Source organism: Rufibacter roseolus (genome assembly GCF_017916365.1).
Taxonomy (GTDB): domain Bacteria; phylum Bacteroidota; class Bacteroidia; order Cytophagales; family Hymenobacteraceae; genus Nibribacter; species Nibribacter roseolus.
On sequence record NZ_JAFMSU010000002.1, the window covers coordinates 1,499,043 to 1,712,113 of the forward strand.

Sequence of the window (213,071 nt, forward strand, 5' to 3'; positions counted from 1 at the left end):
GGCGGAAGCGTAGCGCCCCAGACTAAGGGTGCTTTCTATTTTCCCGTGCAGACCAGTGGTGTACACGTAGTTGCGGAGGCCGTTTTCATCCGGCGCGAAACGGGTGCTGTTGCCGGCCAGCGGAATCACGCCCAGGTGCGCGTTGGTATAGAGGTTCAGTTGGTTTGTGAGCGGCAAACGCGTGAACACCCCTCCGCCAAAACCCAGCGCCCCTAAGTCGAAGTTACGCGTATTCCAGTAATCATAGTACTGGAAAAGGCCGGTGAGCAGGTCCAGTTTGCCCAGTTTGGAATTGCGCCCCAGCAGGATGCCGTAACCAGTGATGTTGTTGATGGTGCCGGCGGTGGTGTCCTCGCCGCCCTTGCTGAACTCGGCCCGTAACCGGAACAGGTCAAAGGGTTTGCGTTTCTGCCGTTCAAAAGGGTTGCCGTAGTCCAGTTGCACGTTGAGCATTCCCTTGGTATCAGCGGGGCCGAAGACATCATCCTGTTTCTCGTTCTGGCGGTGCACCCCGGCAAACAGCGTGATGTTGATGGGCTCTTTCTCATACACTTCTTTGTTCGTGACCTGGAAGGTTTTGCCTTGCAGCAATCGGTTCAGTCCGCGCACCGGGTTCACCAGGCCCGCGGCAATCTCGCGCACCGCTCGCTCGCGACCGCGGGTACGGTCATCCAGGATGTTGGAGCTGAGGCGGTACAGGATCTCGCCCAGGGCAGCCCCGTTGAGCGGCGTGTAGATCATGTCATTGTAAGACGGCAGGGTGTTCTCGCCCAGGTACTCCCAGGTAAGACTTCCGCCCACGGCAAACGGCAAAGATTGCCAGTAGTTGTAACCCTGCGAGCGAGCGGCGTTGAAATACAAGGTGCCTTGGTACGGGTGCCCGATGAAGTTGATCCCGAATTCATCGGTGTCCCACTCGGGTTTGGACCTCAGGTTGGTTTTCCAGGTCTCGGTAGTCACATAGCCGTAATCTGCTTTGGCCACGTAGCGGTTGAAGGCCATAAACCCTGCATTCAACCCGATGACCTGGGCCGTGGGTTTCCAGATGGGTTGCCGTTTGTTGTACTCAGGGTCATCGTTGAGCAGGTCGCCGTACTTGTTGAACAACGTGGTGTCCAGCAGGAAAGCGTTCTTGGGCTCGGTCCCGCTGACCGGATCAGTAAACAGCCGTTTCTTGCGTTCTTTGATACGCTGCAACTGTGTCTCACGGCTGCCCCTACCCGGTTTGATGGAATCAGGGGCCGTGATCACCTGGGCCTGCAGCCCGATTATAAAGCTAAAGAAAAAGAGGAAAGTAAGTCTGTATCTCATATAAAAGGCTCAGCATCAGGCAGGAAAAAGGCAAATTCATCCTTTGATGTCACAAAGTGTAATGCCCAAAACCTGTGTATAAATGCGTCATACGAGAAAACATCATAAAAGTAGTACTTCCTCAAGACAATCCTGCTTTCCTTTAGGCTACCTATGCCCTAACCGAAGTTTTAAGGCTTATTTTAGCAAACCAGCCCTAAAACAGAATTGGCTTTTTACTTTATACCCACAGGATAAACTTATTTATAGACAGGTCATCTGAGTTGACTTACGATTTACTTCTCTGCCTTTTCAAGCGAGAACCTATCTTATAAAATTACAAATCAATACTATAGAATCTAAAAATCAGGCATTTACCATTTGGTAATGAATTCCTACAACCAATTATACAACTGATTCAAAGGGTGTTTAGGCCTTGTTTTCACAAAATCAGCCTGAAAACAGAAATGCCGTTTACAAGAGTTTCCACTTGGGTTCGGTCCCTCTCTAAATCAAAGGCATAAACTTCTCCTGTGGTTCGTTCGTTTTTCAGGGCAATAGCTTCATCAGTTTCTATCATGATCCGGTGGATTGACGTTATCAAGTATGCCAAGTACAGCAACCCTGAGCCTGCGCATCGGGTGGAGCTAACGGAGGAAGAATGGCAACAGCGACTCACGCCCGCCCAGTACCAGATCCTTCGGCAGAAAGGCACCGAGTCGCCGTACCGGAACGCCTATTGTCGCTCTTATGAGCCCGGGGTGTACGCCTGCGCCGGGTGCGGTACTTTGCTGTTCAATGCATCTGAGAAGTACCATGCCATCTCGGGGTGGCCCAGTTTCACGCAACCCATCGCCAAAGGCGCCATTAAATACCTCTTTGATGACAGCCACAACATGCACAGAATAGAGGTGCAATGCAATGTCTGCGATGGGCACCTAGGCCACGTCTTCCCCGATGGCCCCGAGCCGAGCGGCCTGCGTTATTGCATCAACTCAGCAAGTTTACAGCAGTTGTTGTAAACCCACCCATACCCAAGCCGGGAGGGTAATCTCCTGCTTTGAGTTCTTTCTTCAAGGGTTGAGTTCTTTTCCTTTGAGTTCTTTTTCCAGGGTCTCTGGTTCAAGTTTTCAACTTGGACCTAAAATGCCGTAAGTTTGAAACTTCCGTGAGGCGATAGCCTAAGGAGAAAGCATTTCCATTGATACCATTCTAAAAAATACCCCGCGTGGGTTTTAGGCCTGTTTTCCAGAAACAAGGCCTTATTTGGTTTAAGGCAGGTCGCTTCTTATTTTAGAGCCATCTCAAAAGAGAACATCCCACCGGCTTATAAGGCATCTGTATGAACAAAGGACGTTTGGAGGCATTCAGCGATGGCGTGCTGGCCATCATCATCACCATTATGGTACTGGAGATCAAGGTGCCGCACGGCCAGGATTTCACCGCCCTCAAGCCGCTTTTTCCGGTTATTCTCAGCTACATTCTCAGCTTCATTTACCTGGGCATTTACTGGAACAACCACCACCATCTGCTGCACAGCGCCGGGAAAATAAACGGCAACATTCTGTGGGCCAACCTGCACCTGCTCTTCTGGCTTTCCCTGGTGCCTTTCACTACCGGTTGGATGGGTGAGAACAATTTTGCCCCGGTTCCGGTGGCGCTCTACGGCATCATGCTGCTCATGTGCTCTATTGCCTACTGGATTCTGCAGCACCTCATCATCAACCACAGCGGCAAAGAATCTGCCCTGGCGCACGCCATCGGCAAGGACATCAAAGGCAAGGTCTCGCCTTTCCTTTATCTCACTGGCATTGTGCTCACGTTTGTGAATCCTTGGCTCTCTGGCCTCATCTACGTGTTGGTGGCTTTCATGTGGCTCCTCCCCGACCGCCGCATTGAAAGGATCTACGAAACCAAAGGCTGAAATCACAGCCTGAGGTGATTGACCCATGACAAGTTCCCCGGGCGAAAAGGAAAATTTTCTGCGTAACTTCAAGCCTTGGAAACCCAGGGCGACATGGCGGAAAATGAGCAGGCACCGGCGGCGGAGACCGTGCATCCTTCTAATTACTTTTTACAGAATATCTGGGGCAATACCCTCACTTATGCCACCATTGCGCGGCATTCCTCGGCCCAGGCCATGGCCGGCGGCACCTTGGGGTTTGAGCTGCAACCCCTGCAGATAGAGATCAACGCGGCGTCTTTCTCCGGCACCTCACCCTTCGGCCGCTTCCCGGCCGTTTCCGTCATTCAGTACCCTAACGGACTCCTGCTTTCCTGCGACTGCGCCACACCTAAAGAGGCCTTGTGCGCCCACCAGGCACAGGTGCTTCAGACCCTTCTGAACCGCCAGGAACTGCGCGTCTTCTTTGACGAATCCCTGCGCCGCGATAAGATAAAACCCGTGGCCGCGGAATATGGCTTAGCCGGGGAAGATAACCTGGACCAGTATTTTGCGCTGGAGTACGCCCACAAATCTCTCAAGATCAAACCCCGTTTGCCGGAGCTTTTGCCCGTGACCCTGGAGACGCAGGTGGCTTTGAAAGAGAAGCTGCTGCCCAAAACAAGCCTGCCTTTTCTGCCGGCCAAAACGAAACAGAAGGAAAAAACGCAGCTCATTGTGGTGCTGGGCGAGCACAGGTATTATAAGCACCTTAGCGTGGAACTGCTGGAGGCGGCCACCACCCAGACCGGGAAGATCAAAAATCCGCTCAAAGGCCTGAGTCCGCTGGATTATGTCTGGAAAACGAACCAACCCGAGGAACTACGGTTCTACACTGCCCTCTCCCGTTTCCAGAACAACTACAACTCTGAGCCCACTGAGGCCGACTTAGAAGCCCTGAAGGCGCTGGTGCAAAACCCAATGAACCTGGCGGTGTACCAGCACAACCCCGAAGTATCAAGCAACATCACCGCCAGCTCGGTGGTGCCGGTGCAGCTGAAGAAAACGCCTTTGGAACTGGTGCTGGACGTGCAGGTGAAAGATAATTTCTACGCCATCGTGGCGCAACTGTACATTGAGGATCAGCCGTACCCGCTAAAGCACCTGCAACTCAAATACGGTCACTTTCTGCAGATCCAGCACAACCTGTACCTGCTCCACAATCCCGACCTGCGCCGGGTGCTGGATTTCTTCCAGAAGCGGGGCTTCCATGTGCTGGTGCACGGCTCCAAGTTCGAGGAGTTCCGCGAAAGCATCTTGGCTAACCTGGAAACCAAAATCAGGATTTCCTATTCGTACCTGAAACCGGCCACGGCCAAACAGCTGGAGGAACAGGGTTTTGACCAGGATCGGGAACAACTCATTTATCTCTCTGAATCTGAGGACTACGTGCTGCTCACGCCGGTCATGCGCTACGGACAGGTAGAGATTCCGGTGCTCTCCCAAAAGCAGATCCACGCCACCGATGCCCAGGGCACTTCCTTTACCGTGGCCCGCGACCGCGAGGCCGAGCTGCAGTTCACCGCCGTCATGCTCAAGCAGCACCCGCACTTCAAGGAACAACTACACCTGGACTGCTTCTACCTGCACAAAGACCGCTTTCTGCAGGACGATTGGTTTCTGGACGCGTTTGAGGCCTGGCGCAAATTGGACATCAGCATTCTGGGCTTCAAGGAACTCAAGCACAGCAACCTCAATCCACATAAAGTCAAAATCAACATTCTGGTCACCAGCGGCATCAACTGGTTTGACACCTCCTTGAACGTGCAGTTCGGTAAGCAGAAAGCCTCGCTCAAACACCTGCACAAAACGTTGCGCAACAAGACCCGCTTCGTGACGCTGGACGATGGTACCCAGGGCATCCTGCCGCAGGAATGGATAGACAAACTAAAGACTTTCTTTGATGCCGCCGAGGTGGTGGGCGAGCGCCTGCGTACGCCCAAGATGAACTTCAGCAGCATTGAGGAACTCTACGAGACCGAGGTTTTGAGCCAGGAAGTGCGCGAGGAGCTTTCGCTTTACCGCCAGAAATTGGCTGACTTTGAGGCCATCCCGGAGGTGGAGGTACCCCGGGAACTGCAGACGACCTTGCGCGGCTATCAGCGGCAGGGGCTCAACTGGCTCAGTTTCCTGGATCAGTTCAACTTCGGGGGCTGCCTGGCAGATGACATGGGTCTGGGGAAAACCGTGCAAGTGCTGGCTTTCCTTCTCTCGCAACGCGCCAAGGTAGAACGCAACACCAACCTGGTGGTGGTGCCCACTTCGCTCCTGTTCAACTGGCAGCAGGAAGCGGCCCGGTTTGTGCCCTCCCTCAAAATCACCACCGTGTACGGCAACAACCGCGTCAAGAACCCGGCAGAACTGGACGGTTACGAGGTTGTGCTCACCTCCTACGGCACGTTGCTCTCAGACATCATGGTCTTGAAAGAGTACCGGTTCAACTACATTATCCTGGATGAGTCGCAGGCCATCAAGAACCCCGAGAGCCAGCGGTACCGGGCGGTACGGCTCTTGCAGGCGCGCAACCGCATTGTTATGACGGGCACGCCGCTGGAGAACAACACCTATGACCTGTACGGCCAGCTTTCCTTCGCCTGCCCCGGCCTGCTGGGCAACAAGCGCTACTTCCGGGACCATTACTCCAAACCCATTGACCAGTTCAAAAGCTACAAACGAGCCCAGGAGTTACAGCGCAAAATAAGCCCGTTCCTGCTCCGGAGAACGAAGGAGCAGGTAGCCAAAGAGCTGCCCGAGAAAACCGAGATGGTGCTCTACTGCGAGATGGGCACCGATCAGCGGAAAATCTACGCCGCCCATGAACTGGAGATCAGGGAATTCATCTCGGCCCAGGCCGACGAAGAGATCCAGAAAAGCCCCATGCACGTGCTGCGCGGCCTCACCAGACTGCGCCAGATCTGCAACTCCCCCGCCCTGCTCCCCGAGGAAGCCGCCTACGGCGAGACCTCGGCCAAACTGGAGGTCTTGCTGGAGCAGATAGAAAGCAAAGCGCCGCACCACAAAATCCTGGTGTTCTCGCAGTTCGTGTCCATGCTGCAGCTTATTCAGAAAGAGCTGCGGGCGCGGGGCATCAAATTTTCTACGCTAACCGGCCAGACTAAGGACCGGGCAGGCGCCGTGGCCGCGTTTCAGGAAGAGGAAGACGTACGGGTGTTCCTCATCAGCCTCAAGGCGGGCGGCACCGGCCTCAATCTCACCCGCGCCGACTATGTGTACCTGGTAGACCCTTGGTGGAACCCGGCCGTAGAAAATCAAGCCATTGACCGCACCTACCGCATCGGGCAGGAGAAGAATGTGGTGGCCGTGCGCCTCATCTGCCCCGATACCGTGGAGGAGAAGATCATGCAGCTGCAGGCCTCCAAAAAAGACCTGGCCAAGAACCTGATCAAAACCGATGGCGGTATGGTCAAATCCCTTTCCAAGCAGGACCTGCTGGCTTTGCTGGGGTAAAACAATGGCTTGGGGCAGGCCTTTGTTTAGAGGTCATTTTCAAAAAATGAGCTAAAAACCAAAAGCAAAGCATATCCCTGGAACCTTAACACCTTTTGAGCCTGGTTTTGATAAAACAGTCTTAAAATACCTTATGGCGGTGCCTCTTTCCTGGCAAGAGGCACCTGGAACCGCTAACCTGCGCTTGTCCATTAGAGCTTGCTAATCCTTCTCGGTAAGGTCTAGTAAGGAAATGGTGTATTCCTTTGTGGTGGAGTTATATGAATAGCTGTACCGCTGGGGGTACAAACCAGGCTGCTGGTAGGCGGCTGGTTGCGGTATGCTCATGGTCTGGGTGCCCACGGTAGGTAAGGTGTTCAGGAAATCCAGCGTGAACATGGGCTCGTGGAAGATGAAATTGCCGTCATGCGATCCGTAAATGAAGGTCTTGGCGAAGTTCCCCGGTGAATTGTTTATATCAGTGATGTCTACCCAGTGGGCGCCCATGCCAGGTACCACTCCCGGCGTAAGAATGTAATTGGTGGGTCTGAACTGCTCGGCCGGCATTTCGTCCATCTCAACTTGTCCTTGGATAGCGGCTACTTGTGCCTCAGAAATGGTATAAAAATGCAGGTCAAAGTGAGGAACCCCGTAGAGCGGAATAGGTTCGTGGCCCTGCGGGTTCCAGTCCAGCATCACGTGGTCATAAAGCGTCTCCTCGGCTTGCGCAGGCAAGGCCAGCGTGTACATCCGCATGGCATTTCCCAGCCCAGTGCTATTGATCGCCTGCTCAGAGAAGGTAACGCCCAGGGAAGTAGGAGTTCCTGCCTCATCTGTCGTCACCCAGGTTCTTGCGTTCCCCTGGCCCACGGCCACCACAGGTCCGTAAAAGGTGCCTTCCAGACTTTCCTCATCGTCGTCTTCACAGGAAGAAAACAGCATGAGACAAGTCAGTGCACTGCACCAGCACATCATCCTGGTCCAAAATAGATATGAATTGAAATGATTTACCATGATTCTATTGATTAAAAAGAATTGACACGAAAAGCCCTGAGTTGATAAGGCAGTAAAAATTTACTGGAGGGAGTGCAGTTTGTGCGGAGAGAACCTGTAAATGAAGGACGTAGGCAACGTCTGAACCAGAGGCAGGAAATTCCTCAACGAGGAAGACGGAAGGAAACGGTTTCCCAGATCGGCTGCTTCGCCAAACATGGGCCTTGGGATCGTATTAAGCCTGTTTTTATGGAACAGGAAGTATCCCAGCACCAATTCTAATGACAGCTCTTATGTCATCAAAACTCGGGTTATTCAATTATCGGCTGGCTTTAATTTTCATAACGCCAGAAGGTAAACCCAGAATGAAGATATGGATTGCGGCTATAACTTGCAATTTTTTAAGATTTAATTATCCTACCTAAATTCAAATCCGTCCATCTTTCCATAGGATGGAACCTGTTAAGTAAACCTCCGGAGCCAGGTTGGGGTAAAGACAAAGATTCGTTTGTTTTTCACTTAAAACCGAAGGCGTGGTTTTCAGAAGAATCGCTTTTATCCTCTTTTTCCTGGGCACAGTTGGCTGCGCGAACAAAGCCCACCAGAAACCAGGACTTGTCACCCAAAAAGCCATGGTAGTCACGGCGCATCCACTGGCCTCGGCCGTGGGGGCCGACATTCTCCGGCGCGGCGGAAACGCGTTGGATGCGGCCGTGGCTGTGCAGTTTGCGCTGGCCGTGGTCTACCCAGATGCCGGCAATATTGGTGGTGGCGGGTTTCTGGTCCTGCGGCAGCACGATGGCACGTTGAACACCCTTGATTACCGCGAGAAAGCCCCTACTGCTGCCCACCGCGACATGTACCTGAACGGCCAGGGCGAGGTCATAGAAGACCTAAGCTACAAAGGGCACCTCGCCGCCGGCGTGCCCGGCACCGTGGACGGCATGGTGCAGGCGCATGCCACCTACGGCCGCCTGCCCTGGGCCCAACTGGTGCAACCCGCCATCCTCCTCGCGGACCAAGGGTTTCCGCTCACCAAAAAAGAGGCAAAAAAGCTGAACGAGCAGCGCAAGGACTTCATCCGCTACAACTCCCAAAGCCCCGACTTCATCCTGAAAGACCGCTGGCGCCCCGGCGATACCCTGCGCCTGAAAGACCTGGCCCGCACCCTGGAACGGATCAGAGACCATGGACGGGCAGGTTTTTACGAAGGCCAAACGGCTGATCTAATTGTGGCCGAGATGAAGCGGGGAACCGGCATTATCACCAAAGAAGACCTGGCGGCCTACCGCGCGGTGTGGCGCAAACCAGTAACCGGGCAGGTAGGCGATTACCGCGTCATCTCCATGCCCCCGCCCTCCAGCGGCGGCATCGCCCTTATCCAACTCCTGACCATTGCCCAGGATTATCAGCTGAAAGCATGGGGCTGGAACACAGTAAGATCTGCGCACCTCATGATTGAGGCCGAGCGAAGGGTTTACGCCGACCGGGCCAAACACTTCGGCGACGCCGATTTCTACGAGGTTCCGGTAAAAGGATTGCTGGACACCACCTACATCAAAAGCAGGATGCGGGGCTATACTCCCAAAAAAGCGACCCCCAGCAAAGACGTCTCCGCGGGAGTTCCGCCGCTTCCCGAAGGCCCCAATACCACGCATTACTCCATCGTAGACCCCGAGGGAAATGCCGTTTCTGTGACCACCACCCTCAACAGCAGTTTCGGGTGCAAGGTGTTTGTGGGCGGGGCGGGCTTCCTGCTCAACAACGAGATGGACGACTTCAGCATCAAGCCCGGCTATCCTAACAGCTATGGTTTGGTGGGCGAAGAAGCCAACGCCATTGCCCCCGGCAAGCGCATGCTCAGTTCTATGACGCCCACCATCCTGGAAAAAGACGGTAAACTGTTCATGGTCATCGGGGCGATGGGCGGCTCCACTATCATTACCACTGTTTACCAGATCATTCAGAACGTGACGCGGTACGGTTTCACCATGCAAGGAGCCGTGAGTGCCGGCCGGTTCCACCATCAATGGAAACCTAATTGGGTTTTATCTGAGTGGGGCGCTTTAGGGTTTGGCACCGGTGCGGGTTTGTGGATCAAAGGCCATAAGATTGTTCCCAGATACGGAGGCATCGGCAGAGCCGCCGGCATCCTGGTGCTCCCCAATGGCCAACTGGAAGGCGGCGCCGATCCCCGCGGAGATGACGCCGCCGCCGGGTTCTAAGATTGTTTTTGGGAAACCAGGCTCAAAGTGCAAGGTCAAATACTGGTTACTCTGCTAAAAAATGTAGGGGCAATCTCTTGTGGTTGCCCTTGATCATTCCTCTTGAATTCTGATCCTTAGTTATAACACCCACAACGGCAGAAAAACGCTAATTTCCTTCTTTAGAGAACACGCATATCGTCCCCCTTTGAAGGGGGTAGGGGGATGACAAAGGCGCATGAAGAACCGATTTGCTTATCTACAGAGCAGAGACTTCAATGGCGCTCCTCACCATTGGCAACCACAAGGGATTGCCCCTACATATTGAAATGCGTGAGATCAGCAGGTGTAATCATCCCCCTACCCCCTTCAAAGGGGGACGATATGCGTGAGAAACGGATGCCGTTGTTGGTGTTATCACCAACAACCTAATCTGCGGTAACAAGTGCAAGGGATTACTCCTTCAGTTTCAAGCCCCTTTTGAGAAAAACAGACCTAAATCAAGCTACCTCTCTGGTCTCCACTTCATAGACTTCATTCTCGGAGCGTTGCATTTTGAAGAACATGCGGGAAAAGGGGATCAACATGAAGCCGGCCAGGGCGAAGGCGATAAAGGAGATTTTGAGGTTGAAGGCGTGGGCCAGGTACCCGATCAGGGGTGGTCCGATGAGCATGCCCACAATCCCGAAGGTGGCAATAAGCGAGATGGCGATGCCCGGAGAGTAGGTTTTGGAGGCGCCGGCCAGCGTGTAGGTCATGGGTATCACCGAGGCCGTCCCGAAACCCACGAGCGAGAACCCGATCATGGCCGGCCAGAAGGTGGGGAACAGGATGGCCAGCATAATGCCGGAGAAAATGAATACCCCGCTTAGCATATAGGTGGTGGCCATGCCAATCCTGTCAATGATGAGATCAGACATAAACCTGGAGAGCGCCATGAAGGCCATAAAGGTGAGGTAACCCACCGTAAACACATCTTCCTTCACCACCTGCTGGAAGTAAATGCCGCTCCAGTCAAACATGCCTCCCTCGCAAACCGCGGCAAAGAACACCAGCAAGCCCAGGAACAGGATGTAAGGATCGGGTTTGCTCAGGGTCAGTTTGTTCCCGGAGGTGGATCTGTCGTTCTGCAGCAAATAGCGGAAAGAGATGATGGTGGCCAGCACACTGATCACCGATACCGTGATGAGGTGCGGAACCATGGGAACATCCAGGGAAATGAGTAAGGTGGTGAACCCCACGCCAATGATTCCGCCGGTGCTCCAGAGCCCGTGGAAAGATCCGTTGATCTTCTTGTCAAACTGCTTCTGCAGCGTAATGGCCTGGGTGTTCACCGAGATGTTGAAGATGCGCATGCTCAGGGAGAACATAAACAACACCATAGCCAGGGCCACCGGTGTAGAGGCCAGCCCTATAAAGGAAAGCGCGATGGAATTGAGCAGAAAGCCCACCGAGAGCGGAATCCTGGTCTCAAACCTAGACACGAGCCATCCCGATAACGGCACTCCAATGAGGGAGGAAATGGGCATGGTGAGCAGGATAGTGCCCAACTCGGCCTCGTTCAGGTTCAAGGCTTGTTTAATGGTGGGAATTCTGGAGGCCCAGCTGGAGAAATTGAATCCGGAAAGAAAAAAGAACAGGCTGAGGAAAATCCGCTGCTTCTGAATTAACTGCATCTTAAAAGTTTAACTGCGCAAAGATGCGCTTAATTATTTCTACATGGGGCACAAACCTTGGGCAGGCGCCGCGCTTTGGCGCCTGCTGCTGAAGGAAAAGGCCAAAGGTCATACGCGATTAAGAGCCTGAGGGGTAAAGATCTGGTGGCTCGTTTCTGACGGTGATGTTCTGGATGGGCCGCAGCGCCCGGGTACTGTCTATGTAGATAAAGGCATCGTAGCGCCTGGGTATCACGGAGGGTACGTAATTGCCCAGGTGCTCCAGTTTGGGGTTGTACACCACCCCAATGGCCCGGTGCCCCACCGGCCGGTTCAGCACCTTGTTATCCCGCAGGTCTTTTGAAAAGATGATTTTGTCTGTGGGGCTCAACTGGTGCAGGATCTGCTCCCAACTGCCCTGGGTTGCCGCTGGCACCTCAATTTTCTTCATAGGCGCACCCCAACTGCCGGCCGCTATCACGGTGCCTCTATGAGACCCGAAACCCACGATAAACACATTTTCCTCTCCGTATTCTTTGCGCACCAACTGCCCTACATTAACCTCGCCGCTGCTGGCCATGTCGGTGTAGCGGGCGTCTCCTACGTGGGTGTTGTGTTCCCACACGATGGCTTTGGAGGTAGGGCCGTGGAAATCAAGGAGGCGCTTGAGGGTAAGGGCCATGTGGTGGTCCCGGATGTTCCAGGACTCAGTGTTGCTGTTGACCGCCGCCCGGTAGTAACGCTCCCCGTTAAGCGCCACCAGGGCGTTCTGCTCGGCCACGAAATGGGCTTCTGTCTGGGGTGTACCATTGGCTTGGCCCAGGTTCTGCACTTCTTTCCAGAGGCGGCTGGTTTCTCCCCGGCAATTGGCCGAGGCGCGGGCCACAGCCTCGGCGTACTGCATGGCATCGGCGGAGAAAGGCTGAAAGCACTGGTGCACGCCCCGCGCTGATTTCACCAGGTCTGGGTTGTTCTTCACGTAAGGCATGAGCTCGGTCATGGACTCCCAGAGGCAGTACACATCCAACCCAAAGAAGCCTACTTTTTCAGGGGCGGGTTTTCCCTGGTTGTACTTGTTGAGCCAGGTCACCAAAGAGGCGATCTCGTGGTTTCCCCACATCCAGGTAGGCCAGCGGTCATACTGCTCCAACAAAGATACGGCGGCCGCGCTGTCTTTGGCCGGACCTTTGATGAACTGGTTTACCCGGTAAGAATCGGCCCACTCCCCTTCCACGGCCACAAAGTCAAAGCCTTTCTCCTGCATGAGCCGTTTGGTGATGGCAGCCCGCCACTGGTAATACTCAAACGTTCCGTGAGAGGCCTCTCCCAGCAGCACCACCCGGGCATCGCCTATCTCCTGCAGCAGGATGTCAAGGTCGCGTTCGTCTCTCAGCGGATAATTAGGTATCTTGAGCGTAACTGATTTATCTTTCTTCTGCGCCACTTGCTGCCCTACCAACTGTGTTCCTGCCGCCTGCGGCTGTGGTGCTTTGTTACAACCCAAACACAGCACGCAAAGCAGAAACAGAAACCAACAGCCGGTAGACTTTCTCTTCATGTGGTCCATACAACACTTCTCTTTCTTCTGATGAATTTATTATCTGATTTGATTTTAGAATTTTAGTTTTAGGAGGAATTAAGAAGGAAAGTGCAAACCAAAGCCCTTCATCTCCATCCTCTGGCATGTCCCTATTTACAAGCTTCCGGGGGTAATGCCGTGACTGCCGGTGGTATTATCAGGGTCTACAAAGACGGTTCCCAAGGTTTCAGAATCATCCCGCCGATGGTCAAAAACTACCGGGGCATTCACCTCAGTATCTGCGCCATGGCTGCCAGAAACAGAATCCAGCTGACCGGGGGTTCGAGGATAAGTATTGGGCATCGGGGTGATGGGATTACTCCGGACGGCAGAGGTTTTCCTTTTCTGCTTGTTCCAGAAAATCACCCCTAAAGCGCCGACCAGAGCCACTCCGGCCAAAGCAGAAATGGTTTTCACTTTGCCTTTCCCAGCATCTTCGGGCAACCAGCCGCCGTTCACCTTGTTCCAGTTGGTGAGGGGCTCATAGAGGTTGCCCTGAAAGGCCCTGGATGGTTTGCTCTTGAAGTGATTGGCCGCGATCATCTTCTGCATGTACTTGTCAAACAGTAGGGCGGGCGAGGTCAGGCGCTGAAACCGCATCATGCGAGACATGTTTCCCACGGTGACCTGCTCCTTCGGCTTTATGGTGAGATTGTAGATGGTTCTGGCTACCCGTTTGGCCGGAATAACCGGCTCTGGGGCCTTGATGGCTTTGCCCATGTAGTTACCGGCATGCTGGAAAATAGGCGTGTCAATGACGGCGGGCAGCACGCAGCAACTATGGATATTCTCCTCATCGGCGAGTTCCTGGGACAGGCTGATGCTCATGCCCCTCACCGCGAACTTACTGATGGAATACGGAATAGAGAAAGGCTGCCCTACCAAGGCCACCATGGAGGAAACATTGATCAGCGTCCCGAAGCCCTGGGCCCGGAACTGCCGCACCGCGGCTCTCGCCCCATAAATATACCCAAACAGGTTGATATCCATGAGCTGGCGGATGTCCTCCGTAGGGATTTCCTCAAAGTGCCCGAACAACCCCACGGCCGCATTGTTCACCCAGACGTCAAACCCACTGAAGGCTTCCCGGGCCCGGGCCGCCAGCGCGTTCACCTCTTCTTCTTTGGCTACATCGGTCGGCACGGCCAAGGCTCTCACGCCCAGGCGCTCACATTCTATGGCTACTTCCTCTAACCCAGCCTCAAAACGGGCGGCCAACACCACATCATGCCCTTTACGGGCAAACTCAAAGGCCGTGGCACGCCCAATTCCGCTAGATGCTCCCGTGATTATTGCTACCATTTCTTTAACATTTTAAATTCCTGATCCGGTAAAGAGGTACGCCCGCTACCCTGTTAAGTTGGTGGTCCAAAAGGAATTAGGTATTTCCTACATCCATTCATCGTGCTTACCGCAACTGACGATTACCTGACTTATGGGTTTGCTTTTATTGCCCTTAAGCCGCCGGAAAACACCAAATGGGGAAGAAGGCTGAGAATGGATATAGTAGCTGGTTTAGAAGGGACCCAAACTAAAAAGCACCTCCTCTTGGGAAAATGAGCCCAAAACGGAAGTGCCTTTTGTATTCCTTATCTCTTGGGTGCAAACCCTTCTTAAAATGGGCAAAAACTTACTTTAACTTCTATTTCCTGTATTGAAGGTCGTTAAAAGTAAACGTTTGTCACTGGTTTCCATCCGCACCTCCTTTGCTTATTCCCGTTTTCACTCCCTGCAGAAACGTGAAGTTCTTTCAAGGGCCTGGAGATATACCTACCTAAAACGCATCATCCTAAAAGAATTTAGACCAGGCCACCCTTACCATTAGACTTTACTGAATACCATAGTGTTCGTGCAAAATCCTGACAAACTCCTTCTGGCGGTGAGACCACGGAATGTGGCCGCTGCCCGGGATGAAATGGGCCGAAGCCCCGGGGTACCGCTGCAGCACGTGTTTGCGGCTTTCCTGGATGGGGTCCTCACTTCCATACACAATGGTAATTTTGAACGGCGTCTGCGGCATGTCCCGCAGCACGGGATAGGTAAGGATAGATTTGATGGTTTGGTTGATGGCTTTGGCTTTCACGCAGTCAATGGCGAAATACTCCGGGTGCGACTCCTCAAACCCGCGGCTGAAGTTAAGGAGCGCCTGGCTATAGAATCTTTTATACCCCATGTCACTGCCCAGCGTACCCAATCCCGAGTTCACCAGCATGGCCAGCCACTCAGAAAAGCTGGATTTGGCTTTGTTGTACCGGGCTATCTCCAGGGATGTCTGGGCCCACTGTCGGCCTGTGCCCGAGGCCGAACTGCACAAGAACAAACTCAGCAAACGGCCCGGGTTTTCCTGGGCATACACCTGCGCGTACAGACCGCCCCAGGAATGCCCCAGCAAATGGAATTTCTCCAACTGGAAAAGCTCCGCGATGCGGTTAATGTCTGAGTTGTAGCTCTGCAGGGAGTAGTCGCCGGAAGGGTTGGGCGACTTAAGAGTTCCGCGCTGATGGAAATGGATGACCTGAAAATGCCTGGCCAGGTACTTCACCAGAAAAGTCATGCCCTCCGGTACCCCGGGCCCGCCATGCAGAAGGATAACCGTTTCGCGCCCGTTTTTAGGAAAAGCGGTGGTAAACAGTTGGGTACCCTTATTGCCGATGCGCATTTCCATGGTCTTCGCTTTTAATGTGTAAACTCCGTTTCTCTGCTTCTTCCCTTTTTCCGGCTCAAAAACCACGGACTGACTTACCCTCACTCCTTGCAGGAAAGGTCACTTTTAACTTTCTCCAGCAATGGCCGATTTCACCGCCGCCGTCATTTCTGCCAGCAGCTTTTGCCACACCTCGGGCTCCCCGGCCAGGAAGAACTTCTGGTTGATCTCCAGCTCAAAGCCGGCGTACTGTTCATTGCTAAACTTCTTCCGGAGGTACGTGGGAAAACCGTCATCTACCCCGGGGTACGGCGAATTGTACAGCACTTTCCGGTCTGGGCTCTGCCTCTGGAACTCGGCTTGCATGATGGCAGCGTATTTCTTCTCCCTTGACCTGGCCGGGTCAAACAGAATCCCGATATCCGCCTCCCGCACCTCTCCTTCTTTGGCCGGCGTGAACGTGTGCACCGCCAGGTGCAGTACCTGCTGCCCCTTAGCAATCTCGGCTTTGATCTTTTCCTCCACCTCGTTCCGATGCGGGTAGTAGTATTCGTTCAAAATGTGTTGCTTCTCTTTCTGCGGCAGGGGTTTGGTGAATTGGGAAAACAGCTCGTCACTGTCCAGCGACCTGTTGCCCTCCACCAGCAACCTTGAATAAGTGGTGTAGAACAAGGGCAGGCCCAGCTCTGAGGCAAGATGTTTGGCCAGGCGGAGTGCCCCAAAATCAATGGCCTTATGCGAATAAAGCTCCTCCTCCTTGCCTTTGAACAGGTGCTGGTATTGGTCCGGGATGTCATTGCCGGCATGTTCACAGGTCAGGAGGCAGGTCACAGGCATAGGTATCAGAATAAAGCGTAAGGTATTTTCAAGCCGATTTCAGAAAACAGCCCCTAAACACAGGAACCGCTTTCCCACCAGATTAAAGTTAAATATCGAACTTCAAGGTGCTGCCCTTGGCGGTCACCTCCAAATGCACCATCGCCCCGAAGATGAGTGCTTTGTTCACCTTCCCATGGCCCGCCGGAAACCCGAAACAGATAGGGAAGTCGAAATCCTGCATCACCTCCAGGACAATCTCCTCAGGCGTTTTCCCGAAGGGCGGGTCATCGTCTTCCATTTCCACTAATTCTCCCACCACCAGGCCCCGCACGTACTCAAACTTGCCCGCCTGCTTCAAAGACCTGAGGTAACTGTCTAACCGGAAGTGCTTCTCGCCTACTTCCTCCAGAAACAGGATCTTTCCGTTGGTGTCCACCTCAGACATGGTGCCCTTGGCATTGCACAGAAGGCTCACATTGCCACCCACCAGTAAGCCCTGGGAGGAGCCTTTCCGGTTCAAAGGGTGCGCTTTCACACTGTATTCCAATCTCTCCCCAAACAAAGCCTTGCGCAGAGATTCCCAGGAATCCTTGGTGTACCCGGCCTCCAGATCGGCAGCCATGGTGCCATGGATGGTGGCGGTGCTCAGCATGCCTTGCACGTGCGTATGCAGAAACGTGGTATCACTGTACCCCACGAGCCACTTGGGCTTATATTTGAACTTACTGAAGTTCACCCTGTCAATGACCCGCACAATGCCGTAGCCGCCCATGGTCTGCAGAATGGCCTTGATCTGGTCATTGTCCAGCATTTCCTGCAGATCGGTTTGCCGGAGCTCATCCGGACCCGCCAAACTCCCCTCCCGCGCCCCGATGGTTTTCCCCAGCACTGGTGTCAGTTTCCAGTCCTTCAGAATCTGCACCAACTCTTCCACATATTTCTGCTCAGTAAAAGAACTGGTACTCAGAAGCCCAACCTTATCGCCGGCCTTGAGAAAGGGAGGTAAAATCATGGTATTGCTTTTTTCCACGCAACGGGAGTTCTCACCCCTGAGTTGAGGAAGGGTTTAAAATTAAGTAGTTTCCTCCGGAGGGGATTGCGTATTTGTACGGGTGATTTGCGCGTTGCTTTTGTTGCACTTAGTTCAAGGGTTTGTTTCTCTTAATGTTCTATTGACTTTAGGCTTTTATGCCCGTTTGCATAAGGCTTTGCCAAAGCTCATGTCCCCCTTTGAAGGGGGTAGGGGGATGACTTCTTCTGCAGATCCTTCTTCTCTCTTCTCTGGTTCAAGTTTTCAACTTGGACCTATCATGGTCTGCAGTTTGCAACTGCAGTGAGGCGAAAGCCTCAAACTACTATGGCAAGGGTTTACTTCCGTGACACTCTTTCTTCTGCCTATAATTTCTAATTCTTCCTTGCCAAGCCTCAGAACTGCAGCCGCGGTCTGCGAGCGTTTGTCACTTTTCTCCTTGATGAGAAAAGTAACCAAAAGAATCAAGAAGAAAAGAAACTCGCTGACGCTCAAACAGTCTTTTCTTCATTATGGTACCACCTGGCAAAAGCTATCTGTCCCATAGTGAACTTACGCCATTGCAATTTGAGAAGCCACTGCCTGCGGTCACCGGAGGTTGGGTTACGCATGCGCCCAACCTCCGCCTCCCTGCATGTTAGCTGCCTTGCCTGAAGAACCGCTTCAATACCTGCATCGTCCTACGGACGGGTGGAACGTTGACGTCCTTGCCTTATATCTACGGGTTGGGGAATGTAGAGACAAAGCATGCCTTGTCTCCAACGGGTCTTCCGCAATAACCGGTATCAACCGGAAATAACAAATACTACCTGAGGGCACCCACAAGAGATGCCCCTTCATTATCTCTCTCTGCTGTAGAAAGGTCTTACCCCCTGTGGAATGTGTGCCCCAACCCTACCCACCGTTGTTGGTGTTATCACCAACAACCAAAACTGCCGTTCAACCACCTTTTCACACATTCCAGAATTCCCCTCCTCGGAGGGTCAGGGGTGGGTACCTGTTTCAATCTTGTTTTCTGAAAAATACCCCTTAATCAACCATGTAAATGCTAGGCTAAAATCTTGCCTTCGCGCCTAGCCTATGTTTAGTCAAACCATGGGAATTCGTAGCTTTGAGGCTTTACTTTCATAGAAAAGCAGTGGTAGTGGAAGAATCGGGGGAGAAAAGGCGGGCAGCGGCGGAGAGGAACGGGATTAATGTGCAGAATGAGCGGTCGTTGCATGCAGGTCTGAAATTGTGGTATGCGCAGCCCGAGGATAGGTTTGAGGTGCCGGTGAGTGGTTTCGTGATTGACCTGGTGCGGGGGCCGCAGCTGGTGGAGATCCAGACGCGTAATTTCACGGCTATCCGGCCCAAACTGCAGGCCCTGCTCAAAGAACACAAGGTGCATCTGCTACATCCCATCACGTTTGAGAAATGGGTGGTGCAGGTAGACGCCAAAGGTACCTCGGTGCTTTCCCGCCGCAAATCAACTTTCCGGGGGGCTTTAACTGATATCTTCGAGGAGCTGGTGCGCATCCCGGAACTGGTGAAGCATGAGGGATTCACGTTGGAATTCCCCCTCATCAGGGAAGAGGAAGTCCGCTGCCGTGATGGCAAGGGTAGCAAACACCGCAAGAAGGTGAGCATCAAAGACCGGAAACTCCTGGAGGTCATCAGCTCGCACCGGTTTACCTGCGCCCAGGATTTCCTGCTGTTTCTACCGCCTAACCTGCCGCAGCCTTTCTCTAACCGCGACCTGGAGAAAGCCCTGCTCCTTCCCCTGCACCGGTGCCGCCAGATCACTTACTGCCTCCGCAAAATGGAGGCCCTCACCGTGGTGGGCAAGAACCGGAACGAACTTCTGTACAGCATTCTAAACCCGATCACTGCAGTTCAGGAAAACAGTGCTCTCTCCTCTCCTTCCGTATAAAGGAATTCCTGTTTTTACCCTGATTTTCAGAAAACAAGCTTAAAGCTGCTCTTTGGCCGCAAGCGCCAGCCGTAGACAGAGCATCCAGCTTTGATGTCTTTAGGTATGAAGGGGTTCGGCTACTTTTTTCTGTTTAAAGTTTTTCCAGGAAAGGCCGCATAACTGTGTGGCTTTTTGCCGTATGCATCATTTTGTCTCACTGTAAAGAAGCCAGTAAGATGCAAATCAGGAAGAGAGACGCTTACAGCACCGGACGGGTCACGGCCCGGCCCGGAGTTCCTACCCAGGATAAACCTATACAGGCTGGCGTGGTACAGCCGCTTGGCCTGGATTCCACCAAAGACGGTTTGCTTTACCTCCCCAAAGGGTATGACCGGAGCAAACCGGCTGCCCTGGCCCTGATGCTGCACGGCTCGGGCGGCAACCCCGAACAGGGAATGTGGCTCCTGCAGCGGTACGCAGATGACCACAACATCATCCTTATCTCCCCGGCCTCGCGCAAATACACCTGGGATGTGATCGTGACAGACACTTTCGGGCCCGATACCATTTTCATAGACCAGTCCCTCGCCTTCGTCTTTGATCACTTCAATATTGACCCGGGCAAGGTTGCCATTGGCGGCTTCTCAGACGGTGCTTCCTATGCCTTGTGCATGGGTTTAACCAACGGCGATGTCTTCACCCACATCATTGCCTTCTCTCCGGGCTTCGGCTTTACCCGCGAAAAACACGGCGCCCCCGCCGTTTTCATCTCCCACGGCGTGCATGACGGCATCCTGCCCATTGATCCCTGCGGCCGGTTGGTACACCGGGATTTAAAGAAGGAAGGATTGGAGGTGAAATACCTGGAGTTTGACGGTGAGCACGAGATCCCCGCCAACATCTCGCAAGCCGCCGTTGAATGGTTTTTGAAATAGTTAACAGCTACCCGGAAGTAAACTTAATTACCAGGTTTAGGCGAGGTAAATCCTTCTCCTTTTTATAATCCGGTTCATCACGGATACTGTACTGTCACCTGTTCTCTCATTTTTGGCACCCTGTTTCTATCAAATACTGCCACCCTTTTCTCTTCTTTTTGTCATCCTGAAAGGATCTTGTGGGCCAGCTGTAAAAGCAGTTAATAAAAGCCATTCTCTTCCAGTACAGCCATCCATGGTTAATAAAAAACTGCATCACCTGGTTAAACGCCACTCCCACCAAGCCCCAGTCAACTCAAACCGCCACCTTCCTAAAACCCACCAACGTTCCTAGCTAAGTGCATCAACCATAGCGGATTGCTCTCGTTAAAAAAGTGGTGTATTCTTTAACCTTAACTTACATACTATGGAAAGAGACGACGGAGATCGCTATGATAACGGCGGGAATAGACCCCAGAACAGATTTGACCACTACCATGAAAACTGGTCTGGCCGGGGCATGAGCCGCGATGACCAGCATTATCCTTATGACTCCCAAAATGAACAACATCGTTCCGGGCAGTATTATAACCGGGAGGAAGACTTCCGCCGGAATGACTCTCACCAGTACCGGAGAGACCAGGACGGCCACCATCCTTACCAGGATAATTACCGCCAGGACCGTGACCAGTTCGGGGACGCTTACCAGCGTAACTTCCGGCATGACCCTACCATGCCCCAGGGGCGGGAAGACGATGACCTGATGGGCAACATCCGGCAGGGCTACGGCATCTCCAGCTATGATGGCACCTCAGACCGGTTCAATACCCTGAATAGCGAGCAACGCTATGGCGACCGGCAGGATGAGCAACCCTACTACTCCGGGGCTCAGGACGAATTCAGAAGCGCCCAGTTTGGCAGCGGCCTCGGCGACTCAGGATTGCACTCAGACCGGGGCGTCCCTAATTACAGCACCCGCTCTTTCCAGGAACCTTACGGCTCCGGCTTGGGCAGTTCTTACGGGGGCACCAATTACGGCGGCGGCACTGGTTACACCGGCGGGCACATGGGCGGCACCTGGGGGAATAACTCCTACGGCAGCTACTCAGGCGACATCAGCGGCTATGGCTCTATGAACGACAGTTCCTACGGCAGCGGCATGGGCAGTTCTGGCAACACCTCCTCCCAAAACAATGGCCGCAGCACCAGGGAACTGGGCGGTTTTTAGTAGGTTCTCAGTTTGGTGATATAGAAACAGGTTGAGACACCTGATACCACATAAAGAAAGCGGCGGAACGGGTACTATCCCATTCCGCCGCTTTTCTGTTTTAAGCTATTTGTTTAAGGCTCTTAAGCTTACTCGCAGATATAGGCATAGGAGGTGCTGGTGCCATCTGCCCCCATGCGGGTTAAAGGCCAGTTCTTGTCTGAGTAAGTATGCGTAAAGGTGCGCGAGTAATTGAAAGGTCGCATATCTGAAGTACCGGGTCCTTTCTGAGTACCTTCGGTGGAAGTGAAAGAAACCACCGACGCCGAGTTATTCTTAGACAAGGTAGTTGCCATAGAATTAGGATAGGTGTACATCAGATAAGGCACCCTGTAATGCGGGTTGATCTTGTCATCATGCGTGTATTGCATATTGATCACCACATCTGCTAAAACCTCGGCTCCCCTGAACGAAAGGATCCGGTACTCCCGGCTTTTGATCATGTTTCCGTTCGCGTCATAGGTGTAGGTGATGTCATTGGTGAGGAAGGGCGCCGACCCTAACAGAAAGTAATTCTTTGAAGTGATGATCTGCTTCTGGGCATTATATCCCAACTCCATGGAGGAATTCAGTCCCAGGTTACCGTTCCGATCAGTGTACAGGTTGATCTTCCTGAGCAGGTTTTGGTTGTCATATTCAAACGTGTAGTACTGCATCTCCCGGCCATTTTGCAGGGTAACAGTTCTGGACACCCTGCCCTGGCCATCATACTCGGCTACCAGGTTGAGCGTAGTGGCCGCAGGCAGATTGGTGGTTTCATTGATGACCTCCAGGCGGTCGTTGCCATAGACAAAATCCCGGGTGCGGGTCTGGCCAGTGTTGGGGTTGGTAAACACCTCCCGGGTAAAGTAACAGGCACTGTCTACCACAGCATCTGGGTCCTCTTTTTCGTCTGAACCACAGTTCATGGTGAACAGAGAAAGCGCCAGGAGAAAGCAATAGTTTCGTAGATTTTTTATCATAGACGGGTCTTTAAAATTTCAGCCATCTAATGTAGGCGGCCGGCACCTAATTTACCAAAAATGACGAGGTAAGTAGCTGCCGCTGCCCATAAAAATTTGAGGTCTGGGTGTTACCAGAATTGGCATCAGAAGTCCATCGGTGGCGTAAGGTTTCAGCGCAAACCTTTGGTAGAAGCTCATCATCTGAAGCACCCTGCTCAGGTGGCTCCTGCCCCTGGACGCCCCTGCCGTATTCGCAAAACCAACACCCAGCGTCTCCAAGCAAGGTTAAAACTGATAAAAAACTACTATCCAGCATCTTACATGCTTTACAGCCAGTACAATCCTTATATCTGATTTATTCTATACTCTTTTAGGGTTTATCCGTATAAACCCCTACACCAAAGAACTTATACCATGAAACTGTTAAACCAAACTTTCGCCCTTAGCCTCGGATTTGCCGGGATGCTGCTGTTCTCCTCCTGCTCCCAGGAAGCGCAAAGAGAAACCAACGCTGAAGCAAACGAAGTAGAAACCGAAACCCACGCTGCCGGATCTGAAATCTCCAGCAAGGCGAACGAAGTCGGCAATGAAGCCAATCGTGACCTGAATGACTTCTCTAACTGGGTAAGTGACAAAACATCCCGCGCGAAAACCGCCACCAAGGAAGAATGGCAGGAACTCAAAACCGAGTACAAAACCCGAGAGGCCGAACTAGAGGCCAAAAGCAGCACCTGGGACGAGAAAACCAAACAGAAATGGCAACAGACCAAAAACTCCTGGAACAAATTTGAAGACTCCACCCAGGCCAGACTGGGCATCCCAGAAGACAAGGACTAAGCTTTATTCAAGAGAGGAATATGACTCAGGAGAGATGGCGGGTAACTCCCTAGCGTCTCTCTTTTTTGTAGTGTTTTTATAGAAATGGTTGGAAACGTTGTATGCTGTAAAGTTGAGCGGAGCGGTGACTTGTGGCTGTCCATGATGCCAGTTTGTAACTGGCTTGGTGCGTAATCAGGTAGTGTGTTGCGCCAGTTACAAACTGGCGGTCATTAGTCCTCCAAGTTACCGCTTCGCTCAAACTTGAAGGAGAGCTCCCGCTGGCTTGAAGGAGAGCCTCCGCTGGCGCGAGCGTCCCGCTCGTGTCCGCTGGCATTCCGAACCTCTACCTACAACCGCAGCCCAGCTCCCCTTTCTTAAAGCCCTTTGCCTGCAATACCCAACTTCAATCCAGGTCAATATCAATGATTCCCTTTCCGCCGCTATAATCAAGGGCGCTGCTATACTTCCAATGGTGTGGCTCAGCTACAAATCCAGCTTCTACCGGATTATTATGAATGTACTGTAGCTTTTGCTCAATAACAGCAGGACTCCACAGTTAAACCGGTTGGTTATGCTGTTGCCAGAACTGCCGATTTTGCACATTGCTGTTCTTCAAACCAGCTCTTTCCATCAACCACAGCATCCATTCTTTCCGGCTTTCCTGAACGTTTTCTGCAATGGCTTTCTGCATCTGCTTTGAGGTATGCGCCTTAAAATCCTTTAGAACCGTACTTGGGTTATTTTCTTTCGAGCGGAAAAGCAAATGCACATGGCTCGGCATCACGCACCAGGCATATATCTCCATTCCTTTGTGTTTCCGGCAGTAAGCAAGGCTATCCGTCACAATCTGGAAATACGCTTCCCGGGTAAACACATCTATCCAATATATCACCGCAAAACTTACAAAGTACAGACCTTCCTGATTGTAGAACTTATACTTTCGGCTCATTTGCTTTTGGGCTCTAACAAAATGCAACTTCATTCACCCCGCTGGCGCGAGCTTGCAGCTCGTGTCCGCACGCGTACCTGATCCTCTTTTGCTGATTAACTTACCCTTTCTACTACTTGGCTTGCATTACAATAGTAAAACAATGTTACTACGTAAATAATGTTAATCAGCAATGCGTGCGGACACGAGCTGCAAGCTCGCGCCAGCGAATCTACTAATGTAGTTTAAAGCTGATTGAATTAAACCAGCCTCAAAACACACCAATTCCTAATTACCCCCTCAACTCTTCTGCCAGAAACGGAGCTGTCTTGCTGCTTGGGGCCTTCGCTACTTCCTCCGGGGTGCCGGCGGCCACGACTGTTCCTCCCTCCTCTCCTGCTCCCGGGCCGATGTCCAGGACCCAGTCTGAGGCGGCGGCGACGCGCATGGTGTGTTCTACTACCAGCACGGTGTTGCCGGCGTCTACCAGTTTCTCCAGTTGGGCCATGAGTTTGTCAACGTCTGAGGGGTGCAGGCCGGTGGTGGGTTCGTCTAAGACATATAGGGTGTTGCCGCGGCTGAGGCGCTGGAGTTCGGTGGCGAGTTTGATGCGCTGGGCTTCGCCGCCGGAGAGCTCGGTGGCGGGCTGGCCGAGGCGCAGGTAGCCCAAGCCTACTTCGCGCAGCACGGTGAGAATGCGGTGGAGCGTGGGTTCTTCGTCAAAAAAGGCCCAGGCGGCGTCTACGGTGAGATCCAGGACCTGGGCGATGTTGAGGTCGCCGTAGGTGACTTCCAGCGTGGGCGCGTTGTAGCGGGCGCCGTGGCAAACCGGGCAGGGCGCGTAGACGCTGGGCAGGAAGAGCAGTTCCACCATCACGAAGCCTTCGCCCTGGCAGTTTTCGCAGCGGCCTTTGGCCACGTTGAACGAGAAGCGGCCGGCGTCATAGCGGCGCTTTTTGGCCAGCGGCGTCTCGGCGAAGAGTTTGCGTACGTGGTCAAAGAGGCCGGTGTAGGTGGCCATGTTGGAGCGGGGCGTGCGGCCGATGGCTTTCTGGTCTACCCGCACCAGCCGCTTGACGAGTTCCATGCCGCTCACGATTCTGCCGCCCAGGGTCTGCGGGGCGGGACTTTCCAGCGCATCTCTTTCCTCTTCCTCGGGTTGAATTTCCTGGCCCAGGTGTTCGGCTACCAGTTCTACAAGCACCTGGCTCACCAGGCTGCTCTTGCCTGAGCCCGACACGCCCGTGACGGTGGTGAACACGCCCAGCGGAAAGGCGGCAGAGAGGTTCTGCAGGTTGTTGCGGGTGACGCCGCTGAGTTTGAGCCAGCCGGTGGGCGTGCGGCGCGGGCGGGTTTGCACCGGGGCCGTGCCGAACAGGTAGGCGGCGGTTTGGGAGTTGGTGATCTGTTGCAGGCCTTCGGGCGGACCGCTGTAGAGGATTTCGCCGCCTTTCTCGCCGGCGGCGGGGCCTACGTCCACGAGCCAATCGGCTTGCCGGATCACGTCCAGGTTATGCTCTACCACAAACAGCGAGTTGCCCGCTTTCTTCAGGTTGGCCAGGGCGGTGAGCAGGGCCACGGTATCACTGGGGTGCAGGCCTGCCGAGGGTTCGTCCAGCACGTACACCACGCCAAACAGATGCGAGTACAGTTGCGTGGCCAGCCGCAGGCGCTGCAATTCGCCGGGCGACAAGGTAGGAGTGCTTCGTTCCAGGGACAGGTAGCCGAGGCCCAGATCCAGCAGCACTTGTATGCGGGCGGTCAAATCCTGGGCGATGCGCTGCTTCACCAGTTGTTGCTCGGGGTGGGCCTCGTCTGGCGAGGTGTGGCCGGGAGCAGCGGGTTGGGCGAACGGTTGCAGCAGATCACCCACGCGTTGAAGGGGCAGGCGAGACAGCTCAGTGATGTCATAGCCGGCGAAATGGACAGAGAGCGAGGCGGGGTTCAGGCGTTTGCCGTGGCAGGTGGGGCAGTCTGTGTGGAGCATGTACTGCATCACCCGCTTTTTCATCTGGGGGCTGTTGGTGTGGGCGAAGGTATGGAACACGTGCCGCCGGGCGCTGGTGAAGGTGCCCATGTAATTGGGTTCTTCTTTGCGCTGCAGGGCACGGCGGGTTTGCTCGGGGGTATAGCCGGGGTACACGGGCACCACGGGTTGTTCCTGGGTAAACAGAATCCAGTCGCGGTCTTTCTGGGGCAGCTCGCGCCAGGGGGTGTCTACGTCATAGCCCAGGGTCACCAGGATGTCGCGCTGGTTCTGGCCACCCCAGGCGGTGGGCCAGGCGGCAATAGCCCGCTCCCGGATGGTGAGCGAAGGGTCTGGCACCATGCTTTCCTCGGTGACCTCGTAGATGCGGCCCAGGCCGTGGCAGGTGGGGCACGCGCCCTCGGGGGTGTTGGGCGAGAACGCCTCGGCGTTGATGATGCCCTGGCCCGGCGGGTAGTCTCCGGCCCGGCTATACAGCATACGCACCAGGTTAGAGAGGGTGGTTACGCTGCCCACGCTGGAGCGGGTGGTGGGCGTGCCGCGTTGCTGCTGCAGAGCCACAGCCGGGGGCAGGCCCTCAATGGCGTCTACCTCGGGCACGGCCATCTGGTGGAACAGCCGCCGCGCGTAGGGGCTCACACTCTCCAGGTAGCGACGCTGGGCCTCGGCGTACAGCGTCCCGAACGCCAGCGACGACTTCCCCGATCCCGAAACGCCCGTGAACACCACCAGCGCATCCCGGGGGATGGAGAGGTCTACGTTCTTCAGGTTATGCTCGCGTGCCCCGCGAACGGTGACGAAGCCGGGGAAGAAAGTTTCGCTGCCATGTTGAGTAGGAAATGACATTTTTTAAATAAAATCAATGGTAAAAGTTTTTACTTGCAGAATAGTGTTTATATTAAATTATATTACCCACATTAAAAAATTTCTTAAGTAAATTATGGCTTTGATAGAAGTTCTAGGATACCCTTATATAACATATAACCAAGACTATTCCAGAATACATTGGAAAGAAGCAGCTTATATAATCAGGAATTCATATGGTTATGTAACCATTAGAGAACCAAGTATAGTAAAGGAAGCCTTACTTGGCATAAACAACTACTTTCTCCAATCTATAAGTGAAATAATTAATGAACACAGAAGTTTAAAACTTTTATTATATATACACAAACTACACGAGTCCTCTATATTTATTGCAAGTGAAAAGGACAATAATATTCAGAGACTTAGACGACATTTTTCTAGTCAAAATATAGTTGAACTTTCCTCTGTACGAAGAGTATTAAAACTTTTAATGGAAGAAATAATCACTGAAAATTTTAACGAAGAAGTTAATGAAAAACTAATAATTGAAAGCATTTCAGAAACAAGTTTAATTAACATCATAGAAGAACTTCTATATCTTGGAATGAACGCCCTTCAAACTATAGAACAAATTAATATAACTTCGTTTTTTAAATATGCGGTTTATTTGAAATCATCAAAAAAAGATGGATTAACAGTTTATATTAAAAATCCTTTTAAAGATTTAATCGAATATACTAAAAATGATATGCAAAAATACCCTAACAGGTATTACAACAATATAAATGAGGAATTGGAGGATAAACTTAAAGAGCACTTCGGTATAAACATATCTGAGTTCCAGAAGTCACTTCCAAAAAGTTTAGGCTCATACCTTATATCTAAAGAAGATTTTATAAAGGAACAAACAATTGAGAATAGACAAGCACATAAATTAGAAGATTTTTACGAAGGATTGATAATAAATTCTTCCAAAAAGATCCCTTTGGAACAATCCTTTCTGAAGATGCAGGAAAATAATAGACTCATGTACAGGCCCATCATAGAATTTAAGGATATTAATGGCAACCAATACTGGCTACTTGGTTCTGGCAAAACATCCGAAAGTCTCCATGCTCTAAGAAGCAATGCAATTTTATGGGGGAAATTACCAAATGAATGGAAGCAAGAAAGAGCATTGAAACAGTTAGAAGACAAGGCAGAATTATATAGAGAAGAATCAATGAATGAATTAATTTCAAATATATTAAATAAATACAACCTTATTTACGACAAAGATATATCAACTTTGTATGACAATAAAGGAAAAGGTTATAGAATAGATACTGAAGCAATAGGACAGATAGATTTAATTATTATTAATGAAGAACATAAAAGAGTATTCATTTGCGAATGCAAGAATAACAGACCAAGGTATGATCTATACTATTGGAAGAGTGACCACGACCAATTCTCTAATTCATCTAAAAAAAGGAATTATGAAAAGCAGTTAACAAATAAACACCAATGGGCATCAAATAACACTAAGTTAATAGAATCGCACTTTAATTATTCAAAGCAAAAAAATTATGATTTTTCCGAATGGACAGTAGAGGGCATGTTCATTTTAATGTCTCCATCCATTTACAAAAATGACGGCCTGTTTACCACACTAACAATAGAAGACCTTGAAAATTTCATAATCAATGATTTCACAAGCCCATATGAACCATTTAACTTTATCCATAAAAGCGGAAAGGAATATTTAATCGAATACCCCTACTTAAAGAACACAAACATCTTGTTTGAAAAAGGTTTAATAGATTAGTAAAAGAATCAAGCCCTTTCCATTAATAATAATTATTAAGAGTTATGCACAAGGAAAGTCTTTTTGAATTAATACGTAAAGAGGAAGTTATTTTATGGGCAGGAGCCGGGTTCTCTATGTATGCAGGATTTCCTTCAGGGAATAAATTAGTTGAATTCATTTATGATTCCTTAACTCCTTCCGAAAAAAAAATTATCCAACCAAATCTTTCCTTATCCGATTTAACTGAGGAATATGGTAGAATTAAGAAAAGCCGAAATCCTCTCATAAGATTATTAAAACAAAGAATCGAGCAACACGTCCCCTTAAGTACAAAATACCATGATCTAATTACTACCATACCACACTTCAAAACAATAATCACAACAAATTACGATAGTTTGTTTGAAGATTCATTTGGAACCCAAGCTCAAGTTATACTATCTAATAGAGACATTCCCTATTTAGAAAACAACAAAGTTCATATTTTTAAGGTGCACGGTGACTTTAGAGAATTAGATAGAATAATTATTTCGAAGTCAGACTATACCAATTTCTTCAACAAAGAGAAAGATAGCTTGTACTGGACTGTTGTAACAGAAAGAGTATCTACAAAGAATGTTTTGTTTTTGGGCTATAACCTAGAGGATTCCAATATAACCAGTCTATTTGATAAAATTTATGACAATTTAGAACAACATACCAAAGAAGCGTTTTTAGTTGCTCCAAATTTACCACAACATAAAGTAAATGATTTAGTTAGAAAAGGTATTCATTACATAGATTCAACTGCTGAAGAGCTTATTGATGAACTTATATTTTCCCTTAAAGAAACTATACTAGGAGACCTTGACAAGAAATATGTTTCCCCAGAAACTTTCAGGAAGTTTTTAGATCTAAATGGCCTTATTTCAAAAATAAAAAGCAGCGGAGATGGGTTTGAATTAGAATCCTTAGAAGGAAAGCAAGGGTTCTACGAGGGAAAAATGGATTTAAAGCTTAATAACAATAATTCCTTCTTTCAGAATTTCAACCAGTTCATACAAGGAAATAGAAATTTAGAATTCACCATATCTAAAGACAACATTATAAACACTAAAATAACTTTACAAGGGCTTAAACATCCTTCATCTGATGATATAGTTAAAATACATATAAAGAAGAGACCTTCCTTAGACGAGCCAATTGATATTGTCTTTAAAAACGGAGATGAGTTTTCAAATATCCCGTTGAAAATTTTTCCTGGAAAAGAATGTGTAATTCTATCTGAACTTCACAAAGCTTTATTTGAATTTATATTAAATCCAACTGAAGCACCTAAAATTAAGATTTCATTCAATTTCTCAGATAACATTGAATTTTCCAAAACAAAGGATGGCATAGAAGTATACAAATTATTGCACAACTTATCCAAAGGTGAAATTTTTTCTGTATTTCTAAATGATGGTACAAAATACACCCATAACCTTCCATATCTTGATCAATATTATGATCTATCCAAACAAAATTTAAATTATTTTGAATCATTAAAAACAATAGAAACATTTTATTCGATTAGATTCACAAACATCGTTGTTACAGAAGAAAGCTTCCTATCACTTAATAAAGTATCCAATATAATAAATAAAAAATGGCAAACAATTAACAGAAATATTGATTTAAGAATTGATTTAAGTTCTCTTAATAATGAGCAAAAAGAAGCTATACTAGAATTAGAAAACCAAGAAAGGGAGGTTTTTTATCCGGGAGAGAATTACGAGTACATAGAATTGCACAATCACACCCTTAATATCGGTAAACCGATTTTCATAATAACAGATCCTTACATCGAAAACTTAGAAAGAATCAAATCTAAACAGGACTCAATGGCAATAATTAAAAGCAGAGACAATCAATTAAAGGTTGTATACTCATTAGATAAAGAATAACGTAACCAATCCCTTATACATTTCAATATTTAACTTACTTCAATAACTTTTCTCTCTTATTTATATTTATTAATTATTTACATACTTTATATTAACTCATCTACCCATGCTCCGCACCGAAGCTTCTACTCCGCTGGCGCAAGCCCGCCAAAGCCGGGTTTCCTCCATTGATGTGGTGCGAGGCTTGGCCATTGTCATAATGGTGCTAGACCACGTACGGGATCTGCTCCACACAAACTCATCCATCAATAAGCACCAAAGCAAAACCCGTTCTGGGCCTGTTTTCTGAAAAACAGGCTCAGAACGGGCTTCCCATTTAATCCTCCCTAAGCGCCCTTCTCTTTATAAGGAATGGTGTTGCGGAGGCTCGCTATCCGTTCCTCGCTGAAACCCGGAAGGGGCAGGTCATTGGCCTCGCGCCATTGGCGAACCTGGGCCTCGGCGGCCTGGGTTTTCTCTTCAGACAGGCCGGTGTCGCGGCCCAGGTACAGCGTCTGGGACGGAAACGCCAGCCCCGATCCGCTGGCATTGATCACGTCCAGCATGCGCAGCAGCAGGTCCTCCTGGATCTCCAGGAACTCGTTGTAATCGGCGGTCATCACGTAGGAGAACACCTCCAGGTTATACGAGGAGGCCCCCACGCCCACAAACCGCACCCTGGCCGACTCGGGGTCAATCTTGGGGTGGGCGTAGAGAATGCTCCGAAGCTCCACCAGCAGGTACCGGATCTGGTCGGGGCTGGTGTCACAGCGCACACCAAAAGTGGGGTGGAACCAGACGCGGTCGCGGTGCGCGTAGTTCTCAATGCGCTGCGAGGAGAAGTCGCCGTTGGGGATGGTGACCACCGTGCGGTCGTTGGTGCGGAGGCGGGTAGAGCGCATGCCAATCTGCTCCACGGTACCGGTGGTCTCGCCCACCTTGCAGAAGTCCCCTACCCTGATGGGCTGATCTGCGATGAGTGTCACGCTGCCCACAAAGTTCTCCACGGTTTTCTGCGCGCCCAGCGCCAGGGCAATACCACCAATCCCCAGAGCCGCCAAACCGGTGGTCACGTCAAACCCTAGCGTGCCCAGAAAGGCAATCACTCCGAAGACCACAATCGCGATCTTGGCCCCGCGCCGCAGAAACAGCACCGCCGAGAGCGCCGCCTGGTTGCGTTTGCGGGTGAGGCGCCGCTCCAGGTACTGAGCCATCACTTCAATGAGCCGCCAGAGCAAGAGCAGGAACACCGCCAGGCCAATGAGCACCGTTAACTGGCTGAACTGCTGGCGCACAATAATGGAGATGCCCACCCGCTGCGTAGTGATGATAAACAGCCACAAAGCCAGGTACAGTTGAATGGGCAGCGAGAATGCCTGGATGATGGCCGCAATATGCTCTTCGCGGGCCCGGCGCCAGCCGTGCTTCAAGAAAAACACCGAGGTCTTGATCACCACCCATGACGCCGCATAGGCCAGCACCGCAATGAGCAGCAGGAAAAACCACTGCCCCACCGGCACGCCGTTCCACTTGGTTTCCACGGCCACCTGCGGCATCACTTTATCCGCTAAGGGCTTATCGGCTTCCTCAATTACTGGTGGTATACGCTGCACCGTCTGCGAGGAGAAAAGCCAGATGGGTCCGCCTTCCGCGTCTTCCATCTTCTCCAGGAACAGGTCAAATTCCTCGCCGTTGACCGTGGCCTCCCCTACCCGCTCCAGGTTGGGTCCCAGGTTATCGTCTTCGCGGCCTTCGTAGGTATCGCTCAACAAAGAGTACGGTACAATCTCGCCGCTCTGGTCTAAGAGCCGTTGCAGGGCATGCGCCAGCTTGGCCCCGTTCTGTTTTTGGTCCAGGGTGCTGTCTAGGTTCAGGTACAGGGCAGCCTTTTCATAGTTCTCCCGGGCAATGGACCTGATAAAGCCCTGCACCGCTCCCCGTGGCGTGCGCCGGCCCAGGGTGTCAATGGGCCAGTCGGGTTCCACCGCTTCGGCGGCGGTAGTGTCTTTGGTCTGCTCTTGCGCCAGGGCAGGCAGCGAAAGCAAGGTCAGGGCAAAAACCAAAAAATAGCATCTCAGGCCCCTGGCCCAGGTATGTTTTTCAAGAAAAGGAAAGGGGCTGAATACGGGCAATAGTTTAATCATAAGGGATCTCTGTGGTGAAATAATAACACAGGTAGTGGGCAGAAAACCAGGGTACAGGCTGGCCCGGATTCAGGCAAGGCACCTTCCGGCTTTGGTTCTGGCCCACTTGCCTTAAAACGATTCCCGGGTGCATGTGTTATGAAATCCCTGCAGAACCACTGCAATTCAGACGGGCATGCTAAAGCTTTTTCCCCTCAGCAATGATTATTTCCCTTCTCCTTCTGGGTATGCTGAAACCATCCTCTTCCGGCTTTTTGCCTGGGCACATGAAAGTCCGTCTGGCAGTCTGCAGATGGTCAATCAAAACTGCAGAATTATTCTGGCTTCCGGTGCACGAATTTACCCCTACTGCACGGTAAGGCTTCTTCTACCTTCTGCGGCAAATACCAGAACACTCAAAAGTAAATACGGATTTTCACCAACAGGCGGGTTTTAGGGCTTCTACAAGCCAACGTTGTCCCCCGGGTTTTGCGTAAGGTGCACTTTCAGAGGTACCAGCCCCCCAGGGCTAAGAACGCGTGCTTCCAACGCGGCCAGCGCCTCCTTTTTTAATCCGGCATCCTCAGGTAACCGGTTGAGAGAACTGATCGGCGTTTGGCCTTTACTTTCGGGAAAAGGGGCAGAAAACAGGCAGGGAAACCAGGCCTGTTAAACAAGAGGGAAAAGTTATTTCTCAAGACAAACAAGTTTAGACCTACAGATATGGATGCAGCTTTGCGCCAGAACCAAAGCAATGGGATTTTAGGGAACTATCAGATTCCGCCGCAATTTTTAGACGAAGTATTCATGGCCCCAGGCCAGGTGCACCCGCACTACCAGGCCGTGTATCAGCAGTTCCAGGAGTTTTCCAAAGAAGATTTCAAGGAGTTGAATGAGCACGCCAAGATGTCTTTCTTCAACCAGGGCATTACTTTTTCGGTGTACTCAGATAAGTCAAAGGGCGTGGAGCGCATCTTCCCCTTTGACCTGTTTCCGCGCATCATCCCGGCCCAGGAGTGGGCCCACCTTGAAGAAGGCATTATCCAGCGATGCGTGGCCCTGAACCTGTTCATGCAGGACATCTACTCCAAGCAGCACATCCTCAGAGACAAGGTAGTCCCCGCCGAGCTCATCTTCTCGTCAAAGAACTACCTCAAGGCCATGCTGGACTTCAAACCCATTGGCGGCATTTACAACCACATCTCCGGCACCGACCTCATCAAGCACTCAGATGGCCAGTACTATGTGCTGGAAGACAACCTGCGTTGCCCCTCGGGTATCAGCTACGTGCTCTCTAACCGCGTGGCCATGAAACGGATCCTGTTCCAGATGTTCCGGCAGTTCAACGTGAGCACCGTGCAGGAGTATCCGCAGGAACTGCTGGCCACCATGCAGAGTGTAGCGCCTAAGGGCATTGACGCGCCCACCTGCGTGGTGCTTACCCCCGGCGTGTACAACTCGGCTTACTTTGAGCATGCGTTCCTGGCGCTCACCATGGGCGTACCGCTCGTAGAAGGCCGCGACCTGTACGTAGAGAAGAACTTCGTGTACATGAAGACCATTAACGGACCCAAACGGGTAGACGTGGTGTACCGCCGCCTGGACGATGACTTCCTGGACCCGATGGCGTTTAAACCAGACTCCATGCTGGGAGTACCCGGCATCATGGCCGCCTACAAAAAAGGCAACGTGAACCTCTTGAATGCGCCCGGCACCGGCTTCGCCGATGACAAGGCCGTGTACACCTATGTGCCAGACATTATCCGGTACTACCTGCAGCAGGAGCCTATCCTGAACAACGTGCACACCTACCGCTGCGAGAAAGACGATGACTTCAAATACGTGCTGGAGAACATGGCCAACCTAGTGATCAAACCCGTGGATGAAAGCGGCGGCTATGGTATCCTCATCGGGAACAAGGCCACCAAAGAACAGCTAGCCGAGTTTAAAACCCTGGTGACCGAGAACCGGCGCAAATACATTGCCCAGCCTATCATGAACCTGTCTATGCACGCCACCTTTATTGAGGGCGAAGACCAGTTTGAACCCCGCCACGTAGACTTGCGCACCTTCACGCTTCTAGGCAAAGACCGCCAGTTCGTGCTCAAAGGAGGTCTCTCCCGCGTGGCCCTGAAAAAAGGCAGCCTCATTGTGAACTCCTCGCAGGGCGGCGGCTCCAAAGACACCTGGGTCATGATGGAAAACGGCGCCGGCATGTTCATGCACCAGAACGGCTCCACAGAACAAAGCATGACCATGGACGGCCAAACCATGACCATGGGCCCGCAAGGCATGTCCATCGGTACGGAGGGCACCATGTCCATGGGCAAACCCGGGGCGGAATAGCCAAGTGTAGGGGCAAAACTGATCTGCAAAAGCAGGTCTTCCCCCTACCCCCTTCAAAGGGGGACCAACAGATAAAGTAAACATAAGAATAGAAAATCGATCTCCTTGGTCAGTATTCCTGCCCCAGGACTCATAACTCAAGACTCAGAACTACACAACCACATATGCTATCAAGAATTGGAAACAGCTTGTTTTGGATGGGGCGCTACATTGAGCGGGCCGAGCACATTGCCCGTTACACGCGGGTACAGTATGTCTCCTCAGTAGATGCGCCGCTGGGCCCGCACCGCGAATTAGTCCTTGAATCTATCCTGAACATGGCGGGCAGCAAGGAGGCGTATTTTGGGGTACATGACAAGCTGGAAGATGACAAAGTCATTGACTTTATCTCCATCTCTGAATCTAACCAGTTCTCCATACTCAGCTACATTGGCCGCATCAGGGAGAATGCCCGCGGCTCCCGAGATAATATCTCCATTGAATTATGGGAAGCCATTAACCGGTTTTACCACAAGGTAAACGAGCTCATGACCTCAGAGATGGCCTCAGAGGAGATTGAGTTCTTTTCCCGCAGAATTGAGGAGAACAGCTACATCACCAAGGGCTACATTGAGAACACCTTGCTCCACAATGATGTCTGGATGCTGATTTCCCTGGGCATGCACCTGGAGCGCGCCATCCAGGTTATCAGAATCCTGCAAACCAAGCTGGACGACATTGAGAAGCTGGAGTTCCTGAAGCAGGGAAATGCCCTGGAGAACTACCAGTGGAGCACCACCCTCAAGAGCACCGAGGCTTTTGACATGTTCATGCGCTGCCACAGAACCAGCCCTACCCGATCGCACGTACTGGATTTTTTGCTTTTTGATAGCCAGTTTCCCAAGTCTGTTGCGTATAGCATGGATTGGATCAGGAAATGTATTGAGGGCATCTCTTTTCAGCAGGAAGAAAGCCGGAAAGAATCGCTGGAGTTCATGGCCGGGAAACTGGCCTGCCGTTTCCAGTACCTCACCATAGAAGAAGTAGAAGACCGGGCTTCGCAGTTCCTGCAAAGAACCCTGGAGAACATCTATGAGATTGCTAATCTACTAGACGTAAAATATTTGAAATACCATTGATGCCAGTTATGGCCTTGCCTATATGAAAACAGAATACGAGGTGGTGTACCGCACCCACAACACGTATGAAGAAAATGTGAGGGAGGCCTTCTTTTCTTTTCAGGTGCTACCCTGCCAGAACGAAAGCCAGGTGGTGCGCAGCGTTTCCCTGAGCAACTCTCTGAGCGCCGATACCTTTCAGCACCCCAACCCTTTTGGCTTTGAGGTGATCAGCCTGCACACGGTGGAACCGTTCAACACCTTTGAGTTTGAGATGCGGGCCATAGTAGAGAAAGACCAGACTTGGTTTCCGGTAGAAGGCATATTAACCGTGGAGGAAGAGCAACGCCAGCTGCAGGACCACCTTTTTTACCTGGAAAACCACCTGTACCTAGGCTTTGACCATTATACCCGTATTGGGGATAATTACCGCCCGCAACTGCCCATGCGAGAGCCCCAGGAAACGGTATATGGCTTCCTGCAAAGGCTGAACTCCCATGTTTATGAACTGCTGGAGTTTGACCCCGAGCCCACGCACGTGTGCACCAGCGCCAACGAGGTACTCAAACTACGCCGGGGCGTGTGCCAGGATTACACGCACCTGTTCCTGGGCATAGCGCGCCTGAACAGGATTCCGTGCCGGTATGTGTCTGGGTACCTGAACCAGGGCCTGCACCTGACGGGCTCTGCCGTGATGCATGCCTGGGCCGAGGCGTATATCCCCGGTTTTGGGTGGCAGGGCTTTGACCCTACCAACAACCTGCTGGCTGACGCGCACTACATCAAAGCCACCCACGGATCAGACTACGCCGATTGCAGTCCCATCAAAGGCACCATTAAGACCAACGGCAAGCAGAAAACCAGCTATGGCGTAAGCGTTCACCCGGTGCAGGAAGCATCCTTTGCCCTGCAAGAACAAACGCAATCCAGCTTTCAGGAGTAAGCCGTATTGCATCACCAGGGTGGCTTTTAACAGCTGCCAATAAAGAACCATTAGCATGAAAACATTTCACTGCAGTTGCGGTAATAAGTTATTCTTTGAGAATTCTTTCTGTGTGTCCTGTAACCGCGAGGTAGGTTGGTGCCCGGTATGCGAGGGCATGCACGCCATGGAACTGGACGGCAAGGGCGGCTACACCTGCACCAACAAGGAGTGCGGCGCCCATGTGGTGAAATGCTATAATTACTCTACCTACAACGTCTGCAACCGCATGGTGGAGACCCCGGCAGGCCAGCCCCACAAGTTTGACCAGCTCTGCGAATATTGCCAGCTCACCGAGACCATCCCGGATTTATCAGTAGAGGGTAATGCCCAGAAATGGTATGACCTGGAAGTGGCCAAACGCCGCCTGCTTTACCTCCTGGATGAACTGGGCCTGCCCTACGGCTCCAAAGCCGAGAACTTTGAGCTGCCCCTCTCCTTTGACTTCAAAGAAGACGTGGAGGCCTCTCCCATCCTGGGCTGGATTGGACTGGAGAAAGGCGAGAAAGTCTTCACCGGCCACGCCGATGGCAAAATCACCATCAACCTCAGCGAAGCCGATCCCGTGGAGCGCGAGAAACTGCGCGTGTCCTTCGGGGAAACGCACCGCACGCTCATTGGCCACTTCCGACACGAAGTAGGTCACTACTATTGGCAATTGCTGGTGCAGAACAAAGACGAGGAAGCCTACAAAGCGGTCTTCGGCGACCATGAAAACCCCACTTATTCCGAGGCCATGGACCTGTATTACAAAAACGGCCCTAAGCCCAACTGGCAGAACAGCTACATCAGCGCGTACGCCACCATGCACTCCTGGGAAGACTTCGCCGAGACCTGGGGAACCTACATGGACATGATGGCCGTCCTGGACACCGCCGACAACCACGACCTTCTGGAACTTCCTAGCGATGACCTGGTAGACACCCAACTAGAGGAAATGCTCACCCGCTACGCAGACCTGAGCCTGAAAGTAAACGAGGTGAACCGCTCCCTAGGCCTCCCAGACCTCCTCCCCGAAACCTTCTCAGAACCGGTCATAGAAAAACTGCGCTACATCCACCGCCTCATCCAGAAAAACCGGAAAAAAGAGTAGGCATTTCTGTTAAGAAGTTTGCTGGGCATCGTGGACCTTTAAATGATATCACTGCATTTCTGAACCGAGAAAAATCATCCGTTTAGAGGCTGTTTTGGTAAAAACAACCTCTAAATGATTTCAACCCTGCCCTCTCACTGCCACTAACTGCCTCTTAATGCCGCAAGTTTGAGCGGAGCGGTAACTTGTGGCTGACCATGATGCCAGTTTGTAACTGGCGTGGTCCATCATCAGATCATGTGTTTCGCCAGTTGCAAACTGGCGGTCATTTCTACTCCAAGTTACCGCTGCGCTCAAACTTGAAGTATAGGCGTTTGAAGTAGGTCTTAAGCAGACTATCAGCTTATCTCAAAGGGCCACCTCCCGCTGGCGCGAGCGTCCCGCTCGTGTCCGCACGCATTCCAGATGTTTTCATTTGTCATCCTGAAAGGATCTTGCGAGTGAACGGTAGTAACGCTTCATTAAGGCTTTTCTAGTTCGCCCACAAGATCTTTCCAAGATGACAAGGGAAGAGGAAGTGTCTTTGATTTAGAGCAGAATACCGTTACTCTAGAAATCAGAAAGCAAAAAAGGATCTGAAATCGTGCGGACACGAGCGGGACGCTCGCGCCAGCGATAGAAGTAGATACAAAAAGACCTCCCGTTTAGGCACTGTTTTCAAGAAAACAGCCCCTAAACAGGAGGCCTTTCTCAGGGCCAACCTAGGTTTGTGAAAAGCCTAATCTAAAGCAGTTTCTTAAAGAAAGGCTCCAGTTCTGCGGCCATGACGCCATGCTCTTCCACGTTGGGGTGGCCGGTGCAGCCGGTGGCGCGCATGGGTTTGAAGAAATGCAGGGCTACGGGTTTAGCGGCGGGGAAGGCGGCATCCACCTGGGCCTTTATGGCACTGAGGCAGTTCTCCAGGGTTTGCTTTTTGGGACCGTTCATCATGGGGCTGCTCAGCAACGCAATTTGGGCCTTGGGGTACTTGGCTTTCACGTTCTTCACAAACCCGATGTAAGCCTGCACAAAGGTGGCGCTGTCAAATGGTAGTCGTGGGGTCTTGCCGTCGCCGTCGCTGAAATCATTGGTGCCCAGGGCAATGGAGACAATCTGTGGAGAGAATTGGCTGAAGTCCCAGCGCTGGGGGTTCTTGTCCTGGAAATCTACCTTCTCGTAGACCTCGGGCAAAGTGGGGCCGTTGCTGTTCCAGTTGCGGTAGGCCCCGTAGCCGCTTACGCTGCTCAAGATGAATTCGGCCTTCACGGCACGGGCTACTCGGGGACCATAGGCCATGTAGGCGTTGTGCTGGTCGTGGTACTCGCCGGTGCCGCAGGGTACCTCAGACGGATCAGCGGCCGCCCCGCACGTGATGCTGTTCCCGATGAACTCGATCAGGGGCTGAGAAGCCGGCTTCAAGGCGGCGACTTTAGGCCCAATCACTTTCCGGATCACCACCGGACCGGAATGCGCCTCGGTGGTTTTATAGATCCAGACGGTGTGCTTGCCAGGCGAAGGTGCCGTAATGACCAGCGTATCTTGTGGCCCGTCTATTCTGATTCTCTTCTGGTAAACGCCGTCCAGTTCGTACTGCAGGTAACTATGGCCGTTAGGATCGGGAAGCGAAGTCACCACCTGGGCCTGGGTGCCTTCAAAGCTGAACCCAAAGTGCACCGCCGAACTGATCAGTTCCAGCCCCTGGTCATTGTTCACCTGGAAGCGACCCACCGGCCGCAAGGAGGTAGCAGGTAGTTCCTGGACTTGCCCACTCGAGGATCCCGGCACAGCGGTACAGCCCACCTGCAAAGCACAAAGCGCGGCGACTAAGTAAGCGTATCTATTTTTCATAGAGGTTTATTAAAACAACAGTTTACAAGGATAAAGATATTCCGGTGGCTTTCCATACGCCGGCTGGATTAACGTTGGCATTGCCTGTTCATGGCTGGCGCTAGGGCTTGAATAGGCCAATTGTATTTGCCTGAAATCGCCCTGCGTAGTCTTGCAGTTCTTTCCTAAGCCCTGGATTGTACAGAGGAAAAATCAGCCGGTAGCCCCAATCAGCAAAGGGAAAAACAGGCCTTGGCAGCACCTCTTTTGGCTATTGGTTTATCTGCCAGAAGTTAAGTACTTTAGCTCTACCCTGTACTGTGCAGGAACCTTCCACCTAACGCAAACGCCATGCTACAAACCGCTACCACTACTACCTCTCCGCCCCCTTTAGAACAGAAAACCAGGGTGTCTTCCATTGATGTGGTACGCGGCCTGGCCATTGTGATCATGGCGCTGGACCACGTTCGCGATCTGATGCACACCACCGCCCTGGTGCAGGACCCACTGGACCTGAAAACCACTACCCCTGCCCTCTTTCTCACGCGCTGGATTACGCATTTCTGCGCGCCCACTTTCGTGTTTTTGGCGGGCACTTCGGCGTACCTGTCGCTTAAGAAAGATGGAAACTACGCGCGGGCGCAACGGTTTCTGCTTTCCCGCGGGTTCTGGCTCATGGTGCTGGAGCTGACGGTCGTCGGCTTCGGGATCTGGTTTGACATCTTCTTCCGGACCATCATGTTCCAGGTGATCTTTGCCATCGGGTTCGGGTTTGTGGTGCTGGGTTTGCTTTTGCGGCTGCCTTCGCGGGTGCTTGGGGGCATCGGTTTGGCTATTATCCTGCTGCATAACCTCTTGCCTCCAGTGGGTCCGGCTCAGTCTATGTTGGGTAAGTTTGCGTACTCCATTCTTTTCAGGCCGGGCTTTTCTCAGCCGAGCGAACACCTTTCGCTGTTGGTAGCCTATCCGGTAATTCCGTGGCTGGGCATGCTATTGCTGGGTTTCGGGTTTGGCGAAGTTTTCAAGCTAGCCGAGGCGCCCCGCCGCAAATTGCTTTTCCTGGCTGGGGCTGTAGCATTAGCCGTGTTTGCGGTGCTGCGTTTTACCCAGGTCTACGGAGAACCTAATCCCTGGGCGGCGCAGGAGACTCCGCTCCTCACTTTCCTGTCCTTTATCAATGTCACCAAATACCCGCCTTCGCTCCTGTACACGGCCTTGTTTCTGGGGCTGATGTTTTTGCTGCTTGGTTTCCTGAACCGGGCCCAAAACGGATTTACCCGATTCTTCTCCACCTACGGCCGGGTACCTATGTTTTTCTACCTCATCCACTGGTACACCATCCACACGTCTATGCTGGTGATGGTCCTTCTGCAAGGTGTCTCCTGGAACGACCTTCCCTTCGGCTCCCTGGAGTTTGGCCGGCCTAAAACCGGCGTAGGCCTGGAGCTTCCTTTCATTTACCTTTTCTGGATTTCGCTGGTATTGGTGCTGTACCCGCTCTGCAGGTGGTACGGCCGCTACAAAGCCGCGCACCCGGAGAACCGTTGGCTTAGTTATCTGTAGACAAGCAGGAAGCGTTGGCAACCAAAGGCTCATTGTAAAGCTGTTTACAGTCTACTTTTTCAAGAACGGACTAAAAACCATAGAACCAATACTTCAAGTTTGAGCGCAGCGGTAACTTGGAGTAAAAATGACCGCCAGTTTGTAACTGGCGAAACACAGAATCTGATTACGTACTACGCCAGTTACAAACTGGAATCATTGGTAGCCACAAGTTACCGCTTCGCTCAAACTTGCGGCAGTAAGAGGTAGGCAAGCGGCAATAAAAGCAGAAAGCGTTTAGAGGCTTTTTTTGCGAAATCAGGCTCTAATCAGGATTTCTGCAGGGAATGGCCCTAGCGTATCAAAAACTACTAACGCAGTCCAGCTATCAGCCAAAAGAAAAACGCCGATGTTAGAAGGTTCTAACATCGGCGTTTTGGTTTGTGGTTAAGATTCCTGATTCAGCTTGGGGATGAATGACAAGGTACTTACGGGTGTTTCTCAACGGCCACCTTGTCTTTTCACCAGAAGCCTGTAAACCAGGGGCTGTATTACATGGTTGGTGGGCAGTTGAACACGATGTTGTCAATGGCGCCTGATCCGCTGAAGTTACCGTTTGGCGAGATGCCTTTTGGTCCCAAGATCACTTCCATTTTCACCACGCCCATGGTACCACCCAAGTCAACGATTTGCTTACCGTTGTTACCGCTAATCGGCAGCACAATTTCTTTGATCACTTTAGAAGCGGCATCATACAACACCACTTTGGTACCGGCCTCATAGTCATCCACGTCCAGCACGGTCATAGAGCTCAAGCTCACAGATCCGAATTTAGAGAAGTCAAACACAAACTTACCACCCAGGTTGTTGTCATAGGCTTTGGTTGGGTCTGTGGTTCTGTTCACGATGAGCGTGTGACCCAGTGGCACGTTGTTCACGAAAGCTCCGGCGGCACCGCCGTCACCTACGCCTCCACCACCGAAGTTCTGGTGCGGAGTAAGGATATCGGTCACCTGGTTGCCTATAGAAGTTGGCTGCGCAGAGTTGAAGATGTTGGCAGCGTTCACCTTGCTGTACACATTGGTAGCGGTTCTTCTGAAGGCGCTTACCATGATTGGCGTAGAAGACTGGTCGCTGGTTACGGCGTTCACGAAGCCATCTGCTCCTCTGGTGAATCTGGTGAAGGCTACGGTTTCGCAGGCTGGTTTAGGCGTGCAGTTGAACGTGATGTCATCAATGGCACCTGAGCCCACCAATTGGCCGCTGTTACCAAGGGTAATCACCATTTTCACCACACCTGGGGTTCCGCCCAGGTTCACAACCTGTTTACCGTTGTTCCCGCTCACGGCAAGTTTCACGGTTTTCAGGACATTGCCTTTGATGTCACGCAGTTCCACTTTGCCACCGTTTTCATAAGAATCCACGTCCAGTACGGTGATGGAGTTCATGGTAACAGTGCCGTAGGCCGAGAAGTCAAGGAATAGCTTACCACCGTTGTTGCTGTCATAGGCCGGGGTTGGGCTGTCGGTGCGGTTTATAATCATGACGTTGCCCAGGGCGGTGTTGTTGGCGTAGGTTTTACCTTTCTTGCCACCATCTCCTACTCCCCAGCCGCCAAAGTCTTTGTGCGGCGTAAGGATGTCGTCCACGTCATTGCCCAGAGGACCGGTTTGGCCAGAGTTGAAGATGTTGGCCGAGTTGGTGGCCGCAAACGTGTAGGGAGCGGTCCTGCGGTTGGCCGTCACCATTATGGGTGTGTTAGCCTGGTCACTCATCACGGCAGTCACAAAGCCGTCATTTCCTCTGATTACCTTATCAAAGGAGATGGTCTCACAGGATTCTGTCATTGGGTTTTGGTTTGCGTTGCTTAACGCATCTGGCTGGATCATCTCCTCCGACTCGGGGTTACAACCGTAGATCAAAGTAGCTGCAGCCAGTAACATGCTGCCTCTCAGTAGGTTTACTTTCATAATAATTATTAGGGTTTAAATGAAAAAATTGGTTTATAGAATTTTAGATTGTTACACAGTAATATTTAATCTTTGATACCTGCTATTTATGAAAAATGTTACAAAGTTTCTAATTATGTTATTATTAATTTTCAATTTTTTATGTCCATTCTTTAGGTTAAGCCATATTTTGGCCTCTAAAGTGCTGAGAATAAGCCTATATTGACCTTTTCTAATGATATATTGCACTAAACAATGTACTTACAGATATTATTGAACAAACTTCCGGTTTTATACTACCTGCTGAGGCTTCGCTAAAGTTAACCTGTAGACTTCTGAGCGTTTAGAAGCCACTTTTGGGGAAACTTTTTAAAAGGACATCTCCCTCATTCCTTCAAAACAACTGTCCTTTTCATGCACTCAAAGTTTAGGCAATAAAAAACGCCGTTGCAGGGCTTTCTGCAACGGCGTTTTTATTTGGTTAGACTAGCGTTCTACATTAATCATCACAGTGACCCGGACCAATTTTACCTTCATTGTAAGCACCCAGGATACCAGCCCATTGGATAAGCTGAGACCTGGTGGCGGTATTGTATGGAGACGAAATGGTGTTTCGGTAACTGCCGCCAGACTTAGCGGAGAAGTAGGCTGTGGCAGCGGCAAATGCGGCATCCACCTGAGGAGTAGAAGAGGCCTGCATCCTATTCAGTTTGGCAGCCATGTATTGGTGTGCCAGGATAATGTAGGCATTGCCTCCTTTTGGTGGCGTGTTGAACAATTGCAGGTAGGTCATGCCGCTTCCGTAGAAGGTAGAGTTAGCCAGGTTACCCCAGGTAGCATCACGTTTCTTGCCGGTAGCGTGGTTTTTCCAGTAGCCTTGGGTGTAGGTACAGCCGTATTCTACTGGTGGCGGAGGAGGACAGTTGAAGACAATGTTGTCTACCGCACCAGAGCCGCTCAGCTGACCATTTGGCGAGATTCCACCAGGACCCAGGAACACTTCCATTCTTACCACACCTGTGGTACCACCCAGGTTCACAATCTGTTTACCATTGTCACCGCTCACTTGCAGCATCACGGTTTTGAGCACGGTATTACCGGCACCGTACAGCACCACTTTACCGCCGGCTTCATAAGAGTCAACATCCAGCACAGTAATGGAAGTAAGGCTTACAGAGCCATAGGCAGAGAAGTCAAACACCATTTTACCGCCAGTGTTGCTGTCATATGCTTTGGTTGGGTCATTTGTGCGGTTAATGATGAACACGTTACCCAGTGCCATGTTATTGGCGTACGGGCCAGCGGCACCACCCTCTCCAACACCGCCACCGCCAAAGTTTTGGTGAGGCGTCAGGATATCATCTATCTGGTTGATGTCAGGAATTGGGGTTGGCTGACCAGAGTTGAAGACGTTAGGCACATCAGTTATGCTGTAAGTGTTTGGAGCGGTTCTTCTGAAGGCACTTACGTAGATTGGAGTCCAGGACTGGTTACTGGTCACGTAAGACAAGAATCCGTCTGAACCTCTCACATATCTGGTAAAGTCAACAACTTCGCACTCAGTTGGTGGCAGGCAGTTGAAGACAATGTTGTCAATAGCACCGGAGCCGGTTAAGGTACCGCTTGGGCCTAAGTACACTTCCATTTTAACCACGCCGCTGGTATTGCCTAGCTCTACTCTTTGCTTGCCGTTGTCGCCGCTTACCTGCAGCATTACGGTTTTAAGCACAGTTCCGCCAATACCATACAAAACCACTTTACCACCTGCTTCATAGTCGTCCACGTCCATAACGGTAATGGAGTTCATGGTTACGGTGCCGTAAGAAGAGAAATCAAACACAAACTTACCGCCTTGGTTATTATCGTAAGCCTGTGCGGGGTCATTGGTGCGGTTGATGATCAATAAGTTACCCAGCGATGTATTGTTGGCGAATGGCCCGGAGGCACCACCGGCTCCAACACCACCACCGCCAAAGTTTTGGTGCGGGGTAAGGATGTCATCAATCTGATTCACATCCGGAACGGGAGTAGGCTGGCTGGAGTTGAAGATATTCGCCACGTTTGTGGAAGAATACGTATTGGGTGCCGTTTTTCTAAAGGCACTCACGTAGATGGGAGCAGATGCTTTGTCACTCATCACTGCATTCACGAAGCCGTTCTGTCCTCTGGTAAATTTGTCAAAGGTTACAGTTTCACAGCTCTCAGTAGTCGTCGTGTTTTTACTGGATTTACCCAGTACATCTGGTTGCGCCAGTTCTTCCTCCTCTGGACTACAACCATAGAATACAGTAGCCACAGCAAGTAACATGCTGAATTTGAATAGATTTTTTTTCATAATAGCTTACTGTTTTAGTTGAATAATAAATTATAAAATCTGTAATACAATTTACATTTTCACATGTTCATTTGTCAAATTTTCAACTATAAATAAATTTTATTATCTAATTTTCAGTATTTACCACATTTAATGTCCATATAACACTTGTGAAATTAACCTCCATTGAGGGCTATTTGCGCCAATTTTACATGTAACTACTTATAATTTAGCACCTTACACCAGACTCAAGCAACACTAATCAAATTATGAATTTCATAATTGTACCAACATAGAACTGAAGGGCATCCTCTACCGGTAAGCTTCAATTATCCTCAGGGATTAACAGGACTGGGGAAGATGCCCAAGGATTATGCAATTTTTTTATTAGTAGAATGCTCATGTAGGATGCTCATGAGGAAAGGGACGGTTAGGTGTTTTAGCACCGGTTTTCGCAAAACGACCTAAAAACAGGCAAAAACTTAAAGCCAGTGGAAGACCTGCAGCTCCTGCTTAATACCAGATTTCCCCAAGGAGATTAATCCCTGGGAGAAGATTTCTGCGCTGCCTGCCTTGTTTGATTTGCCCAGATGGCTATGGAGTTTTTCTTCATTTACATTCCCACTTGGCAGGACTACTGTGGCACGTACCTAACCGCTTATTTTCCCGTAACTTTGGGGGCTGGCCTGAAAGTAATGTGGCCGTCACTTTTCACACCTAATTCAATTCCTTTGCCTTTCAACCCATTCAATATAGACTTACCCGTAAGGGAGATCATCCCGGCGGTGCGGGAACACCTCGCCGCCGAGAACACGCTTATTGTGAACGCGCCTCCGGGGGCAGGAAAATCTACCTTGCTGCCGCTGGCTATCTTAGACGAGGCCTGGCTGAAGGGGCAGAAAATCATCATGCTGGAGCCTCGCCGGCTCGCGGCCCGCACCATTGCCGAGCGACTGGCCCAACTCTTGGGCGAAGAAGTGGGCCAGACCGTTGGCTACCGCATCAGGTTTGAGAACCGCATCTCAGAGAAAACCCGCCTGGAAGTAGTTACCGAGGGAATCCTTACCCGCATGCTGCACTCAGACAACGCCCTGAAGGGTGTGGGCTTGGTCATTTTTGATGAGTTCCATGAGCGCAGCATCCACGCCGATGTAGCCATGGCCCTCAGCCGCGAGGCCCAGGCCACCCAGCGCCCCGACCTCCGCATCATGGTCATGAGCGCTACCCTCAACATGCCCGAACTCACCCGCCTGCTCAAAGCGCCGGTGGCGCAGAGCCAGGGCCGGCAATACCCCATTGACATCCACTACGCCGGCGAGACCGATCCGCATCTCCTGCACGAGATGACTGTCCGCACCATTAAGCAGGCTCTGCGGGAGAAGGAAGGCGATGTGCTGGTGTTCCTCCCCGGCGAGAACGACATTAGAAAGGTAGAATCTTTCCTGCGGAGAGAATTGCGCAACATTGCCATCCACCCGCTGTTTGGGATGCTGCCACCTGGTAAACAATACGCCGCCATTATGCCAGACCGGAACGGCAAACGCAAAGTGGTACTGGCTACCTCTATTGCCGAAACCAGTTTGACCATTGAAGGCGTGAGCGTGGTGGTGGATACCGGCTTTGCCAAAACCCAGCGCTTTGACCCCGGCACCGGCCTGAGCCGCCTGGAGACCGTGCGCATCTCCAAGGACGCCGCCGACCAGCGGGCCGGACGGGCCGGGCGATTGGGTCCGGGTACCTGCTATCGGCTCTGGACCGAGAACCTGCACGCCCGCCTCGCGCCGCACCGCACCCCCGAGATTCTGGACGCTGATTTATCCCCGCTGGTGTTGGACATGGCTGCCTGGGGTATTATAGACATCCGGCAACTTACCTGGCTCACCCCTCCGCCCAAAGCCGCCTTGCTGCAGGCCCAGGAAACCCTGCACCAACTCAATGCCCTGGAGAACGGCCGCATCACCGAGCATGGTCGTAAGATGCACGCCCTGCCCACGCACCCGCGCCTGGCCCACATGTTGCTGGCTGCCCAGGAAAGCGATCAACTGCCTTTGGCTACCGATATTGCCGCCCTGCTGGAAGAACGCGACCCGCTGCCCCGCGAAGCCGGTATTGACCTGAACCTGCGCATTGAGGCCGTCCGGCGCTTCCGGAAAGAGCAAATGCACAACAAACGTTTCTCAAAGATTGAGAAGATAGCCACCCAGTACCGCCGCATGTTCAGCATAGAGCCTGAGAACTCGACCGTGGACCCGTATGAGACAGGTGTGTTACTGGCTAACTGCTACCCAGAGCGCATTGCTTACGCCCGCCCCGGCAACAATGCCCAGTTCCAGCTTGCCAATGGCAAATACGCCAGTGCCGGCCACCGCGATGACCTGGCACATGATCCGTGGCTAGCCATTGCCCACCTGCACGCCGGTGGCGAAGGGATGGGTCGCATTTTCCTGGCCTCGCCGCTCAACCCCAAAGACTTGGCGCCCCTGGTGAAGCAGAAAGACGTAGTCAACTGGGACCCTGAAGAGGGCGAACTTACCGCCTCCCGTGACCTGCGCATCGGCTCCATCGTGCTTCAAAGCAAGCCTTTGCCCCCGCCTGATGACCGCTTCCTGATCCAGGCCATCTGCGAGACCATTAAACGTGAGGGCGAGGCGCTCCTGAACTTCTCCCCGGAAGTGGTGCAGTTCCAGAACCGGGTACTCAGCCTTCGGAAATGGCACCCCACCGAAGGCTTCCCCGACCTGAGTACCCCTACCCTGCTGCTCACCAACGCCGACTGGCTTGCCTATTACTTAGAGGATGTGGAGATTGGCGAGGACCTGTTCGAGATTGACCTGCTCCCCATCCTGAAGGGCATGCTGGACCGGGAAAAAACTGCTCTCTTGGATGAGCTGGCCCCGGCTACCCTGGTCTTACCAGATGGCCACGAAATGGAGCTGGCCTATCCCGGGAACGGCCAGCCACCTTTGCTGGAGATCCGGCTGCAGGATGTGATGGACTGGGATAACAACCCCACTGTGGATGGTGGAGACGTGAGTGTGGTCCTTCACCTGCTCACCCCAGATTTGAAGCCTCTACGGGTTGTACATAGTCTGCATAGTTTCTGGCAGGAAGAATACCGGTCATTGAAGCCGATGCTGGTGAAGAAGTTTCCAAAGGTAGCCTGGAAGTAAGGTTATTAACGGGTGCTGCAAAGCTTTTAAGTGGGTTGTAACTGCTTTGCCTTTCTGGAGGAATTTTGTGGGCGAAAAGTGATGGAAATTCAGTTTTTTATGTCTGACTAGGTGTTTAATAGCTGTTTTTGTGAAAACAGGCTCAAAATGGAATTAGCCGGTTATTATATAAAGTTTAGGTTTGCGTAGTCCGCTTTCGCTGGCGTGGCGCCGCTGTTTGCGTTAGTTCATAAGCTGTGTTGTTGCATGGCTGGGCTCCGAGCGCTCACGGCCGCGAGGCCCCGCCTTCCGGCCTCGCGCTGCGCCAGCTTCCTTTGCTCCCTGCGGTCGCAATGCCTTACGGCACCGGAACCTGACAAGGCGCTCCACCGAAAGGCTGGAATAGGGGATGTAGTAGCAGGAACCGCCCCAGACCTCACAGGTTTTCAAGACCTGTGAGGTCTTGCTTTATAGAGACGCCACACCTTGCGCCTTCCGAATTGCTGATAAGATTCTCCCCTTGAGGATTGCACAAACGAGAGTTTAAGTCAGCGAGCGTAGCTCTGAAGAAGGGTGTTTACACTTGCTGGTCATGGCGTTTGCTCACCAATTCCAGGGTTCAAGTCTGTGACTTGGCCCTACTATGACCGGCAGTTGCAAACTGCCGTGAGGCGCCAGCCTCAAACCAGCCCTGCCATGTAAAGCGTTGGCAAAAGCTTCTGACTCCTGCCTTTCCAGCACCCCTAAAAAAGGAAAGCCGCTCTAACAAAAGTTAGAGCGGCTTTCCTTTACATTAATATCTATAGATTAAACTAACCAGGCATTCCAAGGAATACGGCTCAGGATGAGGATGAGGCCTAATCCGTAGAAAATGGTCATGGTCTTGAAGCCAGTATTGGTGCCTACCTGACGTTTGGCTTTGGAGTACCCGATGGTGATCAGGATAACGGCCAGCACCATCATGAGCGGGTGCTCCAGAACGTACAAACGAGTAGTAGCGTCTTTCATGGCAGCACCGGAAGCGCTATTCAACCCCAGAGGAGACACAAAATATAGAATAAGCCCGATCACCCATTGCAGGTGCGTAGGAATAAGCCCCAATAAGCCCAGCTTCCGGTTTTTGTCAGTGAAAGTTTTTCCGCCTAAAAGTCCGGCCAAAGCTGCGATGAATGAGATCGCCACGCCTAAAAGCACCAGATACGCTAAACCAGAGTGCGCGTGCTGAAGTCCTGTATACATAATTTGAATTATTAGTTGCAGGGGTAAATATAAGGAATACACATTATACGAGAGGAAAGAATACGCTAATAGCCGCTGTAACTTTTAGAAGATAGGCTGAGGCTGGCGCAGGTCGAAAGCACAAGCAACAATTAGCTTTAAGACCGTTTTACAAAAAACAAGCTTCAAATAACTTGTATGTTTTACCTGTGCTCTGGAAGCTTTCGCCCCACGGCAGTTGCAAACTGCCGGTCATAGTAGGTCCAAGTCACAGACTTGAACCATGGGATGGGTGAGCAAACGGCATGGCCAGGAAGTGTAAACACCCCTCTGCGCTCCCTTAAGGAAAGAATCTTATCAGCAATGCGAAAGGCGCAAGGTGTTGCGCCTCTTCAAAGGAAGACCTCACAGGTTTTCAAAACCTGTGAGGTCTGGGGCGTTCCTGCAAACGCATTTCCTTTTCCAGCCTTTCGGTGGAGCGCCTTTGTTTTAGACCTGGTGCCGCAGGCAGGCCAACCGGCCAAGGCTAAAACAGCAGCGCGAGGCCGGAAGGCGGGGCCTCGCGGCCGTGAGCGCACGGAGAGAACTATGCAACAATAAAGTGATTGAACCCACGCAACAGCGGCGCCACGCCAGCACAAGGGGACTACGCAAACAGATCAAAAATGGAACATAAAAAAAGGTGTCAGAAATTACCACCTGACACCTCCGCTAAAGCCAAAATAAAGAATTCTAATCCTTCTGTACCGAAGCAAGCACCTGCGGTGCTCCCTCTACTTTACGCAGCACCCACTCCCCTACCTGGAGTCCTTGCTTACGCCCGTTGTCTATGGCGTCCATGAAGTGAATACCGCCATAAAATCGGGAAAGGCCTGCCTCAATGGCAGCGTCTTGGAAGGATTTGAACTTGCGGTCCGGCAGCCCGAAACGCTCTTCAACAGTATCGGTGTACTGGAACTGGTCTCCGAAGTAATGGCTCAGGATCACCGCGGAGGCCGCTGAGATGGTGGAGTGACCACTGAGATACTCCGGAAAGGGCGGTGTTTGCAGCAGGGGCTTGTAAGTGGGGTCAATGTACTTGCGGATGGCAGTCTCCGGACGGATGCGGTTGCTGCGGAACTTCTCGTCCCAGCAAGAGATAAAGCCATCCATCAGCGCAATGGACACCAAGGTGTGCACCTTCATGGATTTGGCAAAATCGGCTTTGGCCTGCTTACAGGCAATGCCCGTGATACCCAGCCAGTGCGCACCCGGAGATATTTTCTTCAGGCCCGCCTGCAAGTGCCCGTTGTCCTGCAGGGCAAAGGGGTTACAGTCCCAGAAAGAGGCAATCTCCAGCTGCTCCTGAGAAAGGTTTTTACTGGACTGGTAATTCTGTTGCAATAGCGCAAAGAACTTAGATTTTTTATCTGAGGAAAAAGCCACGGGCGGCGCCGGTTTGAACTGAGAACAGGTGTCCAGGGTGAAGGACCTTACGGTGTTGAAGTAGGGCTCTACCGGAGCGAAATACGCGGGCGGGGTTGGGTACCAGTTACCCTCTCCTTCCTTGGGCGTGTACCGCGGATAGTTGCTGATGCGGTTGTATTTATCTGCTTTGGCGTAGGCCAGGATCTGCTTGCTCACCTTTTTCGCATAGTTCAGTGACGAGGTGATAGTTTCTTCGGCGAGGCCTTCGCGGCGGCAGGAATCCAGGAACTGGACTTCCATGGAGTCCAGCAGCACACCGGAGGGCTGCATTTTCTTGGCGGTCTCCATCATGGCCAGAATAGCGCTCAGTTCCGGAGAATGCCCTTCAACGCTATCGGGTTTGGTGATTGCCGGATAGTTCCGCAGCACGCCGTGCATGCTTTTATAGGTGCTGTCGTTCTGGGAAACCACCTCGTAGCCGGCTAGCGTGGCGTAGGAGAAAAAGCGGGAGGCCAGCGGCGGATTGGTGACGTCATTCACCATGATGTCGGTCATTCTATGGATGATCTGGCTGATCTGCTCAGAACTGAATTTCAGGTTCTGCTTCTGCTCCCGGCCCGGGGAAGAGCAAGCCCCAAGCACGATCCAAACCAAAATAAACGGTAAATACTTCTTCATTACTGCAACTTGTATGCTTTCACGGGCATCTGGTTCAACCCAAATACCACCGTATTGTTCACGTTTAGAATGCTGCGCACATCGCCTACCACCTTGAAGCCCGATTTATGCTGCGGCACGTAAATGAAGTTTCCTTTGCCATCGTTCTGCAGCAGCACGCCGTAGTTCGCGTCTGATTTCCCGAATCGCAGGCGGGCTTTGTTGACATTGCCGCCCAAAAGCAAATCCGGGGCACCGTCATGGTTATAGTCCAGGGTAGTCATGGCAAATACCGGCGAATACTGAGCCTGCAGCGGCAATTTCATCTCGGTGAACCTTCCGTTCGCACCTCCCTGAAAATAAGCTGTTTGCATATAATTGCAGGACAGATGACCGGCCCCACTAAGTTCCGTAGGGGTGAAGATTTCATGCAGGGAGGCGTTGGCGTAGGAGCCATAGTCCTGGAAGCGGGTGCGCATCATGCTCACCTGGTCCAGGAGCTCGTCACGGGTTACGTAGGGGTAGCTTTTGCCCTGCATGTAAAAACACAGGATGGGTTCTACCGCGCCGTTGTCATCAAAATCCTTGAAGTACAGTTCGGCGGGCTGTTTCTCCGAGGCCTTGCACTGGGTATTCAATCCCTGGTTCCCGATGAGCAGGTCAGGGCGGTTGTCCTTGTTGAAGTCTCCTACCATGAGCTTGTTCCACCAGCCGCTGTACTTCCGGGAGAAGAAGGCATCGGTGGTTTCGTTGAGTTTTCCGTTTTTCAGGCTGAAAACAGAAACGGGCATCCACTCTCCTACCACTACCAGTTCTGCTTTCAGGTCGCCGTTGAGGTCGTGCCAGGCGGCATCGGTGACCATACCAATGTTCTGGAGTTTAGGAGCCACTTTTGCGGTTTCGTCACGGAACTGGCCTTTGCCGTTGTTGAGCAGCACGTAGCTGCGGGGCGCCTCGGGGTAACGGCCCGGGATCACTCTACCACCCACAAACAGGTCCAAAGCCCCATCGCCATTGATGTCAGAGGCCCGCACGCAGCTTTTGCTCGTGAGCATGGCCGGAAGCGCGTTAGAAGCTTTGGTGAAATTGCCTTTGCCATCGTTCAGGTACAAACGGTCTTGCAGGGCGGCATCATCGGGCATGAAGTTGTGGTACCCGCCGCTCACCACGTACAGATCCAGCGCTTTGTCATTGTTCGCGTCAAAAAACAGGGCATCCACGTCTTCGCTGCTTTTATCAGAGGCGAAAGCCGGGTTGGCCTTGAGGGTGAACTTGCCGCCCTTGGTCTGTAAATAAATCGCGCCTGCCTGACCAACTGCGCCCCCGGCGAAAATATCCTCCAGGCCATCGGCGTTTACGTCCCCTTTTACCAGACACGGCCCCGAAAAAGACATGGGGTTGATCATGAGCGGTTGACGCTTGAAGTCATTGATGGGGGTTTTCTGGTGGACAAACGTAACCGGCGAGGCGGTCTCCGTGAAATAGGTTTTGCTTGGTGCCGCCGGTTTATAGGTGGAGGTGGCGTTTTTCTCTTCCAGGGTGAGCACTTGGTTGCCTTTCACGTTTCTGAGGACCTGCTGCTTGCCGCCCAGCCAAACCACGCGCAAAGAATCAATGGTACCGTTACTGCCCAACCCGAAATGCATCACCGGCGAAACGCTGGACTGGAAGCCGCGCGAGGTCATCAGCTCCTGTAACTGCTGCTGTCCTTTTTGGTACAGGGTTACTTTGGCGCCCAATCCCTGGGTGTTCTTGCCCAGGCCCACCAATTTCAATTGCAGATACTGGTGCTTCAGCTGTTTCTGGGCCTGGTTCTGGTACACAAAGGCGGGCTGGTTCACGTTGTTGGCCACCAGGTCCAGGTCACCGTCATTGTCCAGATCGGCGTAGGCGGCCCCGTTGCTGTTGGAGGCCAGTTCAAAACCCCAGCTCTTGCCCACGTTGCTGAACTGTAGCCCCCCGGTATTCTTGAACATGTAGTTGTTCACGTTAGAGGCCGGCATTTTAGAAAGCAAAGTCATTACGCTTTGCGGCGTAACCTTGCCCCGCAGGTACTGGAAGTAGGCGCTCCGGAATTTGATGAAATCCATGTTGGTGAAATCTTTCAAAAAGCCGTTGCTCACGAAAAGATCTTTCCAGCCATCGTTGTCATAATCGGCTAAGAGAGGTGCCCAGCTCCAGTCTGTGTTGGACACGCCGCTGAGTTGGCCCACTTCACTGAAAGTGCCGTCTCCGTTGTTCACCTGCAGCATGTTGCGCATGTACTGGTAGTTGAACCCGGCGCGTACCTGCATGTCAAAGTACTCGTAATTATCCGGCCCGAATAATTGCTTCTGGCGTTTGTTGTCCTCGGGCAGCATGTCCAGGGTCATTATATCTGGTAGGCCATCGTTGTTGATATCACCAATGTCATTGCCCATGGAATAAATGGAAGTATGCTGGATACTGGCTTTAGATTTATCTGTGAAGGTGCCGTTCTTGTTGTTGATGAGCAGAAAATCCGGGGCCGAGTAGTCGTTGGAAACGTATATATCGGGCCAGCCGTCCAGGTTTATATCCGCGATACCGGCTCCCAGACCATAAGAGAACGCCGATTTGTCCAGCCCAGCCCTGTCTGAGATGTCTTTGAACGTGCCGTTGTTGTTCTGGTACAGCTTGGCCTGCATAGCGCGCTCAGGCTTTTTCTTGATTTCCTTAATGGTGACATCATCCAAGTTGGTGAACTGCCGCGGATTGTGGTTCAGCAGGAACATGTCCAGGTCATGGTCCCGGTCGAAGTCAAAGAAAGAAGCATGGGTGCTGAAGGAAGAATCCGCCAGGCCCATTTCCTGCGCTTTATCTACGAAGGTGGGAACCCCGTTTTTGCCGGGCCCTTGGTTGATGAAGAGTTGGTTCGCGCGTCTTTCGCCGGGCAAGCTTCCCGAGTAACACTGGTAAATATCTGGGAGGCCGTCGCCGTTGACATCGGCGATGGTGGTGCCCGTCTTCCAGCCATTCTGATTTCCCGCTACGCCAGCTGGCGTAGTGATGTCCTCAAACCGCATCTGGCCTTTATTCAGGTACAACCGGTTGGGCACCATATTTCCGGAGAAATAGATGTCCTGCAGCCCGTCTTGGTTTACATCGCTGATGGCCACGCCGCCACCGTTGTAAAAATACTGGTAGACAATAATGTTGGAATAAGGCGTCTCAGTGAGGCTATTGTTGAAACTGATGTTGGTTGCCTCAGGCGAGAGAAGCGTGAAAAGGGTGGGCTCAGAGGAGGCCGCAGGTCCGGTGGTGATTTCCTTATCCTTTTTCTCTTTCTGGCAACCAAAGGCCCCTACTATTAAAAAGGCTATCCCTAAGAGGGAAGTACGTCTAAACGAATACATGCTGGAATCTTAAAAAAGCCTATAATAATACAGAAACTTATTGGGTTCTCCAAGAAGCGTTTTTGACCCAAGTTTTTGAAGGAAAGACAAAACTGTTATTAAGTCACCTGGAAGAAAAGGGATGCTACTAGCCTGTGCTTGTTTGGCATTGAATTAAATGAATTACCCAAAGAAGGCTGAGATGAGAAGTTGTTAACAGGAAGGATGGCGATGGACTTCTGCTTCAGCAAACCCTTGGGAACTCCTGCTTCAGCAATCTTTGCTTGAGCAGCAAAAGTTCTAATAACGAAAGCTTACTTTATCGTGCATTAAGAACTTTCATCATTCTGACCTTGCTACATTCCAGACCTGAAAATATGCCTTGTCATATGAAAATTTACAAGGCCAGAACTCTAAAAAATACCACCATTTTAGAGGACACCATCTCAGGTAAATTATAAAACAACTTTGTACACAAACTTATTACTTGTTTGGCTTAGCCAGGATTGAGGGTCCAGCAGGCGCTCCTTTGTTAAAATAAATCAGAAAGTATAGCATCTTACCCTTATAAAACCCGTACCTACAACCACACAAATCACTATAACCATGGAAAATAACCAAGAAACTAAAGCACTAGCTGATCTCATCCAAAATCCGCAGGAAATCTCCAATATCATCAACAATCCGGCAGATAACGGAATGAAATTTTACCAGCAGCTCCGGAACAAAGACAAACAGTACGTTGCATTTGCAGCCGGACTAGGCCTGATTGCCTATGGCTTCTTCCTGAACCGTTCCAGCAAAAGCTCAAGCGCTGGCCAAGGCAGCTACGGAAAAAAAGGAAAGAACCGGAATGGCGGCCAAAACCAAGGTGGAACCCAGGCTAGCCTAGGTCAAGGTTCTGCAACTGGTGCTGGCGCCGGATACGGCGGAAGCGGCCAGGTAGGCGGAGACTACAACGGTGGCGATTATAACCAGAACAACGGATAAGCAATTAAATTACGTTTCATCCACTATCTGAAGGGTGCGGACTCTACTTCCGCACCCTTTTTTTATTCTTACCAGCCCCATAGCCTATTCAAATACATAAAGGGCAGAACAAAATTCAGCTTTAGTCCAGGAATGTAATTCTCTTATTTCAGAGTCATTTTTAAAAAACAGGCTAGATCCAATAAAACAGGCTTAAAACGAGGAAGAGGGATTTAGTAAATTCTTTATCCCTGTCAAACGACTCTGCCCTTTACTTAAGTGGAACTCATTTTTAAGTGCCGGAATTCACGTACTTCACATTCTTACCTGCAAATCTCATTCATAAAGGATCTAGACTGGCGGTAGCCCAACCAACTCATCTCCGTTTTCCACTACATTTCACAAAGGCTTAATGATACCCTGCCTGAAATCAAATGATTGGTTACTTTTGTAATTAACTTCACTTCCTAAAAGATGTAACTCGTTTTATGAAGTGAATACTCTATCCCAAATTTAATACATGAATCAGGCGGAAACGTATGCCTGCCAACACCCCCAAGATGTTATTTAGCTTACAAGACTTCACCAAAAAAGAAAAAGGGCTTTTTGCCTTGATCCTTCTCTTCTTCGTTACCCTTTACTTTGCCCACCTGAGCGGGGTCAATTCTGTAGTTACTGGCTTACTGGTAGTTTATAGTTTCACCTTGAGTAGTCTGAAGGAAAAATGGGAAACCCTCAAGCAAAGGCCTTATATCCAGGGCATGCTGCTGTTTTTCCTGGCTCTGGTCATCAGCACCTTGCTCTCAGATGATATTGCCCGAGGACTCCATCATTTGAAAATCAGACTTCCCTTGCTACTATTTCCTGCAAGTTTAGGGTTGTTACAGCTTAGAAAGGTATTCAAAGATAAGGTGCTGCTATCTTTTGCCGTGATCACTACTTTGGTGGCTTTGGTTTGCATAGGCTCCAGTATTTACGCCGCCAGCACAGCCCACAGAACAGACTACCTCTATAATGATGCGCTTACTGGCATCACGAGGCAACAGTCCATCTATATGGCTTTAGCAACCAACATAGCCCTCTTCATTTTTGCGAAGGAAATCTTCTTTGGCAGAAGTAAATACAAGATGGGTATGTTGCTGGCAGTAGTACTGTTGTTCGCCTTCAGTTATCTGTTGGCGAGCCGCATCATGTTTGCCCTACTTTTATTAGCCACCCTTGGTTTTAGTTTTTACTACATCATAAAGGAAAGAAAGATACTGGAAGGACTTACCTTGGTCTTAGGGTTGGCCATAGGAACTGTTGTGATCAACAAACTTATGCCTTCTACTTTTAATCGCTATAAAGAGCTTACCTACAGAAGCTTTGACTTTGAGAGCCGAGGCAAAGAAAGCCATTATAACATGGCCATCACCCCAGACCAGTGGAACGGAGCAAACTTTAGGTTAGCTGCCTGGACTTGCGGGTTAGAGGTATTCCAGACAAGCCCCATCAAAGGAGTTGACTTAGGCGATAAAGATGCCGTTCTGCTTGAGAAGTACAAGGAGAAGAAATTCTACATGGCCATAGAGACCGATAAGAACGTGCACAGCAATTACCTGGATATACTGTTCAGTTTAGGGGTCATTGGTTTCATCCTCTACGTAATAGCCTGGCTGATTCTTCCCCTGCTTTCCGCCTATCAAAATCAAAATGGCTTTGCCATTCTCGTCATCTTCACTTTTGCTGTTGCCTGGATAACCGAAGTTTACTTTGGCAAGAACTTCGGGACCATGTTGGTTGGCTTCTTTGTGCCGTTTGTTTTAGCGAATGGCTCCAAAACGAAAATCCCCGGTTGATGACTACCGGGGATTTTCGTTTTTGTTCAAACTATTAGCAGGAAATCAGATTATTTGTTGTCCTTCATATAAAGATCAATTGCTTGTTCGGTTTCTCCAACGAATACCAACTCACCTTTCTTCATAAAGGCTGCCCGGTTACAGTATTTCCTGATCACATCCATGCTGTGACTTACCAGTACCACTGTTCTGCCCTGAATCCAAGAACTTTCAAATACCTTCACCGCTTTTTCCTGGAACTTAGCATCACCTACCGCAAAGATCTCGTCCAGGAACATGATATCAGCGCCTGCTTTCACAGCAATAGAAAAGCCCAGGCGAGCTACCATCCCTGAGGAGAAGAACTTGATCTTGGTATCTACAAAGCCTTCCAGTTCAGCAAAGGAAATGATCTCATCAAAAATGGCATCAATCTCCTTTATTTTAAGGCCTAGAACAGATCCAGAAACATAGACATTTTCACGGGCCGTTAACTCATGGCTCATTCCCACTCCCAAGTTCATCAGCATAGTAGACCCTTGGATGTTTACATATCCAGTGTCTGTAGGATAAACCCCGGCCAGCAGCTTTACTAAGGTAGATTTACCACAACCGTTTCTACCCAGCAACCCAATGCACTCCCCTTTCTTGATCTCTAATGACATATTTTTAAGGGCGAGAATGTATTTAGTCCTGGGAGGATTAAACAAATTAAAAAGGCGGTGCTTAACAGTACTATGGCTATCCTCAGAAACTGAAAAAGTCTTACTTATATTTCTGGCTTTAATTGAAATTGTATTTTCCATTATATTATAATTTCTCTGCAGCTTTTGCACCAAGCTTATTCAATAGAATAAGGCCAACTAAAAGAAGAAAAAATGCATAAGCAAAGTCAAAGATAAAAAGTTCAAAATTCGGCAACTTACCTTCCATCATAACAAACCGTGCATTAATAATAATACCGGCAATCGGGTTCGCAAATTCGAAAGACGGAAGAGATTCCTTAAACGTTGTAAGCCTATATATGATTGGAGATAAAAAAAATAAAAATGCAGTAAATACTTGCCAAACTTGAGCAATATCTTTAGCTACAATATAAATATTTGAAAGAATTAAAGAAATTCCGAGTGACAAAATAAATACATTTAAAAACAAAGGTATTATCCAAAGGTTATAAAGATGAGGACCAATAGAGGAAGGTTCGATAAAATAATAGAAACCTAAAAACATAATTAGGTTAAAAAAGAACCCAATACTATTACTCAAAAGGGTTGACACGTATATTTCCAGCTTATTCATATTACTGTACTCATACAAGAATTTTTTAGAATTTAGGATCTGAACAGTTCCTCCAGTACTTTCAAGGAAGAAATTCCACAAAATCAAACCAATAAATAACCAAGAGGCAAAAGCAGGAATATCTTGCTTAAGCACTACCTGAAATACAATAAAATAAATTAGAATATCCATTATAGGCTTTAATAAAGCCCAGAATAAACCTAATTTATTTTCATAATATCGAAGCTTAAATTCTATTTTAGCAAGTAACCATAATCTCTCCAGCTTATTTGATCCAACAAACCAGTTGTTTAAAATTTGTAAAAACATAAAACTATTTGTAAAAAATATTATAAACTCTTAAAGCTACTTTTTTCAAGTGCCTGTTCTTCTTTACACTTGATATTATTTTTTGTGAAATCGCATAATTGAAAGGAAATCTCAATTCAAGATTATAGTCGACACTTGGGTTATCCAAGTATATACCAGGCCCATTCGAATTAATTAAGCTAAAAATTTCAGAAACATAAAGACTGTAAAAGGCTTGATGCTTTTTACCAATGTAATTATGTAATAAAACCTTCTTCTCCTTAGAGACTCCTCTAATCATTGAATCACCTCTTACTCTATAATAGAAAAGAACCTCGGGCAAAACTACTCCCCTAAAGCCTTTACTCACTAAAGAAACAACACTTTCATAATCTTCTAACCCAGGAAAAGGCATTCTTTTGTCATTTTTACCTGCAGCTAAAAATGACTGTCGTTTATACACAAGTGCGCTTGAGTTGATAAGATTATGATATAGGATGAGAGGAGGCTCAGGGGAAAAGGTAGGCCATACCTTTTCAGAACCTTCAAAATATTTTGTCCAAGATCCAACAAAATCTACATTTTCAAAAAAGGTTAAAACCTTTAATGCTTTCCTAAAATAATTAGGAGCCACCCTGTCATCTGCATCTAAAAATGCAAGAAACTCTCCATTAGCAGATTCTGCCCCAACATTTCGGGCATTTGCTAACCCCTGATTAGGAATATCAATTATTTTGATATCATCTCTTTTCCTGTAAAGATTGAGCTTTTCAATACTTAAGGGATCAGTACTTCCATCGTTTACTATGATAATTTCTTTCAGCTTTAAGTCAGTCCTTCTTACAGAATCTATTGTTTCGTCGCTGAATTTACCCATGTTATAGAAAGGAATCACCACAGATAACTTCCCATTTACTTCAGCGGATCCGAGCGTATTTTTTATTTGAGGTTTACTTGCTCTAATAAAAGGAAAGAGTTTCACGGTATTCTTTTGAGCCAAACCTTCCTCCAGAGCTTTGAACTTCAATCCATAAACTTGATCTAAATTGTATGCATTTTGAATCCTTTCACTGGCTTTTCTCCCTATCGTTACCCTTTGGGAGATTGAAAGACTAAGAACTCTATGAAATTGTTGAAAAAATGAATTCGGGTTCTCATGATCAAAAATAAATCCACTCACTCCATCTTCAACAATCTCTGCTTGTCCGCCCTGCTTGGAAACAAGAACAATATGCCCAAGACTCATCATTTCCATCACCACATAAGGAAAGTTTTCAACTATACTGGGTACAATGACAACCTTTGCTTTGTATAGCCTTTTTTCTATCTCAGATGGAAGAAGTTGTCCCTCCATAATCAATAGCCCTTTGTCTATATACTCCCTATATTGACTCTTTACTAAATTCCCCATAGTTTTACCAGCAGGGTGGTAAACTATATCTTGCCCTCCAATAAGATGTAAAGACTCAGAAAATCCACTATCCCATAGAGATTTAAAGTAATTTAAAAGAGCAAATGTGCCCTTTTGGGCTGATAGTTTACCTAAATAAACTATTTCATTTTGGTTTTGATCCGTTCCAGAGTTCCCAGTAACCGTCACAGCCTCAAAGGGATTCGGCACTACAAATAAGTTGGGATTATGGTATTCCATTCTTTTACCAACTTCAGAAAGAAGGAACTGACTAGGAGAAATTAACACATCAGCAGCCTGAATACAGAATCGCTCCATTTCTCCAATCCAAAAATTAGGATATTTATGAATAAGAGCCTGGTTGTATTCTAAGTATAAAAAAGCCGGTGAATGCATGGTAAGTAGTACAGGCACATCTTTGCACCACTCATATTGAAGATGCTTAAACTGAAGCAAATAATAAGCAATCCCTAAATATTCTTGGGCTTCAATAAGATCTGGTTTCCCCTCCTTCTCAATAAATTCTTTTACGATGAATGCAAATTCATAACTTAAGTTTGTGATATATCCTAATGTTTCAGAAAAGTTCGTGCGGGAGGGTCGAAAACGAATAATTCTTACTCCCTCTTGCACCTCAACGTAAACATCTTTGACAGAAAAATCATTTATAAATATTGTTACAACATGCCCTTTCTTATGGAGCATTTTCGCAGAGAAGAAACAATAAGTACTAATTCCCCCACCATGGAATGGTGGATATTCTGTGGTTAATATCCAATATGTTTGTAAACTATTATCCCCCATCTTTTATCAACTACTATCAAATTGAACACCATATGCTTTCAACAGATATTCGAAATGCACCTCATTTCCTAATCTGTGATATACAGCAGAAACTGAATCCTTCTGACGACCTGAAAGAGCAAAAAATTTACGAAGGGTAATTGGCAGTGATTGGCCATCTCCAAAACAAAGAACACCTAATCCATGGCCATGTAAAAATTCAAAGACAAGTGAAAACTCTTTGTGGACTTCGGCCCAAAATTGATGTACGCCAAACCCGCTGTCAAACACCTGAGTATCATGAAATAAAACAATTGCATCTTTCTTTAGCTTACGCTTCCAATCATTGAAATCTTCCTTTACATCATCATAATAGTGTCTTCCATCTATATGGAGTAAATCAATACTTTCATCTTCAAAATAGCTTAAACCTTCACGAAAAGTACTTTTTATTACTTTTGAAACTTCCAAATACTGCCCTTGATGTTGTATAAACTTTTGAAATATGTCTGTGTCATAAATACCCGCATGTTCATCTCCCTGCCAATGATCAATGGCGTAACACATACATTTTCCAGCTCTTAATCTATCCAATGCATATTGACAAAAAACGAAGAAAGAAAAGCCATTATGAACACCTAATTCAACTATACACTTGGGCTTTAATCGTGCCAATAACCAAAATACAAAAGGAGAATGCTTATGCCAAGCAGATTCAGGAACATACTCAGGCTTAATTAATGAATTTTGATCAACAAACTGCATATAATTTATCGAACTAGTTTCCTGCGCCCTAATGCAATTTTGACTACATGCCCCAACCTTTTAAACCAAAGTGGCAAAACTTCATATTCCTGATGATAGAACTCAAGTATTTGCTCGGTCTCTTTTTGCCTCAAGGCTATTTCTAAATACTTTTTTTGGTTTTCCAACTCAAAGGACAAATCTTTAATGGTGGCCTCCTGTTCTGCACAAATCTTATTCAGGGATTTCAGCTGCTGCAAAATATCCATTTTAGTATTAAAAAATACTGAATAGTCTACAACTCTTGGACAATCCGCAATACCTTCAAAAGTAAAAGCCGGTTCTATTATATTAACAATGAAATCTATTCCTCCAATTTTTTCCTCATAGTGCACAAGGCCAGCCAAGGATCCTATTTTACATGTAATCAGCATTTTCAGGTTAACAATATTTGTCTTGTGGTAACCCTGCCTACTAAACACCTCTCTTACAGGTGCCTCACAGTCGCTTTTTTCAATAAAAACAATAGGTAGATTGTTAACTTTATTGAACTTGAGTAAATAAGAAAAGCGTACAAGCCACTTTAAATTCTCAATATTGGGCTCTCCATCAAACAAAATTGAAAAAGAAGGGAAATGCACGTTGTTTGACACCTCTGTTAGCCACTCACTTCTATTTTCTATAGATGAAAACCTAATTAGTTGAACGAGATTATCCCTGTAGGAATTAAAACTAAAAGCATATCTCTCAAACAGAGTAGAATCTAAATAAATATTATTTACCAGAATCATAATCCTTTAATTGAGAATCCTTGTGAGGTAAGGATCCATGGTAAAATTCTTTCCCATGAGTGTGTATAAGTACCCATACCAATATCTTGAACATTTCCTTTTTCAAGACTTGATCTTATTTCCATTGCATCAAACTTTGAAAAAAATTCTTTTAGAGGGTTCCACTTACAACAAAACATTGTCCCAGCCACAAAAGAATAGGGTTTAGGAGGGTAAACCTTAAAAGCATCCATTAATTGAATCAGTATTTCATTATTTGAAGTCTGGAAGCTTTTAGTTGATGCAACATATTCTGACTTAATATAATTTTTAGAACAGCAAACACCAATTTCAGGTTTATTCATTTCTTTCAATAGAATCGAAAGACTTGGTTCTTGAAATATATACGTAAGCTCATTAAACCAAAAGTTACCTAATGGGCTATGAGGGCTGCGCTTATCATGTAATAAGAAAAGCAAATCAAACTCCTGATTTGTGTTTAGTAGATAGTCTATTCCAATTAATTTTCCTCCTAGGTCTTTACCCTGATTTGTATGATTAAGAATTATTGATTTCCCATCATCTTCAAATGGATGATTTGTTACTACAATCCTTTTTGAAGCAATGTCTGTAAGTTCTTGACTACATAGGCTTTTATTACCACCTTGCTTTTTATAGTATTGGTATTCAATAACTACAGACTTCATTTAATTAGGAAATAATATCAACAATTTGGTTGAAGTCATTAACCGTATACTTGTACTGGAACGATTTACTCAACTTTATAATTTCTTTCTTCAAGCCCTTGTATTTTGATGCATCTTTAGAAATAGAAACAACTTTATCATATGCATCATCTACCCCGTCTACAAACAAGCAATTTATATTATCCTGGAATCCATATTCATGTAAGCCATATTCACTATGAGATAATAAAGGCACTACCCCAAACTGTGCTATTTCTAAGGCAATTGTCGCTACACCTCTGTGTCTACTTAAATCAACAAATAAATCGTTTCTTTTATAAAGGTCTAATAAATCATTCTTGTGTAGTTCTCCATGGTAAGTAATACCTGCAATCTTTGGATCCTCATGCCCAATTACATTTAATTCTAGATTTTTATGCTTTACAAGCTTTTTAAGTAAAGATTCAATCAAATCTGCACCTCTTCCGTAGTGATTTTTAAGCTTAAAATACAACAATATTCTAAAGGGTTTTAAGTCGCCTTCAACAAGTGGGGTGAAATCATAATTGCTAACGCCACATTTAACAAACGTAGACGGCAATTTATGGTCGTCCCATAATTTTTGTTTTATCCAATCTGCGTAAACAATGTTAGAATTGAATGTATTTTGGTAAGTAGCCTTTGCTTTTTCCACATCAGCATCCGCAAACCAAGGTTCATAATCTTGAATAAAGTAAAATTTCTTTTGGACTGAAGCCAATTTATTCACAAAATCGAAGGTTTGCCAACCAGTTGCAAACACATAATCAATACCAACCGTTTCTATAAAAAACCTCGCTTCTTCAGGATTTGAGAAAGTTATTACACTGTGATTTACATCCATCCAATTATTGAAGGGTTGGCCCACATAACTGACAGAATATACATCATAAAATCTCATCTGTTCTTGACAAATGTCAAAAATTATTCTATTTCCACCTCCAATACCAAATCCTGGATGTATCCAGCAAATTTTTTTCTTTTTGTTTTTATAATAAATATAATCATTGATTTTATTCATCTCATGCAAATGAAATCCTGCATCTCTAATTATTGATGCTAATAACCTCTCCATTGCATGAGATAAAAGCTCATCCTTTTTATAGCCTGGTTCAAAATCATGAATGGTCAAAGTATTCTCTTTGAACTTATCCTCAAAAGCAGACCATTTTGCCCAAAACATTGTACCTCCAAAAAAGTCTAATGTAGTATCTCTTATTTTTAATCTATTGGATAAAAGTGCAATATTATTGGCATTAGCATTACCTCCTTGGTTTAAATCGTTTAATGTGATAGATGTCCTTGTTTCATATGGGCCAACCATTCCTAAAGTTGGCTGGCTTGTAAATAATCTTAATATATGAGCCACTATGGACTGCGATCCCATTAATGATTCATAACTCTTTTTGCGCCACCATTCTCCTACCTCAGCATTTACTCCTAAAGATTTCTTAGTATGTATTTTCAAGACATAATCAAAAGAAATACCTTCCTTTATAGCATAATTTACAAGCTCAAAAAATGGACCTATATCTAATCCTTTGTTAGGAACCCTAAGGATAATAGCATGGGGATAATCCTTTTTTATCTTACTAGTGGTAGATTCGCAATCTTTATCTTCTTCGTTTAGAGTGATCAACAAATCAAAATTTACACCCATATTTTTTAAATACCCGCTAATCTCATCCCAAAGATCCTGATAGAATAGGTGCACGAATACTCCAATTCGAAGTAGCTTCTCATCTGTAGCATGAGAAGAAAAGAAAGACGATTTAGCTAGAGAATTATTCACAGAAGGTCGTGAAGAAGAAATAGTATGACTCACTTGTAACTTCATCTTTTTAGGATTGATATTACCGGAGATTCTTCTTATCTGTAATTTACTTTTGAGTGTTCTATTTAATTTTTCTTTTAGAACACCAATTGTACTTCTTGTCTCGTAAGTATCACGATACCAAGTAATAATTTTTTTATAATAATCAATTTCAGCTTTTAACTGTTCAATCTGATCTGCACTATTATTCATTTTTGATTTTAAAACTTTTAAACTTTAATCAATGTGGCCAAATTTTCTTGAAAAATATGTACTCCTTTATAGTACCATAGGCAGGTTAAATTTACAACGCGAACCAACTAAATTATTTAAATTATGAAAAGTAGTTTAAAGTTTACTATCTATAACAATACAGCAGATTAGAACTAAGTCACTTATTTATTCTTTGAATAAAATAATTTTTCTCTTAAAGTCCCTAAAAGGCTTCTACTTTCATAAGTGCGTTTATACCATTCTATATCTTGTTGCTTCCGAACAATCTCGCTTATTAGCTTCTTGTTAAGTTGCTTATTTCCTTCATTATTCCGTTCAACTACAGATATAGCATCCTTTAATTCTTCTACAAGTTTAGATTTATTTTCAAGGGCAGCTTTCAGCTCTTGAATCTCTTGGTTCTTTGACTCAAGCACCTCCTGTTTATTGGAAAGTTCTTGAAGTAATTGGGTTTGGATCTTCCTTAATGAATTATTTATCTCTTCTAGATGGTCGGTTGGGGTAATATAATCTTGTAGTAGTAAAGTATTTCTCATATCAATCTTTCAGTAATTTTTTTTAACTCTCAACTTGCAACAGCCAAGGAAATCTCTTTTTTCTTCTTATCGAAAACATGGTATATTGATCTGTATTCTTTGAAGTTTAAATCAACATTAAATTTGGACCCACAGATATCAAAAGAATAGTCTCCCATCACCTCTAACATCTCTTTATTATTGAAATATTTTAGAATATTGGCAATAGCTTCAATTTCATTATTAAAAACATCGCCATTTAATCCAGTTTTGATAATGTCTGAGTTTCCTACACAGTCACTCAAAAGAACCGGCTTTTTCAAGGCTAAGGCTTCCAAAACGCTAAAGGACAGTCCTTCAAACAAGGAAGTGGAAATAAATACGTCGGCTTGACTCACCATTTCCTTAATGGTGTCAGGCTCTTGCCAACCAGTTACAATAATGTTTTTAGAATTCAGAACCCCTCTTTCTTTCCCGTCACCAGCCCAAATGAATTCTATTTGTTCATAATCTTCAAAAAACGAAGCAATGGCATTAAATAAGGTGGGGTTCTTCTGGTCCTCAATTCGACCGGTGGTGATTACCTGAAACTTACTCTTCTTGTTTAAAGGTGCTATTGACCCTGAGGTTTCCTTAAGGGAAACACCGTTATTGATGAAACTCGCATTAATCCCAATCTTCTGATACTCGGCCAATTCCGAGGCTGAGCAACATACTACCTTCCCCCCTACTCCATTGCCAAACCTTTCAATCTGTTTAAAAAGAAAGTTAGTTACCGGGTTACCAGAAGAGAGGAAAGGCGCACCGTTTGGAGTGTATACAACATTCTTTATGCCAGCCAATCTGCAGGCCACCCTTCCCAGGAAACCACTTTTGGAGGAATGCAGGTGCACTGCATCTACAAACCCTTTTTTTGAGAGTCTTTTAAGGATGTTGTGTAATTCTGAAAGGGCCAGAAAATCTTTGAAGGGATTGATAGAACGCTGAACCGATTTCCACCGAATGAAGCGCACGTTCTGTTTGGGAAAAGTTCGCTTCACATCTTTGGCAGACATGACCTGCTTGCGCTCCCCGTGGATAATGATATGCAAGTCCTCAGGCATTGTCTCTGTAAGTGACTTTACAAAAACGGCCACCCCAGAGGCAAAGGGTTCAATTACGTGTACTATTTTCATTAGCCTGGGGGATACAGAACTAAAATCAACTAAAGGTACTTTGAAAAGTAATGTTCCAAAGATAATTATTATTCACTGGAACAATAAATTATTAGAAGAAATACTATTCTTATGTTAAATATCACTGAAAAATTTTATTCCTATGCTGGTAAAAAATCTCAACAAAAAATATTCAACTATTTTTATTTGTATTTTTCATCATGATTAAATAAATAAACTAAATTTTAACATTCTGCAGCTCCAAATTCAACCTTAATCTTGCACCTCGCCTATTAGTAACGGATTCTCTAATTTATTACAGATTCACTTAAACAATTTTTCAACAAGCACATTCCGTTACGGCATTCGTCACTTATTTTTTAGAGACAATACCAATCCATAAGGTATATATCTCAAAATAAGCAACTTACAATTAGCCAACAACTTCTTAACAGGATTGCTACCGAATTCAGAAACAACTCTTTTTCTACCGATTAACTGCTGTTTTCGGTTAGACACGGAAATACCCTTGGGGTTTAATTCACAAGCCACTAAAAACTCATCTAAAACAGCCCCCTTAGATTTATTCAAAATATTAAAAAACAAGGCGTAATCTTCTACAAATGGATAATCTAAAGAATATCTGCCTGTTATCTCTATTATTTCTGACCTAAACATCACCGTTGGATGAATAAATACATTGCGGAAGTGCATGGCAGACAGGATAGCTTCATGCGCTGTAGGGGTGGTATAGGAATAACTGAATCCGTTCACTGGATTGCGAAAGGTACACCAGGTACCAAGCAAACCTACATCGGGATTCTGCGCGAGAAAGGATGCTTGTTTGTAGAATCTGTCTTGGTGGCACAGATCTCCGCAGTCTAATCTTGCTATATATTGGACAGCAACATTTTCCTCAATCCACTGCAAACCAGCATTTAATGCTTTGGTAATACCCGCATTCTGTTCAATTCTTATTATATGAATTGGAAATTCAAAGTCAAAAAATAAGAATAGATCTTCTTCCTTAACGGGACTCTGACTTCCATCATCCACCACCACCACACAAAGCTTTCCTACATCATACCTGATGCTATCCAGTGACTTTACCAAACCCTCTCGGTTGTTAAAGCAAGGGATTAGGACACATATATCAAAGTTTGCTTTTACGTCAGATGTACTTTGCTCCAAAACAGGTAATTGAATTTTGTTATTTATTATTTTGGGATAAAATAGCCTGGGGTATTTTCTTTTATTTCTTCTCCAAAGGTAAAACCGCCTAAATTGGTTCACAATTAAATCTCCTTAGAAGAACCAGAAATCATCAAATCACCTTTTAAAAGGCTTATTATCAGAGCTAAAACATTTTGCTTTTCACAAAAAGAATCTGAATCTGTTCTTCTTCGTTCTTCATTGGGACATAGCAGTTTAAGTATCTTAACAACCTATTCTTCTAAACTTAAAGAAGTTACCCATGCAGTATTTTGTAGAGAAGGGATCGGTGGTGCGGGAGATCTGGGGGAAGGGCGATACCGTGCTCTTTATCTTCGCGGGCTCTTCTGCGGAGTTTGCCCTGAACAAAGCCGTGGATTGGCTGTACTTTACGGGCCGGCTTCCAGCCGATCCTTTGGGGCGGCTATTTTCAACGGTTGCCTACGCCCGGAAAATTGTCTTCTCCCCTCTTGACGCAGCCTACCAGACCATTGACCGGATGGCCAGCATCCACGCCGGCGTAGAAGCCAAGCGCGGCATGTCCATCCCAGACTGGGCTTATCGCGATGTTCTGTTCATGCTCATTGACTACTCCATCAGATCATTTGAAGTATTGGAGCGGCCGCTTTCCCTAACCGAGAAAACAGAGGTGTTTGAGGTCTTTTACCGCGTAGGCTCCCGCATGGGCCTGAAAGATCTTCCTACTACTTACCAGGAATGGCTGGTGAGTCGGGAAGAGAATTTAAGACAAGACTTGGCCATGAGCCACTACACCAAGGACCTATTTCAACAATACCAAAAACACCTGGGCCAGGTAAGATACCGCCTGCTCCTGGAAGCCCAGATTCTGGTGGTGCCAGACCGGGTGAAAGAGCTGCTGGGATTCAGGAAGACCTCCTTGATCACCCCGCTATTACAAGGCTACAAGGCTAGCAGGAAATTCAAATTGGACTGGTTCCTCAAAAGCATCATTTTACCTTCCGACTACAAGAAGGAAATCAAGGATCTGGACCAGAAGCCAGAATAAGAGTAAGCCGGTACTTTCTGGTTTCCAGTTATGCTCATTTGCCTGCAAATCCAACACATCTCCTTTCATTGAATCCTATTTGCTCTTTCCTCCCGCCTTACCCCGCGAGATTTAACCTTGGCCCTTTTCCAGATCGAGGCGTTGTTGGGCTATTCCAGGCAAAACAGCCTTGAAACGGAGTCCTGCCCTGATACTCAAGGAGGCACACTTGTATTTAGCCCGTTTTTCAGAAAACAGCCTTGAACTACTAACAGCCTCTGCCGTACACCTTTGGAATCCAAAGGAAAGAGTAATGCATTGTTCCGGATTTGGCGGCAGTTACCCAGGTAATCCGTTGGCGCAGAATGGGAGCAGCGCATCAACTCTGTATGGAAGCCTGTCCAACGAAGCCTACAGGCTCCACTACTTCCTTTACCACCACATGAAACAGCAACCATATGGGAAATAAAGACTTTTCTTTCGGGTATCATTGCTCGCATGAGCAGTTCAAGCCAAGCCATTTACTGAACTTAGTGCAGAAAGCCGAGCAGGCCGGTTTTGGGAACGCGCTTTCCTCAGATCATTTTTATCCCTGGAGCGAGAACCAGGGCGAGAGCGGATATGCCTGGAGTTGGTTGGGAGCGGCCATGCAGGCTACCTCTCTGCCTTTCGGGGTGGTGTCGGCGCCGGGCCAGCGTTACCACCCGGCCATTGCGGCGCAGAAGGTGGCTACCCTGTGCGAGATGTTCCCCCACCGGTTCTTTATTGCCGCCGGCAGCGGGCAGTTCCTTAACGAGCGTATCACCGGGCAGAAGTGGCCCAACAAACAAGAGCGCAATGACCGCCTGAAACTCTGCGTGGACATCATGCGGGCCCTCTGGCGCGGCGAAACCGTGACCCACAAAGGCCTGGTGGAAGTGGAATACGCCAAACTTTACACCCTACCTGATTACATGCCACCCGTTTTAGGGGCCGCGATTACCCCGGAAACCGCTGAGTGGGTGGGCAGCTGGGCCGATGGCCTGATCACGATCTCCAATTCGCCGGAGGAACTGAAAAAGGTGGTTGATGCTTTTCACAAAGGCGGCGGCGAGGGCAAACCCATGCATTTGAAGGTGCAGTTGTCTTATGACACCTCTAAGGAGAAAGCGCGGCAGGGTGCGCATGAACAATGGAAAAACAATGTCTTCCCCTCAGCCCTGCTCTCAGACATCCCTACGGTGAAAGGTTTTGATGCCGCAGGCAGCATGGTGAAACCAGATGAACTGGAACCCGCCGTCAGGATCTCAGACAGCGCCCAGGAACACATTGACTGGTTGGCCAAAGACCTGGAACTGGGCTTTACGCACCTGCACCTGCACAACGTAAACCTGCAGCAGGAGCAATACATTGAGTTCTTCGGGGAGCGGGTGTTGCCTGAACTTCAGAAAATAGCGGAAAGAATGTAGGGCGTCCCTCCTTTCAAAGACACAAGACGGGTGTTTTCTTCCTCTGAGACCGGGGAGAGAACATCCGTCTTTTTCATGATAGCTCCTTTCCTTAACATCGGCTTACCTGCCTTCTTTTTCAGCCTGTTTTCTCAAAATCAGGCGCAAAACGGTTCCCATTCCGGTTCTTGTCTGGCCAAAATGTTTTCTTCTAAAAGCGAAGTATTCACCATGTTAATTGCAGTGTTACCTTTGCCCATATCAGGCGATTGATACACCTGATTTTTCTCTTTTTCACAAACAAAACCACCAAAAGACAAACATTCCTTTCATGCGATTTAACAAGTCCCTTTCCTTCCTGTTCCTATTTTCCCTGGCGCTGCTCTCCTGTCAGCGGCAGAGCAAGTCTAAAACCGAGAACCAATCCTTTAAAGTTGATTATAACCAGTTCACCCTGGACAACGGGCTAACCGTCGTCTTCCACGTAGACAAATCTGATCCGGTGGTAGCGGTGGCGCTCACGAGTCACGTGGGTTCGGCGCGGGAGAAAGAAGGCCGCACCGGTTTTGCCCACTTGTTTGAGCACCTGCTGTTCCTGGAGTCTGAGAACCTGGGCAAAGGCGGCCTGGACAAAATGAGCGCCCGCATTGGTGGCTCCGGCGCAAACGGCTCCACCAACCGCGATCGCACAAACTATTACCAGACCGTACCCAATGACGCACTGGAAAAAATGATCTGGGCCGAGGCTGATAAACTGGGCTTCTTCATCAACACCGTGACCGATCAGGTGCTGGCCAAGGAAAAGCAGGTGGTGAAAAACGAAAAGCGCCAGAGCTATGACAACGCTCCTTACGGCCACACCTTTTACGTCATCGACCAGAACCTCTACCCTAAGGACCATCCCTATCACTGGCAGGTGATCGGGTCTTTGGATGATCTGCAGAACGCCACCCTGGAGGATGTGAAGGATTTTTACCGCCGCTGGTACGTGCCCAACAACGTGACCCTGGTGGTCACCGGCGACTTTGATCCGGCGCAGGCCAAAGCCTGGGTGCAGAAGTACTTCGGGGAAATCAAAAAAGGCCAGAACATCCCGGCGCTGGAAAAGAAACCAGTGGTGCTGGCCCAGACCAAAAAACTATACCACGAGGACAACTTCGCCCGCTTGCCTGAACTGACCATGGCCTGGCCCAGCGTGTATATTTACCACAAAGATTCTTACGCCCTCAGAACCCTGGCCACTTTGCTGTCAGATGGCAAGAAGGCGCCGTTCAACAAGCTCATTGTGGACGAGAAACAACTGGCGGGCCGCGTGAACATGTACCAGAGCAGCGCCGAGCTGGCCGGGCAGTTCATGGTGAGCATCAGGGGCTATGAAAAAGTGGACCTGAACCAAATCCATGCGGCCGTGGAGGAGGCTTTCCAGCGTTTTGAGAAGGAAGGTTTTTCTGATGCCGATCTTAGCCGCATCAAGACCCAGCAGGAGGTTGGTTTCTACAACGGGCTTTCCAGTGTGCAGGGCAAAGGGTTCCAGCTGGCCCAGTACCAGATCTTCGCGGGTGACCCAGGGTTCATCAGCAAAGACATCCAGAACATGCTGGACGTGACCCGCGAGGATGTGATGCGCGTGTATCGTCAATACCTCAAAGGCAAGCCTTACGTGGTGACCAGCTTTGTGCCCAAAGGACAGGTGAACCTGGTGCTCAAAGGCTCGCAGAAAGCCAGCGTGGTGGAGGAGAAAATAGTGGAAGGTGCCGAGGAGAAGTTCGATGCCTCGACCAAAGCCTCTTATCCGCGTACCCCCTCCAGCTTTGACCGCACCGTGGAACCGGCCTACGGCAAAACCCCCGAGACCAAAGTACCAGACGTTTGGGAGGGAAAACTGGAAAACGGCCTGAAAACGCTGGGCATCACCGACCGCGAGGTGCCATTGGTGATGTTCAACCTGCGCATGAACGGCGGCCTGCTGCTGGAAGACTCCTCTAAGGTGGGCGTCTCTAACCTTTTGTCAGAACTGCTGCTGAAAGGCACCAAAAACAAGACCACCCAGGAACTGGAAGAAGCCATGGAAGCCTTGGGCGCCTCCATCAGCATCAATGCCGGCGAGGAAAGCTTCACCCTCAGCGGCCGCACCCTGGCCCGCAATTTCGTTCCTACCCTGGCTCTGGTGCAGGAGATTCTGCTGGAGCCCCGTTGGGATGAGCAGGAATTCAAGCTGGCCAAGCAGCAAGTGGAAAGCCAGTTGAAACAGCAGAAAGCCAACCCCAACTCCATTGCTGATATAAATTTCCGGAAAGTACTCTATGGCAAAGACCACATCCTGTCTCGCAACATCCTGGGCACCGAGACGACTTTGAAGGCCATTACCTTGGCTGATCTACAGAACTATTACCGTGCCAATCTTTCCCCATCAGTAGCGGCTTTCCAGGTGGTGGGGGCCGTAGACCAGCAGGAGGTCATGAATTCTTTGGCCGGCCTGAACCAGAACTGGAAGGCCAAAGAGGTGCGCTTCCCGCAGTACGCCACTCCGGCAGCGCCCGCAAAATCAACCGTGTATTTCTATGATGTGCCCGGGGCCAAGCAGAGCGTGTTGCGTTTTGGGTACCTGGCCTTGCCCGTGACGCACCCAGACTTCTACCCGGCGCAGGTGATGAACTATATCTTAGGCGGTGGCGGCTTTGCCTCGCAGTTGACACAGCAACTGAGGGAAGGCAAGGGTTATACCTATGGCATTGGGTCTTCTTTCTCGGGCTCTACCCTGCCGGGTCCGTTCGTGATCCAGAGCGGCGTGCGATCCAACATCACTTTTGAGGCAACCGATTTGATTAAGCAGATCCTGCAGAACTACGGTCCGGGTTACTCGCCGCAGGACCTGGAAGTGACCAAAGGCTTCCTGGTGAAAAGCAATGCCCGGGCTTTTGAGACCATGGCTGCCAAACTGGGGCTCCTGAACAGCATCAGCGCGTACGGACTGCCCCACGACTACGCCAAGCAGCGAGAAGCCCAGGTGCAGGGCATGACGCTGGACAGAATCAAAACGCTGGCGCAGCAGTACGTGAACCCCAACAAAATGTATTACCTGGTGGTAGGCGATGCCGCTACCCAACTGAAAAAACTGGAACAACTGGGCTTCGGGAAACCGGTTCTTCTGAATTAGTTTTTCCTTCTTATTTACTTCACAGCAGCCCCTTCCGGTTTTCCCGGAGGGGCTGCTGTTTTTAGGCCATTTTCCTTAAATCGCTGGTAAAGCCCAAAGCTTAAGCCTTTGTTGAGCAACTCTGATTTTTGGTCTGTTTTCCTGAAAACACCTTTTAAACGCTCGCCATTACACCCTTTTTACGGCGGAGCACCGGCAAACACCAGAAACCAGGGTGGGTTAAACTTTCGGCTTTATAGCCTATGTTGTTCAGCTCTTTTTAAACAGAAACTTATACTAGGTTTTGCACCTCGGATAGCCTCTGGTGCTTTACAAAATCAACAAATTCTAGGATTATATATAAATCGGAGAGTAGTATAAAGGCTGCCAAATAAATAGTATATTTGGTTAAATCTATGTCCTTTTTAACAGCTGCAGCCTATGCTACTTTACCAGGACAGTATTCTTCAGCTTACGTATGATCCGGCCACGGATATCCTGGAAATGGATTGGCCAGACCTGGCGCCCTCATACCTGCCAGAGGCCAGGCAAGCGTTCCAGGCTTTGGTGGAAACCGTCAGGGATTATGATGTAAAGAACCTTTTGGTAGACGGCAGCAAAGCGTCCATTTCTATCTCAGACGAAGAAAACACTTCCCTCATGCTGAAAATAGCCCAGGAATTCAATGCCACCCGCCTCCGGAAGGTAGCCCGAATCGCATCCACTGATTTCAGAAGGGAATCGGTGGCAGATGAAAACCTGCACAAGATCCAGCGCAGCCTGGACCTGCACTATGAGATGCAGAACTTTACAGATCGTGCCCAGGCCATGACCTGGCTTAAAGCCATCTCCTGAGACCTTCCGTAAGAAATGCACAAACGCACCTTAATTACTGAGCCGCACATAGCCATTCACCTGGACATGATTTCAGACATTCTCCACGTGACCTGGACGGGGCACCAGACCGAGGACACGGTGAAAGATGGCTGCGAAAAAATGTTGAAACATGTGGTGAGTACCAAAACCTCCAAAGTCATTAATGACCACACGCTGGTTTCCGGCAACTGGTCAGGCCTGGCGGAGTGGGGCGCGAAAATCTGGCTCCCAGCCTTGCACAAGGCCGGCGTGAAGTACTTTGCCTGGGTGCTCTCCATAGAGCTTTACAGCCAACGCTCCTCCCAGGAAACGTTGAAATACCCCATTAATGGTATTCTCATCCTTACTTTTGAGGAAAAAGCCTCCGCTGAGAATTGGCTCAAGGCAATGTAAGACCAAGGGACTGAGCTTCCTTTTTGATCTTTGCTCCACATTTACAGGTTTTAGAAACCAGAAAATTCAGCCAACCAAGGTCTGAAAAAGTAATCACCACAAGAAAGGCCCCGGCAAATTACCGGGGCCTTTCTTGTGGTGATTTACAGGTAAATATGCGAGGTTAAATAGTGTCGGTCACCACCAGGAGGGCGTAAATAACCCCTGGCAGGAAGAACAGGAGGGTAAGTAAAAGGCTGATCCAGAATCTGCTGTTCACCTCGCCTTCGTGCAGGAAAACACCAAGGGGTGGGATGAAAATAGCCAATAAAATCTCCACTATGTCAGACGCTTCTTTGGCATCTCTCAGGGAATTCTTCACTTCCTTTTTAAAGGCTTTTTTCTCCGCTTTGGTCATGCTGGAGAGCTTGCTTTTGACTGTTTCCAGGGCAGCCTTTTCATCCATAACCACTGCCGGCTTAGTGGCTTTTACCGCGCTTTTTTCAACGGCAGCTTTCCGGGTTTCAAATAACACAGGCACCAGTGCCTTGGTAGAAGCCTCCAGCACTGGTTCTGCCTCTACGGCAACGTTTGATTCCTCGGTTGTGGAAGTGATGGTCTGGGCAGTGGCTGGGGCGGTTTCCTCTATAGCGGTGGCTTCAGTTGGGGTAGCTTTCGCAACTGACTTCTGATAAGTCTCTGGCTTTACCGAAGCAAAGCGGTAATATTCAGCGGAGCTACAGGAAAACAGGAATTGCCCTAATAAGAAGACAAATACAAACTGGAGTAGAATTTTGAATTTCATAGTACAAAGAATTAGGTGAAAAATTGATTGAATAAGCTCTTCTTAAGGCAAGCTGCAGCACAGCTTTTCCCATAAAGAAGTACACTTATTATGCACCTTTCTAAATACTATACTTATCTATAATTTGTTATAAACTAGGTCAAATAATGACTTAAATTGAATAGAAGGCAGAAAATGATTCCACTGCGTTTCAGGGCTGCATTAAGGAAATAGGCCCTGAAACGCAGTGGTATGAATCAATTGCCAGAGACTTCGCCGGGTATATGGATCTCTACCTGGGTACCTTCGTTTATCTTGCTTTTCATTTGAATGGTGCCGCCCATACTTTCCACGTGTGTTTTCACCAGGAACAGGCCCATGCCCCTTCCCTTCTTGTTGTTGTGGAAGCGTTTGTAGAGCTTAAACACATTATCCCCGGCCTTTTCCATGTCAAAACCAGAGCCATTGTCACAGAAGTCTATTCTGAGGCCACCGGCGGGACACACCTGGCATTTGATCTCTACCCTAAGCGATCTTGCCTCTGCACGGTATTTGATGGCATTGGAAAGAAGGTTATAGAACACGCTGTAGATATATGCCCTATTGGTATTGATTTTCAGGTCAGGGGAAATATATGCGACAACCTCTCCCTTGTGGTGTGCCAGAGACTCCATGAAATACTGGCGCACCTGCTCATAGACATCCGCCAGGCTTACCAACTCCCTTTCAAGGATATCCTGCTGGTCCCTGAGCGAAAGAATCATGTTTAGGTCGCGAAGCACGGTATCCAGTTTGAAGACACTTGTTTTAAGATGGGCCAGGGATTTGTCATACATCTCTGAGTGCTTGTCCAGCTTGGTCAGGAAATCGGCGAGGCCCATGGCATTGGCTACCGGCGCCCGCAGGTTGTGCGACACAATGTAGGTGAACTGTTGCAGGTCTCGGTTCTGCCGGTAAAGGTCGCGGGTCATCTGCAGATGGCGTTCTTCGGCCGCTTTTCTGAAAGTGATGTCTTTCTGGATGACGATGTGCTGCGAGACCTGGCCCAACTCAGAGATGATGGGCGTAAAGTCCATGGAAATCCACACCTTCTCCCCAGACTTTTTATAATGCAGCACCATGATGTTGAAAGGGATACCTGTGGTCAGTTTCTCGGTGATCTCTTTTCCTTTTTCCAGATCGGTTTCCGGGCCATCCAGGAAGGTAGCCAAATGCTGGCCTTTGGCCTCGTCAAAAGTATAGCCGGTGTTGCGGGTGAAAGCATTGTTCACCCATTCAATCTGCCCCTTTGGATCGGTGATAATAACTCCGTTGGAGATTTTACTGGCCACCAGAGACAATTTCTCCCGCTCCTGTTTGGCCAACACGCTCTCTGTGATGTCTGAGAAGTACACTGAGAGTCCTTCCTCAGAAGGAAAAGCTTTCACCTCCAGCCAGATATTGGAGGGTTGCAGCAGGGACTCAAACTTAACGGCTTGCCCGGTAGAGATGGCTAATTTGTAGTGATGGTAGAAACTTCCGTTCACCAGTTCCGGGAAAACCTCCCAAATGGTTTTACCCAGGCATTCATCCCTGCTAAGCCCTAGCACCCGCTCAAACTCGCCATTAACCAACTTGAAGCGCCAGTCATTGCCCAACATGAAGAAGGCATCTGTAATGCTTTCAAATATGGTCTGCAGGGTCTCGGCTTGTTTCTGGATGATGGCCTGGGCAGCGGATACCTCAGTCAAATCCTTGGCAATGGAATGCACCCCAATCACCTCTCCCTTGACCATAACAGGGATCTTGGTTACGTTAAAGCGCACTACCCCCTTATTCTGTTTAGGGAAATCAATATTGAAGTTGACTTTTTCGCCCTGGAATGACCTTTCCAGATTCTCTGTACATAACTGCTCAACTTCAGGAGGAAGAAAATCTGTGATTTTCTTTGTAACCACCTCTTCCAGGGGAAGGCCTACACAGGATAGGAACATTGGATTCGCATCCAGAATGATTCCCTCGCGGTTTTCATAAGTAGCATTGTCTGGGTTGTTATTGAACAGGGAACTGAACCGCCGCTCACTTTCCTCCAACTTCAATAGAGCTTCCTTTCTTTCGGTGATATCCCGGGAACTAACCACTAGCGCCTTGACGGCGGGGTTTTCCAACTGGTTGCTAACAATGGCCTCAATCCAGCGCCATTCTCCATTAGCGGTCCTGAACCTAAAGTCTGGCACCTGAATCACTTCTGATCTTAAAATCAGGGCCAAGGCTTCACTAGCCATGGGCACATCATCCGGATGGATAAGGTCAAACACATTGCACCCCAGCAGTTGGCCGGGTTCATAGTCCAGCAACCTTGAAACCGCCCCACCCACGTAGATGTACTCTCCTGCTTCGTTGAGCAAGCCCAACATATCTGAGCCATGTTGCAGCAAAGTGCTGTGGAACTCCTCTTTTTGCACCAGTTTCTGCTGCGCCAGGACAAGGTCTGCGGCATCTCTGCCCATGCAGTAAACAACCTGCTCTTCTTCTGACCAGACCGCTGACCAAGACAAAGGAACTACGGCGCCGCTCTTATGCAGGTATCGGTTGTAGTGGTTCCTGACCGGAGTTCCATTGATGGCACGTCTAAATTCTTCCCAGGCAGTGGCTTTATCAATGGGGGCAACAAAATCTACAAAGGGTTTATCTAGTAATTCCGAAGGCTCATAACCCAATACCTCTTCACTACTGGCACTAACATGAATAAAATTTCCAACTTCATCAATTACACACAGAAGGTCAGGCGAGACACCAATTATATTTTCAATGACTTTTTGGTCCCACTGCACTTTTGTTGACTCCACTTTATTTGATCTCACCGCTTGCAGTTTCAAGTAATTTCCAAGATGCAATTTACATTATTTCAACTCTTTAAATAGCATTATCTTAACAACAAGAGAATTAATGAATATTATACAATTAAATTACAAATAAGCACTAATGACTATTTAACACGATGGAAAAAGTGGACAAAATCAAAACCTCTTCCTGCAGAGGCTTTATAATGAAATATCATTTTTTAAAGCATAAACTCCACCCTAAGATTGTATGCCTATACAGTTTTGCCTCTCTGGTTTGGAAGTAGATAGACAGGAAAACATGCGCAGAGGCTTTCAATTACCTGATAACCAAGTGAAACCTACTTTATCTCACACCCATAATGGCGCAACAGAGGCCCTCCATGGGTTGCTCATGGTGACTTTAAAGTATTTGCCCAGAGGGCTTAAGTGATGTGACAAGAAAGAAACCCTAGGGAGAAGGTTAAAGTAGTCACTTTGTGTGCTTCGGCTTGTGCAGAGGGCTATTAAATTGTTTTAAATTCTACCCAAGAAATGGCTTTATAGCGGGAAAGTGTTTGGGGATTTGATTACAGTTCGGCCACTACTTTTCTGAAATCAGCTTCATTCAGGGGTTTTTGCAGGCAGGTAGTGATGCCCAAGGAGCGCATTTGGTTCATATCAGAGACGTTGGAGGAGGTAGACAGCACCACTATTTTAGTAGAACTCTTCTCCACCAAAGGAAGTCTGCGGTACTCTTCCAAAAAGGAAAAGCCATCCAACACTGGCATATTGATGTCCAGCAATATCAAGGAAGGGAAATCTGCCGGGTTATTAAGACTCTGCAGGTAAGACAACCCCTCTAAGCCATTCAAGGCAACTATGATTTCCTCGGCTACCCCGGTTTCCTCTATCACCGTTTGGTTAAGGAAATTAGTTATCTCATCATCCTCAATTAATAAGATCGATTTAATTCTCTTCACTTGAAAGCTATTTCAGGGTAGGGTCTTTGTCTGAGTAAAATAACGGCAAAACCACGAATAAATACTTATACGCTTGGCAAGAATTTAACCCAAATCAGAAAAAAACTGCAATTCCCTTCTTTTCTGCTTAGCCCAATACTTTTAAGAAGCCATACAATCTGGGACCCTGACTAAGCCGGAACACGTTTTCCATACCCATAAAGAAGCCGATACCTAAATAATCACCCGCCTGGTTTCTTCCTGATTTGCTGAAAACAGGCTTAAAACCAGTTCATGGTGCCATGGCTATTTACCGTTAGGAGACTGTTGTTTCTTCAGCAGTTTGAGTAAGACGCCGTTTGTCCAGCCAAATCCGTCCTGGTTGGGGTATTCCCCTCCCCCGCCTTCGGCCCCGGGTTTTTCCACGTTATATTTCTCGGTGAGCTTACCCGTGAGTTCATAGACCTGGGTGTTCTGCTTTATCCACCGGTTGGCAATGGTATCGGCCAGATTATTTTGCCCATAGGCGCGCAGCCCTTGAATGCTCATCCACTGCAGGGGCGCCCATCCGTTAGGCGCATCCCATTGCTGGCCCGAGGCAGTCAAAGTCGTGGCCAGGCCGCCTTGCTTCAGGAAATCACGTTGCAGCCGTTGGGCCACTGCTTTGGCCTGGGCTTTAGTAGCCATGCAAAAGAACAGTGGCGCAACGGAAGCCAGGGTAGGAATATCAGTTGTCTTTTGGCCAGATAGGTCAAAGTCATAGAAGAACCTGTCTTCAGGGTTCCAGCAATAGCGCAGGAGGGCTTTCTTCCGTTGCTCGGCTTTCTGCCGGTAAAGCTTTTCGCGGGTTTTGTTTTGCTGCAGGTGGGCCATCTGGGCCAGGGTAAGCTCCATGTGGTAGAGCAGAGCATTCAGGTCCACGGGGATCAGCTGGGTGGTTCTGATGGTCTGCAAAGATTTGCCGTCCTGGAACCAGCGGGTACTGAAATCCCAGCCCGACTCGGCGGCCGCCCTGATGTCGCGGTAAACTTCCTGGTGATCCCGGCCCGAGGTGCGGGCTACTTCCACGTCTTCCTTATAGGCTTCGGGGCGGGGAGACGGATCATCGTCCCAATACCGGTTGAGCAAGCTTCCGTCGGGCATTCTGACCACTCTCCTGTGCGCTGGCTGTGCGGCGGAAAGCGTTTCCTGGCCATCCATCCAGAAGTCGTATTCTTTCTGAAGCGCGGGTTCATATGTTTTCAGCACCCAGGGGCCTTTTTCCTGGGCCAGCACGCGCAGCATTAAGGCATAGAAAGGCGGTTGTGAGCGGCTCACGTAGTAGCTACGGTTCCCGTTGGGGATGTGCCCCAGGGTATTGATGAGGTAGGTAAAGTTGTCTACCATCCTCTGGATAAGTTCTACCTGTTGGCTTTCCTGCAACCCCAGCATGGTGAAATAACTGTCCCAGTAATAAATCTCCCGGAAGCGGCCTCCGGGTACCACATAGGCGTGGGGCAACGGAATGAGGGAACTCTGTTCTGCCTGGGGCTGCCGGGTGAGCACCGGCCACAAACGGGTAATATGCTGCTCCACGGGCAAAGCCGCATTGGATTTGAATCCATTGGCAGGTTCGGCCGGCAACTCAAAGTAGCGCTGCACAAAGGCCTTCAGGTCAAACCCGGCTTTGCCTTTCTCCTGAGCATAGGCCTTCAAAATCACCTCCGGGGTAGCCAAGGGCCTGCAATCTGGGAAAGTTTTGGAATCGGGTAAAACGGGCGCCAGTTGCACCTCCTTGAACAGATCACCCAGTTCTTCATGCGGCCTGAATTGCGCTTGACCATTGTAAGACCAGCCCCAGAATAGCAGGAAAACAAAGAGAACCAGGCTTCTGGTTAAAGGCCGCAAAGAGCAGGAAAGCATATTCTTCATCTAGGAAAGGGTTGGTAAGATTCCCCCTCTTACGCAGAAGCCTCTGCTGAAGGATATGCACATGCCCATTTCAGGCCGTGTACCGATGGCAGGTGTTTTGCCTCCGTTTCACAAAAAACAGGCTAAAATCAGCATACCGGTTGAGCTACCCTTTCCGTGTCTCATCCACCTGCCTTTCCTTTTCAGCAATATGCAACATGGGTAGAACCAGTTTAACCTTTCAATGACCTGCAGAAAGCCCTTAACTTATTGTTTTGCACCATCCTGAAGGCATAATTAGAGTTAAGACAAAACATTTTTGGCTCATCAAAGTACTTAAAAGCAACTAACCCTACCACTATGGATACTTATAACCTAAAACCTGAGAACATGCGGGCTCCTGAGCACCTGAACGAAAAGGAAATCCGCAAAAGTTTAGAGGAGTTGGATGCTAAGATAAAGGTCCTGCAGGGCCGGGCCCACGCCACTACTGTAGATTCGCAGAATACTTACCATGAGCATATTGCGGCCCTGGAAGCCAAACGCGCCTTGATTGCCCAGAAGTTGGACAACTCTTCCTCTGCCACTGAAAGCACCTGGCAGGACATTAAACGCGGCCTGGATGACCTGACAGATGGCATCAAAAAGATCTTTTAGCCTGTTTTCATAATATAGGCCATAAAACGCCTCTGGCAATATGGTTGACCTGGAAATCCAACCTACATAAACAACGAGGCACCTCCCTCAAAATGAAAAGGAGGCATAGCCAATGGGCTGTGCCTCCTTTTCATTTTGATGACTTAACCTGTGATAATCTAAGACTCAGTGTACTGCTCCGATATGATCTGCAGGATATCTGTGGTAAGCGGTTTGGAGAAGAAGTCGTTCACCTCAGAGAGGTTTCTGGCATGGGTGATGTCGTTCTTATCTACCGCCGAGGAAAGGACAAAGAGCAGGCATTTGCCGGTGAGTTCAAGGGGCAGTTTCTTATACTCCTCAATGAATTCCCAACCGTCCATACCGGGCATGTTGATGTCCAGGAAGATGATTTCCGGGAAATCCTGGGGGGCGTCTTTCACCATACCATTCAAGGCATCTAAAGCTTCCTCTGCCCATAAAAAGCTGTTCACTTTCTCGGCAAACTGCTGGCTTTTTATCACACTTTCACACAGAAAATTGTGAATCTCGTCATCGTCAATTAAGAAGACTCGCTGGTATTTCGTCATTTTTTGGTGCTACTTGAAAATATACTTTAAATGTGGATCCCTGAGCTTCCGCACTTTGCACCTCCACCCATCCGCCCATGGTCTCCACCTGGGTTTTGATCATGTGCAAACCTAATCCTTTGCCTTCAATATGCGGATGGAACCGGCGATACAAGCCAAAAATCTTGGTCCCTTGTTTCTCTAAATCTATCCCCAATCCGTTATCCTGGATCTGCAGGCACAAATACCCGTTTGAAAATACAGTATTAATATGGATTTCCAAGAACCGGTCTTTAGATTGGTACTTTATTGCATTGGTGATCAGGTTTAAAAAAATGCTATGCACGTAGCCTTTCACCCCCAGCACCCTTTTCCCGGCACTGAAATCCACCAGCAGCCGCGAGGAATACTTACCCAGCTGCCCTGATACGCTTTCCTTCACCTCTGCGAAAACCTGCTCCAGGTCTACGTTCTCCATTTCCTGCTCAGCCCCGCTTCTGATGGTTAGGATCTCGTTCAGGTCTTTGATGGTAGTATCTAACCGATGGGTGGTTCGCTCTAATTTTGACACCAGCACGGCATTCATAGGATCTGCCGGGTTCTTGTGGTTATAGAGTCTGGTAAGCCCTACAATATTAGCAACCGGGGCACGCAGGTTATGCGATACAATGTAGGCAAACTGGCGCAGGTGCTCGTTCTGCCGCGCTATCTCCTGGTGAAAGCTGGCTATCTCCGCTTCGGCTTGTTTTCTTTCGGCAATCTGCCTGATGGAGGAGAAACTGTACGTTTCCTGCCCAAAACTGAAATAATTGAGGTGCACCTCTACCGGATGCAGTTGTCCGTCCCTGGCCCTAAGCACTGTCTCAAAGTTCAGGCTCTTCTGCTCCACAAACTCGGACCACTGTTTTTCCCACTCCTGGTCATCCATCCCCGGAACAATGTCCGGCATCCGGAGTGCCAGCAATTCTTTTTCCTGGTAGCCCAGCAGGCAGCAGACCATTCGGTTCACCCGCATGATCCTGGCATCTGCGCGGGTCCAAAGGTAAGCCTCAGAGGCGCGCTCAATAGAGAAGTCGGCAAAGCGCAGACGTTCCTCCATCAGTTTTCGGCGGGTAATGTCATTGGCGCTGCCGTCAATCCTAACCATTTTGCCTTGGTCATTGAGTTGGGCGGTACAGCGGGTAATCAGCCACTTTTCCTCCCCAGTAACTGCCTTGATCCTGTACTCCAGCTGAAACTGCTGACTGGAGACCCTTATCTTGGGCAAAGATTCTTCAAACAGCGCTCGGTCCTGTGGATGCACCAGGTTAAACCAAAGGAACTTGTCTGCATAGAATTGCTCTGGTGAGTACCCCAGGATTACCTGGCACTGGGGACTGATATAGGTCATCTCCATTTTGTCATTGAAGGAGAAAACCACCTCTACTATGTTATTTAGAATGGAGCGGGCATATTGCTCCGCCTGGGCCAACTGCTGCTCGGCTTGTTTACGGGCGGTAATGTCATGGGCCACCACCAGGCGCCTGGCAGGTTTGCCCGCAATGGGCGTAAGCTCATGGGAAACGATGTCTACGTACAGCTCTGTCCCGTCTTTTTTTAGGTGCACCCAATCGCCTGATAGGTTAAGGGCCGCCCGGGGACTGGCCACCAGCTGCAGTATCTCCATGCGCTGGCATTCTGGCCTTATATCATTGATAGTCATCCGCAGAAATTCTTCCTCTTTATAGCCATACAGCTTTATGGCTGCAGCATTGACCATCAGGAACCGCAGGCTAACGGTATCAAACACCCACATAGGTAGCGGATTGCAATCAAAAAACAGGCGGTAGTCACCCTCTGGAAGGGGCGAAAATCCTTCTGCCACAGCATTCGATATCATGCGTTAAAACTATTTCATTTCGGCCAGACTAAGCAAATGACATCTGAGCCAGACAGGCACCTCAAATCCTTACCAAAATGCAAAACACAAAACAAGCTTCCAAATGGAACCAGGCTTCTGTAAAGGCAAAGAAAAAATGCATGTTTAAAATTAACAGGTTATATGTTCTTGTCCAAAAAATATCATTCTACCTTTGAATTTATATGAACCTCCCCCTCTCTTTTATCTATCACAAACTCACAAATAACCCTCTTATCTAAACCTGATAGTTAGATCTACCCCAAAGTGAAAGGAAAGTCATCTATGAAGAAATCAAGAGCGCTTAGAAATACCAAATAATAACTTTTTATTATATTTTATATCACACATGAAAACCTAGCTGAAAAACCTATTATAATAATAACAACAAATTAGTATTATAATTTTTATAAAGTACCAAAACACATAAAATTGGATATACTTAATTTTCAGGGTCACGTAATCAAAAATACCTTACCCTACTAGATTATTGTTTGTCTTGTAAAAGAATAATTTAAACGAAAAAACTGCTGATAATTTGATAAAAATTATACCTTTAATACAATGAAATACCGGTTATACCTAATTTCCCTGCTTGCGTTGCTCAGCTGGGTTTCTCCAGGTCCATGTGCTTGGGCGCAAAATATGCCCAAAACAGAACCTTATACACTCATTTTCAAATTGAAATCTGCCGCACCTACGGCCATGAACAAAAGCGCGGGCCCTTCGCCCGTTCAGCAGGTGGTACAACGGGTAGCTTCTGGCAAGGCACAGCAGAAGTTTCCGGTTGTGGCTGGACCTTCGGCAAAAAGCAGCAAGAAGAAATCAGTGGATCTTTCCTTAATATATGAGTTACAGTATAACCCCGGCCAATCTTTCACGCAAATTAAAAAAGAACTGCTTGGCACAGGCTTGGTAGAGTACGTTGAGCCGCTGTATTTACATGAACCCCTCCATATCCCAAATGACCCTAAAGCAGATTCAGTTTCCGGCGCGCAGAATTACCTAAAGGCAGTAAACGCTTTCCAGGCCTGGGATGTAACCAAAGGCGACTCCAGCGTAGTGATTGGTATCCTGGACACTGGCGTAAGACTCACCCACGAAGACCTCAAAAACAACCTTAACTATAACTACCAGGACCCAATTGACGGGATAGACAATGACGGCGATGGTTTTGTAGACAACTTCAGGGGCTGGGACCTTGCCGACGGCGACAATGACCCTACCGCTGACGCCAACGGCCACGGCACGTTTGTTACCGGCATCGCAGCAGCCCAGGCCAACAACAGCTTAGGTATCTCAGGCTTGGGCTACCATTCCAAATTTCTACCTATTAAGGTATTCGCCTCCACTTCTACCGGTTCTTTCAAAGGCTACGAAGCCATTGTTTATGCCGCTGACCATGGCTGTAAAGTCATCAACCTGTCCTGGGGTGGGGTAAGTTTCCCTTCTGCTTTTGAGCAGGACGTAATTAACTATGCAGTTTTAGACCGGGATGTGGTAATAGTGGCCGCTGCCGGCAATACTAACGCTGAACTGGACTTCTACCCTGCCTCTTATCAGAACGTGGTTTCTGTGGCTGCTTTAGATAAAAATGACATCAAAGGCAGTGCGCACACTTACAGCAATAACATTGACCTGGGTGCTCTGGGAGTAGGCGTTTATTCCACTGCCAACGGAAACGACTCTCACTATGGATATGGTACGGGGTCTTCCTATGCTTCTCCCATAGTGGCAGGCGCCGCGGCATTACTACGGAGTTATTTTCCTTCACTTACCGCTCTGCAGATTGCAGAACGTTTGCGGGCCACCGCAGATAATATTTATGCATTACCCGGAAACGCAGCTTTCCTTGAGAAACTGGGCAAAGGTAGACTGAATGTCTACCGGGCCCTGACCGATGAAAATGCCACCTCCGTAAGGCTCACTTCCTGGAACATGGAAGGTTCCAACACCTTTGAGCCCGGAGCCGTGGTTAGCCTCTCTGGAAAATTCGTCAATTACCTGAGCCCTGTCACCGGATTGAAAATTTCCATTTCTTCAACTAGTCCTTACCTCCAGATAGTGCAGGAAAGCTTTTCCGTTTCTAGTTTGGGCACCTTGGCCAGCGCGGAAAACCAGAACAATCCCTTTAAATTCAAGATTGCTGCCAACACCCCTGCCAACACCCAGGTCACTTTACGGCTAGGATTTACCAGCGGATCCTATACAGATTACCAATACATCTCATTGGTGCTTAACCAGGACTTCCTGACTACCGATGTCAACAACCTGGCTGTCTCTGCTATGAGCGCCGGTAATATCGGGTACAACGGCCTTGATTATAGCCAGGGCAAAGGTGTCATTTACCGAGGCAGCGCTCCCTTGCTGGCCGAAGGAGGTTTGCTCATTGGTTATTCTGCAACGCAGGTATCTGATAACATCCGGAATGAGAAAGGATTAACGGACCATGATTTCTATGCCGTCAGCAATCTGCAGCGGAAGATGAACTCCCCATACGCCAGCTTCTATGCATCTAACGTAATGGAAGACTCCCTCACTACCACCAAGAAGAAAAGCCTGCGGATTCAGCAGAACGTATTTGCCTGGGCCGATGCCCCTAACCGGGATTTCGTGGTCCTGGAATACATTCTCACCAACCGATCCGCTGACACCATTGCGGCCGCGCACGCCGGCATGTTCGCAGACTGGGATATTATCTCGGCTTCCAAAAACGTGGCAGAGTGGGACAAAGACCTAAAATTGGGCATCGTGCGGCATAAGACAGATACCAGCATTTGGGCCGGAATTCAGATTCTAACCTCTGGGGTTCCTAGCTTCTACGCCCTGGATAACAATATAGCCCCCGAATCCATCAATATGACCGATGGGTTCTCAACTCAGGAAAAATATAAGGCCCTTTCTGGCGGCATTCAGCGGGCCAGCGCCGGTGCTGGAGAAGGTAAGGATGTGTCTTATATTATCTCCTCGGCCATCAGAACCTTAGCGCCTACTGAATCGGACACTGTTGCCTTTGCGTTGGTGGCTGGCCAGACCAGAGCTGAGATTAGGAAGAACGCTAGTGCGGCCCTGTTGAAATACAAGCAGATCATGGGCTCAGGAACGGTGACATCTACCCCAGGTCAAGTGAAAGCCCAGGCCATCTCCCTGTTTCCTAACCCATCGCAAGGGCAGATAACCATTACAATGCCTTCAGAATTACAGCAAACCTTGGTGAATGTGCAACTGGTGGACAGCAAAGGGATGGTGACCCCGCAGGGAAGCTACGAGCGGAAAGACAAAATCAGTTTCGATTTCTCTAACCTGGCCTCCGGCGTGTACTACCTCCGCTTTGTTTCGGCTAAAGGCGTTTCAACCCAGAAGCTTTTGCTTTCAAGATAGTTGTTTAGGGCCTGTTTTCCTTTAAACAGGCCCTAAACGCAAACCCCATAAAACAGAAGCGGCGACCCAATGGGTCGCCGCTTCTGTTTTATGGGCAATTTAAGGATTATGCGTTTTGCTGCTGCAGACGGATAAGGTTAAGCGCTGAACCAGCCTTGAACCACTCAATCTGTCCTTGGTTGTAGGTGTGGTTCGCCTCAAAGGTGTAGGTAGAACCGTCTTTGTGCGTTAATCTCACCTGCAACGGAACGCCGGGCGTGAAGGAAGTCAAGCCAAGGATGTCGATGGTGTCGTGCTCCTCAATCTTGTCGTAGTCCTCTTTGTTGGCGAAAGTAAGCGCCAGCATACCTTGCTTCTTCAGGTTGGTTTCGTGGATACGGGCGAAGGATTTCACCAGAACCACTTTCACACCTAAGTGACGGGGCTCCATAGCCGCGTGCTCACGGGAAGAACCTTCACCATAGTTCTCATCTCCTACCACCACGGTACCAATACCGGCGGCTTTGTAGGTGCGGGCTACCTTTGGAACTTCGTCATACGCCTCTCCCTGCACACCCAGGTTTCTCACCTTATTGGCTTCGCCGTTGAAGGCGTTGATAGCACCAATGAGCATGTTGTTGGAGATGTTGTCCAAGTGACCACGGTATTTCAACCAAGGACCGGCCATAGAGATGTGGTCAGTGGTACATTTACCCTGGGCTTTAATCAACAGGCGCAGACCAGTCAGGTCTTGTCCGTTCCAAGGCTGGAAGCCTTCCAGCAGTTGCAGACGGTCTGAAGCTGGGTTCACCACCACTTCTACTCCGCTAGGATCAGCGGCCGGAGCCACGTAACCAGCATCTTCCACCGCGAAACCGTTTACCGGGAACTGGATACCCTGCGGCTCATCCAGTTTCACCTGCTCACCGTTTTTGTTTGTGAGGGTATCAGTCAGCGGGTTGAAAGTAAGGTCACCGGCGATGGCGAAAGCTGTAACGATCTCTGGTGACGCCACAAACGCGTGCGTGTTCGGGTTACCGTCGTTACGCTTGGCGAAGTTACGGTTAAAGGAAGTGATGATGGAGTTCTTGCGCTTAGGATCGTCGGTGTGACGCGCCCACTGCCCGATGCACGGACCGCAAGCGTTAGCCAAAACCACGCCTCCGATCTCAGAGAAAGTCTCCAGGATACCATCGCGCTCAGCAGTGTAACGCACCACCTCAGAACCTGGGGTAATGGTGTACTCTGCATTAGCTACCAGTCCTTTTTCTACGGCTTGTCTCGCTATTGAGGCAGCACGGGTAAGGTCTTCATAAGAAGAGTTGGTGCAAGACCCGATCAAACCTACTTCCAGTTTGGCTGGCCAGTTGTGCTCACGCACGGCAGCCGCAAACTGAGAGATTGGCCAGGCGGCATCCGGCGTGAACGGACCGTTCACGTGCGGCTCCAACTCGCTCAGGTTGATCTCAATCAGTTGGTCGTAGAAAGCCTCAGGGTTGGCGTATACTTCCTCATCGGCACGCAGGTGCTCGGCAACCTGGCTGGCCAGGTCAGCGATCTCACCGCGCTCAGTACCTCTCAGGTAATCGGCCATGGTCTCATCATAGGCGAAAACAGAGGTAGTAGCCCCAATCTCGGCACCCATGTTACAGATGGTGGATTTACCGGAGCAGGAGATGTTAGCGGCTCCCTCACCGAAGTATTCAACAATGGCACCGGTACCACCTTTTACGGTCAAGATACCTGCCACTTTCAGGATTATGTCTTTAGGCGCAGCCCAACCGCTTAAACGGCCAGTCAGTTTCACCCCAATTACACGTGGGAACTTCAGCTCCCAAGCCATACCGGCCATCACGTCTACGGCATCGGCACCGCCCACACCAATCGCGATCATACCCAAACCACCCGCGTTAGGCGTGTGAGAGTCAGTCCCGATCATCATTCCGCCCGGGAAGGCGTAGTTCTCAAACACCACAGTGTGGATGATACCCGCACCCGGCTTCCAGAACCCGATACCATATTTATTAGATACAGAAGCCAGGAAGTCATACACCTCTTTGTTTTCTGCATAAGCCTCGGCCAAATCCTGGTCAGCACCCACACGGGCCTGGATCAAGTGGTCGCAGTGCACCGAAGAAGGAACAGCTACCGTAGGGCGGCCTGCCTGCATGAACTGAAGCAAAGCCATCTGAGCCGTGGCATCCTGCATGGCTACGCGGTCTGGCGCGAAGTCAACGTAAGACTTACCCCGCTCATATGCCTGCGTAGCAGCGCCATTATATAAGTGAGCGTAAAGAATTTTCTCAGTTTGAGTTAAAGGCCGGCCAACCGCCGTACGTGCTGCCGCAATCCGGTCGCCCAGCTGCGCATACACTGCCTTGATCATGTCTACATCAAATGCCATAGATCTGCTTTGTATTATTTAAGTTCAGTGCTACTAACGTCGCGCACAAATGTCGCAAACAGAACACTTTTACACAAGCTTTAAAATATCACCCTTTGCAAAGGTTTTCACGTACCTGTATGCAAATTCAAGCGGGCACCGTACTTTTACGGCATGAATAAGATTTCCTTTTCCAGATATTCGTTTTTTGCCCTTTTTTCAGCTTCTCTGGGCCTTTCGGCCTGCTCCTCTTCTACTTCAGATGAACTAAGCACGGGCTCCTACCGCGGTATCATTGAGGTAAGCGGCCAGGAAATGCCCTTCAACTTCACCGTTTCTGAAGAAGGCGGAAAGCAGGTTGCCCATCTCATTAACGGAGATGAGAGAATTTTGATTAATGAAATTTCAAATGCCCAGGACAGCGTGCGCCTGCAGATGCACATCTTTGACGCTGCGCTGATTGCCAAAGTAAAAGACGGTAAGCTATCTGGTCGCTGGGAACGGAAAGATCAGGCAGAGCCCTACAGCCTGCCGTTCACCGCGGAGTTAGGGAACACAAGCCGTTTTTCCCAAAACCCCTCCAAACCAAACTTGGACGTAACCGGTAAATGGGAAGTGACTTTCACCGAGGACGGCGGCAAAACCTACCCGGCCATTGGAGAGTTTGTGCAGAAAGGCAACGCCCTCACCGGCACCTTCCTGACCACTACCGGCGATTACCGTTATCTGCAGGGCGAGGTAGACGGAAACAAACTGAAACTCTCGGCCTTTGACGGCGCCCACGCTTTCCTCTTCCAAGCCACCGGTCAGGAGAACGGCACTTTAAAGGGAGATTTCTACGCGGGCAAATCGGGCCACGAGACCTGGACCGCCAAACGCAACGAGAACTTCAAACTGGCCTCCGCTGATACCCTGACCTATTTAAAACCTGGCTACGAGCGCCTGGACTTTTCCTTCCCGGACCTGAACGGCAAGAAGGTCTCTCTTTCAGATCCTCAGTTCAAGGGCAAAGTAGTGGTGGCGCAAATCTTCGGGTCCTGGTGTCCCAACTGTATGGATGAGACCAAGTTTTTGGCACCCTGGTACGAGAAAAACAAAAGCCGTGGCGTAGAAGTAGTGGGCCTGGGCTATGAGGTGAGCCCCGAGTTTGACAAAGCCAAAGTGCGCGTAGAGAAAATGCGCGACCGCCTGCAAGTGCCATATACCCTCTTGATTGGCGGTACCAAAGACAAGGAACTGGTAGCCAAATCACTTCCGGCACTCAACCACGTGCTCTCCTTCCCTACCACCATCTTTATTGACAAGCAAGGCAAAGTACGCAAGATCCACACGGGCTTCTCCGGCCCCGGCACCGGCAAGTATTATGACGAGTTTGTGCAGGAATTCAACAAGACCATTGATGAACTGGTAGCTGAGAAGTAGCCTACAATTAGTTTATGAAAAAGAAGAGGCGCTGATATTGAAATCAGCGCCGCTTCTGTTTTAGGGGTGTTTTATTGAAAACAGGCTTAAATCTAAGAACAGTATTGACATGTTAGAACTTCGAAGGAAAATAGGACTAAGTCTAAGACAATACCCCAACTAATTATTCGACATTATTACGGTGGCCTCACTTTTCTTGTAATTCAAAATCAAGAAAGACACTCCAACAATTAACCCCAGCAATCCACCTACATAGCTATAATTATGAATTTGAGCAGCTAAGTAAAATAAAAAATCATTTTGAATAATCATATTATGAGGTACTTCACTTGATTGCATTACCTCGTATTGCATGTATGATGCAGAGTTCAGATATTCTGGTAGAAATAAATAGGACGTTACCATAAATGGAGTAAAAAAGGCAATTATTATTGCTATGACAATTGCTTTAAGTGTTTGCCGAAGCATAATCTTAGTATTCTGATGCAAACAACCAACAATTCCAAACATTATTCCAATTAGCAGCCCCATCCACCAACTAGACCAAACCCCAATAATGGCAGCTCCTAGGCGTGGAGACTCCATGAAATATTCATCAAGCCCGAACTGATAAAACAGAACCTTAGTAAAGAACTCTGAAGAAATAGAATACGTGACCTGATTATGGATTATACCATATATGCCAGCTATCAGGATAGATAATAATATGATCAGAAATAAGACTATTACCTTATTGTTCATTTAGGAATATATCTCAAGGAAATTGAATAACCTATACTGTAACCTTATTATAACCAATGGATAATAATAACACCTCTCAGACTCCTTCCTAATTAGGCAGGCATTACTCTAATAAATAAAGCAATTCTTCATCTATTTTCCCCAAAACAGCCCTAAAACAAAAAGAACCTATTTCTCGCGCTCTATGGTATAGCGGATGAGTTGCTCCAGGGAGTCTCGGGAAGGGGAAGCGGGGAAAGAGTGCAGGAGTGTGAGGGCCTCGGCGTGCAGGTTGTTCATGCAGTTGATGGAGTACTCCAGTCCGCCGGACTTTTTCACGAAGTCAATGACCGCGTTGATCTTATCGGCTTTGCCGTTGTTGTTTTTGACGTTGTAGATGACGCGGCGTTTGGTTAGCCAATCGGCTTGCTGCAGTGCGTAGATAAGGGGCAGCGTCATCTTCTTCTCCTTGATGTCAATGCCAACGGGCTTGCCGATCTCGGCGGTGCCGTAGTCAAACAAATCGTCTTTGATCTGGAAAGCCAGACCCACTTTCTCCCCAAACAGGCGGGCGCGCTCCACCGTCTCCGCATCAGCCCCGATGGAGGCCACACCCACAGCGCAGCAAGAAGCGATGAGGGAAGCGGTTTTCTGCCGGATGATGTCAAAGTAGACTTCCTCAGTGATGTCCAGGCGGCGGGCCTTCTCCATCTGCAGCAGCTCGCCCTCACTCATCTCGCGCACGGCGTTGCTCACGATCTTCAGCAGCCCGAAATCATCGTTGTTCAAAGACAGCAGCAGGCCTTTGGAGAGCAGGTAATCACCCACCAGCACGGCAATTTTGTTTTTCCAGAGGGCATTCACGGAAAAGAAACCGCGGCGGTAGTTGGAGTCGTCCACCACGTCATCGTGCACCAGGGTGGCGGTGTGCAGCAGTTCAATGAGGGCCGCGCCGCGGTAAGTGGCATCGGGGATCTGCTCCTGCAGGAGCTTGGCCATGAAGAACACAAACATGGGGCGCATCTGCTTTCCCTTGCGCTTCACAATGTAGCCCATGATCTTATCCAGGAGCAAAACGTTTGATTGCATGGACTGGCGGAATTTCTTCTCGAACTCCTGCATCTCCACTGCAATCGGGGCCTGTATCTGGTCTAAGGGGCTGCTCATCTCTCGGGCGCAATATTACGAGGCGGCGCCCTCAGAAGCAAACGCTGGGTTTGGATTTGCCGTTATTCAGGTGTTACTTCGTCGCCTTTTTCAGATATTCCTGCCCATGATACTTCGCAAGGACTTTTTGCTCACCTCGCCCCACGGCCGCGACTTCGCTGTGGACGCCCGCTGGCTCCCAGACGGAAATGCCAAACCCGTGGTGGTGTTTGTGCACGGCTTCAAAGGCTTCAAGGACTGGGGCCACTTCAACCTGCTGGCCGACTACTTTGCCTACCATGGTTTCGTGTTCGTGAAACTGAATCTTTCGCATAACGGCGTGGAGCCATACGGCACCGATCTTACCAACATGGAGGCTTTCGGGAACAACAACTTCTGCATTGAACTGGACGATGTAGGCACGCTGCTGGCGTATCTGAGAAACAACCCCGCAGAAATACCTGCCCAGGAAATGAAGGCCGATTTTATCTTCCTGATTGGCCACAGCCGCGGGGGCGGATTGGTGATGCTGAAGGCTGCGGAAGCCGCCGAGGTAACAGGCGTGGCCACCTGGTCAGCAATCAGTGACATTGACCAGCGCTGGTCGCCGGAAGTGATGGAACGCTGGAAGCGTGACGGCGTGCAATACATCCCTAACGTGCGCACAGGCCAGCAGATGCCTTTGTATTACCAGTTGGTAGAGAATTACCTGGCCAACCGCCACCGCCTCAACATTCCAAAGGCGGTGGAAAAGCTGCAGATTCCGTTGTTGATCCTACACGGAGAGCAGGATGAGACCCTGCCAGTGCAGATGGCGCACGACCTGCACGCCTTAAACCCCTTCGCCGAGCTTTACCTGCTTCCGGACGGGGACCACTCCTTCGGAGGGCGTCACCCCTATGAACAGCCTGAACTGCCGGCGCTGGCCAAAGCCGCCGCCGATAAAACCATCCAATTTTTCCAGACCACCCTAGACCGGTTGTAATGACGCCATTGTTTCTGCTATTGGGCAGCAACCTGGGAGACCGGGTTTTCTATCTATCCGAAGCCACAAACCGTTTAGCGGCTCTTTTCGGGAAAACAGTTCAAAAATCAAAGCTTTACGAAACGGCTGCCTGGGGCCTGGAAGACCAACCCTCCTTCCTGAACCAGGTGCTGGTCTTTCACACAGGCTTTTCCCCTAAGGTAGTGCTGGCCTTAACCCAACGCATAGAACAGGAACTGGGTCGGATTAGAAAGGAACGCTGGGGAGCCCGCGTCATTGATATTGATATCCTGTTTTACGGCCAAAATGTGGTCAACACCCCCGAACTGCACCTCCCCCACCCCCAACTTCACCTCCGGCGGTTCACCTTAGCGCCCCTCGCTGAAGTAGCCCCTGATTTTGTGCATCCAGTCCTTCAAAAGACCATTAAAAATTTATTGGCAGAATGCCCTGATGAGTTGGAGGTGAAGGAATTCCTGAAGCAGGATTGTTAGGATATAGAAGCAGGATTTTCTGGATCGAGTAAATTTTCAGGATTGAATTAGAGGAGCAATATCAATTTTGAGTAGATACTTTTTAAGCCTATTTCTTCAAATCAGGCCTAAAATGCACTAAAAGTTGCTTTTATCTCAAACAAGAAAAAGGGAATTGAAGCAGAGTTAAGCAATCAAGGATATTCTGAAGACCGCCTTTAAAATCTTGAGAAACTACCTAATCCTGAAAATCCTGCTTCTAATCCCGGAAATCATGCTTCTGGTCAAACTTCTGATAAATGGAGTTCTGGCTCACGTACTCCGGCACCAGTTGCTTCATTTTCTTAATAACCGCCACGTTGTTCTGGGAATTGAATAACTCTATGAGCTGCTCGATTTCCTGAAGTACTTTCTCGCTATGCGGCGTTTGCACGTTGGCCAGGCTGATTTTAGGGTGTGCCGTGCTTTGCACCGATTCATTCTTATGGAAGAGCTCTTCCTCCAGTTTCTCGCCGGGGCGTAAACCGGTATACACCAGCTGGATGTCCTTGCCTAAAGTCAAACCAGATAGCTTGATCATCTTCTTAGCTAGGTCCACGATCTTGATGGAGTCACCCATGTCAAAGATGTAGATCTCACCGCCAGAGCCCATGGATGCTGCCTCTAATACCAACTGGCAGGCTTCTCTGATAGACATGAAATAGCGAGAGATATCGGGGTGGGTGACGGTGACGGGGCCACCCTCTTCTATCTGTTTCCGGAAACGCGGGATCACCGAGCCGGTGCTGCCCAAAACGTTCCCGAAGCGGGTGGTGATAAAGCGGGTCTGTTTGTTCCCGGAATCGCGAAGGTAATGGTCCATGGCCTGCACGTACATCTCGCAGAGACGTTTGGACGCACCCATTACGCTGGTAGGGTTCACTGCTTTGTCGGTAGAGAGCAACACAAACTTCTGAACCTGGTATTTCACGGCCAAATCGGCCAGGATTTTGGTGCCCAGGATATTGGTATTGAGCGACTCTGTGGGGTTCTCTTCTATAACAGGCACGTGTTTGTAGGCGGCGCAATGGAAGACCAACTCCGGCCGGAAATGACGAAACACCGCCTCTACCCGAGCTTTGTTCGTGATGTCACCCAGTACTACCTCAAAGTTCAGCTTCACGTAAAGCTCGGTCAACTCAAGCTCCAGGTCATAGAGCGCCGACTCGGCCTGGTCCAGGAGAATAAGCTGTTTGGGTTTGAATTTGATGAGTTGCCGCACCAGCTCGCTCCCAATAGAACCCGCCGCGCCGGTGACCAGAATGGTTCGGTTCTGCAGTTCATTGTGCAGCATAGGAGAATCAATTTCGGCCGTGGGCCGGTCCAGGACATCCTCAATGCGCACCTCCCTGATCTGCTTGAAACTGAGTTCGCCGTTGATCCATTTATAAACCGGCGGCACCACCAGTACCTGCACCCCAGCGTTAAGGCAAGCCTCAACCAGTTGTCTTCTACGGGTCATTGATAGCTGCTGCACCGCCACAATGAGCAGGTCAATCTGCAGAGCCCTCAGCTGCCCCACCAGATCCTCGGCCGGGCGTTGGATGGTCACTCCATTGATCACCAGGTTCTGCTTTTTAGGGTCGTCGTCCAGGAAAGACGCGAAATGGTAATAGGTACCCATGTCCTGCTGCAGGGTCTGCAGCGTGATGCTTCCCACCTCGCCGGCCCCGAAAATGGCCACGTTCACCTTATGGGTGTTGGCGTGGTTCCACTCGTAATGCACAATCTTGGCCCATCCCCGTAACAAGGACAGCGCCAGGATACAGCCCAGATAGTCAATGAGCAGCACCGAAATGGGAATGAAATTCTGGTAGCCCAGGATCTTATTGTACACCAACTGGGCCATTACCAGCACAAAGGAACTGCTTGTAAGTGAAAGGAAAAGCTTACGCAGGTCATCCAGGCTGGTGTAGCGGATGATGCCGGCGTAGGTTCTGCCGTAATAGAAAGCAATGGCCCGCACGGCCAGCACAATAGGCAGCATCTGCGTCACAGACAGCTCAGTGTACTTCCGGAGATCAAAGTTGAAGCGCAGCAGGTACGCCATGAAAAAAGAAAGGGCACATAAACAGATATCAACCCCGAAGACCAGTTGCCTGGGCATTTTCTGTTTGAAGATCTGCTGCATGTGCCCCATCTGTTTTAAGCGTGCTTTTCGGGAAAAAGGATAAAAACAGGATTAGCTAACCTGGCCTACTTCGGCGGTTTTGTCAATCTTTTTCACCAGGCCTTGCAGCACCTTGCCGGGACCGCACTCAATAAAGATAGTAGCACCATCGGCGATCATTTGCTGCACAGACTGGGTCCAGCGTACGGGAGCCGTGAGCTGCTTGATAAGGTTCTGCTGAATTTCCTGAGGATCTGTGTGCGGTTTGGCGTCCACGTTCTGGTACACCGGGCAAATACCTTGTTTGAACTCGGTGTTCAAAATAGCTTTTTCCAGTTCAGCCTCGGCTGATTTCATCAACGGCGAGTGAAAAGCTCCGCCTACCGGCAACACCAGGGCACGTTTGGCACCAGCAGCTTTCAGACGCTCACAGGCTTCCTCTACCCCCGCAATGGTTCCTGAAATCACCAGCTGGCCCGGGCAGTTGTAATTGGCTGCTACTACCACATCATTCACCTCGGCGCAGATTTGCTCTACTTTCTCATCTTCCAGGCCCAAAATAGCGGCCATGGTAGAAGGCTGCTCCTCACAGGCAGCTTGCATGGCCAGCGCTCTTTTGGAAACCAAACGCAGGGCATCTTCAAACGCCAGTACCTTGTTAGCCACAAGTGCCGAGAACTCTCCCAGGGAGTGTCCGGCTACCATTTCAGGGTCAAAATCCTGGGCAACGGAGGCCTGGATCACGGAATGCAGGAAAATGGCCGGCTGGGTTACTTTGGTTTGCTTCAGTTCCTCGTCAGTGCCGGAGAACATGATATCTGTAATGCGGAAGCCCAGTATCTCATTGGCGCGCTCAAAAAGGTCTTTGGCGGTTTGGTGTTGCTCATACAGGTCTTTGCCCATGCCCACAAACTGAGCGCCCTGACCCGGGAATACATATGCTTTCATGCGTTGCGTGTTATTTTGTTTTAGGTCCGTTTTCTGCAAAACAGGTCTAAAACCGGTGGTTTAGGTTTAGGATAAACGCAAAGATATAAAAATGGTGCCCATTGTGAGAACAGGCACCATTCTTAAAACCAAATACGGAATACGGATTTTACCGGACGATCTCCACCCAGCCTTTGTAGTTTCTGACATCGGGCTTGAGGCCGAAGAACTCTACTTCCACCTGGTAGAAGTAGGTACCCTCAGACAGGGCTTTTCCGCCGTTGTCCACGCCGCGCCAGTTCAGGCCTGGGTCTCCGGTGCTTTCATACACCTTGTTACCCCAGCGGTTGAACACCCGCAGCGTAGCCCTTCTGATAAAGGTTGCCCCTTGCTTGGGCGTGAAAACATCGTTCTTGCCATCAGCGTTAGGCGTGAAGATGTTAGGCAGCGAGAAGATGATACAGTTGTCTTTGCAGACGATGTTGCTCTGCTCACCCTCTACCCCATTCACATCTGTAGCCGTGACCACGTAGCACCCGGCGTAAGACAGCAGGTTCTGGTGGATGTATTGGTACACCGCCAGGTTGGTGTTGTCTATGGTGGCTAATTTCACGAAGTCTCCTTCTTCGGTTTCCCGGTAATACAGTGTGTAGAAATCAATGGCGGCGGCATCACACCCGGGCGGTAAAGACCACGTGAGGGTGTTGGAGAACGGTGGCCCGTTGGGCACAAAGTTCTCATCGCAGACCAGCGGATCTATGGCCAGAATAGGCACGCACAAACGGTTGATGAACACTTCCTGGCTATTGTTCAGGATAGGGTCTGGCAGGAACGGGTTGTCAAAGGATCCCTCGGTCCGCACATATACCCTATACTGCCTACCTGGCTCCAGGGGCACACTTCTGGAGAATGTACCAGAGGTAGCCGTGGCCTGCACGCTGTCATATCGCACAAAGTTTCTGCCCCCGTTCGGGTCCATGAAGATCACGTGCCATCTCGGGTCGTTAGCGGTGCTGGCGTTGTTCCAGGGCACATTATAGGTCCAGGTCAGTTCCATGGTTGGGCCGTTGGCCTGGCCTGACAAATAGACGCTGGAGGCCGTGGAAGAGTCTACCAAAACCGTTGGGCTACCCACTGTACCAGAGTGATAGAACTCCACCTTGTAGGTGTAGGATGTGTCCTGGGTGTTCAGGTTATTATCTGTGAAGACCGTGTCGTTCAGGCTGGTAAAGTTATAGCCGGTCACTGGCACGAAAGCCGCATTAGCACTGCGGTTCTGGCCCGGCACACGCAACAGGCGATAAAGGAAAGGAGCGGTAAGTTGGGCCACGTTGGCTGGTCTTGGCTTGCTCCACTCCACCCGAATCTTCCCGGTGGTGGTGCTGGTTTCGGTTACGCTAACTTTGGTGAGCGAAATGGATTCCAGCGTAGCGCAGACTTCGTTAGAAGCGATACTTTCGCCCCCACTTGGCTGCGGGAATTCGGCATAGATCCGGTAGCAGTAGGTTTTATTCCGCTCCAGTCCCTGGCCGTTGTTGTTATCCAGAAAAGTGGTAACTCCCGCACTGACCTGCCCAATTCTTGTATAGCCGGCAGATGCAGGAATACCGGTTTCACAGGCATCGGGCACAAAGTCAGAAGGACCCTCTTTGCGGTAGATGTACATGATGGTGGCATTGGGACAAGTATAGGCGTTCCAATTCACCCTGATGCTACTGCTGGTTTGCGGCACTGCGCTCACCACCACGGGAGGCGGTCCCACCACGGTGACTCGCCACGGTTGGAGGTCTACTAAGACCAGCCTACAGTCCGCTGGCTTATCTTCTGCCCTGAACACTACTTGGTAAGGCTCTCGACGCACATCCAGGCAGGAAGTCTGCCAATTGAAAGTATGGGTAGAATCATTCACCCTGGGAAAAGACGCCTTATTGGAGGCCGGAGGAAGAATACTCCCGATGGCAGAGATAACCACGGGGTCTTTATCAGGATCTCTGGCTTTGATGGTGGCTTGCAGGAAGGTTCCGGCCACCACACAAGTATCCTTGGGAATAATCAGGACGGGAGGCTGGTTTGGGTCTTCCTTAACAAGGATCTGCATATCCCTGATTACTTGGCCGATCAAGCGTCCGTCTCGCCACTCCTCCACCGCAAAGGCAATGTTAAACTCCCCAAGGACATTAGGTGTATTCCAAGTCAATTGCCCCGTTCTCGCATCAAAACTGAACCCTGCCGGCCCTCCGGGAAGCGCTGGCCCCAAAAAGTTTTCCAGTCCCCGGTATCCGGGAGCGGTTCTGCCCACCGGATTTCCGCAGGCATCACTGCCGTTTGAGATTCTGGGCTCCAGGAATCTAAAAGAAAGGCTATCCCCATCTGGGTCATAGGCCGCCGGGTTGTGAACGAAGATCTTGTTTCGGGCGGCCACATCTACTGGGATAGATTGTAAGATGGGGGAACGGTTAATACCCAGAAAAGGATCAACGGTGAGGGTGCTCTGCAAAAAAAACGTCTGCTGTACCGAAGAAGAGATATTGACTACACCACCGTTGCGGTTCTCCCCCACAAACGTCACCGTAAAGGTACCCGGGCCAGAGTAAATGTGCTCAAACCGATAGATGTTCACGAATGTGTTGTTCTGCTGACAAATGCCACCTGGCGCAATCAAGGTTCTGGATTCGCGGGGCACGCGCTGGCTTGTACAGTCGCCAAAGTACAGGGTGGCCTCCAAATCTTCAAAAGGCGGCGGCGCCACACTGTAGGTAATCAATGTAAAGAAAAAACGGAGGGGATTTTTGCCGGCGGTGGTATCACTTTTCACGTATATGTTCCCGGCGCGTAAGTGGGTTGCCTGCGCGGTTTGGGAAGAAACCAAAGAGAAAAGAAACAGCCCACACAACAAAAACAGGAAGGCCCTTACTTTTTGTAGAATTAGAGGCATATAGTAGCGGTTTGCATACAAAAACAAAGATAGAAGAATCTCTAGATTGACCATGGATGATTACAACAAATGTATTGTACCATGGTTATATATGTACAAGATATGTACGAGTTTATGGCTATAACGAATTCTCCTTTCTACTGTTGTAATTCCAGGGGGCTAATCCCGTTTTTAAGTCATTTTCCCAAAAACTGTTCAAAAACAGCAAGCCCCATTAACAAATCTCGTCATTATTAGAATTTAATTTAGAATTAATCAAAATAGACACTTCAATTGCTTGAGAAAGCCTTGGCATGTACCTTTGGACAGATTTAACCAATCCTTTACACACCTTATTTATCAACCTTAACACAACAAAATGAGTTGGTTTTCTAAAACGTTTTCCAGTACTATAGGCCGCAAACTTCTAGTGGCTGTCACTGGTTTGTTTCTCTGCTCTTTTTTGGTGGTGCACCTGGTGGGCAACCTGCAGCTGTTCAAGGGTGATGGAGGAGCTTCCTTCAACATCTACTCCCATTTTATGGCCACCAACCCTTTAATCCGCACCATGGAAATAGTGCTGGTACTAGGATTTGTTTTCCACATCTACGAGGCACTGGTGCTTACGCGCCGCAACAAGAACGTGCGTAAAACAGCGTATGCGTACAACAGACCCCAGGACAACAGCAACTGGTCTTCCCGCAACATGGGTTTGTTGGGTACTGTTATCCTGGTGTTCCTGATCATTCACCTGTACAACTTCTTCTGGCGGGCGCGTTTCGGTGAGCCTAACATGATTGACATTGAAGGCACTGGCTATGATGATCTGTACTCTGTAGTGGTGCAGTCTTTCCACCTGTGGTGGTATGTGTTGATCTATGTGCTGGGCCAGATTGCCTTGGGATATCACTTATACCACGGTTTCTCCAGTGCTTTTCACACTTTGGGCCTAAACCATAAGAAATACACCCCGGGCATTCAGAAATTTGGAGCCTTCTTTTCCATTGTGGTACCAGCCGGTTTTGCGGCCATGCCACTTTACTTTTTCATCAAAGACGTTGTTTTGAGCTAAGCAGATCGATATGATTTTAGATTCAAAGATTCCCGAAGGCCCATTAGCCGAGAAATGGGACAAGCATAAATTCAATGTAAAGCTGGTAAACCCGGCTAACAAACGTAAATACGATATCATAGTGGTAGGAACCGGTCTGGCCGGAGCTTCTGCCGCCGCAACCCTGGCCGAGCTTGGGTACAACGTAAAGGCTTTCTGCTATCAGGATAGCCCGCGTCGTGCGCACTCCATCGCTGCCCAGGGTGGTATCAACGCCGCCAAAAACTACCAGAACGATGGTGACAGCGTGTACCGTCTGTTCTATGACACCATCAAAGGTGGTGATTACCGCGCCCGTGAAGCCAACGTGTACCGTCTGGCCCAGGTGAGCGTGAACATCATTGACCAGTGCGTGGCGCAAGGAGTGCCTTTCGCGCGTGAGTACGGCGGATTGCTGGCGAACCGCTCCTTCGGGGGTGCCCAGGTAAGCCGGACGTTCTACGCCCGGGGCCAAACCGGTCAACAGCTTCTGTTAGGTGCCTACTCTGCCCTGAACCGCCAGATCGCGTACGGCAAGGTGAAATTATACCCACGTACCGAGATGCTGGACTTAGTGATGGTAGACGGCAAAGCCCGCGGTATCGTGACGCGTCACCTGGTAACCGGTAAGATTGAATCACACAGCGCGCATGCGGTAATCCTGGCCACCGGTGGATACGGAAACGTGTTCTTCCTTTCCACTAACGCAATGGGTTCCAACGCTACGGCTGCCTGGAGAGCTTACAAAAAAGGAGCTTTCTTCGCGAACCCTTGCTTTACCCAGATTCACCCAACCTGTATTCCGGTTTCCGGTGGCTACCAGTCTAAACTGACCTTGATGTCTGAGTCACTCCGTAACGACGGACGGGTTTGGGTACCTAAGGCAGTGGGTGACAACCGTGCCCCGCAGGATATACCGGAAGACGAGCGTGATTACTTCCTGGAGCGTAAGTATCCTTCCTTCGGTAACCTGGTACCACGTGACGTGGCTTCCCGTAATGCCAAACAAGCTTGTGACGAGGGACGCGGCGTAGGAACCACCAAACTGGCCGTATACCTTGACTTCGCCGATGTAATCAAGCGTGATGGTGCTGACAAAGTTGCCCAGAAGTACGGTAACTTGTTTGACATGTACGCCAAGATCACGGGTGAGGATCCATACACTACCCCAATGCGTATCTACCCGGCGGTACACTATACCATGGGTGGACTGTGGGTAGATTACAACCTGATGACCACTGTACCAGGTCTTTATGCTACCGGTGAGTGCAACTTCTCTGACCACGGCGCCAACCGCCTGGGTGCCTCTGCCCTAATGCAAGGTCTGGCTGATGGCTATTTCGTAATTCCTTACACTATCGGAGATTACTTAGCCCAGATGCCATCTACCCGCGTGGAGACCTCTCACCCAGCCTTCAAAGAAGCCGAGACCGCTTTGAAAGCCAGCGTTGACCGACTTCTTAGCATCAACGGTACCCGTACGGTAGATGAGTTCCACAAGGCTTTGGGGCAGATCATGTGGGATTACTGCGGCATGGCCCGTAACGCCGAAGGCTTACAGTTTGCCAAGCAGGAGATCAGAAAACTGCGTGATGAGTTCTGGAGAGACGTGAAGATTGTAGGCGTAAACGAAGAACTGAACATCACCCTGGAGAAAGCAGGCCGTGTGGCAGACTTCCTGGAGTTAGGTGAACTGATGGTAGATGACGCCTTGAACCGCAATGAATCTTGTGGTGGCCACTTCCGTGAGGAATTCCAGACTCCGGAAAACGAAGCACTCCGTGACGACGAAAACTACACCTATGTAGCCGCCTGGCAATATACCGGTGACAACCAACAAGCCGTGCTGCACAAAGAGGAGCTGAAGTTTGAGAACGTGAAATTGACGCAGCGTAGCTATAAATAATGAATAATTAAGAATTAGGAATTAAGAATAATGAGGCAACCTAAGTTAACCACTGCAGATCGCCTCTTTCTTCAATTCCTAATTCTAAATTCTTAATTCTTAATTGAAAAGAAAATGGCTGGTAATAATCCTAACAGCAAACCAATGAACCTGACGCTGAAAGTTTGGAGACAGAAGAACTTCCAATCAGCAGGTAAAATGGAGACCTACCAAGTAAAAGATATATCCCCGGAAATGTCTTTCCTGGAAATGATGGACGTGCTGAACGAAGACCTTCTCCGTAAGGGCATTGATCCTGTTGCCTTTGACCACGACTGTAGAGAAGGTATCTGCGGAACGTGCAGCCTGTACATTAACGGCCGTGCCCATGGTCCGGAGCGCGGCACTACTACCTGCCAGCTGCACATGCGCAAGTTCTCTGACGGTGACACCATTACCATTGAGCCTTGGAGAGCGGGTCCTTTCCCTATCCTGAAAGACCTTATTGTAGACCGTTCTGCCATGGACCGTATCCAGCAGGCAGGTGGTTACATCTCGGTGAACACCGGTGGGGTACCAGACGCGAATGAGATTCCAATTCCTAAGGACATTGCAGACAAAGCTTTTGACGCGGCAACCTGTATTCAGTGCGGTGCCTGCGTGGCGGCCTGTAAGAATGGTTCTGCCATGTTATTTGTAAGCGCGAAGGTTTCTCAGCTGGCCTTGTTGCCACAGGGTAAAGTAGAGCGCAAAACCCGCGTGGAGAACATGGTAGCCCAGATGGACAAAGAAGGTTTTGGCTCTTGTACCAATATTGGTTCTTGTGCTGCGGAGTGCCCGGTGGGGATCTCTCTGGAGAACATTGCAAAACTGAACCGCGAGTACATTGGAGCTGCTTTCACGTCTGAGAACGTTTAAGCGTAACTGATTCTAATGAAAAGGCGGAGCTTCCCTGGGAGGCTCCGCCTTTTGTTTTTAGTTTGATTTGTGAAAAAGGGGCTTAAAATAGAAGCAGAAGAAGTTCTGGCTAGATGGGTAAGCCGCCAAAAGCAGTAACTTTAGAGCCGCTTACGCTGTTAAACTAGCCTAACCTATTACTTAATGATACTCATTATCTCGGGTACTAACCGACCTAATTCCATCACCCTGAAGGTAGCCAAACTGTACCAGCAACTGTTAGCTGACAGAGGACAGGAATCAGACATTTTGGACTTACAAGATCTTCCACTTGATTTTGCCTCGCCCAACCTCTACAAGAGCGAACTTTACTCCCAAGAATTCATCAACCTAAGGAAACGCGTGGCCGATGTGCAGAAGATGGTATTTGTGGTGCCGGAATATAACTGCTCTTACCCAGGGGTGCTCAAGGCCTTTATTGATGGCTTGGAGTACCCAGATGCCCTGCGCAGAAAGAAAGGTGCCCTAGTGGGCCTGTCTACTGGAAGCCAAGGCGGGAACATCGCGCTGAGCCACCTCACCGATGTGCTCCACTATTGCGGGCTGCACGTGCTGGCCCAGAAACCCCGCTTCCCATACATCCACAAGCACATGCAGGAAGGACAGTTCACCAATCCGCTGTACCGCCAGCTTCTGGAAGAGCAGATCGAGGAGTTCCTCTCTTTTTGAGACGCAGATGTAGGGGCAACGTTGGTGGTTACCCTTAACGGCTATAGCAGCTAAACAGGTTATTTTAGAGAACGCCTCACCAAGTTGCACTTGAGGATTATAGTCCTCCTATAGGTGGACAGCCACCAACAAATGACTGAAGGCGCAACAGAAAACAATGTGTAGGGGCAATCACAAGGGTTGCCCTACGGTCCAGATACATTCCTTAAAAAGGCGCTGATTCACATTTCCCCTAAAACCAAAAAAGAAGCCCTGAAACGCAATCCGTTTCAGGGCTTCTTTTTTGAAAACAGGGCTAAGTCGCCTAGTCTACATTATCATGCAGGAAACGGTTGTCTCCTAAAAGTTCGTTGTCATCGTTCAGGTTGAAGCGGGAGATCTTCTGCTCCGCTGAAGGCACCACGTTCTCCAACTGCACGTTTCTGCGCAGGTAAGCAGGAACTTCCAGTTTCTCTTTGATAGAGGCATCTGAATAAGCATCGGCGCTCAGTCTGCGGAGACGCTCGCGGCGCTCATCCATGCGGCTCTGCTGCGGATCTCTTACTTCCTGCACCGGCTCTGGCACGAAAACCTCTTCCTCATAGGCAGGGGTTACCACACCATTATCAGAATCCAGGTCAAAAACAATACGATTGGTATTCTCAGCTACAGGAGCGGGCTTGCGCACTGGCTCATTCGCAACCAACTGGTTAGCGGACGCAGGCGGGGTTACCGTGTAAGTGGCGGATACTACCGGAGCGACTGGCTCTACAACTTCCTCAGTTACAGCCTGAGGCGCAGTTGCTCCAACTGGTGCTGCTGCCTCAAAAGACTTTTTTGGGGCAGGCAGGCTTTCAATTTCGCGTGCAAAACCAGTAGCAATCACGGTTACCCGTATGCTGGCTCCCAAAGAAGAATCAATCCCGTGGCCAAAGATCACCTCTGAATCATCGCCGGCTTTCTCCTGGATGTAATCAGTTATCTCGGTCAGTTCATCCATTTCCAGCTCCGCCTGGTCACCAGACATGATGGAAAGAAGGATTTTCTGGGCTCCGTGGATATCGGTGTTGTTGAGCAACGGAGAAGACAAAGATTCCTCAGCAGCCCGCAGTGCTCTGTTCTCACCTTCGGTGATGGCAGAACCCATTACGGCAGCGCCGGAGTCTTTCATTACCGTCTTCACGTCTTCAAAGTCCACGTTCACCTCAGAAGTCACCGTGATGATCTCGGCAATACTTTTGGCGGCAGTGGTCAGGACGTTATCGGCTTTGGCAAACGCCGCCCGGATAGGCAGGTTCCCAAACATCTCGCGCAGTTTGTCATTGAGGATAACAAGAACGGTATCGCAGTTGTCGCTCAGTTCTTTGATACCGTTATCAGCGGCGGTGCGTTTCTTACGGCCTTCAAACGCGAAAGGAGCAGTCACGATACCCACCGTAAGGATGTCCATCTCTTTGGCCACCTTGGCAATTACCGGAGCGGCACCGGTTCCGGTTCCACCTCCCATACCTGCCGTGATGAATACCATCTTGGTGTGGGCACCTAACAGTTCTCTTATCTCTTCCTTACTTTCTAAGGCAGCCTGTTTGCCACGCTCCGGGTTAGCCCCAGCACCAAGTCCTTCGGTAAGGGTGGTCCCGATCTGGAGTTTGTTAGGCACACTGCTGCTTTTCAACGCCTGTTCATCGGTATTGCACACCACAAACTCCACGTCCTTAATGCCTTGGTTGAACATGTGGTTCACGGCATTGCTTCCCCCTCCGCCAACACCAATTACCTTGATGATAGATTTGGAGTGCGATGGCACATCAAACTTATACGATGAAAAACTCATGTTATCTCTCCTGAAATTACGCGTTAATAGTTCTGTTGCTTATCGTCAAAATCATCGATCAGCATGCTTTTGGTACGCTCCATTATCTTACTGAAGAAACCTACCCCACCTCCACTGTTGCTAGCCTTCTGAACAGGTTTCACCTCATTGGTGCTCCGGACAACCGGCGTGTTAGCCATTTCTGTATAGCGGTTCACCCGCTCATCCAGTGCCTGGTAACCCGCCAGAACCAAACCTACGGTAGTTGCAAACATGGGGCTTTTCACAGAGTCTATCTTGCTCTTACCCAAATGCTCATTCGGATATCCGATACGGGCATCAAGGCCTGTCAAGTACTCTACTAATTGCACCAGGTTCTGCAGTTGCGCACCGCCTCCGGTAATCACAACGCCTGCCGCCAATTGGTTGGCATACCCGCTTCTAACAATTTCTGAGTAAACGAGTTCAACAATTTCCTCCATTCTTGCTTCTATAATGAAAGCAAGGTTTTTTAAGGATATTTCTTTAGGGGTCCGGTCACGCAGGCCAGGGATGGAAACTATCTCATTATCAGAGGCTTCGTCTGCAATGGCCTTTCCAAAACGCACCTTCAGTTGCTCAGCCTGGTTCTGCATAACCATGCAACCCTGCTTGATGTCTGAGGTTATGATGTTCCCCCCGAAAGGAAGAACTGCGGTGTGCCGGATAATATTGTCTTTGAAGATAGCCAGGTCTGTGGTTCCGCCCCCAATGTCAATCAGGGCAACCCCTGCCTCGCGCTCTTCTTCGCTCAGCACAGACATGCAGGAAGCCAACGGCTCAAGAATGAGTTGGTCAATCTCCAGACCAGCGCGGCTGATACACTTGGTGATGTTGTTCACCGCGTTAGACTGGGCCGTGATGATGTGGAAGTTGCCTTCCAGACGCACACCAGACATGCCTACCGGATCCATAATACCATCTTCGTAGTCCACTTTGTAGTCTTGTGGCATTACGTGGATGATCTCACTGCCCGGTGGTGTCACCAGACGGTACATATCATTGGTAAGACGGTTCACGTCTTCCACGGTGATCTCGCTGTCAAGGGAGGTGCGTGTGATGGAGCCGTTGTGCTGCAGACTCTTGATGTGCTGCCCGGCAATACCCACGTTCACTACCTTTATGTCAATGCCAGATTGCTCTTCGGCCTGTTTTATCGCTTTACGGATGGCTTCAACGGTTTTGTCAATGTTGCTTACCATGCCCCGCACTACCCCTTCAGAAACCGCTTTCCCCAAGCCAAGGATCTCTAGCTTGCCGTATTCATTCTTCCTACCTACCAGCGCGCAAATTTTGGTTGTTCCAATGTCTAAGCCTACAACTATTTTGTCGTTCTGCGTCATGTTCTTAATTATTCACAAATAATCTGATCCTTGTATTCCACATTCAATCGGCTGTACTTATCCCAACCCACTACTGGCATCACTTCTTTGTAGAAGATGAAAAGCCTTCTGAATTTCTCCTGCACATTCACCGGTTTCCCGAATTCAATGCGCTGGTCACCCACCTGGGTCAAAAAGCTCACCTTGCCTTGCTGGTCAATGTCCATGTGGGCAAGCTGTGCGTTCCAGAACGGGTCTTTTTCAATGTACCGTAGCAGGGACAGATACGCAATTCCCACTGAGTCCTGAAAAAAGGAGCCTCCTTTGGCAGATGTCACCACTGATGCTGTCACAGGTATGACATGGGCCGTGTATAGGGTAGACAAAGGCAGCTGGTTTCCTTCTTCGTCTAAGTACACGTCCTTCTCAGTGCTTAGCAACCTGGCTATTGGCCGGTTTTGCTGAATCGTGACATTGATGTTTCCCTCCAGATCACGAGAGACCTCCGCTTCGCGCACAAATTTATGCGATTTAATCCGCATTTCCAGCCGCTTGAGGTCAATCTCCTCTTTTTTCATTCCCGTGAGTGGCTGACTCCCGTTACGGGTCAGCAGCGCCATCACTTCCGATTCACTAAGAAAGTAATTGTTATACTCATTATCAATTTTAATATTAACTTTTTTACATATTTTTCCCTCCTGTCTAGCTTTTGAAAATCCCGCTAAAAACACAAAGCCCCCCATGCAAAAAACGGCAAATAGAAGCGCTTTTACCTTTCTATTCCATAACATGGTCCTTCTCCTCCAGTAAGCATTTAATCTCTGGCACCAAGGTATCTATATCTCCGGCCCCAACGGTAGCTAACACATTATAGTCCAAATCATTTGCCAATAATTCCAACACTTCATTTTTGCGCAAAAGACGCTTATTTGTCTTTAATTGCTCAAACAATAGTGCCGAGTTTACCCCGGGAATTGGCAGTTCCCGTGCCGGATATATCTCCAAGAGCCATACCTCATCCGCGAGGCTCAGGCTTCGGGCAAATCCATCTAAAAAGTCGCGGGTGCGAGTGAATAGGTGCGGTTGAAAGATTACCCTCAGCTTCTGCCCCGGATACAACGCCCTTACCGATTGAAGGAACGCCTCTATCTCTCTGGGGTGGTGAGCATAATCATCTAAATATACTCTTTTTTCAGATGCAAATACCTTTTCGAACCGTCTTTTTACACCCGTATATTCTGAAATTCCCGACCTTATTTTTTCCACCGGAACACCTAGTAAAGAAACCGCCTGGGCAGCCGCCAAAGCGTTCTCCACGTTATGAAACCCAGGGACCTGCAAAGCAGTCTGGGGCAGAAGTAAGTTCCGTCCCTGCGCCGAAAATTTCATGGCGCCATCGGCAATCTTCACATCTGTGGCGCTTAGTTCCTCATTCTCAAGTCCGTACCTGATCACGGTCACCGTTGGGTCAACCGCCTGGGCCAGGGACTGATCGGCGGTGTGGTTGAGCAACAAATAACCGTTAGGTTTGATCTGCCGCACAAACTGCCGGAACGAGTCCACCAAAGCTTCTTTCTGACCGTAGATGTCCAGGTGATCAGGATCGGTGGAGGTGACAATGGCGATGTCTGGGTACAGGGTGAGGAACGAGCGGTCGTACTCATCGGCCTCCACCACGGCCAGGGCGCGCTCCTCTTCCTGGTGCGGCAACAGCAGGTTTGAGCCTAGATCGGTAGAAATGCCACCTAAAAAGGCGGAGGTGGAAACATTAGCGTGGTGCAGCAGATGCGCCACCATAGACGAAGTGGTGGTTTTACCATGCGTGCCGGCCACCGCCACCAAGTATTGGTTCTTGGTCAGCAGACCCAGCACCTGCGAGCGCTTCATGATGGTAAAGCCTTCCCTTTCCAGGTACTGCCACTCTGCGTGGGTGGCAGGAACGGCCGGCGTTAAGACCACCAGCGTTTCTGCCTTGTTTTCCCTAAATGAGGCCGGAATCAGCGCTACGTCATCTTCAAAATGGATGTTGGCGCCTTCCTCGGCCAGCTTCTGGGTTAAGGGCGTGGGTGTTTTGTCATAGCCGGCTACGGCGAATCCTTTGGCCAGGAACCACCGGGCGACGGCACTCATGCCAATGCCCCCGATGCCTAGGAAATAGATATGGCGGTATTGGTGCAGATTCATCAGGTTAGCTTCAGAAGTTCTTGGACAATGGCTTCGGTGGCGTGCGGCTTGGCCAATTGGGCAATATTCTCACGCAACGTTTGCTGCCTAGCGGGGTCTTTGGCTAAAGCAAAAGCGGCATCCCACAGTTTCTGCGAGGCCTCAAAGTCTTTCACCAGCACGGCGGCGTCTTTCTGCACCAGGGCCATGGCGTTTTTGGTCTGATGGTCTTCGGCCACGTTGGGCGAAGGCACCAGGATGGACGGCTTTTTAGCCAGGCACAGCTCCGAGATGGAAAGTGCCCCGGCCCTTGAGATCACCACATCGGCGGCGGCGTAGGCCAAATCCATCCGTTTGATGAAGTCATAGGCCCTGACCTGGTCGGCGGGATAGTTCCTGGCCGATTCCTCGGCGGTCGGGAAAAAGGCCTTCCCGGTTTGCCAGATGAGGTTGTAGCCCGCCTCCAGGATTTTCTGCAGCGCTCCTTGGGTGCTCTGGTTCAAGGTGCGTGCGCCCAAACTGCCACCGATCACCAGAAACGTGAGCCGATCCGGGTTCAGGCCGAAAAACTGCATGGCCTCGGTCCGCTTGCCTTCCAGTTCTGCGATATCACGCCGCACGGGGTTGCCGGTGAGCACGATTTTGGCGCTGGGGAAATACTTGTACATGCTGTCATAAGCCACGCAGACTTTGTCCACTTTGTTGGCCAGCAGCTTATTGGTGATGCCCGCGTGGGAGTTCTGCTCCTGTATCAAGGACGGGATCTCCATTTTAGTGGCCGCATACAGCAAAGGGCCGCTGGCGTAACCACCCACCCCTACTACCGCATCGGGTTTGAAATCTTTGATAATCTTGTAGGCCTTCCGGATGCTGGAGATCACTTTCAGCGGAAAGGAAAGGTTGTCTACCGTTAGGCGACGCTGAAGTCCACTGATCCAGAGCCCGATGATTTTATAACCGGCCTCAGGCACGCGCGTCATCTCCATCCGCCCCTGAGCCCCCACGAACAGGATCTCCGCCGACGGGTGCAGGCGTTTGATCTCGTTGGCGATGGCCACTGCCGGGTAAATGTGCCCACCGGTACCCCCGCCGCTGATAATGAATCTATATTGTTTCTCAGGCATGCGTTAACACGTTTGCGGGTTTGTTCGCCGTGGGCGCGGCGGCTAGTTTGGCCTCATGCTCACTCCGGCTCACACTCAGGATAATCCCGATGGAGATACCGGTAAAGATGAGCGAGGTCCCCCCCATACTCAGCAGCGGCAGCGGCAGACCCGTGATCGGACCCAAGCCAACGGCCACGCCCATGTTCACCATGGCCTGAATGACCAGACTGAAACTGATGCCCGCGGACAGTAATCCGCCGAAGGCCCCTAAACTGTTGGTCACCGCCATCATGCCGCGGTACAGGAAAGCCAGGTACAGGAACAGAATCACGGCGCCGCCCACCATGCCATATTCTTCAATGATGATGGCGTAGATAAAGTCTGAGTACGGGTGCGGCAGCACGTTGCGCTGATCTGAGTTTCCGGGGCCTTTTCCTAAAACCCCGCCCGTTGCAATGGCGATGTACGACTGCTCCAACTGGAAAACTGTCTGGTCTTTATCCATGAAGTTCTCAATCCGGGAAATGGCCGTCTGCGCCCGTTGCCCCAGCGCCAGCGCAATGGTTCCGAACAATGCCCCTACCGCAATCATGATCATGATGGATTTCATAGGAATCCGGCCGATGAACATCAAAAGCAAGCAGGTCAGGAACAACAGCAAGCCGGTAGAGATGTTACTCATGGCAATCAATCCGCAGATCAAACCACTCCAGAGGAACAGCGGAATCAGGGTTTGTTTGGATTCAATGTTCATCTGGCGCTTGCTCAGGATGCTGGCCAGGTAAGAGATCAAGGCCAGTTTGGCCAAATCCGAAGGCTGGAACGTCTGGTTGATCACCGGGATGGTGAGCCAGCGCGAGGCCTCGTTGATGTTGGAGCCTTTGAGGTAAGTATAGATGAGCAGAGGCACCGAGAAAATGAGGGCCAGCAAGCTCAGTTTGGCGTAATAGCGGTAATTGATCTTGTGCGCGAGCCACACAAACGCCAACCCGATGAAGATCAAGCTGGAGTGTTTGAACAGGTAATACTCGGTGTTACCGCCCATCTTTTTGTAGGCCAGCGTACCGGTAGCCGAGTACACCACGGCAATACTGATGAGCCCGAACGTCAAGACAATCCCCCACAAAATGGGGTCGCCTTTGAGATTGTCACGAAGCCAGTTTTTTACAGGAGTCATGCTACGGTACTTTTAAGGGTGGCCACGGCTTGGGCAAAAGCGCGGCCCCGGTGTTCGTAATTGTTGAAAAGGTCAAAGCTGGCACAAGCCGGGGAAAGCAAAACCACATCACCGGTCTCGGCGAAATCCTTGGCCAGCTGTACCGCCTCGTTCACGTCGCGGGTCTCCACCATTTTCAGGCCAGTTTGGGAAAAAGCGGCCAAAATTTTGCTGTTATCCAGGCCCAGGCACACAATGGCTTTCACTTTCTCCTGCACCAGCGGCAAGAGCGGAGTGTAGTCATTGCCTTTGTCGGTGCCGCCCACTACCCACACAATGGGTTGCTGAATACCGTCCAGCGCGTACCAAACCGCTTCCACGTTCGTAGCCTTGGAATCATTGATGAACCGTACGCCCTCAATTTCCCCTACCGGCTGCAAACGGTGCTCGGCATTCTGGAAAGTGCCCAAGGCTTCTTCAATCTGGGTTGGCTCGATGCCCACCAGCAGCGCGGCGCCTACCGCGGCCATGGTGTTGTATTGGTTGTGCTGTCCAATCAAAGGCGACTTGGACGTATCTACTTTGGCGATGATTTGCGAAAAAGAGGCTGAAATCTCCTGACCCTGGAACTGGATCGCCAAGCCTTCCGATGCTTTCAGGCCAAACGGCACCTGCGTGCCCGGCACTTCGTGCGATGCCATGTATTTCTGGATCTCGGCATCGTCCTGGTTGAACAGGAAGAAATCTGCGGAAGTCATGTTTTGGGCAATGCGGAATTTGGCGGCCGCATAGTTCTCCATCTTGTACCCGTAGCGGTCCAAGTGATCCGGGGTGATGTTAAGCAGGATACTGATTTGCGCTTTGAAGCTATACATATTATCCAGCTGGAAGCTGCTCAGTTCTACCACGTAATAATCGTAGCCGCCTTCCAGCACCTTACCCGCCAGGCTCTCGCCCACATTACCGGCTAGGGCCACTTTCAGGCCAGCGCTTTTCAGCAGGTGGTAAGTCAGCAGCGTAGTGGTGGTTTTGCCGTTAGTACCCGTGATGCAGATGAACTTACCCGAGGCGTAGCGCCCCGCAAACTCAATCTCCGAGATCACCGGAATGTTGCGCTCCACCGCACCTTGGATCACCGGCGCAGTATCCGGAATACCCGGGCTTTTGATGATTTCAGTGGCGGCATAGATTTGCTCTAGCGAGTGGGTACCCTCCTCAAATGAAATCTGCGCCTGGGCCAATTGCTGCCGGTACTTTTCAGAAATGGAACCACGGTCTGAGACGAACACGTCAAAGCCTTTGGCCTGTGCCAACAAGGCTGCTCCCACGCCGCTCTCCCCTGCTCCTAGTATGGCTATTTTCTGCATTGCTTTTGCTTTTATTTTCTTCGTTTAGGGCCTGTTTTCCTTAAAAAAAACTCTAAACAGATTATCTTAATTTCAGGGTAACCAAGGTCAGAATTGCCAGCATGATGCCCACGGTCCAGAACCTTGACACGATCTTGGATTCATGGTAGCCCAGCTTCTGATAGTGGTGGTGCAGCGGCGACATCTTGAAGATGCGCCGACCCTCGCCGTATTTCTTCTTGGTGTATTTGAAGTAACTCACCTGCAGCATCACCGAGAGATTCTCCACCAGGAAAATCCCGCATAAGATGGGGATTAGGAGCTCTTTTCTCAAAATCAGGGCTAAAACTGCGATAATCCCGCCAATAGACAGGGAGCCTGTATCGCCCATGAACACCTGGGCCGGATAGGAGTTGTACCACAGGAAACCCACGCAGGCACCCACAAAAGCGGTACAGAAAATCACCAGCTCACCTGTGTTGGGGATGTACATAATGTCAAAGTAATCAGCGAATATGGAGTTACCGGATACCCAGGCGAACACTGCCAGTGTGGTCCCGATGATGGCCGAAGTACCAGCCGCCAGCCCATCAATCCCGTCGGTGATGTTGGCGCCATTGGATACGGCTGTGATGATGATGATCACCAGCGGGATGTAGAGGAAACGGGCATAGGAACCCAGCAGCGGGCTCGCGAAGCTGAAAAACTGGTAATAGTCCAGCTCATTGTTCTTGGTGAAAGGCACCGTGGTGATCATTTTCCGGACATCGGTGAATGTGCTGGAGACATCAATGGCGGAGAGGCCTTTGGTGGTCAGGTACTGGCGCACCACCACGTCCTCGGAGAAGAACAGCGTAAGGCCTACAATCAGGCCAAGGCCCACCTGGCCCATCACCTTGAAGCGACCAGCCAGACCTTCCTTGTTTTTGCGGAAAACCTTTATGTAGTCATCCAGAAAGCCGATGGCGCCTAACCATATCGTAGACACCAGCATGAGCAGAATGTACACGTTGTCCAAGCGCGCCAACAGCAGGGTGGGCAAAACAATGGCCAGCAGAATAATAAGCCCGCCCATGGTGGGGGTGCCTCTTTTCTCCAACTGCCCTTCCAGACCCAAATCCCGGATAGACTCTCCCACCTGCCGGCGGTGCAGCACCCTGATAAGGCGTCCCCCAAAAATCATGGCAATCAGAAGCGAGAAAAGGGCAGCCAGTCCGGCCCTGAACGAGATGTAGCGCATTACGCCCGCCCCGTAGAAGTCAAACTGCCTGTCCAGAAAATCAAAAAGGTAATAAAGCATCCGTTTCTTTTTATCGTGAGAGAAGCGTCTGGTTGGGGACTCTTCTCACCTAAGTCGTTTTAGTTTTTCAGTATCTGCCTTACTTCTGGAGCAAGGCAAATGACTCCTGCAGCACCTGCTTGTCATCAAACGGCGATCGCACGCCTTTCACTTCCTGGTAGGTCTCGTGGCCCTTGCCCGCCACCAGGATAATGTCATCGGCCTCGGCCAGCAGCACGGCGGTTTTAATGGCCTCGCGGCGATCCACCACAGATATTGCTTTCTTCAGATCGGTGCTTTTCACACCGGCCTGCATCTGGTTCAGGATTTCCTGCGGATCCTCGTCCCGGGGGTTGTCCGAGGTCAGGATCACGCGGTCACTCATCTTGGCGGCGATATCGGCCATGACCGGACGCTTGGCGGCATCGCGATTTCCACCGCAGCCAACAATGGTGATGACTTTCTGCTCCGGTTTCCGGATCTGCTGAATGGTCTGTAGCACGTTCTCCAGCGCGTCTGGGGTGTGGGCATAGTCCACAATGCCGGTAATCTGGCCAGGTGACACCACGTAATCGAATCGACCAGCGGCCGAGGTAAGGTTAGACAGGCTGGCCAGCACTTCCTTCGGATCTTCGCCCAGCAGGGTGGCGGCGCCATACACGGCTAGCAGGTTATAGGCGTTGAAGGTGCCTATCAATCTGAACCACACTTCCTGCCCTTCCAGCTCCAGCTGCAATCCCTGGATGGAGTTGTCCAGCAGGCGGGCTTTGAAGTCGGCTTCTTTGCGGAGGGCGTAGGTGTATTTGGCAGCTTTGGTGTTCTGCAGCATGACCATGCTGCGCTTGTCGTCGGCGTTCACCAGCGCGAAGGCTTTCCTGCTCAGGTGATCGAAGAACAGCTTCTTGGCCCGGATGTACTCGTCAAACGTGCCGTGGTAGTCCAGGTGGTCGTGGGTGATGTTGGTGAAAACCGCCCCGGTGAACTGCACGCCGGTCACGCGGTGCTGCACTAAAGCGTGCGAACTAACCTCCATAAAGGCGTGCGTACAACCGGCTTTCACCATCTGGGCTAACAGTCCCTGCAGTGTAATAGCATCCGGGGTGGTGTGCGAGGCCGGGATCACGGTCTCGTTGATCTGGTTCTGCACCGTAGACAGTAGGCCGGCGTTGTAGCCCAGGTCACGGTAGAGTTTGTGCAGCAGGGTCACGCAGGTGGTTTTGCCGTTGGTACCGGTCACGCCCACCAATTTCAGTTTACGGGAAGGATTGCCGTAGAACTCAGCAGCTACCAGGCCCATGGCCTCGGCTACGCTGGGCACCTGCACAAAGGTGACGTTCTCAGGTCCGTTTTGGGGCAGTTTTTCGCAAAACACCACGGAAACGCCTTGAGCCACCGCCGTCTCTATGAAATCATGGCCATCGTGGAGCGTCCCTTTGATAGCAAAGAAAGCCACGCCCGGGCCAGCCTGGCGAGAATCCATTGTTAACGCAGAAAGCTCGGGGTTAGAAGGCCCGAGCAATTGCGTTGACTGGAGTACCTGAAGCAGGTTTTCTAGTTGCGCCATGTGTAGTTAGTGTAATGGTGATGATTGTTCCTTTCGCCACGGGTTGCCCCGGCGGAATGCTTTGGCTCTCTACCCGCCCCAGCCCAATGGCCCGTACTTTGATGCCGTGGTTCCCCAACAGGTAAAGCGCATCTTTCAGGGTCATGTCGGTGACATCGGGCACCTGGCCCATTTTCACCGGCACCGGCTTCAAGGATACCGATTGTTTCTGGGTGTCTACCCGCACCCAGTCTTCCTCTGGGCTCAGTGGGTGGGCACTCACGCCTAGTTTGTTGCAAAGGATGGTCAGTTCTTCCTGGTTTCCGGCGTGCAGCACGGGCAGTTTGGGCTGTACCCCTACAGGGCGGCGCACCATAGGCGCGTGGATGGCCAGATCCTGGGCGTAGGCTTTGTCAGCCAATTCCCTGAAAACCGGGGCAGCCACGTCACCGCCGTACTGGGCGTTTTTCTGCGGGTTGTCAATAATCACAATACAGCTATACTTCGGGCGGTCTGCCGGGAAGTAGCCTACAAAAGAAGTGGAATATTTTCTGGTGTACTGGCCGTTGATCACCTTACGGGCAGTACCGGTTTTACCGGCTACTTTGTAGTCTTTGCTCTTCAGGTTTTTGGCCGTTCCGTTCTCCACCACGCCTTCCATCATCTGACGCAGCTGCGCCAGGGTCTCGTCAGAACAGATTTTAGGATTCAGGACCTTGGCCTCGTAAGACTCCAGGATCTGATCGGCGCGCTTGATGCTCTTCACGATCATGGGCTGCACTTTCACGCCGTTGTTGGCCACAGCGTTGTAAAAAGCCAGCGTCTGCAAAGGAGAGATTTTCAGCTCATAGCCAATGGCCATGGTAGACAGCGACGGACGGCTCCAACTGCGGTCTTTGGGTGATTTGATGTAAGGAATAGCCTCGCCGTTCATCTGGAAGCCCAGCGGCTGGTGCAACCCGAATTTGTGCAGGTAATCAACGTACTTCTGCGGGTCTTTCTCAAAGGTCTGCTGGATGAGTTTGGCTACCCCGATATTAGACGATTTTTCAAAAACCTGCTGTAAACTGATTCTACCATTACCGTGCGTATCGGTCTTCACCGCCCCCCCGATGCGCTCAGAACCATTGCCGGTATCCACGGTATCGGTTAGTTTCATGTCGGTTTCCTCCAGCAGGGCCATCATGGAAGCCAGTTTGAAGGTAGAGCCCGGCTCGGTACGGCCCTGGTTACCCACCGCGTAGTTATAGTCTTCAGCGTACACGCCCTCGGCCTGACGGCCCAGGTTGGCAATGGCTTTGATGTGACCGGTCTTTACTTCCATCAAGATCACACAGCCGTGGGCGGCGTCATTGAGGGAAAGGGCACGGTTCAGAGCGTTTTCGGCCACGTCTTGCAGGTTAATGTCAATGGTGGTTTGAATGTCGAAACCAGGCATGGGCTTCACCTCGGTACCGTCGTTGATGGGCTTGTTTCCGCCGGCCATGCGCTCGTACAGGGCCTCTCCGTCTTTTCCGGCTAGGTGGCGATTAAAAGAGAACTCCAGACCCGCGCCTTTGCGGTCTTCGTTAATGAACCCGATAGTCCGTTTGGCCAGTGACCCGAACGGTAGGAACCGGCGGTCCAGTTTCTCGAAGATCACCCCGCCTTTGTTCTTGCCGGCCCGGAAAATAGGCCATTTGGCCATCATCTTCTTGTCCTGGTAGTTAATGAGGCGGCCGTTCAGGCGCACGTATTTGCGCCCGGCGCTGCGGGCGTTCTTTATTTTCTGCTTGTAATAAGACGGAGAACGGTCCCCGTAAAAGCGCGACAGGTGAATAGCCAAAGAGTCAATGCCTTTGGAGAAGATATCGCTGGGCGAGATGGTAGGGTCAAACGCCACGCGGTAGAAAGGCAGCGAGGTGGCCATGATGCGGTCATCATTAGAGTAGATGTTCCCGCGGGTGGCGAATACCGGCTGATAGTGGAACCGCTTCTCATTGGCGATCTCGCGCCAGCGGTCGCCGTCCTTGATCTGGATGTAGCCAACTTTGTAGATAATCGCGAACGCGAAAAGGCAGATAGCCAAAAAGGCCACCCGCACGCGCGTAACGATGGACCTCTTAATATTCATCTTTCTTCAGAACTACTTGGATGGGTGGAGTGGAGCTTTCCATAAGGCCAAGGGGTGCCACGTTTCGGGCCACCTCAGACTGCTTACTCGCCTCCATGTATTCAGATTTCAAGGTGGTGTAATCCGCGCGCAAATCCTCGGTCTCGGCTTTGGTTTTGTCAATGCGGCGAAGGGTGCGGTCTGCGTAGTGGGTATTCCCGATGTAGAACAAGGTCACGCCCATCAGGAACAGCACCTTGGGCAGATACCGCACGGGCAGGCCCTCGGCAAAAAACCAGTCTACCTTGGTGTAGCGGTCCAACAGTTCAAACAAACTGGTCCCTTTCTGGCGCTTCGGGCGCGCAGAACGCGGCTTCTCTACCCTGGGCACTTCCCTTACGGTGTTTGCCTTAGGCCGATTCACTTGTGGACGTACGGTGTTGACTGCCATAATCAAATCGTAAAATGTTTTGCTTTCCCTTCTATCTCCCTACTTCTTCAACGATTCAGGTGTCTCTCTTTTCTGCGCTACCCGCAACTTGGCGCTGCGGGAGCGGTTGTTTTCCTGTAATTCCAGATCACCCGGCACAATGGGCTTGCGGGTCACCGAATCCAGAGGCTTGATCTCATTCCCGAAGAAATCTTTCTCCACTTCCCCGAAGAACTTACCCTTGGCGATGTAGTTCTTCACCAGGCGGTCTTCCAGGGAATGGTAGGAAATCACCGACAATCTGCCACCGGGTTTCAGAACCTCCACGGCCTGCTCCAGCATTTCCTCAAGGGCCTTAAGTTCATCGTTCACTTCTATGCGAAGCGCCTGGAAAACCTGGGCCAGGTATTTATTTTCTTTCCCGCGGGGCGTGATACCGGCAATGGCCTTCTTAAAATCTGCGATGGTTTCAATGGGCTGCACGTTTCTAGCCGAGACCAGTTCACGGGCCAGGGTTTTGGCGTTCTTCACCTCGCCGTACAACCCGAATATCTTGTGCAGTTGTTCTTCTTCGTAGGTATTCACCACCTCTCGCGCCGTAAGTGGACTTTCATTGTCCATGCGCATGTCAAGGGGGCCGTCAAACCTAGTGGAGAAACCGCGCTCAGCGGTGTTGAACTGATGAGAGGAAACACCCAAGTCAGCTAGAATACCGTCTACCTGACGCACGCCGTAGAGACGCAGATATTTCTTTAGGTAGCGGAAGTTGGCTTTGACAAACGTGAATTTGTCTGAGATCAGCCGTTCGGCCTGTTTCTCGGCATCAGTGTCCTGATCAAAGGAGTAGAGTTGCCCACCCTGCATCTGCTCTAAGATGTGCGCAGAGTGTCCGCCCCCGCCAAAGGTGACGTCTACGTAAATGCCGCCGGGTTTAATAGCCAACGCATCTACCGATTCCTGCAACAAAACGGGCTGGTGGTACTGCATAGGCGTTTATTCAGTTGGTGGTACGCTCGGGTGCTCCCCGAGGAACTTCTGCGCTAACTGCGAGAAGTTCTGTTGGTCTTTAATTAAAAATGCGTCGTATTTGTCTGGGTTCCAGATTTCCACCCGGTTCCCCAACCCTACCACAATGGCTTCCTTCTCAATCTCGGCGTATCGCACCATGGTGCGCGGCAAGATGAAACGTCCGGCATTGTCAAGCTCAATCTCAGTATTCCCTCGGAAGAAATTCCGCTGGAAATGCCGGTACTCCTCATTGAACTCGTTCAGCCCCGCTACCCGGTCATAGATCGTTTTCCACTCTGTTCTAGGGTACAACACTAGGCAAGGCTCAAACCCACGGGTTAAAACCACCTGGTTTCCGCACTCCTCGGGCAGGTTGGATTTGATTTTGGCAGGCAGCACCAATCTTCCCTTCGGGTCTAGCTTACATTCGTATTCGCCGGAGAGGAAGTTCATGGTAGCTTAGGCAGTGACGACAGTCTTTGGTACAAAGCAAAAGTACTAAAGGGCGAAGCAAAGTCAACCACGGTCTCCCACTTTTTCCCACTTTGTGGATAAATCATGGTTATCCACCCCACTTATGCACATTATCCACATTTTTCCTCTATCACTTCGGGATAAGTTTTGGAAAACGTTTCTAATTTATTTGCTAAATAACACGTGAATACTTAGGCAAACAATTAACAATCAGGAATTTAGCTCATTTAACAAGCTTTTGGATCCGCTGAAAAGCGCCGGTGGAAGGAAGGTGGAGGAAAGTGGAGCAAAATTCCATATCTTTGTGGTATGCGTGGGAAACTCCGACATATTGTGCTTCTGGCGGTGGCTTTTTGCCTCCTGACGGGCTCTATTGGCGTGGCGGCAACCCATAGGTTTTGTGCCATGCTGGGAATGTCGGCATTGGCGGAAATGGGCCTTCAATCTGGGGGTATGGAATGCTGCGCGGCGGAGAAAAAGTCTTCTTGCCAGGACGAGGTCACCAAGGTGGAACAGCAGTCTTGCTGCACCTTTTCCGTTACCTACCACAAACTGGACATTCCTTCCACCTTGAAATTCAGTAAGGTGGAATTATTGGCGCTCATGCCGGTGCTTACCACCTCTTTTCTGATACCGCCGGTAAGCACCACGCCGGCCATTGGTTCCTGGGCCTTTTATTCAGACAGCTCCCCACCGCTGGCGGGCAGAGAACTCCTGCATCGGTTGCACACCCTCATCGTTTAGGTCCTACTTTTCGCTTTTAAGGCAGAATCCATCCTACTTGGTGCTTCTGCCCTTCAGAAAAGATGTTGAATCTAAATGAAATCCAATCCATGTTATCTAATATAGGTCGTGCTTTTCGGGCAATGACATTTATCGGACTCCTGCTGCCGCTGGTAGGGCAAGCCCAGAATCTGGCGGGCCGCGTGGTTGATGCCACCAGCGCCACCCCGCTAATTGGGGCCTCGGTGATCTGGCTGGGCACAAACCAGGCCACCAGCACCGATGCCAATGGCCACTTCACATTGGCTCCTGCTCCGGCAGGGCAAACTGCCCTTTTGGTCAGCTACATCGGCTACAAACCAGACACCGTGCAGGTACAGGGCCGCGCCCATATAGTAGTGCAGCTGAAATCTGTTACCTCTATCAAGGAAGTGACCATCACGGGCAAACAGGACCGCTACTCGGCGCTTACACCCACCAACTCCCAGGTGGTCACGGCCAAAGACCTGACCAAATCTGCGTGCTGTAACCTAGCCGAGAGCTTTGAGACAAACGCCTCGGTGGAGGTTTCCACCTCAGACGCAGTGTCCGGGGCCAAACAGATCCAAATGCTGGGATTGGATGGGGCCTACACCCTCATGACCACCGACAACGTGCCGGCCCTGCGCGGCCTGGCCACCCCCTACCGCCTGAACTACCTGTCTGGGACTTATATAGAGGCTATTGACATCATCAAAGGCACCGGCTCGGTGTTGAATGGCTATGAGTCCATCTCGGGGCAAGTGAACGTGCGGCTCAAGGATCCGGAGAAGTCTGACCGCGTGTTTGTGAACCTTTATGGCAACAGCCTGGCCAAGTGGGATGCCAACGTGAACACCTCGTTTACGCTTACGCCCAAACTGAGCACCGTGCTCATGCTCCACACCGACCAACTCAGCAACCGCGTTGATAACAACCAAGACGGTTTCCTGGACCTGCCTCTGGGCAAGCACTACAACGTGTTCAACAAGTGGAAGTACAACACAGGCAAGCAATGGGTAGCCGAGATAGGTGTGCAGGCGTTGCGTGAAACCAGAACTGGAGGCCAGGTGGGCTACCGCCCCGGCATGCCACAGGAGGAAGGCAGTTTCTACGGCACTCAGTCAGAGACTGACCGCGTGAGCGGCTTCTCTAAAACTTCTTACACGTTCAAGAACAAGCCCTATCAGAGCATCGGGTTGATTCTGTCTGGTGCCCGGCACGACTTTGATTCGCATTACGGCACTAGGCCTTACAAAGGCTACCAGAACAGCGGTTTGGCCAACCTGATTTTCCAGTCGGCGTTTGGGAACACAGCGCACACGTACAAAACCGGTCTGAGCTACCAGTACGAGGACTATCAGGAGAAACTGGCTGGTCGGCGTCTGGAGCGCCGGGAGCGGGTATCAGGGGCGTTTTTCGAGTATATTTACCAAAACAGCACCAATCTGACTTTGGTGGGCGGTGTGCGCGCCGATCATCATAACCTGTATGGCTGGGTGTATACGCCCCGCTTCAACGCGAAGTATAATTTCACCCCCAATTCCATCCTGCGCCTGGGGGCCGGGAAAGGCTTCAGGATAGCCAACCCCATTGCCGAGAACGTGGCCTCGCTCATCAGCAACCGCGCTTTCTATTTCCAGAACGATCTGCAGCCCGAGAAAGCCTGGAACCTGGGCGGAAGCTTCACGCAGTACTTTGAGGTGGGCGAACGCAAAGGCGCTTTCATCACCGATTACTACTATACCACCTTCCAGAACCAGATTGTGCCCGATATGTACAGCAGTCCGTTCCAAGTGGCGTTCACGAACCTTAATGGAAGGTCTTTCTCCAAAAGCTTCCAGGGGGAGGTGCAGTATGAGCTCACTTCCATGCTGGACGTGAAAGCGGCTTACAAGTATTTTGACGTGCGCACCACCTACAACGGCGAGCTGTTGCGGCGGCCGTTCATCCCCAACCACCGGGCGTTCCTGAACCTGGGCTTCGCAACCCCCTTTGACAAATGGCGCGCCGATGTAACAGCCCAGTGGTTCGGGAAGAGGCTGGTTCCTTCCATGGACCATGACATGAACCACCACGAAACCTCCATCATGACCAGAACTGTTAGCCCGTACGCGGTGTTTAATAGTCAGATCACACGGGCGTTCAAACGTTGGGAAGTGTACCTGGGTGCCGAAAACCTGCTGGACTACAAACAGCGAAAACCGATTGTGGGCGCTGACAATCCCTTCGGGCAGGAGTTTGATGCCAGCATGGTGTGGGCCCCAGTTATTGGTCGGGTAATCTACGCCGGCATGCGCTTTACTTTAAAATAATTGCTTATTGTTGATTGTTCATTGTTTTTCCAAATAACCAGACAACAATCAGCAATGGACAATCAACACTTACAGATTTTGGCCCGATTATGGCAAAACAGGCTTAAAACAGAAGACAGAACATAAACAAAAAAATCAACCATAACCCAAAACAAATGAAAACCCTTAAAATCTGGATGCTTTCCCTAATGCTCACCGGCTTGGCTTCTTTCTCTTTTGCCCAAAGCGGCGGCAAAGCCGAAGAGGTGAAAATCAAGACCTCGGCGGTGTGCGATATGTGCAAAGCCACCATTGAAAAAGGCCTGGCCTACGAGAAAGGCGTGAACAAAGCCACCCTGGATGTAGACTCCAAAGTACTTACGGTATCTTACAACGGCCAGAAAACCTCATTAGAGAAAATAAGAAAAGCGGTGAATGACTTAGGCTATGACGCCGATGACACTAAGGCCACTCCCCGCGCCTATGACCGCCTGGATGGCTGCTGCAAGAAAGACGCCGTTCACTAAGCTCAACCAAATTCACTAACAAGAAAGCCTGTTCCCCAAGAGCAGGCTTTCTTGTTTTACAGCCCCATTTCGGAGCACCGGGAATCCCTGGGCGGAGGCACTTTATCTGCGGAAAACCCGGCTGGGAAGAGGTAGCCACTTACATCCAGGGCTGGTTTCAAACCTTTTCCTTTTAACCACTTGCGCACACCCAAGTCATTTAGCGGTTGATTCAGGCCTTATTTCACAAAAACAGACCTGAATCAACTGCTTTGGCTTTTCACCCAGGAAATTTGGACATAGGTTACTGACCGGAAAGAGAAAGCGCTTACCTTTAATGTGCCATCATTTAAACCTGGCCATATTGAATGCGAACGCCTAAACAACTTCTCTTCTGTGCTTTGCTCACGTTGAGCACCAGCGCCATTGCCCAACAACTGCCCATGCCCCGAAACATCGCGGCAGCGTACCAAAAAGGTACCCGCAGCCTGGACGGCACGCCAGGTAAAAGCTACTGGCAGAACACCGCCGATTATACCATCAAGGTAGATTTTGACCCGTCTTCCCGAAAACTGGCCGGAACTGTAGACATTGCCTACACTAATGACAGCCCCGATACGCTCAGGCAGATCGTCTTCAAGCTGTACCCTAACTATTACCAGAAAGGAGCGCCCCGGGCCAACACCATTGACCCTGAGGACATCCACGAAGGCGTGCAGATTGAGCGCCTGCAGGTAAACCAGGATCCTCAGAACGTGCAGAAACTGCGCATTGACGGCACCAACATGACTTTGCCCATCAAGCCGTTGGCACCCAAACAGAAGGCAAGTTTCTCCATCGCTTACCATTACATCCTCAACGCGGGCTCGCACATGCGCACCGGCCAGGTAGACCCGCAGGGCGCGGCCTTCGTGGCTTACTTCTTCCCGCGCATCGCGGTGTACGATGATGTGGACGGCTGGAACCGCATCCCGTACCTAGGCCCGGCCGAGTTCTACAACGACTTCTGCTCGTTCAACGCTGAGATTACCGTGCCCAAGGACTATGTGGTGTGGGCCACCGGCGACTTGAAAAATGCCGATGCCGTGCTCACGAAGAAGTATGCCAAGCGCCTGCAGGACGCCGAGCGGAAAGACGCCATCATCGCCGTCATCGATCAAAACGACCTCAAGCGCCGCGACATCACCGCACCCAACGCCCGCAACACCTGGAAGTTCACCGCCGATAACGTAGTGGATTTTGTGTTCGCCACCTCAGACCATTACCTCTGGAATTCTACCAGCCTGGTGGTGGACCCCAAAACCAAGCGCCGCACTCGCGTGGATGTAGCGTACAACCCCGAGCACCATGATTTTGAGGAAGTCATCCATTTCTCCCGCAAAACCGTGGGGGCGATGAGCTACACTTTCCCCAAGTGGCCTTTCCCCTACTCCCACGAGACCGTCTTTGATGGTCTGGACCAGATGGAATACCCCATGATGGTGAATGACAACCCCGTGAAAACCCGCGAAGACGCCATTACCCTCACCGACCACGAGATCTTCCACACCATGTTCCCGTTCTACATGGGCACGAACGAAACCAAGTACGGCTGGATGGACGAAGGCTGGGCCACCCTAGGCGAATGGATCATCTCCTCCATCATTGAGCCCAAACTGGAAGACGATTACGGCGTGATGCCCTACGCCCAGATGGCCGCGACCGAGGCCGACATGCCCATCATGACCCTGACGAACCAGCAGAACGGCGCTCCCTTCTTCCTGAACTCCTACCCTAAGCCGGCGCTGGGTTACCTGTATGTTAAACAAATGCTGGGCGATGAACTCTTCACCAAGGCTCTGCACAATTACATCCAGCAATGGAGCGGCAAGCACCCCCTGCCCTGGGATTTCTTCAATGCCATGAACGCCGGCGCCGGCCGCAACCTCAACTGGTTCTGGAAACGCTGGTTCTTTGACGAAGGCTACCCAGACCTGGCCATTGCCAACGTGCAGCAACAGGCTGGTCAGTACCTGGTAACCGTGCAATCCAAAGGCACCAAACCCGTGCCCGTGGAACTGGTGGTCACCTACGCAGATAATAGCACTGCAAAATTCAGTAGAAACGTGTCTGTGTGGGAAAGCGGCAACACCACCGTGCAGGTAGACTTCAAACCCGCCAAAGCCGTGAAGAAACTGGAACTGAAAGGCACCTACGTCCCGGATTCCTACCCCAGGGATAATGTGTTTGAGGTGAAGTAAGGTTGTTCCCTTTACCCTTGATTCAATATCGATTCCATACATTGTCATCCTGAAAGAATCTTGTGAGCAAACGGTAGCAGCTCTCGTTCAGAGTCTACCTAGTTCTCACACAAGATCCTTCCAGGATGACAAAAAAGGAGTAGGAGAAAAAGAAGAGCCACTGGCCAACCGGTCAAAATGAAAAGCCTCGGAAAGAGAAATTCTATTCTTCTTCCGAGGCTTTTCATTTTGAGTCTCCTTTTTAAGAAACAGGGCTAAGACTTGCTAGCTCCCTTTCACCAACCGGTCTTTCTCCTGGTACAGCTTCCACCAAGGAAGGTAAGGTTTGTCATGGTGCTCATAGTGGTACCCGAAGAAATAGCAGCTGATGAAGGCCCACAGGTGGTTCCGGCGCTGGGTAGATGATTTGTGCCGATTATCAGGCTCGTGCTCGCCGCGGTGTGGTAGGTACGTCCCGAAATAAAAAAGCTGGAATGTGGCCAGGACCGCAGGCACCATCCAGAACAGGATGATATTTTCCTTCAGGAACCATAGCTGCAACAGGTTGTAGGCCACGCCCATCAGGACCATCTGCACAATAGTAATGTACTGCAGGGCAAAGCTGAAAAACCACAGAAAGAAGTTTCCCCCGTGGTAATCGGGGTCCTGATCAGTGGCGACGTGGCGGTGGTGCAGGTGGTGCTTGGGGTACAGACGGCCGTAGTAATTGAAGGCGAACAGCCCGGCGGTGATGGTGCCTACAACGGTATTCAGTTTCTTATTACCGGGAGCTACCACGCCATGCATGGCGTCATGGGCCGTGATGAACAGGCCGGTGTACAGATGCGTCATCACCAGCACGGCCAGGTAAGTCAAAGGCGACCAGAAATTCACTTGCCAGTGCAGCAGAAACCACAGCACACTCCCCCACACCAGCAAAATAGCCGCCGCAATGATGATTCCGGTATGTTTCTGCAAGAATAGCCTCAAAACAGATTTAAACTTTATTTAATTTTCCTGGAGCTAATTGCAACCCGAAGGCTTTCCTCAGGGATTTGAATCTTACTTGTCTACCTCTCAACTCTTACGCAAGTTACAAACTTGCGGCATGATGGCTCCAAGTTGAAAACTTGAAGCATAGGAATTATAAAACTGAAATTATAATTGGAGCGGATTTTTACGTAATTCAGGAGTTAACAAGGAACGAAGGAAGTTTCAGCGACATTGAGAAAAGTTCTAGGTTTGTTTTAAGCCTGTATTCCTAAAAAGTAGCCTAAAACAAACTGCCCTCCCCTCCTTTTTCATCGTGCTACTTGATACATGATACCTACTACTAACCTAGAAAGTCACCAGGGCATTGCGCACTTCCTCCATTAGCCACATGGGCGTGGACGTGGCTCCGCACACGCCAATGGTATCGCCGGGCTCAAACCAATCTGGGTTCAGTTCTTCTACCTTTGAGACGAAGTACGTGTTGGGATTGGTGTCTTTGCAGACCTGGTAGAGCACCCGGCCGTTGGAGGATTTGGTACCCGATACGAAGATTACCTTGGCATACTGCTGGGCAAAACGGCGCAATTCTTTGTCGCGGTTAGAGACCTGGCGGCAGATGGTGTCATTGGCATCTACGGAGTAACCGCGGGTTTCCAGCTCACTCTTGATGCGGTAGAAGTTATCGGTGCTTTTGGTGGTTTGGCTGTAGAGCGTGATGTTCTGGGGCAGCTCGTGACGGAGCAATTCGTCAAGGTTCTCAAAGACCACCGCCTCGTTGTTGGTTTGGCCCAGCAAGCCAAGTACCTCGGCGTGGCCGTGCTTACCGTAGATGAAAATCTGGTCTTTTTTGTCGAAAGAGTTCTTGATACGGTTCTGCAGCTTAAGCACTACCGGGCAGGAGGCATCTACCAGCGTGAGGTTATTCTGGAGCGCCAATTGGTAAGTAGAGGGCGGCTCGCCGTGGGCCCTGATGAGCACGCATTCGTCCCGCAGGGTTTGCAGAATATCATAGTTGATGATCCGCAGGCCTTTTTGCTGCAAACGCTCCACCTCCACATCATTGTGCACGATGTCACCCAAACAATATAGGTAGCCCTGTTCCTCCAGCAGGTCCTCGGCCATCTGAATGGCATAGATTACCCCAAAGCAAAAGCCAGAATTTGAATCAATATGTACCTGTAGCTGACGCATATACCCTTAACAGATTCTTTTCAGGATTGTTTGCTCGGTTTCCAGGTTTTCACCCAAAATTTCAGGCAGATTCCTTGGCCAAGCTTATCAAGCTGGATCCTCCAAAATGCTGCACTCTAAATTTCTCAGAGAAAACTGGCAAATTGGTGTTTACTTTTCAAGGCACGGGTTACGCAACAAACGTGCGCCGGAAGATCACTGTTTAAACGTAAATTCAGCTGATTGCTTATGGCTTTTTACAGGCAAAAACCTACAAATTAAAAAGTTAACGTCTGTACTATTCCTTTGACCTGTTTCACCAAAGAGCCGCTAAGTGGTAAGCAATATTGTAGTGCTTATTTAGAAGTAGACCTAGAAAAATACCTTAAAAATAATCGACATTGGTGAAAACGTCGATAAACTGTTTAAAGGTTGAGTTTAGCTACTTGCTGCTGTTCCTGTTCTGTAAGTAAATCTTTGCGCAAAAGGTAATCACGCATGATCTTGACGGTCTCGCTGGAAATGCCGGACTTGGGGTGCTTGAGAATGGCCGACATGAAGACCTTTTTATCGTCTTCCAGGTGGCTGCTCATGTTCAGGTACCGGGGAATGGAGTTCTCAATGGAAAAACGCAGAAAACGCACCTCGGGGTCCTGGTTGTCAATGGCCACGGCGTCTTCAAAAAACTGGGAAGACTGCCGCAGGTATTTAATCTTGGCGTAAGGGCTCCAGACGTGTTTGGCCATTATGGCGTGCGATACAGCTTTGTAACCCAGTTTGAGCGGATCTTTGCCCTGATATTTGTTCATGAGGTTCACAAACTTCTGGGCAATCCCTTCGTCCTTGGCGGCTGTCTGGTAATAATTCAACAGGGAGGCGTGTGCGTACGGATCTGGTTTCTGCTGTTGAAAGACCAGAGCAAAGCAAAGGAAAAGAAGCGTACTGAGTAATTGCATCAGATAGTATTAAGCTGGAACCTAATATACGAACTTAACAATAAAGCGAACTTCGTATTATCAGGCACTCTTACGCGTTCTGCCAAAATTTGGGCGGCAGGAAGCTGCTTAATTTTCTTGAAAAGCTTTAAATAATAGATATAGGCCAGGTAAACACCTAGTTGGGCGCCTCTTGGCAAGGCCAGAATGCCCTCGTAGGCATCGTCAAAGTCCTGCTGGATGTCTTGTTCTATCTCCTCTTTGTCTTTGTTGCAGAACGACCGGAAATCCACTTTGGGGAAGTAGACGCGGCCGCGGTCCTGGTAATCGCTGCGGATGTCACGCAGGAAATTCACTTTCTGGAAAGCCGCTCCCAGGGCACAGGCCGAGGCTTTGAGCCTGTCAAACATCTCTGTGTCTCCCTCGCAGAACACGCGCAGGCACATGAGGCCCACCACTTCGGCGGAGCCGTAGATATATTCATCGTAGAGGTCACAGTCATACTTCTGGTCAGACAAGTCCATCTCCATGCTGCGCAGAAAGGCGTCAATGAACTCCTGGTCTATTTTGTACTTGTTCACCACCATCTGGAAGGCGTGCAGCACGGGATTCAGGCTGATTTTCTCTTCCAGGGCCTGGTAGGTCTCCTGTTTGAACCGCTCCAGCAAACCAGCGCGGTCATGGGAATGGAACGTGTCCACGATCTCATCAGCGAAACGCACGAAACCATAGATGGCGTAGATGGGATCATGGAACCTTGGATGCAGTGTTTTAATGCCCAACGTGAAGGACGTGCTGTAGCGCTGGGTGATGAGCTTGCTACATTCCAGCGTGGTGTTGTCAAAAAGGGTCATGGGCGCCGGGATCATCTTCATAGGGTTAAGGTGGTTTCCTGTGGGGCAAAATCCTTCATAACCTCGGAGGCCACTACTTGTCCCGAAATGAGGGACGGCGGTACGCCGGGGCCAGGAACGGTCAGTTGCCCGGTGTAAAACAGGTTTCGAACTTTCTTGCTTTTAAGGCTGGGCTTGAGCACCGCTGTCTGCAGCAGCGTGTTGGCCAGCCCGTAAGCATTGCCTTTGAAGGCGTGGTAATCCTTTATGAAATCTTTGTGTGCGTAACTTCGCTTATAGATGACGTGGTGCTTTACCTCCTGCCCCGTGATCTGCTCCAGGCGGTTCATCACCAACTGGTAGTAATGCTCCCGGGTTTCCTCCGTATCCTGCAGATCGGGGGCCACGGGGATCAGGATGAACAGGTTCTCTTTGCCCTCAGGTGCTACAGAGGCATCGGTTTTGGAGGGCACAGACACGTAGAAGAGGGGCTTCTTAGGCCAGGCCGGTTCTGTGTAAATCTCGTGGGCGTGCGGCCCGAAGTCCTCATCAAAGAACAGGTTGTGGTGTCTGAGGCCCTCCAGTTTCCTATCCACGCCCAGGTAAAAGATGAGCGAGGAAGGTGCCATAACGCGGGTGTCCCAGTATTTCTGGGTATAGCTGCGGGCTTCGGGGGGCAGCAGTTTGGTTTCCAGGTGGTGGTAATCAGACCCGCCAATCACCACGTTAGCCTCGTACTCACCCTGGGCAGTGATGACTCTGGTGATGGTGCCGTTCTCCAGTTCCAGCCTTTGCACTTCCTCCCCTAGCCTGATCTCCACGCCCTGCTCCTGCGCCAGCGCTACCATGCCTTCCACAATCTTGTGCATGCCACCCATGGGGTACCAGGTACCCAGCGCCATATCGGCGTAGTTCATGAGGCTATACAGGGCGGGGGTGTTCTGGGGCAAAGCCCCGAGGAACAGGATGGGAAACTCCATCAGCTGGATGAGCCGCGGGTGCTTGAAGTACTTGCGCACGTGTTTGTGCATGGACTGAAAAACATCCAGCCGCAGCACATCCACCAGCAGCTTCACGTCCAGAAACTCGGTCAGGGACCGGCTGGGTTTGTAGACCAGGTTGTTGATGCCCACCTCGTATTTGTAAGCGGCCTGTTTCAGGAAAGTACGCAGCATTGCCGCCGATCCGGGCTCTAAAGACTCAAACAGCGCCTCTAATTGGGGCATGCCGGCGGGCAGTTCCATGGTATCCTGGGGCCCGTACAAAACCTGGTAAGATGGGTCCAGGCGCTCCAGGTGGTAGTAGTCAGCGGTGGTTTTCCCGAACTTCTGGAAAAACTGCTCAAAAACGTCGGGCATCCAGTACCAGCTGGGTCCCATGTCAAAGGTGAAACCATCGGCGGAAAACACGCGGGCGCGACCGCCGGCCACCTCGTTCTTCTCCAGCAAAGTAACCTCATAACCGGCCTGCGCCATACTGGCGGCCGCCGCCAAACCGGCAAAGCCGGCCCCAATGACAATTACTTTTTTCCTGGAGAGATCGTGCATGTGTGAAGCATCAATGTGAAAGGACAACCCAAAATCTGGTACTTATACTGAAATACCAGATTTTTTGCTGAAACAAGTTACATTCTTTTTCGGGCATAATCCAGTTTTGCCGATTTCAGACAGAAACTGGATTGGTACTCAATTGACTAGAAAGGTCAATCGGCGTAGGCGTATCCTTTGAGTTCTTGCTTGAGTTCTTTGCGGGCCAGGTGAATCCGGTTTTTAACGGTCCCAATGGGCAGCTTCAGCTTGTCGGCGATCTCCAGGTACTTATATCCCACATAATACATCATGAAGGGGGTACGCAGCTCCTCGGGCAGATGGTCAATGGCGGCATAGATGTCATTAAGGGCAAAATCGCCGGTGGCCCGGTTCACGGCAATCATGCGGTCATCAGCGGGATGGGTCTGGATGTAGTCGTTGGTGTCCACGTTGCTGGACCGTTTGGTGACTTTGTTGTAATGGTTGATGAAGGTGTTGCGCATGATGGTGTACAACCAGGCCTTCAGGTTGGTGCCCGCCTTGAACCTATCACGGTTCACGAAGGCTTTCAAAAGCGTTTCCTGCACTAAATCTTTCGCATCATCACTATCACGGGTCAGGTTGTACGCGGCGGGACGGAGGGTTGGCGCCATGCGCTCTACGACGGAAGTAAATTCTAGTGCAGTCATTTTGTTTAATGTTTAAAATCAAACGTTAAACAATAATACGAGAGATAAAGGAATAAAGCCAACCTTTGTGGAAGAATTTTTAAATTATTTTAAACCAATGAGAATTAACCCAGCCGAAAGCTGATGGTTCAGAAAGGAAATAGCTCTGGTTTAGCGGAAGATTGGGGGCACTTCACCCAGGTGTTATTGTTTAGTTTAAAGGCTCTTGTATTGCACAATGGCAATACATACTAGAAAGGATAGCCCACCGGATTTCACCTGGGAGAAAAAACTTGAAAAAATCTGCGGGAGGTGGTTGGGAATAAGGCGCTTTCTTTCTGCTTGTTTTGCCAAAAACAGCCAAAAAACAGGAATAGACGTGCTCTAGAGGCAAACGCCAACAGAAAGTATCAGGAAATAAATTTAGAATAAAGTAAAAAGACAATCCCTTTTACCCTGCACATACAGACTAAATCATAAAGCGGAGGACATGGAACGTCTCTCTGCTTAAACCAAACTTTCTAGAAAAGGAAAACCTAAGGACAGGTAGAAAGGCACCAAATGAACTTCCGCCAGCAAATCATGCAGACACCATGTTGTACTGTGAAAGCCACTTTTCAAAACTTTCCAGCGTCTCAAAGTACGTCACGTTTTGGGGCAGATTTTCCTTAAACGGCTGCAAAATGTAACCGCTTAGCAATAAGCGAACATCTGGCAGTTGGGCCAGCAACTGCTGCAGGTATGTTTCTACCTCATCTCTGATGGGCGCCGTGGTGAAGGAAGAACAAATGTACTGCGCGCCAAACTGTTGGGCGGCCACCATTAGATCAGTTAGCGGTAAGTGCTGGCCCAGGTACAATGTCCTGAAGCCCATTGCCCTGAACTGGAAGTGGCTATAAAGCAAAGAAAGCTCGTGCAACTCGCCCTCGGGGAGGTACAGGAGCACTTTGGGGGCCTCGGCGCTTCTGCTGAGCCGCTGCCCGTCAATGGCCACCAGCATTTTCTGCCTGATGAGTTGGCTGATGAAGTGCTCATGGGCGGGGGTAATGTTGCCCGTTTGCCACAGTAAGCCAATTTTGTTGAGAAACGGATAAACGACTTGCTTGACCGATGCCGGGAAACCCAGTTGCAGCACCGCCCGGCTGAGCACCCGTTCAAACAGACCCTCGTCCAGTTCCACCATGGCAATGATGAGTTGGCTCATGAACTGGTCCTGGCCCAGCTCAGCTTCGGTGACTTTCAAGACCTCGCTGGCTACCTGGTCAGGTGGTAGTTTGGCAATGCGGGAGATCTTGTATCCTTCCTGGTAAAGCAATGCCACATTTAGCAGGTTCTTCAGGTCGGCGTCATCATAGTACCGGATATTGGTAGCCGTACGCTTTGGGGCCAGCAGCTGGTAACGCTGCTCCCAAATACGAAGGGTATGGGCCTTAATGCCCGACAGATGCTCTAACTCTTTAATAGAGTAATTCGCCACAGGAGAGAGGTTAGAAACGGAACGTAAAGTTAACGCTTCCGGGCAATACGAAAGAATTTAGGATGCACCCAGAGCATACCAAATGACTCTGAGTTGTCTTTGTCTTTGGCTTTGTGGTGCACTTTGTGCGCAATGTCTAGGGCCCGGAGGTAAGTGCTCTTTGTTTTGCCAAACAGCTTGAGCCGTCTATGGATAAACAAATCATGCACCAGGAAATAGGCCGCACCGTACAGTGAAATGCCTACCCCAATCCAGAACCGGTAGTCATGCTTTTCTGAGCCGTAGATAAAGCACAGCATGGCAATGACCCCGTAGAACACAAACGAGACATCGTTCAGCTCAAAAAGATGGTTGTGTTTGGTGTGGTGCGATTTGTGAATGCTCCATAGAAAGCCGTGCAGCACGTATTTGTGCACCGCCCACGCCACCAATTCCATCGTAACAAAGGTTCCTAAAACTATCGCCGCGTTCGTCAGCATACTCTCTCAACCAGCAGTTTGGTCAATTGTTTAAAATAAGTTTTAAAGGTAGTGAATACGCGATTACCCCGGGAAGAAATGCAGAGGATGAAACAGGAAACCTGCTCCCCTGCCTTACCAGGTCATGGATTGCTTGTCAAGGAAAGCCTGGATACCCTGGTGGCAATCATCGGTGGCACGGGCCAGGGCGTTACGCTCAGCGGCGTATTCCAAAGCGTCTCTTAACGGAAGTTCCTGCACCCGGGCAATCATTTCCTTTGTGACTTCCATGGCCTGCCCCGAGTTCTGCACACACAACCGTTTAGCCAGATCCCGCACGGTCTGGTCCAGCTCTTCTTCGGGCACTACTTCATTCACCAGGCCAAAAGTTTTGGCTTTCTCCGCTGAGATCAGGTCGCCGGTGAGAAGCAATTCCTTGGCCCGGGCCTCCCCTATTTTCCTGAGCAGGAACACTTTGACAATGGCAGGCAGAAATCCTATTTTAACCTCGGTGTACCCAAACCTGGCCGATGGTACGGTATAGGTGAAATCGCAGACGGTGGCCAGGCCGCAACCGCTGGCAATGGCTGGTCCGCTCACCTGCGCAATGACCACTTTCTTCAAGGTATAGATCTGGTAGAAAAGCTGCATGAGGTGTGAAGAATCCTCCAGGTTCTCAGCGTAGGAGTTGTTCTTCAGTTGCTGCAGGTACTCCAGGTCAGCACCCGCGCAGAAAGCCTGCCCCGATGCTTTGAGTATGACCACTTTGCATTCGTCATCATTCTCTGCGGTGTCAAAGGCATGCTTCAACTCGGTTACCATTTGGTAATTGAGGGCATTACGTTTCTCAGGTCGGTTCAAAGTAATAGAAGCCACCCGGTCTGTGCAGTGGTAATTTACATATTGAAGCGCAAAGGTTTCCGTAGCGGGGTTATGCGATTGTTCCATATCTCTCTTTACGAAGCATTGGTTTGAAAGGTAAGAAAATTGCACCCTGACTGTCATGAAACCTGCGGGGGCAAGCACCCTGACCACTTGATTCTGCCTCCGGCCGCCGTAAAACTTTCCTATCCTGGATAGAAATGCACTTAACTTGAAAGCAATTCGCCTGGCACTCACACTTGAGTTGGCGGCTCTCTCCTAGCGTCGGATCTTCATATTCAAGACGCCTTTTCCCGGGAAAAGGCTGCTTAGGTGCATAAAAAAAGCCCGGTCTCAAGAGATACCGGGCTTTTTAAAAATCAATCCTGATTACATATTGCGCATGCCTTCCATCCAGGGAATGAGGTCTTTGATCATGGGTTCAAGGCTGCTGCCGTGCCCGCCGCCGGGTATGGAAACGAATTTGAGGTCAGGCACGTTGGCCGCTTTCATGGCATTGTAGGTGGATACTGTATTGCTATAAGGCACCATGATGTCTGCCGTACCGTGGTAAAGCCGGGTAGGGCTCTTAGGCACCCAGTTGGTTAAACTGTTCCGTTTCAGGGCATCTTTCAAGGCTTGTTCCCCGTTTCCGCGCAAGGCCGCCATAAAGGTAGGGTTGAATAGTTTCGCCGGATCTTTGGCCAAAGCACTGTTGATGGAGGAACTGGTGCGGGTACCGTCTATCAACTCCTGGATACGGGTGGCGTAAGGTTCCTGGAAGAAATTGGTCAGAGGCCGGTTCCAGTTGTAGGTCTTGTTGTAGGCCTGCAGGATAAAGGCTAGGTTCGCAGGGTACTCATAGGGCTTTCCGCTTAACACCATCGCCAACATGTGCTCCAGGTCATATCCGCCGGCACCAGCGCCAGAGGCAGTTACCGTTAACCCATGGTCTGGATGCTCTTCAATCTCTTTCTGGGCCGCCAAAGTCACGTAACCCCCTTCTGAGTAACCCGCCAGAAACAGCTGGTCAGAAGTTTTCACATTGTTCTTCTTGAAGAAGGACTTACCTGCTTTGATCATGTCCACCACGGCGGTGCCGGAGTGTTTCAAATCATAGTACGGGTGCAGAATCTGCTTAGAGGCACCGTAGCCAATAAAGTCTGGAACCAGGGTGAGGTAACCAGCGGCGCCAAACGGTTCAAAGCCCGTTAAAGAAGTCACCTGGAAATTACTTGGGGCATACTTTTGGTCGAAGGTAGTACCATGGTGCGCACTCAGAATAGGGGCCGGCGCCGTCATGTTCAACGGAACCACCATCAAGCCTGAGGCCTGTATTTCCTGCCCGTTGTATTGGGTTAGGTAAGTGAGGCGGTACACATCCACGTCGTATTTGATGAGGGTAGCCAACTCTGACCGTCCGTTAGAGACGGCGATCTCCTTCAAGCCGGCGGCCGGAATAGTGGTCAGTTTCTCCGACGAGACCAGAAGGTCCTTCTCGGCTTGTACCACTGGCGGCTGCTCCATCACCTCGGTTTCCTTGCAGGAGGAGAACCAGGAGGTAATAGCCAACAAGGCTGATAATATTATCGTTTTCAAAGTCTTTTCCTGTTAAGTTTGTATGATTTATAAAGGATTAGGGCTTACCTAAAGTTCCTTTTTAACGGTCTGCTTTGGGCCTAATTTTAGTAAAACAGGCAGAAAATGCTTTTGTTTACCCAACGACAGGATTCATCCGAAATTGTCCTTTTCCGTATAAACAACCTAGAACCTTACAGTAAAAACCATGCCTAAAAAATCATTCCAAGAAATCATCAGTAGCCCGGGCATGCCGGTGCTGGTAGACTTTTACGCCGATTGGTGCGGGCCCTGCAAGACCATGGCGCCTATTCTGCAGCAGGTAGCCCGCCAGTACGAAGGAAAACTGAAGGTGATTAAAATTGACGTAGACAAGAACCCAGCCGTAGCCCAACAGTATCGCGTGCAGGGCATCCCCACGCTCCTGCTCTTCCACCAGGGTAAACAACTCTGGCGCCAGTCCGGCGTGGTGCCTGCCCACCAGTTAAGCCAGGTAGTGCAGCAGCACCTGAAGTAGGAAAAGGTGTTTCAGGCCTGTTTTGCCGAAAACTGGGTTGAAACGTCCATTAATAACAGCTAAAGGCACAGACGCTCGCAGGACCTCCGGACGCTGCGAGGTCTTTAGAGCAGACGGTAAAGCGTAGGCATACAGAAACACCCCTCCTACCTTAGGAGGAGTGACCGCAGGGCGGGGTGGTACAAACGCTTAATGGTCCAGTTTGTTCTTCAGTGGTAACGTCAGGTGGAAAGTGGTTTGTACGTGCGGCGCCGAGGTGGCGTGCAATACGCCGCCGTGCTGGCGCACGATCTGGCGCGACAGACTCAACCCGATTCCGGAGCCCTCTGGTTTGGTGGTGTAGAACGGGATGAAAATCTGCTCCTGCGACTCTGCCTCTATGCCGGGGCCGTTGTCGATCACCTCAATGCGCACCATGTGGGGTTGCTTGTGGTCCAGCACCGCCCGCAGGATCACAGCCGGATGTGCCACCACACTGCAAGCTTCCATGGCGTTTTTCAATAAATTCAGCAAAACCTGTTCTAATTGCTCGGCATCCGCCGAAAGCCAAAGTTGCTCCTCGGGTAGTTGCAGCACGAAAGCGATGTTGCGACTCTTCATCTGCGGCTCCACCAGGCGGCTCACGTGGCCGCAGAGCGCCTGCAAAGACAGTTCCTCCAGGTGCGGCGGCGGCACGCGCGTGAGGCGGCGGTAATTCTCCACGAAGTGCTGCATGCCGCGGGTCCGTTTCTCAATGGTGCGCAAACCCAGTTGCAGATCTTCCATGGTATCTTCCTCCATGTGGCCCGCCTCCATGAGGGGCGAAAGCTCAGACTGCACCAGGTCGCTGATGGACGAGGTAAGCGAGATAATGGGCGTCACCGAGTTCATGATCTCGTGGGTGAGCACACTGATGAGTTTCTTCCAGGATTCCAGTTCCTGCGCCTCCATCTCTGAGCGGATGTTCTGGAAAGACATGATCCTGACTTCCTCGTTCTGGAGCCTGATGGAGGTTATATGCACCGTAAGCAGGACTTCCTCGGTGAGCTGGCGTAGCCTGATGAGGCGCGCATCGTTCCGGGGCTCGGCAAAGGCCACCTCGGCCAGAGCCGGATACATGCGGTCAATGGAATGGATGTTCTGCAGAAAAGGCAAATCCAGGAGGCGATGCGCGGCTTTGTTCATGAGCTGCACGTGCCCCTCGGCGTCAAACGTGATGAGCCCGATGCGTAAATGCTCCACCACGCCCTGCAGGTACTGGTGATGCACTTCCTTCTCGGCCTTGATGCGGGCGAAAGCCCCAGTGATGTCGTTGAACATGGTGTGCAGCTCGCGGTACTGCGGCGGGGCGCCCTCCACCGCGAAACGCTGGGTGAAATCTGAGTGCCGGATGGCCAGTAGGAAGCGGATGAGGTCACGGTTCGTGCGCTGCACGTACTCGGTGAGTTCCAGCACCTGTCCCGCCGCCAAGACCAGCAAACAGAACAGTGAGATGTACCAGCGGTGCACCGAACCCACGTACACCGCCACCAGCAGCGTGAGCGCCAGAAACACCACCCGCGCCAGCACCCGCACCGTGAAATAGTTGTAGTTATAGACCATGCTTCTCTATGCGACGGTACAAAGCGGTGCGCGTAATCCCTAGTTCTTTGGAGGCGTGCGTGATGTTGCCGTTATGCTTGAGGAGCGCCTGCTGCACCAGCGTTTTCTCCACGTTCCCCAGAGTCGCCTCGGTATCAAGTGTCACCGCGGTATGGGTGGAAGGCTCCGCCAGGTACACATCCGATGGATGAAGATGCCCGGGTTCGCTCATGATCACGGCGCGCTCCATGGTGTGCTCCAGTTCCCGGATGTTGCCCGGCCAGGAATAGCCCAGCAGTTTCTGCAGCACCGCCTTTTCCAGCCGAAGGTTTGGTTTTTGGTACTTTTTGGAAAAAGAGGCCAGAAAATGCTCGGCCAGCGGCTGAATGTCCTCTTTGCGTTCGCGCAACGGCGGCAGATGGATTTCCACGGTATTGATGCGGTAAAGTAAATCCTGCCGGAAGCGGCCCTGTTTCACCATCTCGTACAGCGGCATGTTGGTGGCGCTCACCAACCGGATGTTCACCGGCCTCGGCCTATTGGAGCCCACCGGCGTAATCACCCGGCTTTGCAGCGCCGTCAGCAGCTTGGCTTGCAGCGGTAGATTCAAATTTCCGATCTCGTCCAGGAACAGGGTTCCGCCAGAGGCGACCTCGAAGCGGCCGGCGCGGTCTTCCTTGGCATCGGTGAAGGAGCCTTTCACGTGCCCGAACAGCTCGCTTTCAAACAAACTCTCCGTGACGGCACCCAGATCAACGGGGATGAAGACTTCTTTGGCGCGGTGCGAGAGGCGGTGCAGCAGCCGGGCCGCTACTTCCTTTCCGGTGCCGTTTTCGCCTAAAATGAGCACGTTGGCATCGGTGGCGGCTACTTTCTCCAGGGTCTGGTACACGCGCTGCATGGCCGGCGACGAGCCTACTAGTTCTACGCCCGGCTCGTTGAGGGTCTGGTTCAGGTGCTGTTGCTTGGTACGGAGATGCTGTACTTCTGAGGTGGACTGGCGCAGTTTGCACGCTGAGATCATAGTGGCCAACAGTTTCTCGTTGTGCCAAGGTTTCACCACAAAATCAGTAGCGCCCAGTTTCAGGGCCTGCACGGCCAGGTCAATATCTCCGTAAGCGGTCATCATCACCACCACAGCCTGCGGGTCTACTTCCAGGATTCTCTGCAGCAAATCAAGCCCCTCGCGGCTGGAGGTGGCTCCGGCGGTGTAGTTCATGTCCAGCAAAATCACATCGAAGGGCTCTTTCTGGAGCAAATCGGGGAGGCGCTGGGGGTTTATCTCGGTGCGCACCAACGAGAAGTGTTGTTTCAGGAAGATGCGTCCGGCGGTGAGGATATCTTCCTGGTCATCCACAATCAAGATGCGGCAGGTCATTTTGCTCATAGGGCAAAGGAAAGTTCTAGGGTGAATGCCGGGCCAATACAAGTAGGGTGCCACAAGAGCCAACCTACGGTCACCAGGGGCTTAAACGCTGGTCCTCAGGGGCTTTCTCCTGCCCCTGGGAAGCCTGCGGCGGATGGGGTGTACGCTTACAGACGAATAAATGTACGAAACCGTGCACTTTGAGGCAAGCGCTAAAAGCCAAATCCGGCAAAGCAACTCACTGTCTGCATCTTAGCTAATTTGGCATTGCATTTGGGATGCCTGTGTTGGCACCTGCCTCCGGTCTGGCCGCTTCCGTTTAGGGGCCGTTTTCCGGAAATCAGGGCTAAAACAGCCGCCACCTAAAACTCGCCTATATCCAGACCTATGCTAAAAATTGTCAATCTCCAGAAAAAGTACACCACCGATGAAGTGGAGACCACGGCCCTCAACGGCATTTCCTTTGAAATAAAACCGGGCGAGTTCGTGGCCATGATGGGCCCCTCGGGCTGCGGGAAATCTACCCTGCTCAACATCATCGGGTTACTGGATAATCCCAACAGCGGCGAGTTCTGGTTTCTGGACAAGGAGGTTTCCCGGAGTTCTGAGCGCCAGCGCGCCGATCTGCGGAAGCACCACATCGGGTTTGTGTTCCAGAGCTTCAACCTCATTGACGAGCTCACCGTGCAGGAAAACATTGAACTGCCGCTCATCTACCAGAAGCTTTCCGGCCAGGAGATAAAGGAGCGCGTGAACGAGGCCATGGAACAGATGCAGATCGCGCACCGCCGCAACCATTTCCCGCAACAGCTCTCGGGCGGACAGCAGCAAAGGGTGGCCATCGCGCGGGCGGTGGTCAGCAAACCCGCCCTGCTCCTCGCCGATGAACCCACCGGTAACCTGGACTCAGCCCACGGCCGCGAGGTGATGGAACTGCTCAGCGCCCTGAACGAAGCCGGCACCACCGTGGTGATGGTGACCCACTCCCCTTCCGATGCCGACTACGCCCACCGCATCATCCGCCTGCTGGACGGCCAGATTGTAACCGAAAGCATCACTGAGCGGCACGCGGCGAGAGTTCTGAGTCCGGAGTTCTGAGTCCAGAGTTGAAAGGACAGATATTGCTGAACCGCTGGCGCGAGCGTCCCGCTCGTGTCCGCAAGTATTCCTGATCTCACGCATATTGATTGATTGATTGATTGATTCGGAAATTAAAGCATTCAACAATGCGTGCGGACACGAGCCGGAGGCTCGCGCCAGCGATTGCAACGATGGAAGCCTTCCGTTTAGGGCTTCTTTTCAGAAAAACAGGCTTAAACCACCCCCGCGTTTTCCTTGACTAAAGACTCAGAACTATAGACTCAGAACTACTACCGCAATGTTCAAAAACTATCTGAAAGTAGCCTGGCGCAATTTGGTTCGCCAGAAGATCTACTCCACCATCAACATCGCCGGGCTCACCATCGGGATCACGGCCTGTATTTTGATCTCGCTGTACGTGCTGGACGAGTTCAGCTATGACCGCTACCATGCCAACGCCGACCGCATCTACCGCGTCACCCGTGATTTCAAGAGTGATGATGGAAGCGTGAGTTTGGCGCTGGGGCACGTGGCGCCGCCGTTCGGGCCCCTGATAGAGCAGGATTTCCCCGATATTGAGAAGGTGGCCCGCGTGCTGAACACCCAGGTGCTGGTGGAGGACAAAGAGCAGCAAAAGGCTTTCAATGAGAAGCGGGTGTACTTCGCGGAGCCTAACCTGCTGGACATCTTCACCATTCCCATGCTCAAAGGGGATGGCAAGAAAGCCCTCACGGAGCCCTACACCCTGCTCATGAGCGATGCCATGGCCGAGAAATACTATCCCGGCGCTGATCCGGTGGGCAAGGTTTTGCAGGTTTTCAGCAAATACTCGGTAAAGGTAGGCGGCGTGTACAAGGCGTTTCCGGCCAACTCGCACATGCACCCAGATTTCCTGGTTTCTTTCAACACTTTGGCTGATACTGCTATTTACGGGGCCAAACAGCTGGCTACCAATTTCGGGAACAACTCCTTCGGGACGTACCTGTTGCTGCCCAAGAACTATCCGGCTCAGAACCTGCAGGCCGCATTCCCGGCTTTCCTGGACAAGCACCTGGGCGGCTCTGACCACGCCCGTGCCCGCAAACCTTCTGAGTTCACCACCCTGCACTTGCAGAAAGTCACCGATGTCCACCTGCGCTCGCACCTGGACTCTGAGGAAGAGCCCAACGGCGACATTAAAACGGTCATGATCCTGAGCGCGGTGGCGCTGTTCATTCTGCTCATCGCCTGCATCAACTACATCAACCTGTGCACCGCCCGCTCTACCAGCCGGGCGAAGGAAATCGGCATCAGAAAAGTGGTGGGCGCGCACCAGCAGACCCTGGTGGGGCAGTTCCTGATGGAGTCTATTCTGGTGGCCATTTTGTCAACCATTCTGGCGCTGGGCCTGGCCGAGGCTCTTTTGCCCTGGCTTAACAATTTCACGGGTAAAACCCTGGACCTGGATTTGTTCTCCAGGCCTTACCTGCTGGGCATCATCGTGTTGCTTCCGTTGGTTATTGGGGGCATGGCGGGCTTGTACCCGGCGGTTTACCTCTCCAAATTCAGGCCGGTGCTGGTGTTGAAAGGCTCTTTGAGCAGCGGCGCCCGCAACCCGTTCCTGCGCAAGACGCTGGTGGTGGCCCAGTTCTCCATCTCCATTGTGCTCATCATCGCCACGGGCGTCATTTCCCAGCAACTGAACTACATGCAGAACAAGGCGCTGGGCTTTGACAAAGAGCGGCTGGTGGTGTTCAACTTTGACAACGGGCTCACCGGCAAATATGACGCGTTCCGGAACGATCTGGTAGCCTCGGCCAATATCCAGAATGTGGGCCGCTCGCTGCTGGTACCCTCCAACCGGTTACTCAACTCCATGGGGGCCTCGGTGCTGCGCGGCGATTCTTTGCAGGGCACCAGCCTGGCCATAAGGTTCGTGAACGTGGACCATGACCTGTTTCAGACCTACGGCGTGAAACTGGCGGCGGGCCGCAACTTCCTCAAAGACCACCCCACCGATACCGCCTCCTTTATCCTGAATGAGTCCTCGGTGCGCATGATTGGGTGGAAGAGTCCGCAGGAGGCTATTGGCCAGGTTTTCAAGTACGGCGATACCAAAGGCCACGTCATTGGCGTGGTGCGCGACTTCCACTTTGAGTCCATGCACGAGGCCATTTCGCCCATGGTGTACCTCTTGCCGCCCAACAATAGAAACTACAGCAACATCACGGTGAAATTCCGGGGAGACCCGCAGGAGGCGCTGGCCCACATTCAGGCCACCTGGAAGAAGTTCCTGCCCAGCACCCCGTTTGAGTACCAGTTCATGGATGACATGTTTGGCAAACTCTACGAGGCCGAGGTCCTGAAACAGCAGATCTTCACCATTTTCGCGGCCATCGCTATTTTCATCGCCTGTCTGGGGCTGTTCGGGTTGGCGTCTTACACCGCCGAGCAGCGCACCAAAGAGATCGGTATCCGGAAGGTGCTGGGTTCCTCGGTGCGGGAGATCATCATGCTCTTGTCCAAAGACTTCGCCCTGCTGGTGGTCATCGCCATTGCCCTGGCTTCGCCGATTGCCTGGTACAGCATGGACCGCTGGCTGGAGGATTTTGCTTACCGCGTGCCGCTGAACTGGAGCACCTTTATTTTGACCGGCTTGATTGCCATGACCATTGCCATGCTCACCGTCAGTTTCCACGCCGCCAAAGCCGCTTTCCTTAACCCCGTGAAAGCCCTTAGAACCGAATAACCTTTGCCTTTCCGTTTGAGGGCCGGTTTTTGAAAACCGACCTTCAAACGGAAAGGCATTGTCAAAACCAACCCGTTCTCTCGCACCTGTATGGCTGACCAACTGGCACTTTCCGCTTTTCTGGACCGGTACAAACCGTACGCGGCGGTGTTACTGCGCCTGGCGTTCGGGTTTCACCTTATCTATTTCACGCAGGACAATGTGTTCAGCTACGAGCGCATGCTGGAGTTCCGGGATTTTCTGGAGGTGCGGGGGGTGCCGTTCCCGTTGGCCGGAGCCATTGTCTCAGTGGCGGTGCAGTTCCTGTGCGGTATTTTCCTGGTCGTGGGCTGGCAGGTACGGCTGGCGGGCTTCTTTATCCTGGTGAATTTCATCCTGGCTTTCATCATCGCCCACCGGGGCCAGAGCTACGAGCAGTTTTTCCAGCCGGTGCAGCTGATTGCCGTGGGTTTGTTTTTCCTTCTGCACGGCGCCGGCACCTTGTCGTTGGACCATTACCTGCACCAGCGGCGAACAGAACGAACACCTGCGACATCCCACCGGCAAACCACATTCTAACAAACCTTCTTCCTCAAAACAGACCTTTCCTCCATGATCAAGAACTACCTAAAAATAGCCTGGCGGAACCTGCTGCGGCAGAAAGCATACTCGGCCATCAACATCATCGGGCTGGCCACGGGCATCTCGGCGTGTCTGCTCATCTTTCTGTTTGTGCAGCACGAGCTGAGTTACGAGCAGCATTTCGCCAAAGCCGACCGCACCTACCGGGTGGTGAACGACCTGATTGTGGACGACGAGATTGAGAAAGCCTCCCTTACTACCGGCGGCCTGGCCCCGGCCCTTAAAGCCGATTACCCCGAGGTGGAAACCGCCGTGCGCCTGGTCAACGCCGACAAGCAGGCCGTGAGCGTTTCTGATGACAAGGTCTTCTACCTTACCAATTCCTACTTTGTAGACAGCAATTTCTTCTCCGTTTTTAATTACAAGTTCCTGAGCGGAGATCCGGTTACGGCGCTGGCGGCGCCGTTGTCTATGGTCCTGACCCAGGCTACCGCCGAGAAGCTCTTCGGGAGCGCGGCCGCGGCGCAGGGGCAGTTGGTGAAAATCCAGGGCGAGTCGTTCAAGGTGACGGGCGTGCTGGCACCGTCCGGTCCTTCGCACCTTACCCCTGATTTCTTCGCGTCTATGAGTTCCCTGGGCAATGAGTTCATGCAGATGATGGAAGGAGAATGGGGCAACACCAATACTTACACCTACGTGGTACTGCGCAACTCCTCACAGGCGGCTTCGCTGCAGGCGAAAATGGGCGATTTTTTCCTGAAAAGGGTAAAACCAGCTTATGACCAAATGCAGTCCACTGGCCGGGTAGACTACAAGATCCAGCCGCTGCTGGACATCCACCTCACCAACGACTGGCTTTATGAACTGTCACCCTCGGGGAACCAGTCCTACATCTTCATTTTCTCGGCTGTGGCCATTTTTGTGCTGCTCATAGCCTCCATTAACTACATGAACTTGGCCACGGCTCGCTCCGCGAAACGCGCGAAGGAAGTAGGCTTGCGCAAGGTGGTGGGCGCGCACCGCTCGCAGTTGGTAAGCCAGTTCCTGGGCGAATCTTTGGTGATCACCTTGCTGGCCGTCTTGTTGGCGCTGGCCTTGGTGGAATTGCTGTTGCCCACTTTCAACGGCCTCACGAACAAGAGCATTGGGTCTTCCTACCTGCTCAACCCGGTGTTTGGGCTCACATTGCTGGGTATCATCCTGTTGATTGGCCTGGTGGCGGGATCTTACCCGGCATTCTTCCTTTCGGGCTTCAAGCCGGTGGATGTGCTTAAATCAGACAAGGCGCCCCGGGGCAGCGGCGCTACTTTGCGCAAAGGGCTGGTGATCCTGCAGTTCACTATTTCGCTGGTACTCATCATCGGGACAGTGGTGGTGTACAGCCAGATGGATTTCCTCAAAAAAGCAGACCTGGGTTTCAACAAGGAGCAGGTGGCCGTGATTGACATCCCCAGCGGAGACACCACGCTCACCGCCAAACTGCCTTTGATCAAGAGCGAGATGCTGGCCAACCCCCACGTGACGAAGGTCTCGGCCTCGGCCCAGATTCCGGGTCAGGGTTCTGGCGTGCTCATTTTCCTGGTGGAGCGCAACAACGCCATGGTGGAGAAAACCATGAACATGATGACCGTGGACTATGACTTCTTGGATTTGATGGGCATCAAACTCAAGGCCGGCCGCAACTTCTCCCCAGACATGGGCACCGACCAAAGCTCGGGCTTCATCATCAACGAGGCGGCGGCCAACCTACTGGGCTGGAAGGAGGCCGTGGGCAAACGCATCGGGTTCAGTGACACCACCAGCGGAAAGGTCATTGGCGTGGTCAAAGACTTCAACTATACCTCTTTGCACGACAAAATTGCGCCCGTGGTGCTGCGTGTGCGGCCCAGAACCTCGGGCTACCTGCTGGCGCGCCTCTCCGCCGATAACTTTGACGAAGCCCTGGCGCACGTGAAATCCACCTGGGCCCGCTTTGACCCTAATCGCCCCATTGACCTCACCTTCCTGGACGAAAGCTTCAACGCGCAATACCAAAGCGAGGAGAAAATGCTGAAGGTTTTTGGGTATTTCTCTATTCTGACTATTATCATTGCCTGTATGGGCTTGTTCGGGCTCACGTCGTTCATGGCCGAGCAGCGCACCCGCGAGATCGGTATCCGGAAGGTGCTGGGATCTTCGGTGCTGGGCATTGTCATGCTGCTCACCAAAGACTTTGCGGTGCTGGTGATCATTGCCATTGTGCTGGCCTCACCGCTGGCCTGGTACGGCATGCAGCAATGGCTGCAGGAATTCGCCTACCGGGTGCCCTTGAGCCCGTGGTTGTTTGTGAGCGCGGGAATGGTGGCTTTGATTATTGCAGTGGCTACCGTGAGCGTGCAGGCGGCCAAGGCGGCACTCCTCAATCCTATTAAAGCATTGAGGAGCGAATAACCGTTTAGGGGCTGTTTTCTTAAAAATGGCCCCTAACCAGAAACTATTTCAGAACTTAAGACGGCGCGTGCGGACAACACTTTAAAGCGAATGCTTAGGAATTACTTAAAAATAGCGTGGCGAAACCTGCTGCGGCACAAGGCGTATTCGGCCATCAATATCATTGGGCTGGCGACCGGTATCTCGGCGTGTCTGCTTATTTTTCTGTACGTGGGGCATGAGCTCACTTATGAGCGTAACTTCCCTAATGCCGAGCACATTTACCGGGTGGTGAGCCGGGTAAACTTCCACGGAGAGGATGACCGGTTTTCCCTTTCCCCTAAGCCCTTAGCCGACCACATGCGGCGCGAGATCCCCGAGGTAAAGAAAGTGACCCGGCTCGCCGCCTCCAAAAAACAGACCGTCTGGAAAGACCAGCAACCCTTTCTGGAAGACAACCTTTTCTTCGCCGACAGCACGTTTTTCCAGGTGATGCCTTACACCTTTTTGGCTGGTGATCCCGTGACGGCCCTTCGGGCGCCCAGAACCATTGTCATCTCTGACGAGTTGGCCCGCAAATACTTTGGCAGCGTGGAGAAAGCCCTGGGCCAGCCGCTACAGTTCAGCAGGAATCAGCACCTGGTCACCGGGGTGTTCAAAGCCGAGAAACACTCGCATCTACAGGCCAGCGCTTTTTTCTCCATGGTGACCAAAGACGAAGCAGAAAGGACCGGGAAAGACGCCGAGACCATAGCGGCCCAAGAAAACGAATGGATTCTATTTGGGTATTACACCTATTTCACCCTTCACCACCCCGCTTCGCTACCCGCCTTCAAGCAAAAACTGGCGGACCTGGTACAACGGCGGGCCGTACCCTGGCTCAAGGAAAACGAGATTTCCGCGTCTATGGAACTCATGGTGCAGCCTATCCCCGAAATCCACCTCAGCAATGACTTCCAGACCGATATCAGCCCCTCGGGGAGCCAGTCTTACGTGTACATTTTCTCGGTGGTGGCGGTGTTTATTTTGCTTATTGCCTGCATCAATTACATGAACCTGGCCACGGCCCGCTCGGCCAAGCGGTCCCGCGAGGTGGGACTGCGTAAGGTGGTGGGCGCGCACCGGAGCCAGATCATCGGGCAGTTCCTGGGCGAGTCTATCCTGATCACGCTGCTGGCGCTGGTCTTGGCTTTGGCCATGGTGGAGCTTTCCCTGCCCGTTTTCAACGAACTCACCGAAAAACAATTTGCCCTGTCTTCTCTGCTGAACACGAATTTTGTTTTGCTCATCCTGGCCATTCTGCTGTTTGTGGGTTTGGTGGCCGGCAGTTACCCGGCCTTCTTCCTATCGGGGTTCAGGCCGGTGGAAGTGCTTAAATCAGATAAAAACCCCAGGGGCAGTAATGCCTGGCTACGGCGGAGCCTGGTGGTGGTTCAGTTCACTATTTCGCTGGTTTTGATCATCGGCACGGCAGTGGTGTACAGCCAGTTGCAGTTCCTCAAAAACAAGAACCTGGGGTTCAACAAAGAACAGGTTCTGGCCCTCAACCTACCCAAGGGCGACTCTCTTTTCCAGGAAAGGCTGACGGTTTTCCAGCAGGAGCTCACCCAGAACCCCAACTTTCTGCAGACGGCTACCACGGGAAATATCCCTGGGGAAAGGCTGGCCCGCCTGCTGATGTTGGTGGAGGAAGAAGACGGCACCGAGAAAGACCAGACCATGAACGTGATGTTTGTGAGTTACGATTTCCTGGAGCTGATGGGCATTGAGTTGAAAGAGGGCCGCACCTTCCAGAAGGGTATTCCCACAGATGAAAAAGGCGCGGTCATCATCAACGAGGCGGGCGTGAAATGGCTGGGCTGGCAGAACCCCATGGGCAAGCGCGTGCAGGTCACCGACTATGATGCCAAAGTCATCGGGGTGGCCCGTAACTTCAATTATGCCTCCCTGCACAATCCCATTGAGCCGCTCATGATCATTCCCATTAAGGAAAACACGGGCTATCTGCTGGCCAAAATACGTCCCCAGGACCTGGAAGCCTCCCTCACTTTCCTGGAGCAGCAATGGAAAGCCTTCGCGCCCCGGCACCCCATGGATTACTTTTTCATGGACGACCATTTCAACCGGCAGTACCAGGCCGAGGAAAAGATGCTTACCGTGTTTGGGTACTTCGCGGCGCTCACCATTCTCATTGCCTGTCTGGGTTTGTTCGGGCTGGCTTCTTTTACCGCCGAGCAGCGCACGAAAGAAATTGGCATCCGGAAGGTGCTGGGGTCAACGGTGGTGGAGATTGTACTGCTGCTGTCTAAAGATTTCGCGCTGCTGGTGCTACTGGCCATCCTCATTGCCTCGCCGGTGGCTTGGTACGGCATGAAGAACTGGCTCCAGGATTTCGCCTACCAAGTAAACCTGAGTCCGTGGTTATTCTTCACAGCAGGGTTGGCTTCGCTGCTCATTGCGGTGGCCACCGTGGGTATCCAGGCGGCCAAGGCGGCTTTGCTGGACCCGGTGAAGTCGCTCAGGAGTGAGTAATCCGGTTTTAAGGCTTCTTTCCTGAAAATGGCCCAGTAACGCCTTCTGTAAGTTTTAGGCTCTCCCAGCGACTAAAACGTAGAGGAGAAACGGTCTCCTCCTGAGAAGACGGCACAGGATTCTTCCGGTACAGACACCTAAACCCGATAACTTTCGTTTTCTTAGCATTCCAAGACATCTAAAATTCTATGTTGAAAAAATCATTGGCGGCGCTGGCGTTTGCCGCCCTCCTGCACTCCCCCTTGCTGGCGCAAAACAACGCCACCCCAGCCTACAAGTTTTCTGTGGACCTGGCCCAGGCCAAAGACGATAAACTGCAGGTGACCCTCATCACCCCAGAAATCAAAGAAGACGAAGTACTCTACCACATGCCTAAAATGGTGCCCGGCACCTACGCAGTGTATAATTTCGGGAAGTTTGTCTCTGACTTCAACGCCTTTGACAAAAAAGGCAAAAAACTGAGCGTGGAGCGCCTGGATCAGAACACCTGGAAAATAAAGAAAGCCAAAAAACTGGCCCGCCTCACCTACCTGGTGGATGATACCTGGGACACGCCCAAGAAAGAAGACATCGTGTTTGAACCCGCCGCCACTGATATTGAGGCAGGCAAGGTTTTCCTGCTCAACACGCACGGGTTCTTTGGGTACTTCGCCAACATGACCAAGGTGCCTTACCAGATTACGGTAAACAAGCCGCAGGACTTCTACGGCGCTACCCCGCTGCGCACCACCAGTTCCACGCCCACCTCCGACACTTACCTGCTGCAGAACTACAATGACCTGGTAGACTCGCCTATGCTGTACAGCCGCCCAGACACGGCTATGCTCAAAGTAGGCAACGCCGAGGTTCTGATCTCTACTTTCGCCGCTGGTGGTGGAGCCCGCTCTAAAAACCTGGCCGAGAACATCAGAACCATTCTGGAAGCGCAGAAAAATTACCTGGGCGGAACGCTGCCGGTAGACAAATACGCTTTCCTGGTGTACATAGACGACAAGCCTAACCGCACAGGCGCGTACGGGGCGCTGGAGCACTCCTACTCCTCGGTGTACTACTTCCCAGAGATGCCACCTACCATGCTGGCTGAACAGGTCCGGAATATCGCGGCGCACGAGTTCTTCCACATCGTGACTCCACTGAACATCCACTCAGAGGAGATCGGGAACTTTGATTTCAGCAATCCCAAGATGTCCAAGCACCTCTGGATGTACGAAGGTGTGACGGAGTATTTCGCTCACCACGTGCAGATAAACCAGCGGCTGGAAGAGCTGCCTGATTTCCTCACGGAGATGCGCAACAAGATCATTGCCTCTCAGCAGGAGTACAATGACGCACTGGCCTTCACCGAGCTGAGCCTGGGCGCCCTGGACAAGCACGAGAAAGAGTACGGCAACGTGTACCAGAAAGGCGCCCTCATTGGCATGGCCCTAGACATCAGGCTGCGCGAGCTTTCGGGCGGCAAATACGGCATCCGGAACCTGATGAAAGACCTGAGCCAGACTTACGGCAAAAACCAGTCGTTCAAAGACGAGGAGTTGTTTGACAAGATCACGGCTTTGACTTACCCCGAGATCCGGGACTTCTTCAAGCGCTATGTGGAAGGCAACGAGCCTTTGCCCTATTCTGAGCTTTTCAGGAAAGTAGGCATTACCTACCAGCCTACCGGCACGCAGAAACGCATCTCGTTGGGTAGACCCACCATTGGCTATGACCAGGCCTCGGGGCATCTGATGGTGGCCAGCACCGAGAACATGAATTCCTTCGGGAAGCAGATGGGCTACAAAGCCGGCGACCAGTTGTGGCAGATCAACGGTGAGGACCTGAACCTGCGCAACGCTACGGATCTCATCAACAAGCACGTGATCAATGCGAAGGAAGGCACGCCTATCTCCATCACTGTGGGCCGCAAAGACGCCTCCGGTACGGTGAAGCCGGTGGAACTGAAAGGCAAACTAGTAGCCGCCGAGGAAAACGTATCGCACCTGCTTACCCCAGACCCCAATGCCACCCCGGCACAGCTAGCCTTAAGGGAAGCCTGGTTGTATTCCAGCCTGTAAGCTATTCTGATTTCTGTGGCGCCCGTTTTGGGGTTGTTTTCTTTGAAACAACCTCAAAACGGGCGCCACTTTTCGTTCCTAACATAGGGTAAGTAGCATTTTTACACTTCATGCAACTATGTTGTACATATTTATGTACATTCGTCAAGGAATAAACTCTACCGTAATGTTATCATTGACCGTTAGCGCTTTCAGAGGCAACATCAAAAAATACCTTGACATGGTAACCAAATCCCTGGACACTCTAGTGATTCCAAGGGAAAATGAAGAGGCAGTCGTACTTATGCCCTTGAGCGAGTATAACTCCATTATGGAAACGGCTCACCTTCTCTCTACTCCCGCCAACCGCCAACGCCTTGATGAGTCCATCGCGCAGGCGGAAAGAGGCCAAACCATTTCCTTCTCCCTGGAGGATCTGCAAAAGGAGATAGCGAAAGGAGAAAATGCAATTTAACTACACCCAACATGCGCACGAGGACATCTTTTACTTTATACAGAAAGGCGACTTCACCACTGTTAAGCGCATCTACGAGCTGCTGGAAGCGATCCGGAAAGAACCTTTTGGAGGGCTGGGAAAGCCTGAGCCGTTAAAGTATGACCTAAAAGGCTATTGGTCAAGGCGTATCACCCATGAGCACCGGTTGGTATACAAGATAACAGGTACCAAAGGCTTGGATCAGACCTGCCTTATTGTCCAATGCCGCCTACACTATTAAACATCCATAGGGCACCCTACTGGTGGCCTTCTTCATCAACCTTGTCTATTCCTAAAGTTGAATTAAATACTATCTTTAAGGAAGCGTAGCCACCACCTCCTGAAAACATATCAGGGGTTTAGGCGTTATGTTTTAAATCTGACCACCGCAAGCGTGTTTCCACCCTCCAGACATATTCCGTTCCCGAGGTCCGCTCAAGGGCTCTTCGGTATTTTCCTGCTGCTTTTGCTTTTTCTGCCCTTTTCTGTTGTTAAGGCGCAGGACCGGGTCACGCTGAACGGCACGCTCCGCTCCGCGGCTACCGGCGAGGTATTGATTGGGGCCAGCGTTTCGGTGGCAGGCACCACCACTGGCGTGGAAACCAACACCAACGGCACTTATGCTTTACCGCTGAACCCGGGGACGTACCAGATCCAGTTCTCTTACATCGGGTTTCAGACCTTGACCCAAGAGGTGGTCCTGACCAAAAACACCCGCCTGAACGTGGAGTTGCTGGAGAACTCAAACCAACTGGGCGAAGTGGTAGTGGAATCTGAGCGCAATACTTTCCAGGAGCGCCTGACCACGCCGCAAATGAGCATGGAAACACTTTCATCCCGCGAAGCGAAGCTCTTGCCGGCCCTGTTTGGCGAGGTAGACATCATCAAAACCCTGCAGCTGAAACCAGGCATCCAGAGCGGCGGCGAGGGCAGCAGCGGCCTGTTTGTGCGGGGCGGCAGCTCTGACCAGAACCTGGTGCTCCTGGATGATGCCCTGGTGTACAACCCCAGCCACTTGTTCGGATTCTTCAGTGTGTTCAACCCAGATGCGGTGCGTGGTGTGGAGCTGTACAAAGGCGGGTTCCCGGCGCAGTTCGGAGGAAGGTTATCCAGTGTGCTGGACGTGAAACTACGCGAGGGCAACCGCAAAGAGAATGACGTTTCCGGCGGAATAGGCTTGATTGCCTCCAGGCTCACGGTGGAAGGCCCCATCCAGAAAGACAAGTCCTCGTTCCTGGTCTCGGGGCGGCGCACCTACGTGGATGTCTTTACCCGCATGATCAATAAAGCCAAAGAGAGCGACCCGGAGTGGAGCCCCATTCCCGACTATTATTTCTATGATTTCAACGCCAAGGCCACATTTGAGCTGGGTCCCAATGACCGCCTTTTCCTGAGCGGCTACTACGGCCGCGATTTCTTCAAGTTCAACGACGAGGATTTCGACTTCAATTTCAATTGGGGAAACCGCGTGGGCTCTGCCCGGTGGGCGCACCAGTTTTCGCCCCGTTTTTTCGTAAACACCACTTTTTCAGCCTCCAACTACCAGTACCAGATCAAAAACCAGCTGGACATCTACTCCTTCAGCCTCACCTCTCACATCACAGACCTCACACTGAAGTCTGACTTTGAGTACATTTCCTCGGAGCATCACCACCTGCGCTTCGGGGGCTCAGCGATTGACCATCGCTTTACTGTGGGCCGGCTGGAGGCCAATAGCCAGGATGGCACGGTGAATGTGGGCGCGGGGAACTACTACCGCGGACAGGAATACGGCGTGTACGCCTCAGATGACTGGACTTTGAGCCCTGTGTTCACCCTGAGTTACGGATTACGGCTCTCGGGTTTCCTAAACAACGGCAAGAACTTCCTGGGGCTGGAGCCACGGGCGGCGGCCAGTTACCGCTTCTCTGAGACGCTCACCCTAAAGGCCAACTACACGCGCATGTTCCAGTACGTGCACCTTATCTCCAATACCGGCGCCTCGCTCCCCACCGATATCTGGTACCCTTCCAGTCCGGGCGTGAAACCGCAGCGCTCAGACCAGTTCACCCTGGGCCTTACCAAGCTCTACAAAGACAAATACCTGTTCAGCACCGAGGCCTATTACAAGAAGATGAACCGCCAGCTGGACCTCCGCGACGGGGCGCAGATCTTCGGGAACACGGAACTGGAGCAGGAGTTTGTCTTCGGGACCGGCGACAGCTACGGCCAGGAGTTCTACGTGGAGAAAAAGGAAGGCAAAACCACGGGCTGGATCGGCTACACCCTTTCCTGGAGCAACCGCACCTTTCCTGATCTGAACAACGGCAAGACCTTCCCCACCCGCTTTGACCGCCGGCACGATCTCTCGGTAGTGGCTATCCATGAATTGAACAAACGCCTCAGCGCCACGGCCACTTTTGTGTACGGAACCGGCAATGCTTATTCGCTGCCCGTGCAACGCTTCGTTTTCCAGGATGTGAACGGCGAAGACTACACCGTGATTCCGGTGTACCCAGAGCGCAACTCGTTCCGGCTGGCCGCTTACCACCGCCTGGATCTAGGGTTAGTTTGGAGACTGCGGCCTAAGCGAGGAAGCTCTGACCTTACCTTTAGTGTGTACAACGCCTACAACCGCCGCAACCCGTACTTCGTGTATTTTGAGACCATCAAAGACGAGGAGAACAACCAGATCACGGGCTTTGTGGCCAAACAGGTTTCCTTGTTCCCTGTTATCCCGTCTGTGACCTATAACTTCAAATTCTAATGGGTACTACCTTTTACATACGGCCTTTTCTGTGGCTGCTTTTACTGGCCGGCCTGGTGTCTGCCTGCGACATGGAGCAGGAGATTGTGGTTGAATTGCCCAAACTGCCGCCCCAGATGGTAGTGGAATGTTACCTAGAGAACGGTGAGCCCATTAAGCTGGCTTTATCGGAGTCCTCGGGGTATTTTGATGCCCCTGAAGCCTTGATTGTGACCGGAGCCAGCGTGACCATCACCAAGAACAACGAGGCGCCCATCGTCCTGAAAGACACCCTGATCGTTGACGAGGAAAACGAGAAAGTCTACACCCACTACAACCCCATAAAGATTACCGCCGTGCCCGGCGATGTGTTCAAGCTCCTCATCACCGATCCCAAAGGACGCCGTATCACTGGTACCACCACGGTATTGGACCCTGTTCCCCTGGACAGCGTAGGCTTTAAATTCAACAGCAAACCAGAGCAAAGCCAAGAAGCTTACCTCATGGCTCGCTGGCAGGACCCCGCAAATCACAAGAACTTCTACCGCCTGCTGGCCCACAAAAAGGATTCTACTGGCATAGACAGTCAACTGGACGCGGAAGTGGACGACCGCCTGCGCAATGGCCAGAAGATCACCTATACCACCACCTATCGCTTTGACCGCGATGACACCTTAACCGTCAAACTCTTCCACGTAGACGAAGCCTACTATGACTTCATCAGCAGCGTGGAAGACGCCCGTCGCGCCAACGGCAATCCATTTGCCCAACCTGTTACCATCAAATCCACCGTAGCCGGAGGCTTCGGCATTTTTACGCACTTGAATTATAACAGCAAGGAGATTATCATCAAATAGGCGGGTTGTTTTGGGCCTGATTTTGGGAAATCGGCTTAGAAATAGAGCTGGGACAAGAACCTGTAGAGTTGCCAAACACTTCTCCTTAAAACCTAAAGCGGCTCTTTACCAAGATTCTCCCCTCAAGGGGAGAATCTGTTTTCTGAGACTGTTCTACTACATCTTAACCCAAATTAAATTTAAAAGCAGAACCGGCGGGTTCTGCTTTTATAATCGATCCTGATTTGAGGCTATTTACCGGAAAAAGGCCTCAACACAAGGTTACTTGTTAAGAGGAACACCGAGAATTGGAGTGTTGCTACAGCCCATCTAGTCCGCCCACAAGATCCTTCCAGGATGACAAAAGGGTAAGGACATGCCCATAGTCTAGGCTCTGAGTTATAACCGAGGATAGATTTACTAACTCAAGACTCAGAACTCAGGACTATTTTTACTCCTGCCGCTTGATTAGTTCGGTGATAAGCAGCGTCATGTTGGGCTCGGCTTTAGCGGCGGCTTCCAGGATGTCCAGCAGGACTACTTTCTTGATTTTGCCGGGCACGCAGAGGTCGGTGATGACAGAGACGGCGAAAACCGGGAGGTCCATGTGCACGGCGGCAATCACCTCAGGGACGGTGCTCATGCCCACGGCATCGGCCCCGATGGTTCTGATGAAGTGGTACTCGGCTTTGGTTTCCAGCATAGGTCCGGGAGCGCTGGCGTAGACACCGGTTCTCACGTCAAGACCGTGTACTGCTGAGATCTCCAGCGCCTGCTGGATCAGGTGTTCACTGTAAGGCTCACTCATATCGGGGAAGCGCGGACCCAGGTCTTCCAGGTTTTTGCCGATAAGCGGGTTGGAAGGCAGCAGGTTGATGTGGTCGGTAATCACCATTAGGTCTGAGGTGTTGAAATCCGGGTGCAGGCCGCCGGCGGCGTTGCTCACAAACAGCTTCTGGATGCCCAGCAACTTCATCACCCTGATGGGGAATACTACCTGCTCCATAGTATAGCCCTCATAGTAATGGAACCGGCCTTGCATCACCACCACGTTGCGGCCCCCCAGCACCCCGAAGATCAGTTTACCGGAGTGGCTCTCTACGGTGGAAACCGGAAAATGTGGGATGTCTGCGTAGTCAAGGCTAAAGGCCATGTCAATGTCTTGCACCAGGGCGCCCAGGCCGGTGCCCAGCACAATCCCGAAATCGGGCTGGAACTGGGAGGTTTCCTGGCGGATGTAATCAGCGGCTTCTTGCAGGGTTTTAATCATTGTCTTAGGTTTTGGTAAGCTGTTTTACGCCCTATTTAAAGAAATAGGCCATAAAACGGGTTGGTTCAGGGGTGGCGCAAGGTCGTAAAAAATCAGGAAAAGCAGGAGCTCACTTTCTCTTAAAACGAAAAAGGCCACCCAATGGGCAGCCTTTTCCAAGAAACAAAGTGTAGTCTTTTAATTGATCTCAATTTCAAACGGCAGACGCGCCTGGATGCCCTGCATCTGCATCACGCGCTGGTACTGTTGGTAGTAAGGCAGCATATCGCCCAGTTCATTGCGCAGGAAGTAGGCCTTCATCTGTGACTCGGTGTCTGAGAACAGGTTGTCCATGAAAGACTTCTGCGCTGGCAAAGTGCGCAGACGGTAGTCGCCTTCTTTCAGTTTGGCTTTTCTGGCGGCAATGGCAATGGCCTGGTCCAGACCGCCCATCACGTCCACCAGACCTCTCTGCTTGGCTTCAATGCCGGACCACACGCGGCCCGAAGCCACTTTCCGCAGATCGGCAACGGGCATGTGTCTTGACTGGGCAGCTTTGGTAGTGAAGTCATCGTAGATGCGCTCTACCTCGCGCTGGATGTGCATTTTCTCGTACGGCGTCATGGCGCGGGTCACAGATGGAACGTCTGAGAACTTACCGGTTTTCACACGGTCTGTGGTAATGCCCAGTTTGTTTTTAAGGAAGTTCTCTGAGTTGACCATCATGCCAAACACCCCGATGCTGCCGGTAATGGTGGTGGGGTGCGCCACAATGGTATCGCAGGCCATGGCAATGTAATATCCGCCTGAGGCGGCCACGTCAGACATGGAGGCAATGATGGGCTTCACTTTTTTGGTGAGCATCACCTCGCGCCAGATCACGTCTGAGGCCAGGGAACTACCGCCCGGCGAATTGATGCGCAGCACCACCGCCTTAACGTTCTTGTCCAGCCGGGCTTTCCGGATGGCTTCTGACATGCCCTGTCCGCCAATAGATTCATCATCACCTTTTCCGCCCACGATATCGCCGGAAGCGTAGATCACCGCAATCTTATTCGAAGATGAGCCTGATTTCTTCTCCGGATCAGCGGCTTTCTTGTAGGTGCCCAGGTTTACCAGCTTCAGCTCTTTTTCCTTCTTCACGCCGGTTCTGGATTTCATGTAATCGGTGGCCTCGTCATAATAGCCCAGGTGGGTCACCAGGCCGTAGCGCAGCGCGTCTTTGGCGTTGTGCACCAGCATGGAGTCTGATAGGTTCTTCATTTCTGCCAGGGATTTCTTGCGCGAGGCGGCAATGTTCTGCAGCATGAAGTCATTCAGAGAGTTCAGGAAAGACTGCGTCTGCTCACGGCTGGGATCACTCATCTTGTCCAGGATGAAAGGCTCCACGGCGCTCTTGTACTCTCCTACCTTAAAGATGTACGGCTGCAGGTCCAGCTTCTCCAGAGTGCCTTTAAAGAACATCACCTCAGAGCTGAGGCCGTTCAGTTCCATGGTTCCCTGCGGGTTTAGGTAGAATCTATCGGCTACGGAGGCCAGGTAATAGGCTTTCTCGGTGGAGAACTCGCTGTAGGCCACTACAAACTTCTTGGATTTCTTGAAGTCCAGCAGTGCATTGCGGATCTCCTCTACCGAGGCCATGCCGGCCTGCAGCAGATCCAAGTTCAGGAAAATACCTTTGATGTGGTCATCGGCTTTGGCCTTCTTGATGGAGGCTTTGATCTCATCCAACCCAATGCCCTCCTGCCCGAACACCTCTTCCATGCCCAGGTCAGCGAACGGACTGCGGGGTGCCCGCTCCACTACCGGCTGGCCCAACTTGAGCTCCAGCACAGAACCTTCGGCAATGCTCACCTCATCCCCCGAGGACGCCGCCGCAGCAATGCCCAACAAGATGAGGAAACTCACCACGCTAAACAAAAACAAGCCAACCATGGTGGCCAGCACAAACTTTAAGAACTGTCGCATATTAAATCTATCAATTCAGGACCTAAGACAGGCCTGCAATGTCTCCACATTAGTCGTAAAATAGGCAGAATACTTACAAAAACGTTATGGTCTTCTTTATCTTACAAAATCTGATGAACCGGTAAGTACCCGGCAAAGCGAACGCCACCAGCCCCACAGCGCTATAATTCATTCATCAACAAACACTTCCTTGATCCTATTCCTTCCTTTTCCTACCCTCCCGGTTCTTTTTTCTCCTGGCGTGTTCCACGCAAAAAAAGATGAGGACCCTGGCCCTTCATAAGCACACCTGAACAGATTTCCCAAGGGCTTAGCGTCTCTTGCAGCGCTATTCTCTTCTACCGGCAGGGCTTTCCTTTGTTTCCACCGGGCGGTGTTTTCCACTTGATTTTAGCAAATTGCCCCGATTGCCGTATATAGCCTTACAATGAAAAGATGGACACTCCTTGCGTTCCTGGTCTTAGGCACTTTCCTGGCCCAGGCGCAATACAAGCGAAACCTTAATTTCAAGTACTTTGGGCTCACGGTGCACCCCAAAGGCGATGATAATGCCGAGTTGATGCCCCTGAACCCCGATGGCAAAGGCTATCTGGTGCTGAACCTGGGCGCCAGCGTGGCCTATGAGCAATTCATTATTCCGGATAAACTGTCCGTCAAGGCCATTCAGGCCCTGTACGCCGATTGCGCGATGCAGTTCGCGGGCTTTACCCACTTAGGGCTGCGGGCGGTGGTGTTCCAGATTGGTCGTCATTCGCTTAACGGGGGCCTGGGACCTACCCTGGTTTACCGCCGCAACTGGTCTGACCTGCCCGGGTACAATTTCTCCACCTCTTTCTTTGGCGGTGACCCCGATGACAAGTGGCAGTATAAGATGGTCTGGTACGCCGGCGAATTTGAGTACAATTACCGCCTCTCTGAGCGCACGGACTTCTCCACCTCGTTTGTGCCCGGCTACCCCAATATCATGAGCCTCTCTTTTGGCGTGCGCTATTGGATTAAAGAAAAAGACAAGTCTTCTGCTCCCTAAGAAAGCCTACTCTGCTTAAGATCCGTTTTCTTTAAATCAGACCAAAAATAGAAAATGGGCTGGCCTTCCTGTCTTGGAGTCAGCGGCTGTGCCCTGGATAAAACACAAGAACACCCTCCTGTTACAGAAGGGTGTTCTGCTCTACACACCAACAAACCTAAACATCCATCATTCTGGTTTTCTGCCTGTTTTTACAAAATCAGGCGGAAACGGTAATGCGGTTGGCCCATCTCATACGGTTGGCGTAGCGCACCAAAGCGTCCTCTAACTGAGGCAAGATCTGGCCGCGCTCGCTGCCCAAGGCGCTAAACCTTGGCCTCGGGGCCTGATGTCCTTGCAATTCATTCGCGGAGAATCCCTGAACCAGGTTGGGGTCCAGTCCGACAATCTCGGCGGCTTTGCGGGCCAGGTCCGCCCAGGTGATCTCGCCTTCATTGGTCAGGTGCCAGATGCCCGATTCCTCGTCTACCAGCATATCAAGGCAGGCGTTCACCAAATCGGGCACGTAGGTGGGCGACACCACAATGTCCTCCGGCGCCAGAAAGGTGTTCCCCTGGGCCAGTTGCTTCACCATGAGCGTGAGGAAGTTGGCTTCATCCCAGGGCCCGAAGAACGAGCTGGTGCGCACGATCAAAGCGCCGGGATGCATGTCCAGCACGTATTTCTCAGCCTGGGCTTTGCTATGGCCATACACGTTGAGGGGGTTCACGGCATCGCTCTCAGTGTAAGGCGCCTGTTTTAAACCATCAAACACCAGGTCTGAGGAGAAGGTCAGGTACTGCACGCCGCGCTTCTGACAGGTGGCCGCCAGCAGCATAGCCCCGTGGGCATTGACCAGGTGGCAAGACTCACAGTCTTCCTCGGCCTCGTCAATCTTCACGTAACCGGCTGCGTTGATCACCGCCCAAGGGTTGTAGTAGTTCATGGCCCGCTCAATGGAGAACGGATCTGTAATGTTCATCTGTTTGCGGCCTACTAGGCGGTAAGGGATGTGCCGGTCTGCGCAGAGGCGGGCAAAAGCGCTGCCCAGGGTTCCGGTGGCCCCGGTAATGAGAATGGGCCGGGTCGTGTTTTCCAGGTGCAGAACTTCCTGCTCGGTCAGGCCATCTCCCTCGGGGATGGTTTCGGTTTCGCAGATGGGGTTCCAGTTGTTGCGCCACACCGATTTGGTGCCGCGGCCGAAACGGCTTTCCTCCCGGTTCAGGAAAAGCTCAGCGTGTTTGTCTTCTTCCGTGAATGGATAGAAAAACCTATCCGGTCGCTGCCACCAACCGGGAAGGTGGAACAATGGGTGTTCGTATTCTTCGCCCTTCGCCAATTTGGTCAGCATCTTGGCCAAGGCTGTAGGTCGGGGCTTAGGTCCACGCACATCAAACACACCCGGCTCATAGTAGCCCTCGGCGCGGGTGACCAGGTTCACCCAGTCAAAGGTGCCCAGCAAGGACCAGGCAGCCACGCCCACTATGTTTACGCCCTGTTTTTTCAAATCTGTGCAGGAATCCCAGACGTGCTTAAACCACTGCACCTGCTCCTCGCGGGCGCCGCAGATGTGTACCTCGGTCACGGAGATGGGTAAGCCGTAGCGTTCCCAGGTTTCGCGCAGCAAAACTTTATGGCCTGAGTAGAAACCAGCCGGATCTTCCGTTTTCACCCGGAGGGCTTCCACGTCTACATATTGGTGGATGCCGTTGCCGCCGTGGGTCCACTCCGGGAAAGAGGCCAGGTTCTCGTCCAGGTAGCGTTCGCTGGGCGGATAATGGTTGATGCCGATGATGTCTGGCGAACAGGGATTGTCCCGGAACCACTGCAGGTCCTCCTCCGGAATTCCGCAGTTCACGAAGTACTGCCACATGGAGTGCTCTGGGGTAAGGGTCCCGGTGAGCAGGTCCAGGCTGGCCCAGCGGCGGTCATTGTCCAGCTTTGCCTGGTATGCCAGCAGCGGGGTACTGTAGGTTTTGCCTAAGTCCTCTGTTTGCACCAGTTTGGCATGCGGAATAACTTCCCTGATGGCACGCATGGCCAGCACGGTGGCTTTGCATTGGTGCAACAAGGTTAGCCCGAAGGTTTTGCCGTCTCTGCCGTGCGGGTACCAGTGGCCGTACAATCCACTGAAGCGGGCGGTGGTAAGTGGTTCATTCACGGGGGTAAAGTACTCCACCCAGGGGTAGCGTTCTGCCACGGCTCGGGCGTATTCGGCTACTCCCTCGGGGAAGGATGGGTCTGCCAGGTTGGTGTGAATGGGACCGCTGCCGTGGTGCACCAACCCAAGAATGGGAGTAATGTTGTGTTCCTGCAGTAACTGCATGCGGCGGTCGCCCCAGGTCCAGTCAGCGGTGGCGGGTCCGTTGGGGGCGGTTAACTCCCAAAGCAGCGGATACCGCATCTTTTTCACCCCGATGGAGCCAAACAGGGCAATGTCTTCCTCGCGCAGGGCATGGCCGTTCAATTGCATCTGGTCCAGGTATTCATCTCCTACCCGGTTTACGGTACACTCCAAACCTGCCCAAACTTCCGGGAAACAAGGGTTCAGATTATCGCTATTCTCCATACTATTGAGTTGTGAACCAGAGCAAAGTAACACCCTATCTATCATGCTATTACAAAGTTTCGTGACGATAAATAGGTAGCATGATCTTAAATAAATTACCTAAGACTATGGGCAATTGCTCACAAAGTTCAGTGATGTTTTAGAAAGTTAGCTCCGGTAATTGTTATACTTCATTTACCGGTTTGAAGAAAATACGCGAGGGCGAAAGAGGGAGTTGAAGAACAGCTGAAATATAGGGGTATGCACTTAAAAAACCGTATTTACAGCAGAAGAACTAAGTAAGTACGCGCTGGAAGTGGTATTTTAGCCTTTATTCAGAAAAATACCTTTAAACCAAAAACTTTATTCAAGAGATAATTCATTAAAATAATTATAGAATGAAAAGTTTTCAATTCAACTTCAAACATCCTTCAATTCCTTCCTAAACCTTGAATATTAGGAAAAATAAGAGAACCTTATGCTCAATTCTTCTTTCGCAAAAACAGATGAATTGAAATAAACAGGAGAAATTAAAAGCCTTGATAATGAGGTAAACCCATTACCTGAGTTTAATCTAGGGCGAATGCATAAATGTAGAGGTACTCAAAACCAGACCTTACGCTGGCAAATCCTTACCTAAAGAATAGACCAGCTTTGAGCCTGTTTTTCAGAAAGTACCTTAAAAGCAGGAATCAGTCTTTGGGAAGGGTAATGTAGAAAGTGGTGCCTTCGCCCTCTTTGCTTTTAAAGGTGATTTGCCCGTGGTGCCATTCTACAATAGTTTTGATAATGGACATGCCCAACCCCACCGAAGGCTCTCCTTTAAGACCCGGACGGCGGGCCTTGGTAAACTCTTCAAACAGCGTGGCGTGGTACTGCTCGGGAATACCCACTCCGGTATCGGCTACAGTGATCAGAACCTGGCTTTCTTTCTCCTCCAAGCCAACCGTGATGCGCCCTCCGTCTGGTGTGAACTTAAGGGCATTAGAGATTAGGTTGTTGATGGCTTGCATGAATTTGTTGTCATCTACCTGAGCGTAGATTTCCTCCTGAGCAGGCGTAAACTCAAAATGCACTGACAACACCTTTCCTTCAAAGTGATTGTACTCCACCAGGGCTTCTCTGAACTTCTCCACCAGATTTACCCGCCGGGTAATTACCCCAGTATTGGCAGCCTCCAGAAACTCCTTTTTGATGAACTCTTGTATGAGGCGGGTCCCGTTCTGGCTGCTCTTGTCAATCAAATGAATAATCTCCAAAGCATCTTCATCGGCTTTATCTCCCAATCGCTCTAACAGTATTTCTGATAAACCATGAATCATGCCCATAGGCCCGGCCAGGTCATGGGAAAGAATGTTCAGGATGGAGTTTTTCTTGTTAGAGAATTTCTTGAGGTTGTCGTTGTACTGGCGTTGGAACGAGATGTCTTCTGCTTGCCCAATAATCAGGCGCTCGCCGGTGCTTTGCTCCAGCACGGTAGGGCGTAGACAGACCCACTGCTCTTCTTGCCCGGTTAACCTAATCCGGAACTCAATTTCCGGGCAAATGCCTGGCTCGTTGGCTTCGGTCAACTTTGATAGGACATGCTCCTGGTCATCTGGGTGAACCTGCTGCAGAAGGGCAACAATGTCTGACTGGTCGTCTTGTATTTTGAAAATTTCTTTGAAGGCGGGGCTCAGGTATACAAACTGGCCTGAGCTAGTGTCATAGGCGAACAAACTTAATCCGGTCTGCTCCAATAGGGCTTTGCAAAACTCGTGGGAGTTAATCATAACAACGTCTTAGAAACGCTGTTATCCTAAAATGGCCGTTTCGCTTACCTAAAGGTACAAGAAAAGAGTGGTAAGCGTTCAAAAGCCCGCATTTATTCTGTAAACCCTGCTGTTTCTACTATCTCATTACCCCAATTAAACCTTTAAAACGAGTTTTAGTAAAAGTGTATGATACTGCGTTTTTACCTGTACTACCTACCTTATGGCTCCTATTTATTCCGCAGACAGCATTAATTCCTTTTTTGTAAACCAGGTAAAGGACTATGCTATCTTCGCCACAGACACCAACGGCATCATCACTGCCTGGAACAAAGGGGCGGAGCGACTGAAAGGCTACACCGAAGAGGAAATTGTAGGCCAGTATTATGGCATCCTGCACCCAGATGAGTACCAGCATGCCGGGTACCCCGAAAAGGAAATGCGAAAAGCCCTTGAAAACGGCTCTTATGAAAACGAAGACTGGCGCAAAAAGAAAGACGGCACCCTGTTCTGGGCTACCGTGACCCTTACTCCTATCTATGATGATGAAGGGCAGCACATTGGCTTTACCAAAATCACCGGAGACCTTACCAAACAGAAAGAACTGCAGGACAAACTAGCCGAGCGGCAGCAGAATGCCCTGGAGCGCAAGAACGATGAACTCCAGAGAACGAACAATGACCTGGACAATTTCATTTACACGGCCTCACATGACCTGCGCTCCCCTATCACCAACATAGAGGCGTTGATGATGTACCTGGAAGAAAAGCTCACCGAAGAAAACGCCCTCACCCCGGAGACTAAAGAGGTTTTGCAGCGGGTATTGGATTCAGTAGACCGTTTTAAGCATACTATTGAAGATTTAGCTGAAATAAGCCGGCTGCAGAAAGACACCACCCAGGACGCTACAGACATAGTCACCAACATCAAAGATGTGTATGAAGACATCATGGCAGACCTAGACTACCCCTCCAAACAGAAAGCCTGCTTCATCCAGACCGATTTTAAGGTGCATCAGCTTAACTTCTCCAAGAAGAACTTCCGGAGCATCTTGTACAACCTGCTCAGCAACGCCATCAAATACCAGGCGCCAGACCGGGAATGCATTATTCATGTAACTACCCGGTTAGAAGATCCTTATGTGGTTTTACGGGTAAAAGACAATGGCCTGGGCATGAGCCCTCAACAGCAGGAGCAGTTATACGGCATGTTCCGGCGCTTCCATGACCACGTAGAAGGCACCGGTGTTGGGCTTTACATGGTGAAACGGATAGTAGACAACGCAGACGGAAAAATTGAGGTGGAAAGCAAAGAAGGAGAAGGTACCGAATTTAAAGTGTACCTTCATGAAGCTATGTAACCCCTCCTACATAACAGACTTACTTATTTTTTAGTACCCAACCAAAATGCAGGAGCAGCACGCAGGAGACACGAAGCCGGAAAACGTACAAAACATACCTTCTGTGATGATAGTAGACGATGACGAAAACTGGATTTTCGTGTCTAAACTTCTCCTGAAAAGAGCCGGAATACAAAACGGGATCATCACCGCTAAAAACGGGCTGGAGGCTTTCACCAAATTACAGGATTTAGTTTCGGCCGGAGATAAAAAACTACCTGACCTTATCTTGCTGGACATCCGCATGCCTGTGATGGATGGCTTTGAGTTTTTGGAAAAGACTACCAAAACAGACCCAATAGACCTGAGCCAGACCAAGGTGTACATCTGCAGCAGCTCCCTTAACCCCGGAGACAAAGAGAAAGCCGCCCTTTACCCTATTGCTGGTTTCCTTACCAAACCCCTTACCAAAGAAGTCTTACAAGGGATTCTGGGCTAAGCCCAGAATCCAGCTACCTGCCCGTTGCTGCATCATTGCTTTCTATTTGCCCGTACCGTTCATATCGGGCTCTTCAGTAGAGGGTAGACTATTCCTTGTCTCTATCTCCCCCGTAGAATAGGAAAGCACCCTAAATACAACGTATTTTACTGCAGCTTACAAAGATATATGCCCCATCATGATGTAAATACCCAGCCAGAAAATGCACTAGACTTTAAGGCAGTTTTTGAAGCCCTGCCGGGTAGCTTCCTGGTGGCGCAGCCAAATCCACCCCATTTCACCATTCTGGAAGTGAGTGATGATTTTCTCAAAATAGCTGGCACTGCCAGGCATAAACTGGTAGGCAGAAGTGTTTTTGAGGCTTTTCCTGAGAATCCCCAGGCACTTACGGCCACCGGACCTTCTGCGCTAAGAGAATCTTTCCATAAAGTCCTGGCTTCAAAACAGGCAGACCAATTGCCTATTATACGCTATGACATACCCAATGCAGATGGCCAATTTGAAGAGCGGTACTGGGCTGCCAGCAACAAGCCTGTTTTAAATGAACAAGGGGAAGTACGCTATGTTATACACTCCACCTCAGACGTCACCGAACAGGTAATCACCGCAAACAAAATAGAAGAAACTGAATCGCGTTTCCGGCACATGGTTGAACAGGCACCGGTGGGCATCGCGTTAACCCGGGGCATCGACGTGGTCATTGAAAGTGTCAATGCTCCTATGGTGCGCCTCATGTACAAACAGAAAACGGAAGAGGTACTGGGCAAGAAGCTGATAGAAGTCTTGCCCGAGGTGCAAAACCAACCTATCCTGGCCATTGTCAAAAACGTGGTACAAACCGGTGAATCTTTCAGAGGCAATGAGGTGCCGGTAGATTTATTGGTCGGAGAAAACCTGAAAAAGCATTTCATCAATGCCTCTTACACTCCCCTCATTGAAAGCGGGAAAGTAACCGGGGTAATCCATGTGGCACTAGACGTAACGGAGCAGGTATTGGCCCGCCAGAAAGTAGAAGCCAGCCAGGAAGAACTAAAGCGGTTCAAGTTCATGGCCGACCAAGCGCAGGATTCCTTTGCATTGATGCGAGAAGACGGTTCGTTTGCCTACCTGAACAAAAAAGCGCTGGAAACCTGGGGCTACTCAGAAGAAGAAGCTCCCCGTTTACGGGTGCAAGAGGTAGAACCTTTGTACCAGGAAGAGATGTTCAGGCAGCTTTTTGCCGAAGCACAGAATAAAACCATTCCGCAGTTTGAAACCCTGCACAGAAGAAAAGACGGGCACATTTTTCCAGTAGAGACCAGGGTAGTGGGTCTGATGCTGGATGATGAGCCTCATTTACTGGCCATCACCAGAGATATTACAGCCCGCAAAGAAATGGAAGCGGCGGTAAAAGAAAGCGAAGAACGGTTCCGGATCATGGCAGACGCTGCGCCTAACATGGTGTGGACCATTAGCCCTGAGGCCGAACTCACGTACGTCAATTCCTACTTCCTGTCTTTCCTGGGCATTGCGTATGAGACCGCCCTGCGGGACAACTGGATACCTTATGTCCACCCAGATGACGTAGACAAAGCCATCCAAAACCTGGGTGAAGCTATCAAGAATAGGGGCATTTTCACCATTGAACACCGCATGCGGCGGCACGACGGCGTGTACCGGTGGCTGCTTTCACAGGGCGCTCCCAGCTATCTGCCCAATGGTGACATCTACAGCTACATTGGTTCTTCCATTGACATCACTGACCTGAAACAAGCCGAAGAAGCCCTGGCCCAGAAAAACACCCAACTGGTCAGAACCAATACCGACCTGGATAACTTTATTTACACCGCCTCACATGACCTGCGCTCCCCTATCACTACTATTGAAGCCCTGATAAGCTTTCTGAAGGAAGAACTCACCGAATCCGCGTGCTTGAATGCTGAAACCGAGGACATCATGAACCGAATCATCACCTCGGTGAGCCGCCTGCAACGCACCATCCAGGACCTTACCAACATCAGCAGACTGCAGAACACCAACCCTGAAAACCTGCTGGAAGAATCCATTGACGTGCAGGAGGTGTACGAAGACATCAAGGCAGATCTGGATTCTTCCTACAACATCCAGCCCTGCCACATTCACACCAATTTTCAGGTGTCGCAGCTTCGGTTTTCTAAAAAGAACTTTAGAAGCATCTTGTATAACCTGCTCAGCAATGCCCTCAAATACCAGGCGCCAGACCGGGAATGCAGCATCCAGATTCAGACCCGGTTAGAAGAGCAACACGTGGTCTTACAAGTAAAAGACAACGGCCTGGGCTTGACCGAGCAGCAGCAGGAACAGCTGTTCACCATGTTCCGGCGTTTCCATGACCACGTAGAGGGCACCGGCGTAGGGTTGTTCATGGTGAAGCGGATTGTAGAGAACAGCAACGGCAAGATTGAGGTGGAAAGCGAAGAAGGACAAGGCACCGAGTTCAAAGTGTACCTGCCAGTAGCTGACTAAAACCTGCTATCTTTGTTTAAAAAGTAATCTACCATTACCCCCTAAAAGATGGAGGAACAGAAAGCAACGGACGTAAACCCGGAAATAATGCAGCAAATTGAATCCGTCATGGTGGTGGATGATGACGACAACTGGATCTTTATCTCCAAGATAAACCTGAAGAAAGCCGGCTTAGCAAAAGAGATCATCACCGCCCGCAACGGCCGCGAAGCCATAGACAAACTAGAGGAACTCGCTGCCAGCGGTGAGAAAAAGCTCCCGGCCCTGATCTTTGTGGACATTAGAATGCCCGTCATGGACGGCTTTGAGTTTCTGGAGCAGATCACCCAAAAAAGTCAACTTGACCTGGGCCAAAGCAAGGTGTACATGTGCAGCAGCTCACTCAACCCCGCCGACAAAGAACGCTCAGCGCAGTACCCCATTGCGGGTTTCCTGACTAAACCTGTCACCAAAGAAGTTCTACTGAATCTTTTGGCCTAGTTTTTCAAAAACACCTTTAAAACAGAAGCGGGCAATCCTGATGGGTTGCCCGCTTCTGTTTTATACGCCATTGTAGGGGCAATCCCTGGTGGTTGCCCTTACCGGTTTTGCAGCAAGGGCAACCACCAGGGATTGCCCCCACTAATATCTATACCACTCGCCCCACTGGTTACGCAGGTTCTTGCGCATTTCGTTCTCGCGGGCGTTGTTGCCGGGGTTGAAAAAAATGGTGCCTTTCAGCTCATCGGGCAGGAAATCCTGGGGCACAAAGTTACCTTCGTAGTCGTGGGCATACTTGTATTCGTTTCCGTAGCCTATTTCCTTCATGAGTTTGGTAGGGGCATTGCGCAAATGAAGCGGCACCGGCGGACTCCCCTGCTCCCGCACCATGGCCCGCGCGCTCCGGATGGCTTTGTAAGCGGCGTTGCTTTTGGGCGAGGTGGCCAGGTAAATGGCGCACTGTGACAGAATAATGTCGCACTCGGGGTAGCCGATCACGTTCACCGCTTGGAAACACTCGTTGGCCATGATCATAGCCGTGGGGTTGGCGTTCCCGATGTCTTCGCTGGCCATAATGAGCATGCGCCGGGCAATAAACTTAGGATCTTCGCCGCCTTCAATCATGCGCGCCAGCCAGTAAATGGTGGCATTGGGGTCTGAGCCACGCATGGATTTGATAAACGCCGAGATAATGTCGTAGTGCGCCTCGCCACCTTTGTCATACAAAGCCAGATTCTGCTGGGCAATCTGCTTCACCATGTCATTGGTAATGACAAGTTTTTCCTGCACCCCACTGCCGTCAATCACAATTTCCAGCAGGTTGAGCAGCTTGCGGGCATCGCCGCCCGAAATGGTGAGCAACGCCTCATACTCCTGCACCTCAATGTTCTGCTTCTTCAGAATCTCGTCCTCGGTTAGGGCTTTCTGCACCAGGTCAATCAGTTCAGCTTTTTCCAATGATTTCAGAATGTACACCTGGCACCGGGAAAGCAAGGCGGGAATCACCTCAAACGAAGGGTTCTCAGTAGTGGCCCCAATCAAGGTCACGGTGCCTTTCTCCACGGCGCCCAGCAAGGCGTCCTGCTGGGATTTGTTGAACCGGTGAATCTCGTCAATGAACAACACGGTGCCCTGCCGTTTTCGCGCCTGGTCTATCACATCCCTGATGTCTTTCACACCCGCATTGATGGCGCTCATGGCCACAAACGGCACCTTCAGTTGCCCGGCTATAATGCCAGCCAGAGTGGTTTTGCCCACGCCAGGCGGTCCCCAGAAAATCATGGAAGGCACCATGCCCGCCTCAATGTACCGCCGCAGCACGCCCTTGGGACCTACTAAGTGTTTCTGACCGGCGTATTGATCCAAGTTGTGCGGGCGCATGCGCTCCGGCAAGGGGGCTTTGGTAGTTTGGAACATGGGAAGCAGTTTCTATGGGTACCTCACGGTTTGTACCGAAAGGAAACGAATGGCAATTTACTTTCTTTCTGCCACTGTTCCCCGGCTGTTTTTCAGAAAGCGGCCTAAAAGCGCTTTGCACGTTGGTTGCCTATTGGAAAGCGACTCTCATGAATGCGACCACCTACACAACTGCCGCTACCTTTGGGAAAGGCAAAAGATGTGAACCAGCAAATTGGCTATCTATTGCGGAACTGCCAAGAGGTGGAAGTATTCGGCCTTAGGAACTGCACCAAATACCTATTTGCGATGATCGAGTACGGTGACAATACCACCTAAGGGGCCGAAAATTAACTCTCAACGGCTTTATAGGATAGATAAACCGTTGAATCTAAAATCTCAGGCAACTTGTCAAAAAGAATCCTGATTATGGAATATTATAGAATGGACCAAAGTAAATACTCTTGGGTAGCCAAGAAGTAACCAGGATGTAATGGGATGGGTATCAAGCTCCGGAAGCTACTCTACATTAAGGAACCTGACTAAATCAGCCTTAACCCGAGTGCAGAAGAGGTTCTACCCTCTCTTTTCTGCAACGCAATTCAAATATCCTTGCTATTAGGAAATTATAACAGAGTCCCCCTCCACAGCTTAAAGATCTATAAGGAGTACCAATAAATTTATTTTTCTGCTAAAAACTAGATTTTTATAAAGAATAATATAAATTTATAAAGTATTTTTTACCTTAATCTACTCCAATATCTCTTGGACCGGGAGAAGTTGAGTCGGTTCTGGAATTAAATACGCTTTCCTGGCCGACTGGCAGCAACTAACCGTGCCTTAGCCGAGTGCCGGGGATTGACCATGTCCACAGAGACCATGTCCAAATATGAAGGGGAACATAGATAAATTAGACTTTTTGAGAGGGATTGCGATCCTGCTCGTATTCGGGTATCACTCCCTACTGGTTATTTTCGAAGGGTTTGAAATCAAGCATTATGGATCCTTCCTGCTCAGTGATGAGTACACCCTTGGCCAGATACTTCTAAACCTGACTCCAGTTGGGATGGGGTTCCTTGGCGTTCAGTTGTTTTTGATCCTTTCAGGCTTCCTCATTCACCTGGGATACCTTAAGGCTGGTCAAAGGATAGAGTACTTCAGGTTTTACAACAAGCGGGTCTGGCGCATCTACCCGGCCTATCTACTGGCGCTGGTTCTTTTCGCCATCACAGTCGGTCACAAAGGCCCCTTGGACCTCTTCAGCCACTTGGGGCTATTCCATACCCTGATAGAGTCAAGTGTCTATTCCATCAACCCGTCGTTCTGGTCATTGGCGCTGGAGATGCAACTCTACCTTCTCTATCCTCTCTATTTAGTTCTGCGCCATAAACTTGGCCTCAACAAATCGGTTCTGGCGGTTGCGGTCGTCTCGATAACCCTCCTGGCCCTTGGATCTGCTTTAGGGTGGAACAAATCTTATGTGTACCACAAGTTAGTGTTTTCGCAGTGGATCGTATGGGTGCTGGGAGCCTACCTAGCTGAGCGCTATTCACAGGGAGAAAGGTTGTACACCGCTCATCCGATCTGGTTTGCAGTTGCTCTATTGGTTTTATTACCCTTAAGGTTGACCGTTGTGTTTGACGCGTTCAGCAAGATCTTTTACTCTCTTTACTTTGTCTATTTAATTGACTGGTGTCTACATACCAATTTTAAGGTGCGTCCTTTCTGGGAAAAAATAGGGAAGGTAGTGAACCTTATAGGACTTTGCTCCTACAGCATATACCTCTTTCACCAACCTTTCCTGAAGGCGTTCATCCATCTTTTCTCCCCATCTGGCAGCAAGTCTTATCTCTTCGTCGGGACCGCCCTATCGTTTTTGATGTTCTTTGCCCTGAGTTACGTCTGCTACCGTGTCGTCGAGCTAAGATTCATTAAAATAGGTAATCAGCTCTACAGCCTGGTCTCTAAGGGAAGCAAAAAAGAGGAAGTAGCAAAGGAGCCTGTACTCTCAAGATAAGCTACCGGCGGAAAGCTGCCACTAACATCCCTTGATACTTACCTTCAGGAAAGTGGCCACTTCCAAAAATCCCTTTTAGGTAAATTGAAAGAAGGCTTGTTGTGCAAGCTACTGTTGGCTTCGTGCGCCGGGAAAGTCCAGGCGCTTGCCCCGGCATTCTCCAATGTATGAGGTACAGGCCCCGAAACCTCTTAGGGACGTTGCCTTGAACTACCAGGCCAAGCCTGCGTATCTCCTACAGCAGGGTTCCTGCCACCCAAACCAGACAAAGATGAAAACTGCTGTAGCCGGACGTACCATCCTCCAATCCGTGGCGGCCTTCACCACCGTGGGCGGCTTCCTGATGGACTGGAACAAAACCCACCTTTTCAACCCCTGGTGGACACCACACGCCAAGTTCCACGATGCCATGACCATTCTATCGGGGACTTTGCTAGGCACCAGTAGCCTGTATTTGCTGAATAAAAAGGACGGAGACGCAGCCACCAATCTAAAAATAGGGGCCTTTCTGCCGGCTATCTTCTACCTGGCGCAGGCCGGCAGCTTTACCTTTCCGGGTGCAAAAGGCATGGACGCGGAGTTCCCGGAGAAAATCCCGATGGTAGGAGAAATCAAACTGAACGAGGGACCGTTCTCGCTGGTGATGCTGGCGGCTCTAGGGGCAGGATATCTTCTTGCTAAAGGAGAAGCTAAATAAACCTTTCTAACGCAAGTCAAATCATCCGTTTTAGGCTGTTTCAGATAAATCGGGCTAAAAACGAGCGGGTTTAGTTTAGTGCGGCAACCGATCCCGGAGAACGCCATAGAAATACGTCCCCAGCACCCCGCCTGCAATGGCCACCAGAATGGGCCAATACCCCTGGCCCAGGTTCACGAACAGCGGCCCCGGGCAGGAACCCACCAAGGCCCAGCCTAACCCAAAGATAGTGCCGCCCACCAGGTAACGGATGATGCCTTTTTCCTTCGGCTGGAACGTGATCCGCTCCCCCTGCACATCGCGGAGTTGGAACCGCTTGATCAGGAACACCGCCAATACGCCCAGCGTGACCGCGGTACCCATGATGCCGAACATGTGGAAAGCCTGAAACCGGAACATCTCCTGGATGCGGTACCAGGAAACAGCCTCAGACTTGCTCATGACAATCCCGAACAGCAGGCCGGTAATAATAAATTTCAACCCTTTCATTTTTTCTGAGGCTTAGGAAAACAGTAGTGGCAGCAGCAGGTGCGTGGTCACCAAACCGCCAATGAAAAACCCAATGACCGCCAACAAAGAAGGCCACTGCAAATTGGAAAGTCCGCTGATGGCGTGCCCCGAGGTACAGCCTCCGGCATAGCGTGTCCCAAACCCGATGAGCAGTCCACCGCCCAGCAGAATAAAGAAACCTTTCACGCTCCCGAGGACTTTCAGACTGAACAATTCCTGCGGCTGCAGTCCCTTTGGGGCCGAGAAGCCCAGTCCTTTCAGGTCCTGGATAGTGGCTTGCGAGACCTGTACGGCTTCCCCATTCTGGAGAAACTCCTGCGAGAGCCAACCGCCCAACACGGCGCCTACCAGAAACAGCAGGTTCCAGACTTGGTCTTTCCAGTTAAACCGGAAAAAGGGCACGTGCCTGCCGGCCCCGCACGCTGCACACAGCACCCTGAAATTAGATGAGAACCCAAACGACTTCCCGAAGAACAGCAGCAGCACCATGATCATGGCAATCACCATCCCAGACACATACCAGGGCCATGGCTGCGAAATAAACTCTATCATTGAATTATGTTTTTAGATCGATTTTGTAAAAACGCCAGCAAAGCGTCACAATCAGGATAGGCGATAACTACTCATGCAGGTAAATGTAGGGGCAATCCCTTATGGTTGCCCTTACGCTTGTAGTTTGGATAATTGCTGATCACCCCGACAAGACACACGCATTCCGTCCCCTTTGAAGGCCCGGAACGACAAGGCCGCGTCAAGCACCATTAGCTTTTACAATATTGCATTTGCGCTCCTTATGCAAGGGCAACCACAAGGGATTGCCCCTACACTTCGTGAATGCGTGCGATCTACAACAGTAGTCATCCCGGGCCTTCTAAGGGGGACATTCAGATACCTTACCTAATAGGCTGCTTCTTTCCTTACCCCAAAGTAGAAGGACACACGAAGGCAGTTTTGGGAACGTCTGTCTCGGCGATGGCTTTGAAACCGCCGGCTACGTCTACCAGGTTGTGGAAGCCGCGGGCTTTGAGAATGGAAGCGGCTACCATGGAGCGGTAACCTCCTGCGCAGTGCACGTATACGGTTTCCTCTTTGGGGATTTGAGACAAATGCTCGTTTAGGGAGCTTAACGGAATATTGCGGGCGTCCTCCACGTGCTCGGCGCTGTACTCGCTGGGTTTGCGCACGTCAATGACCACAGCTTCACCGGCTTTCAGGCATTGGGCAAATTCTCTTGCGGAGATAGATTGTAGAGTCTCCGTTTCTTTTCCGGAGGCTTGCCAGGCTGACATCCCTCCCTGAAGGTAACCCAACGTGTTGTCAAAACCTACGCGGGCCAGGCGAGTCACCACTTCTTCCTCACGGCCGACATCTGAGAGAAACACAATAGGTTGCTGGATATCGGGGATGAGCTCGCCAACCCAGGGCGCGAAACTGCCGTCCAACCCGATGTTGATGGCGTTAGGGATGTGCCCAAGAGAAAAATCAGCGGCTTTGCGGGTATCCAGCACCAGGGCGCCGGTCTCGTTCACTACGGCTTCAAACGCTTCCGGAGAAAGTGCCTGCAGGCCTTGGTTAAGGACGGTCTCAATGTTGGCGTAGCCCTGCTTGTTCAGCTGCACGTTCAACGGGAAATAGCTGGGCGGCGCCAGCAGGCCATCGGTGACTTCTTTAATGAATTCCGCTTCGGTCATATCCGGCCGCAGGGCGTAGTTTGTTCTTTTCTGGTTGCCCAGGGTATCAAAGGTCTCTTTGCTCATGTTCTTGCCACACGCCGATCCGGCACCGTGCGCAGGGTACACCAGAATGTCATCCGCCAAAGGCATAATCTTAGTGCGGAGGGAATGGAACAGGATACCGGCCAGTTCCTCCTGGCTCAAATCAGATTTGGCGGCCAGGTCCGGGCGGCCCACATCGCCAATGAACAGGGTATCGCCGGTGAACAGGGCGTAGTCTTTTCCGGCTTCATCGCGGAGCAGGTAAGTAACAGACTCCAGCGTATGGCCGGGCGTGTGCAGTACTTTGATAGTGACCTTGCCTACGGTCAGTTCCTCGCCGTCCTGGGCCAGGTAGGCGGCAAAGGAAGGCTGGGCGGCGGCGCCGTACACGATCTGGGCACCGGCAGCCTGCGCCAGGTCCACGTGCCCCGAGACGAAATCGGCGTGAAAATGGGTTTCCAGTACGTACCTGATCCGGGCTCCGTCCTTCTCGGCTTTGAGCAGGTAAGGTTTAATCTCGCGCAGCGGGTCAATAATGGCGGCCTCGCCGTTGCTTTCAATATAATAGGCTCCCTGCGCCAGGCAACCTGTATAAATCTGTTCTACTTTCATATCAAGATGAACTTGTTTTTACTTCTTTTCACAAAATTAGGTCCAAAACAGACCCGGGTCAGTGACTTTAGTCACCAACGGCTATCAAAGGAAAATCTCTTTGCCCAATATTAATACTCCCATGGCCAGCACAAACCACCCGAAGCCTTTCTTCAGGGACCGGCTGTTGACTTTATGCGCGAAGGCGGAGCCCAGGTAGATGCCCACCACCGACAAAGCCGAAAACGTGAGCAGGAAAACCCAGTCAATGGCGTAGTGGAACGTATCGCCCAGAAAGCCCACGAGCGAGTTCCCCGCGATGAGCACCAGCGAGGTGCCCACGGCAGTTTTCATATCCAGACGCAACAACAGCACCAGCGCCGGAATGATCAGGAAGCCGCCGCCTGCGCCCACCAATCCCGAGACCAGCCCCACTAGCACAGCCTGCGTCAAAATCTTGGGGTATTGACCGCGTTCTTCCCCATTTGAATCCTTGCAGATGTTTTCTTTATGCCGGATCATGCGGTACGCAGCCAGTACCATGAGCAGCGCAAATAGCACCATCACAAACACGCCTTTGGTCACTACGTGGTTACCTACCTGCAACAGTTGGTCTGGCAGCGCGGGCACCAAAAACAGACGCGTCAGGTAGATGGTCAGAAGCGAGGGTAAGCCAAAGGTGAGCAGTGATCTCAGGTGCACCAGCCCCTGCCGATAAAACCTGATGCCGCCTACGCTGCTGGTAGCGCCCACCACAAACAAGGAGTAAGAAGTGGCCATGACAGGGTTCAGCCCGATGAAGTACACCAGAATAGGCACCGTTAAGATAGAACCCCCGCTTCCTGTTAGCCCCAGGGAGAGCCCAATCAACACCGCCGAAATGTACCCAAGTATTTCCATGCCTCTATATTTTCGGGAGCAAAGGTAGAAGATACTTTGAGCCATCACAGTGACAAAAGTCACAGAACTGTTTTAAGTCCGACTTTTGGAAAATATCCCCTAAACGCCGGCCGGAATATGAAAGATTAAAGAATTAGCAGGTTCTTTCATGTAGGGGAAATGGAGCTGGCTAACCTACCTGGTGCAGCTCTATGAAATTGCGGTGCAGGGTGAGCACGCCCCGCTGCTCCAGTTTCTTGAGCAGCCGCGAAATGACCTCCCGGGAGCTGTTCAGTTCCCCGGCAATTTGCTGGTGCGAGATCCTGAGCTGGTTTCCTTTCACCTGCTGGTTTTTTCTCAGGTAGAACAGCAGCCGCTCGTCCAGGCTTCTGAAAGCCACGGCATCCAAGGTTTGGAGCAGTTCCTCAAAGCGCTCGCGGTAAGTGCCTATCACAAACGTATGCCAGCTGGGGTACTTGGTGAGCCAGCGCTCGGCCACGTGCATGGGCACCAGCAGCACCCTGGCCGCGGAGACCGCCTGGGCTGAGATCTCGCTTTGCTCCTGCCTGGCGGCGCACAGCATGGAAAGCGCGCAGGCCTGGCCCGGCTCCAGGAAATACATCAGGAACTCGTGGTCTTCCTGGTCCTGGCGGGAAACCTTGAGCAGCCCCTCCAAAAGCAAAACCGATGATTTCAGGTACTGCCCCGTCCTGATGACCATCTCCCCTTCCGGCAGATCTTTCACGGTGGCTTCTTGCAGGAGTTCTGCCCGCAGGTCTGGTTCCAGGTTGGCGAAATGCTGCTGGAGCAGGGTTTCTAAATTATCCATGGTCTACGAACGAAGCCCACGCCGCCTTTGATACATTTTCCCGGAAACCGGCCCTGAACCGCTTTTCCGGAAACCGAATAATCTTTCTATTTTCGGGTTCCACTAAAGCCCACGAACTATGCTGCTGCACTTGCTTCTGCCTTTCCTTCTCTCTTTTGCCGGCCTCTTCGCGCCCAGCGCGCCGGCGCTCACCGGCCAGGAGGTTCTTAGCAAGATGCATAGCAAGTACCAGGGCAAGTTCAACCCCTATTTCACCTTTGACCAGAAAGCCATTATCTATAGAAGTGCCCAGGATTCTACGGTTCAGGTTTGGCACGAGGCTCTGGCGTTACCGGGCAGACTGGTGATCAAGTTCGAGGATTTTGAGAAAGGCAACGGCGCCATCTACGCGCAGGACAGCCAGTTCGTATTCAAGGACAATGCCCTGCAGACCCGCGCCCGCCGCGTGCACGAGGTGCTGGTGCTGGGCTTTGATGTGTACCACCAGCCGGTGGAACGCAGCGCGGCGCAATTACAGGAGGCCGGTATAGATCTTTCCAAGGCTTTTTCCACTACCTGGCAGGGCCGCAAAGTGTACGTGGTGGGCGTTGGCTCCCTGGACGAGAAAGCCAGCCATTTTATCATTGACCAGGAAAAACTCTGGGTACTACAGACCGTGCGGCAAACCGGCGACCGCCGCAACGTGGTGGACCTGAAAGGCTATCAAAATGTGAAAGGAAACTGGGTAGCCACCGACCTCACCTTCTCGCTCAACGGCAAAACCACCATGCACGAGGTCTACTACAACATGAAATTCCCCAAAACCTTACCCGCCGACCTGTTTACCGTGGCCGGCTTCAAGGCAGCCCGCTGGTAAGGCATTTTTGCCCTGTTTTTCAGAAATCAACCTTAACACAAATCAGGTTAATACTTTCAAAAACAAACATCCTTCACCCGCTACTACATGGCTACCTCTAAAATGACCCCGGAACAGATTGAGCAGAAAATAGAAACCTTCTTCGCCACGGTTCCGGCGTTTGCCCAACCCATCTTTGAAAAAATAAGGAATGCCATTGCCACCGCAGATCCGGCCTTGGTTCCAACCTGGAAATGGAATACGCCGGTGTACGAGAAAGCCGGTCCGGGAATGGTGTGTGCCGTGAGCGCGCATAAACAGCATGTGAACCTTTCGTTCTTCCAGGGGGCTTTACTGCCAGATCCGCACGGGTTGTTCTCCAGCAGCGAGGATGCCAAGGCCATGCGCACCATCAGGTTTACCGCTGACACACAGGTAAACGAAGACCAACTGGTTGATTATGTGCGGGCCGCCACTCAACTGAAAGCCGGCACCGCCGCCAAATCAACAGAGCGCAGCGTGGTTGAAATCCCCGAGGACCTGAAACAGGCTTTAACTGAGGCTCAGCAACTTGAAAAATTTGAAGGATTGGCCTATACGCACCGCAAGGAATACGTGCGCTGGGTAAACGAAGCCAAACGCACTGAGACCCGCGACTCCCGCATCCAGAAAACCGTGGAACGCATCACGGAGGGGAAGAAATTCAGCTAGTCTCCTTCTGGGCTTCCTCAATATCGCGCAGGAACTCGCGTTGGTCCCCCAGGTGGTTGATGTCCGTTTCCACCTCCTCGGTAGAGGCATAGAGACTGCCGCCGTACTTCATATCCAGGTACTTGGCGGTGAGTTTGAACGGCACCTCAAAACCATCAGGGAGGGCATCATCAGCGCCTACCGCCATCAGGAAAATGGTCTTGCCTTTTAGTTTGCGCCCTAAAGGTTTCTGCACGGTGACCAGATCAGTGAGGCGGTCAAAGAAGGTCTTCAGCTGCGCGCTCATGGCGTACCAATACACCGGGGTGGCCAGCACAATCACCTGGTGCGGCAACATCAGGTTGATGAGGTGATTGAACTCGTCCTCGGCCGGATAGTCATGCTCATAGCGGTAGTAACCCACGGTGTAATCCAGCAGGTCCACTAACTGGTGCGGCGTATCCTGAAAGACTTTCTCCAGGAACAATCTCGTGTCGCTTTCCTTGCGGGCGCTGGCCAGGAGAATGAGCGGGAGCTGGTTCATATCCTTTTCCGGTCAGTAGCTTTATTCTTGGTGCAGCCAGGCATATTTGTTCTTCTTCCAATAGATAATGCCGCCTCCGCATTCCTCCAGGAGGTGGGTGAAAATTCCTTCGCCTTTTAAAGTAACCGCATGTAAAGAGTCCGGCCCAATGATGTCACCGGTTTCTCCATCTACCAGGGTTTGGGCGACGCTTTCGCCTTTGGGTATTTTCTTGAAAACCTCAATCCAATTAAGATCGGTCATTTCGTTCACTTCCCGGCCAGCCCCAAAAACAAAGTACTCCTTTGGTTTCTGGCCATGAAGAATGAGAATCCCCTTTTCAGCGGTTCTTTTATTACTTACCAGAAAGGCGATGTCTCCCTGATTGTCTCCGTTAAAATCACCTTCCAGGAAAGAGGGCGAGGTAAAATCTGCCAATTGGTACAGGGTGTCTAACTGCAAACCGGCCAATTGTTTCTCCCACTGAGAGGGAAGAGCCTTTTTCTTTCCAGGAGTTGCAGCCACAGAATCTGGTCTTGCCGGGGCAGCCGCACTCACCAATGCTACAGGTGGTTCTGGTGTTTGTTCTTTTGGCTCCTGAGCGGCATGCCCGCACCCGCTTAAAACCAGTACTAGTAGCAGTCCAGATAAATGCCTCACGGTCATGCTTCCTTTTTGAAATAAGTTGTCCTAAGAACCCTTGATTTACTCCACCACGTGGGCCACGAACTGAGAGAGGTTGGTAATGATACCGCGCTCGCGGCGGAAACCGATGGCGCTGCCTTCACCGGCCCAGAAAACTCCGGCCTGGTAACGATAACCCTGGGTATCCTGGGGCAGTTCGGCCCAGGCCTGGTAAACGTGCGGTTGGTAGCCATAGTCACCCGTGGTAGAGGAAACATCGGTGTTCTCGTGGACCTGGATGTTCTGGCCCTCGCGGCCGAAGAAAGGTTTCTCCACGGCTTTGCCGGAGAAGGACGTAAACTCGGTTCTCAGTAACAGCGGATGATACGGGAACTGCTGCCAAAGCCAGGCCAGCATGCCTTTGCTTTGGAAAATGAGCGAGTATGCCGGATTGGCGATCATCACGCTGCGGGAATATTGCAGGTCAATGAGATCTGAGCAGAGGCCTGGCTCCAGCTCCAGGAACAATTCCCAGGGCACCAGTTTGAACAGGAACGGGAACTTACGCCATTGCTCGGCGCCCACCTGGGCCCAGATGCCGCGCTCGGCGCCTAGCGTGGAGACTTGCATCTCATGGGCAGCGCAGATGTGGGTATCAAAACCGGCCTCGTGGGCGGATTGCGCCAGCACCTCGCAGTTGGTGTAGTCTTCTTTGCTATCAGGCATGTAAATAAACAGCAGGGCGGGCTCTAACTCGGGGTTCAGGCCCTGCCAGGTGCGGAACTGCTCTACCAGACCTTCATACAGCCCGTTGGCCTGCTGGCTTTCGTTTTTGCCGGCAGCGGCCAGGCTGGCCCATTGCACGACTGCCGTCTCGGGGATGGCGGTGGCGGTATCGGCGTTGAACTCCAGCAGCTTCACACCCTCCGGGGTCTGCGCGAAGTCAAAGCGGCCGTAGATGTGCCAGTGGCGTTCATCGTTCCAAGAGTGCCGCACGGCCCGCCAAAGTTTCTCCGGAATCCCGATCTTGCGCAGGAAATCATCGGGCACCTCTTCAGGAACGGCTTCCACCATCATCTGGTAAACCGAGGAGGCGGCCTCCAGAAGCTCATCGGCGGCGGCCTGGGTCAGGACCACCGCCTCACCGGACAGATAGGTCTGGCATTCTTCCTCCACTACCCACTCCCACCCCATCTGGCGGACCATTCTAGTCACATCGCCGTGGTGCGGCATCAGTTTTACAGGGAGCACGGTATCTGGCATAGCAGGAAATATCTTAAGTGGATAAAGGATACAAAAAGTTAATTATAACAAGGCGCTTCAAGGCCGTTTTGCGAAAAACAGCCCTGAAACGAAACTAAAATCAAGAAAGAGAAAAGACCAGCGCCAGCTGATTAACCACCGAAGCCCGATCTTCCGCCGAAGCCTCCTGAGCTTCTTCCGAAGGTACCGGACCGGCTGCTGCTGGGGCGGGTGGACCGCACCGTACCGGAGGAGGTAGACGGACGGCTATACGCACCGGTGGTTCCCCTGAAAGCCTGGGCTCCCCTGCTCCGTTCGGCGTAGGTTTGCTGGCGCCAGGCATCGTTACGGCGCATGGTGGACGGGTTAGAGTAATACGCCGGGTTAGGATTCATCATGCGGCCAGCCATGTACCCGATGCTGCTCCACATCAACACGTTCATCAACCCGAAGCCAGAACCGTTCACCGGATTGGCCTGGGTGTATTGCTGCATCTGGCGCTCCAGTTCCAGACCCTTTAAGGTATCTACCTGCCCGTTGTTATGCTTGAGAATAGCCATCACCTGGCCGGGGCCGGCGGGACGCTCGTCGGTGATGCGCCAGTTGTCCGGGCTGATCTCCGTCATCTCGGTGATCACGCCCTGGCTGTACTGCGGGGCAGCCTCACCGGCATTCCACTCCGTGGAGGCTTCGTTCTGGGCCGAGCGGTTATCTGAGCAGGAAGATAGCCCCAGGCAGGCGGCGGCACTCACCAACAGTACGTTGCGTGAGAAATCACCAATGAGGAAATAGCGCTTTTTCATGGTTAAGGATACGCAGCCGTTTAGGGCTGGTTTTTGTAAAAGTAAGCTTTAAACGCAAACCAAAGGATTAGTCGCAGATTCAACGGTTTTCTTACTCCCACAGCGGATAATGTTCCAAATGTACTTTCTGCTGAAAAAAGATCTGGGTAGAGGCCTCAAAGGAAACCGTGTAATCTGATACATAGAAGTGCGGCTCGCCAGGCAACCGCTCAGAGGCGATACCGGTTTCTGCCAGCACTTTGCCCAGGTGCCTGGCCACCAGTTCTGAGGCATCCAGCACCTCTACCCGGCCCTGGTAAAAATCAGTGATCTGTTCTTTAATAAGCGGATAGTGCGTACAGCCCAGAATCAAAGCTTCAATGTTCGCCAGCGCCGGGTCTGACAGATACGTCTGGATCACGCTCTCTGAGATGGTGTTGTTGAAGAAGCCTTCCTCAATCATGGGCGCCAGCAGTGGCGTGGCCACAGACTTTAGTTGCACCCCGGCGTTGAGGTCATCAATCTTCTTTTTATAGACGTTGGAGTTCACGGTCTGTTTGGTGCCTATGAGGCCCACGGTTTTCCCCGCGAACCTTTCTCCCACATACTGCACCACAGGGTCAATCACATTCAGGACATGGGCCTTACTGCCAACGTATTCCCGCACCAGTTCATAGGCCGCCGCTGATGCAGAATTGCACGCAATGAGAATTATTTTACAATTCTGCCTTATAAGCAGGTCGCAGATTTTGACAGAGTACGCCTGTATGGCGGCCGTTGATTTATCGCCGTAAGGCAGGTGGGCGGTATCCCCAAAGTAGACCAGTTGTTCCTCGGGTAAATGCGCTTTAATCGCTTTAGCAACGGTTAAGCCGCCTATTCCGCTATCAAAAACACCTAAGGGGCGCGCCCAGTTTTCAGCTTTTATCATCTGTAGGAAATTACGCGGGATGGGGTAAAAACAGACCATCCGTAAAAACACTCATATTTATAAAATGCAAATCTAAAATGCATTTTACTGCAACAACCCTAAATCAATGGGCGTAAAAGACCATACAAGTTGAAACTAAAAAAGGAGGAATAAAAATGAAAGTAATGTCAACCCGTGCCCACGGGATCATGGATTATCTGGTGGGTCTACTATTAATTGCTGCTCCATTTGTCCTTGATTTTGACCGTGGCGGAGCAGAGACTTGGGTGCCTGTGATTGTGGGTGCCGTGATTATTTTACAGAACCTCATGACTAACTGGGAAGTAGGCGTGTTCAGAGCCTTGTCTGCTAACATGCACTTGAACATGGATTACCTGATTGGTATTTTCTTAGCCGCGTCTCCCTGGATCTTCAATTTTGACGAGTATGTATACCTGCCACACCTGATTGTAGGTATCGTGATTTTATTGCAAGCCATGATGACTCGTGTAGTGCCAGCCCACGGGGCCGTTACCAACGCTAGAATGCACCACGGCCACACCCACTAAGGGTAGTGATTAGATTGAGTTAATTGAGTTAAAGACAAAGCAGAAAGGGCCGGGATTTTCCCGGCCTTTTTTGTGCCCTCCATTTTTCCCTGAACTGTCTCTGGTTTACGCTTTTCTGTTTGCGTACCTTTGCGCCATGAATTACCTTTCAGCAGACTCTATCTCTAAAAGCTTCGGCGACCGCTGGCTTTTCCAGAACCTTACTTTTGGCCTTAACCGCGGGCAGCGCATTGCATTGATCGGCGCCAATGGGGCCGGCAAAACCACCCTTCTCCAGATTCTGGCGGGCACCATTCCGCCAGACGGCGGTAGCGTAAGCGTGCGCAAGGGCATCAAAGTGGGCTATCTCTGGCAACAGCCTGAGTTCCCGGCAGGCGCCACCGTGCAGGATGCCATTTTCTCGGGCCAGACCGAGGTACTGGATGCCATCAGAGACTACGAGGCTTGCCTGGAAGACCCTAATACCTCTGACAAACGCATGCAGCAGGTGATGGAGCGCATGGAAACCCTGCATGCCTGGGAATACGAGGTGCGCACCAAGCAGATCCTGGGTAAACTGGGCATCCAGAACCTGGACGTACAAGTGGAGCACCTTTCCGGCGGACAGAAGAAGCGCGTGGCTATGGCCCGGGTCCTGATTGAGGAACCAGACCTGCTCATCCTGGATGAGCCTACCAACCACCTGGATCTGGAAACCATTGAGTGGTTTGAGAACCTCCTGACTACAGAACAGACCACCTTATTGATGGTGACCCACGACCGTTACTTCCTGGACCAGGTAGCCAACGAGATTGCGGAGCTGGACCGTGGCCAAGTATATACTTACAAAGGCAACTACAGCTATTACGTAGAGAAAAAGGCCGAGCAGGAAGAAGCCAACGCCGCTGAGATGGGTAAGGCCAAGCAACTCCTGAAGAAGGAACTGGAGTGGATGCGCAAGCAGCCGCGCGCCCGGGGCACCAAGTCCAAGTCAAGGGTAGATGCATTCTATGACCTCAAAGACAAGACCTCACAGAAAGACTCCCGCACTTCCCTAGAACTGTCAGTGAAAAGCACCCGCCAGGGAAACCAGATCCTGGAGATTGACCACCTGAGCAAAAGCTTCGGGGACAAAGTAGTGCTGAATGATTTCAGCTACATCTTCCGGAAGAAAGACCGCGTGGGCATTGTGGGCCCGAACGGCGCCGGCAAAACCACCTTCCTGAACATGCTCACTGGCCGTCTGGCACCAGACAGCGGCGAGATCATTGCCGGCCAGACCACCGTATTCGGTTACTACACCCAGTCTGAGCTTACTTTCAACGAGAACCAGCGCGTAATTGACGTGGTGAAGGAAGTAGCCGAGGTAGTGGAAACCGGCAACGGCGAGGTGATCACCGCCAGCCAGTTCCTGCAGCACTTCCAGTTTCCGCCGGCCCAGCAGTACACGTTTGTGAGCAAACTGAGTGGCGGCGAGAAGCGGCGCCTGCAGTTACTGCGCGTGCTCATCAAGAACCCCAACTTCCTCATCCTGGATGAGCCCACCAACGACCTGGACATCCAGACGCTGAACATCCTGGAGGACTTCCTCTTGAACTTCGGGGGTTCCCTGCTCATCGTGTCTCACGACCGTTATTTCATGGACCGCCTGGTGGAGCACTTGTTTGTGTTTGAGGAAAACGGCCAGCTCCGCGACTTCCCCGGCAACTACACAGACTACCGCGAGTGGGCCAAGGAGCACGAGAACATGAAGCTGGACGAGGTGAAACCAATTGTAAAAGAAACCACTGCCCCAGCCTCAACCCCAGCTCCAGCCGCTGCCCCCGTAGCAGATGCCACGCCTAAACGGAAAGCTTCTTTTAAGGAAAAGCAGGAATATGAGCGCCTGGAAAAGGAGATTGAAAACCTGGAAGCCGAAAAGGACACTTTAGCGGAAGAAATGAATTCCGGCGCTGCCGATCATAAGCGCCTGGCAGAACTGGCCCAACGCATCAAAGACATCAACACTGCGGTAGAAACCAAAACCGAGCGCTGGCTGGAACTGGCGGAGATTGTTTGATATAAGTATCAGGAAGCACGTATCAAGTATCACGATGAAGGTCTCAATTTCAGGCTCGTTTCCTAAAAAATGAGCCTAAAACTGAGACCTTCGGCTTTTCTGGGCATTTCCATTTCCAGGCTAATTTTCTAAAATCGGCCTTTAAACAGGGAAACTTAACTTGCCTTGGCAAGAGACAAACATCCTTCTTTAATTGATAGGGCCAAAAGCAGCCCGGCCCGGAAGGATTATATTCCTTCCGGGCCGGGCTGCTTTATTATCGTTCGTCCTGCAACCTGATACGTGCTACTAATACACGTTGGGTTTACGTTGGTAACTAAAGGAGAAACCTACTTTCTGCGGGGTACTCACCTGCTGTTCCTCCAGTTTCTGCTTCACAGTTATTTTCCTGATTTCCTCTACATCCGGGGCGATAAGGTCATTGTTCACGGAGGCCACCATGGCGCTTTCAATGAAGAGCCGAAGCGTTTCCTCGGTAATCACGTTTCTGGCCATGTCATTGTAGGTGAGGTCAAGCTGCTTCACGCCTTCCAGGTAGAAGTGATTTTCTATGTTGATGAGCACCCGACCCAGCAGATAGCCGGGATCGTTCAGGCGGTTGTATTTGATGGAATCTGCCATGAAGTTGTAGGCCATGATGTGCCCGAAGAATCGGCGGCGGAAGTCTTCATCCACATAGCGGCTCTTCATGAGTTCATGGTCCTCGGGAAGGGTGATCACGTTGGAGTGCATCACAAACATGAGCAGGTCGCCGGAAAATTTAATATGGAACTCAAAGTCATTGATGCTGCGGTATTCAATGACCACGTTGGAATCTACCTCGTTTATTCTTTTCCTAAGATTATCCACCAACTCAATAGAACAGGCTCTTAGTTGCTCAAAAATGGTGCGGGTATTTCTGAAAATAGCTTGCTTGGTTGTTGACTTCTGCCGCAATCCCTCAAAAATGGTCTCAATTCTATCTTCCATGGTACACCGTTTCGTAAGACATATTGCTGTGCCCGCAAAGGCAATGCATCTTTAATAGTACTTTCCGCAAGGACTTTAGGTTATAAATTTCCTGATTCAGCCGGGAAGATAAGTTTCTTTTGGGCTAGTTCCTGCATTTCTGAGCCAGAAACACCCGTTTTTTCCTGTAGCACCTGCCAGGTATGCTGCCCAAGGCGGGGCGGCTCAGAAATAGCAAAATGCGTAGATGCTGGCCCTGTAAAAGCAATCTGCCGCACCCCTTGGGGCTTCCCTTCTCCGTTTGTCAGCAACTGAGACTGCACCAATGGCTGAGTCAGAGCCTCTGATACGGAATGCACCGCCCCGGCCGGAACATGCTGTGCTACCAAAGCCTCCAGAAGTTCTTTCTGCGGAACCCTGGAGACCAACTCCCGAAGCTTATGGTTGAGAGAATCCCGGTGAAGGACCCGCTGCCAGTTGGTCTGATATTGGTCATTCTGGGCCAGCTCCGGCTCGCCCAGAACCCGGCAGAGTGCCTGGAACTGCCGGTCATCGCCAACGGCCAAAACCACCTCTTTACCGTCTTCGGTGCGATAAACAGTGCCGTAGGGCACGATATTAGGATGCTCTGAGCCCATTCTCTGCGGATCTATCCCTCCTACCAGGAAATTGGTGGCCTGGTTGGCCAGGGAGGAGATGGCTGCCTTGAGAAGTGAAACCTCTATGTACTGCCCCAACCCGGTTTTCTCTCTTCGGTAAAGCCCGGCTAAGAGTCCTTCCTTAAGCTGATGGGCAGCCAGAAGGTCAATCAAAGCCACGGGCATTTTCACGGGCGGACCATCTGGTTCCCCGTTAAGGAACATAAAACCTGCCTCGGCCTGCAATACGGCGTCATATCCCGCCCGGGGCACCTCGCTCCCATACCCGGTGATATGGCCATACAGCAGCCTGGGGTTGTGTTGTGACAGCGTGGCATAATCCATCTGCAGCTTTTCGGCATCGCCGGGTTTGAAACTGACCAGCGCCACATCTGCCCCGGTGATAATCTTATAGACCAATTCTTTCCCTTCTTCACTGGACAAGTCCAGCACCACGGATTTCTTCCCCCAGTTAGCGGAGGCAAAGTACGCCGACACGGAATTGGAAGGACTTTCTGAAGGCAGTTTCCAGCGACGGGTCACGTCTCCCTGGGTTTTGGGGCTTTCAATCTTTATCACCTCGGCGCCCATCTCCGCGAAGAACTGACCTACGCTGGGCCCGGCCAACACACTCGCAAACTCCACTACCACCAGATTTTGAAAAAGCCCTTTGTCTGAATCCATGCGTTTTAATGCTGTTTTTCCAAAAATGGGCAAAAAAGAACAAACGCAACCACCCTGCCCTGGCAGGTCCATAAAAAAAGTAGGCAGCGACCAAAGATCGCTGCCTACTTAGCATCCTATCAATCCAATTCTATTTTTACCGGATCACTATCCGCTGGGTGGTGCTTCTTCCATTGGCGGTGATGGAGAGGGTGTAGATACCAGACCTCAGGTTCAATCCGGTTAAGTTCAAGTCTATGTCTGAGGCTACGTTGCTCAGTTGCTGGCTGTGCAGCACCCGTCCGCTCAGATCGGCTAACCTGATGGTGGCGCCGCCATTCACCACTTCCTGGAACCGGATACCTACTCTACCGTCTGTTACCGGGTTAGGGAACACGCTCACCGCTGCCTGACTGGCCGCTCCGGCATTGTGGCTCACTGCAATGACTTTGGAGAACTCAAAGGCACCGTCAAAGTCAACTTGTCTCAGGCGGTAGTACACGGTTCCGGAGGCTGCCCCTCGGTCTGTGTATGCGTAGTCAACCAGCGCGGAGGAGTTACCGTTGCCTTTCACTTCGCCCACTTTCCTGAAGTCCTTGCCGTTGGCGCTGCGCTCAATCTCAAAGCGGTCGTTGTTGATCTCAGAGGCTGTGCTCCAGGCCAGTTCCACCGCCCCGTTGCGAGAGGCACCCTCAAATCTGGTGAGCGTTACTGGCAGCGGGTTACCGTTACCGCAATCTTTCACCACAACAGACTCTTCTGCCACACTGCTGGCGCACTCATTGGTAGCGGTTACCCTAAAGGTGTACGGCTGACCTAACTGCGATTCTTCAAACACGGCCACCACGGTCACGTACCCGGGTCCTTCTTCCAGAACAATGAAGCCTTCCGGTACATCAAAAGTGTAGGTTACCCCGCTCTGCATCTGCGCTACCCTGATGGTAGTTGGCTCATCGGCTAGGTTGCAGACAGAATCTGGGGCTACCAGGGCCACGGATGGTTTGGTGCACCCACCGGTTGAGCCGCAATCTTCTACGTTCACTGGCTTGCAGACCGCCTCGGCGCCACAGTTATTTCCATTCACGGCTACCACGGTCACAAAGAGGGTTGAATCTGGCTTGGCGTTGTTCACCATGATGTTCACGTAGCCGTAACCCTGAGACACAATCTGGAATTCTTCTGGCAGGAAGAACTGGTATTTCACCTTGCCTAGCGGATCTCTGTCTTCTACCGCAATCTTATAGATTTTTTCACCGGAAGAGCACACCACAGAAGGAGAAGTCACGGTAAGGTCTGGTTTGGCGCAGGAGCCACAATTTGCCTTGAGTTTAACGGCCACCGTTGCATCACCGGCCTCACAGATTGCTTTGTTCTTTTTAGGGTTACTGGCAATGGACACAGATACATCGCCGGCCGCTGCCCCCGCTTTCACAATCAGGGTGTTGGTGTTCTGACCTGACACAATGGTCCATCCGGTTGGCACAGACCAGGAGAAGTCATATGATTTGTTGTTTCCATTTCCGTTACCATTGCCATTTCCGTTCACCTTACCGGCAGATGCCTTGTAAACCAGCACGTCTCCGGGGCAGAAATTAGCATCACCTTGAATGGACACTGCTACTGCTTTGCCAGGTTTCACAGGCAGGGTTGCCACTTTGGTGCCGCAGGCCGCATGGTTCACGGTCACCTTCATGGTACCGTTTTTCATCCCCACTTTCACTTTCACCTTGTTGGTACCCTGGCCGCTTACAATTTCCCAGCCCTTGACAGGCGTGTTATCTTGCGCTCTGGGCACATCCCAGGCATAGGAAGTATATTCATTTGCAATGGAGTACTCTACGGTTTCACCTGGGCAAGGACTGGCAGGGCCTTCTATTGGTCTCGGCTGCGACTCATTACAGTTGTTGCCACCATTACCGCCGCCGTTACCTCCTCCATTATTACCGCCACCATTGCCGCCACCGTTGTTTCCACCGCCATTACCGTTACCACCGCCATTGTTGCCGCCGTTTCCATTGCCGTTTCCATTGCCGTTTCCACCACCGTTACCATTGCCACCATCATCGTTTCCTCCGCTGTTGGTTGTACAACCTTTCAGATCAAAGGAAACCATCCCTACAGTGGTAGAAGCTTTGGCCTCGGCTCTTAGTGAAGTCATACGGCTGAAATCCGCCCCGGAGATGGTGTAAGAAAAATCAGCGGTTCTGCCGTTTTTGTAACCAGAACCGGTGTTGAATTTAATGGAATAGAAAGGATTTTTAGTGCCGTTCTCATACCCATTGGAAGGACCGGTAGCAGAAATGGCCTTCGCACCGCTGGGCAATTCAAAGGAGGCATGGCTAAGGTCACGGTTGCAGTTCACTCTCACCCCGAAGGAAAGTGTAACCGTTCCATTGGTGTTTTTGGTAACACCTTTGAAATTGAAATCAAAGCATTCGTCAGATTTGGATCCGGAGCACTGGGCCTGCACCTGGGTAATTAGACCAAAAAGTAAAAACAATAAGGTACCAGCCCATGAAAGTAAAGTTCTTTTCATGATAGGAGAATAATTGGATAGTAAAAAGGATGTGATTAAGACACACGTATTCAATATCCTCGGCCAGGGAGGAGGGGAAGGAAAAAAGGGCAAAGCCAGATCAACTATAAATTGTCTATAGCACTGGGCTTAATCAGAAGTTATCAGGGGGAAAGTACAGTTTTTGCCATCGCCTCAATCGTTATAGGTTTGAAACTCAGTCTATTTTGGTTAAATACAATCTATATTCTTTAACGACACCTAAAAACTGTGGTTGCACCAAAATTGCACTTTCAGTCTATAGCACAAATATTTTCTTTACAAAGTACATTACACACCCTGCCTTAAATGTATTTATAGAAGATTTTGGGCTAAAATCCCCTAAATCTTAAATATTCAATATATGACGCTTCTAATAGATGCAACACCCAAATGCAGACCTACAACCTCCTACCCCAGAATGATTTCAATACAATTATAATAGAGACAACAGAGCACCCAGGCTGTTTTTATTAAGAATGAGTTATCCAGCATTTGCCCTTCTAATTCCATTACCGGAGATATCCTTCATCTTGAATTCATTGGTTACTCCCCTCACCACTACAACCCTCGCCCCACTTTAACAGCTTCCTTTCTACAAAACCGGTAGTTTGGCAAAAACAGCCCTAAAACGGAAACAGGCAGCGACTTTTGGTCGCTGCCTGTTTAACATCCTATCACTCTTTTCTTTTATCTCACCATCACGCGCTGAGTAGTGTTCTGGCCGTTGGCATTTACTGAGATCAGGTAGATACCGGCTTTCAGGTTAAGGTTGGTCAGGTTCAGGGCAATCTCGCCTTCTACGCTGGCTACCTCCTGGGTGTGAAGCACTCTGCCGCTCATGTCTACCAGACGAACTGTGGCACTGCCTTTCACTTGATCCTGGAAGCGGATGCTCACTCTGCCATCTGTTACCGGGTTAGGGTATACACTTACTGCGGCATTGCTGCTGGCAGTGGCGGCGTGGCTTACTGCAATCACTTTGGAGTATTCAAAGGCATTGTCAAAGTCAACTTGTCTCAGGCGGTAGTAAACGGTTCCGGAGGCTGCACTGCGATCTGTGTAAGAATAGTCCACGGTGGCAGTTGAGTTTCCGTTTCCTTTCACTTCACCCACTTTCTTGAAGTCTTTACCGTTGATGCTGCGCTCAATCTCAAAGCGGTCGTTGTTTTTCTCAGAAGCTGTGCTCCAGGCCAATACTACGGCGCCGCTGCGAGAAGATCCTTCAAATCTGGTAAGTGTTACAGGAAGGGGGTTTCCAAGTCCGCAGTCTGCTACTACAATTGAAGCGTTGGCTGTCTGGGTGCCGCACTCGTTGGTGGCAGTTACCGAGATGGTTTGTGCCTGACCTAATTGGGCTTCTTCAAACACTGCTACCACGGTTACGTATCCTGCGCCTTCATCCAGCACGATGAACCCTTCTGGTACGGTGAAGGTGTAGGTAACGCCTTCCTGCATTTCAGCTACTCTAATGGTGGTTGGCTCATCGGCTAAGTTACAGATAGTGTCTGGAGCAACCAGGGCAACTTTAGGCATCACACATGGAGGAGTTGTTCCGCAGTCTTTCACATCAACTTTCAGGCAAACTGCCTCGGCACCACAGTTGTTTGCGTTGATAGCGACAACTGTCACATACAAGGTAGTATCATTGTTAGCTGAGTTAACATCTATCGTTACAAATCCATTGCCGCTTTCCACTACTGTAAATTCTTCTGGCAGGTAGAAGTGATATTTCACCCCAAGCTTAGGATTCTTTACTCTGAATGTATATCTGTCATCAGTGGCATGGCATACTTCTGAAGGACCGTCTACCTCAAGCTCTGGTTTAGGGCAAGAACCGCATACTGGGCTTACAGTTACCGGGTGGTTATCTGATCCATTTCCGCAATATGAAGGGTCTTTCTTCTTCTTGGCAGCTACCGACACTGCTACGTTTCCTGCACTTGTTCCGGCTCTTACAACCAACTGGCTAGTACCCTGACCTGACACAACTTCCCAGCCAGTTGGCACTGTCCAGTTATAGGCATACTCAACTTCAGAGTTTTTCTTGTTTTGTTTACTCCAGGTAGAAGTACCTACCCCGCCATTGGTTTTTGCATTTGCGACTCCATCAACTACTGCATCAAAAGTAAGCACATCTCCTTTGCAGAACTGCGATTTACCGGTAATATCTACTTTGATAGTTAGGCAAGTTGGTGTTACACCGCAATTCTCTTTCGTTTCAACGTAGATTCCATCAGAAGCTGTACCGCAGTAGCCTTTCTTGTATCCCCCCACTCCGTTTCCGTTGTTGCCGTTACCGCTTACTTTAGCGTTGTCACTCACATACAGGTTCACTTCACCGTCAGTAGATCCAGGGATTACCACAATTTTATCTGTGCCTTGTCCGCTTTGGATTTTCCAATCTGCAGGAACAGTCCAGTTGTAGATGAACTCATTATTTTTGATGTTGCCGTTTCCTTGCGCTTTCTTGATAGAAGCTGTATAGGTTTGTGGTTGTTTTACACAGATAGAAACAGGGCCTGAAATGGTTACTTCAAAGTTTTTACCTGGTTTAACAGGCAGGGTGGCTACTTTGGTACCGCAAACAGGGTCATTCACTTTCACTTTCATGGTACCGCTTTTCTGACCTACTCTTACAGTCACACATTTAGTACCCTGTCCAGATAAGATCACCCAGCCTACTGGCGGCTCACCGGCGTGCGCTCTTGGCACATCCCACTCAAAAGAAGTATAATTACGGTCATTCTCAATGCAATAAGTGATCACATCACCAGGGCAAGGATGCTGGTCGCCCATGATTGGTCTTGGCTGAGAATCACTGCAGTTTCCACCGCCGTTGTTACCACCGTTGTTACCGCCGGTATTTCCGCCGTTGTTACCACCGTTATTGTTACCGCCGCCGTTGTTGGAAGAGCCGCAATTCTTAGGGTTGAAAGTTACGGTACCCACGTTCTGACCGGCTTTGGCCTGGATGCGGAGAGAAGGCATCAGGTTGTAGGCCGCAGTGTTTACCTCATAAGAGAACACATCCTCCACCCCATTCTTGTACCCGCTAATGCCCTTGCCTTCAAACTTCACTGAGTAGAAAGGATTGTTGGTAGGGTTCTCAACAGTGTAGTTGTATTTGGTTCCCTTAGGGTTAGCGGCTTTCATGCCCACTGGCAGCTCAAAGGCCACGTTGCTCAGGTCTTTGTCGCAGTTGGTTTTAACGGAGAAAGTGAGGCGGGTGGTAGTGGCATTTACCGCGGTGGCGCTCACCAGTTTAAAGTCAAAGCACTCATTGGAGCCGGAGCATTGGGCTTGCGCCTGACTTATAAAACCGAAAAGTATAAGCATAAGGGTGCTTGCCCATGAAAGTACAGTTCTTTTCATGATAGGAGTATTTAAGGTAAATTGGATGTAGATTAGACGTAGTTGTCCCGTGAACCTAAATTGCGGTTTAGGCGGGTATTAAATTTTTAAGCTTGCTTGGTAATAAATCTATTTACTACCTAAACTTAATCTGATTTGCAAAGGGAGGGAAGTAAAGCTTGTTTCATAGTGTATGTAAGGTTTGCTAACTTAGTTATTTTCAATTTCTTTCTATACACGCTTTAACGGAGGCTTAAACTTGCGGTTTCACGCAATTGCATTTTAAAAAAATGTTACAAATAGGTTCTTTAAAATATCATATTAAATACCCTTTTTCAAGCCAAAAAACCTATATTCACGGGGTTTTCAGCCAAAACAGTGGGTTTTTCATATTGTATATTTACAACAACCTTCCTTTAAAAATCTTATCTACAAATTCTATATAGTGCAATTTGTATACAATTCAACAAGTATATATAAATGATAAATTACTTCCGTTTTGAGGCTCTTTGTTCATAAACAACTCCAAACCAATTGGCAGAAAAGACTATCTTTACAGACCTTAATACAAGGGCCAGCATAATTGCACCGCTGGCTTACAAGAAGATACAGAACAATGAGTGTTACATTTGATGATTTCAACCTACAGCCCGACTTACTGGAAGGTATTCGGTCCATGGGTTATAAACAGGCAACTCCTATCCAGGCCCAGGCCATCCCGCACATATTAGAATCAAAGGATCTGATCGCCTGCGCCCAGACAGGTACTGGTAAGACGGCCGCCTTTCTGGTGCCTACGCTCAGCAAGATCACCGAGGCCAAATATGATTTCACCAGCACCCTGGTGTTGGTACCCACCCGCGAGCTGGCCAAGCAGATAGATGACCAGGTAGAGGGCTTGAGCTATTTCACCGGTGCCACCTCCATTGCCATTTACGGGGGCAACAACGCCCAGAACTGGGACCAGCAGAAGAAGGCCCTCACCAGCGGCGCAGACATCATAGTGGCCACGCCAGGGCGCCTGATCGCGCACATGCAGATGGGCTACGTGAAACTGGACCAACTGAAGTACCTGATCCTGGACGAGGCCGATAAAATGCTGGACATGGGCTTTATGGATGATCTTATGAAGATCATCTCCCAACTACCCAAAGACCGCCAGACCTTGATGTTCTCGGCAACCATGCCGCCTAAAATCCGGAATTTCGCGAAGCAGATTCTGCAGACCCCCGAGGAGATCAGCCTTTCCATTTCCAAGCCGGCAGCCAACATAGACCAGCGTATTTACCTGGTGTATGATAACCAGAAACTACGGGTGCTGCAGCACATCCTCAAAGACGAGCAGATCCAGACCATGATTCTGTTCACTTCCCGTAAGAACGCCGTGAACGACATTGTGCGCTCTTTGCAGAAAATGGGCTTCGAGGCCGAAGGTATCAGTTCTGACCGTACCCAAGATGAGCGTGAGGCCACCCTCCAGCGTTTCCGGAACAAGCAGCTTCAGGTGTTGGTGGCCACTGACGTGATGTCCCGCGGGATTGACGTGGAAGGCATCAGCCACGTGGTGAACTTTGACGTGCCCCAGGACGCGGAGGATTATGTGCACCGCATCGGGCGGACAGCCCGCGCCGAGACTTCCGGTACCGCCATCACCTTCGTAAACGAGCAGGACCAGGAACGCCTGGTAAAGATAGAGAAGCTGATTGAGCGCGAGCTGCCTAAACTGCCTTTACCCGAGGGCCTGGGCGAAGGCCCGGCTTTTGACCCGGTAGGCAACAGCAAAAGAGGTGGTGGCCGAGGCCGGGGAGGCAGACCGGAAGGAAGAGGCGCCAAACCAGAAGGCGGTCGTCCCGAAGGCAGACGCCGCGAGGGCAGCGGAAGCCGCGACAACAACCGGAGAAGAGACGGCAAACCCCGCGGCGAGAAACCAGCCGGTGCTGCTCCCGCTGAAGGTACCACGCCCCGACCGCCCCGGGCAGAAGGGCAACCACAGGCACCCAGAGGTGAAGGAGAAGCAATAAAGCGTAAGAAAAAGCGTCGTAAAAAGCCAGCCGGCTCAAGAGCTACGGAAGGAGGCCAGGTAACCCAAGCTCCGCCCGCTGCTTCAGCAGAGTAAATCAGAGCCCACCATAAAGTTTAACGCCCCTGTTCTAAGGCCGATTTTGTGAAATCGGCCTTAGAACAGGGGCGTTTCTTTTGGCAATCAGCTGTAATTATCTATCCAGCAGCAGCCCGATACCCAGCAGCAATACAAAGCAAAGGGTAGAAAGGGCCATCTGTTTCAGGAGCGGGTCCAGTTGCGCGGGCGTTTGGCGGCGTTTCACCTCGCGGCCGTTGAAGATCAGCAGCGGCAGGGAACCCAGGAAAAGCCAGGGCCAATAGGTCGCGTTCTCCCGCACCCAGACAAACACCACCGTGCACAGGATGCCCGCTAGCAGCAACAACATGTGGTAACGCCGGGCCCGCAAAGCACCCAACCGCACCGGCACCGACCGTTTGCCCGCCAACTCATCTGACTTAATATCGCGGATGTTGTTCACGTTCAGGACGGCCGCCGAGAAGAAGCCCAGGCTAGAGGCTGGCAGCAGCAGTTCTGAGAAAATGTGCTCGGTCTGCAGAAAATAAGTCCCCAGCACCCCTACCCAACCGAAGAAGAAGAAAACCGAGATATCGCCCAATCCGGCATAGCCGTAAGGCTTGCCGCCGTTTGTGTAGCCAATGGCCGCCCAGATAGCGCTAATACCCAAGAGCAGGAAAAACAGGAACAGGTAAAGCCCAGAAGTTCCCAAAGCTACCCACAGCAATCCTATACCGGAAACCAAGGACAAAAGACTGAATACGATAATGGCGGTTCGCATCTGCCCGGGTGAGATCTGCCCGGCCTGCACGGCCCGTTTCGGCCCTTCGCGGTGTAGGCTATCGGCGCCGTGTTTGGTGTCTCCGTAGTCGTTGGCCAGGTTAGACAGGATTTGCAGGAACAGGGTGGTCAGGACGCACAGCAGCAATACCGGCCACCGGGAAAGATGGTCGGCGGCAGCCAGGAAACCGCCCATGCCAATACAAGACAAAGAAAGGGGCAGCGTGCGTAATCGGAAAGCCGATACCCACGTGCCCGCTGTTGGCCGTTTTGGGGCCGTTATCTCTAAATCCACTTAAAACTATTAGCTATTGATGTCACGCAGCAACTCCTCGCTCAGAGGAGAAACTTTGGAAGGATAGAATTTGATGATTTGGCCTTCTTCGCTGATGAGGTACTTGCAGAAGTTCCAGGAAGGGGCGCTGGTGTTGCTGCCATTGGCTTCTTTGCTGGTGAGCCACTTGTAGAGCGGCTGCTGCTCGGCGCCTACCACAGAGGCTTTCTGGAACATCGGGAAGGTTACCCCAAAGTTCTTCTGGCAGAACTGGGCGATTTCCTCGTTGGAGCCTTTCTCCTGACCGCCAAAGTCATTGGCCGGGAAACCCAGCACCACCACTTTATCGCCATGCAGTTTGTGGAGTTTCTCCAGGTCTGCGTATTGCGGCGTGAAACCACACTCGGAGGCGACATTCACAATGAGTACCTTCTTGCCTTTGTATTTCTTCAGGCTGGTGTCTTTTCCGTCAATGGTCTTCAACGGAATGTCATAGATAGAGGAAGAGGCCGTGGCTGTATTCATGTTGGTTGCGGTTGGTGTCTCCGGGGTCTTGGCAGCCGGCGAAGAGCAGGCCATCATGAGAGAAAGCGAGAATAGGGTTACAAGCTGAAGCATAATGCAAATGGTTTATTTCCTTAACCGTTATGTATAAAATATGTTCTGTTACTTCTCTGTCAAGCCAAGGAAGAAGGCTTCTCCGTTTTAGAGCTGTTTTCCCCAAAACCGGCCTAAAGCAATCCCGGCCTTCCTCCTTTAACGTTTCCGGCTTCTCTTCTGATTCTCTGATCTTTGCCCCTTAGGCAAATTACATCCGCTCCGGTACCGAAATCCCCAGCAAGCCCATCACCAGTTTCAGAGTTTTGGCCACCTGCGCAGAGAGGGCGATCCGGAAACTCAGCACCTGCGGGTTGGTCTCCTGGAAAATGGGAACCTCGGTATAGAAACGGTTGTAGGCCTTGGCAACGTCAAAGGCGTACTGTGCAATGATAGACGGCGCGTAGTTGCGGGCCGCCTCGTCAATGATGGAGTCTGCGTAGTTCAGCAGCACCAATACCTCGCGCTCGGTCTCGTGCAATTGTTCCACCCCGGCAAAAGCATCGGCGATAGCCGAAATGCCCAGCTCGTTCGCTTTGCGCTGGATGGCGGCAATACGGGCGTGGGTGTACTGGATGAACGGACCGGTGTTACCTTTGAAGTCAATGGACTCCTCGGGGTTGAACAGCATCCGCTTTTTGGGGTCTACCTTCAGCAGGAAGTACTTGAGCGCGCCCATGGCCAGTGTATGGTAGAGTTTCTGCGCCTCCTCCGGGGTGAAACCCTCAATCTTGCCCAGCTCATCGGTTTTCTGACGGGCGGTGTCAATCATCTCCTCCACCAGTTCATCGGCGTCCACCACGGTTCCCTCGCGGGATTTCATCTTGCCGCTGGGCAGGTCCACCATGCCGTAAGACAGGTGATAAATGCCGTCGGCGTAAGGTTTCTGCAGTTTCTTCAGGATGGCTTTGAGTACCTGGAAGTGGTAGTTCTGCTCATCGGCTACCACGTACACAGATTGGTCGTAGTGGAAATCCTGGTATTTGAGTTCGGCGGTGCCGAGGTCCTGCGTGATGTACACAGACGTACCGTCGGCGCGGAGCACCAGTTTCTCGTCCAGGCCTTCCTCAGTGAGGTCAATCCATACGGAGCCGTCCGGTTTTCTGTAGAAGACGCCTTTCTCCAGGCCTTCCTCTACGCGGTCCTTTCCTAAGAGATAGGTACCAGACTCATAGTAGAACTTATCAAAGTCCACCCCGATGTTCTGGTAGGTGGAAGTGAAGCCCTCGTACACCCAGCCGTTCATCTTCTCCCACAGGGCGATGGTCTCAGGGTCCTGCTGTTCCCATTTCTGGAGCATTTCCTGGGTTTCCAGCATGAGTGGGGCCTGCTTTTTGGCTTGCTCCTTGTCCACCCCCTGCGCTACCAGCTGGTCAATCTCCTGCTTGTAGGCTTTGTCAAACTCCACGTAGTACTTACCCACCAGGTGGTCGCCTTTGATGCCGGCACTCTGCGGGGTCTCCCCCTGCCCGAATTTCTCATAGGCAATCATGGACTTGCAGATGTGGATACCGCGGTCGTTCACCAGGTTAGCTTTAATGACCTCACGGCCGGCTGCTTTCAGGATCTCGGCTACGGAGTAACCCAGGAAGTTATTGCGCAAATGGCCCAGGTGCAGCGGCTTGTTCGTGTTAGGCGAGGAGTACTCTACGATCACTTTCTGTTTAGGGCCTGTTTCTGCCAAATTAGCCCCCAAACCGGAAACCTGCTCAGAGAACTGCTGCAGCCACACGCTGTCTTTGATCTCAATGTTCAGGAAACCTTTGACCACGTTGTAGCCCGCTACCTGGGGCGCATTTTGCTTGAGGGCCTCGCCCAGGGCCTGCCCGATCTGTTCGGGGCCTTTGCCCAACGCTTTGGTGAGCGGGAAGGTCACAAACGTGAAAGTGCCGGCAAACTCTTTGCGCGTGGGTTGTAAATTGATCTGCTCTGCGGGGAGCGTATGCTGGAAAGTATCTTGTAAAGCCTGGCTCAGCGCCTGGGCAATCTGGGTTTCAAGTTGTTTCATCTGTCAATTAAGCCATGGGTACCGACTGTGCCTCTTTGGCCAACCGGTCCTGAATAGCTTCTGTAGTGTGTTCTAATATTTCAAAGGCGTTCTGCGCCATGGTATTCTCTGCGTCCAGGGTGGGGTTGATCTCCACCATCTCAAAGCAAATCACCTTCGGGTGGCTCACCAAAAGGTAACACAGTTCTTTGGCCTGGGCCACGTTCAGGCCCACCTCTACCGGGGTACCGGTACCTTTAGAGAACTTGGAGTCCAGGCTGTCCACGTCAAAGGAGACATAGATGATATCACAGTCCCGCAGGCGATTCAGGGCTTCCTCGGCAACTTGCTCAATGCCTTTGGCCATCACCTCTGGGTAGGTGAAGTTTTTGATGTTGTGCTTGTCAAACAGGTAGACCTCGGGCTTCTCATAGCTGCGGGTCACGATGTAGACAATGTGCTGGTGTTTGATCTTGGGCTGGTCTGTGCCTACTTTCTTGAGGGCCTCCCAGAAGAAGATGGTCTCGGGGTCTGGGTCGTTTACCTTGCGCTCCAGGTTGTCCTCAGACAGGGAAACCGCCAACGGCATGCCGTGCATGTTACCGGAGGGCGTGGTGTACGGCGAGTGGATATCGGCGTGGGCATCTACCCAGATCACCCCCAGCGTTTTATCTGGGTAAGCGGCCTTGATGCCGGCAATGGTACCGCCCGCATTTGAATGGTCTCCGGCCAGCACCAACGGGAACATTCCCAGCTCTAATGTTTGTTCAACAGTGTTACTGATGCGTTTGTACGTCTGCAGCACACTGTCAATGTATTTGGCGTACGGGAACAGGTTTTTTTCAAACAGCACGTCATTGAGGTTAGGCACCTCCACGGCGGTGAACCGTTTGAAATAATCTGACTGTTTGTTCAGGCATGCGATTTTGAGGGCATCTACGCCCAAACTAGCTCCGCGAGTGCCCGCCCCAAGCTCAGATTTCACTTCTATCAGTCTGATTTTTTTCATGCAAAACGGAAACTAGTTTTTGCAAAGATGGTAAAATACAAGCAATTTCGCACGCTATCCGTTGGGGATAGCCCTTTAGATTATAATGGATAAATACACAGACCTAATACACCAAACCTTTGATTTCCCCACTGAGGAATTCACCGTTCACGATAACGAACTATATTTCAACGGCATCCCTATGATGGAACTGGTGAAGCAATACGGCACCCCGTTGCGCCTCACTTATTTGCCTAAAATCAGCTCCCAGATACAGAAGGCTAAAATCCTTTTCCGGGAGTCCATGGAGAAGCTGAATTACCAGGGTACCTACACCTACTGCTACTGCACCAAGTCATCGCACTTCTCTTTTGTACTGGAAGAGGCCTTGAAGAATGACATCCATATTGAGACCTCGTCTTCCTTTGACATGCCCATCATCCGGGCCCTGTACGAAAAAGGCAAGGTGAACAAAGACGTGTTTGTGGTGTGCAACGGCTTCAAGCGCGAGCTCTACCGTGACCACATCACCTCTATGCTCAATGACGGCTTCAAGAACGTAACCCCGGTGCTGGACCACCTAGGCGAGATTGACCACTATGAGCAACACGTAACCGGCGAGTGCCAGGTGGGCATCAGGCTGGCCTCTGACGAAGAGCCTAAGTTCCAGTTCTACACCTCGCGTTTGGGTATCAACTACAATGACGTAGTAGACCTGTATAAAACCAAGATAGCGAATAATCCTAAGTTCAAGCTGAAGATGCTTCACTATTTTATCAATACGGGCATTAAGGATACTTCTTACTACTGGTCAGAACTGAGCCGTTTTGTGCACAAGTACTGCGAGATGAAGAAGCTGTGCCCTGAGCTGGACACCATTGACATTGGCGGCGGTTTCCCTATCAAGACCTCTATCCAGTTTGACTACAACTATCGGTACATGATTGAGGAGATTCTGCGCACCATCCAGAACATCTGCAAAGCAGAAGGGGTGCCGGAGCCGAACATCTTCACCGAGTTCGGGATCTATACCGTGGGGGAAAGCGGCGCGCACGTGTACTCCATCCTGGATACCAAACTGCAGAATGACAAAGAGCTGTGGTACATGATTGACGGTTCGTTCATCACCAACCTGCCGGATACCTGGGCCCTGAACCAACGCTATATTCTGCTGGCCTTGAACAACTGGGATAAAAACTACCAGCGCCTGAACATTGGCGGCCTTACCTGCGACAGCCAGGACTACTACAACTCTGAGATGCACTCTTTCCAGGTGTTCTTGCCTAAGATCCAGAAAGAGCAACCAGAGCCGCAGTATATTGGATTCTTCCACACGGGCGCCTACCAGGAAAGCCTGAGCGGGTACGGCGGAATCAAGCATTGTTTGATTCCCTCGCCCAAGCATATCATTATTGACCGCGAGGCAAATGGCGAGTTGAAGTCATGGGTTTTTGCCGAGGAGCAGGACGTGGATTCCATGCTTCAAATACTTGGATATAAGGATTAAGAAATATTTCTTCAAAAGAATAATAATCCTAAACAAAAACTGTAGATTTGAAGTAGAATACCTATATGTTGTATAATTAATAATATGAAGAACCTCTTTTTATTCGCTTCAATCTGTATGTTGGGCTTTGCATCCTGCAAATCGTCTACTTGCCCCGCCTATTCACAAAAATCTGATCGCTCGGTGGAGCAAAAAGTAATGGCGAAAGCTGTTGCCAAGACTCCGCAAACGAACAAAGTGAACGGATAACGTTCTTCTGATTTAATATAATCTTATTGAAGGCCCGGAAGTCAGCTTCCGGGCCTTTCTTTTTATGGTGCTTTCTGAAAATGGGACATAAACAGCCAGTTTACCCATGGCGTTTTAGCCCTGTTTTCAGGAAAATGACTCTTAAACAGAATTCCCTTATTCTCCTATTTGGTCTGGCTTGCAATCCACTGAGCGGCGGCCAGCAAATCTCTTTCCTGCTGCACGTGCGTGCCTGACGGATGTGGACCCACCAATATCCCAGAGATCCCGCATTTAGCGGCGGCCTGAATATCCCGGGGCTGGTCTCCCACGAGCCAGCAGGCTATTGGGGCTAAATTGTACTTAGCAATGGCCCGCTCCAGCATGAGGCTATCTGGCTTGCGGGAAAGGGACTCAGAAACCGATGGGTGACCGGGTGCCATATAAAGATCATCCAGAAGCTGCCCGCAGGCGTCCTGCAGTTTCTGGTGGCAGGCCAGTACATCGGCTTTGGAATACAGGCCTTTGGTGATGCCTGCCTGGTTCGTGACCACAATAAGTAAATAGCCCATTTCCTTGAGTAAGGCCAAGGCTTCGGGCACGCCGGCACAGACCTCAAAGTCCTGGGTGCGCCAGGTATAGTCTCCCCTTTCCACGTTCAGGACCCCGTCGCGGTCCAGGAAGACGGCTTTCCTTTTTAAATGTTGTTGCTCATTCTCCATTCGTCCAAAAATAGGTAGAACCGGTGAGGCTTTTCACAGGAAAATGGATTTTTGCCTTATTTTATCCAAAATAGATATAAACTGGAAGCTCACTTCTGCGTACGAAAGAACATCTCAATTTGTCCCCTCATGCGAGTAGCAATCATAGGCGCCGGAATTTCAGGATTGGCATTGGCTTACTATCTCCAGAAGCTAGGGATACGCTATGACCTTTTTGAAAGCGAACCCCAGGTGGGCGGCGTTATCAAGAGCGTGCAGAAAGGGGCTTACCATTTGGAGCTGGGGCCACACTCGCTGCAGATGAACGAGGAATTGGAGGAGTTGATCCAGGAACTCAAGCTGGAGGACGAAGTCATAAGACCCGCCACCAGAAGCCAGGACCGCTACATCAGGAAAGACGGGGAATACCACTGCCTCCCCTCCTCGCCCCGGCGTCTGCTTCTGGACTCCTTTTTCCATTGGCGCACCAAACTGAAAATCACCCAGGAGGTGAAATTACCGCCGCAGGAGGTGCCTGAGGAAACCGTGAGCCACTTCTTCAAGCGCCGCTTCGGCCAGGAAGTGGTGGACTACCTGGTGAAACCCATGGTGGCCGGCATGTACGGCGGAGACCCCGATAAACTCTTGCTGGAGAAAACATTCCCGGCACTTAAGGAAATGGAGCGCCAGCACGGCTCAGTGCTCAAAGCCCTTGACCTGCAGGTAGACCTTCCGCGCAAACAGGTTGTCTCGCTCCTCAACGGGCTGCAGACACTTCCTGAGGCCATCGCCTCTAAACTGGTGTCTCTGCACGTTGACCACAAAGTGGAGATGATCCATAAGACAAAAGGGAAATACCTGCTCAGCATCAGGCACGATGTAGAGGGTTTAGCCGATGAGGAGTTTGACGCTGTAGTGGTGGCTTTACCGGCCCACGCTGCCGCAGAACTGCTGGACTTCACCACCCCTGGTCTGGCAGCGGCTCTGCACAACGTTTCCTATGCGCCCATGACGGTGGTGCATACCGCCTACCGCAAACATGCCATTGGGTTTCCGTTGGATGGATTGGGCGCCATGCATCCGCAGAAAGAGCAGCCCTTCAGCTCTGGCACGGTCTGGAGCAGCGCGCTTTTCCCCCGCATCTGCCCGGATGATGAGGTCCTGTTCTCCTCCTATGTAGGCGGCAGCCAGGCCGCCGAGTTCGCCAGTTTACCTGAGGCTGAGATCCTGCTGCGGGTACATGAGGAACTCACGGAGAACTACAGTATCTCCGCCACTCTGCCAGTGTTTCAGCATTGTTACCGTTGGCCCTCGGCGCTTCCGCAAGCCGATATCTTCATCACCGATGTGCACCTCATGCTTGGCTTGCTGGAGCAGGACCAACTGTATGCCTGCACCAACTGGGTTGCCGGACCAGCCATTCCGGATTGCGTGCGCTATGCGAAACAGCTGGCCCAGAAAATTTTTTCCCAGCGCCCTTCCCTCCCTTAAGGCCTTATAGGCTATATTTGGGGGATGAAAGAGTCCGTGGTGGTCATCCCGACCTACAATGAAATAGAAAACATTGAAGCAATAATCCGTAAGGTCTTTTCATTGCCCCACCCTTTCCATGTCCTTATTGTAGATGACAATTCCCCAGACGGCACTGCCGAGGCGGTGATGCATCTGCAGACTGAGTTCCCCGATCGGCTTTTACTGGAGCAGCGCAAAGGCAAGCTTGGCTTAGGCACGGCTTACATCCACGGTTTTAAATACGCCCTACAGGCTGGCTATAAGTTCATCTTTGAGATGGACGCCGATTTCTCGCACAATCCCAATGACCTGATGAGCCTGTACAACACCTGCGCGGTGGAAGGCTATGACCTGGCCATTGGCAGCCGCTACAGCAGCGGCGTAAACGTGGTGAACTGGCCCATGAGCCGGGTGTTGCTCTCTTACTTTGCCAGCCGCTACGTGCGCCTCATCACCGGCATGCCTATCCATGACGCTACCGCAGGTTTCAAATGCTATAACCGGCAGGTGCTGGAAACCATCAACCTGGACAAGATCCGCTTCATAGGCTATGCTTTCCAGATTGAGATGAAGTTCCTCACCTATAAATTTGGCTTCAGGATAAAAGAAGTGCCCATCATCTTCACAGACCGCACCAAAGGCCAGTCTAAAATGAGCAAAGGCATCATCAAGGAGGCATTTATAGGCGTGATTCAGATGAAGATAGGCAGCTATTTCCGGCAGTTCAAACGCCGTGAGCTGGTAGCGGTTTAAGGTCTGTTTTCCTTATAACAGCTTAAAAACCGAAGCCGCTTTGCCCTTCTTCCATGGTTTTGCGGTTGTTTAGGCGTATCTTTCATTTTCTATTTAATGATGGTATCCCCTGAGTGGGGCTAAACAACTGCCTTCCAATGGATACTGTCTGCACCTTATCAATTACCTGATACGTGAATACAGATATCTTATTTTGGGTGGGGTTCAATGCATTCGTGTTGATCCTGCTGGCGTTAGACCTCTTTGTTTTCCACCGGAAAACGCACGTTGTAAAAATAAAAGAGGCTTTGCTGTGGAGTGCCTTCTGGATTCTTCTCTCCCTAGCTTTCAACGTGCTCATCTATTACTGGAAGGGCAGCGGCCCGGCCCTGGAGTTCCTCACCGCCTACCTCATTGAGAAGTCCCTGAGCGTAGACAACCTCTTTGTGTTTATCCTCATCTTCAATTTCTTTAAGGTTCCCTCAAAGTTTCAGCATAAAATCCTTTTCTGGGGCGTGTTGGGGGCTTTGTTCTTCAGGGCAGTGTTCATTCTGGTGGGCGTTACCCTGCTGGCCAAGTTCCACTTCATTGTCTACATTCTAGGCGCGTTCCTGGTGTTCACCGGTATCAAGATGGCCACTTCCGCTGGAGACGATGACATTGACCCAGAGGCCAACCCTGTGGTGAAATTCGTAAGCCGTTACATGCCGGTGACCAGCCGCCATTATGAGGGTAACTTCTTCGTGAAGCTGGACAAGACGCTTTTTGCTACGCCGCTGTTCCTGGTACTCATCATGGTGGAGACCACGGATATTGTTTTCGCTGCGGATTCAATCCCAGCAATCCTGGCCATATCTAAGGATCCATTCATTGTGTATACCTCCAATGTTTTCGCGTTGCTTGGGTTACGGGCCCTTTATTTTGCGCTTTCTGGCATCATGCAGCTTTTCCATTACCTCCATTATGGGCTGTCCTTGATTCTGGTCTTTATCGGGGTAAAGTTGCTAATCTCTGGGTACTATGAAATCAACATGCTGGTAGCCCTCGGAGTGGTAGCTTTCATCCTGACCACCTCTGTGCTGCTCTCGCTGGTATTCCCTAAGAAAGAAGGACCGGTGGTTCCCATCCAGGAACAGGAAGAAGAAACCAGTGCTTAACTATTCTCCAGGGGCCTTGCTGCTTCAGAGGATAGCCTGATCACACTTCTGTTTTAGGGCTGAATTAGTTGAAACGGCTTAAAAACAGAATCCTGTATAATCAAAATCAATATGTTATGTACCTAAAAGAAGAGGCTGCGCTCCAACGGAACGCAGCCTCTTCTTCATTATGCCTGGGGTTATTAGAAATCCAGTAGGTCAATAGGCGCCAGTTGCAGGGTATCCATTAACTGCACATGGGTGGTGTCTGGTTTAGGGATGATAAAGCTTCCAGCCCGGCCGCTTAGATTCACATAGGTAGAAACGTTGGCTGCCTGCGAGGGCGAGATTAACCCACGTTTGAGCATGTTCCCGCTGATCAGCTTGAAGAAGTACCTCGGATAAGCTCTCAGTCCACCGTAGGCATCAAAATAGGTACGGTACTGTTTAGGCTTCGGCACGATGCTGGCCAGGAAAAGACTTTCTTCCAGGGTCAATTGACTTGGCTCCTTAGAGAAGTAGAACCGGGCCGCCTCCTTGATCCCGTAGACGTTTGGTCCCCACTCAATGATATTAAGGTAGACCTCAAACATACGTTCTTTGGTGGTAAGCCTCAGGTTCTCCATGATCCAGACAATGAGTGCCTCCTCTACTTTTCTGGTGATGGTTTTCTTTCTGGTTAGGAAAGCGTTTTTCACCAGCTGCATAGACACCGTACTACCACCCCGCACAAAGGAGTTCTCTTTGATGTTGGTGATGAGCGAGTGCCGGAAAGCTCCCTCGTGGAAACCTTTGTGCGTCATGAAACGCGGGTCTTCGGCGGTGAGGATGGCGTACTTCAGGTGATTCGGGATCTGGTCGTATGGCGTGAAGTTAGGGTTAGATGGACCTACCTGGAAGGTTCTCACCACTTTGCCTTTCTCATAGACTGCATGGGTAAACTCCTGGTTAAGTTTCCTTAAGTCTACCGGCCCAAACTGGGTGATGTTGAAGTCTGGTGAGGCATCCAAATCAGAGTCAAACTTAAGGCTGTCTACCTGGGCCATGTCTACGTAGAAATTCATCCGGTACTTGAACGTACCGGTGGCTTGCACGCCTTGGAAAGTATCAAACAACCCGGGAGGCAGAGAAGCAAACAAGTCATTAGCCGGAATATCAGGTGAATCTATCTTGATCCCAATCTTACGTTTTGGACGAGTTTCATAGGTGGCCTCTGGGTAGAAAATGGCTTTGTTGATGCGCACCTCAGACTCTGGTCCTAAGGCGTAGTAATGGTCACCCAACGTCAGGACGTACTTCATGGCTCCATTCTGCACTGTTACATTTTCATCCGCAATCTTGGGGTGATTCAGCACCAATCCGTAGGCGCTGGACTCACCTTTGATGGTAAGCTGATTATTTTTGTAGACCTTATCGGTGATACTGAGGCTAAGGGTATCAAATCGCATGGTAGCCCCAAATTTCTGCTGAATATAAGGAACCTCTATACTACGAGACTGGTTGTCGCCAAAGAATTTAGCCGAGAGCAGGTAATTATCAGGGTCGATAACTCCTTTCACATACATGGTGTTGGTGAGGGCCTCGGTGGTAATGATCATGCGCGCATTAATCTCCCCGTCCTCTACCAGCATGGTTGGGAGGTTCATATTTATGGTACGGCCATCATTCTTGAAAAGCACAGCCAGGTTTCTGAAGTTCACCCCATCTGGCACGTTCTCAAAAGCCGTCTCTATTAGCCGGTTAAGCAATGTACCGTAGTTGGAGGTTTTCTTAGCGGTAGAATCTGCTTCTTCTCCGGTGGCTTGCTTTTTATACAGGAATGAGAAGTTATCTACGCTATCCTGCTTGAAGGCCGTAATAGCGCCCTGTGCCATATCAAACTGCTTGAATACCATTCGGCCCAAGAAGAGCGACCTGAAACTCACGGTAGCCTCTACAGTATCAATCTGCAGCAATTTTGGTCTGTCATGGGGTAATAAAGCAATATCAGTGACCAAAACAGTGTTCAGGTCCACAAACCGGGCATTCCCGATCCTGAGCTTGGCCGGATATTTATTCTCCACTTTCTGGATGGCTTTGGCCACCGCGTACTTTAGAATCTTCTCCCGGTTAAGCAGGAACACCACGAAGCCTAATATTAGTACAGAGGCGAATACCCCCAACCCAATCAGAAACTTCTTCTTATTCCTGGCAAAAAAATCTGTGAATCTCGACAAGGTGCTTTGTATAGTTAGTTATAATCAAGAGCCATACTTTATTTTAGCTCCAACTTGCAAAAGTAACGCAATACCCGATACCTAAAAACTCCTAGCACCGCAACTGGGTAATTACGGAGGGCAAAGTACAAGGTTTATGAAAAGAAACGATTAAGAACTGGGTTTAAGTTCAGGTAGCTAGAGGTTCTCATCTTCCTTTATATCTTTGAGTAAAATCTGAATTTATGAATTTAACTGCGCTTACCGCCATTTCTCCTATAGATGGACGCTACCGTAACCAGGTAGCGCCGCTTGCTGCCTACTTCTCTGAATTTGCCCTTATCCGTTACCGCCTTCTTGTAGAGGTTGAATACTTTATCTCCCTCTGTGAGCTTCCATTGCCTCAGCTGCAAGGCTTTGATAGCAACCTTTATGCCGATATGCGAAAAATCTACGAAGACTTTTCGTTAGAAGACGCCCAGGCCATCAAAGAGACAGAGAAGGTCACGAACCATGATGTGAAGGCAGTAGAGTATTTCCTGAAGGACAAACTAGAAAAACTTGGCATAGGAGAAACAAAGGAGTTTGTGCATTTCGGCCTCACCTCCCAGGACATCAACAACACCGCCATCCCGATGTCACTGCAGGAAGCCATCCAGAAAGAGTACCTACCACTCCTTAACAAGGTAAAAGACACTTTAACTACCTTGGCTACTGAGTGGAAAGACATTCCCATGCTGGCCCATACCCATGGACAGCCTGCATCACCCACTCGCCTAGGAAAAGAGATTCAGGTATTTGTAGAACGTCTGGAACAACAACTTCTTTTACTAGAGCAGATTCCGTTTGCCGGTAAATTCGGCGGTGCCACCGGTAACTTCAACGCCCACTTTGTGGCTTATCCTTCTATTGACTGGGTAACCTTCGGAAATAAATTCCTCCAGGATAAACTTAGATTAAAAAGAAGCCAGGTGACTACCCAGATTGAGCATTATGATCATCTGGCTGCACTCTTTGACAACATCAAAAGAATCAATACCATTTTGGTAGATTTTGCCCGCGATGTGTGGCAATACATCTCTATGAGGTATTTCAAGCAAAAAATCAAAGAGGGCGAGATTGGTTCATCGGCTATGCCGCATAAAGTCAACCCAATTGATTTTGAAAACGCAGAAGGCAACCTGGGAATGGCCAATGCTATTTTCGCTTACCTATCAGAAAAACTACCCATTTCCAGACTGCAAAGAGATTTGACGGACTCCACTGTCCTTAGAAACATTGGGGTTCCCGTCTCACATTCTTTGTTAGCTTTGAAATCCCTGGAAAAAGGAATTGGCAAATTACAGTTGAACAGGGAAGCGCTAGACAATCACCTGGAGGAAAACTGGGCCGTAGTAGCCGAAGCAATCCAGACCGTATTACGTAGAGAAGGCTACCCAGCACCCTATGAAGCATTGAAAGCCCTAACCAGAACTAACACTAAAATCACTGAATCGTCAATCAAGGACTTTATAGATACCTTAGATGTATCAGATGAAATCAAGGCTGAGTTACGGGTGATCACCCCTTTCACCTTCACCGGGATTACACTTTACTAAAGTCAATTCACCTTTAAAGAAAAGGCCTACTGTTAACTTGGAAACAGTAGGCCTTTTGCTTTGATACTAAATATGAGAAAAGGATATGAAGCTTATTAAGATTTTACTTTCTGCTGGTTTATTAAAAAAGAAGCTGAAAACACATCAACATAAATGGGCAAAGAAGTATATCGTTGCAATGGAGATAACAACTTCATTTTAGACCCGTTTTCAAAAAATGATTGTTATAACGCAAAAAGGCCTGCTCTTCCAATTGGAAGCGCAGGCCTTTCTGTATACACCTATAATAAAGAGTGCTAACCGCCGGGAAGCCTGCGAGCCGGCAGGGCATTCCCGGGACAGCCAAAGGGCAGGTCCTTCCTCCTCCCCTTGGTTCCTGTAAACGCAGAACGCCCCCCTTACTCTCGCAAGGGGGGCGCCTTAGGTGGGGTTGGCGGCTACCTACTCTCCCGCGTGTGACCGCAGTACCATCGGCTCGGCGGGGCTTAACTTCTCTGTTCGGAATGGGAAGAGGT

General features: G+C 50.6%; 156 protein-coding genes and 1 rRNA gene (1 of these 157 only partly in view). 65 read left to right on the plus strand and 92 right to left on the minus strand.

Annotation, left to right across the window (positions count from 1 at the left end):
* Together J3P35_RS15130 and J3P35_RS15135 are read right to left on the minus strand one after the other, a co-directional pair.
* A protein-coding gene (locus J3P35_RS15130) for a DUF3943 domain-containing protein (protein ID WP_210465404.1) crosses the window boundary here: on the minus strand, positions 1–1,311 show its 5' portion. It extends 249 nt beyond the left edge of the window; only the first 1,311 of its 1,560 coding nucleotides appear in the window; the start codon lies at positions 1,309–1,311; the stop codon falls past the left edge of the window.
* A 421-nt stretch (positions 1,312–1,732) separates the two neighbouring features.
* Positions 1,733–1,870, minus strand: a complete 138-nt coding sequence (locus tag J3P35_RS15135) for a hypothetical protein (RefSeq protein ID WP_210465405.1) — start codon at positions 1,868–1,870, stop codon at positions 1,733–1,735.
* Here J3P35_RS15135 and msrB point away from each other — a divergent pair.
* From msrB to J3P35_RS15150, 3 genes are all read left to right on the plus strand, one after another.
* Positions 1,869–2,312 carry a peptide-methionine (R)-S-oxide reductase MsrB gene (gene msrB, locus J3P35_RS15140; protein WP_210465406.1) on the plus strand — a complete coding sequence of 148 codons (444 nt, stop codon included), beginning with the start codon at positions 1,869–1,871 and terminating at the stop codon, positions 2,310–2,312. The two genes, J3P35_RS15135 and msrB, sit on opposite strands and share 2 nt — an antisense overlap.
* 320 nt (positions 2,313–2,632) lie before the next feature.
* Positions 2,633–3,214: a TMEM175 family protein gene (locus tag J3P35_RS15145; RefSeq protein ID WP_210465407.1), complete on the plus strand. Its 582-nt coding sequence runs from the start codon at positions 2,633–2,635 to the stop codon at positions 3,212–3,214.
* Between the two features lie 93 nt (positions 3,215–3,307).
* Positions 3,308–6,700 (plus strand): DEAD/DEAH box helicase, encoded by a 3,393-nt coding sequence (locus J3P35_RS15150; RefSeq protein WP_210465408.1) that lies wholly within the window; start codon positions 3,308–3,310, stop codon positions 6,698–6,700.
* Positions 6,701–6,901: 201 nt separating this feature from the next.
* Here the strand turns inward: J3P35_RS15150 and J3P35_RS15155 are convergent, their stop codons facing one another.
* Positions 6,902–7,621 carry a DUF5602 domain-containing protein gene (locus J3P35_RS15155; protein ID WP_210465409.1) on the minus strand — a complete coding sequence of 240 codons (720 nt, stop codon included), beginning with the start codon at positions 7,619–7,621 and terminating at the stop codon, positions 6,902–6,904.
* A 683-nt stretch (positions 7,622–8,304) separates the two neighbouring features.
* Between J3P35_RS15155 and ggt the strand changes: the two genes are divergently transcribed.
* Entirely contained in the window at positions 8,305–9,897 is a 1,593-nt protein-coding gene (ggt, locus tag J3P35_RS15160; RefSeq protein ID WP_210465636.1) for a gamma-glutamyltransferase, read from the plus strand.
* 479 nt (positions 9,898–10,376) lie between these two features.
* Here the strand turns inward: ggt and J3P35_RS15165 are convergent, their stop codons facing one another.
* The 6 genes from J3P35_RS15165 to J3P35_RS15190 form a co-directional block, all read right to left on the minus strand.
* Positions 10,377–11,552, minus strand: a complete 1,176-nt coding sequence (locus J3P35_RS15165; protein WP_210465410.1) for an MFS transporter — start codon at positions 11,550–11,552, stop codon at positions 10,377–10,379.
* Positions 11,553–11,670: 118 nt separating this feature from the next.
* Positions 11,671–13,089 (minus strand): erythromycin esterase family protein, encoded by a 1,419-nt coding sequence (locus J3P35_RS15170; RefSeq protein WP_210465411.1) that lies wholly within the window; start codon positions 13,087–13,089, stop codon positions 11,671–11,673.
* A gap of 135 nt (positions 13,090–13,224) precedes the next feature.
* Positions 13,225–14,412 (minus strand): SDR family NAD(P)-dependent oxidoreductase, encoded by a 1,188-nt coding sequence (locus tag J3P35_RS15175; RefSeq protein WP_210465412.1) that lies wholly within the window; start codon positions 14,410–14,412, stop codon positions 13,225–13,227.
* 526 nt (positions 14,413–14,938) lie between these two features.
* On the minus strand, positions 14,939–15,775 hold the full coding sequence (locus J3P35_RS15180; protein WP_210465413.1) for an alpha/beta fold hydrolase: 837 nt from the start codon (positions 15,773–15,775) through the stop codon (positions 14,939–14,941).
* A gap of 105 nt (positions 15,776–15,880) precedes the next feature.
* Positions 15,881–16,591 carry an N-formylglutamate amidohydrolase gene (locus J3P35_RS15185; RefSeq protein WP_210465414.1) on the minus strand — a complete coding sequence of 237 codons (711 nt, stop codon included), beginning with the start codon at positions 16,589–16,591 and terminating at the stop codon, positions 15,881–15,883.
* 88 nt (positions 16,592–16,679) lie between these two features.
* Positions 16,680–17,585: a S66 peptidase family protein gene (locus J3P35_RS15190; RefSeq protein WP_210465415.1), complete on the minus strand. Its 906-nt coding sequence runs from the start codon at positions 17,583–17,585 to the stop codon at positions 16,680–16,682.
* A gap of 1,156 nt (positions 17,586–18,741) precedes the next feature.
* Between J3P35_RS15190 and J3P35_RS15195 the strand changes: the two genes are divergently transcribed.
* The 3 genes from J3P35_RS15195 (at position 18,742) to J3P35_RS15205 (ending at position 21,639) form a co-directional block, all read left to right on the plus strand.
* A complete protein-coding gene (locus J3P35_RS15195) occupies positions 18,742–19,515 on the plus strand; it encodes a hypothetical protein (protein WP_210465416.1) in 774 nt (257 codons plus the stop codon).
* 218 nt (positions 19,516–19,733) lie between these two features.
* A complete protein-coding gene (locus tag J3P35_RS15200) occupies positions 19,734–20,432 on the plus strand; it encodes an alpha/beta hydrolase (protein ID WP_246850239.1) in 699 nt (232 codons plus the stop codon).
* Between the two features lie 406 nt (positions 20,433–20,838).
* Positions 20,839–21,639, plus strand: a complete 801-nt coding sequence (locus J3P35_RS15205) for a hypothetical protein (protein WP_210465417.1) — start codon at positions 20,839–20,841, stop codon at positions 21,637–21,639.
* Positions 21,640–21,767: 128 nt separating this feature from the next.
* On the opposite strand, the gene J3P35_RS15210 is transcribed toward J3P35_RS15205, so the two are convergent.
* Entirely contained in the window at positions 21,768–22,640 is an 873-nt protein-coding gene (locus J3P35_RS15210) for a hypothetical protein (protein WP_210465418.1), read from the minus strand.
* Positions 22,641–23,036: 396 nt separating this feature from the next.
* On the opposite strand from J3P35_RS15210, the gene J3P35_RS15215 reads away from it, so the two are divergent.
* Entirely contained in the window at positions 23,037–23,459 is a 423-nt protein-coding gene (locus J3P35_RS15215; RefSeq protein WP_210465419.1) for a hypothetical protein, read from the plus strand.
* A gap of 538 nt (positions 23,460–23,997) precedes the next feature.
* Here the strand turns inward: J3P35_RS15215 and J3P35_RS15220 are convergent.
* Complete coding sequence (locus tag J3P35_RS15220; RefSeq protein ID WP_246850240.1) at positions 23,998–24,390, minus strand: transposase; 393 nt, start codon at positions 24,388–24,390, stop codon at positions 23,998–24,000.
* A 271-nt stretch (positions 24,391–24,661) separates the two neighbouring features.
* Positions 24,662–27,202, minus strand: coding sequence for an excinuclease ABC subunit UvrA (gene uvrA / locus J3P35_RS15225; protein WP_210465420.1), 2,541 nt, complete (start codon positions 27,200–27,202; stop codon positions 24,662–24,664).
* A 94-nt stretch (positions 27,203–27,296) separates the two neighbouring features.
* Between uvrA and J3P35_RS15230 the strand changes: the two genes are divergently transcribed.
* From J3P35_RS15230 to J3P35_RS15240, 3 genes are all read left to right on the plus strand, one after another.
* The gene (locus J3P35_RS15230) at positions 27,297–28,970 is read left to right on the plus strand and encodes a hypothetical protein (protein WP_210465421.1); all 1,674 of its coding nucleotides are present in this window, start codon (positions 27,297–27,299) and stop codon (positions 28,968–28,970) included.
* Between the two features lie 44 nt (positions 28,971–29,014).
* Entirely contained in the window at positions 29,015–30,877 is a 1,863-nt protein-coding gene (locus J3P35_RS15235) for an SIR2 family NAD-dependent protein deacylase (RefSeq protein WP_210465422.1), read from the plus strand.
* A 106-nt stretch (positions 30,878–30,983) separates the two neighbouring features.
* Positions 30,984–31,166, plus strand: a complete 183-nt coding sequence (locus J3P35_RS15240; protein WP_210465655.1) for a heparan-alpha-glucosaminide N-acetyltransferase domain-containing protein — start codon at positions 30,984–30,986, stop codon at positions 31,164–31,166.
* Positions 31,167–31,203: 37 nt separating this feature from the next.
* Here the strand turns inward: J3P35_RS15240 and J3P35_RS15245 are convergent, their stop codons facing one another.
* Entirely contained in the window at positions 31,204–32,919 is a 1,716-nt protein-coding gene (locus tag J3P35_RS15245) for a mechanosensitive ion channel family protein (RefSeq protein WP_246850241.1), read from the minus strand.
* A gap of 783 nt (positions 32,920–33,702) precedes the next feature.
* Between J3P35_RS15245 and J3P35_RS15250 the strand changes: the two genes are divergently transcribed.
* The 4 genes from J3P35_RS15250 to J3P35_RS15265 all read left to right on the plus strand — a co-directional run bounded on the left by J3P35_RS15250 (position 33,703) and on the right by J3P35_RS15265 (position 38,497).
* Entirely contained in the window at positions 33,703–35,325 is a 1,623-nt protein-coding gene (locus J3P35_RS15250; protein WP_210465423.1) for a circularly permuted type 2 ATP-grasp protein, read from the plus strand.
* Between the two features lie 164 nt (positions 35,326–35,489).
* Entirely contained in the window at positions 35,490–36,443 is a 954-nt protein-coding gene (locus tag J3P35_RS15255; RefSeq protein WP_210465424.1) for an alpha-E domain-containing protein, read from the plus strand.
* 22 nt (positions 36,444–36,465) lie between these two features.
* Positions 36,466–37,365, plus strand: a complete 900-nt coding sequence (locus J3P35_RS15260) for a transglutaminase domain-containing protein (RefSeq protein WP_210465425.1) — start codon at positions 36,466–36,468, stop codon at positions 37,363–37,365.
* Between the two features lie 55 nt (positions 37,366–37,420).
* Positions 37,421–38,497 carry a zinc-binding metallopeptidase family protein gene (locus tag J3P35_RS15265; RefSeq protein ID WP_210465426.1) on the plus strand — a complete coding sequence of 359 codons (1,077 nt, stop codon included), beginning with the start codon at positions 37,421–37,423 and terminating at the stop codon, positions 38,495–38,497.
* 723 nt (positions 38,498–39,220) lie between these two features.
* Here the strand turns inward: J3P35_RS15265 and J3P35_RS15270 are convergent.
* The gene (locus tag J3P35_RS15270; protein WP_210465427.1) at positions 39,221–40,324 is read right to left on the minus strand and encodes an SGNH/GDSL hydrolase family protein; all 1,104 of its coding nucleotides are present in this window, start codon (positions 40,322–40,324) and stop codon (positions 39,221–39,223) included.
* A gap of 330 nt (positions 40,325–40,654) precedes the next feature.
* Here J3P35_RS15270 and J3P35_RS15275 point away from each other — a divergent pair, with 330 nt between their 5' ends.
* Positions 40,655–41,866, plus strand: coding sequence for a DUF1624 domain-containing protein (locus tag J3P35_RS15275; protein WP_210465428.1), 1,212 nt, complete (start codon positions 40,655–40,657; stop codon positions 41,864–41,866).
* A 530-nt stretch (positions 41,867–42,396) separates the two neighbouring features.
* On the opposite strand, the gene J3P35_RS15280 is transcribed toward J3P35_RS15275, so the two are convergent.
* The gene (locus tag J3P35_RS15280; protein WP_210465429.1) at positions 42,397–43,815 is read right to left on the minus strand and encodes a hypothetical protein; all 1,419 of its coding nucleotides are present in this window, start codon (positions 43,813–43,815) and stop codon (positions 42,397–42,399) included.
* Positions 43,816–44,293: 478 nt separating this feature from the next.
* A complete protein-coding gene (locus J3P35_RS15285) occupies positions 44,294–46,129 on the minus strand; it encodes a hypothetical protein (RefSeq protein WP_210465430.1) in 1,836 nt (611 codons plus the stop codon).
* A 674-nt stretch (positions 46,130–46,803) separates the two neighbouring features.
* Here J3P35_RS15285 and hrpB point away from each other — a divergent pair.
* Positions 46,804–49,278, plus strand: coding sequence for an ATP-dependent helicase HrpB (hrpB, locus tag J3P35_RS15290; protein ID WP_210465639.1), 2,475 nt, complete (start codon positions 46,804–46,806; stop codon positions 49,276–49,278).
* Positions 49,279–50,064: 786 nt separating this feature from the next.
* On the opposite strand, the gene J3P35_RS15295 is transcribed toward hrpB, so the two are convergent.
* The 3 genes from J3P35_RS15295 to J3P35_RS15305 form a co-directional block, all read right to left on the minus strand.
* Entirely contained in the window at positions 50,065–50,496 is a 432-nt protein-coding gene (locus tag J3P35_RS15295) for a hypothetical protein (protein ID WP_210465431.1), read from the minus strand.
* Between the two features lie 711 nt (positions 50,497–51,207).
* Complete coding sequence (locus J3P35_RS15300) at positions 51,208–52,560, minus strand: vanadium-dependent haloperoxidase (protein ID WP_210465432.1); 1,353 nt, start codon at positions 52,558–52,560, stop codon at positions 51,208–51,210.
* Positions 52,560–55,913, minus strand: a complete 3,354-nt coding sequence (locus J3P35_RS15305; protein WP_210465433.1) for a VCBS repeat-containing protein — start codon at positions 55,911–55,913, stop codon at positions 52,560–52,562. Before J3P35_RS15305 ends, J3P35_RS15300 begins: the two co-directional genes overlap by 1 nt.
* Before the next feature lie 585 nt (positions 55,914–56,498).
* Here J3P35_RS15305 and J3P35_RS15310 point away from each other — a divergent pair.
* Both J3P35_RS15310 and J3P35_RS15315 read left to right on the plus strand, forming a co-directional pair.
* A complete protein-coding gene (locus J3P35_RS15310; protein ID WP_210465434.1) occupies positions 56,499–56,882 on the plus strand; it encodes a hypothetical protein in 384 nt (127 codons plus the stop codon).
* Between the two features lie 539 nt (positions 56,883–57,421).
* A complete protein-coding gene (locus J3P35_RS15315) occupies positions 57,422–58,699 on the plus strand; it encodes an O-antigen ligase family protein (RefSeq protein ID WP_210465435.1) in 1,278 nt (425 codons plus the stop codon).
* 50 nt (positions 58,700–58,749) lie between these two features.
* Here J3P35_RS15315 and J3P35_RS15320 read toward each other — a convergent pair whose 3' ends face one another.
* The 10 genes from J3P35_RS15320 to J3P35_RS15365 all read right to left on the minus strand — a co-directional run bounded on the left by J3P35_RS15320 (position 58,750) and on the right by J3P35_RS15365 (position 69,707).
* Positions 58,750–59,484, minus strand: a complete 735-nt coding sequence (locus J3P35_RS15320; RefSeq protein WP_210465436.1) for an ABC transporter ATP-binding protein — start codon at positions 59,482–59,484, stop codon at positions 58,750–58,752.
* 4 nt (positions 59,485–59,488) lie between these two features.
* On the minus strand, positions 59,489–60,286 hold the full coding sequence (locus tag J3P35_RS15325; protein ID WP_210465437.1) for an ABC transporter permease: 798 nt from the start codon (positions 60,284–60,286) through the stop codon (positions 59,489–59,491).
* Between the two features lie 4 nt (positions 60,287–60,290).
* Entirely contained in the window at positions 60,291–62,480 is a 2,190-nt protein-coding gene (locus J3P35_RS15330; protein ID WP_210465438.1) for a glycosyltransferase, read from the minus strand.
* Between the two features lie 6 nt (positions 62,481–62,486).
* Complete coding sequence (locus tag J3P35_RS15335) at positions 62,487–63,224, minus strand: class I SAM-dependent methyltransferase (protein ID WP_210465439.1); 738 nt, start codon at positions 63,222–63,224, stop codon at positions 62,487–62,489.
* Positions 63,225–63,229: 5 nt separating this feature from the next.
* On the minus strand, positions 63,230–63,994 hold the full coding sequence (locus J3P35_RS15340; RefSeq protein ID WP_210465440.1) for a hypothetical protein: 765 nt from the start codon (positions 63,992–63,994) through the stop codon (positions 63,230–63,232).
* A complete protein-coding gene (locus tag J3P35_RS15345) occupies positions 63,991–64,680 on the minus strand; it encodes a hypothetical protein (protein ID WP_210465441.1) in 690 nt (229 codons plus the stop codon). The genes J3P35_RS15340 and J3P35_RS15345 overlap by 4 nt, the downstream gene beginning before the upstream one ends.
* Before the next feature lie 4 nt (positions 64,681–64,684).
* Positions 64,685–66,724, minus strand: a complete 2,040-nt coding sequence (locus tag J3P35_RS15350) for a rhamnan synthesis F family protein (protein ID WP_210465442.1) — start codon at positions 66,722–66,724, stop codon at positions 64,685–64,687.
* 182 nt (positions 66,725–66,906) lie between these two features.
* On the minus strand, positions 66,907–67,281 hold the full coding sequence (locus J3P35_RS15355; RefSeq protein WP_210465443.1) for a hypothetical protein: 375 nt from the start codon (positions 67,279–67,281) through the stop codon (positions 66,907–66,909).
* Between the two features lie 29 nt (positions 67,282–67,310).
* Positions 67,311–68,435: a glycosyltransferase gene (locus J3P35_RS15360; protein WP_210465444.1), complete on the minus strand. Its 1,125-nt coding sequence runs from the start codon at positions 68,433–68,435 to the stop codon at positions 67,311–67,313.
* A 348-nt stretch (positions 68,436–68,783) separates the two neighbouring features.
* Positions 68,784–69,707 carry a glycosyltransferase gene (locus J3P35_RS15365; RefSeq protein WP_317195391.1) on the minus strand — a complete coding sequence of 308 codons (924 nt, stop codon included), beginning with the start codon at positions 69,705–69,707 and terminating at the stop codon, positions 68,784–68,786.
* Between the two features lie 181 nt (positions 69,708–69,888).
* Between J3P35_RS15365 and J3P35_RS15370 the strand changes: the two genes are divergently transcribed.
* The 5 genes from J3P35_RS15370 (at position 69,889) to J3P35_RS15390 (ending at position 76,464) form a co-directional block, all read left to right on the plus strand.
* Complete coding sequence (locus tag J3P35_RS15370; RefSeq protein ID WP_210465446.1) at positions 69,889–70,653, plus strand: oxygenase MpaB family protein; 765 nt, start codon at positions 69,889–69,891, stop codon at positions 70,651–70,653.
* 437 nt (positions 70,654–71,090) lie between these two features.
* On the plus strand, positions 71,091–72,080 hold the full coding sequence (locus J3P35_RS15375) for a TIGR03885 family FMN-dependent LLM class oxidoreductase (RefSeq protein ID WP_210465447.1): 990 nt from the start codon (positions 71,091–71,093) through the stop codon (positions 72,078–72,080).
* A gap of 310 nt (positions 72,081–72,390) precedes the next feature.
* Positions 72,391–75,216: a M16 family metallopeptidase gene (locus J3P35_RS15380; protein ID WP_210465448.1), complete on the plus strand. Its 2,826-nt coding sequence runs from the start codon at positions 72,391–72,393 to the stop codon at positions 75,214–75,216.
* A 420-nt stretch (positions 75,217–75,636) separates the two neighbouring features.
* Positions 75,637–76,050: a hypothetical protein gene (locus J3P35_RS15385; protein ID WP_210465449.1), complete on the plus strand. Its 414-nt coding sequence runs from the start codon at positions 75,637–75,639 to the stop codon at positions 76,048–76,050.
* A 15-nt stretch (positions 76,051–76,065) separates the two neighbouring features.
* A complete protein-coding gene (locus J3P35_RS15390; protein ID WP_210465450.1) occupies positions 76,066–76,464 on the plus strand; it encodes a hypothetical protein in 399 nt (132 codons plus the stop codon).
* Between the two features lie 163 nt (positions 76,465–76,627).
* Here J3P35_RS15390 and J3P35_RS22015 read toward each other — a convergent pair whose 3' ends face one another.
* From J3P35_RS22015 to treF, 4 genes are all read right to left on the minus strand, one after another.
* Positions 76,628–77,248, minus strand: coding sequence for a YqaE/Pmp3 family membrane protein (locus J3P35_RS22015; protein WP_246850243.1), 621 nt, complete (start codon positions 77,246–77,248; stop codon positions 76,628–76,630).
* Positions 77,249–77,484: 236 nt separating this feature from the next.
* Positions 77,485–80,070: a PAS domain S-box protein gene (locus J3P35_RS15400; RefSeq protein ID WP_317195392.1), complete on the minus strand. Its 2,586-nt coding sequence runs from the start codon at positions 80,068–80,070 to the stop codon at positions 77,485–77,487.
* 548 nt (positions 80,071–80,618) lie between these two features.
* Positions 80,619–81,011: a response regulator gene (locus J3P35_RS15405; RefSeq protein ID WP_210465452.1), complete on the minus strand. Its 393-nt coding sequence runs from the start codon at positions 81,009–81,011 to the stop codon at positions 80,619–80,621.
* A 285-nt stretch (positions 81,012–81,296) separates the two neighbouring features.
* Complete coding sequence (gene treF / locus J3P35_RS15410; RefSeq protein WP_246850246.1) at positions 81,297–82,901, minus strand: alpha,alpha-trehalase TreF; 1,605 nt, start codon at positions 82,899–82,901, stop codon at positions 81,297–81,299.
* A 339-nt stretch (positions 82,902–83,240) separates the two neighbouring features.
* Between treF and J3P35_RS15415 the strand changes: the two genes are divergently transcribed.
* Complete coding sequence (locus tag J3P35_RS15415) at positions 83,241–83,537, plus strand: sll1863 family stress response protein (protein WP_210465453.1); 297 nt, start codon at positions 83,241–83,243, stop codon at positions 83,535–83,537.
* Between the two features lie 158 nt (positions 83,538–83,695).
* Here J3P35_RS15415 and J3P35_RS15420 read toward each other — a convergent pair whose 3' ends face one another.
* Together J3P35_RS15420 and J3P35_RS15425 are read right to left on the minus strand one after the other, a co-directional pair.
* The gene (locus J3P35_RS15420; protein ID WP_210465454.1) at positions 83,696–84,106 is read right to left on the minus strand and encodes a response regulator; all 411 of its coding nucleotides are present in this window, start codon (positions 84,104–84,106) and stop codon (positions 83,696–83,698) included.
* A complete protein-coding gene (locus J3P35_RS15425) occupies positions 84,075–85,964 on the minus strand; it encodes a PAS domain S-box protein (RefSeq protein ID WP_210465455.1) in 1,890 nt (629 codons plus the stop codon). Before J3P35_RS15425 ends, J3P35_RS15420 begins: the two co-directional genes overlap by 32 nt.
* Before the next feature lie 663 nt (positions 85,965–86,627).
* Here J3P35_RS15425 and J3P35_RS15430 point away from each other — a divergent pair.
* Positions 86,628–89,363, plus strand: a complete 2,736-nt coding sequence (locus J3P35_RS15430) for a S8/S53 family peptidase (RefSeq protein ID WP_210465456.1) — start codon at positions 86,628–86,630, stop codon at positions 89,361–89,363.
* A gap of 106 nt (positions 89,364–89,469) precedes the next feature.
* On the opposite strand, the gene J3P35_RS15435 is transcribed toward J3P35_RS15430, so the two are convergent.
* Entirely contained in the window at positions 89,470–91,746 is a 2,277-nt protein-coding gene (locus tag J3P35_RS15435) for an aconitate hydratase (protein ID WP_210465457.1), read from the minus strand.
* Positions 91,747–91,899: 153 nt separating this feature from the next.
* Between J3P35_RS15435 and J3P35_RS15440 the strand changes: the two genes are divergently transcribed.
* Entirely contained in the window at positions 91,900–93,147 is a 1,248-nt protein-coding gene (locus tag J3P35_RS15440) for a peroxiredoxin family protein (RefSeq protein ID WP_210465458.1), read from the plus strand.
* Positions 93,148–93,306: 159 nt separating this feature from the next.
* Here the strand turns inward: J3P35_RS15440 and J3P35_RS15445 are convergent, their stop codons facing one another.
* Positions 93,307–93,732, minus strand: a complete 426-nt coding sequence (locus tag J3P35_RS15445; RefSeq protein ID WP_210465459.1) for a hypothetical protein — start codon at positions 93,730–93,732, stop codon at positions 93,307–93,309.
* A gap of 324 nt (positions 93,733–94,056) precedes the next feature.
* Positions 94,057–95,034 (minus strand): polyprenyl synthetase family protein, encoded by a 978-nt coding sequence (locus tag J3P35_RS15450; protein ID WP_210465460.1) that lies wholly within the window; start codon positions 95,032–95,034, stop codon positions 94,057–94,059.
* Positions 95,035–95,140: 106 nt separating this feature from the next.
* On the opposite strand from J3P35_RS15450, the gene J3P35_RS15455 reads away from it, so the two are divergent.
* Positions 95,141–95,998 (plus strand): alpha/beta hydrolase family protein, encoded by an 858-nt coding sequence (locus J3P35_RS15455; RefSeq protein ID WP_246850249.1) that lies wholly within the window; start codon positions 95,141–95,143, stop codon positions 95,996–95,998.
* The gene (folK, locus tag J3P35_RS15460) at positions 95,998–96,492 is read left to right on the plus strand and encodes a 2-amino-4-hydroxy-6-hydroxymethyldihydropteridine diphosphokinase (RefSeq protein ID WP_210465461.1); all 495 of its coding nucleotides are present in this window, start codon (positions 95,998–96,000) and stop codon (positions 96,490–96,492) included. Before J3P35_RS15455 ends, folK begins: the two co-directional genes overlap by 1 nt.
* 238 nt (positions 96,493–96,730) lie before the next feature.
* Here folK and J3P35_RS15465 read toward each other — a convergent pair whose 3' ends face one another.
* From J3P35_RS15465 to J3P35_RS15475, 3 genes are all read right to left on the minus strand, one after another.
* Entirely contained in the window at positions 96,731–98,641 is a 1,911-nt protein-coding gene (locus J3P35_RS15465) for a polysaccharide biosynthesis protein (protein ID WP_210465462.1), read from the minus strand.
* 51 nt (positions 98,642–98,692) lie between these two features.
* Positions 98,693–99,568 (minus strand): ACP S-malonyltransferase, encoded by an 876-nt coding sequence (gene fabD / locus J3P35_RS15470; RefSeq protein ID WP_210465463.1) that lies wholly within the window; start codon positions 99,566–99,568, stop codon positions 98,693–98,695.
* A 148-nt stretch (positions 99,569–99,716) separates the two neighbouring features.
* Complete coding sequence (locus J3P35_RS15475) at positions 99,717–102,482, minus strand: T9SS type B sorting domain-containing protein (RefSeq protein WP_210465464.1); 2,766 nt, start codon at positions 102,480–102,482, stop codon at positions 99,717–99,719.
* A 358-nt stretch (positions 102,483–102,840) separates the two neighbouring features.
* On the opposite strand from J3P35_RS15475, the gene J3P35_RS15480 reads away from it, so the two are divergent.
* From J3P35_RS15480 to J3P35_RS15495, 4 genes are all read left to right on the plus strand, one after another.
* Positions 102,841–103,533 (plus strand): succinate dehydrogenase cytochrome b subunit, encoded by a 693-nt coding sequence (locus tag J3P35_RS15480; RefSeq protein ID WP_210465465.1) that lies wholly within the window; start codon positions 102,841–102,843, stop codon positions 103,531–103,533.
* 10 nt (positions 103,534–103,543) lie between these two features.
* A complete protein-coding gene (locus tag J3P35_RS15485) occupies positions 103,544–105,457 on the plus strand; it encodes a fumarate reductase/succinate dehydrogenase flavoprotein subunit (protein ID WP_210465466.1) in 1,914 nt (637 codons plus the stop codon).
* A 144-nt stretch (positions 105,458–105,601) separates the two neighbouring features.
* On the plus strand, positions 105,602–106,354 hold the full coding sequence (locus J3P35_RS15490; protein WP_210465467.1) for a succinate dehydrogenase/fumarate reductase iron-sulfur subunit: 753 nt from the start codon (positions 105,602–105,604) through the stop codon (positions 106,352–106,354).
* A 183-nt stretch (positions 106,355–106,537) separates the two neighbouring features.
* Positions 106,538–107,062 carry an NADPH-dependent FMN reductase gene (locus tag J3P35_RS15495; RefSeq protein WP_210465468.1) on the plus strand — a complete coding sequence of 175 codons (525 nt, stop codon included), beginning with the start codon at positions 106,538–106,540 and terminating at the stop codon, positions 107,060–107,062.
* A gap of 304 nt (positions 107,063–107,366) precedes the next feature.
* Here J3P35_RS15495 and ftsZ read toward each other — a convergent pair whose 3' ends face one another.
* The 13 genes from ftsZ to mraZ all read right to left on the minus strand — a co-directional run bounded on the left by ftsZ (position 107,367) and on the right by mraZ (position 122,791).
* Positions 107,367–108,875 (minus strand): cell division protein FtsZ, encoded by a 1,509-nt coding sequence (gene ftsZ / locus J3P35_RS15500; RefSeq protein WP_210465469.1) that lies wholly within the window; start codon positions 108,873–108,875, stop codon positions 107,367–107,369.
* Between the two features lie 23 nt (positions 108,876–108,898).
* On the minus strand, positions 108,899–110,236 hold the full coding sequence (gene ftsA, locus J3P35_RS15505; RefSeq protein WP_210465470.1) for a cell division protein FtsA: 1,338 nt from the start codon (positions 110,234–110,236) through the stop codon (positions 108,899–108,901).
* A gap of 8 nt (positions 110,237–110,244) precedes the next feature.
* A complete protein-coding gene (locus tag J3P35_RS15510; protein ID WP_246850250.1) occupies positions 110,245–110,835 on the minus strand; it encodes a cell division protein FtsQ/DivIB in 591 nt (196 codons plus the stop codon).
* A 157-nt stretch (positions 110,836–110,992) separates the two neighbouring features.
* Positions 110,993–112,399: a UDP-N-acetylmuramate--L-alanine ligase gene (gene murC, locus J3P35_RS15515; protein ID WP_210465472.1), complete on the minus strand. Its 1,407-nt coding sequence runs from the start codon at positions 112,397–112,399 to the stop codon at positions 110,993–110,995.
* Positions 112,399–113,502 (minus strand): undecaprenyldiphospho-muramoylpentapeptide beta-N-acetylglucosaminyltransferase, encoded by a 1,104-nt coding sequence (gene murG / locus J3P35_RS15520; RefSeq protein WP_210465473.1) that lies wholly within the window; start codon positions 113,500–113,502, stop codon positions 112,399–112,401. Before murG ends, murC begins: the two co-directional genes overlap by 1 nt.
* On the minus strand, positions 113,495–114,661 hold the full coding sequence (locus tag J3P35_RS15525) for an FtsW/RodA/SpoVE family cell cycle protein (RefSeq protein WP_210465474.1): 1,167 nt from the start codon (positions 114,659–114,661) through the stop codon (positions 113,495–113,497). Before J3P35_RS15525 ends, murG begins: the two co-directional genes overlap by 8 nt.
* Positions 114,658–116,007 carry a UDP-N-acetylmuramoyl-L-alanine--D-glutamate ligase gene (murD, locus tag J3P35_RS15530; protein WP_210465475.1) on the minus strand — a complete coding sequence of 450 codons (1,350 nt, stop codon included), beginning with the start codon at positions 116,005–116,007 and terminating at the stop codon, positions 114,658–114,660. Before murD ends, J3P35_RS15525 begins: the two co-directional genes overlap by 4 nt.
* A 61-nt stretch (positions 116,008–116,068) precedes the next feature.
* On the minus strand, positions 116,069–117,286 hold the full coding sequence (mraY, locus tag J3P35_RS15535) for a phospho-N-acetylmuramoyl-pentapeptide-transferase (RefSeq protein WP_210465476.1): 1,218 nt from the start codon (positions 117,284–117,286) through the stop codon (positions 116,069–116,071).
* A 79-nt stretch (positions 117,287–117,365) separates the two neighbouring features.
* Positions 117,366–118,829 carry a UDP-N-acetylmuramoyl-L-alanyl-D-glutamate--2,6-diaminopimelate ligase gene (locus tag J3P35_RS15540; protein WP_210465477.1) on the minus strand — a complete coding sequence of 488 codons (1,464 nt, stop codon included), beginning with the start codon at positions 118,827–118,829 and terminating at the stop codon, positions 117,366–117,368.
* Positions 118,768–120,921 (minus strand): penicillin-binding protein, encoded by a 2,154-nt coding sequence (locus tag J3P35_RS15545; RefSeq protein ID WP_210465478.1) that lies wholly within the window; start codon positions 120,919–120,921, stop codon positions 118,768–118,770. The genes J3P35_RS15540 and J3P35_RS15545 overlap by 62 nt, the downstream gene beginning before the upstream one ends.
* Complete coding sequence (locus tag J3P35_RS15550; RefSeq protein ID WP_210465479.1) at positions 120,911–121,351, minus strand: FtsL-like putative cell division protein; 441 nt, start codon at positions 121,349–121,351, stop codon at positions 120,911–120,913. Before J3P35_RS15550 ends, J3P35_RS15545 begins: the two co-directional genes overlap by 11 nt.
* A gap of 39 nt (positions 121,352–121,390) precedes the next feature.
* Complete coding sequence (gene rsmH / locus J3P35_RS15555) at positions 121,391–122,317, minus strand: 16S rRNA (cytosine(1402)-N(4))-methyltransferase RsmH (RefSeq protein WP_210465480.1); 927 nt, start codon at positions 122,315–122,317, stop codon at positions 121,391–121,393.
* Between the two features lie 6 nt (positions 122,318–122,323).
* Positions 122,324–122,791: a division/cell wall cluster transcriptional repressor MraZ gene (gene mraZ, locus J3P35_RS15560; RefSeq protein ID WP_210465481.1), complete on the minus strand. Its 468-nt coding sequence runs from the start codon at positions 122,789–122,791 to the stop codon at positions 122,324–122,326.
* Positions 122,792–123,121: 330 nt separating this feature from the next.
* Between mraZ and J3P35_RS15565 the strand changes: the two genes are divergently transcribed.
* The 4 genes from J3P35_RS15565 (at position 123,122) to J3P35_RS15580 (ending at position 128,593) form a co-directional block, all read left to right on the plus strand.
* Positions 123,122–123,556, plus strand: a complete 435-nt coding sequence (locus tag J3P35_RS15565; RefSeq protein WP_210465482.1) for a hypothetical protein — start codon at positions 123,122–123,124, stop codon at positions 123,554–123,556.
* A 122-nt stretch (positions 123,557–123,678) separates the two neighbouring features.
* Positions 123,679–125,868, plus strand: coding sequence for a TonB-dependent receptor (locus J3P35_RS15570; protein ID WP_246850251.1), 2,190 nt, complete (start codon positions 123,679–123,681; stop codon positions 125,866–125,868).
* A gap of 155 nt (positions 125,869–126,023) precedes the next feature.
* Positions 126,024–126,374, plus strand: a complete 351-nt coding sequence (locus J3P35_RS15575; protein WP_210465484.1) for a heavy-metal-associated domain-containing protein — start codon at positions 126,024–126,026, stop codon at positions 126,372–126,374.
* A 347-nt stretch (positions 126,375–126,721) separates the two neighbouring features.
* Positions 126,722–128,593 carry a M1 family metallopeptidase gene (locus J3P35_RS15580; RefSeq protein ID WP_210465485.1) on the plus strand — a complete coding sequence of 624 codons (1,872 nt, stop codon included), beginning with the start codon at positions 126,722–126,724 and terminating at the stop codon, positions 128,591–128,593.
* A gap of 264 nt (positions 128,594–128,857) precedes the next feature.
* Here J3P35_RS15580 and J3P35_RS15585 read toward each other — a convergent pair whose 3' ends face one another.
* The 10 genes from J3P35_RS15585 to J3P35_RS15630 form a co-directional block, all read right to left on the minus strand.
* Positions 128,858–129,550, minus strand: coding sequence for a fatty acid desaturase (locus tag J3P35_RS15585; protein WP_246850252.1), 693 nt, complete (start codon positions 129,548–129,550; stop codon positions 128,858–128,860).
* A gap of 360 nt (positions 129,551–129,910) precedes the next feature.
* Positions 129,911–130,756, minus strand: a complete 846-nt coding sequence (locus J3P35_RS15590; protein WP_210465487.1) for a 4-hydroxy-3-methylbut-2-enyl diphosphate reductase — start codon at positions 130,754–130,756, stop codon at positions 129,911–129,913.
* A gap of 404 nt (positions 130,757–131,160) precedes the next feature.
* Positions 131,161–131,691 (minus strand): hypothetical protein, encoded by a 531-nt coding sequence (locus J3P35_RS15595; RefSeq protein WP_210465488.1) that lies wholly within the window; start codon positions 131,689–131,691, stop codon positions 131,161–131,163.
* Positions 131,691–132,545 carry a phytoene/squalene synthase family protein gene (locus J3P35_RS15600; protein WP_394371290.1) on the minus strand — a complete coding sequence of 285 codons (855 nt, stop codon included), beginning with the start codon at positions 132,543–132,545 and terminating at the stop codon, positions 131,691–131,693. Before J3P35_RS15600 ends, J3P35_RS15595 begins: the two co-directional genes overlap by 1 nt.
* On the minus strand, positions 132,542–134,050 hold the full coding sequence (locus J3P35_RS15605; RefSeq protein WP_210465489.1) for a phytoene desaturase family protein: 1,509 nt from the start codon (positions 134,048–134,050) through the stop codon (positions 132,542–132,544). Before J3P35_RS15605 ends, J3P35_RS15600 begins: the two co-directional genes overlap by 4 nt.
* Positions 134,051–134,205: 155 nt before the next feature.
* Entirely contained in the window at positions 134,206–134,721 is a 516-nt protein-coding gene (locus tag J3P35_RS15610; RefSeq protein ID WP_210465490.1) for an RNA polymerase sigma factor, read from the minus strand.
* A gap of 559 nt (positions 134,722–135,280) precedes the next feature.
* On the minus strand, positions 135,281–136,177 hold the full coding sequence (locus J3P35_RS15615; protein WP_210465491.1) for a MerR family transcriptional regulator: 897 nt from the start codon (positions 136,175–136,177) through the stop codon (positions 135,281–135,283).
* A gap of 29 nt (positions 136,178–136,206) precedes the next feature.
* Positions 136,207–136,656, minus strand: a complete 450-nt coding sequence (locus tag J3P35_RS15620) for a sterol desaturase family protein (RefSeq protein ID WP_210465492.1) — start codon at positions 136,654–136,656, stop codon at positions 136,207–136,209.
* A 114-nt stretch (positions 136,657–136,770) separates the two neighbouring features.
* Positions 136,771–137,583, minus strand: a complete 813-nt coding sequence (locus J3P35_RS15625) for an enoyl-CoA hydratase/isomerase family protein (RefSeq protein WP_210465493.1) — start codon at positions 137,581–137,583, stop codon at positions 136,771–136,773.
* A gap of 303 nt (positions 137,584–137,886) precedes the next feature.
* On the minus strand, positions 137,887–139,095 hold the full coding sequence (locus tag J3P35_RS15630; RefSeq protein ID WP_246850253.1) for an alpha/beta hydrolase family protein: 1,209 nt from the start codon (positions 139,093–139,095) through the stop codon (positions 137,887–137,889).
* Between the two features lie 187 nt (positions 139,096–139,282).
* Between J3P35_RS15630 and trxA the strand changes: the two genes are divergently transcribed.
* Positions 139,283–139,591: a thioredoxin gene (gene trxA / locus J3P35_RS15635; RefSeq protein ID WP_149090592.1), complete on the plus strand. Its 309-nt coding sequence runs from the start codon at positions 139,283–139,285 to the stop codon at positions 139,589–139,591.
* A 189-nt stretch (positions 139,592–139,780) separates the two neighbouring features.
* On the opposite strand, the gene J3P35_RS15640 is transcribed toward trxA, so the two are convergent.
* On the minus strand, positions 139,781–141,172 hold the full coding sequence (locus J3P35_RS15640) for a sensor histidine kinase (RefSeq protein WP_210465494.1): 1,392 nt from the start codon (positions 141,170–141,172) through the stop codon (positions 139,781–139,783).
* Positions 141,162–142,538, minus strand: coding sequence for a sigma-54-dependent transcriptional regulator (locus J3P35_RS15645; protein ID WP_210465495.1), 1,377 nt, complete (start codon positions 142,536–142,538; stop codon positions 141,162–141,164). The genes J3P35_RS15640 and J3P35_RS15645 overlap by 11 nt, the downstream gene beginning before the upstream one ends.
* 366 nt (positions 142,539–142,904) lie before the next feature.
* On the opposite strand from J3P35_RS15645, the gene J3P35_RS15650 reads away from it, so the two are divergent.
* The 10 genes from J3P35_RS15650 (at position 142,905) to J3P35_RS15695 (ending at position 157,938) form a co-directional block, all read left to right on the plus strand.
* The gene (locus J3P35_RS15650) at positions 142,905–143,615 is read left to right on the plus strand and encodes an ABC transporter ATP-binding protein (protein ID WP_210465496.1); all 711 of its coding nucleotides are present in this window, start codon (positions 142,905–142,907) and stop codon (positions 143,613–143,615) included.
* A 280-nt stretch (positions 143,616–143,895) separates the two neighbouring features.
* On the plus strand, positions 143,896–146,325 hold the full coding sequence (locus tag J3P35_RS15655; protein ID WP_210465497.1) for an ABC transporter permease: 2,430 nt from the start codon (positions 143,896–143,898) through the stop codon (positions 146,323–146,325).
* A gap of 90 nt (positions 146,326–146,415) precedes the next feature.
* A complete protein-coding gene (locus J3P35_RS15660) occupies positions 146,416–146,883 on the plus strand; it encodes a DoxX family protein (RefSeq protein ID WP_210465498.1) in 468 nt (155 codons plus the stop codon).
* A gap of 33 nt (positions 146,884–146,916) precedes the next feature.
* Positions 146,917–149,316 carry an ABC transporter permease gene (locus J3P35_RS15665; protein ID WP_210465499.1) on the plus strand — a complete coding sequence of 800 codons (2,400 nt, stop codon included), beginning with the start codon at positions 146,917–146,919 and terminating at the stop codon, positions 149,314–149,316.
* Positions 149,317–149,406: 90 nt separating this feature from the next.
* Positions 149,407–151,827 (plus strand): ABC transporter permease, encoded by a 2,421-nt coding sequence (locus J3P35_RS15670; RefSeq protein WP_210465500.1) that lies wholly within the window; start codon positions 149,407–149,409, stop codon positions 151,825–151,827.
* Between the two features lie 188 nt (positions 151,828–152,015).
* Entirely contained in the window at positions 152,016–153,881 is a 1,866-nt protein-coding gene (locus J3P35_RS15675; protein WP_210465501.1) for a M61 family metallopeptidase, read from the plus strand.
* A 166-nt stretch (positions 153,882–154,047) separates the two neighbouring features.
* Positions 154,048–154,335 carry a type II toxin-antitoxin system Phd/YefM family antitoxin gene (locus J3P35_RS15680; protein ID WP_210465502.1) on the plus strand — a complete coding sequence of 96 codons (288 nt, stop codon included), beginning with the start codon at positions 154,048–154,050 and terminating at the stop codon, positions 154,333–154,335.
* Positions 154,325–154,597, plus strand: a complete 273-nt coding sequence (locus J3P35_RS15685; protein WP_210465503.1) for a Txe/YoeB family addiction module toxin — start codon at positions 154,325–154,327, stop codon at positions 154,595–154,597. Before J3P35_RS15680 ends, J3P35_RS15685 begins: the two co-directional genes overlap by 11 nt.
* A gap of 153 nt (positions 154,598–154,750) precedes the next feature.
* The gene (locus tag J3P35_RS15690; protein WP_317195393.1) at positions 154,751–157,102 is read left to right on the plus strand and encodes a TonB-dependent receptor; all 2,352 of its coding nucleotides are present in this window, start codon (positions 154,751–154,753) and stop codon (positions 157,100–157,102) included.
* A complete protein-coding gene (locus J3P35_RS15695) occupies positions 157,102–157,938 on the plus strand; it encodes a DUF4249 domain-containing protein (RefSeq protein WP_210465504.1) in 837 nt (278 codons plus the stop codon). Before J3P35_RS15690 ends, J3P35_RS15695 begins: the two co-directional genes overlap by 1 nt.
* Positions 157,939–158,368: 430 nt before the next feature.
* On the opposite strand, the gene J3P35_RS15700 is transcribed toward J3P35_RS15695, so the two are convergent.
* A complete protein-coding gene (locus J3P35_RS15700; RefSeq protein ID WP_210465505.1) occupies positions 158,369–159,187 on the minus strand; it encodes a purine-nucleoside phosphorylase in 819 nt (272 codons plus the stop codon).
* 177 nt (positions 159,188–159,364) lie between these two features.
* A complete protein-coding gene (sppA, locus tag J3P35_RS15705) occupies positions 159,365–161,134 on the minus strand; it encodes a signal peptide peptidase SppA (protein WP_210465506.1) in 1,770 nt (589 codons plus the stop codon).
* Positions 161,135–161,561: 427 nt separating this feature from the next.
* Here sppA and J3P35_RS15710 point away from each other — a divergent pair, with 427 nt between their 5' ends.
* The gene (locus J3P35_RS15710; RefSeq protein ID WP_210465507.1) at positions 161,562–162,161 is read left to right on the plus strand and encodes a hypothetical protein; all 600 of its coding nucleotides are present in this window, start codon (positions 161,562–161,564) and stop codon (positions 162,159–162,161) included.
* A gap of 199 nt (positions 162,162–162,360) precedes the next feature.
* Here the strand turns inward: J3P35_RS15710 and J3P35_RS15715 are convergent, their stop codons facing one another.
* Together J3P35_RS15715 and J3P35_RS15720 are read right to left on the minus strand one after the other, a co-directional pair.
* Positions 162,361–164,709, minus strand: coding sequence for a family 1 glycosylhydrolase (locus tag J3P35_RS15715; RefSeq protein WP_210465508.1), 2,349 nt, complete (start codon positions 164,707–164,709; stop codon positions 162,361–162,363).
* Positions 164,710–165,380: 671 nt separating this feature from the next.
* A complete protein-coding gene (locus J3P35_RS15720) occupies positions 165,381–166,460 on the minus strand; it encodes a PAS domain-containing sensor histidine kinase (RefSeq protein WP_210465509.1) in 1,080 nt (359 codons plus the stop codon).
* A gap of 202 nt (positions 166,461–166,662) precedes the next feature.
* Between J3P35_RS15720 and J3P35_RS15725 the strand changes: the two genes are divergently transcribed.
* From J3P35_RS15725 to J3P35_RS15740, 4 genes are all read left to right on the plus strand, one after another.
* A complete protein-coding gene (locus tag J3P35_RS15725) occupies positions 166,663–167,799 on the plus strand; it encodes a sensor histidine kinase (protein ID WP_210465510.1) in 1,137 nt (378 codons plus the stop codon).
* A 106-nt stretch (positions 167,800–167,905) separates the two neighbouring features.
* Positions 167,906–168,277 carry a response regulator gene (locus J3P35_RS15730; protein ID WP_246850320.1) on the plus strand — a complete coding sequence of 124 codons (372 nt, stop codon included), beginning with the start codon at positions 167,906–167,908 and terminating at the stop codon, positions 168,275–168,277.
* A 168-nt stretch (positions 168,278–168,445) separates the two neighbouring features.
* Positions 168,446–170,761 carry a PAS domain-containing sensor histidine kinase gene (locus J3P35_RS15735; protein ID WP_210465512.1) on the plus strand — a complete coding sequence of 772 codons (2,316 nt, stop codon included), beginning with the start codon at positions 168,446–168,448 and terminating at the stop codon, positions 170,759–170,761.
* Positions 170,762–170,848: 87 nt separating this feature from the next.
* On the plus strand, positions 170,849–171,241 hold the full coding sequence (locus tag J3P35_RS15740) for a response regulator (protein ID WP_210465513.1): 393 nt from the start codon (positions 170,849–170,851) through the stop codon (positions 171,239–171,241).
* Between the two features lie 141 nt (positions 171,242–171,382).
* On the opposite strand, the gene J3P35_RS15745 is transcribed toward J3P35_RS15740, so the two are convergent.
* On the minus strand, positions 171,383–172,657 hold the full coding sequence (locus J3P35_RS15745; RefSeq protein WP_210465514.1) for a replication-associated recombination protein A: 1,275 nt from the start codon (positions 172,655–172,657) through the stop codon (positions 171,383–171,385).
* Between the two features lie 868 nt (positions 172,658–173,525).
* On the opposite strand from J3P35_RS15745, the gene J3P35_RS15750 reads away from it, so the two are divergent.
* Both J3P35_RS15750 and J3P35_RS15755 read left to right on the plus strand, forming a co-directional pair.
* Positions 173,526–174,653, plus strand: coding sequence for an acyltransferase family protein (locus tag J3P35_RS15750; RefSeq protein WP_210465515.1), 1,128 nt, complete (start codon positions 173,526–173,528; stop codon positions 174,651–174,653).
* A 271-nt stretch (positions 174,654–174,924) separates the two neighbouring features.
* Positions 174,925–175,350, plus strand: a complete 426-nt coding sequence (locus tag J3P35_RS15755) for a DUF6640 family protein (protein ID WP_210465516.1) — start codon at positions 174,925–174,927, stop codon at positions 175,348–175,350.
* A gap of 75 nt (positions 175,351–175,425) precedes the next feature.
* Here the strand turns inward: J3P35_RS15755 and J3P35_RS15760 are convergent, their stop codons facing one another.
* The 5 genes from J3P35_RS15760 to J3P35_RS15780 all read right to left on the minus strand — a co-directional run bounded on the left by J3P35_RS15760 (position 175,426) and on the right by J3P35_RS15780 (position 179,874).
* A complete protein-coding gene (locus J3P35_RS15760; protein ID WP_210465517.1) occupies positions 175,426–175,839 on the minus strand; it encodes a DUF6691 family protein in 414 nt (137 codons plus the stop codon).
* Positions 175,840–175,851: 12 nt separating this feature from the next.
* Positions 175,852–176,412: a YeeE/YedE family protein gene (locus tag J3P35_RS15765; RefSeq protein WP_210465518.1), complete on the minus strand. Its 561-nt coding sequence runs from the start codon at positions 176,410–176,412 to the stop codon at positions 175,852–175,854.
* Between the two features lie 365 nt (positions 176,413–176,777).
* The gene (locus tag J3P35_RS15770) at positions 176,778–178,187 is read right to left on the minus strand and encodes an MBL fold metallo-hydrolase (protein WP_210465519.1); all 1,410 of its coding nucleotides are present in this window, start codon (positions 178,185–178,187) and stop codon (positions 176,778–176,780) included.
* 84 nt (positions 178,188–178,271) lie between these two features.
* Positions 178,272–179,066, minus strand: coding sequence for a sulfite exporter TauE/SafE family protein (locus J3P35_RS15775; RefSeq protein ID WP_210465520.1), 795 nt, complete (start codon positions 179,064–179,066; stop codon positions 178,272–178,274).
* A gap of 169 nt (positions 179,067–179,235) precedes the next feature.
* A complete protein-coding gene (locus tag J3P35_RS15780; RefSeq protein WP_210465521.1) occupies positions 179,236–179,874 on the minus strand; it encodes a Crp/Fnr family transcriptional regulator in 639 nt (212 codons plus the stop codon).
* Positions 179,875–179,992: 118 nt separating this feature from the next.
* On the opposite strand from J3P35_RS15780, the gene J3P35_RS15785 reads away from it, so the two are divergent.
* Together J3P35_RS15785 and J3P35_RS15790 are read left to right on the plus strand one after the other, a co-directional pair.
* Positions 179,993–180,730, plus strand: coding sequence for a hypothetical protein (locus tag J3P35_RS15785; RefSeq protein WP_210465522.1), 738 nt, complete (start codon positions 179,993–179,995; stop codon positions 180,728–180,730).
* Between the two features lie 87 nt (positions 180,731–180,817).
* Positions 180,818–181,420, plus strand: coding sequence for a DUF1801 domain-containing protein (locus J3P35_RS15790; RefSeq protein ID WP_210465523.1), 603 nt, complete (start codon positions 180,818–180,820; stop codon positions 181,418–181,420).
* On the opposite strand, the gene J3P35_RS15795 is transcribed toward J3P35_RS15790, so the two are convergent.
* The 5 genes from J3P35_RS15795 to murI form a co-directional block, all read right to left on the minus strand.
* Positions 181,413–181,943: a flavodoxin family protein gene (locus J3P35_RS15795; protein WP_210465524.1), complete on the minus strand. Its 531-nt coding sequence runs from the start codon at positions 181,941–181,943 to the stop codon at positions 181,413–181,415. The two genes, J3P35_RS15790 and J3P35_RS15795, sit on opposite strands and share 8 nt — an antisense overlap.
* A 21-nt stretch (positions 181,944–181,964) precedes the next feature.
* Entirely contained in the window at positions 181,965–182,447 is a 483-nt protein-coding gene (locus tag J3P35_RS15800) for a hypothetical protein (protein ID WP_210465525.1), read from the minus strand.
* A 180-nt stretch (positions 182,448–182,627) separates the two neighbouring features.
* On the minus strand, positions 182,628–183,797 hold the full coding sequence (locus J3P35_RS15805; RefSeq protein WP_317195394.1) for a glutathionylspermidine synthase family protein: 1,170 nt from the start codon (positions 183,795–183,797) through the stop codon (positions 182,628–182,630).
* 143 nt (positions 183,798–183,940) lie between these two features.
* Complete coding sequence (locus J3P35_RS15810) at positions 183,941–184,591, minus strand: hypothetical protein (protein ID WP_210465527.1); 651 nt, start codon at positions 184,589–184,591, stop codon at positions 183,941–183,943.
* A gap of 91 nt (positions 184,592–184,682) precedes the next feature.
* The gene (gene murI, locus J3P35_RS15815; protein WP_210465528.1) at positions 184,683–185,501 is read right to left on the minus strand and encodes a glutamate racemase; all 819 of its coding nucleotides are present in this window, start codon (positions 185,499–185,501) and stop codon (positions 184,683–184,685) included.
* Positions 185,502–185,656: 155 nt separating this feature from the next.
* Between murI and J3P35_RS15820 the strand changes: the two genes are divergently transcribed.
* Both J3P35_RS15820 and J3P35_RS15825 read left to right on the plus strand, forming a co-directional pair.
* The gene (locus J3P35_RS15820) at positions 185,657–186,049 is read left to right on the plus strand and encodes an SPW repeat domain-containing protein (RefSeq protein ID WP_210465529.1); all 393 of its coding nucleotides are present in this window, start codon (positions 185,657–185,659) and stop codon (positions 186,047–186,049) included.
* 136 nt (positions 186,050–186,185) lie between these two features.
* Positions 186,186–188,087 (plus strand): ABC-F family ATP-binding cassette domain-containing protein, encoded by a 1,902-nt coding sequence (locus J3P35_RS15825; protein ID WP_210465530.1) that lies wholly within the window; start codon positions 186,186–186,188, stop codon positions 188,085–188,087.
* A 288-nt stretch (positions 188,088–188,375) separates the two neighbouring features.
* On the opposite strand, the gene J3P35_RS15830 is transcribed toward J3P35_RS15825, so the two are convergent.
* From J3P35_RS15830 to J3P35_RS15845, 4 genes are all read right to left on the minus strand, one after another.
* Positions 188,376–189,056, minus strand: coding sequence for a hypothetical protein (locus J3P35_RS15830; protein ID WP_210465531.1), 681 nt, complete (start codon positions 189,054–189,056; stop codon positions 188,376–188,378).
* Positions 189,057–189,136: 80 nt separating this feature from the next.
* On the minus strand, positions 189,137–190,357 hold the full coding sequence (locus J3P35_RS15835; RefSeq protein WP_210465532.1) for a CaiB/BaiF CoA transferase family protein: 1,221 nt from the start codon (positions 190,355–190,357) through the stop codon (positions 189,137–189,139).
* Positions 190,358–190,493: 136 nt separating this feature from the next.
* Entirely contained in the window at positions 190,494–192,872 is a 2,379-nt protein-coding gene (locus J3P35_RS15840; RefSeq protein ID WP_210465533.1) for a T9SS type A sorting domain-containing protein, read from the minus strand.
* A gap of 708 nt (positions 192,873–193,580) precedes the next feature.
* Positions 193,581–196,229, minus strand: a complete 2,649-nt coding sequence (locus tag J3P35_RS15845) for a T9SS type A sorting domain-containing protein (protein WP_210465534.1) — start codon at positions 196,227–196,229, stop codon at positions 193,581–193,583.
* A gap of 631 nt (positions 196,230–196,860) precedes the next feature.
* Here J3P35_RS15845 and J3P35_RS15850 point away from each other — a divergent pair.
* The gene (locus tag J3P35_RS15850; protein WP_246850254.1) at positions 196,861–198,360 is read left to right on the plus strand and encodes a DEAD/DEAH box helicase; all 1,500 of its coding nucleotides are present in this window, start codon (positions 196,861–196,863) and stop codon (positions 198,358–198,360) included.
* Between the two features lie 97 nt (positions 198,361–198,457).
* Here J3P35_RS15850 and J3P35_RS15855 read toward each other — a convergent pair whose 3' ends face one another.
* The 4 genes from J3P35_RS15855 to J3P35_RS15870 form a co-directional block, all read right to left on the minus strand.
* Positions 198,458–199,396 carry a 1,4-dihydroxy-2-naphthoate polyprenyltransferase gene (locus tag J3P35_RS15855; protein ID WP_317195395.1) on the minus strand — a complete coding sequence of 313 codons (939 nt, stop codon included), beginning with the start codon at positions 199,394–199,396 and terminating at the stop codon, positions 198,458–198,460.
* A 9-nt stretch (positions 199,397–199,405) separates the two neighbouring features.
* Positions 199,406–199,993, minus strand: coding sequence for a glutathione peroxidase (locus J3P35_RS15860; RefSeq protein WP_210465535.1), 588 nt, complete (start codon positions 199,991–199,993; stop codon positions 199,406–199,408).
* Between the two features lie 190 nt (positions 199,994–200,183).
* Entirely contained in the window at positions 200,184–201,980 is a 1,797-nt protein-coding gene (gene argS, locus J3P35_RS15865) for an arginine--tRNA ligase (RefSeq protein ID WP_210465536.1), read from the minus strand.
* A gap of 7 nt (positions 201,981–201,987) precedes the next feature.
* Entirely contained in the window at positions 201,988–202,968 is a 981-nt protein-coding gene (locus J3P35_RS15870; protein ID WP_210465537.1) for an arginase, read from the minus strand.
* An 85-nt stretch (positions 202,969–203,053) separates the two neighbouring features.
* Between J3P35_RS15870 and J3P35_RS15875 the strand changes: the two genes are divergently transcribed.
* Positions 203,054–204,454 (plus strand): type III PLP-dependent enzyme domain-containing protein, encoded by a 1,401-nt coding sequence (locus J3P35_RS15875; protein WP_210465538.1) that lies wholly within the window; start codon positions 203,054–203,056, stop codon positions 204,452–204,454.
* Between the two features lie 413 nt (positions 204,455–204,867).
* Here J3P35_RS15875 and J3P35_RS15880 read toward each other — a convergent pair whose 3' ends face one another.
* Positions 204,868–205,404, minus strand: a complete 537-nt coding sequence (locus tag J3P35_RS15880; protein WP_210465539.1) for a D-glycero-alpha-D-manno-heptose-1,7-bisphosphate 7-phosphatase — start codon at positions 205,402–205,404, stop codon at positions 204,868–204,870.
* 129 nt (positions 205,405–205,533) lie between these two features.
* Here J3P35_RS15880 and hemG point away from each other — a divergent pair, with 129 nt between their 5' ends.
* The 3 genes from hemG (at position 205,534) to J3P35_RS15895 (ending at position 208,784) form a co-directional block, all read left to right on the plus strand.
* Entirely contained in the window at positions 205,534–206,874 is a 1,341-nt protein-coding gene (gene hemG / locus J3P35_RS15885; RefSeq protein ID WP_210465540.1) for a protoporphyrinogen oxidase, read from the plus strand.
* 24 nt (positions 206,875–206,898) lie between these two features.
* The gene (locus J3P35_RS15890) at positions 206,899–207,648 is read left to right on the plus strand and encodes a polyprenol monophosphomannose synthase (protein WP_210465541.1); all 750 of its coding nucleotides are present in this window, start codon (positions 206,899–206,901) and stop codon (positions 207,646–207,648) included.
* A 173-nt stretch (positions 207,649–207,821) separates the two neighbouring features.
* Positions 207,822–208,784: a TerC family protein gene (locus J3P35_RS15895; protein ID WP_210465542.1), complete on the plus strand. Its 963-nt coding sequence runs from the start codon at positions 207,822–207,824 to the stop codon at positions 208,782–208,784.
* Between the two features lie 182 nt (positions 208,785–208,966).
* On the opposite strand, the gene J3P35_RS15900 is transcribed toward J3P35_RS15895, so the two are convergent.
* Positions 208,967–210,979 (minus strand): biosynthetic peptidoglycan transglycosylase, encoded by a 2,013-nt coding sequence (locus J3P35_RS15900; protein ID WP_210465543.1) that lies wholly within the window; start codon positions 210,977–210,979, stop codon positions 208,967–208,969.
* Between the two features lie 224 nt (positions 210,980–211,203).
* Here J3P35_RS15900 and purB point away from each other — a divergent pair, with 224 nt between their 5' ends.
* Complete coding sequence (gene purB / locus J3P35_RS15905; protein WP_210465544.1) at positions 211,204–212,556, plus strand: adenylosuccinate lyase; 1,353 nt, start codon at positions 211,204–211,206, stop codon at positions 212,554–212,556.
* A gap of 428 nt (positions 212,557–212,984) precedes the next feature.
* Here purB and rrf read toward each other — a convergent pair.
* Positions 212,985–213,071, minus strand: a 5S ribosomal RNA gene (gene rrf / locus J3P35_RS15910); the annotation flags it as partial.

What these genes read in the sequence shown, in the direction of transcription:
- msrB (WP_210465406.1), top strand. Translation starts at nt 1,869, where the DNA reads ATGATCCGGTGGATTGACGTTATCAAGTATGCCAAGTACAGCAACCCT.
- J3P35_RS15135 (WP_210465405.1), bottom strand. Translation starts at nt 1,870, where the DNA reads ATGATAGAAACTGATGAAGCTATTGCCCTGAAAAACGAACGAACCACA.
- J3P35_RS15145 (WP_210465407.1), top strand. Translation starts at nt 2,633, where the DNA reads ATGAACAAAGGACGTTTGGAGGCATTCAGCGATGGCGTGCTGGCCATC.
- J3P35_RS15150 (WP_210465408.1), top strand. Translation starts at nt 3,308, where the DNA reads ATGGCGGAAAATGAGCAGGCACCGGCGGCGGAGACCGTGCATCCTTCT.
- J3P35_RS15155 (WP_210465409.1), bottom strand. Translation starts at nt 7,621, where the DNA reads ATGCTGTTTTCTTCCTGTGAAGACGACGATGAGGAAAGTCTGGAAGGC.
- ggt (WP_210465636.1), top strand. Translation starts at nt 8,305, where the DNA reads ATGGTAGTCACGGCGCATCCACTGGCCTCGGCCGTGGGGGCCGACATT.
- J3P35_RS15165 (WP_210465410.1), bottom strand. Translation starts at nt 11,552, where the DNA reads ATGCAGTTAATTCAGAAGCAGCGGATTTTCCTCAGCCTGTTCTTTTTT.
- J3P35_RS15170 (WP_210465411.1), bottom strand. Translation starts at nt 13,089, where the DNA reads ATGAAGAGAAAGTCTACCGGCTGTTGGTTTCTGTTTCTGCTTTGCGTG.
- J3P35_RS15175 (WP_210465412.1), bottom strand. Translation starts at nt 14,412, where the DNA reads ATGGTAGCAATAATCACGGGAGCATCTAGCGGAATTGGGCGTGCCACG.
- J3P35_RS15180 (WP_210465413.1), bottom strand. Translation starts at nt 15,775, where the DNA reads ATGGAAATGCGCATCGGCAATAAGGGTACCCAACTGTTTACCACCGCT.
- J3P35_RS15185 (WP_210465414.1), bottom strand. Translation starts at nt 16,591, where the DNA reads ATGCCTGTGACCTGCCTCCTGACCTGTGAACATGCCGGCAATGACATC.
- J3P35_RS15190 (WP_210465415.1), bottom strand. Translation starts at nt 17,585, where the DNA reads ATGATTTTACCTCCCTTTCTCAAGGCCGGCGATAAGGTTGGGCTTCTG.
- J3P35_RS15200 (WP_246850239.1), top strand. Translation starts at nt 19,734, where the DNA reads ATGCAAATCAGGAAGAGAGACGCTTACAGCACCGGACGGGTCACGGCC.
- J3P35_RS15205 (WP_210465417.1), top strand. Translation starts at nt 20,839, where the DNA reads ATGGAAAGAGACGACGGAGATCGCTATGATAACGGCGGGAATAGACCC.
- J3P35_RS15210 (WP_210465418.1), bottom strand. Translation starts at nt 22,640, where the DNA reads ATGATAAAAAATCTACGAAACTATTGCTTTCTCCTGGCGCTTTCTCTG.
- J3P35_RS15215 (WP_210465419.1), top strand. Translation starts at nt 23,037, where the DNA reads ATGAAACTGTTAAACCAAACTTTCGCCCTTAGCCTCGGATTTGCCGGG.
- J3P35_RS15220 (WP_246850240.1), bottom strand. Translation starts at nt 24,390, where the DNA reads ATGAGCCGAAAGTATAAGTTCTACAATCAGGAAGGTCTGTACTTTGTA.
- uvrA (WP_210465420.1), bottom strand. Translation starts at nt 27,202, where the DNA reads ATGTCATTTCCTACTCAACATGGCAGCGAAACTTTCTTCCCCGGCTTC.
- J3P35_RS15230 (WP_210465421.1), top strand. Translation starts at nt 27,297, where the DNA reads ATGGCTTTGATAGAAGTTCTAGGATACCCTTATATAACATATAACCAA.
- J3P35_RS15235 (WP_210465422.1), top strand. Translation starts at nt 29,015, where the DNA reads ATGCACAAGGAAAGTCTTTTTGAATTAATACGTAAAGAGGAAGTTATT.
- J3P35_RS15240 (WP_210465655.1), top strand. Translation starts at nt 30,984, where the DNA reads ATGCTCCGCACCGAAGCTTCTACTCCGCTGGCGCAAGCCCGCCAAAGC.
- J3P35_RS15250 (WP_210465423.1), top strand. Translation starts at nt 33,703, where the DNA reads ATGGATGCAGCTTTGCGCCAGAACCAAAGCAATGGGATTTTAGGGAAC.
- J3P35_RS15255 (WP_210465424.1), top strand. Translation starts at nt 35,490, where the DNA reads ATGCTATCAAGAATTGGAAACAGCTTGTTTTGGATGGGGCGCTACATT.
- J3P35_RS15260 (WP_210465425.1), top strand. Translation starts at nt 36,466, where the DNA reads ATGAAAACAGAATACGAGGTGGTGTACCGCACCCACAACACGTATGAA.
- J3P35_RS15265 (WP_210465426.1), top strand. Translation starts at nt 37,421, where the DNA reads ATGAAAACATTTCACTGCAGTTGCGGTAATAAGTTATTCTTTGAGAAT.
- J3P35_RS15270 (WP_210465427.1), bottom strand. Translation starts at nt 40,324, where the DNA reads ATGAAAAATAGATACGCTTACTTAGTCGCCGCGCTTTGTGCTTTGCAG.
- J3P35_RS15275 (WP_210465428.1), top strand. Translation starts at nt 40,655, where the DNA reads ATGCTACAAACCGCTACCACTACTACCTCTCCGCCCCCTTTAGAACAG.
- J3P35_RS15280 (WP_210465429.1), bottom strand. Translation starts at nt 43,815, where the DNA reads ATGAAAGTAAACCTACTGAGAGGCAGCATGTTACTGGCTGCAGCTACT.
- J3P35_RS15285 (WP_210465430.1), bottom strand. Translation starts at nt 46,129, where the DNA reads ATGAAAAAAAATCTATTCAAATTCAGCATGTTACTTGCTGTGGCTACT.
- hrpB (WP_210465639.1), top strand. Translation starts at nt 46,804, where the DNA reads ATGTGGCCGTCACTTTTCACACCTAATTCAATTCCTTTGCCTTTCAAC.
- J3P35_RS15295 (WP_210465431.1), bottom strand. Translation starts at nt 50,496, where the DNA reads ATGTATACAGGACTTCAGCACGCGCACTCTGGTTTAGCGTATCTGGTG.
- J3P35_RS15300 (WP_210465432.1), bottom strand. Translation starts at nt 52,560, where the DNA reads ATGAAGAAGTATTTACCGTTTATTTTGGTTTGGATCGTGCTTGGGGCT.
- J3P35_RS15305 (WP_210465433.1), bottom strand. Translation starts at nt 55,913, where the DNA reads ATGTATTCGTTTAGACGTACTTCCCTCTTAGGGATAGCCTTTTTAATA.
- J3P35_RS15310 (WP_210465434.1), top strand. Translation starts at nt 56,499, where the DNA reads ATGGAAAATAACCAAGAAACTAAAGCACTAGCTGATCTCATCCAAAAT.
- J3P35_RS15315 (WP_210465435.1), top strand. Translation starts at nt 57,422, where the DNA reads ATGTTATTTAGCTTACAAGACTTCACCAAAAAAGAAAAAGGGCTTTTT.
- J3P35_RS15320 (WP_210465436.1), bottom strand. Translation starts at nt 59,484, where the DNA reads ATGGAAAATACAATTTCAATTAAAGCCAGAAATATAAGTAAGACTTTT.
- J3P35_RS15325 (WP_210465437.1), bottom strand. Translation starts at nt 60,286, where the DNA reads ATGTTTTTACAAATTTTAAACAACTGGTTTGTTGGATCAAATAAGCTG.
- J3P35_RS15330 (WP_210465438.1), bottom strand. Translation starts at nt 62,480, where the DNA reads ATGGGGGATAATAGTTTACAAACATATTGGATATTAACCACAGAATAT.
- J3P35_RS15335 (WP_210465439.1), bottom strand. Translation starts at nt 63,224, where the DNA reads ATGCAGTTTGTTGATCAAAATTCATTAATTAAGCCTGAGTATGTTCCT.
- J3P35_RS15340 (WP_210465440.1), bottom strand. Translation starts at nt 63,994, where the DNA reads ATGATTCTGGTAAATAATATTTATTTAGATTCTACTCTGTTTGAGAGA.
- J3P35_RS15345 (WP_210465441.1), bottom strand. Translation starts at nt 64,680, where the DNA reads ATGAAGTCTGTAGTTATTGAATACCAATACTATAAAAAGCAAGGTGGT.
- J3P35_RS15350 (WP_210465442.1), bottom strand. Translation starts at nt 66,724, where the DNA reads ATGAATAATAGTGCAGATCAGATTGAACAGTTAAAAGCTGAAATTGAT.
- J3P35_RS15355 (WP_210465443.1), bottom strand. Translation starts at nt 67,281, where the DNA reads ATGAGAAATACTTTACTACTACAAGATTATATTACCCCAACCGACCAT.
- J3P35_RS15360 (WP_210465444.1), bottom strand. Translation starts at nt 68,435, where the DNA reads ATGAAAATAGTACACGTAATTGAACCCTTTGCCTCTGGGGTGGCCGTT.
- J3P35_RS15370 (WP_210465446.1), top strand. Translation starts at nt 69,889, where the DNA reads ATGCAGTATTTTGTAGAGAAGGGATCGGTGGTGCGGGAGATCTGGGGG.
- J3P35_RS15375 (WP_210465447.1), top strand. Translation starts at nt 71,091, where the DNA reads ATGGGAAATAAAGACTTTTCTTTCGGGTATCATTGCTCGCATGAGCAG.
- J3P35_RS15380 (WP_210465448.1), top strand. Translation starts at nt 72,391, where the DNA reads ATGCGATTTAACAAGTCCCTTTCCTTCCTGTTCCTATTTTCCCTGGCG.
- J3P35_RS15385 (WP_210465449.1), top strand. Translation starts at nt 75,637, where the DNA reads ATGCTACTTTACCAGGACAGTATTCTTCAGCTTACGTATGATCCGGCC.
- J3P35_RS15390 (WP_210465450.1), top strand. Translation starts at nt 76,066, where the DNA reads ATGCACAAACGCACCTTAATTACTGAGCCGCACATAGCCATTCACCTG.
- J3P35_RS22015 (WP_246850243.1), bottom strand. Translation starts at nt 77,248, where the DNA reads ATGAAATTCAAAATTCTACTCCAGTTTGTATTTGTCTTCTTATTAGGG.
- treF (WP_246850246.1), bottom strand. Translation starts at nt 82,901, where the DNA reads ATGAAGAATATGCTTTCCTGCTCTTTGCGGCCTTTAACCAGAAGCCTG.
- J3P35_RS15415 (WP_210465453.1), top strand. Translation starts at nt 83,241, where the DNA reads ATGGATACTTATAACCTAAAACCTGAGAACATGCGGGCTCCTGAGCAC.
- J3P35_RS15420 (WP_210465454.1), bottom strand. Translation starts at nt 84,106, where the DNA reads ATGACGAAATACCAGCGAGTCTTCTTAATTGACGATGACGAGATTCAC.
- J3P35_RS15425 (WP_210465455.1), bottom strand. Translation starts at nt 85,964, where the DNA reads ATGATATCGAATGCTGTGGCAGAAGGATTTTCGCCCCTTCCAGAGGGT.
- J3P35_RS15430 (WP_210465456.1), top strand. Translation starts at nt 86,628, where the DNA reads ATGCCCAAAACAGAACCTTATACACTCATTTTCAAATTGAAATCTGCC.
- J3P35_RS15435 (WP_210465457.1), bottom strand. Translation starts at nt 91,746, where the DNA reads ATGGCATTTGATGTAGACATGATCAAGGCAGTGTATGCGCAGCTGGGC.
- J3P35_RS15440 (WP_210465458.1), top strand. Translation starts at nt 91,900, where the DNA reads ATGAATAAGATTTCCTTTTCCAGATATTCGTTTTTTGCCCTTTTTTCA.
- J3P35_RS15445 (WP_210465459.1), bottom strand. Translation starts at nt 93,732, where the DNA reads ATGGAGTCTCCACGCCTAGGAGCTGCCATTATTGGGGTTTGGTCTAGT.
- J3P35_RS15450 (WP_210465460.1), bottom strand. Translation starts at nt 95,034, where the DNA reads ATGAGCAGCCCCTTAGACCAGATACAGGCCCCGATTGCAGTGGAGATG.
- J3P35_RS15455 (WP_246850249.1), top strand. Translation starts at nt 95,141, where the DNA reads ATGATACTTCGCAAGGACTTTTTGCTCACCTCGCCCCACGGCCGCGAC.
- folK (WP_210465461.1), top strand. Translation starts at nt 95,998, where the DNA reads ATGACGCCATTGTTTCTGCTATTGGGCAGCAACCTGGGAGACCGGGTT.
- J3P35_RS15465 (WP_210465462.1), bottom strand. Translation starts at nt 98,641, where the DNA reads ATGCAGCAGATCTTCAAACAGAAAATGCCCAGGCAACTGGTCTTCGGG.
- fabD (WP_210465463.1), bottom strand. Translation starts at nt 99,568, where the DNA reads ATGAAAGCATATGTATTCCCGGGTCAGGGCGCTCAGTTTGTGGGCATG.
- J3P35_RS15475 (WP_210465464.1), bottom strand. Translation starts at nt 102,482, where the DNA reads ATGCCTCTAATTCTACAAAAAGTAAGGGCCTTCCTGTTTTTGTTGTGT.
- J3P35_RS15480 (WP_210465465.1), top strand. Translation starts at nt 102,841, where the DNA reads ATGAGTTGGTTTTCTAAAACGTTTTCCAGTACTATAGGCCGCAAACTT.
- J3P35_RS15485 (WP_210465466.1), top strand. Translation starts at nt 103,544, where the DNA reads ATGATTTTAGATTCAAAGATTCCCGAAGGCCCATTAGCCGAGAAATGG.
- J3P35_RS15490 (WP_210465467.1), top strand. Translation starts at nt 105,602, where the DNA reads ATGAACCTGACGCTGAAAGTTTGGAGACAGAAGAACTTCCAATCAGCA.
- J3P35_RS15495 (WP_210465468.1), top strand. Translation starts at nt 106,538, where the DNA reads ATGATACTCATTATCTCGGGTACTAACCGACCTAATTCCATCACCCTG.
- ftsZ (WP_210465469.1), bottom strand. Translation starts at nt 108,875, where the DNA reads ATGAGTTTTTCATCGTATAAGTTTGATGTGCCATCGCACTCCAAATCT.
- ftsA (WP_210465470.1), bottom strand. Translation starts at nt 110,236, where the DNA reads ATGACGCAGAACGACAAAATAGTTGTAGGCTTAGACATTGGAACAACC.
- J3P35_RS15510 (WP_246850250.1), bottom strand. Translation starts at nt 110,835, where the DNA reads ATGGCGCTGCTGACCCGTAACGGGAGTCAGCCACTCACGGGAATGAAA.
- murC (WP_210465472.1), bottom strand. Translation starts at nt 112,399, where the DNA reads ATGAATCTGCACCAATACCGCCATATCTATTTCCTAGGCATCGGGGGC.
- murG (WP_210465473.1), bottom strand. Translation starts at nt 113,502, where the DNA reads ATGCCTGAGAAACAATATAGATTCATTATCAGCGGCGGGGGTACCGGT.
- J3P35_RS15525 (WP_210465474.1), bottom strand. Translation starts at nt 114,661, where the DNA reads ATGACTCCTGTAAAAAACTGGCTTCGTGACAATCTCAAAGGCGACCCC.
- murD (WP_210465475.1), bottom strand. Translation starts at nt 116,007, where the DNA reads ATGCAGAAAATAGCCATACTAGGAGCAGGGGAGAGCGGCGTGGGAGCA.
- mraY (WP_210465476.1), bottom strand. Translation starts at nt 117,286, where the DNA reads ATGCTTTATTACCTTTTTGATTTTCTGGACAGGCAGTTTGACTTCTAC.
- J3P35_RS15540 (WP_210465477.1), bottom strand. Translation starts at nt 118,829, where the DNA reads ATGGCGCAACTAGAAAACCTGCTTCAGGTACTCCAGTCAACGCAATTG.
- J3P35_RS15545 (WP_210465478.1), bottom strand. Translation starts at nt 120,921, where the DNA reads ATGAATATTAAGAGGTCCATCGTTACGCGCGTGCGGGTGGCCTTTTTG.
- J3P35_RS15550 (WP_210465479.1), bottom strand. Translation starts at nt 121,351, where the DNA reads ATGGCAGTCAACACCGTACGTCCACAAGTGAATCGGCCTAAGGCAAAC.
- rsmH (WP_210465480.1), bottom strand. Translation starts at nt 122,317, where the DNA reads ATGCAGTACCACCAGCCCGTTTTGTTGCAGGAATCGGTAGATGCGTTG.
- mraZ (WP_210465481.1), bottom strand. Translation starts at nt 122,791, where the DNA reads ATGAACTTCCTCTCCGGCGAATACGAATGTAAGCTAGACCCGAAGGGA.
- J3P35_RS15565 (WP_210465482.1), top strand. Translation starts at nt 123,122, where the DNA reads ATGCGTGGGAAACTCCGACATATTGTGCTTCTGGCGGTGGCTTTTTGC.
- J3P35_RS15570 (WP_246850251.1), top strand. Translation starts at nt 123,679, where the DNA reads ATGACATTTATCGGACTCCTGCTGCCGCTGGTAGGGCAAGCCCAGAAT.
- J3P35_RS15575 (WP_210465484.1), top strand. Translation starts at nt 126,024, where the DNA reads ATGAAAACCCTTAAAATCTGGATGCTTTCCCTAATGCTCACCGGCTTG.
- J3P35_RS15580 (WP_210465485.1), top strand. Translation starts at nt 126,722, where the DNA reads ATGCGAACGCCTAAACAACTTCTCTTCTGTGCTTTGCTCACGTTGAGC.
- J3P35_RS15590 (WP_210465487.1), bottom strand. Translation starts at nt 130,756, where the DNA reads ATGCGTCAGCTACAGGTACATATTGATTCAAATTCTGGCTTTTGCTTT.
- J3P35_RS15595 (WP_210465488.1), bottom strand. Translation starts at nt 131,691, where the DNA reads ATGCAATTACTCAGTACGCTTCTTTTCCTTTGCTTTGCTCTGGTCTTT.
- J3P35_RS15600 (WP_394371290.1), bottom strand. Translation starts at nt 132,545, where the DNA reads ATGAAGATGATCCCGGCGCCCATGACCCTTTTTGACAACACCACGCTG.
- J3P35_RS15605 (WP_210465489.1), bottom strand. Translation starts at nt 134,050, where the DNA reads ATGCACGATCTCTCCAGGAAAAAAGTAATTGTCATTGGGGCCGGCTTT.
- J3P35_RS15610 (WP_210465490.1), bottom strand. Translation starts at nt 134,721, where the DNA reads ATGACTGCACTAGAATTTACTTCCGTCGTAGAGCGCATGGCGCCAACC.
- J3P35_RS15620 (WP_210465492.1), bottom strand. Translation starts at nt 136,656, where the DNA reads ATGCTGACGAACGCGGCGATAGTTTTAGGAACCTTTGTTACGATGGAA.
- J3P35_RS15625 (WP_210465493.1), bottom strand. Translation starts at nt 137,583, where the DNA reads ATGGAACAATCGCATAACCCCGCTACGGAAACCTTTGCGCTTCAATAT.
- trxA (WP_149090592.1), top strand. Translation starts at nt 139,283, where the DNA reads ATGCCTAAAAAATCATTCCAAGAAATCATCAGTAGCCCGGGCATGCCG.
- J3P35_RS15640 (WP_210465494.1), bottom strand. Translation starts at nt 141,172, where the DNA reads ATGGTCTATAACTACAACTATTTCACGGTGCGGGTGCTGGCGCGGGTG.
- J3P35_RS15645 (WP_210465495.1), bottom strand. Translation starts at nt 142,538, where the DNA reads ATGAGCAAAATGACCTGCCGCATCTTGATTGTGGATGACCAGGAAGAT.
- J3P35_RS15650 (WP_210465496.1), top strand. Translation starts at nt 142,905, where the DNA reads ATGCTAAAAATTGTCAATCTCCAGAAAAAGTACACCACCGATGAAGTG.
- J3P35_RS15655 (WP_210465497.1), top strand. Translation starts at nt 143,896, where the DNA reads ATGTTCAAAAACTATCTGAAAGTAGCCTGGCGCAATTTGGTTCGCCAG.
- J3P35_RS15660 (WP_210465498.1), top strand. Translation starts at nt 146,416, where the DNA reads ATGGCTGACCAACTGGCACTTTCCGCTTTTCTGGACCGGTACAAACCG.
- J3P35_RS15665 (WP_210465499.1), top strand. Translation starts at nt 146,917, where the DNA reads ATGATCAAGAACTACCTAAAAATAGCCTGGCGGAACCTGCTGCGGCAG.
- J3P35_RS15670 (WP_210465500.1), top strand. Translation starts at nt 149,407, where the DNA reads ATGCTTAGGAATTACTTAAAAATAGCGTGGCGAAACCTGCTGCGGCAC.
- J3P35_RS15675 (WP_210465501.1), top strand. Translation starts at nt 152,016, where the DNA reads ATGTTGAAAAAATCATTGGCGGCGCTGGCGTTTGCCGCCCTCCTGCAC.
- J3P35_RS15680 (WP_210465502.1), top strand. Translation starts at nt 154,048, where the DNA reads ATGTTATCATTGACCGTTAGCGCTTTCAGAGGCAACATCAAAAAATAC.
- J3P35_RS15685 (WP_210465503.1), top strand. Translation starts at nt 154,325, where the DNA reads ATGCAATTTAACTACACCCAACATGCGCACGAGGACATCTTTTACTTT.
- J3P35_RS15695 (WP_210465504.1), top strand. Translation starts at nt 157,102, where the DNA reads ATGGGTACTACCTTTTACATACGGCCTTTTCTGTGGCTGCTTTTACTG.
- J3P35_RS15700 (WP_210465505.1), bottom strand. Translation starts at nt 159,187, where the DNA reads ATGATTAAAACCCTGCAAGAAGCCGCTGATTACATCCGCCAGGAAACC.
- sppA (WP_210465506.1), bottom strand. Translation starts at nt 161,134, where the DNA reads ATGCGACAGTTCTTAAAGTTTGTGCTGGCCACCATGGTTGGCTTGTTT.
- J3P35_RS15710 (WP_210465507.1), top strand. Translation starts at nt 161,562, where the DNA reads ATGAAAAGATGGACACTCCTTGCGTTCCTGGTCTTAGGCACTTTCCTG.
- J3P35_RS15715 (WP_210465508.1), bottom strand. Translation starts at nt 164,709, where the DNA reads ATGGAGAATAGCGATAATCTGAACCCTTGTTTCCCGGAAGTTTGGGCA.
- J3P35_RS15720 (WP_210465509.1), bottom strand. Translation starts at nt 166,460, where the DNA reads ATGATTAACTCCCACGAGTTTTGCAAAGCCCTATTGGAGCAGACCGGA.
- J3P35_RS15725 (WP_210465510.1), top strand. Translation starts at nt 166,663, where the DNA reads ATGGCTCCTATTTATTCCGCAGACAGCATTAATTCCTTTTTTGTAAAC.
- J3P35_RS15730 (WP_246850320.1), top strand. Translation starts at nt 167,906, where the DNA reads ATGATAGTAGACGATGACGAAAACTGGATTTTCGTGTCTAAACTTCTC.
- J3P35_RS15735 (WP_210465512.1), top strand. Translation starts at nt 168,446, where the DNA reads ATGCCCCATCATGATGTAAATACCCAGCCAGAAAATGCACTAGACTTT.
- J3P35_RS15740 (WP_210465513.1), top strand. Translation starts at nt 170,849, where the DNA reads ATGCAGCAAATTGAATCCGTCATGGTGGTGGATGATGACGACAACTGG.
- J3P35_RS15745 (WP_210465514.1), bottom strand. Translation starts at nt 172,657, where the DNA reads ATGTTCCAAACTACCAAAGCCCCCTTGCCGGAGCGCATGCGCCCGCAC.
- J3P35_RS15750 (WP_210465515.1), top strand. Translation starts at nt 173,526, where the DNA reads ATGAAGGGGAACATAGATAAATTAGACTTTTTGAGAGGGATTGCGATC.
- J3P35_RS15755 (WP_210465516.1), top strand. Translation starts at nt 174,925, where the DNA reads ATGAAAACTGCTGTAGCCGGACGTACCATCCTCCAATCCGTGGCGGCC.
- J3P35_RS15760 (WP_210465517.1), bottom strand. Translation starts at nt 175,839, where the DNA reads ATGAAAGGGTTGAAATTTATTATTACCGGCCTGCTGTTCGGGATTGTC.
- J3P35_RS15765 (WP_210465518.1), bottom strand. Translation starts at nt 176,412, where the DNA reads ATGATAGAGTTTATTTCGCAGCCATGGCCCTGGTATGTGTCTGGGATG.
- J3P35_RS15770 (WP_210465519.1), bottom strand. Translation starts at nt 178,187, where the DNA reads ATGAAAGTAGAACAGATTTATACAGGTTGCCTGGCGCAGGGAGCCTAT.
- J3P35_RS15775 (WP_210465520.1), bottom strand. Translation starts at nt 179,066, where the DNA reads ATGGAAATACTTGGGTACATTTCGGCGGTGTTGATTGGGCTCTCCCTG.
- J3P35_RS15780 (WP_210465521.1), bottom strand. Translation starts at nt 179,874, where the DNA reads ATGGATAATTTAGAAACCCTGCTCCAGCAGCATTTCGCCAACCTGGAA.
- J3P35_RS15785 (WP_210465522.1), top strand. Translation starts at nt 179,993, where the DNA reads ATGCTGCTGCACTTGCTTCTGCCTTTCCTTCTCTCTTTTGCCGGCCTC.
- J3P35_RS15790 (WP_210465523.1), top strand. Translation starts at nt 180,818, where the DNA reads ATGGCTACCTCTAAAATGACCCCGGAACAGATTGAGCAGAAAATAGAA.
- J3P35_RS15795 (WP_210465524.1), bottom strand. Translation starts at nt 181,943, where the DNA reads ATGAACCAGCTCCCGCTCATTCTCCTGGCCAGCGCCCGCAAGGAAAGC.
- J3P35_RS15810 (WP_210465527.1), bottom strand. Translation starts at nt 184,591, where the DNA reads ATGAAAAAGCGCTATTTCCTCATTGGTGATTTCTCACGCAACGTACTG.
- murI (WP_210465528.1), bottom strand. Translation starts at nt 185,501, where the DNA reads ATGATAAAAGCTGAAAACTGGGCGCGCCCCTTAGGTGTTTTTGATAGC.
- J3P35_RS15820 (WP_210465529.1), top strand. Translation starts at nt 185,657, where the DNA reads ATGAAAGTAATGTCAACCCGTGCCCACGGGATCATGGATTATCTGGTG.
- J3P35_RS15825 (WP_210465530.1), top strand. Translation starts at nt 186,186, where the DNA reads ATGAATTACCTTTCAGCAGACTCTATCTCTAAAAGCTTCGGCGACCGC.
- J3P35_RS15830 (WP_210465531.1), bottom strand. Translation starts at nt 189,056, where the DNA reads ATGGAAGATAGAATTGAGACCATTTTTGAGGGATTGCGGCAGAAGTCA.
- J3P35_RS15835 (WP_210465532.1), bottom strand. Translation starts at nt 190,357, where the DNA reads ATGGATTCAGACAAAGGGCTTTTTCAAAATCTGGTGGTAGTGGAGTTT.
- J3P35_RS15840 (WP_210465533.1), bottom strand. Translation starts at nt 192,872, where the DNA reads ATGAAAAGAACTTTACTTTCATGGGCTGGTACCTTATTGTTTTTACTT.
- J3P35_RS15845 (WP_210465534.1), bottom strand. Translation starts at nt 196,229, where the DNA reads ATGCTTATACTTTTCGGTTTTATAAGTCAGGCGCAAGCCCAATGCTCC.
- J3P35_RS15850 (WP_246850254.1), top strand. Translation starts at nt 196,861, where the DNA reads ATGAGTGTTACATTTGATGATTTCAACCTACAGCCCGACTTACTGGAA.
- J3P35_RS15860 (WP_210465535.1), bottom strand. Translation starts at nt 199,993, where the DNA reads ATGCTTCAGCTTGTAACCCTATTCTCGCTTTCTCTCATGATGGCCTGC.
- argS (WP_210465536.1), bottom strand. Translation starts at nt 201,980, where the DNA reads ATGAAACAACTTGAAACCCAGATTGCCCAGGCGCTGAGCCAGGCTTTA.
- J3P35_RS15870 (WP_210465537.1), bottom strand. Translation starts at nt 202,968, where the DNA reads ATGAAAAAAATCAGACTGATAGAAGTGAAATCTGAGCTTGGGGCGGGC.
- J3P35_RS15875 (WP_210465538.1), top strand. Translation starts at nt 203,054, where the DNA reads ATGGATAAATACACAGACCTAATACACCAAACCTTTGATTTCCCCACT.
- J3P35_RS15880 (WP_210465539.1), bottom strand. Translation starts at nt 205,404, where the DNA reads ATGGAGAATGAGCAACAACATTTAAAAAGGAAAGCCGTCTTCCTGGAC.
- hemG (WP_210465540.1), top strand. Translation starts at nt 205,534, where the DNA reads ATGCGAGTAGCAATCATAGGCGCCGGAATTTCAGGATTGGCATTGGCT.
- J3P35_RS15890 (WP_210465541.1), top strand. Translation starts at nt 206,899, where the DNA reads ATGAAAGAGTCCGTGGTGGTCATCCCGACCTACAATGAAATAGAAAAC.
- purB (WP_210465544.1), top strand. Translation starts at nt 211,204, where the DNA reads ATGAATTTAACTGCGCTTACCGCCATTTCTCCTATAGATGGACGCTAC.